Here is a 229,121-nt window from a genome sequence, read left to right on the forward strand (position 1 = left end):
GCGTGCTGCTGTTTCAGGATCTCGCGGTGGTGCCGCTGCTGATCATCATTGCGGCGCTCGGCGGCCGCTCGGAGAACCTGCTCAGCGCGCTCGGCGTCGCGGCGATCAAGATCGTCGTGGCCCTCGCGCTGCTGCTGATCGTCGGGCAGCGCTTCATGACGCGCTGGTTCAACGTGGTCGCGCGGCGCCGCTCGCAGGAGCTGTTCGTGCTGAACGTGCTGCTCGTCACGCTCGGCGCGGCCTTTATCACCGATAAATTCGGCCTTTCGCTTGCGCTCGGCGCGTTCATCGCGGGCATGTTGATCGCCGAGACGCCGTACAAGCACCAGGTGGAAGAGGACATCAAGCCGTTTCGCGACGTGCTGCTCGGCCTCTTCTTCGTGACCACGGGCATGCTGCTCAATCCGCACGTGATCTGGCAGCACCCGCTCATGGTGGGCGCGTTCCTGATCGGGCCGGTCGTGCTCAAGGCGGTGCTCATCACCGCGCTCACCCGCATCTTTGGCGCCTCGCCGGGCGTCGCGATGCGCACGGGCCTCGGTCTCGCTCAGGCCGGCGAATTCGGCTTCGTGCTGCTGAACCTCATTCTGGACAAGCATCTCGTCGATCCCACGCTGCTCCAGGCGATTCTCGCCGCGATGCTGCTCTCGATGCTCGCGGCGCCGTTCCTGATCCAGAACGCCGATCGCATCGTGCTGCGCCTGTCGTCGACCGAATGGATGCAGCAGTCGCTGATGATGACGCGCATCGCCACGCAGAGCATCAAGCAAAGCGGCCACGTGATCGTCTGCGGCTACGGGCGCGCCGGGCAGAACCTCGCGCGCATGCTCGAATACGAAGGGCTCTCGTATGTGGCGCTCGACCTCGACCCGGACCGTGTGACGGCGGCGGCGGCAGCGGGCGAATCGGTGGTGTTCGGCGACGCGGCGCGGCGCGAGTCGCTCGTCGCGGCCGGTATTCACCGCGCGGCGGCGGTGGCGATCACCTACGCGAACACGCAGTCGGCGATGCGCGTGCTGCACCACATCCACGAACTGGAGCCGACGCTGCCCACGATCGTGCGCACCGTCGACGACGCCGATCTCGAACGCCTGCTCGCGGCGGGTGCAACCGAGGTGATTCCGGAGATCGTCGAGGGCAGTCTGATGCTCGCCTCGCACATGCTCGTGCTGATGGGCGTGCCGATGCGCCGCGTCGTGCGGCGCGTGGAAGAACTGCGCGACGAACGCTACAGCCTGCTGCGCGGCTATTTCCATGGCACCGACGATGTCGGCGAGGACGGCCACGAGCAGGTGCGGCTACAATCCGTACCGGTCGATGCGCGCGCCGACGCCGTGGGCCGCACGCTTGCCGAACTGGGGCTGTACGACCTCGGCGTCGAGGTGACCGCGATCCGCCGGCATGGCATTCGCGGCGTCGAGCCGGATCCGTCGACGAAGCTGCGCGAAAACGACATCATCGTCATTCGCGGCCTGCCCGAGCACCTCGCCAAGGCCGAAGAACGGCTTTCGCGGCACCGCAAGGCCGGTGCCGGCGCGGCGGGGACGTCGGCGGCCTGAATGCGTCTGCCTGAATGTGCCTGCCTGCGCGCTTGTGCATCGGCGCCCAAACCCGAATCCAGCATTTTTGCTTTTATTAGCACTGACAATACCCGGAGAAATCATGTCTAACGCACCTGCGAACGCGCCGGCCGAACCTGCGCAGTTGGTGAAGAACCTGATCCGCACGGTGCCCGACTGGCCTCAGCCGGGTGTGCAGTTTCGCGACATCACGCCGCTCATCGGCGACGCGAAAGGCCTGCGGATCCTGATCGACCTGTTCGTGGAGCGTTATGTCGACGCGAAGCTCGACTACGTCGCGGGTCTCGACGCGCGCGGCTTCATCATCGGGCCGATCGTTGCGTATGAACTGAACGTGGGCTTCATTCCGATCCGCAAGATCGGCAAGCTGCCGTACAAGACCGTGGCCGAGACCTACAAGCTCGAATACGGCGAATCGACCGTCGAGATTCACGATGACGCCTGCCGCAAGGGCGACCGTGTCGTGATCGTCGACGATCTGATCGCGACGGGCGGCACGATGCTCGCGGGCAAGCTGCTGCTCGAGCGGCTCGGCGCGACGGTCGTCGAAGGTGCGGCGATCATCGACCTGCCCGACCTCGGCGGCTCGAAGCTGCTGACCGATGCCGGCCTGCCGCTTTTCACCATCACATCCTTCGGCGGACACTGATCCCATGCCCAATTTCGCGCTGTTTCTCGCGACGTCGATCGCCATCACCTTCGCGCCCGGCCCCGACAACCTCCAGGTGCTCGCGCGCGGCATTTCGCAGGGTCGCGCGGCGGGTCTCGTCGCGGCGCTCGGCTTCGCGGCCGGCGTGACGTTTCACACGACGCTCGCCGCGCTCGGCATCGCCGCGCTGCTGCGCTCGTCGCCGCTCGCGTTCCAGATCCTCAAGCTCGCGGGCGCCGCGTACCTCATCTGGATCGGCGTGAAGGCGCTCAGGAGCCAGGGGCTCGCCGCCGCGGGCGACCGCCCGCGTCAGCCGCTCTCGACGATCTTCCGCCAGAGCGTGCTCGGCAACATGATGAACCCGAAGGTCACGCTGTTTTTCGTCGTGTTCCTGCCGCAGTTCGTCGATGCGCACGGCGCGCAGAGCGTGACGCTGCAGATGCTCGAACTCGGCCTCGCGTTCATGCTGCAGACCGTCGTCGCGTTCTCGATCATCGGCTTGTGCGCGGGAACCATCGGCGGCTGGCTCAAGCGCCGGCCGCGCGCGAGCGTGTGGCTCGACCGGCTCGCGGGCCTCACGTTCATCGGACTCGGCCTTCGTGTCGCGCTGCGCGACTGATTGCGCGACTGATCCGCTCCGCTGGAGCCTGCTGGAGCCTCCCACGATGACCTTGCCTTGCATTAGCGCCGCGCGCCGCTTCGACGTGAGCGCCCATCTGCCGTTCTGGATCGGCGCCGAGCGCGTCGGCTGGATTCGCAAGACCGACGCCGCATTGCTCGCGCGCTGGCCCGACGTATTCGACGTGGACGGCGCGCGCGTGGCGATGTCGCCGGCGCTCGACAACCTGACTTCGCGCAGCGCGGCGCTCGGCGCGGTAATCGGCGCGCTTGCGGCAGACGGTCGCATCCCGGGCTGGCGCGACGAAACCTACGCGATCCGCAACGCCTTCGATGCGCCGCCGCTCGCGTATATCGAGCGCGCCGCGTCGCGCTTTTTCGGGACGATGACCTGGGCGGTGCATCTGAACGGCGTCGTAGAATATGCGGGCCCGGCTTCCCCCGGCGCGCCGCAGCTATGGATCGCGCGCCGCAGCGACACCAAGGCCACCGACCCCGGCATGCTCGACAACGTCGTCGCGGGCGGCATTGGCTGGGGCTTCGGCATCGAGGCCACGATCGTCAAGGAATGCTGGGAAGAGGCGGGCATCGCGGCCGAGCTCGCGCAGCGCGCCCGCGCCGGCCGCACGGTGCACGTGCTGCAATCGCTGCCCGAGGGCACGCAGGCCGAGCAGGTCTTCGTCTACGATCTCGCGCTGCCCGAGGATTTCGTTCCGCACAATCAGGACGGCGAAGTCGGCGAGCACCGGCTGGCGCGCATCGACGAAGCCGCGCGCTGGATCGAAGAGGGTGCGATGACCGTGGATGCGAGTCTCGCGACGCTCGACTGCCTGCTGCGCCGCCACTGGATCGACGAAGACGCGTGCGAAGGCATCGCCGCGATCTTCGAGCCGCCGACGCTGTCGTAGTCACTGTCGCAGTTACTGTCGCAGTTACCGTCGCAGTTACCGTGAAAGGGCGCGGCGATTTCCCTGAAATACGAAGGAGTTACGCGGGTCATGTCGACCGATCACAGCTTTATTCTCAAACTGTCGTGCGCCGACCGGCCGGGCATCGTGCATGCCGTGTCGGGTTTTCTGTTCGAGCGCGGCGGCAATATTCTCGATTCGGCGCAGTTCGGCGACAGTCACACGGGTGAGTTCTTCATGCGCGTCCACTTCCAGCAGGTGGGCGGCGATGCGGGCCTCGAAGGGCTGCGTGCGTCATTCGCGCCGCTCGCGCAGGAATTCGGCATGCGCTGGGAACTGCACGACGCGAACGTGAAGCCGCGCGTCGTCATCATGGTTTCGAAGATCGGCCACTGCCTGAACGACCTGCTGTTCCGTTACCGTACGGGCCAGCTGCCGATCGAGATCCCGGCGATCATCTCGAACCACAAGGAGTTCTACCAGCTCGCCGCCAGCTACAACATTCCGTTCCATCATTTCCCGCTGCTCGGCGGCACGCCGGAGGCGAAGGCCGCGCAGGAAGCGCGCGTGCTGGAGGTGGTGGAAAGCGAGCGCGCCGATCTCGTGGTGCTCGCGCGCTACATGCAGATCCTGTCGCCGCAACTGTGCGACTCGCTCGCGGGTCGCGCGATCAACATCCATCACTCGTTCCTGCCGAGCTTCAAGGGCGCGAAGCCGTACTACCAGGCATTCGACCGCGGCGTGAAGCTGATCGGCGCGACCGCGCACTACGTGACGACGCACCTCGACGAAGGTCCGATCATCGAGCAGGAAGTGGAGCGCGTCGACCACAGCATGACACCGGATCAGTTGACGGCGATTGGCCGCGACGTCGAGTGCGTGACGCTCGCGCGCGCCGTGAAGTGGCACGTCGAACATCGCATCGTGCTCAACGGCAGCAAGACGGTGGTGTTCCGCTAGGCTTCAGCGCGCTGCGCGCCCGCGAAAACAGGGTGTAAAGCAACAGACGTAAAAAAACCGGCAGTCCGCAAGGACGCCGGTTTTTTGTTGCGGCCGCATTCAAACGAGCCGCAGATAAATCAGTTCCCGCTTGATATACGCGTAGAAAATGGGTGCGGCCACGACGCCCTGGATGCCGAATGCGGCCTCCATCACGAGCATGGCGACGAGCAGTTCCCACGTGCGCGCCTCGATCTGGCCGCCGACGATGCGCGCGTTCAGGAAGTATTCGAGCTTGTGGATCACGATCAGGAACACGAGCGCGGAGATCGCGGCGGGCAGGCTCACCGTGAGCGCGATGGCCGCGATCAGCGTGTTCGAGATCAGGTTGCCGATCACGGGCAGCAGGCCGACCACGAACGTCACCACGACGAGCGTCTTCGCAAGCGGCAGCCGCGAGTGAAAGAGCGGCAGGACGAGCAGCAGCATGAGGGCCGTGAACACCGTGTTGATGGCCGAGATCTTCACCTGGGCGAAGACGATGCGGCGAAACGCGTCGGCGAAGCGCGCGACGCGCGTGACGAACGCGGTGGAAAGCGGCAGACGCTGCGTGTTCTTTTGCGCGCCGATGGCGATGATCGCGCCGATGATCATGCCGATCAGGATATGCCCGAAAATGCGCGCGGCATTCTTGCCGCCCTGGCCCAGCTGGTTGGCATGCTCGTGCATGAGCGCGACGGCCCTGAGCTTCAACTGGTCGACGTCCACCGGCAGGTAAGCGGCGACGGCCTCCGGAATGCGACCGCGCGCCTGGTCGACGAAGGACATCATCTGGGTCATGACCTGCTGGACGCTCGGCACGTCGTGCTCGAAGTGCTCGATGACGCCGACGATAAGCCCCGTCAGCGTGCCGACGATCACGATCGAGACGAGCACCACCGACGCCCAGCGCGCGCGCTGGCTCGACATGCGCCGCTCGATGAACGGTGCGATGGTGTGAACCAGCTGGTAGACGAGCATGCCCGCGAGGAGCGCCCCGAGCAGTTTCAGGTACAGCACGGTCCACAAGCCGCCGATCGCGACGATGTAGCTGCCGATTTCGACGGCCGAGAGATTCGGCAGGCTCATGTCGCTCGTCAGCCGGACCGCCCGCGGCCTGAGGTCGCGCACCTGTTTTTCGTCTGTCGCTTCGCTGCGCTTGACCATGATCCGTGTATCCCGTTTCCAGATCAGCAGGAACGCTAAATTCCCCTGATTCGCTGCCTTGTTGTTGGTGCCCGCACACGTTGCCGCGTGCTCCCCCGGGCAACTGCCCTATTTCCCCGCCGACGTTGCCAGCGCATCGGATTGCCGTTTGAGCAGCGGCGCAAGGTACCGTCCGGTAAAGCTCGCCTTCGACTTCACGACCTGCTCGGGTGTGCCCTGGGCGACGATCTGGCCGCCGCCCGCGCCGCCTTCGGGGCCCATGTCCACGATCCAGTCGGCAGTTTTGATGACATCGAGATTATGCTCGATGATGACCACCGTGTTGCCCTGGTCGCGGAGCCGGTGAATCACCTCCAGCAACAGCGCGATGTCGTGGAAGTGCAGGCCCGTGGTCGGCTCGTCGAGTATATACAGCGTGCGGCCGGTGTCACGCTTGGATAGCTCGAGCGAGAGCTTCACGCGCTGCGCCTCGCCGCCCGAGAGCGTCGTGGCCGACTGGCCGAGCCGGATATAGCCGAGACCGACGTCGAGCAGCGTTTTCAGCTTGCGCGCCACGACCGGCACGGCCTTGAAGAAGCCGTAGGCCTGCTCGACGGTCATGTCGAGCACTTCGCTGATGTTTTTGCCCTTGTACTGCACTTCGAGCGTTTCGCGGTTGTAGCGCTTGCCGTGGCAGACGTCGCACGGGACGTACACGTCCGGCAGGAAGTGCATTTCCACCTTGAGAACGCCGTCGCCTTGACAGGTTTCGCAGCGCCCGCCCTTCACATTGAACGAGAAGCGGCCCGGATCGTACCCGCGCTCCTTGGCCGCAGGCACGCCCGCGAACAGCTCGCGGATCGGCGTGAAGAGGCCCGTGTAGGTGGCCGGGTTCGAGCGCGGCGTGCGACCGATGGGCGACTGGTCGACGTTGATGACCTTGTCGAAGTGCTCCATGCCCTCGATCGCCTCGAACGGCGCCGGTTGTGCCGACGAGCCGTACAGATGCTGTGCGACCGCGTGATAGAGCGTGTCGTTGATGAGCGTCGATTTGCCGGAGCCCGAGACGCCCGTGACGCAGGTGAGCAGGCCGACGGGCAGGTCGAGCGTCACGCGCTTGAGGTTGTTGCCGTGCGCCTCGACGATGCGCAGGCGGCGCTCGTCGGGTTCCCTGCGCTCGTCCGGGTAGTCGATGCGGCGCGCGCCCGAGAGGTACTGGCCGGTCATCGACGCCGGGTCGCTCTCCACTTCCTCCGGCGTGCCCTGGGCGATCACCATGCCGCCATGCTCGCCCGCGCCCGGGCCCATGTCGACGACATAATCGGCCATGCGGATCATGTCCTCGTCGTGCTCGACGACGATCACGGAATTGCCGAGGTCGCGCAGGTGCTTGAGCGTGGCGATCAGGCGGTCGTTATCGCGCTGATGCAGGCCGATGGACGGCTCGTCGAGCACGTACATCACGCCGGTGAGGCCCGAGCCGATCTGCGAAGCGAGGCGGATGCGCTGCGCTTCGCCGCCCGAGAGCGTTTCCGCGCTGCGATCGAGCGAGAGATAGTCGAGACCCACGTTGTTCAGGAACATCAGGCGCGCGACGATTTCCTTCACGACCTTATCGGCGATTTCGCGCTTCGCGCCTTCGAGCCGCAGCGTCTGGAAGTAGCCGAGCGTATCGCGCAGGGGCCAGCTACTCACCTCGTAGATGCCGCGCGCGTCGCCGGCCGCGCCCGCATTGGTGCCCGCGTTTGAACCGATCCGCACGAAACGCGCTTCGCGGCGCAGCCGCGTGCCTTCGCAGTGCGGGCAGGCCTGGTTGTTCTGGTACTTCGAGAGTTCTTCGCGCACGGCGACCGAATCGGTCTCGCGGTAGCGGCGTTCGAGGTTCGGGATGATCCCTTCGAATACGTGCGCGCGCACCGAAGTGCGGCCGCGCTCGTTGATGTACGAGAACGGAATCTCTTCCTTGCCCGAGCCGTAGAGCAGGATCTTGCGCACGTTCTCGGGCAGATCCTCGACAGCGGTGTCGATGTCGAAATCGTAGAACGCCGCGAGGCTCTGCAGCATCTGGAAGTAGAACTGGTTGCGCCGGTCCCAGCCCTTCACCGCGCCCGCCGCGAGCGACAGCGACGGATGCGCGACCACGCGCTTCGGATCGAAGAACGTGATCTGGCCGAGGCCGTCGCATTCCGGGCACGCGCCCATCGGGTTGTTGAACGAGAAAAGACGCGGTTCCAGTTCGGGAATCGAGTACGAGCAGATCGGGCACGCGAACTTCGAACTGAACAGGTGCTGCTTGCCCGTGTCCATTTCGAGTGCGATGGCGCGGCCTTCGGCGAGGCGCAGCGCCGTCTCGAACGATTCGGCAAGGCGCTGCTTCATGTCGCCGCGCACCTTCAGCCGGTCCACGACCACGTCGATGCTGTGCCGCTCGCTCTTCTTGAGCTTCGGCAGCGACTCGACTTCGTAGATCTTCGCCTCGCCCTCATTGGCCGTGCCGCCGCCCGAGCGCACGCGAAAACGCACGAAGCCCTGGGCCTGCATGTCGTCGAAGAGCTCGGTGTGCTCGCCCTTGCGGTCGGCGACCACGGGCGCGAGGATCATCAGCTTGGTATCTTCGGGCAGCGCGAGCGCGGCATCCACCATCTGCGAGACGCTTTGGGCTTCGAGCGCGATTTCGTGGTCGGGGCAGTAGGGCGTTCCGACGCGCGCGAATAAAAGACGCAGGTAATCGTGGATTTCCGTGACGGTGCCGACGGTCGAGCGCGGATTGTGCGACGTCGCTTTCTGCTCGATGGAAATAGCCGGTGACAGACCCTCGATCAAATCGACGTCCGGCTTTTCCATGAGCTGCAGAAACTGGCGCGCGTAGGCCGAGAGGCTTTCCACATAACGCCGCTGGCCCTCCGCATAAAGCGTATCGAACGCAAGCGACGATTTACCCGAACCCGAAAGCCCGGTGATGACTACGAGCTGGTGGCGCGGCAGGTCCAGATTGACGTTCTTCAGGTTGTGGGTTCGGGCCCCACGGATACGGATTTGTTCCATGAACCTGCAGCAGAAGGGAAGGCTAAACCTGCTACTATAACGACTTTTCCAGACCGCCGTTACGGCTTGCTGACGGTCTTTAAAGGCTCTTGAAAGGTAATGCCGCGGGTGCGGTTACCGGTACTGCAATGAGCACTGGTATGAGAACTGCGGTCACTGCCCAGACAACTGCCGAGACCACTGCTTTGGTCAAACCTGGCGTGCCGTTGTTCCTGCATCGCAGATGGGGCGTTCGCGTGCTGTTGCAAGACGGCGCCGAAAGCACCGGAAGCACCGGAGGAACCCCGCGCGGCACGGGCGCACGTTGCACCGCGCCGCGCGAGGATGCCGGAGCCGCAGGGGTGTCAAGCCGGGAGCCATTACGGCAATAACGAAGTCCGCGCTCGCCTCGTTCCATTTCCGCGGGCAGCGGCAGCCTAATCAGACCATCTCTCCGATGTCCAATCCGTCCGCCACTTCATCACGCATGTCCGCGCCCGAGTTGCGCGCGACCGTGTCGCTCGCTGCGATCTTCGCGCTGCGCATGCTGGGCCTTTTCATGATCATGCCGGTGTTTTCGGTTTACGCGAAAACGATCCCCGGCGGCGACAACGTGCTGCTGGTCGGCATCGCGCTCGGCGCTTACGGCGTCACGCAATCGCTTCTCTACATATTCTACGGCTGGCTCTCCGACCGGATCGGGCGCAAACCCGTGATCGCCTCGGGGCTCGTGATCTTCGCACTCGGCAGCTTCGTCGCCGCGTTCGCGCACGACATCAACTGGATCATCGTCGGCCGGGTGATTCAGGGCATGGGCGCGGTGTCGTCCGCGGTGATCGCGTTCATTGCCGACCTCACCGCCGAAGAGCACCGCACCAAGGCCATGGCGATGGTGGGCGGCTCGATCGGCATTTCGTTCGCGGTCGCCATTGTGGGCGCACCGATCGTGTTTCACTGGGTCGGCATGAGCGGGCTTTTCACGCTGGTCGGCGTGTTCTCGATCCTCGCGGTGGGCGTCGTGCTCTGGGTGGTGCCCGATGCGCCCAAGCCCGTGCACGTGCGCGCGCCCTTTGCCGAGGTACTGCACAACGTCGAGCTGCTGCGCCTGAACTACGGCGTGCTCGTGCTGCACGCGACGCAGACGGCGCTCTTCCTCGTGGTGCCGCGCCTGCTCGTCGATGCGGGCCTGCCGGTCTCGTCGCACTGGATGATCTATCTGCCGGTGATGGGTCTCGCATTCGTGATGATGGTCCCGGCCATCATCGTCGCCGAAAAGCAGGGCAAGATGAAGGCGGTGCTCGTCAGCGCGATTGCGCTCATCCTGATCGGCCAGTTGCTGCTCGGCTCGCTCGCGCACACGCTGACGATCGTCGGCGCGGTGCTCTTCATCTACTTCCTCGGCTTCAATATCCTGGAAGCGTCGCAGCCGTCGCTCGTCTCGAAGCTCGCGCCGGGCGCGCGCAAGGGCGCGGCCACGGGCGTGTACAACACCACGCAGTCCATCGGGCTCGCGCTCGGCGGCGTGGTCGGCGGCTGGCTGCTCAAGCATGGTGGCGCAAGCACGGTGTTCTATACGTGCTCCGGGCTCGTCCTGTCCTGGCTGATTGTCGCGGCCAACATGAAGGCGCCGCCCAAGCGCGCCTGATACCGGCACAAGGGTATTATTGGCGCCAAGGCGCTCCGCGCGAGCGGAAGACACCCGCCTTGCGCGCGCCGCTCACGGCTCGCACCCTCAACGCGTTTTTCGGCGGTCTGCCAGGACCGAACCGGGGAACCGATCGCGGGGCCATCATGGCAGAGCCGTCTCCCTCATCCGCCACCGCACGACGCACAAGGCGCACAAGGCGCACACGGAACGGCCGGCTGGCCACCGCCATCACGCAGCGCGTCGGCAATCATCCGTGGATCGTCGCCCTCTGCGGGTCGATCATCGCCGTTGCTGTCGCGGCGGTGCCGCTCATCAGCATCTTCGCGTCACGCGCGGAAGTGTCCTACCGGGCACGCGAGGCGTCGGAGAACCTGATCGCCTCCATCGCCTGCGATATCGAACAAAACGCGCAGTTCCACGACCTCTATCTACAAAGAATGGTGTCGGGCGCGCAAGACGTGCGCGTATGGAATCTGCCCGATGATCTGCGCTCGCGGATCCTGTTCGGCCCCGCGACGGAGGGCGCATTCGTGGTCGGCGCCGATGGACGCGTCCTGGAAGGCGCGCGCCGCGCCGACAAGGGCGCCGATCTCGGCGACCGTCCGTACTTCGCCGTTCACCGGCGCGACCGGCAAGTCGGCCTCTATGTGTCGCAACCGTTCCGTCCCCCGGACAACGAGTTGTCGATCGCGCTGACGCGCCGCATCGACGGACCGGACGGCATCTTCGAGGGCGTCGGGGTCGTCATACTGCCCGTCGAGCGCCTGCGGCAACTGTTCTCGTACATCAACGTCGATGCAAGCGGCCGCTTGCTGATCGTGCGCAACGACGGCACGGTGCTGGCGGGCAAGCCGCTTTCCGAAGACGAAATCGGCACCAGCATCGCGCACTTGCCCGCCTTTGCGACGATTGCGGCGCAGCGCAGCGGCTCGGTCATCGGCGCGGACGAACACGGCGTGCAGCACATCTATTCGTTTTCGCGTATCCAGGGCACGCCGCTGATCGCGATTGTTGCGCCGACACTGGATAGCGTGCTCGCGAACTGGCGCTGGCAGAGCATCGTGACGGAAGTGATTGCGCTCGCATTCGCGGTCCTGCTCGTGCTCGGCACGTGGGCGCTCGCGTTCGCCATGCGCGACAAGATCCGGGCGCAGCGCGATCTGGCGATGCTCGCCGCGACCGATCCGCTGACCGGATTGTCGAACCGCCGGGTGCTCGAAATGCGGCTCGCCGCGACGTGGGAGCTTGCGCGGCGCCACGGCACGCCGCTGTCGATCCTGTTCGTCGATATCGACCACTTCAAGATGTTCAACGACAGCCACGGCTACGCGGCCGGAGACCGGGCGCTTGCCGCCGTCGCACACTGCATCGGCGCGGCGGCGCGACGCACGATCGACATCGTCGCGCGCTACGGCGGCGAGGAGTTCGCCGCGGTGCTGCCCGAGACGCCCGGTGCGGACGCGCTCACCATTGCGGAAACCATCCGCGAGCGCGTGGAGGCGCTGGGGCTGCCCAACGAGGGCAGCGCGCAAGGCATGGTGACCGTGAGCATCGGCTGTGCGACTGCGTGGTCGACGCGCGGCGGCGAACCGGCGCAACTGCTCCAGCTGGCGGATGCGCAGCTGTACGTCGCCAAGTCGGCGGGGCGCAATCAGGTGAAGGCGGTCGTAATCGACGACGTCGCCGCGGCGTTGCAGGACCTGACTTCGAAAGCGGGCGTCAAACAAACCGCCCACGTGCCGGGACCATAGCCTCGCGAGTGACGACTCCAGACGATGTGCCGCGTGCCGGTGCCTTGCCTGCCGGTCACGATCATCCTCCGTCGGGTCTGATATGGCGGAAAGCGGCAAGCACCGCGAGATCGTAGGCGATCTTGAGCGTGCCGCACACGATCAACGGCGCGCCGAGCCAGCCGGCTCCAAGCAGCCCGCCTGTGATCGTCGGCGCCACCGCCGCCGCGAGGCTGCGCGGCACCGCCGTAAAGCTCGCGGCGGCCGGTCGTTCGGGGGGCGTCACGACGGCCATCACGTAAGCACTCCGGGTCGGCACATCGAGTTGCGACAGCGCACTGCGCACAAGCAACAAGACCAGAGTCGGCAGTAGGGTTGGTGTGAAGGCGGCCGCGATCAGGCACACGCTCGAAGGAATGTGGGTGAACACCATGGTGTTGAGCAGGCCGATCCTGCGAGCAATGGGTGCGGCGGCCAGTTGCGAACCCGCGCCCAGCAGGCCGGAACAGAAAAAGAACTGTCCTGCGGCGGCAAGCGAAAGACCAAAGCGCTGGATCAGCCACAACGTGAGCAGCGAGTTGACGAGCAGGCCTCCCGCGAACGCGTCGACGGCGAAAAGGAGCGCAAGACGTGTGACGAACCCGCGCGACGGCCCAAGTGGCGTGTGGACCGTCGCCGCGTGCGCCTCACGTTTCGGCAAACGCAGATACAGCAGGAATACAGCGACGCCTGTGAGCGCGTAGACGATGAACATCGAGCGCATGGTGACGAGCGCGGAAACGACGGTATGCGCGGCGATCCAGTCCGGGAGTCCGGCGAGGAGTGCGCCGAGTGCAGCCGACAGCCCGCCGACGAGGCTGTAGCGGGCGAAAAGCGCGGTTCGGGCGTCGCCCTGCGCGAATTCGGCGAGGCGTGCGTGCTCGAGCGGCAAAAACAGGCTGACATCGCCCGAACTCGGGTTGAGCGTGCCTGCAAACGCCACCACGAGCAGCGGCCAGAGTGACGACAGGAATCCAAACGCCAGGCCGGTTGCGGCCATCAGGGCGGCGGCGAAGAGCAACAGCGCGCGCTGCGGGTAACGGCCGCCGATCAAGCCGACGACGACAGTCGCAACGGCTGAGCCCAACAACGTCGCGGTGCCGATCAGGCCTACCGTGAGCTTCCCGAAACCGAGCGACAGAAGATACGCGGGCAGCAGCACGGCGACGAACCCGTCGCAGATTCCGCGCAGACTCCGCGCAGCGAGCAGCAGCAGCGCACGCCGGTCCACGCCCGCTTGCGGGAGCAGGATTGAAACGGGAGTCCTGGCAGGTGACATCGCGGTACCGGAGGTTTCGCCTCGACATTACGCCATGCGCGCGCATCCGTCCGCCGTGCATCAGAGCGTAGCGCGCTAGGAACGGAATAGGACCCCGGATCAATCGTTTAAGTGTTACGCGAGTCGCGCAGTGTCGATCTTTGGCACGGCTTCGAGCCCCGGTTGCGATCTTCGCGCCGTTCGGTCGTGCGGTGACGTTGCCGCCGCACCTATGCAAGGATTGAAATCATGACCAGAACCCTGTTGTGCATCATTGTTTGCGCCCTGCCCATTGTGTCGGCCGCGGAGACTCCAAAGGTTTCGAACGGAATGGTCGTCGACGACGATGGAATGACGCTCTACACGTTCGACAAGGACACGGTGCCGGGCAAGAGCGCCTGCGTCGGCGCCTGTACCGCCATTTGGTCCGCAGCCGTCGCGGATTCATACGACAAGGCGAGCGGCGACTGGGGGCTCATCGCCGCCAGTGACGGAAAGCATCAATGGACCTACAAGGGCCACCCCCTGTATCGCTTTGCGCAGGACAAACAAGCCGGTCAAATGAAAGGCGACGGATTCAAGGGTATGTGGCATACCGTGAAGCCCTGAAGGCCTTCCGGTAATGCTCCCGTTGTGCCTGCTCCGACGCATGAGGCTGGCGTCGCGCGGTCAGATGAGGTGTTGCGCAATGACCGTGCGCGCCAGCGTATGAATGCGTGAAGTGGATATTCGTCCCTGATCCCATCTTCGGCTACATGGCGTAGCGTCCAGAATCAACGGCGTGGGACAGGGCGATGTGAATCGCGGCAGCGGCCAGGAAAGTCACAAGTGCGGATATCCACAGCACGGAGGAACCTTGCCTGTCTCGATCCCGCAGATGATGGGCGACCGATAGAAACGTAATCCAGGCCATGCCGAGACTGAGACCCGCGATGATGTCGGAAAACCAGTGAACGCCGAGGTAGAGACGCGAAAAGGAATTTAGCGCTATGACCAGACCGATTGTCATGGCAATCCTGAACTGCACCGCCCTCCGAAGCCCTCGACACACGAGGTAGGTGAGGAAGCCATAGACGACAATGCTCAACGTCGCGTGGCCGCTGGGGAAGGAAAAACGCTCAATGCCTTCGTAGATCGACACTGGCCGGGACCGCTGAACAGCGAGCTTGAGCAACTTGACCGAGGCTTCAGCCGCCGCGATCGCAACGATCCAGTAGCCGGCCGACCGCCATTCGCGCCGAAACAGGAGCGCGGCGAGCACGGCCAGGCACACGGGAATCGTGACGGCCGCATCGCCAAGCTCCGAAACTGCCACCATCACGTGGTCGAACAGCGGAACGCGAAGCACCTGCAGGCGGTCATGAAGCATCCGGTCGACGGTGACCAAAGGGTCGCTGCTGAGAACGTCTTCAAGAATACCGAGAAATAGCCACATGCCTCCCAGGATGAGAGTGACGGCCGCCAAAAACCTCGCGAAGCCGATACGGTGAAGTGCAAATCTCCAACCCTGTGACTTGCCGTCTTCGGTTTCGGACGCTATACGGGAGGACCGTCGCAACAACTTGCTCAGACGCATGCCTGGTCGCTCCCTGGCGAACCTTTAAATTGGCAAAGGCAGCGTTCCATAACTCATCTACCCCGAAATTGAAGGCGAAACGCTGTTTATCGCTGGGTACAAGGCTCACGCAGTCGTTCCGGCGGCCTTGAGTGTAGCCCACGACGACCGTATGCGAGACGAACGAAAAGCGCTGATGGCGCACCTGGCGAGCAGTTGCTTGTTGTTGCGCAGGGTGGCTGCCGTTTCGTCGGAGTGAAGAATGACTGGCGTACGGTGACGAAGCCGCTCAGCATCGATGTCGATTCGACCGATGCCCGGCGATTGGTGGGCAACGATCCCCGACCCAAGGCCAGGCTTGACCGCGTCGCCATATCCATATTGGCCATCGTTCGAATGCTCGATGGGGGCAACCCGCGGCCCTCGGTTACAATTTCGGGCAAATCGATCTCCTTCACTGGAGGAGTTCGGGATGCCAGGCCAGTTGCGACGGGTTCGAATATGTGGGGCCGTGTTGCGACCGGTGTGGATCTGATTTGGAATGTCCTGTTGGACGGACTCTGGCGGAGCGCGGGCTTTGACAGGAAACGTCCCCAGGCTCTATTTTTGACAAATAGCTTGTCCCTTTGACAAAAGAAACTGTCCTTGGGCACAACAGGAGAATTTCATGGCATCCGTGAACAAGGTCATACTCGTCGGCAACCTCGGGGCCGATCCGGAAGTGCGCTATCTGCCGAGCGGCGACGCGGTGGCGAACATTCGCCTCGCGACGACCGACCGCTATAAGGACAAAGCATCGGGCGAATTCAAGGAAATGACCGAATGGCACCGCGTGTCGTTCTTTGGCCGCCTGGCCGAAATCGTGTCGGAGTACCTGAAGAAAGGCTCGTCGGTGTATATCGAGGGTCGTATCCGCACGCGCAAGTGGCAGGCGCAGGACGGCACCGACCGTTACTCGACGGAAATCGTGGCGGACCAGATGCAGATGCTGGGTGGCCGCAGCGGCGGGGCGTCGATGGGCGGCGATGACGGCGGCTATAGCCGCGAGCCGGCCGAGCAGCCGCGTGGCGGCGGTCGTGCGGCTGGTGGCGGCGCGCCGCGTGCGAGCGGCGGTGGTGGCGGTGGTCGTTCGAACGCGCCGGCTGGCGGCGGTTTTGATGAAATGGATGACGATATTCCGTTTTGAAATCTCGTAGTCGAAAACGGTAAAGATCAACCCCGCCTTTGTGCGGGGTTTTTCTTTTTATCACTGTATCGAGATAACGACGTCCGCTGTCGCGTTGTATTTTCCGGCGGTGACTTTCTCTTTCCCGGGATCAAACGCCTCGAAGGTCGCATTGACCGTGCGCGTGTAGTAGTTCCAGTTGCTGTCCGAGCCGCTTTCCGTTGCATCGTTGAGCACCGGATCCCAGCCGTCCTTGGCGCCGCCCATCGTGACATAACGGTTGGTGAGGAAATACATCTGCTTGCCGTTCGGCCGGGACAGCTTGACGCCAACGCCGTTTGCCACATTCTTCTTGCCGTAGCCGTCAGACAGCAGATGACTCACGGCGCTTCCAGCCGTCAGGAGTCCAAGCCGGTTTGCGTTCCCCGCGTTCTCCTCGCGAGCCATGATGCCCATTGCGGTTTGATTGGCGTCCGTTCCGCTACTGGGTTTGCCGAATGCTTTTTCGCACTGAATGCGAATCGTGATCGGCAGCGTGACGTTCTTCCTGCTCTCGAGTTCCGCCACCGACATCGTCTGAAAACGAACCACCGGCGTCGTATTGCGTACGGCACAGGTCACCTTTCCGGTTCGCACGGTGAGGTCCCGCTTCGGGCTAATTGCGCCAGGCCAGAATTCAGGCTGGCCTGTGGTGTTCACCGCGTGATCGGTGCCAACCGCCAGCGCGTCGTTGATGACGTGGGTGCCTTTGGCTCCGCCCCTGAATGCGACGTACGCGATCGGCTGCAGCGCGTTATTCGATTCAGAACCGCAGGTCTTGCATTGAAATAGTTCGACCTGGTACCGGCTGAAATTCTTCACTTTCACGAGATACCAGCCCTGCTTATCCGTATCCAGATTGTTCATCTGCCGCGCCAGCCAGTTGCGCGTCACTGTTTGACCGGTGTCCACGTTGGTTACGCGCGATACGATGTCCTTTTCAGGGAACCGGTAGGTGCCGGGGACGCCGGACTCGTGGCTCATATCAGTACCGCCCGCATGCCTGTTGTCGCCGTTCGTCGAGAAGAATTCGTGCATCGAGACGACCGAATCGGGAGAGCACCGAAACAATACCTGCTCGCCGTTGTAGCCATTGAGGCCTTCACGACCCAGATGGTTGAGCGATGAGATGCTGCTTCCGATCAAGGCGCCGTCCCTGGTGAAGCTCGTCATCTGGACCGTCATCTTATGCGCGGCCGCACCCGCGCCGTCAGTCGCGCCACCCCAGTATCTGGCGATGGTGCCGGGTTGCGTATACTTTGGCGAGTACTCGCTGCTCGTTTCGCCTTCGATCTTCCAGCAACCCTTCTCAAGCGATGCAGCCAGGACCGAACCCGGTACGAGCGTCATTGTCAGGAACTCCAGCGTTGCCACGCAGGCACTTTGCCGCGCGCCCCGGATCACCGGCCCCAAAAAGCGCAAGGCGCTTTGAGCGTCGCTGACGCGCGAACGTCTGTCCGTCTGCGCGCGCAGGGTTTCCGATGCGGTTTTTATCCTTACGCTGGCTGGATCGATTTCATTCGAACAGTCAATAAGCATGTCGAATAATCCTTGTGCCGCAAGGCGTCACTCGGAGTGGGTTGTCCGCCTTGCGTCGTACCCGCGATATTCAACCATAGTTCAACATTCGCGGCTCGCAGCGCGCGCCGTTCACTGACCCATCGAGTAACGTGAGGCCGGCCTCGTACCTTGCGAACCGTTTTTGGATCGAGGCAAGCGTATGGCGTTCGGACACTGGCGTCACGTCACTGGATGGAGATGACGACCTCCGCGGTTGCATTGTATTTTCCGGCGGTGACCTTCTCTTGCTTGGGACGAAATGCCTCGAAGGTCGCATTGACCGTACGCGTGTAGTAGTCCCAGTTGTTGTCCGAGCCGGTTTGCGTTGTATCCTGGAGCACCGGATACCAGCCGTCCTTGTAGCCGCCCATCGTGACGTAACGGTTGGTGAGGAAAAATACGATCCCTTTGTCCGGCCGGGTCAGCGTGACGCTAACGCCCTGTGCCACATTTTTCTTGCCGTAGCCGTCTGACAGCAGATCACTCACAGCGCTTCCGCCTGTTACGAGGCCCAGTTTTTTTGCGTACCCCACGTTCTCCTCCCGCGCCAGGATGCCCATTGCGGTTTGATTGGCGTTCAGTCCGCTACTGAGTTTGCTGAATCCGTTTTCGCACTGAATGTTGATCGTGATCGGCAGCGTGATCTTCTCGCCGCGTTCAAGCTCCGCCACCGACATCGTTGGAAAACGAACCACCGGCGTCGTATTGCGTACGGCGCAGGTCACCTTGTCGGTTCGCACCTTAAGATTCTGCTTTGGGTGAATCGCACCAGGCCAGTAGTGATGCCAGCCATCATAGTTGTACCTGTGATCGTCGCCAATCTTGAGATACTGGCTGGGGATGTTGCCGCTTGCACCGCCCTTGAACGCGACGTACGCGATCGGCTGCGCGTTCTGCTCGAATGATTTGCAGGCCTTGCATTGAAAAAGATCGACCTTGTACCGGCTGAAATTCTTCACTTTCACGAGAAACCAGCCCTGCTTATCCGTATCCAGACCGGTCATCAAGCGCGCTTGCCAGGTGTGCTTCACCACCTGCCCCGTGTCCACGTTCGTCACGCGCGATGCAATGCCCTTCTCAGGAAACTGGTAGGTACCGGGGATACCGGTTAATTTGCTAACGTCGGTACCGCCGGCATTATCGTTATCGCCGTTTGTCGAGAAGAATTCGAACATCGAGGCGCTTGAATCGGGAGAGCACCGAAACAATATCTGGTTGCCGTTGTAGCCACCGGCGCCGCTGTAGCCCATATCGTCGACCGTTGCGGTGCCGCTTCCGATCAAGTCGCCGTCGCTTGAGAAACTCGTCATCTGGACCGTTATCCGATACGCGCCATCACCGGCCCAGTCCCATGCGCCGTCCCAGCTTTTGACGATGGCGTTGGGTTCCGTATGCCACGCCGAGTTCGGGTCGCTGTTTGCGACGGTGATCTTGTAGCAACCCGTCAGAGTCGATTGAGCCAGAACCGAACCCGGTACGAGCACCATTGCCAGGAGCGCTAGCGTTGCCACGCAGGCAGTTTGCCGCGTGCGCAGTGTCTTCAATCTGGTTTTCATCTTTAGTCATCCATTTGATTGACGAAAGCGCTTCATTTCTTCGCAATGTGCTCCGTCTTCGGCGGCGAGCGGCTTACATACGCGCACAGGCCGTCGAGACGGGCAATGGCCGATCCGGTTCGCGCCGTAACCGCGACAGTCAAGCATAGTTATCGATGTTCGCGTCTCGCCGATCACGTCGTTCATTGACGCAGCGCAACGCGAGGTTGTTCGGGTGATTTGTAAAGTTCGGACACCGACATATCGTTGACATTGCGCCAGCAGACGCCGCGTATATGGCCACACGGAGCGACGCACGAATCGCATGGTTGGCCGCGTACCGGGCGAACCGCCTTCTGACAGAGGCAGGCGGCAACGATGGTTGAGCAGTTGGTGCGCATCTATCACTACGAGCGGCTACATACCGCCCTCAAATACAAAACGCCCGATGCGGTGCATCGGGCGTTTCCTTGAAGACTACTTTCAACCTGTTCCAGGACGGGGCACAGGCGTGCGGCGTTCAGACATTGGCGTCACATCACTGGATCGAGATGACGACTTCTGCTGTCGCTTTGTATTTTCCGGCGGTGACCTTATCTTGCTTGGGACGAAACGCCTCGAAGGTCGCATTGACCGTGCGCGTGTAGTAGTCCCAGTTGCTGTCCGAGCCGGTCTGCGTTGTATCCTGGAGCACCGGATACCAGCCGTCCTTGTAGCCGCCCGTCGTGGCGTAACGGTTGGTGAGGAAAAATATCATCCCTTTGTTGCCTGGCCGGGTCAGCGTGACGCTAACGCCCTTTGCCACATTCTTCTTGCCGTAGCCGTCGGACAACAGATCACTCACGGCGCTTCCGCCCGTTACGAGTCCCAGTGGTTTTGCGTACCCCACGTTCTCCTCCCGGGCCATGATGCCCATCGCGGTTTGATTCTCGTTCAGTCCGCTACTGAGTTTGCCGAATCCGCTTTCGCACTGAATGTCGATCGTGATCGGCATCGTCGCCTTCTCGCCGCGTTCGAGCTCTTCCACCGACATCGGTGGAAAACGAACCATCGGCGTCGTATTGCGCACGGCACAGGTCACCTTTGCGGTTCGCACGTTGAGATTGTGCTTTGGGTGAATCGCGCCAGGCCAGTGGTGATGCCAGCCCGAAACGTTGCCATTGTGATCGGCGCCAATGGAGAGACCTGAGCTGGTGATGTTGCCGCTTGCACCGCCCTTGAACGCGACGTACGCAATCGGTTCCATCTTCCAATCCGTTTTTGAACCGCAGTCCGTGCATTGATACAGATCGACCTTGTAGCGGCTGAAATTCTTCACTTTCACGAGAAACCAGCCCTGCTCATCTTTATCCAGGCCGGTCATCAACCGCGCTTGCCAGTGGCGCTTCACCACCTGACCCGTGTCCACGTTCGTCACACGCGAGACAATGCCATTCTCCGGAAACTGGTAAGTACCGGGGATACCTGTCTTGTCGTTCACCTCAGTGCCGCCGGAATTAGGGTTGTCGCCATTTGTCGAGAAGTATTCGTGCATCGCGCCTTCTGAATCGGGAGAGCACCGAAACAATATTTGTTCACCTGTGTAGCCACCGGCGCCGTCGTAGCCCATATCGTCGAGCGATGCGGTGCTGCTTCCGATCAAGTCGCCGTTGTTGGAGAAACTCGTCAACTGGACTGTCATCGGATACGCGCCATTACCCGCCTTGTCAGCCGCGCCGCCCCAGGATTTGGCGATGGAGCCGGGTTGCGTATACGTCGATGAGTTCTTGTCGATGTTTTCGCCGTTGATCTTGTAGCAACCCTTCGAAGTCGATGCAGCCAGGACCGAACCTGGTACGAGTGCCATTGCCAGAAATGCCAGTGTTGCCGCGCAGGCATTTTGCCGTGCGCGTATTGTCTTTAATCTGATTTTAATTTTTACGTTACCTTCAAAAATGCAGAATCAGCGGCGCAATGAGCAGCCGCATCTGGCTCCATGAGCCAATACCGCGATCTATTTATATTCGGTGAAATGCGTCACGCCGTTACGTATAAACCTCTTAGTCGTTGACCGACGCACTCCGCTCACTCTCCACCTGGTTGCCATCGTCATCGATCAACGCGAACTTAACCATCGCCTGATCGCCTGCCTGGGCGCGGAGCCTATCCAGTCGAACCGACGCATCAGAAAACGGCGCGAGCATGTCGACTGCCGCCGGTTGCGATGTATCGCCCACCGAAACATTCAACATGCTGATCGTCGCGTAATACGGCGTTGGGTTGTGCACCGAAAGCACGAGACCGGCGTTCGCGCCGGTCACCGAAAACGTCAGCCGCTTCGGCAACTCGGTCGCAGGATACGGAAGCTTGTCAACGGGCCGCACGAATACTTTGAACTGGGTGCGCATCGTGATCGTCACGGTCTGCGCGTCGCCAAAGTTGTTTTTCGACGTCGATGGAATTTCGTGCAGACTCAGCCAGAACAGCGACTCCCGATCAGTCGGCAACGGCGCGCCCGAATTGATCAACCGCAGGTTTTTCCGCTCATGGGCATCCATCCGGAAGATCGGCGGCAGTGCGATGACAGGTGCAGTCGACTCCTGTGGCGTCGTATGGAGTTCGCCATCGTCGACCCACGCCTGAACCAGCACCGGATACGTGTTGATGTTGACGAGTTGCGCCGATACTTCGGTGACGTCCGCAGGTATCACAACCCGCGATACCGTCGGCGTCACGCCGGCGATAGCCTGCATCGCACCCGCCGTCGCCGCGTACAGGGCCACGCAGAGCGACGCACGAATTGCATGGCTGGCCGCGTGCCGGGCGAACCGTGTTTTCACCGGGACAGGCATATGACGTTCGGACATCGACATCACATCACTGGATCGAAATGACGACTTCCGCCGTTGCGTTGTATTTTCCAGGGGTGACCTTATATTGCTTGGGCTTAAACGCCTCGAAGGTTGCATTGACGGTGCGCGTGTAGTAGTGCCAGTTGGTGTCCGAGCCGGTTTGCGTCGCATCCTGGAGCACCGGATACCAGCCGTCCACGGCGCCGCGCTCCGTGAGGTAACGTTTGGTGAGGAAATACATATCCGACTTGTCCGGCCGGGTCAGCTTGACGCCAACGCCCTTTGCCACATTCAGCTTCTTGCCGTAGCCGTCAGACAGCAGATAGGTCACGGCGTCTCCCCCCGTCACGAGTGCCAGCGGTTTCGCGCTCGCCGCGTTCTCCTCGCGAGCCATGATGCCCATTGCGGTTTTAAATGCGGCCGTTCCGCTGTCGTTTTTGACGAAATTTTTTTCACACTGAATGTCGATCGTGATCGGCATCGTGACGCCATGGTAGCTATTGAGCTCCGCCACCGACATGGGTGGAAAACGAATCGTCGGCGTCGTATTGTGCACGGCGCAGGTCACCGTGTTGATTCGCGTTTTGAGGTCCAGCTTTGGGTTAATCGCGCCAGGCCATTCGTTAGGCCGGCCCGCATAGCTGCTGCTGTGGTCGGCGCCGTTTGATAGCCCTGCACTGATCTGGCTATCGTGGGCACTAGATCCGCCCTTGAACGCGACGTAGGCGATCGGCTGCTTCGCGTCATCGTCTGTTGAACCGCAGCGCTTGCATTGAAAAAGATCGACCTTGTACCGGCTGAAATTCTTCACTTTCACGAGAAACCAATCCTGCTCATCTCGATCCACGCCAGACAACGCCCGCATCTTCCAGTTGCGTGTCACCACCTCACCGGTGTCCAGGTTGGTGACACGCGATACGACGTCCTTCTGGGGGAACCGGTAGGTACCGGCGATGCCGGATTGCTGGCTAGCGTCCCAGGAGCCGGCCGTGCCGCTGCTGCCGTTTGTCGAGTAGTACTCGTACATCGCGTAGGCTGCCTCGGGCGAGCACCGAAACAATACCTGCTCGCTTCTGTAGGGATCGCGATTGCCTCCGGCGCCCAGATCGTGGAGCGATGACACGGTGCTTCCGAGCAAGGCGCCCTCGTTGGAGAAACTCGTGATCTGGATTGTCATGGGATACGCCTCTTTACCTGCCGATTCAACCGCGCCCGTCCAGGGACCATAGGTGAGGCCGGGTTGCGTATACTTCTCCGAGTCCTTGCTTTCCGTTTTGGTTTCGATCTTCCAGCAACCCGTCTTCTTCGATTGAGCCAGGACCGAACCCGGCACGAGCACCATTGCCAGGAGCACCAGCGTTGCCGCCCAAGTAGTTCGCCGCGCGTACATTGTTTCCGGTCCGGTTTTCATCTTCACTCGGGCTGGATCGGCTTTATTCGAATGGTCAATAAGCATGTCAAAGAATCCATTTGATTAACGCGGGCGTTTTATTTTTTCGCAACGAATTTCGTCTGCGGCGGCGATACGCACTGGCCGTCAAGACGGGCAATCGCCAGGCTGGTTTGCGCTGCATCCAGCCGATAGTCGATCGTGCAACGATCTGTCGACTGGCCGCCCCATTCGGCGATCAGCGTCCCTTGCGTATCGGGCACGCGCGCATAGACCTGGCTTCCCTGGCCGACAATCCCGATCGTCGTACCGGTGGCGTCTATCACGTTCGCGCCGAGCGGAATCGGTAACCCTTCGGACGTATTCGCGCGAATGAGCACGGCGTGGCCGGTTCGCGTCGCAAACTTCAGCAACACGGCCGCCCCGGCATACGGCGCGACACGAACCTCGCTCGTCGTCAGCTCGGCTTTGTGATGAATGCCCTTCGAGTCGAGTGCGACGTCGTTGTTCCGGTAAGGCGTGAGTGACGGCACGATCGCGTACCCGGAGCGATTGACCTTCACACCGTTTGCGTTGCGCAGCGTTGCGCCTTCCGCGCCTTTTGCTTCGACAAGCCCGAACGTATCGCTCAGGTACGGCCCGAACGTCACACCACCCGCATGCACGACGGCCGCGCCGCGTAGATTCGCGCCTGCCTGCCAGAAACCGCTGCCTTGCGATGCGCTCACGCCGGCCTGAACCGCGGAGAAGTTGTGCTGCAAGGCGCCGCTCACAGTCGGTTGCCCGCCTTCCGTTGTACCCGCAACATTTACGCCATAGCTCAACGGTTGCGTTTCGCCGATCGCGCCGTTCATGGACACTTGATAAGACGCGCCTCGATTGCTGCCGCTGGCGATGCTGCTGGAAACGGTCGGAGAGCGCGAACTCCGGCCGAGCGGAATGGAGACCGTCGCCATGACCGCCGTATCGCCGCGGTACGTCCGGCGCGCGACGAAGGGCGAGCCGCTGCCGATAACAGGGTCGCTGCTGCTGTCGAGCGAGAGATAGCGCTGGCGGACGACCGAAATCGCGTAGTCGATCGACTTGACGTGGTTGCTGTAGCTGATCTGATACTGCGTGTCGCGCGAGCTCGATTTGTAGTAGCCGCTTGCCGATGCGGACAACAACACGGTGCCGTAGCGGCCAAGGCCCTGGTTGATGTTCGCAGTGAGGCGATCGCGTTGCCGGTAGGTGCTCGATCGCCAGGTCCGGCCATCCTGGTAGGCGGCGCGCGCGCCGAGCGCATCGAGCAGGTCGCGATAGCCGCTGGACGAGTAACGGTATGCTGTCACGGCAAATGTCGTATGCGTCGGCTGCAGCGTATGGCTGTGGCTGAGGGTGGTCTGCCAGCCATGCACGCGCTTGCCGGTTTCGTCGAACGCATTCGACCATATGACATTAGCGGCGAACGTGCCGACTGACGTGCCCTGCACAGCGCCGACAAGCGCCGACTGATAGCCCGTGGCCACACGCAAGGCGCCATTGACCGTGAGCGTGTTGGTCAATCCGCGTTCATAGGCGAGATCGGCGAACACGGCTTTTGCGCCTTCGATCTGCCGCACCCGGCCCAGTGTGATGCCGTAGCGCCACATGCCAGGCCGCAGCGAAGTGACGGCGGCCAGGAGCGGTACTTTGAACGAGGATTCCTGACCGTCGGCTTCATACACGCGGACGACCAGATCGCCGTAATAGCCGGTCGGCTGGAGATCGTCGATCACGAACGGACCGGGTGCGACCGTCGTCTGATAGATCACGTTGCCGTTCTGGCTCACGACCACACGTGCGTTGGTCCGGGCGATACCCTTGGCGGTGGGCGCATAGCCGAGCATCGAATCGGGCAGCATCCGCTCGTCCGATTCGAGATGAACGCCGGTATAGGCGACCGGGCTGAGCAGGCTATTCGTATAGCTCTGACCCAGTTCGAGCTTGCTGCCGATCGAAACCAGCGGCCGTTCGGCGTACGCGCGGATATTGTTCCAGGTGGTGGTGTTCCGCCCGGAGCCGCCGGAGTAGGTGAGCGTACCCTGCTCGCGAAGGCGCCACAGCCCGACGTTTATGCCGGACTGGGTTCCGACATAAAGCGAGTGAAAGAGATTCCGGGTGGTCGACGCCGTGTAGTAGTTCGAGTCATAGTTGACGTATCCCATCGTCCGGCCAGCGTCGAGGTTGGCCGGATCGACTGCGCCGCGTGCCGTGCGCTTCATCTGATTGAGCGGTACGTCGAGGTCGAGACGCAGGTGCGGCAGATTGAACGTTGCGGACGCACCGGGCACGCGTGTCGCGAGCGGTGCGCATGGCTGCTGTCCAACGGCGGCGCCTGCGTTCTCGCTGCGCACGATTACACCACTCGATTCCAGAAGCGCGTCGCTCAGGCACGGGCGAACCTCATCGTCGTTGTCCTCCCGGCGAAACTCGACTGCCTGACTCGCCAGAAAAACTTTATTGACGTAAATGTCAACCCGATATTCACCCGGCTCGACCGTATTGGGCTTATTAAAGCGCTCAATATCGGCCACGCCAATCGGCGATCCGACCAGCAGCGAACTGTCGAAACCGAAAGCGTCGGGCGAGTCATTGGACGAGGGCACATCGTTTGGCGCTGCTACACTTACCGCGTGACTTGTCGTGGTGAAGAGTGCGAATGTGGCGCAAAACAGGGACGAACGGAGCAGGACTTTCTTCTTGACTGACCGACGTGAGGATGTGCGTTTGGGATGTCGTCTATAAGACATCTCATTTCAGGTCGGGGATTGCAGCTTTATATTCTGCATCCCTGACTGCGCCGTAATCGTCAATATATCGAACACTAACATGGACGATTTCCCCGTTGAGTGGACAATTTCCCTTTACGCTCCATTCGCGGCTTGAGTGCGGCGCGATCATGTCGGGTTCGAATGTCGCAGTGTGTGAGCCGCACTTAAGTTTTCCCTCGACGAGCGATACGTAATAGCCCGACCCGTTATCTGCAACTATTTTTTCGCTCCCTGCTTTACCTGCGGTGAAATGAAAACCAAGCGTTTCGTGTGCCAGCGCCGGATCGCCCACGATTTCAGCCGGACGATAAAAAAGCTTGATCCGGTTGCGCAGCAGCAGGGTCATCCTGTTTCTGTCCGCGACGCTCGCGCCCACGGACGGAATCTGCAACGTATTCAGATAGAACAGCGTCTCTCGATCCTTCGGCAAGGCTTCACCGACGAACACGAGCCGCACCGCGTGACCACTGTTCGGTTCGATACGGAAGACCGGCGGACTCACGACAAAAGGCGCGTTCGCCGTAGTCGGGGTGGAACTGGCGTCCCCTGTATCGACCCAGACTTGCATCACGCTGGGGGTCTCGTCGCGGTTCGTCAACCGGAGTGTTTGCTCGCTCGCACTCCCGTTGTAGATCACACGGGAATGGGGCAGCACGACGCTGCCCCAGGCCGTTCCCGCGAAAACGCTGGAAGCGAGCAGTGCGATCGCAAGCGACACATTTGAACTGACCCGCCCCACAGCGCCTCTCCGACGTATCTGTTTTTTGTGTGACACAGCTTTTACTGATAGCTAAGCATGTACTGCACGTTGCCGTTCACCGCACCGGCCGTGGCTTTGCCTTCAGAGAAGTACTGGACGGCGAAATCGTACGATGCATTTTCCTCGCCCTTCTTCAGCGTGAGGCCGGACGCGGTGTGGCCGCCCTTGCTCAGATCGAACGGCGCGCTCGATTTGGCGGGATCGAACAGTTGCAGCGCCACTAGTGTGGCAGCGCTGGTACCCGTCGCCGTGTTTTGGAGATTGCCGCCCGAGAGCTGGTTTCCGACGAACACGGTCTTGATTGCCTTATCCGCCGTCTCCGCTTTGCAGCCGCTCACGCTGATGGTGAAGTTCGTCTTGCCGGCGACCTTATTTGCCGTGTCCAGTTCGGATGCCGAAACGGTCGGAAGCAGCACAGTCGGATTGGCGTTCGAGCCGTTGATCGCGACGTTACAGGTTTGGTCCGTGACTTCGCCGACGAAGTTGATCGTGTTTCCGCTTGCTGCAAACGCAGCCGGGATCGGAGCGACGGCAACGACCAGCGCGATGAGTGTCTTCTTCATGAGGGTGCCTATTAATGAGGGTTGGAATGGACTGCGAGAAAACCCAATTCCATAAAGTTCGCATTACTTAATTTGAATATCTCAGAGGCGTCGTGCAGCGATCCCATTAGACCGGCCTCTGTCAACTCGGAGCGTATAGTAACAGAGATTTACAAAATGTAATGTGAAAGAAGGTTAATCGTAAGACGCGGGTTTGGGCGCTGCCGGAGGGCCGAAGGCAGCGGAGGCTGGCGGCCCAATGCCTGATCTGCCGCGTCAGCGGCTTAGGTACAAGCTGAGTTATCTTGATTTAATCGGCCGTGCTAAAACGGGGTGCGACGGTCTTTTTTGTGGTCGAATTGAGCGGTATTTATTAGGGGCTGATGCTTCTGTTTATTTAAACGCGCTAATCGAGATATTCAAAATAATTTGGTGAGTGTTAATTCCTGATTCCAACCCGTCTCTATTGCCACTCCGCGACACCGCGATGACGCGAGCAGGTGCCCGAGCGATGCTGGCTGAAGCTGTACGTCCCGTCGCGACACCTTGCGGTGGCACCGGCCGGCACGCCGCCGTTTCGGGAGTGAGCCGGCGAATGCACTTCGTGCCCGTCGCGGTTCACGTAGTGACCGTGCTCCTGGAGTTGAGACTCGTCGGGAGAGGAGGGCTGGTAGGCGTGGGCGGCGCTCGCGAGCGCCAGCAATGCCACGAGGCTGCAGCAACGGACTGCGGCAAGCATAGATGCGGCATTGCTGCTACCACTGAGGCTGATCCCCATTATTCTCTTCCCCGTTCTGGTTTTATTTCACTCGCACGTCCGGCTCGCCCGCGGCCCGACTCAACGAGCGTCATGCTACGCCCATTGAAGACGTGGAGGTATCGCTTTCCATAGTCGCTGTCTGATGGTCCGGTTTAATTCGCCGTGTAAGGTGCCCGAGAGTGACGAAGCTTGGCTGCCCGGAGTTTGCTAAGGGATGCAGAATAAACGGGGCATGGGCACGGGGAATACTACGAAATTCCGGCCAGACAAGGTGCTGGTTCTTCGATCTGCGCGCTACTGTTCGTAGGTCGGTTTCACGTGTACTGCGAGCAGTTTCTCCAACTTGTCCACCGCCTTGCGCGCCTTGCTGAACATCTCGCGCAAATCGTAGCGGCGCAGCGGTGGGTTCTTTCTCATCAATGTGGACTACCTGACATGTTGAATCACGAAGATGCGCTTTCCCTGCTGGACAAAATGACGAGAGACGGCGCGGAGCTCCGGCGATTTTTCTTGATGAATCGCCTGATGGACGTCACCAAAGGAATCGTTCAGCACGGTCCCCTGGCGGGCTTCAACATAGGCAACCGGGCGACATGGCGCGCTTCCGACAACAGCGCAAAGCTACTTGGCTTGTATGAACAGGAAGTCTGCAGTCTCCTCGATCAACTCAGCGAATCGCGAAACACGCTGGTCGATCTCGGCGGCGCGGACGGGTTCTACGCTGTCGGTATGGTTGCGGTGGGAAAGTACGCGGAGTCTCGTTGTTTTGAGATTTCGAATGAGAGCCGCGAAAATCTTCGGGAGATCGCGGCGGCTAACAGAGTCTCCGAAAAAGTGCATATCTACGGCGAGGCCACGCAATATTTTGCGCAGGGCCTTTTCGCTTCCGGAGTGGATTTTTCTAAATCCGTCGTTTTGGTGGACATCGAATCAGGGGAATTCGATGTTCTGACGGAGGAGTGCCTTTATACCTTGCGAGATGCACACGTTATCGTTGAAATTCACGACTTCATGCTCATCGGCGGCGTTGGCAAGCGCAAGTATGCCGATCTGCTCGAACGCGTAAATAAAGTATTCGATGTTCGCGAGATAAAGACGGGGGCTCGTGATCTGTCAGAGATGCCCATCCTGTCCGATCACTGGACCGATACCGACAGGTGGTTGTTGTGCTCGGAAAGCCGGGCCAAGCTGATGTCGTGGCTGCATTTATCGCCGAGGAATCGCACCCCAAAGGTCGGACCGTGATCCGACCTTTGGGGTGCTTTATTTGAGCCGCGCCCGGCGCCAGGCGCATCAACTCACGACGACAGATCGAGCGCGTTGGTCAAATCGCCCATGCCCGCTTGCCCGCGTTCCTGCATCGCGGCGTCGCGCAGGCGAAGGCCATCGAGCGTTTCGAGGTCGAACACACGCGTAATCAGGCGCAGGATCGACGCTGTGTCGTACACGGTGTGATCGACATAGCCTTTCTTCGCGAGCGGCGAAACCACGAGCGCCGGCACGCGCGTGCCCGGTCCCCAGCGGTCGCCCTTCGGCGGGGCGACGTGATCCCACCAGCCGCCGTTCTCGTCGACCGTGATCACCACGACCATGTTTTCCCATTGCGGGCTGGCCTGGAGCGCTTTCACCGCGTGCACGATGTGGCGGTCGCCCGATGCGACGTCCGCGTAGCCCGCGTGCATGTTCAGGTTGCCCTGCGGCTTGTAGAACGTGACAGCCGGAAGGCGGCCGGCACGGGCATCGGCGAGGAAACGGTTGGTCGACTCGTCGTCGCCGAGCCCGCCGTCGCGCAGATGCTTCGCGCGCGCCGCCGTGCCGGGGCCGAGATTCGCGTAGTAGTTGAACGGCTGATGGTGATACTGGAAGTTCGGGATCAGCGGCGTACCGTCGTTCGTGTTCTTGCCGTGCATGTCGATGGTCTGCTGGAACGCGCCTGCATACCACGCCCAGCCGATGCCGCGCTTGTTGAGCTTGTCGCCGATATTTTCGTGCGTTTGCGGCGGCACCGCCATCGCGTTGCTGTCCTGCGTGAAATCGACCATGCCGTTCGCGCCGACCTTGTAGGGCGTGGGCGCGAACGGCGGCATCATCGTGTTGACCGCGTAGCTGAGCGTGCGGCCGTCCGCGAGCGTTTCCGGCGGCGTCAGCGCACTCGGGCCGAACTTCGGAATGCCATCCATTGCGCTCTTCGGCGAGACGGCGAGCGGTTTCAGGTTCGGATCGTCCGGGCGTCCGCTGACGGTCTCCGCAATCTGGAACTTCGCGATGCTGTGGGCCGGATCGGGATAGACGGGCGGCGTGGCCGCAATCAGATAGTGATGGTTCAGGAACGAGCCGCCGAACGCACCCTGAAAGAAGTTGTCGCACAGCACGTACTGGCTGGCGAGATCCCACAGCCGCAGGTCGTAGCTGGCATTCGCATAGTGACCCATCGTGAAGCCCGCCGAATCGGCCCACGCGACGAACATGTCGTTCTTGCCGCCGTTGATCTGCATCTGGTTCTGATAGAACACGTGCCACAGATCGTGGGTCACGAGCGACAGCGGCAGATACTCGCCAGCCGGGCCTTTCAGGGCGAACGGCGCGTTCGGCAGACTGGTCTGGAATTGAACGCCGGCCTTGTAGCTGACGCCGTCCACAGTCTGGTCTTTCAGCAGCCAGCCGCCCGGCACGGCCGGCAGTTGCGGCAGGACGGTCGAGCCGTCGCGGTCGCGCTGCACGTAGTGTTCCGGTTTGACGCTCGAAAGCGGATGCTGGACGCCGGGGAAATCGCCGAACAGATTGTTGAAGCTGCGATTTTCCGCGTAGATCACGACGACGGTTTTGACCTTCGAGCGCAGCGCACGATCGTATTGCGGTCCTGCTGCGGCGCCTGTTACTGCGGCGTCGTGCGACGGCGGCATGGCACAGGCGCCCAGTCCGCCTCCCATGGCCACCGCGGCAACCCCGCCGAGAAAGTGGCGGCGGCTCGGGCGCTCAGGTGCCTGCGCAGCGTCGGCTTCTTCATTCACGGCAGGAGAGGCGGGTGGTTCGCGGTCTTTCATCGCAGGTCCAAAGGTGAGGAAAAGGATTGAACGGGTTCGCGCGGGGCGCGGCATCGCGTGATCGCGTCTGAAGGCGCTCGCCCGTCAGACGCCAGTCGGGGCCATATCTTTGCGTATCGGTCGTGACATTTCCATGACGTTGAGCCCTGCGGTCGCACTGCGGTTGCCCTGCAGTCGCCTTCCGCTACGCGGACAGTCGGGATGCTCGGCACGCCCAACGTGGAACTGGAACCCGCATCGCCATCACCCGCGATCCTACCCGATGGCCAGGCGCCGCCGACAGACGCGCCGCCGCCATGTGAAGGCCCGACCGGGCAAACACGCTACACTGATCGGCGCCCCAATCCTCTTCGGACGACGCCATGTCTGCCCTTGATGCGGTGCGCTCGGTTCGCCTCTCTGTTCGCCTCTTCTGCACGATCCTTTGCCTCTTCATCTGGTTCAGCGGCTGTGCGGGGCTGACGGGCCAGGAGCCGCTGCGGGTCAGCGTGGCGGGCATCGAACCGCTCGCGGGCGCCGGGCTGGAGATGCGCTTCAACGTGAAATTGCGCGTCCAGAATCCCAACGATGCTCCTGTCGCCTACAGCGGCGTGTCGCTGAACCTCGATCTGAACGATCGATCCTTTGCCAGCGGCGTCAGCGATCAGAGCGGCGTCGTGCCTCGATTCGGCGAAACGGTGATCGAGGTGCCCCTGACCATTCCGGCCTTTGCCGCAGTGCGCCAGGCCTTCGCCTTTGCGGGCGGCGTGCAGGCGGGCGGTGTTCCCTATGTGATCCATGGACGACTGGCGGGCGGCATCGGCGGCGGCGTGCGCTTCGTCGACAAGGGCACGCTGTCGCTGCCAACGAACAGCTTGATGGGTCCGTGAGCGCGTAAAAAACACGCTGCGTTTGACATTTTGTCGAAAATCGTCAAAATGTCACTCATGATCAAACCTGACTGCGAAACCCAGCTCCTGCTGCGCGAGGCGCGCAAGATTGTCGAAGCGCTCGGCGAGACGCTCGCGCCGCTTGTCGAAGTGGTGCTGCACGATCTGACGCAGCCCGGACAGTCCGTTGTCGCCATCGCCAACAATCTTTCGGGCCGCCAGGTCGGCGACGCCACCACCGAACTCGGCCTTGCGCGCATCACCGATCCCGGCTTTCCGGAGGTCGTGCAGAACTATCCGAACCGCTTTCCCGATGGCCGCCCGGCGAAGAGCACCTCGATTGGCCTGAGGAACGGCGCGGGCGAGTATGTCGCCGCCATCTGCCTGAATATGGACGTTTCGCTGCTCGGCGCCGTGACCGCGAGCCTCGGCCGGTTGATGCAGACCGATCCGGTCGGCGCGCCCGTCGCCGAAACGCTTGCGCCGCGCCAGCTCGACGATGTCCGCGCGAGCCTCGAACGCTACGCCGCCGCGCACAACACCACGCCCATCGGCCTCACGCTCGTGCAGCGCCGCGAAGCCGTGCGCGAACTGGCCGAAAGCGGCGCGCTGAACCTGCGCCACGCGCTTTCCGAAGTGGCGCGCACGCTCGGCGTCGCGCGCTCCACCGTCTATACCTACCTGCCACCGGAACACCGATCATGAGCACCCTGCCGATTACCTTCGAAGACGTCGTCGCCGCGCACACGCGCATTGGCGGCGTCGCGCACCGCACGCCCGTGCTCACGTCGCGCACTGCCAACGAACGCGCGGGCGCGGAACTCTTCTTCAAATGCGAGAGTTTTCAGCGCATCGGCGCGTTCAAGTTTCGCGGCGCGTACAACGCAATCGCCCAGTTCACGCCCGAGCAAAAGGCGGGCGGCGTCATCACGTTCTCGTCGGGAAACCACGCGCAGGCTATTGCGCTCTCGGCGCAACTGCTCGGCGTGAAAGCGGTGATCGTGATGCCGAACGACGCGCCCGCCATCAAGGTCGCGGCGACGCGCGGCTATGGCGGCGAAGTCATCTTCTACGACCGCTTTACCGAAGATCGCGAGGCGCTCGGCAAGCGCCTCGCCGCCGAGCGCGGCCTCACGCTGATTCCGCCCTACGATCATCCGCATGTGATGACCGGGCAGGGCACGGCTGCGAAAGAACTCTTCGAGGAAACCGGCGCGCTCGACATGTTGTTCGTGCCGCTCGGCGGCGGCGGCCTGCTCTCGGGTTGTGCGACGGCGGCGCACGCGCTCGCGCCCGCATGCACGGTGGTCGGCGTGGAACCGCAAGCGGGCGACGATGGCAAGCGCAGCCTGCAGTCAGGCTCGATTGTTCATATCGATACGCCGAAGACCATCGCCGATGGCGCGCAGACGCAGCATCTCGGTCAGTACACGTTCGCGGTGATTCGCGAGCGCGTGAGCGAGATCGTCACCGTGAGCGATGCGGAACTCGTCGAGACGATGAAGTTCTTCGCAAGCCGCATGAAAATCGTCGTCGAGCCGACCGGCTGTCTCGCGGCGGCTGCGGTGCTCGAACGCAAGCTGGATGTGCGCGGCAAGCGCGTGGGGATCGTCGTGTCGGGCGGCAACGTCGACTTGCAGCGATTCTCGGAACTGATCGGCGCGCAGCATTGAGCGACAGGCGCTGCGCGCTGCCTGATTGCATCGCGCAGCAGACGGCATTCGCACGGGAGTCGAGCGAAATCCGGCTGAAACGGAGCAAAAAAAACGCGGCCGAAGCCGCGCACAAGGTTGGAGACCCTTAGGGGAAGAGTCGCTTCTCGCAATACGTAGCTTAAAGACAGTTACGGACGAGATCGAGACAGAATCACTCAAATTACCGTTTCACGAAGTGTTGGGAATCGGTTGCGCAGATTCAGTCTGTTTTCCGAAATGGTTGGCCGCGCAGCCAATCATTCAGCGCGTATTGGGGCGTATTGGTGCGTATTGGGCGACACGCTAGTGGGTAGAAGAGTCCAGGGCGGGCAGCGGGCGCGCATATTGCGGTCGATGAGCGGCGTCGAGTTCACCTCGATGCCAGGAGCCGCGCGCCGTGGCGCCTCGCCGGGGCCGCGCGGGCGTTGTCTCATAATTTGCTCTAGCATGTGAATGCGCGGCGCCTGGTGTTCGGTGCGGCGCACCACAACAACGGAGAATTTTTATGTTTGCGCTTCGTCCCTTGCAGTTCGCTCTCGCCCTGTGTGTCCTCGCATCGAGCGCCGCATTTGCCGATACCGTCGCACTCAAAGCCAATCTCCAGCCGTCCAGCGAAGTCCCGCCGCGCGTGAGCCGCGGCCATGGCACGGTCGATGCCACCTTCGACACGTCGACGAAGTCGCTCCAATGGACCGTGACGTACGCAGACCTGTCGAGCCCGGTCACGTCCGCGCACTTCCACGGTCCGGCGCCTGTCGGCCAGAACGCGAACGTGCAGATAGGGATTGCAAAATCGGAACTGGCGAGCCCGATGAAGGGCGCTGCGACGCTCAACGACAAGCAGGCCGCCGATCTCCTGGCGGGCCAGTGGTACTTCAACGTTCATACGGCGGCGAATCCGCCCGGAGAAATTCGCGGCCAGGTGTTGCCGTCCAATTGAGCGTGCACGCGTTAATTCCGTGCGCGGCGCTGCTCACCGGAGCTTGAGCCGATGAGCTGGCAAAACGCGCTGGTCCGCTGGTATCTGCGGAACCGCTTCCTGCCCGCGACGCGCGAGCCAATCGACGTCGCGCGCGTGCGTGCGCACACGGCAAAACGCGTCTGGACGCCGGGTCCGCCAGGCGGCTTCCGGCTGCGCGAACAATACGACGCCGCCGATGCGCCGCTTCGCGGCGAGTGGCTGCTGCGCGTTGCAGGCGCGCCGCGCACCGTTCTCTACCTCCACGGCGGCGGCTACTACTTCTGCTCGCCGAAATCACATCGCACGATCACGTTCGGTCTTGCGCCGCGCGCACAGGCCGACGTGTTCTCGCTCGACTACCGCCTCGCGCCCGAGCATCCGTTCCCCGCCGCCCTCGACGATGCGCTCGCCGCGTATCGCCAGATACTCGCCGCGGGCCGGCGTGCCGAGTCGATCGTGATCGCGGGCGATTCGGCGGGCGGAGGCCTTGCGCTCGCAACGCTCGTCGCGCTGCGCGATGCCGGCGACCGGTTGCCGGCAGGCGCGGTTCTGTTTTCGGCGTGGACCGATCTCGCGTGCACCGGCGCGTCGCTTCGCGAGAACGACGGGCGCGATCCGATGTTTACGGGGGAGGTGTTCGCACGCGTGGCGCCGCTCTACCTCGGCGGGGCGAGCGCGACCGATCCGTATGCGTCGCCGCTACATGCGAGCCTGCACGGCCTGCCGCCGCTTTTCATGCTGGCGGGCAGCACGGAGGTGCTGCTCGACGACACGCGCCGCGTCGCCGAGCGTGCCCGCGCGGCAGGCGTGCACGTCGACTGCGAGATCGCGCGCGGCCTGCCGCACATCTGGCCGATCTACGCGCCGTTCATGCCGGAAGCGCGGCGCGCGCTCGACGACGCGGCGCGCTTCATGCAACGCGTCACCGCCGCGGCTGACGTGCCCGGACCTCAGTCGAGCGAGACGTCGATCGCGTCGTAAGCGGCCTTGACGGCGTCGCCGCCATAACGGCGTTCGAGCCGCCGCACGGTGAAGTGGCCGTGCGCGACGTGCTGGAAGTGATCGATGAACACCGTGTTCACCATCGCGCCGAGCACCGCGCCGATGGCCGGAATCGATTTAGCGGCGACCTGCTCGCTGACCTGCACGGAAAAACGCGTGGCGATGGTCTGCATGAGCCTGAGCAGCGCCGTCGATCCATGCGCCGCAAAGCCCTTCGTCGCCATTTCCGCCGACGCGCTCGACACCGCCTGCGCGAGCGCCCCGCGCACGATGAAGTAGCCGAAGTCGGCTTCGTCGTCGACGGCCGAACGTCCGCCCATACCGAACACGGTCAGGCATTGAAGCTGGGCATCGGGATGGGTGAGATTTTCGCCTTCGCTGCGCGCGATGTCGCAGATCGAGCGGAACATCAGCGTGGTCGTGACCGGCAGTTCGACCGGCAGCGCGAAGAGGCCAAACGCGCCGCCCGCCGCGCCGGTGGTCGCCACCGCGAACTTGTGCAGCAGATTGCTCGGCTTCGCGGCCGGCACGACTGAGCCCGCGGCGTCGCCCGGCGTGCCGTTGGCGGGGCCCGCCTTGCCGAGCGTCTTGAGCGCGATTTGCAGGCAGCGGCGCAGCGCGGCCTGGGTCGCTTCGTTCACCTTGTCGCTCGCGAGCGCGGGCAGTTTCGCGATCATCTTCTCGATCGGCGCGCCGACGAGCGCCGCGAGCTTCATGCCGAGCGGCGGACTTTCGAGTTCGTGCTTCGCGCGGCGCAGCGCCAGCAGATCGGCCTCGGACAGTTCCGTGCGAACCTTGGGCGACAGGAATTCGTTCATGCTGCCTGCTCCCGAACGGGTGGCCACTGGCGGACTGCATGTACGACGTTCAGCACGCGCACCAGACCGTCGGCCACGTCGTAGATCACCAGGTAGTTGCGGTGGGCGACCAGCTCGCGCGTGCCGGGCACACGACCGGGCCGGCCGACGTTCGGATGATCGACCAGCAGCGCGGCTTTTTCCTCGAACAGCTCATCGAGGTCGAGCGCGGCTGTCGGGTTGTCGGCCTCGATGTAGTCGTAAATGTCCTCACGGTCTTGTATCGCCTCTGGCGTCCAGAACAGTTTTGTCACTTCGACGCATCGAGCCGGCGACGTGTCGCAGCGCGGCGCGCTGCGAAACCGGCTTCGACTTCGGCAGCCGGCACCAGATTGCCGGCGTCGGCCGAGGCACGCGACTGCTCGACCCTGGCGCGCAGCCACGCGTCGTATTCGGCCCCTTCCAGCGCCTCCTGCTGTTGCTTCACGTAGTCCCGCATGAAGTCGCGCAGGAGTTGCGCGCCGGTGCGGTCGTGGGCCTTCGCTGCTGCGGAGAACTCGGTTTTCAGGGCCTCATCGACCCGGAACGTAAAGGTTGCGTCGCTCATGGCGCTGCCCTCATGTGTTACACGCGTAGTGCAGCGTAGCACATCGCCGACACGCTTTTATGGTTGTGCCGTCGCGCGTGAGCGCCCAGTGTAAAGGATCGCATCGTGATACGATGCACATTCTTTGCCGCATCAATCATTGCTGAATCAAAAATGGCAGTTCACCGTGGCGCCCACCACTCAAGCGGGCAGGTTTTGCCATTCCGGGAGTCGCTGCTGGCGATGCTCGGCGTGTCTTTCGTGACGATGCTGGTCGCACTCGACCAGACCGTCGTCGGGACCGCGCTGCCCACCATCGTCTCGGAACTGCACGGCTTCGAGTTGTACGCGTGGGTCGCGACCTCGTATCTGCTCACCTCGGTCATCACCGTCCCCGTTTTTGGACGGCTCGGCGATTACTACGGGCGCAAGCCGTTCGTGATTGCGTCGATCGTCGTCTTTACGGGCGCCTCGGTGCTGTGCGGCGCGGCCAACAGCATGTTGTTCCTCGTGATCGCGCGCGGCTTGCAGGGCATCGGCGGCGGCATGCTGGTCGGCACCGCATTCGCCTGCATTCCCGATCTCTTCCCCGATTCGGTCGTCCGCCTGCGCTGGCAGGTGCTCATGAGTTCGGCGTTCGGCATTGCCAATGCGGTCGGGCCGTCGCTGGGCGGCTTTCTCACCCAGTACTACGGCTGGCGCTCGGTGTTCTACGTGAACCTGCCGGTCGGGTTCATTTCGCTGGTTTTCGTCTGGCGTTATCTGCCACATCTGCGGCAAGTCGCGCATAAGGCGCGCATGCGGCTCGACTGGCCGGGCGCGCTGCTCATCGCGCTCGCGCTCGGCAGCACGCAACTTTTCGTCGAACTGTTGCCTCGGCATGGCGTGAGCCTGACGACCGCCGCGCTGCTCGTGGTGGCCGCCGCCGCCGCGTGGGCGCTGTGGCAGTGGGAGCGCCGCGCGCCGCAGGCGATTCTGCCCGTCGACATGTTCCGCAACCCGAGCCTCAACGCGCTCTTCACGCTTGCGGTGCTCGGCGGCTTCTCGATGTTCTCGCTGCTCTTCTATGCGCCGCTGCTGTTCCAGGGCGGCTTCGGCATGTCGCCGAAGGAGGCGGGCGTCGTCATCACGCCGCTCGTCGTGTTCATCACCATCGGCAGCATTGCCAACGGCCGCATCGTTTCGCGCATCCGCAATCCGAACATCATGCTGTATATCGGCTTCACGATGCTGGCGGCGGCGTGCCTGGCCGTGGTCGTCGCGACCCACACCACGCCGCGCCCGCTGCTGATGGCGCTGATGATCGTCGGCGGACTCGGGCTCGGTTTCGTCATGCCGAATCTCACCGTGTTCGCACAGCAGACGGCGGGCCGCGAGCACCTCGGCATCGCGACGGCGCTGTTGCAGTCGCTGCGGATGATCGGCGGCATGATCGGCACGGCGCTGACCGGCACGATGGTCACGCACCTCTACAAGAGCGGCGTGCGCAGCGCGCTCGATGCCGACCACGCCACGCACTGGCTGCCCCAGCTCGCCGATCCGCAGATTCTCATCAACCGCGACGCACAGTCCACCCTGCTAGGCGAGTTGACCCACGCGGGGCACAATGGCGCGCTGCTGCTCGAATCGGCGCGCGAAGCGCTCGTCGGGGCGATTCATATGGGTATTGCCGTGGCGGCCGTGATCGCGCTCGTCTCGATCTGGCAGACCCGGCGGGTGCCGCACATCAGCCTGAATCGCAAAATCGAGCCCGTCATTCACGCGGATTGAGGCGGCCGTTTCCGGCCCGCCGCAAAACCGCAGAGGCCAAAGACACGAGATGGATACACAGGACCGCATCGCCATCGTCCACCAGTTCGGACGGACCTATCGCGCGTTCATGGCGGCGTTCGAGTCGCAGGTGGGCCAGCCGCTGCCGCGCTGGCGGATCATGCTTGCGCTTTACCAGAGCAATGGCGAGTCGTCGCAAAAGCGACTGGTCGAGCATCTGCGCGTCGATCCGGGCGCGCTCACGCGGCAGTTGAAGCTGCTGGAGTCGCTCGGCTGGATCGCGCGCAGCGCCGACGCGCGCGACAACCGCATCACGAACGTGAAGCTCACCGAAGCGGGGCGTGCCGCGACCGAAGCGGCGCTGCCGCGCCGCAACGCATTCCTGAACCTGACGATGTCGATTCCCGACGATGCGCTCGCCGCGCTTTCGGGCGCGCTCGGCATGATGGAGGCGCGCATCGGCGAGGCGGCGGGCGGCGCGTGCGCCACGCACGCCGGGGCTGCCGCGACTGCTGCGAACGAGGCGCCAGGCTGCGCCTGACGCCTGACGGCAGCGATGCGGGCGGGCATCGCGGCGTGCTGCTTGAGCGGTGCCCGCGCGCTACCGGCAAAAATCAGAAAAACGTCTCGATCACTTCCGTCACGCGATACGACGGATCGACCATCAGCACCTGACGCCACTTGTCGAACGTGAGGCAAGGGTGCGAGATGTCGAACGCGATCATGTCGCCGACCGCGATATCGGCATCGGCGGGGATCTGCATGTAGGCGTGCTGATCCATCATCTGGAACACTTTCCACCCTTCGCTCGCGTCGATCTCGCGCGGCGCGGCGCCGTTTGCGCGGTCGCGCGACGGGCGATAGTGACGCGACGGTTCGGGAAAGCCTGCGTCGAACGCCGCATCGCGCTTGCCGAAGCCGATAATCGCGCGGCCCGGCTCGGGAATCGACTGCACGTAGGCCCAGAGTTGCAGCGCGGGCAGCAGCGCGACGCCCATTTCGCGCGCAATCGGATTGCGCGTGAGGATCTGCGATTGCGCCTCTTTGTACACGCCGACGTCATGCGTCACGTAACAGCCGGGACGCAGCACGACGTCGACCACGCCGGCCTTCGACAGCGGGGCGAATTCCTCGGCGACCACGTCGTACCAGGCCGACCCCGCGCCGGAGAGCAGCGCGGGCATGCGCGCAAAGCGGCCCGCGGCGGCCAGTTCCTGCGTGATGTTCGCCGCTTCGCGCAGGAACGCGCGCACGTCGCTTTCTTCCTTCAGGATGCCCTCGTAGATTTCGACGCCCACGAGCCTGAGCGTGCCGCGATAGCGCTTGATCGCCTCGACCACGGCCTCGCGCGTTTGCGCGTCGCGCACGCCGGTGCGCCCGCCCGGCACGCCGAGTTCGAGCAGCACCTGCAGCTTGCGGCCCGCCGCGCTGAAGAACTCGCCGAGTTGCTCGACGCCTTGCACGGAATCGACGAGACAGAAGAACTCGAAATCCTGATCGGTGAGCATTTCGGCAATCATCGCCATGTTGTGGCGCCCGACCAGCTGATTGGCCATCAGCACGCGCGAGATGCCGCCGCGATACGCCATGCGCGTCTGATGCGCCGTCGCGAGCGTGATGCCCCACGCGCCGGTTTCCATCTGGCGGCGAAAGATCTGCGGCGCCATCGTCGTCTTGCCGTGCGGCGCGAGATTCACGCCGTAGCGCGTGACGAAATCCTGCATCCACTTCAGGTTGTGTTCGACGCGGTCCGAATACAGGACGGCGGCGGGCAGGCTCACGTCTTCATTCAGCAGGTTCCAGTCGAGCCGGGCGGCGTCCGCGAGCGGCACGCTTGCGCCCGGCACGTTGCCGAGGCCCTTGCTGCTCGGGTCAATCGTCGAACTGAGATAGTTTGTAACTTTCATTTACCCTTGCTCCATTGCACTGCTGACTGAGGTTTGGCGTTATCTGTGCGATAGTACGCGACGTACTGTTTATTTTCGATTTGTTATTAACTAACAGCGTGCGGCCGTTCGGTTCGCCGATGTCCGTTTCCATGAATTCTGCCGCAGAATCAAGTCGTTTCGATATCGTCGCGCGTATCGCGGGCTGTGCGAGCACGTTGCGGCCGGCCGAGCGCGAGGTCGCCGCACTGATCCTCGACGATCTGGCGAGCGCCGCGCGCGCGAGCATCGGCGAGCTGGCGCGGCGCGCCGGCGTGAGCGTCGCCTCCGTGACGCGCTTTGCGAAGGCGGTGGGCTGCGAGGACGTGCGCGAACTGAAGCTGCGGCTCGCGCAGGCCGCCGCCGTGGGCGAGCGGTTCTTGCACAGCGGCGCGGCTGCGGGCGGTGAGAGCGGCGAGCGCGGCAAGCGCGAGCGGCGTGGCGAGGATGGCGAGCCGCAGGCGCTCGTCACGCGTGTCTTCGACGATATCTACACCGTACTCGCACGCCACCACGAACTGCTGCGCGAGGCTCCGTTTGCGCAGGCCGCCGCGGCGTTGCGCGACGCGCGCATGATCTACGTGTTCGGCATGGGCGGCGGCTCCACGGCGCTCGCCGACGAACTGCGCTTTCGCCTCGTGCGCCTTGGCTGTCCGGTGGCGTCCTATCAGGACAGCGTGCTCCAGCGCATGGTGGCGAGCACGATGTCGAACGAGACGGTGGTTGTGGCGCTTTCCGTGACGGGGCGCGTGCCGGAGCTGCTCGACAGTTGCCGCATCGCGCGCGATTACGGCGCGAAGGTGATTGCGCTTACGGCGCCCGCTTCGCCGCTGGCCATGCTGGCCGACTGGCTCGTGCCGATCGTCGCGAGCGAGACCGATTTCATCTACAAACCATCGTCATCGCGATACGCGATGATGATGGCGCTGGACGTGCTCGCGACCGAACTGGCGCTTGCGCAACCCGAGCGGACGCGCGAGTTGCTGCGCCGCATGAAGCACACGCTCGATGCGCATCGCGGTGGCGGGGAACGTCAGCCGGTGGGGGATTGAGTCAACAGGAGAACCACATGCATTCGCATCCTGAAGCCGCCGATACGCTGATCGTCGGCGCCCAGCTCTACGACGGCACCGGCGCGCCGCCGCTCGAACGCGACGTGGCATTGCGCCACGGCCGCATCGCCGCCATCGGCAACCTCACGAACTGGCTCGCCGAGGAAGTGATCGAGGCCAACGGGCGCGCCCTCGCGCCCGGCTTCATCGACGTGCACACCCACGACGACACGCACGTGATCCGCTCGCCGCAGATGCTGCCCAAAATCAGCCAGGGCGTGACGACCGTGATTGTCGGCAACTGCGGAATCAGCGCGTCGCCCGTCACGCTCAAGGGCGATCCGCCCGATCCGATGAATCTGCTCGGCGAGCGCGACGCGTTCCGCTATCCGACCTTTTCCGCGTACGTCGACGCCGTGAACGCCGCCAGGCCCGCCGTCAACGTCGGCGCTTTGATCGGCCACACCGCGCTGCGCAACAACCACATGGACGACCTCATGCGCGCGGCGCTGCCCGCCGAAATCGCCGCGATGCGCACGCAGCTCGAGGACGCGCTCGCGCACGGCGCGCTCGGGCTGTCGACCGGGCTCGCGTACGGCTCGGCCTATGAGGCGTCGACCGAGGAAGTCGCCACGCTCGCCGAGCCGCTCGCAGCCGCGGGCGCGCTCTACACGACGCACATGCGCACCGAGTTCGATGCGATTCTCGACGCGATGGACGAGGCGTATCACATCGGCCGCCACGCGCGCGTGCCGGTCGTCATCTCGCACCTGAAATGCGCCGGGCCGTCGAACTGGGGGCGCAGCGCGCAAGTGCTCGCATCGCTCGAAGGCGCGCGCAAGTACCAGCCGGTCGGCTGCGACTGCTACCCGTACAGCCGCAGTTCGTCGACACTCGATCTCAAGCAGGTGAGCGGCGACATCGACATCACGATCACCTGGTCCACGCCGCATCCCGAACAGACGGGCAAGCTCATCAAGGACATCGCGGCAGCGTGGGGCGTCACGCAACTGGAAGCGGCCCGACGCCTGCAACCGGCGGGCGCGGTGTACCACAACATGTCCGAGGACGATGTGCGCCGCATCCTCGCGCACCCGGCGACGATGGTGGGCTCGGACGGCCTGCCGAACGATCCCTTGCCGCATCCGCGGCTATGGGGCGCGTTCCCGCGCGTGCTCGGCCACTACGTGCGCGAGGCCGCGCTGATCCCGCTCGAAGAGGCGGTGCGCAAGATGACGAGCCTCTCCGCGCGGCGCTTCGGACTGACTCAGCGCGGCGAGGTGCACGTAGGCTGGCATGCCGACCTCGTGCTGTTCGATCCGGCAACGGTGCGCGACACGGCGACATTCGACGCGCCGCAGCAGGTGGCCGACGGCATCGACGCCGTGTGGGTGAACGGCGTGCTGTCATACCGCGATGGCCGGCCGACCGGCGAGCGCGCGGGCCAGTTTGTCGCGCGCGGCGCGCGTGAGGTTGAGGCGCAAGCCGCGTCGGCGACGATGTTTTAAACCACGAATCTTGAACCTCGGCGCGCGCGTTAGCCATGACGGCGTCGCGCGCGCCGGATGATCTGCAAGGAGCAAACGATGAAGCGAATTGGAGCGGAAGGCGGCAAAGGACAGGGCGGACAGCATCTGCCATTCGCGCGCGCCGTAGAAGCCGACGGCTGGCTGTACGTATCGGGACAGACGCCGATGGAAGGCGGCGAAATAATCAACGGCGGGATTGTCGAGCAGTCGCACAAGGCGATCCAGAATCTGTTCGCGATCCTGAAGGAAGCGGGCTACGGCGCCGAACATGTCATGCGCTGCGGTGTTTGGCTCGACGATGCGCGCGACTTCCAGTCTTTCAACAAGGTGTTTCGCGAGTACTTCGGCGAGCATCCGCCCGCACGCGCATGCGTGCAGTCGAGCATGGTGGTCGACTGCAAGGTCGAGATCGACTGCGTCGCTTATAAAGCGCCCGCCGGGAAGTAAGCGCACGGGCGCGGCATGCCGCGTCGTCACGCAGATAAGCAAAAGCGGCCCTTGATTGATTCAAGGGCCGCTTTTTATTTGGTGCATTGCCGATTGCCGGGAAACACGGCAAAGGCGGCTGAATCCGCCGCCATATTCGAACATTCGAAAGCCTGGCTTCACTCAGCCAGCGAACCTTCGCGCGCCGATCCTTCCCGACACATCAGGACGCGTGCGCCGACGTCAGACTGAGTGCCAACGCTTGCGCCACTTCAATGCCGTCGATGGCGGCCGAATAGATACCGCCCGCATATCCCGCGCCTTCGCCAGCCGGATACAGACCTTCGACGTTCACGCTTTGGTAATCGTCATTGCGCCGAACCCGGATTGGTGACGAAGTGCGCGTTTCCACGCCGGTGAGCACGGCATCGTGCATCGCGAAGCCTGCGATCTTCCTGTCGATCTGGGGCAGTGCTTCACGGATGGCTTCGATCACATAGTCGGGAAGCGCGGTGCTGAGATCGGTCGGGCGCACGCCCGGCTTGTACGACGGCACGACCTTGCCGAGCGACGTCGACGGCCTGCCCGCGATGAAATCCCCGACCAGCTGTCCCGGCGCGCTGTAGTCGCCGCCGCCGAGTTCGAAGGCACGCTCTTCCCATTTGCGCTGGAACGCGATGCCGGCGAGCGGACCGCCGGGGTAGTCTTCGGGCGTGATGCCGACGACGATGCCCGCATTCGCGTTGCGCTCGGCGCGGGAATACTGGCTCATGCCATTGGTGACGACGCGGCCCGGCTCGGAGGTTGCCGCGACCACCGTGCCGCCAGGGCACATGCAGAAGCTGTAGACCGCCCGGCCGTTACTGCAGTGGTGGACCACCTTGTAGTCGGCTGCGCCGAGTTGCTTGTGGCCCGCAAACTTGCCGAAGCGGGCGCGATCGATGAGGCCCTGCGGATGCTCGATGCGAAAGCCCAGCGAGAACGGCTTGGCTTCGATAAAAACACCGCGATCGTGCAGCATCTGGAAGGTGTCGCGCGCGCTGTGGCCGACGGCGAGCACGACGTGGTCGCACCGCAGTGTTTCCCCGTTCGAGAGCTTGAGCGCGCGGACCTTGCCCTGATCGATTTCGATGTCGTCGACCCGGGTTTCGAAGCGCACTTCGCCGCCGAGTTGCTCGATGGTCGTGCGCATTTTTTCCACCATGCTGACGAGGCGGAACGTGCCGATGTGCGGCCGGCTCAGATAAAGAATGTCCTCCGGTGCGCCTGCCTTGACGAATTCCTCCAGCACCTTGCGGCCGTAGTGGTGGGGATCCTTGATCTGGCTGTACAGCTTGCCGTCGGAAAACGTCCCGGCGCCGCCTTCGCCGAACTGAACGTTGGATTCAGGATTGAGCACGGATTTGCGCCACAGGCCAAAAGTGTCCTTGGTGCGCTCGCGCACGGCCTTGCCGCGTTCGAGGATGATGGGACGGAAGCCCATCTGCGCGAGGATCAGTCCTGCAAACACGCCGCACGGCCCCATGCCGATCACGACCGGGCGCAGGGCGGTAGAGTGCTCGTCGGCCTTCGCGACAAAGCGGTAGGTCATGTCGGGCGTCACGCCGCAATGCGGCTTGCCCGCGATTCGCTTGAGCGCAGCCGCTTCGTCCTTGACTTCGACATCGACGATATACGTCAGCTTGATGTCCGAGCGCTTGCGTGCGTCGTGCGCGCGGCGGAACACGGTGTAGTGCAGGAGATCGTCTTTCGCCATGCCGAGGTCCGCGAGCCGCGCGCGAATCGCGGCGTCGAGATCGCTTTCAGCATGATCGAGAGGGAGTTTGATTTCGCTTAAACGTAACATCGGTACTGGGATACGGTCGCCACGGGCGGTGGCGGTGTTAATACAGGCAGGGACCGGTATGCTGGCCGCGGCGTCGTTCGCCACGGAGGCATTTCGGATGCAAACCATTCATCGCTGGAAAAAGCTGTGTTCGGAGCTGTGAACTGACCGGGGCGGACGACTTGGCCAACAACGCGGTCAACTTCAGGATGCGAGCTTGAATCCAGCCTTATTTCGGGGAGATTTTTTCGTCTTCGGACTATGGCGAGGCGAAAAGCGCTCCACTATGCCGGTGCTAACGAGTGGTTTGTTCTAGAGCCTTGCCATGCGGGCGCAGCCACCCTCGCTGTTCAAGGTGGGCAGCATAGCACCTCGGTTCAAATGCCGCGCAAAAATGCGGCCGAGAGCGGGAAACGGATCGTGGCGACGTGCTGCGCATGTCGTTTCGCTTGACGTGGTGCGGGTCGTATTGCAGTGCCCGTAAGCTAACCGGGTGCGTCGAAAGGGGTAGCATGAGGAAGCCATCTAACGCCAGGCGCTTCCGTGCCTGAGCGTGAAACGTCTCCCTGACCAAGGGGCCTGCCATGATCCTGTACCACACCTCTCCCGATTCGTCGGTCGTCGAAATATCCGTCGAAGGCAAGATCACTGACCACGAACTGCGCGAAGCCATCGAGCGCATGCGTGGCGATATTGAAGTGAACGGAAAAACCCGTGTCCTCGAACGCATTGAGCATTTCAGCGGTATCGAGCCGAAGGCGCTGTGGACCGATTTGACGCTCGGCGTTTCCGTCGCCCGCAAGGTCTCGCGTGCCGCCGTGGTGGCCGACGCGAGATGGATTCACGCCTCGATGCATCTGGCGCGGTTCTTTACAAAGGCTGAAATCAAGGCGTTCCACGTCAACGAACTGGATCAGGCGCGAGCCTGGATCAACGCCTGAACGTCGTCTCCGGCTGGCCTCATTGGGTAGAGGTCGGCCAGAAGCGGTCGGTCACGAACGCCCTCTTTCAGGCCAGGTGGTTGAGGTGGCAACCAGCTCACGCGATGGCGTGCTCCGTGCTCCGTGCTAGGATTCGCCGCTGCCATCTCCTACTGCCATCATGTTTTCAATAGCCTCCTATCTAGTCGCGCTGCTGGTCGTGTCGCTCTGCTTCTCACTGCCCGCCTGGAAGTTCATCGACGAGGCTACTTCGCAGCGCGCGTCACGCGTCAATACGATCGACGGAATTCGAGGATACCTCGCCTTGAGCGTGATGCTTCACCACGCGGTAATAGCGAGGACATGGCTGGCGACCGGCAACTGGACGTTGCCCGCAGACCCATTCTTTGCACAATTAGGCAGCGTCGCCGTCAGCCTCTTCTTCATGATAACGGGGTACCTTTTTTGGGGAAAACTTGTGGCCCGACAAGGCCACATCGATTGGGCTGCGCTTTATATCGGGCGCGTCTTTCGCATTGGCCCGGTCTACTGGATAGCCGTAACGGGGATGGTGGCCACAGTCTTCTGGCGCACCGGCTTTGAACTGCGTGAGCCGATTGGCTCACTTGTGAATAGCGTCGTGCATTGGTATGGCTTTGGATTCTTGATCGGTCACGACTTCAACGGGTATCGCAACGTCTGGATTATTCTTGCCGGCGTCGTATGGACTTTGAAATACGAGTGGCGTTTCTACCTCGCTTTATTCCCGGCGTCTTTTCTGGCCAGGCGTCGCCTTCATCTGCCTGCCGCGTTTGTGTTGCTCGGAATTGCCTTCGCTCGAACTATTGCGGTCAAATCCGACAGTTCCGAGTACTGGATACTATTTGCGGTGGGGGCAGTTTGTGCGTCTCTGCGTGAAGCTGGAATTAAACCGATACCGCGCGACTCCGTGGCGTCGACTATTTCTGCTGCAGTATTGATCGGACTGTTTATAGTCCATCCTGCGCCGTACAGCGTTGGACAGGCGCTTGCGCTCGCGATCGTCTTTGTGCTCATTTGCAACGGCGCAACGTTCTTTGGCCTTTTGACGTCGAACGCAGCTACACGACTCGGACATGCAAGCTATGGGATCTACCTGCTCCAGGGATTTGTATTTTCCATCGGGTTCGATAACTCGGTTATTAAGCCGCTCGTGACAACGAACATTGCCGCGTTCTGGGCGGTGACTCTTGCGGGCATGCTCGCTTTATGTACCACTTCGGCACTGATCTATGCTGGATTTGAGTCCCCCATGATTGAACGCGGGCGCCGGCTCGGAAAGCGAGCCAGCCAGGCAATTGCAGAATCATTGGGTAAAAGAGGCGAAGTGAGAGGCGAAGCGCATGAGAAGGTATAAGGACACGCTCGAAATTGGCCGGCATACCTGACCCACCTGCGGTGCGTCCGCTTTGAAGCTGTCCAGTTCATTGCTCGTATAACGGCTTCGGGTCGCACGGAGACGCTCGTCATCCGTCGACATGCGACCAGAAGCTACATTCGGAGTTCAGACAATCCGGCTATCCGGGAGCCGTTTTCCACGAGCCTTTAACGTTTTATCCGGGACGTGCTGCGGCGACGGGATAGCCGTATTCATCGCAGCATGATCGGTTTAGTTACAGCAGGGTCCACAACTGAACGCGATCAGCCAGCTTGGCAGCGCGATCCTGCGCGAAGTAACACGACGAAATCCCCAGCACCGGCCCCTCAAAGCGCGCTATGACAAAGATGTCGCCGTCAGCACCGCTGACGAACACCGTGTTCGCGTCTGCCCGGTTGCAGTGCACCATCTTGTCGGTCATGGCGCGGCCGGCGGCCAGAGCACGGTCCCGGTAAGGTATTTCGTAACGGTTTGACATGCCGTCTTTAAAGGGCTGGTTCATGTGGCCACCCGCTTTCAGTGCGGCGATAAAGGGCAGCACCTGGTTCATTGGCAGCGTGTCGTTTGCGCTGGCCGCACCAGTGGCCGGGTTGAACAAGGCCGCGACAGCGGCCATGCCATTCGGGTTGAGCCAACCGGCAGCCTCGCTGCGGCGCAGCGTGACGCCGAGTTCGGCCCACCAGTGACGAAGCTCGTCCTTCCAGTCCAGGTCGTGGCCTAGCGGATCAGCGTCCAGTACATGCTTGAGAAAGTGGTTGCGCAGATTGGTCGCGGTCGATTTGGGAATCGAGTTGCCTACGCCCCACTGTGGAAACCCGGCGAACGCGCTGTTGGCGGGTGCGGAGCGGCGCGCCCGGTCTATCGCCATCACATTGGCCGCTCGCAAATTGGTGAAGGGCAGTATGTGCTGGTGCAGGAAGGCTATCGTGAGATGGATCGAAGTCGCTGCGCCGCCTTTTTCGAGCACCTCTTCGCGCAACTGCACCATCACTCGCCACGCGTCGGCGATGGCCGTGCGATATGCGATCCACCATGCCGCGGTATGAGCGTTCGTGTCCATCCACTCCACCACGAGGCTACGCACCATCTGGAGGTTGAAGGCGGGATGGACGGCGACGTTCATCGTACCGAGAGGCAGCGAGTTCTCGGTCTTCTGGAATACGGTGTTGAAGCGACACAGCAGATCGGCCCGCTCCGCCGGATCGGCACCGGCGTTCGCGGCGCCATTGCCGCTGAGGTAATTGGCTAAAACCTTCATCCGGCCGAGGCGCGCACCTTCGGCAATTCCCGCCAGAGCGACCGCGGGCAAGAGATCGACGACTCTGTTGTGCATCTCGGTGCCGACGGCTTCGGCCATATGCTGGGTATGGTCGCGGAACATCTGCTGGAACTTCGCGGTCACGAGGCCATAGTCATTGGATACCTGGTCGGCGGTAGCGGCTTGCATCGGTTCACCTCATCGTTTGCTCTGCGGCCGTGGCGGATTCCCTTTCCTGAAGGGAGTCCGCTGGGTGTGCGCAACCCATGGTCACATCTTCATACGAGTAAGACGATCAACGCGACAGATTTTAAAAACCGCCAGTGGCCGCTTTTCAGGTGCATACGGACGCGTGCATTTGCTTGCAATCGTTATTCGCGTCTTGAGTTAATGCGTTTCAGCACCCATGAACCGTTTCAGGCGTTGCATCGACTCCGCGGAATCTGCTCGTCGTGAGCGGCCAAAGCAGACGCCCTGGCAGAGACGAGAGGCAGATCCGAAGGGATGCCGGCGCTTCGTTCATCGACGTCGGATGTGCCACTCAGGCAAATGCAACCTCTGCAAGGAACGTTGCGAAGTAGTCGTCGTCCAGCCATCCGGACACATGCTTCGACGCCTCGATGCGCTGGATTTCCTTCTGTCCTTTATCGGTCAGGATGGCAATCCGGTGTGTCGGGAGACACTTCGTACTGGGGGGAGGTTTCTGGTCAATGGTCTGGATCAGACCGTGCGAGCGAAGCGATGTGAAAATTGCCGGTCGCTTGTGCCACGGTATTTGTCGATACAAAGCAAGTCGGAGAGCTTCAAGTACAGCGCCATTGCTGAATTCCATGAGCGTCCTTTCGTGATCGGCTGAAACGTCCTGCAGGCTCCGGGCATTTACGGTAGCACATGAAACGGTTCTTTCGATGACACTGCCAGGAAACCCCTCGTGTCCGGCGATAAAGACAAGCAAGGCGCGAACTATGGGATGGCTGCCAGCAGCTGGTAGCCGTATTGCCCTTTGCTTGCCGGGCGCGCCTTGAGTTCGTTGACGATGAGACTATCGACCAGATCGCTCACCTGCATGGTAGACATGCCGGCCAGGCTCATTTGATCCAGATAGCCAAATACATGCGCCAGCAACTGGCCCGACTCCGCCATCAATGCGATTTCTTCAGGTCGCCCGGTCACGTCAAAGCCACCTTGACGGCTTGCGCAACGACGCCTGCTGCTGCCAGTTCACGGGTAGCAATCTCGTTGAAACTCAGCGTCGGATTCATTTCGCACAACATGCCGACCTTGATCCAGAAGGCCGCTTGCGCGTTGATCGACCGGCACGACACGGTGCTGGCCTTGCGTATCTGATCGTGCAGGTCGTCGTCGATATTCACAATGCCCACGTCACTCTCCATATATGAAACGTATATGAGTCATATATTATCGCCATCCGACAGGACAAGCACTTTACGACCTTGGACAGGCCGGTTCGCGGATGAGCTACAAAAGGTCAGTTGGCGCGTGCGGGCCAGGCGCACGGCCTTATTTTCCCAATATATGAGCACCACATTCACATATTGGAGATCGCGAAAAAACCGTCCTACAATCCAGACCAACCCGCCGGGACTGTGCCGACATCGCGCGCAGTCCGACGCAAACGGGACGAAGACCGCCAAGCTGCCCGCCACACACAGACACACACGGCGCGGCTTGCCGCACAAGATTCGGAGACATGCCATGTTCAAGCTAGCCACACACGCTGTGTCGATTGGGCCGTCCCTAAGCGCTTTCGCGCGCCGCCGCGCGCACTGACCGCGCATCTCCCGATTCGCTCCCCTCACTTCGCTGATTCATTGCCCACGCCATGACCAAAGCGATGTCCTCGACACTCGACGCGAGCCTGCCCGCGAATGCGGCACCGAATGGGGCACCGACCATAGCCCCCGACGCTGCATCTGCCAAATCCGCCGCCACGAAACCACGTGCGGGCGCTGACGAAATCGCGCTGCCCGGCACGCTGCTCGACGACCCGACGCAGCAGGCCGGCACGCAAACGCTCCTGCGCGGCCTCGCGATTCTCGAAGCGGCGGCGGCAGGCGTGCGCGATCTGCGCTCGTTCGGCGCGGTGCTCGGTACGACGCGCAGCACGACGCACCGTCTGGTTTCCAGCCTCGTGCAGGCGCGCTATCTGCGCCAGGTGCACGGCGGCTACCTGTTGGGCCCGAAGCTCATCGAACTCGGCACCATCGCGCTCGAACAGATGCCGCTCACCACGGTTGCGCGCGTGCACCTCGCGGCCCTCGCCGACGAAACGCTCGACACGATCCACCTCGGCGTGCGCGACGGCGACGATGTGCTCTACATCGACAAGATCCCCGGCCAGCGCGGGCTGGAAATGCGCTCGCGCGTCGGCCACCGCATGCCGCTCGCGTCGACGGGCATCGGCAAGGCGATGATGCTCGATCTCGCGCCGCCGTCCTGGCGCGAACTCTTCGATGCGTCGCGCCGTGCACTTGCGGGCGTGAGCTTTCGTCCCGATCACAACCTCGATGCCGACACGTTCGTGAAGCGCATGGCGAACTATGCCGCGGGCGGGTACACGTTCGATCTGGAGGAAAACGAAATTTCGATCCGCTGCGTGGCGGCGCCCGTGCGCGACGCTTCGGGTGCGATCGTCGCCGCGCTTTCCGTGGCGAGCACGATTCCGTACATGCCGCACGAGCGCATGGAGGAACTGATTTCGGTCGTGCAACGCACGGCGCGCGCGATTTCACAGGAACTCGGCTGGCGCGCGCCGCAACCGGCTGCGCGCAGGATCCGCCGATGAAGGCTCACGAGAAGGCGCAGCCCGGCAAGCAAGGCGCGCAGGGCGCCGACGTCGCGGACGTCGCCGAGGTCGCCAGGCGCGCCGCACTGCTCGCACTCGACTGGGGCACGACCTCGCTGCGCGCGTATCTGCTCGACGCGTCGGGTGAAGTGCTTGCGACGCGCGTCTCGACCGCCGGAGTCATGAATCTGCCGGTGCCCGCGGAAGAAGGCGGCTTCGACGCCGCGTTCGACGAAGCGTGCGGCGTCTGGCTCGAACACGTCCCTACGCTGCCCGTAATCGCGGCAGGCATGGTGGGCAGCGCGCAGGGCTGGGTGCAGGCGCCTTACGTCGAGACGCCGGCGAGCATGGATGCGCTGGTGGCGGGCATTGTCCGCGTGCAAACGGCGCAGGGCGCTTCGCTTTGCGTCGTGCCCGGCGTGCTTGAGCCAGGCGCGCTGCCGAATGTCATGCGCGGCGAGGAAACGCAGGTGTTCGGCGCATTGCATGGGGCACAGCGCGGGGCACAGCACGGAGCACTGCACGGAGCACTGCACGGAGCACCGCGCGGCACCCGGCACGGTACGCACTCCGCGCTGATCGGCCTGCCCGGCACGCACGCGAAATGGGTGGTGGTGGAGGGCGGCCGTATCGCCCGCTTCTATACCTTCATGACGGGCGAGATCTACGCGGCGCTCACGGCGCATACGATCCTCGGCCGCACGATGAAGCGGCCCGCCGAGCCGGATACGCAGGCGTTCCTGCGCGGCGTGACCGTCGCGCGCGAGCACGGTTGCGAGGGGCTGCTCGCGACGGCGTTCAGCGCGCGCACGCTCGGACTCACGGGGCAACTGGCCGCCGACGAGCAGCCCGACTATCTCTCGGGCGTCGTGATCGGCCACGAACTTGCCGGACTCGAAGTGGCGCTCGCTCGCCGCGACGTGACGCTCGCGCAGTGCGCGCCGCAATTGATCGGCTCCGATTCGCTTTGCGAGCGCTATCGGCTCGCACTGGAACAGTTCGGCTGCATGCGCGCGCATATCGTGCATCACGCAACCGAGCGCGGGCTATGGCACATCGCGATGCAGGCGGGCCTGGTCGGACCGCGCTGAGTACGCCGGGTACGCCGCGTAAGTTGCGTACGCATCGAACGGAATCGGAAACGGAAAGCGAAATACAGGACCACGACATGGAAAACGAGTTGAACCTGCCCGCTCCCTACACGCCGCATGCGGGCTTCGTCGCCGCATTCGGCGCGTGCCGGATGATCGCGATCATGCGCGGCATCAGGGCCGCCGAAGCCGCCGATCATGGCCGCGCGCTCTACGAGGCGGGGTTCCGGCTTATCGAAGTGCCGCTCAATTCGCCCGATCCGCTCGACAGCATCGCGGCGCTGCGCGCGGCGTTGCCCGGCGACGCGCTGATTGGTGCGGGCACGGTGCTCACGCCCGAGCGCGTGCGCGATGTGAAGGCCGCGGGCGGCGAACTGATCGTGATGCCGCACGCCGATGTCGAAGTCGTGCTGGCGGCGAAGCTGCAGGGCCTTGCGTGCGTGCCCGGCGTCGCCACGCCGACCGAGGCGTTTGCGGCACTGAAGCACGGCGCGGACGCGCTCAAGATGTTCCCCGCAGAGCAGCTCGGCCCCGCCGTGACGAAGGCCTGGCGCGCGGTGATTCCGCATGCCGTGCCGCTGTTGCCGGTGGGCGGCGTGAAGCCCGACAACATGGGGCCGCAGCTTGCGGCGGGCGCGAGCGGCTTCGGTCTCGGCTCGGCGCTGTATCGGCCCGGGCAGGACGCGGCGGCGACGCGTGCGAATGCGCAGGCGTTTATCGCGGGCTGGCAGGCCGCGCAGGGTGCGGATAAAGGAGCGCAGGCGTGAACCGTCTCTCGGGCAAAGTCGCATTCGTGACCGGCGCCGGACGCGGCATCGGCGCGGCGATTGCGCACGCGTTCGCTGCCGAAGGCGCGGCGGTCGTGCTCGCCGAACTCGACGGCGAAACGGCGCGGGCGACCGCCCGCGAAATCGCGCGGCAACACGGCGACGCGGTGCAAGTGCTTGCGCACGAAACCGACGTGACGCAGCCCGACTCGGTGCGCGCGGCGGTGGACGCAGCAGAGCGCGCGTTCGGCCCGATCGACGTGCTCGTGAACAACGCCGGCATCAACGTCTTCGCCGATCCGCTCACGATGACCGACGCCGACTGGCGCCGCTGCTTCGCCGTCGATCTCGACGGCGTCTGGAACGGCTGCCGCGCGGTGCTGCCGGGCATGGTCGCGCGCGGCGCGGGCAGCATCGTGAACATCGCCTCGACGCACGCATTCCAGATCATCCCCGGCTGCTTTCCGTATCCGGTTGCAAAGCACGGCGTGCTGGGCCTGACGCGCGCGCTCGGCATCGAATACGCGCCGAAGAATGTGCGCGTGAATGCCATCGCGCCCGGCTACATCGAGACGCAATTGACGCGCGACTGGTGGGACGCTCAGCCCGACCCGCAGGCCGCGCGCCAGGAAACGCTGGCCCTTTCGCCGATGAAGCGCATTGGCCGCCCGGAGGAAGTGGCGATGACGGCGGTGTTCCTCGCGTCGGACGAGGCGCCTTTCATCAACGCGAGCTGCATCACGATCGACGGAGGGCGCACGGCGCTCTATCACGATTAGCACACGATTGACTCGCGATTGACTCGCGATTGACCGGATCCGCAGGAATCCGCCGAAGCGCTGGCCGCGCGCGACGGCGGGGAGAAGAAAAGAGGCGGCCGACCCTTCCCGTGAACGATAAAGACTGGAGACTGACATCATGCAACGACGCATTTTTCTGACGCTGATGGCCACCGCGGTTGCCGTGAGCGCGGCGCTGGGCGAGGCCCCGCTCGCACAGGCTGCCGACCAGGTGAAGATCGGCTTTCTCGTGAAGCAGCCTGAAGAACCGTGGTTCCAGGACGAGTGGAAATTCGCCGAAATGGCCGCGAAGGAAAAAGGCTTCACGCTGGTGAAGATCGGCGCGCCCTCGGGCGAGAAGGTCATGAGCGCAATCGACAACCTCGCTGCGCAAAAAGCACAGGGCTTCATCATCTGCACGCCTGACGTGAAGCTCGGGCCGGGCATCGTCGCCAAGGCGAAGGCCGACAACCTCAAGATGATGACGGTCGACGACCGCCTCGTCGACGGTTCGGGCAAGCCGATCGAGGCCGTGCCGCACATGGGCATCTCGGCCTACAACATCGGCAAGCAGGTGGGCGACGGCATCGTCGCCGAAATCAAGAAGCGCGGCTGGGACATGAAGGACGTCGGCGCAATCGATGTGACGTATGAGCAGCTGCCGACCGCGCACGACCGCACGAGCGGCGCGACCGATGTGCTCCTCGCGGCGGGCTTTCCGAAGGCGAACGTGATTGCGGCCCCCCAGGCGAAGACCGACACGGAAAACGCCTTCAACGCGGCGAACATCGCGCTCACGAAGAATCCGCAGTTCAAGCACTGGGTCGCGTATGGCCTCAACGACGAAGCCGTGCTGGGCGCCGTGCGCGCAGCGGAAGGCCGCGGCTTCAAGGCCGACAACATGATCGGCATCGGCATCGGCGGCGCGGATTCGGCGCTCAACGAGTTCAAGAAGCCCCAGCCGACCGGCTTCTTCGGCACCGTGATCATCAGCCCGAAGCGTCACGGCGAAGAGACCTCGAATCTGATGTACACGTGGATCACGCAAGGCAAGGAGCCGCCGAAGCTCACGCTCACGAGCGGCATGCTGGCCACGCGCGACAACGTGAACCAGGTGCGCGAGCAGATGGGTCTCGCGTCTAAGTAATCGCCTGAACCGAAGGCCTGAAAACAAGGCCTGAACGGCAAGTGGATTGAGCGTTTCCCGCTGCCCATGACCGGTGCGCGTTTTATCGGGCGCACCGGTTATAAAGCGGCAATGAAGCGGGCGTTTCGAACGAGAGGAAACCGAAGTGTCAGCGACACTGCGTTTTGAGAATATCGGCAAGGTATTTCCGGGCGTGCGCGCACTCGACGGCGTGTCGCTCGACGTCAATAAAGGTCAGGTGCACGGCCTCGTGGGCGAGAACGGCGCGGGCAAGTCGACGCTGCTCAAGATTCTCGGCGGCGAATATCAGCCGGACTCGGGCCATATCCTGATGGATGGCCAGGAAGTGCATTTCGCCAATTCCGCGGCGTCGATCGGCGCGGGCGTTGCCGTGATTCACCAGGAGCTGCAGTACGTGCCGGATCTCACCGTCGCGGAAAACCTGCTGCTCGGCGCGCTGCCCAACGCGCTCGGGTGGGTGAAGCGGCGCGAGGCGCGCAGGTTCGTGGGCGAGCGCCTCGCCGCAATGGGCGTCGATCTCGATCCGGCCGCGAAGCTGCGCAAGCTCTCCATCGCGCAGCGGCAGATGGTGGAAATCTGCAAGGCGCTCCTGCGCAACGCGCGCGTGATCGCACTCGACGAGCCCACGAGTTCGCTCTCGCACCGCGAAACCGAGGTGCTGTTCAAGCTCGTGCGCGAACTGCGCGCCGATCACCGCGCGCTCATCTACATCTCGCACCGCATGGACGAGATCTACGAGTTGTGCGACGCCTGCACGATCTTCCGCGATGGCCGCAAGGTGGCGTCGCACGAGACGCTCGACGGCCTGAAGCGCGAGACGATCGTCGCGGAAATGGTCGGGCGCGAGATCAGCGACATCTACAACTACTCGCCGCGCGAGCATGGCGGCGTGCGGCTCGCGGTGCGCGGCGTCACCGGGCATCCGCTTGCCGGGCCCGCGAGCTTCGAAGTGAAGGCCGGGGAGATCGTCGGCTTTTTCGGGCTCGTCGGCGCCGGGCGCAGCGAACTGATGCAGCTCGTCTACGGCACGCACAAGCGCCGCGCGGGCGAAATCGTGCTCGACGGCAAGACCGTGCGCGTGAAGAGCGCCGCCGATGCGATCCGCCAGGGCATCGTCCTGTGCCCCGAAGACCGCAAGGAACAGGGCATCGTTGCGCTCGCATCGGTTGCGGAGAACATCAACATCAGTTGCCGCCGCCACTTCCTGCGCGGTGGCATGTTCCTCGATCTCAAGAAGGAAGCCGCGACGGCGGACCGCTTCATCAAGCTCCTGAAGATCAAGACGCCGAACCGCCGCCAGAAAATCCGCTTTCTTTCCGGCGGCAACCAGCAAAAGGTGATCCTGTCGCGCTGGCTCGCGGAGCCGGATCTGAAGGTCGTGATTCTCGACGAGCCGACGCGCGGCATCGACGTCGGCGCGAAGCACGAGATCTACAACGTGATCTATCAGCTTGCCGCGCGCGGTTGCGCGATTCTGATGGTGTCGTCGGAGTTGCCCGAGGTGCTCGGCGTGTCGGACCGCATCGTCGTGATGCGCGAAGGCCGCATTTCGGGCGAGTTGCCGCGCAGCGCGGCGAGCGAACACGCAGTGCTCGATCTGGCGTTGCCGCAGCGCACGCAGGCGCGTGCCGCATGAATGGACGGGGAGGAGTGACTGAAATGCATGCAAGAGAAAACCTGACGGCCGATGCGGCCGATGCGGCGAAGAGCGTCGCGCAATCCGCTGCCGATGCGCTGATCCCGAGCGCCAGCGACAAGCAGAAGTGGTGGCAGCAGATCACCGAATACAGCCTGATCGTGATCTTCGCGATCATGTTCATCACGATGTCGCTCACGGTCGATCACTTCTTCTCGATCGAGAACATGCTCGGCCTCGCGCTGTCGATTTCGCAGATCGGCATGGTTGCCTGCACGATGATGTTCTGTCTCGCGTCGCGCGACTTCGACCTTTCCGTGGGCTCGATTGTCGCGTTCGCGGGCGTGCTGTGCGCGATGGTGCTCAACGCCACGAACAATACGTTCATCGCGATCATTGCGGCGGTGGCGGCGGGCGCGGCCATCGGCTTCGTGAACGGCGCGGTGATCGCCTATCTGCGCATCAACGCGCTGATCACGACGCTGGCCACGATGGAAATCGTGCGCGGCCTCGGCTTCATCGTCTCGCACGGGCAGGCGGTCGGCGTGTCGTCGGATACGTTCATCGCGCTCGGCACGATGGCGTTTTTCGGCGTGTCGCTGCCGATCTGGGTCACGCTCATCTGCTTCATCGTGTTCGGCGTGATGCTCAACCGCACGGTGTACGGGCGTAATACGCTCGCGATCGGCGGCAATCCGGAGGCGTCGCGTCTCGCCGGTATCCACGTCGAGCGCACGCGCGTGTGGATCTTCCTGATCCAGGGCGCGGTGACCGCGCTCGCGGGCGTGATTCTCGCGTCGCGCATCACCTCGGGTCAGCCGAACGCCGCCGAAGGCTTCGAGCTGAACGTGATTTCCGCGTGCGTGCTGGGCGGCGTCTCGCTGCTCGGTGGCCGCGCAACCATCTCGGGCGTGGTGATCGGCGTGCTGATCATGGGCACGGTCGAGAACGTGATGAATCTGCTCAACATCGACGCGTTCTATCAGTACCTCGTGCGCGGCGCGATTCTGCTCGCGGCGGTGCTGCTCGATCAGTTGAAGAATCGCGGCGCGCGTGATTAAACGCAGGCGATTAACCCATCAGGAGGCCGGACGATGATGCAAGACGCGAACTCCGTCACACGGGACACGCACGAACCCGGCGCGCGCTATCCGAGCCTGGTCGACCGTGTCGTGCTGATTACGGGCGGCGCGACCGGCATCGGCGCGTCGTTCGTCGAATATTTCGTCGCGCAGGGCGCGCGCGTGGGCTTTCTCGATATCGACGCGAGCGCGGGCGTCGCGCTCGCGGATTCGCTGGCGGGTCAGAGTCAAAGCGAGGACCCAAGCCAGGACCAAAGCCAGGGTCGAGCCGTGCGCCACAAGCCGCACTTCGTGACCTGCGATGTCACCGATATCGGCGCGTTGCGCCACGCTGTCGCCAGCGTGAAGGCCGCGCTCGGCCCGATCCAGGTGCTCGTGAACAATGCGGCGAACGACCGCCGCGAGGCGCTCGCGGACATCACGCCCAGATCGTTCGACGACGGCATTGCGGTGAACGTGCGCCATCAGCTGTTCGCGGCGCAGGCCGTGGTCGACGACATGAAAGCGGCCCGCGCAGGGTCGATCATCAATCTCGGCTCGATCAGCTGGATGCTCAAGAACAGCGAGTTTCCGGTCTACGCGATGAGCAAGTCGGCGGTGCAGGGGCTCACGCGCGGGCTTGCGAAGGAACTCGGGCCGTACGGCATTCGGGTGAATACACTCGTGCCGGGCTGGGTGATGACCGACAAGCAGCGCCGCCTGTGGCTCACCGACGAAGGCCGCGAACTCATCAAGCGCGGCCAGTGCATCGACGCCGAACTGCTGCCCGCCGATCTCGCGCGCGCGGCGCTGTTCCTCGCGGCCGACGACAGCCGCATGATCACGTCGCAGGACATCGTCGTGGACGGAGGTTGGGCATGACGCGCGCATCGGAAAACGCATCGGCCACGCTGCTGATCGATGCACTGGACACGCTCGGCGAATGCGCGACGTGGTGCGCGCGCACGGGCCGCTTCTACTGGACCGATATCGTGGGCAGGCGGCTTTCGCGCTACGACCCGCGCGACGGCTCGCATCAAACGTGGGACATGCCGGAGCGTCTTGGCTGCTTCGCGCTGTGCGAGGACGAGAACACGCTGCTGCTCGGACTTGCCAGGCGGCTCGCATTCTTCGATCTCGTGACGGGCGAACTCGATCCGGTCGTCGATGTCGAGCCGGGCAAGACGACGCGCGTGAACGATGGCCGCTGCGACCGGCAGGGCCGCTTCGTGTTCGGCACGATGGACGACGTGCGGCCGAGGAAGCCGGTCGGCGGCTTCTACCGGCTCAATCGGGATCTGACGCTCGAACGCCTGCCGCTGCCCGCGCCCGCGATTTCGAACAGCATCGCGTTCAGCCCGGACGGCGCGACGATGTATTACTGCGACACGCCGATGCGCGCGATCCGCGCGTGCGACTACGGCGCCGATGGCAGTATCGGGAACGACCGGTCGTTTGTTGATCTCTCGAAGGAGGCAGGCGTGCCGGACGGCTCGACTGTCGATGCCGATGGCGGCCTCTGGAACGCGCAGTGGGGCGGCGCGTGTGTGGTGCGCTACCGCGCGGACGGCACCGAAAGCACGCGTGTAAAGATTCCCACGGCTCAGCCAAGCTGCGTTACGCTCGGCGGTGCGCGTCTCGACACGCTCTATGTGACGAGCGCGCGCGATGAGCTCGATGCCGAAGCGCTCTCGCGCGACATCCACGCCGGCGGCGTGTTCGTCGCGCATACAGGCCACGCGGGCCTTGCCGAGCCGCTCTTTCTGGGCGCGCGGCGGGGCGGGTGAGCGGGCCGCGTGCGCTATTCCGGCGCGCTATTTAAGTGTGTGGTTCACACGAAGCCGGGGCGCAAACGAACCCGGGAACCTTGAAAGGAATCGGGTTAGTCGTTGCCCTACGGCAACAGTTGCAGTCGATCTCAGACGATCGCAGTCGATCGATAATCCGCAGTCGGCAGTGCCAGCACAGAAGCGCGAATACAAGAAACGCGAACACAAGAAGCGGCCAACCGGGCGAGGACCGGGCGCACCGGCAGGCCACGCGTGCACCGCCTTCGTCGGCGGCACCTTTCATGCCTCTCGAGGAGCATCTTATGAGCGTCGCGAATTCCGCCTTGCGTCAAACTGTTCGTCCGGCCGGCGCGCCGGCCGCCGCGCGCCGAGCGCGGCTCGAAGCCGCTACCCATCCGGTTCTGCCCGGGCCCAGCACGTCGGCCGTCGCCATCGGCGCGGCCGGCACGGACGATGTGTCCTGCGTGACGCTGGCGAACGCGTATTTAAGGCTCGACGTCGCGCCGCAACTGGGCGGCGGCATCACCCGGTTCGACTGTCGCAGCGAAGGCGTGCTGGAGCCGGTTTTCCGGCGCTGCGATCGCGTGAGCGCGCGCATGGATCCGAACGAACTCGCCTGCTATCCGCTCGTGCCGTTTTCGAATCGCATCGCGGCGGGGCGCTTTCACTTCGGCGGGCGCGATTTCGAAGTGCCGTGCAACCGTGCGGGCGAGCCGCTGCCGATCCACGGTGACGGCTGGCTCGTGCCGTGGCAGGTCGAGCAGTCGGAGCGCGAGTGCGTACGGCTCGTGCTCGACCGCAGCAACGGCAAGCCGTACGCGTATCGTGCGGCGATTACGTACACGCTGGACGGCACGACGCTTTCGATGACGCTCGAAGTCGAGAACACCGGACGCGACGCGATGCCGTTCGGACTCGGCGTGCACCCGTTTCTCGCGCGCGATGCGAGCACCGAGCTTTCCGCCCCTGCGAGCGGCCTGTGGCTTTCGGGCGAGGACTGGCTGCCGGTGCGGCATGTTCCGGCGCCGCCCGCGTGGCAATTCGGCGTGGCCTATCCGCTGCCGGACACGCTCGTCAATCACGCGTTCAGCGGCTGGAGCGGACGCGCCGCCGTGGTGTGGGAGCGGCGGCGGCTGTCGCTGTCGATTTCCGCGAACACCAATTACTACGTGCTCTATACGCCGCAGGGCAAGGACTTCTTCTGCTTCGAGCCCGTCGACCATCCGATCAACGCGGTCAATCTCTCCGGAGGCGGCGACGCGCACGGCATGACCGTGCTCGCACGCGGCGAGCGGCTCGTGCGGCAGTTCAGCTTCACGGTCGAGCGCATGGACGCGCGCGCGGCGGCCAAGCCGCATGGCGCGGCAGCGCATGGCCGCACGGGTGCGTCGCGCGGCGGCAAGGCGGCCCGCGCGCGGCAGGAGACGCACTGATCCGCGCTTGATGCACGCTCGATCCGCGCCTGCTGCGCGGCACGCTGGCCCGATTCGACGGGGCGTTTCACGTGCCGTGCCGCAGGCGGCCCATCTCATGTTGGCGTTCCGTTGCATGGCGTGACGTGGGGCATTCGTTCGGCTCGCATCGGCTGCCGATCCGCGGCGCGTGCCGCACGCTTGCGGCACGCTGGCGCTTCCGGCCGGGCGGCTTCTCGCGGCACCGCGACACCGCGGCGAAGCACCGAACCCAAGGCCGGGTAAAATACGCGCCGTTTCGAATCAATGGCTCGCCTCGAGTTACTCAACATGACCGCTTTCACCCAGACCCTCGACGCCGCCTGGAAGCGCACCGGCTCGCTGCTGTGCGTCGGCCTCGACCCCGAGCCGACGAAGTTTCCCGCCGCGCTCGCCGGACGCAGCGATGCGATCTTCACGTTCTGCCGCGACATCGTCGACGCGACGGCGGCCTACGTGTGCTCGTTCAAGCCGCAAATCGCCTACTTCGCCGCGCACCGCGCGGAAGACCAGCTCGAAGCACTGATCGCGCACATCCACGAGAAGCATCCCGGCCTGCCGGTGATCCTCGACGCGAAGCGCGGCGACATCGGCAGCACGGCCGAGCAGTACGCGCGCGAGGCGTTCGAGCGCTACGCGGCGGACGCCGTGACGGTGAACCCGTACATGGGTTTCGATTCGATCGAGCCGTATCTCGCGCACGCGGGCAAGGGCGTGATCGTGCTGTGCCGCACCTCGAACCCGGGCGGCTCGGACCTGCAGTTCCTGACGACCGACGGCAAGCCGCTCTACCAGGTCGTGGCGGCGCTGGCGGCGCAGAAGTGGAACGCGAGCGGCCAGCTCGGCCTCGTGGTCGGCGCAACGTTTCCGAAGGAAATTGAAGTGGTGCGCGGGATCGTCGGCGACATGCCTCTGCTGATTCCGGGCATCGGCGCGCAGGGCGGCGACGTCGAAGCGACCGTGCGCGCGGGCCGCACCGCAGCGGGCACGGGCATGCTGATCAACTCGTCGCGCGCGATTCTCTACGCGAGCAAGGGCGACGATTACGCGCAGGCGGCTGCAACGGCCGCGCAGGAAACGCGCGACCGCGTCAACGCGTTCCGCTGAACGTACCGGCTCGCTGCGCCTGCACGGCGCCGCGAGCCGCGCCCTTCGAAACCGGCCCGCTAAAACCGGCCCGTCAAAAGACCCGTCAAAACCGCGGCCCGCTCATCCCTTGCGCGCAGCAGCAGGCTTGCCCAGCAATTCGATGATGGCGCGATGCAGCGGAAACTTTTGCGCGAGCACGTCGGCATCGGCGATTTCGAATTCGCTGAACTCGAAGCCCGGCGCGACCGTGCAGCCCACCAGCGCAAAAGTCGACGGATCGCAGCAGCGCGCCGCGAACCAGTGGCCCGCGGGCACGACGGCCTGAAACACCGTACCCGGATGATCGAGCGCGTGACCGAGCTTGCGCGTGGAGAGTACGCCGCGCTCGTCGATCGAGTGGATTTCGAGCGGCGCGCCCGCGTAGAAGTGCCAGAGCTCGTCGGAGCGGATGCGGTGCCACGCCGAATAGGCGCCATCCGATAGCAGAAAGTAGATCGCGGTCGAGGCCGTGCGCGTGCCCTCGTTCGCGGGCGCGCCGTCGCGGCGCACGAGCTTGTCCGCACGGTAGGTCTCGCTGTAGTAGCCGCCTTCGGGATGCGGTTCGAGCCCGAAGCGGCGGATCAGGTCGTCGACTGCGGTGTTCACGGTAGCCATGGTGGCGGTCTCCTTCCGTATCCCGGCATGCCGCACGCCGGGTTAGCGTTCCTTTTCGTCGAGTAGCGCGAGCAGCCCGCGCAGCGCATGCGCGGCGGCCTGCGCGCGGATCTGTTCGCGATCGCCCTTGAAGACGAGCGTCTCCACGCTCGTATGCAGCCGGTTGCTCCAGCCGAACGACACCATGCCGACCGGTTTCTCGGGCGTGCCGCCGCCCGGACCCGCCACGCCCGTGATCGACAGCGAAACCTGTGCCCGGCTGTTGCGCAGCGCGCCTTCGGCCATCGCGCGGGCGACGGGCTCGCTGACTGCGCCGTGCTTGTCGATCAGCTCGGCGGGCACGCCGATCATTTCGCTCTTTGCGAGGTTCGAATACGTGACGAAGCCGCGTTCGAACCAACCGCTGCTGCCGGAGATGTCGGTGATCGCGGCGGCGACCATGCCGCCCGTGCACGATTCGGCGGTGGCGAGCATCAGACGCCCGTCGTGGAGCTTGTTGCCGACGCGGATGGCGAGTTGGTGAACGACGGAATCGGTGGCCATGGTGCGTTATCCGATGAGCGCCGGGGCGCGGGTTTCAGACCGACATACGCCAGAGCGCGATGACGAGCAGCGTGAAGAATGCAGCGACAAGGTCGTCGAACATGATGCCGAAGCCTCCCTTGAAGCGGCGGTCGAAATAGCGGATGGGCGGTGGCTTCACCATATCGAAGAAGCGGAAGGTGAGGAAAGCCGCGAGTTTCCCGTTGAAATCGACGGGCGTGACCATGAGCATCACGAGCCAGAAGGCGACGATCTCGTCCCAGACGATCGCGGACGGGTCGTCGACCTGCATTTTGCGGGCCGTGAATCCGGTGATCGCGATCCCGGCGATGTAGCCGAGGACGATCAGGAGCCCCCAGTCGATCACCGTCAGGTAGCGGCTCAGCACGTCGAACGTCACCCACGCGAACAGCGTGCCGGCCGTGCCCGGCGCGATGCGCGACAGGCCCGAGCCAAAGCCGAGCGAGATGATATGAAACGGATGCGTGAGCATGAACTGCGCGTCGGCGCGGCGCGGGAGCGCGGCGGCGGTTGCGCCTGCGGTTTTGCCCGCTGAGGTGCCCGTGGTCGCGCCCGCCGTGGTACCCGCGGCGGCACCCGCCGTGGCGCCAGCCATCGCGCCCGCAGCCCGCTCGTCCGGCGCGGCTGGCGGCAGCACGGACCCGGACAGGTTGTCGGCGGGCGTCGGCGTGGGGTCAGTCTGCATGGAAGTGATCGAAGCCTTGCAACGTGAGGTTGAGCGGCGCACCGGATCCGTCGTGCCACGCGATGCCCGGCTTCGCGCGCGCCGGATCGGCCGGGTCGAGGACAGTTATTGTACCGATGCGCGTCGCGCGCACGCCCGCATGTTGCGCGGCTGCCTCGACCGCGCTGCGCGCGCCGGGCGCCGCCGTGAAGCACAGTTCGTAGTCGTCGCCGCCCGCGAGCGCGCACTGGCGTTGCACCGCTTGCGGCAGGCGCGCGAGCGCCGCCGAGCGCGGCAGCGCATCGACATCGATGCGCGCGCAGGCGTTCGAGCGCTCGAGAATGTGCAGCAGGTCGCCCGCGAGGCCGTCCGAAACGTCGAGCGCCGCGTGCGCCACGCCGCGCAGCGCAAGGCCGAGCGCGATGCGCGGCTCTGGCCGCTCGAGCGCGTGACGGAACACGGCGGCGTCGGCGGCATCGGTCTGCCACTCGCCGCGCAGCACGCCGAGCCCCGCGCGCGCATCGCCGGGCGTGCCGGAAACCCAGATGTCGTCGCCGGGTTGCGCGGCATCGCGCCGGAGCGCGGCGCCCTGCGGCACCGAGCCAAACACCGTGATGCAAAGATTCAGCGGCCCTGCGGTCGTGTCGCCGCCGATCAGTTCGCAGCCGAAGCGGTCGGCCAGCTCGAAGAGGCCCGCGCTGAACGCCGTGAGCCAGTCTTCGCGCGGCTTCGGCAGTGAAAACGCAAGGGTGAAGCCGAGCGGCGCGGCGCCCATCGCGGCGAGATCGGAGAGATTCACCGCGAGCGCCTTGTGGCCGAGCGCGTGCGGATCGACATCGGGCAGGAAGTGGCGGCCTTCCACGAGCATGTCGGTCGAGATCGCGAGCATTTCGCCGGCGGGCGGCGCGATCAGCGCGCAGTCGTCGCCAATGCCGAGCGCGGCGCGGCGCGTGTTCGCACGCGCGCGCCGGGCGAAGAATTGGTCGATCAGGGAGAACTCTGAAAGCATGTTGAAAGGACTATAGCGAATGGTAGGCGGGCTGTCGCAGAGCGCTCGCGCCGCTGCGGCTTTTCAGCGATTCCGGTCGCGGCACCTGCGCCGGAACCGTACGTAATTGCGCCGGAGAATGGCGCTACAATGGGTCCGAATCGCCATTCTATAATCTGCACTTCATTCGGGCCCGTCATGTCGAATTCCGCCACGACCAAGCTTCGCGAAGCCGCACTCGATTATCACGAGTTTCCCACTCCAGGAAAGATCGAGATCGCGCCAACCAAACAGATGCTCAACCAGCGCGATCTCTCGCTTGCGTACTCGCCAGGCGTGGCGTTCGCGTGCGAGGCGATCGTCGACGATCCGCTAAACGCATCGCGCTTCACGGCGCGCAGCAACCTCGTCGGCGTCGTGTCGAACGGCACGGCGGTGCTCGGCCTCGGCAACATCGGGCCGCTCGCCGCGAAGCCGGTCATGGAAGGCAAGGCGGTGCTCTTCAAGAAGTTCGCGGGCATCGACGTGTTCGACATCGAGCTCAACGAATCGGACCCGCACAAGCTCGTCGAAGTGATCGCCGCGCTCGAACCCACGTTCGGCGGCATCAACCTCGAAGACATCAAGGCGCCCGACTGCTTCATCGTCGAGCGCGAGTGCCGCAAGCGCATGAAGATTCCGGTCTTCCACGACGACCAGCACGGCACCGCCATCGTCGTCGCCGCGGCCGTCACGAACGGCCTGAAGGTTGTCGGCAAGAACATCAAGGAAGTGAAGCTCGTCGCGTCGGGCGCGGGTGCTGCGGCGCTTGCCTGTCTCGACTTGCTCGTCGATCTGGGCCTGCCGCTGGAGAACATCGTCGTCACCGATCTGGCGGGCGTGGTCTACAAGGGCCGCGCCGAACTGATGGACCCGGTCAAGGAGCGCTTCGCGCGCGAGACGAACGCGCGCACGCTCGCCGAAGTCATGGCGGACGCGGACATTTTCCTCGGCCTTTCGGCGGGCGGCGTGCTCAAGCCGGAGATGGTCACCCGCATGGCCGCGAAGCCGCTGATCCTCGCGCTCGCGAACCCCACGCCGGAAATCCTCCCTGAACTCGCGCTCGAAGTGCGTCCGGACGCCGTGCTCGCGACCGGCCGCACCGACTATCCGAACCAGGTCAACAACGTGCTGTGCTTCCCGTTCATCTTCCGCGGCGCGCTCGACGCGGGCGCGACGACGGTCACGCGGGAAATGGAAATTGCGGCGGTGAACGCGATCGCCGACCTCGCGCGCCAGGAGCAGAGCGACGTCGTCGCCACGGCGTATGGCATTCAGGACCTGCAGTTCGGCCCCGAGTACCTGATTCCGAAGCCTTTCGATCCGCGCCTGATCGTCAGGATCGCGCCGGCCGTCGCGAAGGCGGCGATGGACTCGGGGGTTGCGACGCGTCCGATCGAGGACATGGACGCCTACGAGCAGCACCTGCAGCATTTCGTGTACCACAGCGGCACGACCATGAAGCCGATCTTCCAGCTCGCGCGCTCGGTCGAGCCGGAGAAAAAGCGCATCGTCTTCGCGGAGGGCGAAGAAGAGCGCATCTTGCGCGCGGTGCAGATCGTCGTCGACGAAAAGCTCGCGAAGCCCATTCTGATTGGCCGCCCGGCAGTGATCGAGCAGCGCGCCGCGCGCTATGGCCTGCGTCTGGTCGCGGGGCAGGATTACACGGTCGTCAATACCGATCACGACGAGCGCTATCGCGACTTCTGGCAGAGCTACGCGAAGCTGATGGCGCGCAAAGGCATTACGCCGCAGATGGCGAAACTCGAAATGCGCCGCCGCACCACGCTGATCGGCTCGATGCTCGTGAAGCGGGGCGAGGCCGACGGCATGATCTGCGGCACGATCAGCACGACGCACCGGCATCTGCACTTCATCGACCAGGTGATCGGCAAGAAGGAGGGCTGCAGCGTCTACGGGGCGATGATCGGGCTCGTGCTGCCGAACCGCCAGATCTTCATCGTGGACACGCACGTCAACATCGACCCGACACCGGCCCAGCTCGCCGAGATCACGATCATGGCCGCCGAGGAAGTGCGCCGCTTCGGCATCGAGCCGAATATTGCGCTGTGCTCGCACTCGAACTTCGGTTCGAGCCTCGCGCCATCGGCGCAGAAGATGCGCGACCTGCTCGACATCCTGAAGGAACGCGCGCCCGATCTGCGGGTGGACGGCGAAATGCACGGCGATGTCGCGCTCGACCCGTACATGCGCCGCGAGATCCTGCCCGATTCGACCCTCGAAGGCGAAGCGAACCTGCTGATCATGCCGAACATCGACGCGGCGAATATCTCGTACAACCTGCTCAAGACGGCGGCGGGCAACAACATCGCGATTGGCCCGATTCTGCTTGGCGCGGCCAAGCCGGTGCATGTGCTGACCGCTTCGGCCACCGTGCGCCGCATCGTCAACATGGCGGCGCTCGTTGTCGCGGATGTGAACGCCTCGCGTTAAGCGTCGGCGTCGGCTGGAGTAGCCGGAGCTGCCGGAGCTGCCGGGGCAATCGTGCCCCGTAAAAGCAGCGTGCCTGAAACCGGCACGCTGCTCCCACCGCTCCGCCCGGCCTCTGGTCAGGCCTTTGTAAAATCTACCGGTTTCTGCCTTGTGCACAGTCAACGAGCGACCGTCCCGGCCCGGCGAACGTTGCTTCCGGGGTGCTTTAGCGATACCCTTACAATTTTGATGGTCGTCGAACGCAGGAACCGACAAGCAACCGAACAGCGGGAATCTCGTAAATGGCGCGCATGGGGCTGCAAAGCCGGGAATCTGGGCTGCGAAGCCGGGAATCTGAACTGGAACCCCAGCTGAAACGCAACGCTGCAGGTAAATCCGCTGGGCTAACCCATTGTTTCGACAGCATTCGCCGGGTGGCGACGGCTGCGGCGCTGGTCGTTGCGGCGACCTTCGCGACGGGCGGATTCGTTCCCGCGCAGGCGCGAAGCGCGCCTTCCGCAGACGTTGCGGGAGAAGTCGCGGCAGACGTCGGCACGGTTGCCGTTAGCCAGTTGCCGTCCGAAGCGGTCAATACGCTCGGACTCATCGCGGCGGGCGGTCCTTATCCGTTCGCCAAAGACGGAGTCGTGTTCGGCAACTTCGAGCGGATGCTGCCGTACCACCGGCGCGGCTATTACCATGAGTACACCGTACCGACGCCTCGCGCGCGCAATCGCGGCGCGCGTCGCATCGTCTGCGGCGGCGCGTTGCGGCAGACCGGCAACTGTTACTACTCCGACGACCATTACGCCAGTTTTAAGCGAATTGTTGAATGACACCGGGAAGAGCGGAATGAGCGAGAACATCTACGCGCACGACCCGCGGGTCGCGAGCGATCCGTTCGCGGCCGGGGAAGGTAACCTGTTCCAGCGAGTCATGCAGATGAAGCACGACGAACAGGGGCAGATGCAGGGACAGACGCAGGATCAGCAGGCTCAAGCGCAAGGACAAGCGGCGCCCGCCGAGGGCGGCGCGTCTTCAGCAGACGAGGGAGGCATGAACCTGTTCTCGACGGTCCGGCCGAACATCGTCCAGTCGATCCGCGCGTTTCGCGTGCAGGATCTCCACGACGAGGCCCAGCGCCTCGATCAGCATTTTCTCTACGCCTACTGCGCGAACGCGAAGAGCAAGCAGGAAGTGCTCGAAACCATCGCGACGTCGTTTCTGTTTCCGAAGCATTTCGGCAAGAACTACGACGGGCTGTACGACTGCCTGACCGATCTCGTGCAGAAGGCGGGTGAGCAGCCGGGCTTCGTGGTCGTCCTGGACGGACTGCCGATCGCGCAGAAGTTCGACAAGGACGGGCGCGAGACGCTGCTCGACGTGTTTCGCGAAGCCTCCGAATACTGGGGCGAGCGCAAGGTGCCGTTCCGGGTCTTTTATTCGTTCGCCTGACGTCCGTCGTCAGCTTTCGGCACCCGGCACTCCGCCGGAAGAAGCGCACCGTTCACGCGCACGCTCCGCTCAGGCCCGCCTTCCGGTAAGGAAACGGCGGGCCTTGTCGTTTTTACCAGCCGCCCCAGCGCGCGGCCAGTGCCGCAAGGACCGCGATACCGGCCGTTTCGGTGCGCAGGACGCGCGGCCCGAGCCCGACCGGAACGAAGCCGTGGCTCTCCGCGGCCGCCTCCTCCGCCGAGGAAAATCCGCCTTCCGGCCCCACCAGCACGATTACTTCGCCCTTGGGCGGATCGTGCGGCAGCGACGCGAACGACGCGTTCGCGCGCGGCGAGAGGATCACGCGCAGCTCGCCTTCGGCCGCAGTTTTCGGCATGCCGCCGAGCCAGGTGCCGATTTCGCGCGACGGCGCGACGTCAGGCAGACGGTTACGTCCGCATTGTTCGCACGCCGACTGGACGATGCGCTTCCAGTGCAACTGGCGCCGCTGCGCGCGCTCGCCCGAGAGGCGCACGACGCTGCGCGACGTGGTGAGCGGCACGAAGTTCGTCGCGCCCAGCTCTACGGCCTTCTCGATCAGCCAGTCCATCTTGTCGCTGCCGGCGATGCCCTGGGCGAGCGTGAGCCGGTACGGCGGCTCGGCTTCGACGTCGCGAAACGAATCGACGCGCACCTTCGTGTCGCGGCGCTCCATCTCGACGATTTCGGCGCTGTATTCGCCGCCCTCGCCGTTGAAGAGGACGATCGTGTCGCCGGGCTGCAGACGCAGCACCTGGACGTGTCGCGTGACTTCGTCGGGCAGGACGACGAGATCGCCGGACGGCAGCGGGCTACCGACGAAAAAACGGGGCATAAGACAGGTTCTCATTGCTTCAGTGCAGGTGGCGAGCAAGCGCCCAGCGGTAGCCGTCGAGGTCTTCGACCTGTGCGAAACGGTCTCCCCAGAACTGGTTCTGCGGCTCACTCAGCGATTTCGCGCCGGCTTCGAGAGCTCGCGCGTAAACCGCGTCGACATCGTCGACATATAGATAAAAGGACTGTGGGGCGATCGCCCCCGCGCTCTTCGGCGTATGCGCTGTCGAGCCGAATGCGCCCTCCGGCGCAAACATCACAATCAACTGGTCGTGGTAGGTCATCTCCACATGCATGACCGCGCCATCGTCTTCCACGCAATCGCGCACGACGAATCCGAACGCCGACTCGAAAAATACCATCGCCGCGCGGGCGTCGCGCACCGTCAGATAGGGCGTCAGCCACGGCACGCCTGCGGGGCGGGATGAGGGCATCGAGTATCTCCAGATTCGCGATTCGGACGGGTGACTGCAGTGCCTGATGGACGCTGCGGGCCGGTGATGGACGGGCGCTCAACGCACGCAAACACATAATTTTGCAGAACGGCAGTCGCTATGGATCCAGGAATCGACCTAGTTTTTCGCGAACGGTCCATGGCGTAGCGAAGAGCGCGGCGTGCAGATTCGCATCGTAAAAGCGCAGGCTAACGATTGCGCGTTCTTCCAGACGCGTGCGCAGCGTGGCCGTATCGACGGCAACCGGGTCGAGCCGGTCGCTCGCGACGGCCATCAGCCAGAGCGAGCCGTAGAGCGGCACGTAGGCGGCGAGCGGGCGCACCACGGCGAACGAGGTGCGCAGGCCGTCGAGCAGCGCACCGATACGCGCCGCATGGTGATATGGCGAGCCGAGATGGAGCGAGATCAGCGCGTCGGCGGTCATCACGCGCTTGAGCGCCGCGTAGAACGCCTCCGTGTAGAGACCGGCGGCGGGCGAATCAGGCGGGGTCAGATCGAATACGACGAGATCGAACTGTTCCTGCGTCTGCTCGACGAACGCTGCGGCGTCGCCGATCACCAGTTCGACGCGCGGATCGTCGAATGCATCGCCGCGCACCTGCGGCAAGTAGTCGCCGGTCAGCCGCACGACGTCGGCGTCGAGTTCGGCCACGACGATGCGCGCGATATCAGGATGACGAAGCAGCTGGCGCGCAGCGCCGCCATCGCCGCCGCCCAGCACGAGCGCCGTGCGCGGCGCCGGATGCGCGAGCGCGGCCGGGTGCGTCATGCATTCGTGGTAGACGAATTCGTCGCCGGCGGACGTCATCGGGCGGCCGTCCAGCGCGAACAGGCAGCCGAGTTGCGGCGTATCCCAGACCTCGATGCGCTGCCAGGCCGAATCCACACTGGCGAGGCGGTGCGCGCCGGGGAAGCCGTACAGGGCGTCGGCGGCGGGGTGGAAGAGGAGCGGGACGTTCACGGATGCGGGCGCGACCGGCCGGACCGGCCGCGCTGTCTAAAAAATGGGCAACGCCGCATTATACGAGGCTAAACGCGCCTGTCGTTCGTTGCGGTGTCACACAGTTCGCGCGCGCGAATTTCTTCAAACGTGCGGCATACGTGGCCGCGTGCCAAAAGAGTAGGCACGACGGCGCTTTGCGGCCGAAATCCGCGCGTCGCCACCGCTGTTGCGCACGGGCCGACACCGCGCGGTGCGCGGCTCGACACGCGCATGTCGAGTCGCCGCCATCCGGTCCCGGCGCGCCCTTCAGTCATCCCCTCGTCCATCCCGTCAGGTATCCCGAAAATGCCCTTCTGTGACGCGCGCGTGTCAGGGATAGTCCGCATGTTCTGATAGAATATTTCGCTTTGCAGCCCCTTCCGTTTGCTCTGGCCTTCTTGCGTCTCCCGGCGCCGCACCGTGCGCCGGAGCAGCTATCTCGCCGAGCTCCCGGATCCCAGCGCTGCGGTGCGCGAGCGTCGCGCATGCCGCTTTTTGCACTCGTTCCCCGGACTCGACATGACGACCCCGTCCTCAGCCTCCCCAGCTACCACCCAATTGATGGCCAACGCGATCCGCGCGCTGTCCATGGACGCTGTCCAGCAAGCGAATTCCGGCCACCCCGGTATGCCGATGGGTATGGCGGAGATTGCCGTCGCGCTGTGGTCGCGCCATCTGCGCCACAACCCGTCGAACCCGCACTGGAGCGACCGCGACCGTTTCGTGCTGTCGAACGGCCACGGCTCGATGCTCCTGTACTCGCTGCTGCATCTGACCGGCTACGACCTGCCGATCGGGGAGCTGAAGAACTTCCGTCAACTGCACTCGAAGACGCCGGGCCACCCCGAATACGGCATCACGCCGGGCGTCGAAACGACCACCGGCCCGCTCGGCCAGGGTCTGGCGAATGCGGTCGGCATGGCGCTCGCCGAAGCGCTCCTCGCGGCCGAGTTCAACAAGGCCGACGCGAAGATCGTCGATCACCACACGTACGTGTTCCTGGGCGACGGCTGCCTGATGGAAGGCATCTCGCATGAAGCCTGCTCGCTCGCCGGCACGCTCAGGCTGAACAAGCTGATCGCGCTTTACGACGACAACGGCATCTCGATCGACGGCGACGTCGTGAACTGGTTCCACGACGACACGCCCAAGCGCTTCGAAGCGTACGGCTGGAACGTGATCCCGCACGTGGACGGCCACGACGTCGACGCGGTCGACGCCGCCATCGCGAAGGCGAAGGCGTCGGACAAGCCGACGCTCATCTGCTGCAAGACCATCATCGGCAAGGGTGCGCCCACGAAGCAGGGCGGCCACGACGTGCACGGCGCGGCGCTCGGCGCGGAAGAAATCGCGAAGTGGCGCGCGGCGTCGGGCTGGAAGTGGGAGCCGTTCGTGCTGCCGCAGGAAGTCTATGCCGACTGGGACGCCAAGGCTGCCGGCGCGAAGTTCGAAGGCGCGTGGAACGACGCCTTCGCGCAGTACGAGGCGAAGTACCCGGTCGAAGCCGCGGAATTCGTGCGCCGCATGGCCGGCAAGCTGCCCGCCGACTGGGCGCAGAAGGCCGCCGCGATCGTCGCGGGCGCCGACGCGCGCCAGGAAACCGTTGCGACCCGCAAGGCGTCGCAGCAGGCAATCGAGGCGCTCGCCGCCGTCATGCCGGAGCTGCTTGGCGGCTCGGCCGACCTGACCGGCTCGAACCTCACCAACTGGAAGGCCTCGAAGCCCGTGCGCGCAGGCGAGGGCGGGATCAAGTGGGGCAATCACGTCAACTATGGCGTGCGCGAGTTCGGCATGAGCGCCGCGCTCAACGGCATCACGCTGCACGGCGGCTACAAGGCGTTCGGCGGCACCTTCCTCACGTTCTCGGACTACAGCCGCAACGCGCTGCGCGTCGCCGCGCTGATGAAGTGCCCGTCGATCTTCGTGTTCACGCACGACTCGATCGGCCTCGGCGAAGACGGCCCGACGCACCAGTCGATCGAGCACGTCGCGAGCCTGCGCCTGATCCCGAACATGACGCTCTGGCGTCCCGCCGATACCGTCGAAACCGCGGTGGCCTGGACCCAGTCGATCGAGCATCATGGCCCGTCGTGCCTCGTGTTGAGCCGTCAGAACCTGCCGTACAGCGAACGCTCCGACGCGCAGATCGCGAACATCGCCAAGGGCGGCTACGTGCTGCGCGACTGGAACGACGACATCCCGGGCCGCAAGATCATCCTGATCGCGACGGGTTCGGAAGTCGAACTGGCGCTGAAGGCGGTCGATCCGCTGCAGCGCGAGGGCATCGGCGCCCGCGTGGTCTCGATGCCGTCGACCAACGTGTTCGACAGGCAGGACGCCGAATATCGCGAGCATGTGCTGCCGAAGGGCGTGCGTTGCGTCGCGATCGAAGCGGGCGTCACGGACTTCTGGCGCAAGTACGTCGGCCTGGAAGGCGGCGTCGTCGGTATCGACACGTTCGGCGAGTCGGCTCCGGCGGGTGTACTGTTCAAGCACTTTGGTTTCACGGCCGAGCACGTGGTTGCCACGGCGAAGGCCGCGCTCGACTACTGAGCATGCTTTAAGGGCCCGCGTTAGCGCGGGTCCGCTGCTGTGTGCGCCGCACGGAACGCCCGGGTACGGGCGCAGGCGGCACCGGGATCGGAAATTTTTCAGCCATCAGGAGATAAACCATGACTATTCGCGTCGCTATCAACGGCTATGGCCGTATCGGCCGTAATACGCTTCGCGCGTTCTACGAGAGTGGCAAGAAGCACGACATCCAGTTCGTCGCAATCAACGACCTCGGCGACGCGAAGACCAACGCGCATCTGACGCAGTACGACACGGCCCACGGCAAGTTCCCGGGCGAAGTCTCGGTGGACGGCGACTACCTCGTCGTCAACGGCGACCGTATCCGTGTGCTGGCCAACCGCAACCCGGCCGAGCTGCCGTGGGGCGAGCTGGGCGTCGATGTCGTGATGGAGTGCACGGGCTTCTTCACGAGCAAGGAAAAGGCGAGCGCCCACCTCAAGGGCGGCGCGAAGAAGGTCATCATCTCGGCGCCGGGCGGCAAGGACGTCGATGCGACGGTCGTCTACGGCGTGAACCACAACGTGCTGAAGGCCGAGCACACGGTCATCTCGAACGCTTCGTGCACGACCAACTGCCTCGCACCGCTCGTCAAGCCGCTGAACGACAAGATCGGCCTCGAAACAGGTCTGATGACGACGATCCACGCGTACACGAACGACCAGGTCCTGACCGACGTGTACCACGAAGACCTGCGCCGCGCGCGCTCGGCCACGCAAAGCCAGATCCCGACGAAGACGGGCGCTGCCGCTGCGGTCGGCCTCGTGCTGCCGGAACTGAACGGCAAGCTGGACGGCTACGCGATGCGTGTTCCGACCATCAACGTGTCGGTTGTCGACCTGTCGTTCATCGCCAAGCGCGACACGACGGTGGAAGAAGTCAACGCGATCATGAAGGAAGCCTCGGAAGGCGCGCTCAAGGGCATCCTCGGCTACAACACCGCACCGCTGGTTTCGATCGACTTCAACCACAACCCGGCATCGTCGACGTTCGACGCCACGCTGACCAAGGTTTCGGGCCGTCTCGTGAAGGTGTCGAGCTGGTACGACAACGAGTGGGGCTTCTCGAACCGCATGCTGGACACGACGGTTGCGCTCGCGAACGCGAAGTAAGCACGCGACGTTGCGTACTACCTGCACTGCCTCGTAGTACGAAAAACCGCCTCTCGGGGCGGTTTTTTTTCGGGGTGCAGGTTCTGCGCGCGCAAAGCAAAACGCCACGGCCCGAAGGCCGTGGCGTTTGCGTTTTACTCTACCGCGCAGCGTGCAAATCAGTGCTTGCGGTACTGGCAGTTCTCCTTCGTGCACACGCCGTAGAGCGCGAGTGCGTGCTCCTGCAGCTTGAAGCCCCGGTCGCCGGCGATCGTCTGCTGGCGCTTTTCGATTTCGGGATCGAAGAATTCCTCGACGCGTCCGCAGTCGAGACAGACCAGGTGGTCGTGGTGGCTACCCTCGTTCAGCTCGAACACCGCCTTGCCCGATTCGAAGTTGCTGCGCGTGAGCAACCCGGCCTGCTCGAACTGCGTGAGCACGCGGTAAACGGTGGCAAGGCCGATGTCGAGTTCCTCGGTCAGCAGGTGTCGATAGACATCTTCCGCGGTCAGGTGGCGCACCGCGCTGTGCTGAAAAATCTCCAGGATCTTGAGTCGAGGCAGCGTCGCCTTGAGCCCGATATTCTTGAGATCGGCTGGATTGGTCATGACTATTAATCCCTGGAGTACAATACCAGGCTCTTATGTTAATGCGGTTTGCTGTTCCGGTCATCTTCGACACAGATCTTCGTAGAACAAGCGCGGCTTCGCGACAAGCCCGCACGGTGAGGGAAATGATTCCAGAATCCAAAACGACCGGCCGGGGCGGCCGCCTTTCGAGTGCTCTCGCGTGCACCCTGGTGGCCGCAGCGGCGCTTTCGGCGCTGGCCGGCTGCTCCACGTACGACAGCCTGACCCAGCGCGTCGCCCAGCGCATCACGCCGTACCGCATCACCATCGTCCAGGGCAACTTCGTGTCCAGGGAAGCCGCGGCTGAGATGCGCGTCGGCATGTCGCGCGCCGACGTGATCAAGCTGCTCGGCACACCGCTTCTGACCGACATGTTCCACAACGACCGCTGGGACTACGTCTTCTATTTCAAGCGCGGCTCGACTGCGGTCGTGCAGCAGCGTGACTTCGTCGTGAAGTTCGAAGGCGATCGCGTCGCCAGCTGGTCGGGCGGCGACGATTTGCCGTCCAACCTCGAACTGCTCGCCGAAATCGACGGCGACCGCAGCGGCAAGAAGAGAGCCGCCGCACCGGCGCCGGTTTCGGCCGCCGTCGCTGCGGCAGCGGCTTCGGAAGCGGCCGCCGCAGCGGTCAATCCGACCGTCCCCGACACCGCGCGCACGCCGTCGTCCGACCTCGGCGCCGCCACGGGCGCGCTGCCGGCCGACGCCAGCGCCAACGCGCAGGCCGCCGCCGCCGCGAACCGCGCGACCGAAGCGGTGCAGACGCCGTCCGGCTTGACGCCGTCGGTGCGTGCGAATACGCCGACGTCGTCGGCGCTGCCGCCGAACGTCGGCACGATGCCGTCGCAGGTTCAGTTCCGCCGTCAGCCCGCGCCGCAGGTCCAGGGCGCCGAGCCGGTCAATCCGGTTGGCCCGGCCGCTGGCGCGCAGGGCACCGGCGAGCCGAACGCGCTGCCGCCGGCGCAGAGCGCGCCGCTTGCGACGCCGCCTGCCGTGCCTGCGTCGGGTGCGGCGGGAACGGGCGGCTGATCGGGCTGTCCGTAAGCACTACAGGGCGAAGCGCACCGGCTGGAACGAGTTGCGCTTCGCGTCTAGCCGGCGGCTTCGGGCCGCCGTGTTTTTTTCGCAGCGCCGCTTTGACGCCGGTTTCAAGCCGGTTTCAAGCAGGTTTAATTGAAGGCGCTGCGCCAACGTTGCCGGAGTACGCATGAAAATCGCAATCGCCGGGGCGTCGGGCCGCATGGGCCGGATGCTCATCGAAACCGTCCTCAATTCGCCCGAGGTCACGCTGTCGGGCGCGCTGGAGCGCCAGGGCTCGGCGGCCGTCGGCCAGGACGCGGGCGCTTTCCTCGGTAAGGACTCCGGCGTGCGCGTCACGGACGACATCGACGCCGTGTTCGCCGCAAGCGACTGCCTGATCGACTTCACGCGCCCCGAGGGCACGCTCGTGCATCTCGCGGCGGCCCAGCGTCATAACGTCAAGATGGTGATCGGCACGACCGGCTTCGACGCCGGGCAGAAAGCGCAGCTCGCCGCCGCCGCGGAAAAAATCGGCATCGTCTTTGCGGCGAACATGAGCGTGGGCGTCAACGTCACGCTCAAGCTGCTGGAGTACGCGGCGCGCTTCTTCGCGACTGGCTACGACATCGAGGTCATCGAGGCGCACCATCGCCACAAGGTCGACGCGCCTTCGGGCACGGCGCTGGCGATGGGTGAGGCGGTTGCGCACGCGCTCGGCCGCAGTCTGGACGACTGCGCCGTCTACGGGCGCCACGGCGTGACCGGCGAGCGCGATCCGTCGACGATCGGTTTTTCGGCCATTCGCGGCGGCGATATCGTCGGCGACCACACGGTGCTGTTTGCGGGCATCGGCGAGCGCATCGAAATCACGCACAAGTCGTCGAGCCGCCTGTCGTACGCGCAGGGCAGCGTGCGCGCCGCACGCTTTCTCGAAGACAAGGCGCACGGGCTGTACGATATGCAGGACGTGCTCGGCCTGCGCTGAGCCGCGCGTTCCGATCCGGCTCCGGCGCCGGTCGGTTCCCCGGCCAGTTCCCAGGCTGGCTCTTTGGCTGACAGGCCGGTTTTCCGGGTAGCGAGGTCCGATGGCAGCGGGTACCGGAGTCATTCACTATCTGCAGACGAGCGACGCCGTCACGCATGCCGTGGCGTGGGTGTTGCTCGCGATGTCGATCGCGAGCTGGTGCTTCCTGATCGTCAAGAGCTGGATGCTCGTGCGGGCGAAGCGGCAGGGGCCGCAGGCGGTCGCGCGGTTCTGGCAGGCGCGCACGCTCGCGGAGGGCGTCGCGCTCATGCGAAGCGCGGACCGCGAGCGCGTGTTCCTGCCGTTGGCCGAAGCGGCGCTGGCGGCGGCCGAAGCCGATACGTCCGGCGCGCTGCTTGCCCGCGTCGATCGCAGCGAACGCGTGCTGCGCGCGCTGCGCGGCGCGCTTCAGGCCTCGCAGCGGCGGCTCGAATTCGGCCAGGTGCTGCTCGCTTCGGTGGGCAGCACGGCGCCCTTCGTCGGCCTGCTCGGCACCGTGTGGGGCATCTATCACGCGCTCGGCAGCATTGCGGCGAGCGGGCAGGCGATGATCGAGAACGTCGCGGGCCCGGTGGGCGAGGCGCTCATCATGACGGCCTTCGGCCTCGTCGTCGCGATTCCTGCCGTGCTTGCCTATAACGTGCTCGGGCGGCTCGCGCGCCAGCTCGGCGACGATCTCGACGGCTTCGCGCACGATCTGCACGCCTACGTGTGCCAGCCTGCCGGCGCGGCGCAGCGGCGGCAAACAGCGCTCGAATCCGACCCCGACTGACGCAGCGCTCGCGCGAAGGAGCATTTGATGGCATTCGGCGGACTCGACAAGAAGCACGGCTCGGCACCGATGGCCGAAATCAACATGACGCCGCTCATCGACGTCATGCTCGTGCTGCTCGTCATCTTCATCATCACCGCGCCGCTCTTCACGCACGCGATCCGGCTCGACCTGCCGCAGGTCGCCGCCGACTCCACGCGGCAGACGCCGCAAACCGTCACGCTGTCCATCGACGCCGCCGGCAAGATCGACTGGAACGGCCAGCCGGTCTCGCTCGACGAGATGCGGGCGCGTTTCACCGCCGCAGGCAAGGCGGCCGAGGATGCCCAGCCCGATCTGCAGTTGCGCGCCGCGCGCGAGACGCGCTACGACGTGATCGCCCAGGTCATGGGCGCGGCGCAGCAGGCGGGGATTGCGCGCATCGGCTTCGTGACCGAGCCGCCGCCGCCCGGCAAGCACTGAGCGCGGCGCCGTTGCTCAGTTGCCAACTCACCGGCGGTGTCTGTCGGACTGCCCGGGCGCGCGCCGCCGCGCTCTCCCGATCGCTTGCCTTGCGGACCAAACCCCGCAGGGCGGAAAGCGCGGTCAACTCAACGGTATAATCACCGTTTCCCTGTAAAAAGGGCCCAGAAAAGCCACCGCTACCCGCCGGCCAAGCGAATTGCCAGAATTGCCGGCTCCGGTGCACGCGGCACGGAATCAGCGTTTCCCACCCACACCATGCTCGAAAAATACGTTCCCACCGACGTCGAATCCGCCGCGCAAGGCGAATGGCGCGCCAACGACGCTTACCTGACGGCCGAAACGACCGACAAGCCCAAGTTCTATTGCGTCTCGATGCTGCCGTATCCGTCGGGCAAGCTGCACATGGGCCACGTGCGGAACTACACGATCAACGACGTGATGTACCGCTATCTGCGGATGAACGGCTACAACACGCTGATGCCGATGGGTTGGGACGCGTTCGGCATGCCCGCCGAGAACGCCGCGATGGCCAACGGCGTGCCGCCCGCGCAGTGGACGTACGACAACATCGCGTACATGAAGGGCCAGATGCAGTCGATGGGTCTCGCCATCGACTGGTCGCGCGAGATCGCCACCTGCAAGCCTGACTACTACAAGTGGAACCAGTGGTTCTTCCTGAAGATGCTCGAGAGGGGCATCGCGTACAAGAAGACCGGCACGGTGAACTGGGACCCGGTCGACCAGACCGTGCTCGCCAACGAGCAGGTGATCGACGGCCGCGGCTGGCGCTCGGGCGCGCTCGTGGAAAAGCGCGAAATCCCGATGTACTACCTGCGCATCACGCAGTACGCCGATGAACTGCTGGGCGATCTCGGCGACCTCGGCTGGCCCGAGCGCGTGAAGATCATGCAGCAGAACTGGATCGGCAAGAGCTTCGGCGTGAACTTCGGCTTCCCGTACGAACTCGACGGCGAGAAGAAGTTGCTGCGCGTGTTCACCACGCGCGCCGACACGATCATGGGAGTGACCTTCTGCGCGATCGCCGCCGAGCATCCGCTGGCCACGCGCCTCGCGCAAGGCAAGCCGCAGCTCCAGGCGTTCATCGACGAATGCAAGCGCGGCGGCGTGGCGGAAGCCGACGTCGCGACGATGGAGAAGAAGGGTCTCCCGACCGGCTTCACCGTCACGCACCCGATCACGAATGAAGCGGTGCCGGTGTGGATCGGCAACTACGTGCTGATGAGCTACGGCGAAGGCGCGGTGATGGGCGTGCCGGGCCACGACGAGCGCGACTTCGCCTTCGCGAAGAAGTACGAACTGCCGATCCGGCAGGTCATCGCCGCGGAAGGCGAGACCTACTCGCTCGAAGGCTGGCAGGAGTGGTACGGCGACAAGGAGCGCGCGGTCTGCATCAACAGCGGCAAGTTCGACGGCCTGAATTATCAGCAAGCCGTGGACGCGGTTGCCGCCGACCTCAAGGCGCACAGTTTCGGCGACAAGCAGGTCACGTGGCGTCTGCGCGACTGGGGCATCTCGCGCCAGCGCTACTGGGGCACGCCGATCCCGATCATCCATTGCCCGGATTGCGGCGACGTGCCGGTGCCCGAAGCGGACCTGCCGGTCGTGCTGCCCGAAGACCTCGTGCCGGACGGCACGGGCAACCCGCTCGCGAAGTCCGAAGCCTTCCTGAACTGCAAGTGCCCGAAGTGCGGTGCCGCCGCGAAGCGCGAAACCGACACGATGGACACCTTCGTCGACTCGTCGTGGTACTTCTACCGCTACGCCGCGCCGGATGCGAAGGCGATGGTGGACGAGCGCACCGACTACTGGATGCCGATGGATCAATACATCGGCGGCATCGAGCACGCGATCCTGCACCTGTTGTATTCGCGCTTCTGGGCGAAGGTTTCGCGCGACCTCGGCCTCGTGAAGTTCGGCGAGCCCGCGAAGAACCTGCTCACGCAGGGCATGGTGCTCAACGAGACGTTCTATCGCGAGGATGCGTCGGGCAAGAAGACCTGGTACAACCCGGCCGACGTCACCGTCACGCATGACGACAAGGGCCGCCCGATCGGCGCGACGCTCAACGCCGATGGCCAGCCGGTCGTGCTCGGCGGCGTCGAGAAGATGTCGAAGTCGAAGAACAACGGCGTCGATCCGCAGGTGCTGATCGACCAGTACGGCGCGGACACCGCGCGTCTCTTCACGATGTTCGCCGCGCCCCCTGAGCAGCAGCTCGAATGGTCGGGCGCGGGCGTCGAAGGCGCGAGCCGCTTCCTGCGCCGCGTGTGGGCGTTCGGCCATGCGAACGCGCAGGCGCTCAACGCGCGTGCGGCGCTCGACGTGGCTACGCTCACGGACGTCGAAAAGGCGCTGCGCCGCGAAGTCTACGGCGTGCTCAAGCAGGCCGACTTCGACTATCAGCGTCTGCAGTACAACACGGTCGTGTCGGCCGCGATGAAGATGCTCAACGCGATCGACAGCGCGAAGGGCGCGGGCGCCGGCGTGCAGCGCGAGACGTTCGGCGTGCTGCTGCGCGTGCTGTATCCGGTCGTGCCGCACATCACGTATCGTCTGTGGCAGGAACTCGGTTATGCCGGTGAATTCGGCACGCTGCTCGACGCGCCCTGGCCGAAGGTCGACGAAAAGGCGCTGGAGCAGGCCGAAATCGAACTCGTGCTGCAGGTGAACGGCAAGGTGCGCGGCGCGGTGACCGTCGCGAAGGACGCAGGCAAGGACGCGATCGAAGCTGCGGCGCTCGCGCACGAGATGTACGTGAAGTTCGCGGAAGGCCGCGCGCCGAAGAAGGTCATCGTCGTGCCGGGCCGTCTCGTGAACGTCGTGGTTTGATGTAGCGACTGATGCGGCGATTGATGTGGAGAGACTCGCTGCGGCGAGGGCGGGACGCACGGCGTGCCGCCCTCGCACCGAGCCTGTCTCGAACCCGGGAGCTTATGTGATTCGCAGATCGTTTCTGTTACTGGCAGGCAGCGCGCTGATGCTCTCGGCGTGCGGATTCCAGTTGCGCGGGCAGCAGGACTTCGCGTTCAAGCGCCTCGCCATCGTCGGCGCGCCGCCGCCCGTCGCGGCGCGCATCGCGCGCCTCGTCGAAGGGGGCAGCGATTCGGTGGTGGTCCAGTCGATGTCCAACGCCGACGCCGTCCTGCGCGTCTCGGAAGGGCGCAGTTTCAGCACGCTTACGCTCAATGAGCTCGGCGTGGTCCAGGAATACCAGATCAACTATTCGCTCAACTACGTGCTGATGAAGCCCGACGGCACCCTGCTGATCCAGCCGAGCGTGATCGCGCTGAACCGCGCGATGACCTACAGCACCCAGTTCTCCACGGCCAAAGTGACGGAAGCCGACCTGCTGTTCACAGACATGCAAAACGATGCCGTCGATCAGCTTACGCGCCGGCTGGCGGTCCTGAAGACGCTGACGCCGACGCCCGACCAGGTCGTGCCGGGCGTGGCGCCGGCCGCGCCGCTGCCGCCGCCGCCGCTCTGATGCGCGGCATTCTCTCCGACCACACGTAAGCGCCATCCATGCAACTGCGACTCGACGCACTCGAACCGCACCTCGCAAAAGGGCTCGCCGGGCTTTACGTCGTTTATGGCGACGAGCATCTGCTCGCCCAGGAGGCGTGCGACCGCATTCGCGCGGCCGCGCGCGCGGCGGGCTTCACGGACCGGTCGGTGTTCACGGTCGAGCGCGGGTTCGACTGGAGTTCGCTGCTTGGCGCGAGTCAGTCGATGTCACTGTTCGGCGATCGCCAGCTCGTCGAGTTGCGCATTCCCTCGGGCAAGCCGGGCAAGGAAGGCGCCGACGCGTTGAAGACGCTCGCCGGATCGGCCAGGTCGGCGGCCGGATCGGTTGCGATTGCTGACGTGCTCACGCTCGTCACGCTGCCGCGTCTCGATGCGGCGACGCAGAAGTCGGCCTGGTTTTCGGCGCTCGCCGAAGCCGGCGTCGCGCTGAAGATCGATCCCGTCGAGCGCGCGCAACTGCCGAACTGGATCGGTCAGCGGCTCGCGCAGCAGGGCCAGCGCGTCGCGCCCGGCGAGGACGGGCGGCGTGCGCTGCAGTTCGTCGCCGAGCGCGTGGAGGGCAACCTGCTCGCGGCGCATCAGGAGATCCAGAAGCTCGGCCTGCTCTACGAGCAAGGTGTGCTGAGCTTCGAGCAGATTCACGACGCCGTGCTCAACGTGGCGCGTTACGACGTCTTCAAGCTCAACGAAGCGATGCTGACCGGCGACGTCGGCCGGCTCGCGCGCATGCTCGACGGCCTGCGCGGCGAAGGCGAGGCTGCGGTGCTCGTGCTGTGGGCCGTCGTCGAGGAAATCCGCACGCTGCTGCGCATCAAGCGCGGCGTCGCGGCGGGCAAGCCGCTCGCGATGCTGTTGCGCGAGAACCGCGTGTGGGGACCGCGCGAGCGGCTGATCGGCCCGGCGCTTTCGCGTCTGACCGATGCGGCGCTCGAACGCGCGCTCGCGACGGCGGCGCGGCTCGACCGCCAGGTCAAGGGACTGTCGGCGCAGGCGCGCGGCGAGTGGCGCAACGCGCTGCCGCCCGACGCCTGGGACGGGCTCTTCGAACTCGCGATGACCGTCGCGTCGCCGCGTGACGCAGGCACTGCGGGTGCTGCGGGTGCCGGGGCGCGGCCATCGGCCGCTCCTGCTGCGCGCGGCGCGGCAGGGCCTGCGGGCCGCACGCAGCCGGGCGGCCGACCGCCGTCCGCAGGGCTGGCGCGCAGGCCGGGCTGAGCCGCAAGGGCTCACGAGGCCTGCAGGCCGGCGCCTGCTTTCGCGCGCCGGGCGCAGCGGGTGCCACGTGCGCTCGCCGCCGCTCACCGGACGGGACGGGCGCACCGGGCGTACCTTGGGCACCGGCCTTACAATCATTCTTTCCAGCGTGCTTTCCAGGCTACGTTTGCACACGCTGCACGCGCCTCATCACGACACACATATGGATATCGACCAGTACATGACCGACCTCGGCCGCCGCGCCCGCGAAGCTTCGCGCGCGATGGCGAGAGCTACGACCGCCGCGAAGAACGCCGCGCTCGAAGCGGTGGCGCAGGCCATCGAGCGTGAGGCGCAGCAGCTCAAGGACGCGAATGCCCGCGACCTCGCGCGCGCGAAGGACAAGGGCCACGACGCGGCCTTCATCGACCGGCTCACGCTGTCGGACAAGGCGCTCAAGACGATGGTCGAGGGCCTGCGCCAGGTGGCGGCGCTGCCCGATCCGATCGGCGAGATCAGCAACCTCAAGTACCGCCCGAGCGGCATCCAGGTGGGCCAGATGCGCGTGCCGCTCGGCGTGATCGGCATCATCTACGAATCGCGGCCGAACGTGACGATCGACGCCGCGGCGCTGTGCCTGAAGTCGGGCAACGCGACGATCCTGCGCGGCGGCTCCGAGGCGCTCGAATGCAACACGGCGCTCGCCGGGCTGATCCGCGAAGGGCTGGCGGCGGCGGGGCTGCCGCAGGAAGCGGTGCAGGTGGTCGAGACGGCCGACCGCGCGGCGGTGGGCAAGCTCATCACGATGACCGAATATGTCGACGTGATCGTGCCGCGCGGCGGCAAGAGCCTGATCGAGCGCCTGATGGCCGAGGCGCGCGTGCCGATGATCAAGCATCTCGACGGCATCTGCCATGTCTACGTGGACGACCGCGCCGATATCGCGAAGGCGCTCAACGTCTGCGATAACGCGAAGACGCACCGCTACGGCACCTGCAACACGATGGAAACGCTGCTGGTCGCGCGCGGCATCGCGCACGAAGTGCTGCCGCCGCTTGGCCGCCTGTATCGCGACAAGGAGGTCGAGTTGCGCGTCGATGGCGCGGCGCGCGCGATTCTCGCCGCTGCGGGCGTCGGCCCGCTCGTGGACGCGACCGAAGAGGACTGGAGCACGGAATACCTCGCGCCGGTGCTGGCGATCAAGGTGGTGGACCACCTCGACGAGGCGGTTGCCCATATCAACACGTACGGCTCGGCGCACACCGATGCCATCGTCACCGAAGATCACGACCGCGCGATGCGCTTCCTGCGCGAAGTGGATTCGGCGAGCGTGATGCTGAACGCCTCGACGCGTTTTGCAGACGGTTTCGAATTCGGCCTCGGCGCGGAGATCGGCATTTCGAACGACAAGCTGCACGCGCGCGGCCCGGTCGGCCTCGAAGGCTTGACGTCGCTCAAGTACGTGGTCTTCGGCCACGGCGAAGGACGGCAATAATTCTGTGCGGCGCGCGCGACGGCGCGCGCCACTCTCTTTCGTGCATGTCCGGGCCGCTCGTGCTGCCGCTTGTGCCACATTTGTCTGGCCGGCGTGCTCTAGTCAATCAAGCAGACAGGAAGGATCGCCAGATGCTTTGGGTCAAGACGTTTCACATTGTTCTAATCGCGTCCTGGTTTGCAGGATTGTTCTACCTGCCGCGTATCTTCGTGAATCTGGCGATGGAAACCGAGCCCGCCGCCGTGAAGCGCCTCCTGCTCATGGCGCGCAAGCTGTACCGTTTCATGACGATCATCGCCGTGCCCGCGCTGCTGTGCGGTCTGTGGCTGTGGCTCGTGGTGGGCATCGGGTCCGGCCAGGGCTGGATTCACGCGAAGGTCGGCGTGGTCGTGCTGCTCATCGTCTATCACCACTATTGCGGGCATCTTCTGAAGACCTTCGAGCGCGGCCAGAACCGCCGCTCCGACAAGTGGTATCGCCTGTTCAACGAACTACCGGTGCTCGGCATGCTGGCGGCCGTGGCGCTCGTCGTGCTCAAGCCGTTCTGATTCTTCGTCTCTCGCGGGCGGCGCGGATGCCGCCCGTCGTCTTGCGCCGCGTCTGCGTCGGGTCTGCACCGACTGCAGGCGCAACCAGCCCGCGCAATTCCCTCCTCCACGCGCTGTAAAGCGCCTCGCCTAACCGACCGGATCGAGGCGGCGGCGCGCGATGATCTCCTTCGCGCCCGCGAGTTTTTCCGTGAGTTCCGGGCCGCGCTGCAGCGCGACGCCTACCGCGAGAATGTCGCCGATCGCGAGGTGCGACGTGCGCGAGGTCATCGGCGAGAAGATGTCCGTGTCTTCGTCGACGTTCGCGTGCAGGCCGACCGTCGCGAGACGCGCGAGCGGCGAGGTGCCGTGGGTGATCGCGATCACCTTCGCGCCGCGGTCGAGCGCCGTGCGCACGGCGTCGACGACATCGCGCGTGCGCCCCGTGTTCGAGATCGCGACGACCACGTCCCCCGCGCCAAGCAACGCAGACGACATCAGGAACGTGTGCGGATCGGCGTAGGCGACGCTCGGCATGCCGAGGCGGAAGAACTTGTGCTGCATGTCCTGCGCGGCGATACCCGAGCCGCCCGCGCCGTAGAACTCGATGCGCCTGGCGTTCGCGAGCAGCGCGATGGCCTCGGCGAGCGCGTCGGCGGACAGATTGTTGCGCACCTGCAGCAGCGCGCCGATGGTGCGGTCGAGCACCTTGGCCGCGACGCCCGGCACGGGCTCGTCGGGGCGCACGTCGCGATAGACCGCGGGCGGCAGGTCCGCGGCCACGGCCTGTGCGAGCCGGATCTTGAACTCGCGAAATCCCGAGAAACCGAGCGCGTGACAGAACCGCGCAATGGTCGGCTGGCTTACGCCCGCGCGCTGCGCGACTTCGGTCATCGAGAGGTCGAGCACTTCGCGCGCCGCATCGACGATGTAATCGGCGAGCTTGCGCTCGGACGGGCGCAACTGCTCGCGTATGGCCTTCACCTGGGACAGCAGCATCGGAAAACTCGCACTATGCTGAAAGATCCGTGGACTATAGCGGATCGGAGGACGTGTACAAAAACTACATCCATGCGGCCAAAATTGCAATGCCGAACAGGCGGCGTTGGGAATAGTCCGCTATTTGTGGGAATTAAGCGCCTGCCCCTTAGGGCAAACGCCAGGGTTGCGCAGGATTGCGGGCTTGTAGTTTTTCTACTAACATCGCGCCATTGCTGACTGGACGTCCGATCCGGCACGTGTGTCAGTCCATGCGTCAGCCCATGTGTCCCGCCAGGCCGAGAGGAAGGAGATTCGATGGTTTCCCCGCATTCCCAGTTGATGAAGGTCACGCGGCGCGTGATCGAGCGCAGCAAGCCGACGCGCGAGGCTTATCTCGCACGTATCGCCGCCGCGCAGGACCAGTTCCCGGCGCGCGGCGTGCTCTCGTGCGCGAATCTCGCCCACGGCTTCGCGGGGCTCGAAGGCCGCGACAAGATCGCGATCAAGTCGATCCGCGAGCCGAACATCGGCATCGTCTCGGCGTACAACGAGATGCTCTCGGCCCACGCGCCCTACAAGAACTACCCGGACATCATCAAGGAAGCGGCCCGCGAAAACGGCGGCGTTGCGCAGTTCGCGGGCGGCGTGCCCGCGATGTGCGACGGCATCACACAGGGCAATGCGGGCATGGAGCTGTCGCTCTTCTCGCGCGAAGTGATCGCGATGAGCACGGCGGTTGCGCTCACACACAACATGTTCGACGCGGCGCTGTGCCTCGGCATCTGCGACAAGATCGTGCCGGGTCTGCTGATCGGCGCGCTGCAGTTCGGCCACCTGCCCGCGATCTTCGTGCCTGCCGGCCCGATGGCGAGCGGCCTGTCCAACGACGAGAAGGCCAAGGTGCGCCAGCAGTTCGCGATGGGCCAGTGCGGGCGCGACGCGCTGCTCGAATCCGAGGCGGCGGCCTATCACAGCCAGGGCACCTGCACCTTCTACGGCACGGCCAACAGCAACCAGATGCTGATGGAAGTGATGGGCCTGCATCTGCCGGGCTCGGCGTTCATCCATCCGTACACGCCGCTGCGCGACGAACTCACTGCCGCGGCGGCGCGCCGCGTGCTCGATCTCACCGTCGAGCGCGGCAACTACACGCCGATCGGCCACGTGATCGACGAGCACGCGATCATCAACGGCATCGTCGCGCTGCTCGCGACGGGCGGCTCGACGAACCACACGATGCACCTCGTGGCGATTGCGCGCGCAGCGGGCATCATCATCGACTGGGACGACTTCGACGCGCTCTCCGACGCCGTTCCGCTGCTCGCACGCGTCTATCCGAACGGCAAGGCCGATGTGAACCACTTCCACGCGGCGGGCGGCATCGCGTTCCTCGTGCGCGAGCTGCTCGACGGCGGGCTGTTGCACGAAGACGTCACGACCGTCGCGGGCAAGGGCCTGCGCCACTACACGAAAGAACCGAAGCTGCTCGACGGCAAGCTCACCTGGGTCGATGCGGTCGAGCAAAGCGCCGACACCGCCGTGCTGCGCCAACTCGCCGAGCCGTTCCAGCCGGACGGCGGCCTGCGCCTTATGCAGGGGCGTCTTGGGCGCGGCGTCATCAAGGTTTCGGCGGTTGCGCCCGAGCGCCGCAAGGTGCGTGCGCCCGCAATCGTGTTCGATTCGCAGGAAGCCGTGCAGGAAGCGTTCGATCGCGGCGAACTCGAACGCGACTTCGTGGCCGTCGTGCGCTTGCAGGGCGCGCGCGCCAACGGCATGCCGGAGCTGCACCGCCTCACGCCGCTGCTCGGCGTCGTGCAGGACAAGGGCTTTCACGTCGCGCTCGTGACGGACGGGCGCATGTCGGGCGCGTCGGGTAAGGTCCCCGCCGTGATCCACGTCTCGCCCGAGACGCTGCTGCACGGCCCGATCGGCAAGGTGCGCGACGGTGACATCGTCGTGATCGACGCCGTCGAAGGCGTGCTCGACGTCGAAGTCGACGCAGCCGAATGGGACGCGCGCCCGGTCGCGCAGCCCGCGCATCAGGAAAGCAACGAAGCCGGCTTCGGCCGCGAACTGTTCGGCGTGTTTCGCGCCGCTGCGGCGCCGGCGGAGCAGGGCGCGTCGGTGTTCGGCGCCCTCGTCGGCGAAACCGGCAGCAAAGCAGGCAGCAAAGCTGCGGACGCGACGGCCGCCCACGCCCGCAAGGCGACCGCAACCCAACATCAAGGAGCATGACTATGGCAACGCATCTGCCAACCACGTCGGTAGCTGACATCGTCCGCCTCGGCCCGGTGATTCCGGTGCTCGCCTTCGAAACCGCCGAGCAGGGCGAGCACGTTTCGCGCGCGCTGTACGCAGGCGGCGTGAAGGTCCTCGAAATCACGCTGCGCACGGCAGCCGGCCTCGACGCGATCCAGCGTGCGTCGCAGATCGCACCGGATATCGCAGTTGGCGTCGGGACGATCACGAAGCCGGAGCAATGCGCGCTCGCGAAGCAGGCCGGTGCGCAGTTCGGCGTCTCGCCGGGTCTCACGCGCGAGATGCACGATGCGTCGATCGAGGCGGGTTTGCCGCTTCTGCCGGGCGTCATGACGCCGTCGGACATCATCCTCGCTATGGAACTGGGCTACGAGATCGTGAAGTTTTTCCCAGCCGTGCCCGCGGGCGGCATCGCGATGCTCAACGCATTCCACGGCCCGTTCCCGACGCTCAAGTTCTGCCCGACCGGCGGCATCACGCCCGAAACGGCGCCGAATTTCCTCGCACTCCCAAACGTCGTGTGCGTGGGCGGCTCGTGGCTCACGCCGAAGGCCGCGCTTGCGGCGCAGGATTGGGCCGAAGTCACGCGCCTCGCGCGCGCGGCAAGCGAGTTGTCGCGTCCCGTGCGCTGACGCGCGCGTGGCGCGCGGGTTCGGAGCAGTAGCCTCCGGACTCGCGGCGCATTGAAAACCGGCTGGTTTGCGACGGTGCGACAAACCGCGCAAGGGTTACGCCTTGCGCGGTTTGTGCTGTTATAAACAGCCGTAACTCAAGTCGTTGTAACCTCTACACCCTCGGCCTCCAGCCTTGGCGGCGACCATTGCGTCTTGCGCGCTGGATGCGTGAACGCGTCTCGAACATCACCTGTGGAGGAGTCTCATGGGAGTGGCCCACGGCAGCATGCTGCTGGTCTACGCGCTCATCGCGATTGCTGCGCTGATCCTGCTGATCACGCGCTACAAGATTTATCCGTTTCTAGTCCTGATCATCGTCTCGCTGCTGCTCGGCCTTGCCGTCGGCATGCCGATGGATCAGATCGTCAAGTCGTTCGAGACCGGAAACGGCAATACGCTCGGCCACATCGCAATCGTGGTCGGCCTCGGCACCATGCTCGGCAAGATGATGGCCGAGTCCGGCGGCGCGGAGCGCGTCGCCACGACGCTGATCCGCTGGTTCGGCGAAAAGAACATTCACTGGGCGATGATGTTCGTCGCCGTGATTGTCGGCTTGCCGGTGTTTTTCGAAGTCGGTTTCGTGCTGCTCATTCCGATCGCGTTTAACGTCGCCAAGCGTACCGGCAAGTCGCTGCTGCTCGTCGGCCTGCCGATGGTGGCGGGCCTGTCGGTCGTCCACGGCCTGATTCCGCCGCACCCGGCTGCGCTGCTCGCGGTGCAGGCGTATAACGCCGACGTCGGCAAGACCATCGCTTACGGTCTGATCGTCGGGGTGCCGACCGCGATCGTCGCCGGTCCGCTGTTCGCGCTGCTCATTCACCGCGCAATCAAGCTGCCCGAGGACAACCCGCTCGCCGCGCAGTTCGTCGCCGTCAAGCCCAAGGCTGACAGCGAGCTGCCTGGCTTCGGCATTACGGTCTTCACGATTTTGCTGCCGGTGATCCTCATGCTGATGGGGAGCTGGGCGGATCTTGTGTTCGCGCCCAGGACGCTGGCCAACGGCCTGCTGAAATTCATCGGCACGACCGACGTCGCATTGCTGATCGCCGTCCTCGTGAGCTTCTGGACCTTCGGCGCGCGACAGGGCTTCACGCGCGAGCAGATCCAGAAGTTCTGCGGCGACTGCCTCGCGCCTATCGCGGGCATCACGCTGATCGTCGGCGCGGGCGGCGGCTTTGGCCGCGTGCTGATGGACAGCGGCATTTCGAAGGAGATCGTCGCGGTGGCGGAGTCGGCTCACCTTTCGCCGCTCCTGTTCGGCTGGTTCGTCGCGGCGCTGATCCGGCTCGCGACCGGCTCGGCCACCGTCGCGATGACGACGGCCTGCGGCATCGTCGCGCCGATTGCAGCCGCGAGCGCTTCGACTGTCAAGCCGGAACTGCTCGTGCTCGCGACCGGTTCGGGCTCGCTGATCTTCTCGCATGTGAACGACGGCGGCTTCTGGCTGATCAAGGAGTACTTCGGCATGACCGTCGTGCAGACCTTCAAGACCTGGTCGCTGTGTGAGACGATTATTTCCCTGATGGGACTCGGGCTGACTTTCGCGCTTGCGGCCGTGCTGTAACGCGAAAATATTTTGCATGGGACCAGAGTAAGCGCTGAAGCGTCAACTTGGGTCGCTAGCTTTGCATGGGATCAGAGTAAGCACTAAAGCACTAACTCTGGTCGACAGGAGCCAAAAATGATTTTGATTGCGATGGGCGTGTCGGGAGCAGGCAAGACACGCATTGGCGAGTTGCTGGCCGAGCGCCTGCACTGCGGCTTCACCGATGGCGACGCGTTCCACAGCGCCGCCAACAAGAAGAAGATGCACGACGGCATTCCGCTCACCGACGACGACCGCTGGCCATGGCTGCGCACCATCCGCGCGGCCATCGACGAGAAGCAGCGCGCGCACGAAACGGCCGTGTTCACGTGCTCGTCGCTCAAACGTTCGTACCGTGACATCCTGCGCGGCGCCGACCGCGACGTGTGCTTCGTTTATCTGAAGGGCACCTTCGAGGTGCTGCACGCGCGGCTTGGAGCGCGTACCGGACATTTTTTCGATCCGTCGCTGTTGCAAAGCCAGCTCGATACGCTGGAGGAGCCGGGCGCCGAGGAGGCGATCGTGGTCAACGTGGAGCTCGCGCCCGAGCAGATCGTCGACGAAGTCATGAAGCAACTGGCAACGCGCGGCATGCAAGCCTGACGCGGTTCGCGCAGCGGTAAACGAAAAAAGCGCTCGACGAATCGAGCGCTTTTTTATTGCCGCAAGGCCGACTGAGCCGACCGCGGCAGGGATGTGCTTGCGAGACGCGCTTACGAAATACGCTTCGCGAGTTCGACCGCCTTGCCGACGTACGACGCGGGCGTCATCTCGAGCAGACGCTTTTTCGCGTCTTCGGGAATCGCGAGGCCGCTCACGAACGTTTGCAGCGCTTCGCGCGTAATGCCCTTGCCGCGCGTGAGTTCCTTCAACTGCTCGTACGGATTCTCGATGCCGTAGCGGCGCATCACCGTCTGCACCGGCTCGGCGAGCACTTCCCACGTCGCGTCGAGATCGTCGTTCAGACGCTGCGGGTTCACTTCGAGCTTGTCGAGACCGCGGATCAGCGCGTCGTACGCGAGCAGCGAGTAGCCGAACGCGACGCCGATGTTGCGCAGCACCGTCGAGTCGGTCAGGTCGCGCTGCCAGCGCGAGACCGGAAGCTTGTCGGCGAGGTGGCGCAGCGTGGCGTTCGCGAGGCCGAGGTTGCCCTCGGAGTTTTCGAAGTCGATCGGGTTGACCTTGTGCGGCATCGTCGACGAGCCGATTTCGCCGGCCTTCGTGCGCTGCTTGAAATAGCCGACCGAAATGTAGCCCCACACGTCGCGGTCGAGGTCGAGCAGGATCGTGTTCGCGCGCGAGATGGCGTCGAACAGTTCGGCCATGTAGTCGTGCGGCTCGATCTGGATCGTGTACGGATTGAACGTGAGCTTCAGGCGTTGCTCGACGACTTCCTTCGAGAACGCTTCCCAGTCGAATTCCGGGTACGCCGAAAGGTGCGCGTTGAAGTTGCCGACCGCGCCGTTCATCTTGCCGAGCAGCTCGACTTTCTCGATGCGCTCGATGGCGCGCGCGAGGCGCGCGGCGACGTTGGCGATTTCCTTGCCGAGCGTGGTCGGGCTGGCGGGCTGGCCGTGCGTGCGCGAGAGCATCGGCTGCGCGGCGTGCGCATGTGCGAGCGCAACGAGGCGCTGATGCACCGAGCGCAGCGCGGGCAGGATCACGTGTTCGCGCGCGCCCGCGAGCATCAGGCCGTGCGACGTGTTGTTGATGTCTTCGGAGGTGCAGGCGAAGTGGATGAACTCGCTCGCGCGCTCCAGTTCCGGCTGACCCTTCACCGATTCCTTGAGCCAGTATTCGACGGCCTTCACGTCGTGGTTCGTCACCCGCTCGATGTCCTTGATGCGCGCGGCGTCGTGTGCCGTGAAGTTCGCGGCGAGCTGGAGCAGGAACTGCTCGGACGCTTCGGAAAAGCGCGGCATTTCCGCGAAACCGGCGTGCGAGAGCGCGATCAGCCAGTGGATCTCCACCGTCACGCGGTGGCGCATGAACGCGGCTTCCGAAAGCCAGTCGCGCAGCGCTTCGGTTTTCGAGGCGTAGCGGCCGTCGAGCGGAGAGAGCGCGGTGAGCGCAAAGAGGGTATCGGGACGGGTGTCGGACATGATGGGGACGTAACGGCGGGGGGTTACGCTCGGTAATGGTCAGAAGACGGTCAGATGAAGGCCAGATGCAAGACGGCGGGAACCGCGTATTTTATCACCACGCTCCGGGCGGCCGGAGCGCGCCGGGCCGCCCGGCTGCGCCTTGCGTTCCGCTGCGTCCCGTTGTGTCCCGCTGCATCCCGCTTCGTCCCGTCGTGTCAGTTCGCGTCCCTGCGTGTCCGTTGGTGTCCGCCTGATGCAAGACGGCGCAGTCGAGCCCCTGACGTGCGCCGGTGGGCCTAGAATGCGGACTTCACGTCACCGTCACCGCAATTCGCATGGAACTCAAATGGCTCGAAGACTTCGTTTCGCTGGCGGAAACGCATAGCTTCAGTCGCTCCGCCGAACTGCGGCACGTCACGCAGCCGGCGTTTTCGCGACGCATCCAGGCGCTCGAAGCATGGCTCGGCACGGAATTGATCGATCGTTCCGTCTACCCGACGCGCCTCACGGCCGCGGGCCAGGTATTCAACGAGCAGGCGCTCGCGATGCTCTCGCAGTTCCACGAGGCGCGCACGCTGCTGCGCGGCCACACGACAGCGCCCGCGGCGACGATCGAATTCGCCGTGCCGCACACGCTTTCGCTCACGTATTTCCCGAGCTGGCTGCTGCGCCTCGAAGGGAAGCTCGGCCGCATCCACACGCGCTTGCGCGCACTCAACGTGCACGACGCGGTGCTCTCGCTCGTCGAGGGCGGCTGCGATCTCGTGATGGGCTATCACCATCCGAGCCATCCCGTGACGCTCGATCCCGCACGCTACGACACGCTCACGCTCGGCATCGAATCGATCAGTCCTTACTCCGCCGTGCAGCGCGCAGGCCGCGCGCGTTACACGCTGCCCGGCACGCCGGACGCGCCCACGCCCTATCTTTCGTACACGCCGAACGCCTACCTCGGCCGCATGACCGAGGTGATCATCGGCAACGCACCGACGCGTCTTTATCTGGACCGCGTCTACGAAACCGACATGGCCGAGGGGCTCAAGGCGATGACGCTCGCGGGCCACGGCATTGCGTTCCTGCCGAGCAGCGCGGTGGACGACGCTGTCGCGCAGGGCCATCTGATCCGGCTCGACCGCGCGACGCGCGGCACGCCCGGCGGGCAGTTCACGCTCGACATGGAAATCCGCCTCTACCGCGACAAGCTCGCCGCGCCGGACGAAGCGCGCCGTGCGCTTGTCGGCGGCGTGTGGGACGCGGTGCGCGAGGAACTCGCGAAGGGCGGGTGACAGGCGGATAACAAACCGGAGAACAAACCGGACAACAAACCGATGAAGCCAACGAAACCGTAAGCGCGCACGCGCAACACACTTTTTCGCTTTGCGAACGTTATGCACGAAAAGCATAACGGGATGAGCAAACGGCATTGGATTTCGTGTGGGCCTTTTCTGACAATGGCACCACTTGTTCGACGTCGGAGCGTTCATGTCATCGCAAATGCAGTCCGCAGCACCTTCATCGGTTCCTTCCTATCTCCAGGCCGACAACCTCGGCCCCTGGGGCAACTACCTGCGCCAGGTCGATCGCGTCGCGCCGTATCTCGGCTCGCTGTCGCGCTGGCTCGAAACGCTCAAGCGCCCGAAGCGCATTCTGATCGTCGACGTCCCTATCGAACTCGATAACGGCACCGTCGCGCACTTCGAAGGCTATCGCGTGCAGCACAACGTCTCGCGCGGTCCCGGCAAGGGCGGCGTGCGTTATCACCAGGACGTCACGCTGTCCGAAGTGATGGCGCTGTCCGCATGGATGTCGGTGAAGAACGCTGCTGTGAACGTGCCGTACGGCGGCGCGAAGGGCGGTATCCGCGTCGATCCGCGCACGCTCTCGCGTGGCGAACTCGAGCGCGTGACGCGCCGCTACACGAGCGAAATCGGCATCATCATCGGACCGAACACGGACATTCCCGCGCCGGACGTCAACACGAATGAGCAGATCATGGCGTGGATGATGGACACGTACTCGATGAACCAGGGCCAAACGGCCACGGGCGTCGTGACCGGCAAGCCCATCGCGCTCGGCGGCTCGCTCGGCCGCCGCGAAGCGACGGGCCGCGGCGTGTTCGTCGTCGGCAGCGAAGCGGCGCGCCGCAAGGGCATGTCGATCGAAGGCGCACGCATCGCCGTGCAGGGTTTCGGCAACGTGGGCGGTATCGCCGCGCGTCTGTTCCAGGAAGCCGGTGCTCGCGTCGTTGCAGTGCAGGATCACACCGGCTCGCTCCACAAGAGCAGCGGCATCGACTCGGCCGCGCTGCTTGAGCACGTCGCGAAGACGGGTGGCGTGGCGGGCTTCGCCGGCGCCGATGTCCTCTCGAACGACGAGTTCTGGACCATCGAGACCGACATCCTGATCCCGGCCGCGCTGGAAAACCAGATCACCGAGAAGAACGCGGCGAAGATCCGCACGAAGATCATCGTGGAAGGCGCGAACGGCCCGACCACGACGGCAGCCGACGACATCCTGCACGACAAGGGCATCCTCGTGATCCCGGACGTGGTGGCGAACGCGGGCGGCGTGACCGTTTCGTACTTCGAGTGGGTACAGGATTTCTCGAGCTTCTTCTGGACCGAAGCGGAGATCAACGAGCGTCTCGAGCGCGTGATGCGCGAAGCGTTCGCCGCGGTCTGGCAAGTGTCGAGCGAGCAGGGCGTATCGATGCGTACGGCGGCGTTCATCGTTGCGTGCAAGCGCATTCTGATGGCGCGCGAACTGCGCGGCCTGTATCCCTGATCGAAACGACGCGGGTGCGCTTGCACCCGCTGCTTGCGCAGTAGTCAGAAGCGGACGGGACCTTGGCGGGGCCGTCCGCTTTTGCATTTCCGGAAGGCGCGCCACGTTCCGCGCTGCCGGGCGCTGCCGTCAGGGTTCTGGTTAATGCTTTCAAAATGATTACTTTGCTACACTGGGTGCGTTTCTCGCACAGGAGAGCAAAATGAACATCAAGAAGGTTGCGCTCGTTTGCGCCACGCTCGGGTTCGTCGCCGCGGGCGCCCACGCCCAGGATTCCGGCACGCTCAAGAAGATCAAGGACACCGGCGTCATCACGCTCGGCCACCGCGAATCGTCGATTCCGTTCTCGTACTACGACGACAAGCAGAACGTGATCGGCTACTCGCAGGACTACGCGCTGAAGATCGTCGATGCGGTTAAGCAGAAGCTGAACATGCCGAACCTGAAGATCAAGCTCGTGCCGGTCACGTCGCAGAACCGGATTCCGCTTGTGCAGAACGGCACGGTGGACTTCGAGTGCGGTTCGACCACGAACAACGCCGAGCGTCAGCAGCAGGCGGCGTTCTCGAACACCATCTTCGTGATCGGCACGCGCCTCATGGCGAAGAAGGAATCGGGCATCAAGGATTTCCCCGACCTGAAGGGCAAGACCGTCGTCACGACGGCAGGCACGACGTCCGAGCGTCTTCTGCGCAAGATGAACCAGGACAAGAGCATGGGCATGAACATAATCAGCGCGAAGGACCACGGCGAGTCGTTCCTCACACTTTCGACGGGCCGCGCGGTCGCGTTCATGATGGACGATGCGCTGCTCGCGGGCGAGCGTGCGAAGTCGAACAATCCGGGCGATTTTGTGATTGTCGGCACGCCGCAGTCGCGTGAAGCTTACGGCTGCATGATGCGCAAGAACGACCCCGAGTTCAAGAAAGTCGCCGACGACGCCATCGCGAAGATCCAGACCTCGGGTCAAGGCGAAGTCATCTACAAGAAGTGGTTCGAGTCGCCGATTCCGCCGAAGGGCCTCAACCTCAACTTCCCCCTTAGCGACGACATGCGGGCGCTGTTCAAGAACCCGAACGACAAGGCGATCGACTAGGCGTCGCCAGTCCGTTACTCCTTTATTCCGTTAGCCGGTTTTTTAACCGGTTCTTGACCGGATTTTGGTGCGGAGCGGAAGAAGCACTGCTTCTTCCGCTCTTCTCACGGGAGACGCTTCATGTCCTACCACTGGAACTGGGGCATTCTGCTCAGCCCGGTCTCGACTGGCGAGCCCACCACCTATCTCGGGTGGCTGATCTCGGGCTTGTGGGTTACGGTCACCGTGTCGCTCGCCGCTTGGGTGATCGCGCTCGTCGTGGGGTCGCTCTTCGGCGTGCTGCGCACGGTGCCGAATAAATGGGCCTCGGGCGCGGGCACTGTCTATGTCGCTGTGTTTCGCAACATCCCGCTGATCGTTCAGTTCTTCATCTGGTACCTCGTAATACCGGAACTGGTGCCGCCGTCGCTCGGCAACTGGTTCAAGCAATTGCCGCCCAACGCGCAGTTCTTTTCGTCGTCGATCATCTGTCTTGGCCTCTTCACCGGAGCGCGCGTGTGCGAGCAGGTGCGCTCGGGCATCAACGCGCTGCCGCGCGGCCAGCGCGCCGCCGGCCTCGCGATGGGCTTCACGCAATGGCAGACCTATCGCTACGTGCTGTTGCCGGTCGCCTACCGCATCATCGTGCCGCCGCTCACGTCCGAGTTCCTCAACATCTTCAAGAACTCCGCCGTGGCGTCGACGATCGGCCTGCTCGATCTGTCCGCGCAGGCGCGCCAGCTCGTCGACTACACGTCGCAGGCCTATGAGTCGTTCATCGCGGTCACGCTTGCGTATGTCCTGATTAACCTTGTCGTCATGGCGCTGATGCGCTGGGTCGAAGGGCGGAGCCGGCTGCCGGGCTACATCGGAGGCAAGTGATGCATCATTTCGACTGGAGCGGCATTCCGGGCGCGCTGCCGACCTTGTGGACCGGCACGATCGTCACGTTCAAGATCACGCTGTGCGCGATCGTCGTGGGCATTCTGTGGGGCACGCTGCTCGCGCTCATGCGCCTTTCGGGCGTCAAGCCGCTCGAATGGTTCGCGAAGGGCTATGTGACGGTGTTCCGCTCGATTCCGCTCGTGATGGTCCTGCTGTGGTTCTTCCTGATCGTGCCGCAAGTGCTGCAAAGCGTGCTCCATCTTTCGCCCGACATCGACATCCGGCTCGCTTCGGCGATGGTGGCGTTCTCGCTCTTCGAGGCGGCTTATTATTCGGAGATTATTCGCGCCGGCATTCAGGCGGTGTCGCGCGGGCAGGTGAACGCGTCGTTCGCGCTCGGCATGCGCTACGGCCAGGCGATGCGGTACATCGTGCTGCCGCAGGCGTTTCGTGCGATGGTTCCGCTGCTGCTCACCCAGGCCATCGTGCTCTTTCAGGACACCTCGCTCGTCTACGTCATCAGCCTCGCGGACTTCTTCCGCACCGCGGCGAATATCGGCGACCGTGACGGCACGACCGTCGAGATGGTACTGTTCGCGGGCGCCTGCTATTTCGTCATTTGCGTGGTCGCGTCGGGCCTTGTGAGAGGCTTTCAGAAAAAGGTCGCAAGATGATTTCAATCAAGAACGTTTCGAAGTGGTACGGTCATTTTCAGGTGCTGTCCGACTGCACGACCGAAGTGAAGAAAGGTGAGGTCGTGGTGGTGTGCGGGCCGTCGGGCTCGGGCAAGTCGACGCTCATCAAGACCGTCAATGGCCTGGAGCCGTTCCAGCAGGGCGAGATCCTCGTGAACGGCCAGAGCGTGGGCGACAAGAAGACCAACCTGTCGGCGCTGCGGTCGAAAGTGGGCATGGTGTTTCAGCACTTCGAGCTGTTCCCGCACCTCTCGATCACCGAAAACCTCACGCTCGCGCAAATCAAGGTGCTCGGCCGCAGCAGGGACGAGGCGACCGAGAAGGGCATGAAACTGCTCGACCGCGTGGGCCTGCGCGCGCATGCGGAGAAGTTTCCGGGCCAGCTGTCGGGCGGCCAGCAGCAGCGCGTGGCGATTGCGCGCGCGCTCTCGATGGATCCGATCGCGATGCTGTTCGACGAGCCGACCTCGGCGCTCGACCCCGAGATGATCAACGAGGTGCTCGACGTGATGGTTGAGCTCGCACAGGAAGGCATGACGATGATGTGCGTGACCCACGAAATGGGCTTTGCGAAGAAGGTCGCGCATCGCGTGATCTTCATGGACCAGGGGGCGATCGTCGAGGACGACCGCAAGCAGGATTTCTTCGCGAATCCGAAGTCGGATCGCGCGAAGGATTTTCTCGCGAAGATCCTGCACTGAGCGTTGCGCCAGACGTTGCATTAAGCGTTGCGCTGAAACGAAGAACGCCGCGCGGGCCGATGACCCGCGCGGCGCTTTGCGTTGCGTTGCAGCGGACGCTAGTCGCCCCAGGTCTGCATCGCGGCAGCGGTTGCGACGTCCACAGTCTCGCTGGCCGGCGGCGGGCAGGGCGCGCTCGCCGAGGCGTCCGTCGACGGATTCTTCAGCTTGTCGAGCACACTTTGCGGCACCGGCACGCGCGCCTGCGCGACCACGTCGCCGTGCTGGAACATCAGCAGATCGCCGGGTGCGAAGCGCGTCCAGACTTCGTTGTCGGTGAGCGGCGAGGTCGCGATCACCGCGACGCAGTCTTCCGGCGTCGTGTAATTCGCGAAGTCGATGGAGACGTCGGCGTCGACGAGATGCGCGGTCGAGAACGGCCATCGGCGCACGAGGTAGTAAAGATGCGTCGAGCAGTGCGCGAAAAGCGCCTGGCCGTTCGACATCAGAAAATTGAACACGCCGAACTGCGTGATGTCGCGCGTGAGCGATTCGAGCGCCGCAAAGAGTTCGTCGAGCGGCGGCTGCGAACCCGGGAACGCCTTGCGCAACCCTTCCAGCAGCGCGCAGAACGCGAGTTCGCTATCGGTTGTGCCGACCGGATGATAGACGCCCGACATGGCCGGATTGAAGTCCTGCAGATCGCCGTTGTGCGCGAAGATCCAGTGGCGGCCCCACAGTTCGCGCATGAACGGGTGGCAGTTCTCGAGCAGGATATGCCCTTGCGTGGCCTTGCGAATATGGGCGATGGTGTTGCGCGACTTGATGGGGTAGCGCTTGACCATCTCGGCGATGGGCGAGCGCGCGGACGCTTCGTGGTCGATGAAGAGGCGGCAGGCCTTGTCTTCGAAGAACGCGATGCCCCAGCCGTCGGCGTGGTGATCGGTGACGCCGCCGCGCGCTGCGAATCCGGTGAAGGAGAACGTGACGTCCGTCGGCGCGGCGCAGTTCATTCCGAGAAGTTGGCACATATCTGATGCGTGGTACGGCGGGGCGTGGCTACCGGCGTGATTGCCCGCGTGGTTGTCTGGCCGCCCGGTACAATGATGATTTTCCAAGCATATCACCCGGCTGCGGCTCGCGGGCCTTCCTTTTCGGGGCGCGGCTGCGCGGCGCATGACGTGCGCAGCTGATACCGGACGGCGTGAGCAGACCGGCAACCGGCGGTTCCGTGCGCGGACTGGCGTTTCTGGAGCGTGCCGCCCGCCAGCGTGAGCGCATTGTCCGTTGCGCCGCACGCGCGCACCGGTTTGCCCGATTAGCCTCGCTGCGCCGCATTTGCGTGTTTTTGCCTTGTTTTAGTCCGTAATCGTTGTATTCGCGCTGTATTCGAACGCCATGAACGCTTCTTCTCCGACGACCCTCACGCTCACCCGCCCCGACGACTGGCATTTGCACGTTCGCGACGGCGCCATGCTCGCGGCGGTGCTGCCGCATACCGCGCGCCAGTTCGGCCGCGCGATCATCATGCCGAACCTGAAGCCGCCGGTCACGACGACCGAACAGGCCGCGGCGTACCGCGCGCGCATTCTGGCTGCGCTGCCCACGGGCATGCGTTTCGAGCCGCTGATGACGCTCTATCTCACCGACAACACGCCGCCCGAGGAAATCCGCCGCGCGCGCGAAAGCGGCTTCGTGCACGGCGTGAAGCTGTATCCGGCGGGTGCGACGACGAACTCCGACGCGGGCGTGACCGACATCCGCAAGTGCGCGCGGACGCTGGAAGCGATGCAGGAAGCGGGCATGCCGCTGCTCGTGCACGGCGAAGTGACGAACGCCGACATCGATCTGTTCGACCGCGAGAAGGTCTTCATCGACCGCGTGATGACGCCGCTGCGCCGCGACTTCCCGGCGCTCAAGGTTGTGTTCGAGCACATCACGACGAAGGACGCCGTCGACTACATCCGTGCCGACCACGCCGCGCCGGGACTGCTGGGCGCGACGATCACGGCGCATCACCTGCTGTACAACCGCAACGCGATTTTCCAGGGCGGCATTCGTCCGCACTACTACTGTCTGCCGGTCCTCAAGCGCGAGACGCATCGCGTGGCGCTGGTCGAGGCGGCGACCTTGGGCGATGCGCGTTTCTTCCTCGGCACGGACAGCGCGCCGCATCCGAAGGGGCTGAAGGAGCACGCGTGCGGCTGCGCGGGCTGCTACACGGCGCTGCACGCGCTCGAACTCTACGCGGAGGCGTTCGACAACGCGGGCGCGCTCGACAAGCTCGAAGGCTTCGCGAGCTTCTACGGCGCGGACTTCTACGGTCTGCCGCGCAGCGCCGAAACGGTGACGCTGCGCCGCGAGGCATGGACGCTGCCCGCCGAAGTGACGGCGGGCGACACGCCGGTCGTGCCGCTGCGCGGCGGCGAGTCGATCGGCTGGAAGCTCGTCTGAGCGTGAGCGCCGACGCTCCGGCGGGCGGTGCGGTCCGCCGCAGTCTTCCCGCCGCCGGCTTTGCCGATATCGACTGGGCGCGCCCGTGGTTCGCCCAGCACGAGGCGCGCGGGCGGCGCTGGCAGCAGGCGGCGCTCGCCGGTTACGGCCGCTATCTCGACGAGCTGAATGCCGATGCGCGCGCGTGCGCGCAGTCGACCGGGCGCGGGCGGCCGCTCGCGTTCATCGCCCAGGACGATCTGCCCGAAGGCAACGCCTACGAGGCGCACATCGCGGCGACGGGCTGCGTGCCCACGCGCCACAATCTCCACGACTTCTTCAATGCGCTCGCCTGGTTTGCGTTTCCGCGCATCAAGGCGACGCTGAACGCGCGCCAGTCGGCGGCAATCGACGTGCTCGGCGTCGGTCCGACGCGCGGCGGCGTGCGCGATGCGCTCACGCTCTTCGACGAGAACGCGGTGCTGTTCGTGTGTGCCGACGCGCCGATGGCGGCGGCGCTGCGCGGTTTCGACTGGCGCACGCTGTTCGTCGCGAACCGCGCGCGTTGGGGCACGCACTGCGAAGTGCGCGTGTTCGGCCATGCGCTGCTCGACAAATTGATCGCACCGTACGCGGCATGCACGGCGCACGCCTGGGTGGTCGAGGCGCCGCCGGCGTATTTCGGCTGGGCGCGTGAAGCGCGCGATGCCTGGCTCGACGAAGCGGTGAGCGCGACGCTTGCCGCCGCAGCGAACCTGACCAGCCGCAGTTTTTCGCCGCTGCCGGTGCTCGGCATTCCCGGCTGGTGGCCGCAGAACGAGGATACGGCGTTCTACGACGACACTTCCGTGTTTCGGCCGGGCCGTCGCGCGGGCCAGGGTGGGGACTAGCGTCGGCGGCAAGCGTCGACGCGCCGCTTCGGCACCCTGCGCGCGGCGCGTCTCACCGTGCTAATATCGCCCCTCGCAAAGCAGGCCAGGCAGTCGCGGCTTTGACGGTTCCGGCAGTATTGGAACCGCCGGAGGCGAGGAAAGTCCGGACTCCACAGGGCAGGGTGATGGCTAACGGCCATCCGTGGCAACACGCGGAACAGGGCAACAGAGAACAGACCGCCGATGGCCCGGCTTCGGCCGGGATCAGGTAAGGGTGAAACGGTGCGGTAAGAGCGCACCGCGGCTACGGCGACGTAGACGGCACGGCAACCTCCACCCGGAGCAATTCCAAGTAGGCAGGCGCGCATCTTCGCGATGCAGGACGGGGCCCCCGTCTCGTCTGCGGGTAGGAAGCTTGAGCGCGTCAGCAATGGCGCGCCTAGAGGAATGGCTGCCACGCGCCAGGCGCCGAAAGGCGGCGGGTGTGCACAGAATCCGGCTTATCGGCCTGCTTTGCCGTCCTCATTACGCAAAAAAGCCGGCGCGGTTCGAACACCGCGCCGGCTTTTTTTCTGCAAATGCGCTCAGGCCACTCAGGCCTCGACGATCTCGAACGTGTGCGTGATTTCCGCCGTCTTGCCGAGCATGATCGACGCCGAGCAGTACTTGTCGTGCGACAGCTTGACCGCGCGTTCGACCGTCGCCGGATTCAGATTCTTCCCCGTGACGGTGAAGTGGAAGTGGATCTTCGTGAAGACCTTCGGGTCTTCGTTCGCGCGCTCGCCCTTGAGCGTCACGTTGCAGCCGCTGACTTCCTGGCGGCTTCGCTTCAGGATCAGGACCACGTCATAGGCCGTGCAGCCGCCTGCGCCGACCAGCAGCATTTCCATCGGGCGCGGCGCCAGGTTGTGGCCGCCGCCGTCCGGCGCGCCGTCCATATTGACGAGGTGGCCGCTGCCCGTCGCGGCTGCGAACGCCATGCCATCCCCTCCCATCCAGCTCACTTTGCATTCCATGCGCGTGCCTCCGACCGGTATCTTCGATTCAGACGGCAATTGTAGCCCGCACGACGTGCGCCCGCCCGGGGCTGCATGCAGGCGGCGGCGCGCGCGGCCTGACAGATTAGGGCAGCGCGAAAGCCTGAGAGTCCGCTGGATTCCCCTGGTAGCGTTAGGGACTTATCGTCGAAATCGCCATGTCATGCACGGCACGAACTGTTGTAAGTGCATGGTTATTAATTAAATCATGAATGAGCAGTAGCCTGCAATTCATCTCACATTATGGTGTTGTATTTTGTAATGCGGTTTTTCTTGCGCCGCTTAGGGTCGACCCGTATAATTCAGTTCATTGGTTGTCGTCCTCGACGACACCTCAGCATGTCTCCTCCACCCTCCTCAAAAGGTGGATTAAGCCCGAACACCGCGTTCGGGCTTTTTTTTTGTCCGGGCGCTTTTACCCAGGCGCTCCAGGCGCTTTCCCCAGGCTCTACGCCCATGCGTTCTGCCTGAGCCGGCGCCATATCCCGCGCTGCATCCCGTTCAGGCGCACATATTTTGACGCCCAGATAATTTTCCCTTTATAATCCAAGGTTTCCCGCATTCATGCCCACGGGGAGAAACAGGGAGAGCCTGCGCCGACGCCAACGAGCGTCACCACACAAGCAGGACCAAATCAGGGCACAGCATATTTTTTGGATCGATCATGAAGACGTTTTCCGCAAAAGCCCATGAGGTGACGCGCGAATGGTACGTGATTGACGCGACGGATAAGGTTCTCGGCCGTGTCGCCAGCGAAGTGGCACGCCGTCTTCGCGGCAAGCATAAGCCTGAGTTCACCCCGCACGTCGACACCGGTGATTTCATCATCGTCATCAACGCCGGCAAGCTGAAGGTCACGGGCAACAAGACCACCGACAAGAAGTACTACCGTCACTCGGGCTACCCGGGCGGCATCTACGAAACGACGTTTGGCAAAATGCAGGAACGCTTCCCGGGCCGCGCGCTTGAGAAGGCGGTCAAGGGCATGCTGCCGAAGGGTCCGCTCGGCTACGCGATGATCAAGAAGCTGAAGGTCTACGCAGACGCAACGCATCCGCACTCGGCCCAACAGCCGAAGGCGCTCGAGATCTAAGGGGAGCCCACATGATCGGTAACTGGAACTACGGTACGGGCCGCCGCAAGAGCGCCGTCGCTCGTGTCTTCATCAAGTCGGGCAAGGGCGAGATCGTCGTCAACGGCAAGCCCATCGCCGACTACTTCTCGCGCGAAACGTCGCTGATGATCGTGCGCCAACCGCTGGAACTCACGAACCACGGCCAGACGTTCGACATCAAGGTCAACGTGACCGGCGGCGGCGAAACCGGCCAGGCCGGCGCAGTCCGCCACGGTATCACCCGCGCGCTGATCGACTACGATGCGACCCTCAAGCCGGCTCTGTCGACCGCAGGGTTCGTCACGCGTGACGCACGTGAAGTCGAGCGTAAGAAGGTCGGCTTCCACAAGGCACGCCGCCGCAAGCAGTTCTCGAAGCGTTAATCGCTTGGACGTTGCGCGCCTCACGGAGCGCAACTGCTACAAAAAGCCGCCAGTGCGTCATGCGCCGGCGGCTTTTTCGCTTTCAGGGCCACCGCGCAGGGCCGCAGCGCGCGTTTTGTGCGTGTCTGGCGCGTGTTTTACGGAGAGGGCCTCTTGATTCTGTGGGCTTAAGCACGATATTGGGAACAGCCCTACAATAGCGGTTAAAGCCTTTATGGAGAGTTCGAATGAGCGCTGTCACCGAAACCCCCGTGACCGAAATGCCCGGTCCCTTCGTTTTCACCGACGCGGCGGCTGACAAGGTCAAGCAACTGATCGACGAAGAAGGAAACCCGGAGCTGAAGTTGCGCGTATTCGTGCAGGGCGGCGGCTGCTCGGGCTTCCAGTATGGCTTCACGTTCGACGAAGCAATCAACGAAGACGACACCGTGATGAACAAGAACGGCGTCCAGCTGCTGATCGATTCGATGAGCTATCAATATCTCGTCGGCGCCGAGATCGACTACAAGGACGATCTGAACGGCGCGCAATTCGTCATCAAGAACCCGAACGCGAACACCAGCTGTGGTTGCGGCTCGTCGTTCTCTGTCTGACCGAAACGCAGCGAATACTGAGCGAAAGCGTCACTGCATAAAAAACGGGGCATCAAGCCCCGTTTTTATTTGTGTGGCGCATCGATGAATCCACGCGCTGGCGATCAGCGCGGATAAATCGCACCCAGCACGCGTTCGCCCGCTGCGCCCGTCACGGAAGCAAGATTGCCGGGTTCGCGCGCGAGACAGCGCATCGCGAGCCACGCAAACGCGAGCGGCTCCACCTGATGCGGCGGCACGCCGAGCGCAGCGGTCGTCGATACCTGCACGCCGTTTGCACCGACCGTCTCCAGCGCACTTTGCAGCGCCGCCATCAGCACCGGATTGCGTGCACCGCCACCGCATACGCACACCGCACGGCAGTCCGCCGCGTGACGTTCGATTTCGCGCGCCACGCTCACGGCGGTCAGCGCGACGAGCGTTGCTTGCACGTCGGCGGGAGCGAGCGTCTCGAAGCCCTTGAGCTTCGCATCGAGCCACTGCGCGTTGAACAGATCGCGCCCCGTGCTTTTTGGCGGCTGCTGCGCGAAGTACGGTTCGTCGAGCAACGCGTCCAGCAGCGGTTGGTGCACGGCGCCGCTTGCGGCGAAGTGCCCGTTATCGTCATAGGGCTTGCCGAGGTGGCGCTCCGCCCACAGATCGAGCAGCGCGTTCGCCGGGCCGCAGTCGAAGCCGCGCACTTCACCCGTGGCCGGCAAAATCGTGATGTTGCTGATTCCCCCCAGATTGCAGACGACGCGCGTGTCTTCGTTCGATCCGAACACTGTCGCGTGAAACGCGGGCACGAGCGGCGCGCCCTGGCCGCCGGAGGCGACATCGCGACGGCGGAAATCGGCGATCACGTCGATATGCGTCAGTTCGGCGAGCAGCGCCGGATTCTGGATCTGCACCGTGTAGCCTTTTTCGGGGCGGTGCCGCACCGTTTGTCCGTGTGCGCCGATCGCGCGGACGTCGTCGGCGGCGAGATTGCCCGCACGCAGTAATTCGTGGCAGCACACGGCGTAGCGCGCCGCGAGCGCGTTGCCGGCCAGCGCCTCACGCTCGATTTCGTTTTCGCCCGGCTGTTGCAGCGAAAAGAGCGCCTCGCGCAAATTGTGGGCGAAGGCAACGAACGCCTCGGCCAGCACGACCGGCCGTTTGCCCTGCTCGAAGCGCACTGCGACGCCGTCCACGCCATCCATGCTCGTGCCCGACATCAGGCCGAAATACACGCCATCTGCGGGGTTTGCGCTCTCTTTTCGCGCATCGCGTAGTGCCACGTCGTGCTCCTCGTTGATTGCGATGTTCGTTTCGTGGCGTCGATTATCGGCGCAATGGCGCTTGCACGTAAGCCAAGGCGACAACCCGTGCGACAACCCGTACGAGGCTTTTAACGGGGCGCAGGCGCTGAAACATCGGGGACATCGCTCGAATCACGTAAAATCGCGGTCTAAACCTGACTTTACGATCGAAGCATGAGCACCGAGTCCCCGAATACCCCCGCCTTTCCGGTCACCGACGAGGTTCGTCACGCGCTCGCCGTCACGAAGCGCGGCGTGGATGAACTGCTGATCGAAGAAGAATTCCTGCAGAAACTCGCGAAGAGCGCCGCCACCGGCAAGCCTCTGCGCATCAAGCTCGGTCTCGATCCCACGGCGCCCGATATCCACATCGGCCACACCGTGGTGCTCAACAAGATGCGTCAGTTGCAGGATCTCGGCCATACCGTGATCTTCCTGATCGGCGACTTCACCTCGCTGATCGGCGACCCGTCGGGCCGCAACGCGACGCGTCCGCCGCTCACGCGCGAGCAGATCGAATCGAACGCGAAGACCTACTTCGAACAGGCCGCGCTCGTGCTCGACCGCGACAAGACCGAGATCCGCTACAACAGCGAATGGTCGATGCCGCTCGGCGCCGACGGCATGATCAAGCTCGCGTCGCGCTACACCGTCGCGCGTATCCTCGAGCGCGAAGATTTCACCAAGCGTTTCCAGAACGGCGTGCCGATCTCGATCCACGAGTTCCTGTACCCGCTGATGCAGGGCTACGACTCGGTTGCGCTCAATGCCGACCTCGAACTCGGCGGCACCGACCAGAAGTTCAATCTGCTCGTCGGCCGCGAGCTGCAGAAGCAGTACGGCCAGGAGCAGCAGTGCATTCTCACGATGCCGCTGCTCGAAGGCCTCGACGGCGTCGAGAAGATGTCGAAGTCGAAGAACAACTACATCGGCATCAGCGAGAAGCCCAACGACATGTTCGGCAAGCTCATGAGCATCTCCGACGTGCTCATGTGGCGCTACTTCGAGCTGTTGTCGTTCCGTCCGATGAGCGAAATCGAAGGGTTCCGCCGCGAAGCCGGGGAAGGGCGCAATCCGCGCGACTTCAAGGTGATGCTTGCGCAGGAAATCGTTGCGCGTTTTCACTCGCAGACGGATGCCGGGCGCGCGCTCGAAGACTTCAATCACCGCGCGAAGGGCGGCGTGCCCGACGACATTCCTTCGGTGACGCTCGCCGGTGCGCCGCTCGCGATTGGCCAGTTGCTCAAGCAGGCGGGGCTCGTGCCGTCGACGAGCGAGGCGCTGCGCAACATCGAGCAGGGCGGCGTGAAGATCGACGGTGCGACCGTGTCCGACAAGGGCCTGAAGGTCGAGGCGGGCGAGTTCGTCGTGCAGGTGGGCAAGCGCCGTTTCGCGCGCGTGACGCTGACCGCGTGATGATGTTGCATCCGCAACGGATGGGCTGCACGAACCCCACGGACCGCACGGACCGCTCCGACCGCGCGCACCAGCGGGAGCGCGAGCGATGATCGCCTTGATCCAGCGCGTACGCCGCGCCGATGTGCGCGTCGACGAGCGCGTGACCGGCGCGATCGGCCAGGGGCTGCTCGCGCTTGTCTGCGCCGAGCGCGGCGACACCGAGGCCCAGGCCGACAAGCTGCTCGCGAAGCTGCTCGGCTACCGCGTGTTCAGCGATGCGGCCGGCAAGATGAATCTTCCGGTGCAGAACATCGACGGCAACGGCACGGCGGGCGGCCTGCTGCTCGTTTCGCAGTTCACGCTTGCCGCCGACACCAACAGCGGCCTGCGACCGAGCTTCACGCCCGCTGCGCCGCCCGAGGAAGGTCGCCGGCTGTTCGAATACTTCGTCGCCGCCGCGCGTGCGAAGCATCCGTTCGTCGAGACGGGCGAATTCGGCGCCGACATGCAGGTGTCGCTCGTCAACGATGGTCCGGTGACCTTCTGGCTGCAAGTCCGCAACTGAGTCTTCCCGGTTTTCCCGGGCCCTGGCCCTTCACCGCGCGCGCCGCTCCATGACCACGCAAATCCTCTTCATCCGACACGGCGAAACCGACTGGAACCGCATCAAGCGCATCCAGGGGCACATCGACATCCCGCTCGCGAACAGCGGCATCGAGCAGGCGCAGCAGCTCGCCGTGCGCATCGCCGCCGAGGCGCAAGCCGGAGCGCGGCTCGACGCGGTCTGGTGCAGCGACCTGATGCGCGCGCAGCAAACCGCGCAGCCGTTCGCACAGGCGCTGCATCTGCCGCTGCAACTTGCGCCGGGATTGCGCGAACGGCACTACGGCGCGTTCCAGGGCCACGACAGCGACGAGATCGCCGCGCGCTTTCCCGACGAGTACGCACACTGGCAAACGCGCGACCCGGGCTTCACGCCGCCCGAGGGCGAATCGCAGCGCGCGTTCTACCATCGCGTGCTGCACGCGCTCGAACCGCTGCTCGCCGCGCATCCGGACGGACGCATCGCGGTCGTCACGCACGGCGGCGTGCTCGACTGCGTCTATCGCTTTGCGCAGGGCCTGCCGCTCGATGCGCCGCGCAACTGGCCGCTCCTCAACACGAGCGTGAACGTCGTCGATTTCGAAACCGATGGCTACGTCACGCAGGCACGCGTCGTGGCCTGGGCCGACGTCGCGCATCTGGGCGGCGCGAGCGCCGACGACGGCTTCAGGCGCGCAATCTAACCGGGTTATTGGCCCGTACCGCGCAAAACCTCACGCATCGGGCATAAGCGCCGTCGTCGCGTGCGATGCCGATTTTGTCGTCGGCATCAAGCCCTCTCATCTCTTTCTTGCGTCCCCTTTCTAATCGTCAACCCGAAACCGGAATTGGCTGATACCATTCTTCCGACCTTTGCGCCGCTGCGGCCTTTTGGCGCTGCGACACTGCTTTACCAGCGGTTTCGCGGGCCGGCCGTGCGTTGAAGAGGACGCGCGCGTGTCGCGCCGCGGCGCGCAAAGGGCTACATGAAAGTTGGTTCCAGAAAAAACGCAGGAGATTTCAATGACGTTCAAGTTTCACAAGCTGCTGCCAGTCAGCGCCGCAGTCGTTGCACTCGCGACGATGTCCGCCTACGCATCCGCCGACCAGATCGTGAAGATCGGCCACGTCGGCCCGCTCACCGGCGGCTCGGCCCACCTCGGCAAGGACAATGAGAACGGCGCGCGTCTCGCCATCGAAGAGATCAACGCGAAGGGTCTCACCATCGGCGGCCAGAAGATCACGCTGCAGCTTGACGGCCAGGACGACGGGGCCGACCCGCGCCAGGCGACCCAGGTTGCGCAGAAGCTCGTCGACGACAAGGTCGTCGCCGTGATCGGCCACCTGAACTCGGGCGCTTCGATCCCGGCTTCGAAGATCTACAGCGATGCAGGCATCGTGCAGATCTCGCCGTCGGCGACCAACCCGGCCTACACGCAGCAAGGCTTCAAGACGACCTTCCGCGTCGTTGCGACCGACGCGCAGCAAGGCCCGGCACTGGCCAACTACGCAGGCAAGACGCTGAACGTGAAGACCGTCGCGGTTATCGACGACTCGACCGCGTACGGCCAGGGCCTCGCGAACGAGTTCGAGAAGACCGCCAAGGCGCTCGGCATGAAGGTTCTGTCGCATGACGCGACGAACGACAAGGCCGTCGACTTCCGCGCGATTCTCACGAAGGTCAAGGGCGAGAACCCCGACGCGATCATGTACGGCGGCATGGACGCAACCGGCGGTCCGTTCGCCAAGCAGGCGAAGCAACTGGGCCTGCGCGCGAAGATCCTCGCGGGCGACGGCGTCTGCACGGAAAGCCTCGCGAATCTCGCGGGCGCAGCGGCCGACAACGTCGTGTGCTCGCAGGCCGGCATGGCGCTCGAACGCATGGACGGCGGCGCGGCGTTTGCGGCGAAGTACGCGAAGCGCTTCGGCCACGGGATCGAATTCGATGCACCGTTCACGTACGACACGGTGTACATCATCGTCGACGCGATGAAGCGCGCGAATTCGACCGATGCGGCGAAGATCCTCGCAGCGATCCCGACGACCGACTACAAGGGCGTGATCGGCGAAACGACCTTCGACTCGAAGGGCGACCTCAAGCACGGCGTGATCTCGCTGTACAACTACAAGGCAGGCAAGAAGACGCTGCTCGACGTGGTGAAGATGTAATTTGCCGCGCGCCGTAAGGCGCGTCGGGCATGAAGCAACGGCCAACCCGCGCTCCGCGGGTTGGCCGTTCTGTTTTGGGCGATACCTGCTGTCGTGAGTTGCTGGCGGCAGCCGTTGACGGCCGCTGTTGACGGCAGTTGCCGGCGTTAGCGCGGCGGCTGGGCCGCCCGCCGCCTTGCACGCTTCGACACGCCGTTGACGAGCGCCCAGCGCATCACGGGCGCGAGCGTGCGCATGCCGGGCTGCACGAGTACATGGCGCACGCGCGCAAAGCGGTCGAAGCCGAGCAGTTGCTGTGCGAACGGCGGCAAGAGGTCGATGCCGGCCTGTCGAATCAGCGCGCCCGCCGGACGCATGGACGGTCGCGGCGCGGGCGCGTTCATGAGCACGCGCACGACTTCGCGCGTGCGGTCGCTGGCCACGAGTTCGGGCTGCATCGCGCGCAGGTACGCTTCTATCCCCGCGCACGATTCGGGTACGTCGGTCGCGCCGAGGAGTCGCGCAATGCGCGCCGTCTCCGCGTAATACCGGTCCTGCTCCGCGCCTGGCAGCGCCGGATTCACGTAGCGCAGATGCGCCGCCAGAAAGCTCGATACTTCGGCGACATGCACCCACGTCAGCAGCGCAGGCTCGCTCGCGCTGTAGGGACGGCCGTCCGGCGCCGTGCCCTTCACGTTTTCGTGGATCCGCTTCACGCGCTCGATCAGCGCGAGCGCGTCGGAGCGGTTGCCGTAGGTCGTGCCGGCGATGAAGGTCGCCGTGCGGCGCAGCCGGCCGAGAATGTCGTCGCGGAACGTCGAGTGATCCAAGACGCCCGCGAGCGCGAGCGGATGGAGCGCCTGCAGCAGCAGCGCGCTGACGCCGCCCGTCATCATCGACGCGAAATCGGCGTGCACCTTCCAGCACACGGCGTCGGGGCCGAACAGGCCAGGATCGCCCGGCGGCGACGAGTAATCGAGTTTGGGACCGCCGCCCGTGGTGAGGTGCGTCACGCTGCCGGCGAGCGCCATGCGCACGCGTTGCGCGAGCAGGCCGGTCAGACTGGTCGGCTTGGGGGCGTCGTGGCGGCGGCCGGCGTGTTGTTCGGACATCGCGATTTCACTCGAGCCCGTCGCGCATCAGGATGCGCCGGGATCCCAGAGGCCGCCCGAGGCCGCTGCATCCGGCGCGATGAGCCCGAAGTGGCGGTAGGTGAGCTGCGTTGCGACGCGCCCGCGCGGCGTGCGTTGCAGATAGCCCTGCTGGATCAGGTACGGCTCCAGCACGTCTTCGATCGTGTCGCGTTCTTCGCCGATTGCCGCAGCCAGGTTGTCGACGCCGACCGGCCCGCCGTCGAACTTGTGCAGGATCGCTTCGAGCAGCTTGCGGTCCATGAGGTCGAAGCCGACCGGATCGACGTCGAGCATCTTGAGCGCGGCGTCGGCCACGCTCGCGGTGATGGCGCCGTCGGCCTTCACTTCGGCGAAGTCGCGCACGCGCCGCAGCAGACGGTTCGCGATACGCGGCGTGCCGCGCGAGCGCCGCGCGATTTCGAGTGCGCCGTCGGGATGAATCTGTGCGCCGAGCAGCGATGCGGAACGCTGCACGATGCGGGAGAGTTCGCTGGCGTTGTAGAACTCCAGCCTCGACACGATGCCGAAGCGGTCGCGCAGCGGGTTCGTGAGCATGCCCGCGCGCGTGGTCGCGCCGACCAGCGTGAACGGCTGAAGGTCGAGCTTCACGCTGCGCGCGGCGGGCCCTTCGCCGATCATGATGTCGATCTGATAGTCCTCGAGCGCCGGATAGAGGATTTCCTCGACGACCGGCGAGAGCCGGTGAATTTCGTCGATGAAGAGCACATCGTTCGGTTCGAGGTTCGTGAGCAAGGCGGCGAGATCGCCCGCGCGTTCGAGCACCGGGCCCGAGGTCTGCCGCAGATTGACCCCCATTTCACGCGCGATGATGTGCGCGAGCGTGGTCTTGCCAAGCCCAGGCGGCCCGAACAGCAGGACGTGGTCGAGCGGTTCGGAGCGGCGCTTCGCGGCCTCGATGAAGATCTCGAGCTGGCCGCGCACCTTTTCCTGGCCGACGTATTCGTCGAGGTGACGCGGCCGCAGCGCGCGCTCGAACGCCTCTTCGTTGGGCGAGGCCGGCGTGGCGGCGATTACGCGTTCGGCGCTGGCGCCGGCATTGGCACCGGCATTGGCACCGGCGTTTGCACGATTGGCGGCGAGTTTGTCGGTTTCGATCATGCAGCGATTGTACAGCGCAAGGCGTGCGCGGGCGGGCCGTGCCCGGCGCCCCGCTGCACGCTACGCGCGCCGCCGTTATGCCTTCGACAGCACCTTCAGTGCGAGCTTGATCCCCTCGGATACGCCGGTGCCCGCAGGAACGTTCTTGATCGCGGCGAGCGCTTCCTTCTCCGAATAGCCGAGCGCGAGCAGCGCGTTGAGGATGTCGCTGGCGTGATCGGACGGCGAAGCGGCCGAGGCCATCGCACCGAGATCCGCGCCGAGCTTGCCCTTGAGTTCGAGCAGCAGACGCTCGGCGGTCTTCTTGCCGATGCCGGGCACGCGCGTGAGGCGCGCCGCGTCCTGCAGCGTCACCGCCTGCGAAAGCTCGTGCACGCTCATGCCCGACAGCACCGCGAGCGCCATGCGTGCGCCGATGCCCGTGATCTTGAGCAGCTCGCGAAACGTCGAGCGCTCCTGCGGCGTGCCGAAGCCATAGAGCAGATGGGCGTCCTCGCGCACGATCATCTGCGTGAGCAGCACGATCTTTTCGCCGGTGCCGGGCAGGTTGTAGAACGTGCTCATGGGCACGTCGATTTCGTAGCCGACACCGTTGCAGTCGACGAGCAGGTGCGGCGGATTCTTTTCCAGCAGGACGCCGGCAATGCGACCGATCATGGCGGATTCAGTGATGGGAGAAAGCGTGAGTGTAGCGGAGCGGGGAGCGCAGTCAGCCGTGCAGTCAGCCAATCAACCGCCCGCGCCGCACGCGCATGCCCTTCTTCGCGAGCGTAGGCGCGAGTGTGCCGAGCGCCGCGAGCGCATCGCCGCCATGAGCATGGCAGATGGCCATGCCGAGTGCGTCGGCGGCGTCGGTGCCCGGCGTGCCCGAGAGGTCAAGCAGGCGCACGACCATCTGCTGCATCTGTTCCTTGGTGGCGCGGCCGTAGCCTACGACCGCCTTCTTGAGTTGCAGCGCGGTGTATTCGGCGACCGGCACGCCGCCCGTCACGAGCCCGCAGATTGCAGCGCCACGCGCCTGGCCGAGCAACAGCGTCGATTGCGGATTGATGTTGACGAACACCTTTTCGATCGCGGCATGATCGGGCGCGTGCTGGCGGATCAGCGTGGAAACGCCTTCGTAGATCGTGCCGAGGCGCGTGGGCAGATCGGCGTCGCCCGTGCGGATCACGCCGCTCGCGATATACGTGAGCTGATGGCCGTGACGCTCGATCACGCCGAAGCCGGTAACGCGCAAGCCGGGGTCGATGCCGATGATTCTCATGAAGAGCGGGGAAAAACGAATGTGCCTGCGATGGTACAACGAACGGCAGCGCCGCTGCGAGCGGATCGAGCGCACAAAAAAGCCTGCGGGACGTGCAGTTACGTGCAGTCCGGCAGGCCTTTTGACGGTGCGGCGCGCGCTTCAGCGGGCCAAATGCGGAACGCGCCGCACCTGAACGCCCTGGTGAAACTTAGTGACGGAAGTGGCGGACGCCCGTCACCACCATGGCGATGTTGTGCTCGTCGGCGGCGGCGATCACTTCATCGTCGCGCATCGAGCCGCCCGGCTGGATCACGCAGGTCGCGCCCGCGGCCACGACGACGTCGAGGCCGTCGCGGAACGGGAAGAACGCGTCGGACGCCACGGCCGTTCCCGTGAGCGCGAGGCCCGCGTTCTGCGCCTTGATGCTCGCGATGCGCGCCGAGTCCACGCGGCTCATCTGGCCCGCGCCCACGCCCATCGTCATGCCGTTCGCGCAGAACACGATCGCGTTCGACTTCACGAACTTCGCGACGCGCCAGGCGAACAGCAGATCGTCCATTTCCTTCGGCGTCGGGTGGCGCTTCGTCACGACACGCAGTTCGTGCGGCTGCACGTTCTTCGCGTCGAGCGACTGCACGAGCAGGCCGCCGCCCACGCGCTTCAGGTCGAATGCGTTGTGGCCATCGCCGAGCGCGATTTCCAGCAGACGCACATTCTGCTTCGCGGCAAACACGGCCTTCGCGGCGCTCGTGAACGACGGCGCGATCAGCACTTCGACGAACTGCTTGCTGACGGCCTGCGCCGCTGCTTCATCGACTTCGCGGTTGAACGCGATGATGCCGCCGAACGCCGAGGTCGGATCGGTCTGGAACGCCTTCGCGTACGCTTCGTGCGCATCGGCGCCCACAGCCACGCCGCACGGATTCGCGTGCTTGACGATCACGCAGGCGGGCGTGCTGAACGTCTTCACGCATTCCCATGCCGCGTCCGAATCGGTGATGTTGTTGTACGACAGCTCCTTGCCCTGCAGCTGCGTGTAGTTCGAGAGCGCACCGGCGGGCGCGGCGAGGTCGCGGTAGAACGCGGCGCTCTGGTGCGGGTTTTCGCCGTAGCGCAGGTCCTGCACCTTGTCGAACGCGAGATTCAGCACGGCCGGATACGTATTGCGCGAGCGGTGCTCGAGCGCTTCGGTCAGGCTCGTGAGGTAGTTGGTGATCGCGCCGTCGTATTGCGCCGTGTGCGCGAACACCTTGGTCGCGAGGCGGAAGTTCGTTGCGTAGCTCACGGTGTTGCCGCTTGCGCGCATTTCATCGAGCACGCCCGCGTAGTCGGCGGGATCGACCACGACGGTCACGTCGCGGTGATTCTTCGCCGCCGAGCGCAGCATCGTCGGGCCGCCGATGTCGATATTCTCGATCGCGTCTTCCAGCGTGCACTCTTCCTTCGCAACGGTCTGGACGAACGGATACAGGTTCACCACGAGCAGATCGATGGTGGGGATGTCGTGCTTCGCAAGCGCGGCCATGTGCTCGGGCAGGTCGCGGCGCGCGAGGATCCCGCCGTGAACCTTCGGGTGCAGCGTTTTCACGCGGCCATCGAGCATTTCCGGGAAGCCGGTGTAATCGGCGACCTCGGTGACGGGGAGGCCTGCTTCGGCGAGCAGTTTCGCGGTGCCGCCAGTCGACAGGATCTTGACGCCGAGCGAGGAAAGCGACTTCGCGAAGTCGACGATGCCCGACTTGTCGGAAACGGAGATGAGCGCTTGCTTGATCATGATGGGGGAGGGAGCCGGAAGGATCGAGGGTGCCGCGCGAGGCGCTACAGCAGGCCGTGCTGCTGAAGCTTCTTGCGCAGCGTGTTTCGGTTAATGCCGAGATACTCGGCGGCCAGCGACTGATTGCCGCCGGTTTGCTCGAGCACCACCTCGAGCATCGGTTTTTCGACGATCGAAATCACCATTTCATACACGTCGTGCGGGTTGGAGCCGTCGAGATCCTGGAAATACATGTCGAGGCTCTCGCGGACGCATTGTTCGATGTTGTGCTTGCTCATGCTGCCAGTCGATCGGTTGATTCGCCCTCGCCATCCGGGGCTTCGCTGCTGTCTTCTTCTTCGTAGACGAGACGATCCGAGCGCGCCTTTTGTTCTTCGAAGAACCGGTTGACGGCGAGGAGTTGTTCGCGCGTGGTGTCCAGCGTATTCATACGGTGCCGGAACGCGTTGGCGCCGCAAAGGCCGCGAGTGTACCAGCCGATATGCTTGCGTGCAGTGCGAACGCCCGCATACTCGCCGTAAAACGCGTAGTGATCCTCCAGATGCTCGTTCATGATCGACTGGATTTCTTCGACGAACGGCGGCGGCAGCAGCTCGCCGGTCGCGAAGAAATGGCCGATCTCGCGAAAGAGCCACGGGCGGCCCTGCGCGGCGCGCCCGATCATGATGGCGTCGGCGCCGGTTGCCGCGAGCACGTCGCGCGCGCGCTGCGGCGTCGCGATGTCGCCGTTGGCGACGACCGGGATGCGCGCCGCGGCTTTCACCGCGGCAATCGTTTCGTACTCCGCTTCACCGTGATAGAGGTCGGCGCGCGTGCGCCCGTGCACGGTCAGCATCGCGATGCCGCAATCCTCGGCGATGCGCGCGATGGCCAGCGCGTTGCGGTTTTGCCGGTCCCAGCCCGTGCGGATCTTGAGCGTGACGGGCACGGCGTCGGGGCCCGTGCCCACCGCATCCACGACGGCTTTCACGATGCGCGCGACGAGCGGCTCGTTTTGCAGGAGCGCCGAGCCCGCCGCCACGTTGCACACTTTCTTGGCCGGGCAGCCCATGTTGATGTCGATGATCTGCGCACCGTTCGCCACGTTGTAGCGTGCGGCTTCGGCCATCATGGCCGGATCGGCCCCGGCGATCTGAACGGCGATCGGCTCGACCTCGCCCGTGTGGTTCGCGCGCCGCATGGTCTTTTCGCTCTTCCAGAGCTGCGCGTTCGACGCGACCATCTCCGACACCGCGTAGCCCGCGCCGAGGCGCTTGCACAGCTGACGAAACGGCCGGTCCGTGACGCCCGCCATCGGGGCGACGAACAGGTTGTTGCGCAGAGTGTGACGGCCAATCGTGAGCATGAAGCGCGGGCGAAGCCGCCGCCGCGCGATGGTTCCGATGAATCCGGTGTTTCCGGTGGTTCGGACCCTGGCGCGGCTACGGCCGGGAAAAAATGGGGGAAACGCCTATTTTAGCTTAAGCGACCAGCGCGGTCGCGCCAGGCTGTTCGGGGCGTTGACTCTGTGCCGTCCGTGTGCCAAGCGGGCGCTGTCGTGGGCGCGGCTTGCGTATCGCTATCGCCGTGCCGCGCATCGTGCGTTTGTGAAACGCAATTCGACCCCATGACGACCTTGTCCGCATACGCCGCGCAGATTGCGCAAGCCGCACGCAAGCTGCGCAGCTCAGATCCGCTGGCCGAACATCATCTGCCGGGCGAGCGCCGCCTTGACGGGCGGCACGAATTCGAGCGCGGTGAGCGCGAGGCCGCGCAGCGCCGCCAATGGCCCGAAATCGACGGTGAAGATTCGCGCAAGCGTATCCGTCGCGCCGATCGTCATGCGGCGGTCGAATGCGCGCTGGCGCGAGAAGGTGGCGAGCGCGAGCGGCGACGCGCCGTATTCCGCGAGGGAAACGGCCAGCGCGTGCGCGTCGCGCAGACCCAGATTCAGCCCCTGGCCCGCGACCGGATGCAGCGTCTGCGCCGCGTTGCCCACTGCGGCGATGCGGCCCTGGCCCGTGACGAGCGTATCGAGCGCGTTCAGGCCGAGCGGAAAACTCGCGCGCCCGTGGATTCGCGTGAAGCGGCCCATGCGCGCGCCGAACGTAGCTCCGAGTTCCGCGAGGAAATCCGCGTCCGACAATTGCGTGCGCCGCGCCGATTCGTCGGGCGAGCAGCACCACACGAGCGCGTAGTCCGCGTTGCGCACGCCGCCCATCGGCAGCAGGGCGATCGGGCCTTCGTGCGTGAAGCGCTCCCACGCCACGTGCGGCTGCGGTGCCGAGACGGTCACGACGCCCACCAGTGCTGTCTGGCCGTAGTCGCGCTGTTGCTTCGTTTCGCCCTTGGCTTGCGCTGCGGCTTCCTTCACGGCGGTCGCGCCCGCATCCGGATCGCCAAGCACGGCGCGCTCCGAGGGCGGCCGGAACAGACCGCCTTCGGCATTCACGAGGACGCGCGTGCGCACGCGGCGCTCGACGCCCGCGCACAGGATCGGCAGCGTCACGCCATCGTGATCGACAGCCGGTTCGAGCGCCTTCGTCTGATGCAGCCAGTGGACCGGCGTCGCGCGCACCGCCTGCGCGAGCGACTGCACGATCGCGCCGTAGCGTGCGACGTAGCCGAGCGCGGGCAGACGGTAGTCGTGGCGGTCGATGAGCGTGCGTCCAAAGTGGCCGCGCTGCGAGACGTGGATGCGTTCGATGGTGCTGGCGTCGTGCGGCCACGCGAGCGATTCGAGCAGCGTGCGGCTGCCCTGCGAAATGGCGATGGCGCGCGGGTCGCCGATGCTGTCCTCGGGCTCGCGCGCGTCGATCAGCGCGACCTTCAGCGCGGACGTCGCGCTGCGCCGCGTGAGCCAGCCCGCGAGCGCCATGCCGACCGGCCCCGCGCCGACGATCGTGACGTCGTAGTCGAACGGGGCGGCGGCGTTGGCGGGGGACGTGGCGTCGGGTGTGGCTGAGACTCGGTTCATGGCGGTTCGACTGGTTCGATCGGTTCTTGTCGCTGGGCGATGCGGCGTTATCCGTGCTTGCGCGCGTCCTGCATCAGCGCTTCGATTTCGCCGGCCTCGACCGGCACGTCGCGCGTGATGAGTTCGCAGCCTGCTTCGGTGACGATCGCGTCGTCCTCGATGCGGATGCCGATGTCCCAGTAGCGCTCGGGCACGTCCTCGGCCGCGCGCACATAAAGGCCGGGCTCGATCGTGAGCGTCATGCCGGGCCGCAGCGTGCGCCACGGCGGCGCGATATCGGTTTGCGCCGCGCTTGCGTGGGCGACTTGTTCAGCGCTGTTTTTGCTGCTGCTTTCCCCGTTTCTTTCCCCGCTTCTTTCCCGATAGTCGCCCGCATCGTGCACGTCCATGCCGAGCCAGTGCCCCGTGCGATGCATGTAGAAGCGCGCGTAGGCGCGCTCGGCGATCACGTCGTCGACGCTCACAAAGCGCTGCCGATCGAGGATGCCCGTGTCGAGCAGCCCTTGCGCCAGCACGCGCACAGCCGCGTCGTGCGGCGCCTCGAAGTTCGCGCCGGCGCGCGTCGCATCGATGGCGGCCTGCTGCGCCGCGAGCACGATGTCGTAAAGCTCGCGCTGCGCAGCCGTGTAGTGCCCGCTCGCCGGGAACGTGCGCGTGATGTCCGAGGCGTAGCCGTTCAGTTCGCATGCGGCGTCGATCAGGATCAGGTCGCCCGCGCGCATGACGGCGTTGCCGGCCGGGTAGTGCAGCACGCACGCGTTCGCGCCCGCCGCGACGATCGAACCGTAGGCCGGGCCCGTCGCGCCGTGCTTGCGGAACGTGTAGAGCAGCTCGGCTTCGAGTTCGTATTCGCGCATGCCCGGACGGCACGCGGCCATCGCGCGGCGGTGCGCGAGTGCCGAAATCTTCGCTGCGTGCCGCATCGTGTCGAGTTCGTGGGCATCCTTGAAAACGCGCATGTCGTCGAGCAGCGGCACCAGGTCGTGGGCTGCGCCCGGCGCGGTTACGCCGCTGCGCCCTTGCGCGCGCACGGCATCGATCCAGCGCTTGACCTGCGCATCGATGCGCTCCGAAGCGGCGAGCGCATAGTGCAGCGCCGACCGGTTCGCGATGAGCCGCGGCATGCGCGTGTCGAGTTCGTCGAAGGCGAATGCGGCGTCCAGGCCGAATGCCTCGCGCGCGCCATCCGGGCCGAAGCGATAGCCTTCCCACGTCTCGCGCTCGACGTTCTTGGCGCGGCAGAACAGGATCGACGCGGGCTGGTTCTCGCCCGCGTCGGCGTCGAGCACGAGCAGCGCGTCGGGCTCCGTGAAGCCGGTCAGGTAGTAGAAGTAGCTGTCGTGCCGGTACGGGTAGTCGGCGTCGCGGTTGCGCATGGCTTCCGGCGCCGTCGGCACGAACGCGAGGCCGCCGCCGCGTGCGCGCATCGCGGCGAGCACACGCTCGCGGCGCGCGCGGTAGAGCGCGGCGCCGCCATCGGGGCTGCGGGGCGAGTGCACATCGGCGGGCGCGTCGGCGTGCACGTCGGCATGTACATCAGCGTGCACATCGGCGTGCACATCGGCGTGCACATCGGCGGGCGCGTCGGTGTGCGCATTGGCGTCCGTGTCGGCGGGCGGGACGGAGAGCGGAGCGGCGGGCGTGGGAGTCGGGTCCATCGTGCGATTGTAGCGTTCCATCCGGTGAAGGCGCAGCGCACGCGAGCGCGCCGCAAGCCGCGTACGCCGTGGCACGCGGCGCGGCCCGCAGGCGCTGCGCCGATGTTGCATCCTGCCCACATCGGGTGTCGGATAATGGCGGCCGGGCGCGGCACGCCGCGTCCGCAAGTCGTCATTCCAACGTATCCAACGTATACTTCCGCCGGATTCCCGAAAAGGCAGGTGCGATGAAACTTATCGGTTCGCTCGGCAGCCCGTTCGTGCGCAAGGCGCGGATCATGCTCGCCGAAAAGAAAATCGACTACAAGCTGGTGCTCGAAGACGTGTGGTCCGCCGACTCGGCGATCCACCAGTTCAACCCGCTCGGCAAGGTACCGTGTCTCGTGATGGAGGACGGTGAGGCGGTATTCGATTCGCGCGTGATCTGCGAATACGCCGACACGCTCTCGCCGGTCGGCAAGCTGATTCCGCCATCGGGGCGCGAGCGCCTCGAAGTGCGCTGCTGGGAGGCGCTTGCCGACGGCATTCTCGACGCCGCCGTGGCGATCCGCCTCGAAGCGCTTGCGCGCAAGCCGGAAGAGCGCAGCGAGACGTGGGTCGCGCGCCAGCAGCGCAAGATCCACGAAGGCCTGAATGCGATGAGCAAGGGGCTCGCGGGCAACGCATGGTGCGCGGGCAATCGCTACACGCTCGCCGATATCGCCGTGGGCTGCACGCTCGGCTACCTCGACTTTCGCACGCCCGAACTCGACTGGCGCGACCCGCATCCGAACCTTGCACGCCACTTCGAGAAGCTCTCGCAGCGTCCGTCGTTCGTCGACACTTTCCCGCGCGATTAATACTTGACCGCGTTCTGACTGCGACCTGACTGCGCAAACGTCGGCTTGACGCCACCCGTTTGCGCGGTTTTCAAATCTCATACCGCCTTGCCGCGCCGGGGATCTCAACCCCGCGCGACGATCGTTTACGCCTCGGGCGCAAACGAGTCGCTGCGCGCGGCCGGCCACCACTTTTCGTACAAGTGATAGCGATAGCGGCCTTCGAGCAGATCGCCGGGCGACAGGTATTTGAGCAGATCCGACATCAGCCTGACCTCGTACGACGACACGCGCCGCACGATGTGATGCGCGCGCAGATCGTCGGGGCTCGCTAGACCCGCGGCCTGGATGAGTTCCTTGAGCGCGAGCAGCGTGTTGTGGTGGAAATTGAACACGCGCTCGCCTTTATCGGGCACGTTCAGCGCGCGCTGGCGCACCGGGTCCTGAGTCGCGACGCCGGTCGGGCAGCGGTCCGAGTGACACTTCTGCGCCTGGATGCAGCCCACCGCGAACATGAAGCCGCGCGCGGAGTTCACCCAGTCGGCGCCAGTTGCGAGTGTCTTCGCGATATCGAACGCCGTGATGATCTTGCCGCTCGCGCCGATCCTGATCTTCTCGCGCAGCCCGATGCCGACCAGCGTGTTGTGCACGAGCAGAAGCCCTTCCTGGAGCGGCGTGCCGACGTGATCGGTGAATTCGAGGGGCGCCGCGCCCGTGCCGCCCTCTGCGCCGTCGACGACGATGAAGTCGGGCAGGATGCCGGTTTCGAGCATGGCTTTCGCGATGCCGAAGAATTCCCACGGATGCCCGATGCACAGCTTGAAGCCGGTGGGTTTGCCGCCCGAGAGCTTGCGCAGGCGCTCGACGAATTCGAGCAGGCCGCGCGGCGTCGAGAATTCCGAATGGCGCGCGGGCGAGACGCAGTCTTTGCCCACGGGAATACCGCGCGTCTCGGCGATTTCGGGCGTGACCTTGGCCGCGAGCAGCACGCCACCGTGACCGGGTTTCGCGCCCTGCGAGAGCTTCACCTCGATCATCTTCACCTGCGGCTCGCTCGCCTGGCGCTGGAATTTTTCGGCGTTGAACGTGCCGTCGTCGTTGCGGCAGCCGAAGTAGCCCGACGCGATCTCCCAGATGATGTCGCCGCCATTTTCGCGGTGATACTTCGACATCGAGCCTTCGCCCGTATCGTGCGCGAAGCCGCCTTTTTTCGCACCCATGTTGAGCGCGCGGATCGCGTTCGCCGAGAGCGCGCCGAAGCTCATCGCCGAAACATTGAAGATCGACATCGAATACGGCTGCGCACGATCCGCGCCGACGAGCACGCGGAAGTCGCAGCCGTCGAGTTTCGTCGGCGCGAGCGAATGGCCGATCCACTCGTGGCCCACGGCTTTGACGTCGCGTTCGGTGCCGTACGGGCGGCTGTCGACAGCGTTTTTCGCACGCTGATAGACGAGGCTGCGCTGCGCGAGCGAGAACGGTTTTTCGTCGGTATCGTCTTCGACGAAATACTGGCGGATCTCGGGCCGCACGAACTCGAAGAAGAAACGCAGATGGCCCCAGACCGGATAGTTGCGCAGGATGGCGTGGCGTTCCTGATTGATGTCGTAGAGACCGAGCACGACAACGAGCGCGGGCACGATCGCGTAGAGCCACGACAGGTGATGCAGCGCTGCTGCGGCGATACACGCTGCTGTGACTAGCACGGCGGCCCATATCGCGAGATAACGTCGGGAAAACATGGAAGGCTCCTCGAACTTGTGCGGATGCGCGCGCCCGTACGAGGCGTGCGCGAAGGCGACGATGATGCCGGAAGTTCGTGAAACCGGCCGGGAAGCCGGCAAGGCAGAAGAGGGGTGAAGAGGGGAGAACGCGCGGCGCGTTGCACGCCGCGCGCCAGTGCTTACGCCTCGCTTGCCGCGCCGCTGGTCAGCGCGGGTTTTTTCTGCTCGGCGTTCTTCGTGCTTTTCGTACGCTTGGCACGTTTCGCGCGAACAGGCGCGGGCGGCGGCACATCGGGTACGTGCGGCGCGAGCGTTTCGACCGATTCGATGATCCCGCCGCCGAGGCACACGTCGCCGTCGTAGAGCACCGCCGACTGGCCGGGCGTGACGGCCCATTGCGCGTCGGGGAAATGCAGTGAGAAGTGTGCATCGGCAGATGCATCGCCAGACGCGGCCTCGACGCCGAACGTGCAGCGCGCGTCGGCCTGGCGATAGCGCGTTTTCGCCCCGCACGCGTGGCCGTCGGCTGGCGGTTCGCCGGCCACCCAGCTCACGTTGCCCGCGCGCAGATCGTGCCCGAGGAGCCACGGATGATCGTGGCCCTGCACGACATAGAGCGTGTTCGACGCCATGTCCTTGCCCGCGACGAACCACGGCTCGCCGCTGCCGTCCTTGCTGCCGCCGAGGCCAATGCCCTTCCTCTGCCCGAACGTGTAGAACGCAAGGCCGATATGCTCGCCGACGACCTTGCCTTCAGGCGTCATCATCGGGCCGGGCTGCGTCGGCAGATAGCGGTTCAGGAAGTCGCGGAACGGCCGCTCGCCGATGAAGCAGATGCCCGTCGAGTCCTTCTTCTTCGCGTTCGGCAGGCCGATTTGCGCCGCGATCTCGCGCACTTTCGTCTTCGGGATTTCGCCGAGCGGGAACATCGTCTTCGAAAGCTGCGCCTGGTTCAGGCGATGCAGGAAGTACGACTGATCCTTCGTGTGATCGAAGGCCTTCAGCAATTCGAAGCGGCCATTGTTCTCGCGCACGCGAGCGTAGTGGCCCGTGGCGATCGTTTCCGCGCCGAGCGACATCGCGTGATCGAGGAATGCCTTGAACTTGATTTCGGCGTTGCAGAGCACGTCGGGGTTCGGCGTGCGGCCCGCGGAATATTCGCGCAGGAACTCCGCGAACACGCGGTCCTTGTATTCGGCGGCGAAATTCACGGCTTCGACGTCGATGCCGATCAGGTCCGCCACCGACACCACGTCGATCCAGTCCTGGCGCGTCGAGCAGTACTCGCCGTCGTCGTCGTCTTCCCAGTTCTTCATGAAGAGACCGACGACGTCGAATCCCTGCTCCTTGAGCAGCCACGCCGTCACCGACGAATCGACGCCGCCCGACATGCCTACCACGACCTTACGTTTGCTCATCTCTTACGCTGCCTTCAACCTTGAGGACCCGCACTGGAATCCGCTTCTGGAACTGCTTTTTGCCCCGCTTTTTGCCCCGCTTTCGGACCAATCGCATGCACATGCACGAAATCGAGCGGCACGCGCCCGCCCGCGAGGTAATCGTCGATGCACTTCATGACGAGCGGCGTGCGGTGACGCTCGCTCGCCGCGCGCAGTTCGTCGGCGCTCATCCACAGCGTGCGGACGATATCGGGATCGAGTGCGCGATCCTGTGGTGCGTCCGCAACCGTGCCGCAGTACGTAAAACGCAGATACGTCGCGCCGCTTTCGCCGGGCTGGCCGAAGTGGGTCATGTAGACGCCGACGAGTGCCGATGGCGTGAACGTGTACGCGGTTTCCTCGAGCGTTTCGCGCACCACGGCCTCGATGAGCGTTTCGCCCGCCTCCAGATGCCCGGCGGGCTGGTTCAGCCGCAGCCCGGCCGGCGTGTGCTCTTCGACGACGAGATAGCGCCCGTCGCGCTCGATGATTGCCGCGACGGTAACGTGCGGAGCCCAGGTGTCCTCATTCATGGTCCGCCATTTTACCGGGACACGCCGCGCGCTGCTGGCGTGCGGCGTGCATCGACGTGGTGCATGGTCAGGGGCTGTAATCGCCTGCCGGACGGACGGTTTATCGGTGCGCCTGCTTGAAGAAGGCATACAGACATGCAAACGTGCAAGCGTGCAACACAGGCTTATTACGGGGGTGTTCCGTCCCCGGCTTTCGGTTAAAGTGGTGCGTCCTTATGCCGTTGCATTAGAAAAAAATACTTGCCGGCGAACCTCGTCGGCCCCCCGAATCTTTATAGCGCTGGAAGGTCGAGGAGGATTCAACGATGCATATCGGAGTACCCGCTGAAACGCGGGCAAATGAAAGCCGCGTGGCCGCGACACCGGAGACAGTCAAGAAGTACGTCGCCCAGGGCCACAGCGTGACGATCCAGAGCGGCGCGGGCCTGCCCGCCAGCTTTCCCGACGAAGCCTATGTCGCGGCCGGCGCGCGGATTGCCGACGCGGCCGCTGCCTTTGGCGCAGAGCTCGTGCTGAAGGTCCAGTCGCCGACGGTCAGCGAGTTGCCGTTCATGACGCGCGGCGCCGTGCTGGTCGGCATGCTCGATCCCTTTAACGCAGAGAACGCCGCGAAGCTCGCCGAGGCGGGCGTGACCGCGTTCGCACTCGAAGCCGCGCCGCGCGTCACGCGCGCGCAGAGTCTCGATGTGCTGTCGTCGCAGGCCAACATCGCGGGCTACAAGGCCGTGCTCGTCGCGTCGAACCTCTATCCGCGCTTCGTGCCGATGCTCATGACCGCCGCCGGAACCGTCAAGGCCGCGCGCGTGCTGATTCTCGGCGCGGGCGTGGCGGGCCTGCAGGCGATCGCCACGGCGCGGCGTCTGGGCGCCGTGATCGAGGCCTCCGACGTGCGTCCCGCCGTGAAGGAGCAGATCGAATCGCTCGGCGCGAAGTTTCTCGACGTGCCGTTCGAAACGGACGAAGAACGGGAGGCGGCGCAGGGCGTGGGCGGCTACGCGCGCCCGATGCCGCCGTCGTGGCTCGCGCGCCAGTCCGCGCTGGTTCACGAGCGCGCGAAGCAGGCCGACATCGTGATCTCGACCGCGCTGATCCCGGGCCGCGACGCGCCCACGCTGTTGCCCGCCGAAACCGTGCAGGCGATGAAGCCGGGCTCGGTCGTGATCGACCTCGCGGCAGGGCGCGGCCCGGTTGCCGACGCAGAGACCGGAAGGCGCGGCGGCAACTGCCCGCTGACCGTCGCGGACGAAGTGGTCACGCGCCACGGCGTGCAGATCTGCGGCTATACGAATCTGGCGTCGATGGTCGCCGCCGATGCTTCGTCGCTCTACGCGCGCAACCTGCTCGACTTCCTGAAGCTGATCGTCACGAAGGAAGGCACGCTCAACATCGATCTCGCGGACGACATCGTCGCGGCCACGCTGCTGGCTCGCGACGGCGCCGTCACGAAGAAGTCGTAAACGGAGACCGGCGATGGAAATCATCAACCACACCGTCATCAACCTGATCATCTTCGTGCTGGCCGTGTACGTCGGCTATCACGTGGTCTGGAACGTCACGCCCGCGCTGCATACGCCGCTCATGGCCGTGACCAATGCGATCTCGGCGATCGTGATCGTCGGCGCGATGCTCGCCACCGGGCTCACCGTGGGCGGCGCGGGCAAGTTCTTCGGCACCTTTGCCGTGCTGCTCGCAGCTGTCAACGTGTTCGGCGGATTCCTCGTCACGCGGCGCATGTTGGAGATGTTCCGCAAGAAGGAACCGAAGAAGATCACCGGTGCCAGTGGCAAGGAGGGCGCGTAAATGAGCATGAACGTCGTTACGCTCCTCTACCTGGTGGCGTCGGTCTGCTTCATCCAGGCGCTCAAGGGACTCTCGAATCCGAAAAGCGCGCGCGCCGGCAACGTGTTCGGCATGACCGGCATGGCCATCGCGATCCTCACGACCCTCGCGTTGATCGTGAAAGAGTCCGCGCAATTCGGCTCCGACCTCGGTCTCGGCCTCGTGCTCCTGTTCGCCGCGCTCGTGATCGGCGGCGGGGTTGGCGCGTATGTCGCCGCGCGCGTCGAGATGACGAAGATGCCGGAACTCGTCGCCGCCATGCACTCGCTGATCGGTCTTGCCGCGGTGTGCATCGCGTACGCGGTTGTTTCCGAGCCCGCCGCGTTCGGACTCGTGGCCGCCGATGCGCCGTACCCGGACTTCCTGCCTTACGGCAACCGCGTCGAGCTGTTTATCGGCACATTTGTCGGCGCGATCACGTTCAGCGGCTCGGTGATCGCGTTCGGCAAGCTCTCGGGCAAGTACAAGTTCCGGCTCTTCCAGGGCGCACCGGTGGTGTATGCGGGCCAGCATCTGATCAACCTGATGCTCGCGCTCGGCATGATCGGCTTCGGGATACTGTTCTTCCTCACGCAGTCGTGGCTGCCGTTCATCATCATGACGTTGATCGCGTTCGCGCTCGGCGTGCTCATCATCATTCCGATCGGCGGTGCGGACATGCCCGTCGTCGTGTCGATGCTGAACTCGTACTCGGGCTGGGCGGCGGCGGGCATCGGCTTCTCGCTGAACAACGCGATGCTGATCATCGCCGGGTCGCTCGTCGGCTCTTCCGGTGCGATCCTCTCGTACATCATGTGCCACGCGATGAACCGCTCGTTCTTCAACGTGTTGCTGGGCGGCTTTGGCGCGGAAGCGGGTGGGGCGGCGGCGGCGGGCGGTTCGAAGGAACAGCGTCCGGTGAAGTCGGGTTCCGCCGACGACGCCGCGTTCATGCTCGGCAACGCCGAATCCGTGGTGATCGTGCCGGGCTACGGCCTGGCTGTCGCGCGCGCGCAGCATGCCTTGAAAGAACTGACCGACAAGCTCGTGGATAAGGGCGTGGATGTGCGCTACGCGATTCATCCGGTTGCGGGGCGCATGCCGGGTCACATGAACGTGCTGCTCGCGGAAGCGGAAGTGCCCTACGATCTCGTGTTCGAAATGGATGACATCAACAACGAGTTTGGCAGGACCGATGTCGTGCTCGTGCTCGGCGCGAACGACGTGGTCAATCCGGCGGCGAAGAACGATCCGAAGTCGCCGATTGCGGGCATGCCGATCATCGAAGCGTACAAGGCGCGCACGGTCATCGTGAACAAGCGGTCGATGGCGTCGGGTTATGCGGGCCTCGACAACGAGTTGTTCTATATGGACAAGACGATGATGGTGTTTGGTGATGCGAAGAAAGTGATCGAGGAGATGGTGAAGTCGGTCGAATGATGGCGCTGTGGCGCTATTTTCACGGCAGGGAAAGCGCGCAGCGATGCGCGCTTTTTTTGTTTTTTTGTGGATTGCAGTGGAGGCGGGGGGATATCGGTTGGGGGTGGCCAGGACGCGGTCAATCGACACCCGCGCGTAGATTGTTGACAAATCGTCGAGCTTTGTGAGTGCGGATGCAACAGTTTCGCGCTGTCGATGTCGACGCCGGGCGAAGTGGCTGGAATTTCGGCGGTCGGACGCGGTTACGGCCTGGTATTTGAAGCGGACTTCCGGAATAGGAGCGGGCCTGAAGACGCAGGATCATTAGAAATTCTTTTGTTTTCCGATGATTCAGGTCACTTGAGCTATGTCGAAATCGACTACTGTGGAAACGGGTTACTCATGCCCGAACACTTGAGCCTCGAACTCACGCCCTATAACGTCTTTCGCTCTGACGCCCTCATCCAGGTTTAGATCGCCTTGGCCTTATCGATATGCATTGCGGGGGCGGCGCTTTCGGCGACCATGAACGTCGTTTCAGGCGCGCACTGAGTCTTCCAGTTTTAAGCAAGCATGTGGCTCGGCGCACACAAGACTCCCGCCTGTTGCGCATAGTATCTGCTGGTTGACTGTCACATCCGGGAAACTGTCGGATTAACCAGCAGCCGTTTGGCCAAAACGGGGGAAAAGAAGTATGAGAAGAGGGATTACGGCCCCGGCAATTGTCATAGCTTTTATCGGTTTCTGGCTCGCACACGAAGCTGCCGCCAAACCGACTGCGGACTATGCTGTCCCTTCGGCTGGTATTGATAAGAATGGCTTCGCAGATACGCCGTCAACAACAAGGGGAGATACACAATTAACCAGCCCGAGAGTGACTGCTGCTCAGATCGATCGGCTAGTTGCGATCGAGAAAATGCAGGCATCCGATCCCTCGAATAGCGGTTCTGCAGCAAGCGCGAATGCGTGCGTCGAGCGCTATATCCGTGCAGTCGATCCGAACAACCGGGACTGGAACTCCAGCGATCCGCGTTGGGGAAAAATGCGGGACGTCATCTCTGAAGACTGCCAATCGATAGTCGAAGGTTACAAGAGAAAGGTGGCGCCCGCTATTCAAAACGCTTATTCCGAGGCGATCGGCAAGAGCTATAAGAAGCACCTTGGCAGTAAAGATGCCAATACGCTCATTCGCTTCTACGAATCAGATGCGGGACAGCGATACCTGGCGCTTCAGGGGGCGTTGACGGCGGCCAGCAACAGCGGCATGAACCAATTCTTCACAGGGAAAGCGGTCCATGATTCTCAGGCCAGCACACCGGCAGCGATGCGCGCGAGAATCCAGTTACTCCGCCTTTCGAAGACCTTCTCCATATTTATTGTGGCAAGTGAGGATGCGCGAAAAGCCGGAGGTGATACATCCGGCGGCCCCGCGATTGCAATCATGATGCATGTCGTCGCTGAAAGTCAGGGGCAAATCCTGGACCGGTTAGAGGATGAATATTCAGCGGATCTTCCCATCTATACTTCGTTCGCAACATCGCCGCCCGAACTTGACGAACTGCGTGCGCTTTACGAGGCTACCAATGTTGCGAACGCTGCCGCTGGGAAGGTCGCTGCGGAGTTCAGCCCGGAGTTGAATGGAAATCTGAATAAATGGCGGCAGCTCTACCGGTCTCTTTCGAGCGATAAATAGCAGTGCGAGAATCGGAACAGCAGTAGTTTGGGAAGAGTGCGACCGAGGACGTCGGTCCTGTTTACAGACGCTGCCCATGTCGTTCAATGGCCGCTGTTCGCGAAATCGAGTGTCGGTTTCGGGTCGGGAGTACTCATGCCGAGCACATCACTTTTCGTTAGGCGTCCACTTGGGACGTCCACGACCAGCCGCTCCGTGGGGTAAGGTCACTTAGACGCGCCGCAAATACAGGTCCTTATTTAGTACGCAAGCGAACGGGGAAATAATCGCTGGTGCGCAGCCTTCTGGCAGCCAGGTCGCAACTGACAAGAAAAATGCTGCGCAGCCAGCGCGCGGCGCAGACTGGGAGTCACGCCATGAATAGCATCGAGCCAGGTGGGGATCTCATTCCATCGCAGGTCGCGCACGCGGAGGACATCGGCCGGGTAGGGATTGAACTGGAGCTTCCTGTCGCGCTGGGATCGCGATTACGTAAGAGGTGGGGCGAGGTCAGGGCCAGTTCGTTCGAAAACAAAGGCACGGTGCACGTCAATGATCGGGCCGTGACCATCCTGACGTCTGTTTCGCGCCTCTTTCGTTCGCCGCTGCGCCGTGATCTGACCTTGCGGCGGGAAGATATCTTCAACGCGCGCATCAACGGGCGATCCGTTCTGTTCGAGTTGGCCAACGGGGGCGAACTGGAAACTATCGTTGTACGCACACGCAATCGCGACGATGCGAGGCTTTTACGCGAAGCGCTACCGACGCAGATGACGCGTACCTACGCGACCGAAAACCACGAGCAGCTTCAGTTTCTCGAAGGTATCAATGCGCGCACGCCGCACGTTTGGGCGACGTGGTCGATCGTAACGATCGCCGCCCTGGTGTACTTCTGGATGGCTGCACGCGGCCACGGGCGCATCTCGCCGGATATATCGGTTGCCGCAGGCAGCAACTTTGGGCCGTACACGCAGGAAGGGCAGTGGTGGCGTCTGTTAACCTCTCTATTCATCCACGCAAATTTCGTTCACCTGCTCTTCAATATGATTGTGCTCGCGCAAACCGGACGTATCGCCGAGCGGTTGTTCGGCACCGGACGTTTTATTGCGCTCTATCTGCTCGCTGGTCTTACAGGCAGTCTTGTCAGCCTGCTGTGGCATCCGGCCGTGAACAGCATGGGTGCATCGGGTGCCATCTATGGCGTGCTCGGCGCAATTGTCGCGTATCTCCTGAGGCACGGCAGCGTTGTGCCGCGCGCGTTTTACCTGCGGCAGTTGCATGTCGCGGTGGCTTTTATCATCTATACGTTGCCGGGCGGATTCAGACATTCCGGCGTCGACAACGGCGCCCATCTCGGCGGTCTGTTCGGCGGTTTCATCCTCGGGCTGGTGCTTGCACCGACCCCGGATGAATCGACGAGGGCGTCCGATGACTGGATGATGACGTTCGGTGTACCCGCCGCTGTCACCTGTGCTCTGATCGGTGGCATGGTCTGGGCACTCGTCGACTTGGGCAAACGCCCGGATCGTCAGGATGCGATGCAGTTCGCGAAATTCGTCATGCAGATGGTCCGTCCGGAAAGGCAAGCCATCGCAGACGTGATTGCGCTGAAGCGTTACCCTGCAACAGATGAAGGCCGGACGACAGTGGCTGGTCGAATTCGCGGCACTTTGGTGCCGGAATGGCAGCGGCTCTATGACTTGACCGAGGCCTCTCAGGTGCCGCCGAATCCTTCCGCCCAGAAGGTACGCAGGAATCTGCTGACTTACTATGGTGAGACGCTGGATTTACTTAAGCTCGCGGCAAACAGCATTGAGGCGAAGCAGGCCGACGACAAGGTCGTGCCGATGCTGGTACAGAAGGTGGATTACGAACGGACGGAGGTCATCAAACGGGGCACGCCTTCAAAAGCGCGATAGCTACTCAATAGAAGAGCCCCAAAAGGAATGGTGAACGGATCGCCGTGATCTTCCTCCAGGCGTGCGCTTCCGGATTCGAGAGTGATTGGAATGTCGACACGAGGCTATTGGCGACCGTCGCTTCCTGGCCGATTGCGTGAGGTCGCCAACGGCCGCTTAGTGGCACTCCAGTTTGCAAAATCTGGATTTGGCTGACTGACCGGTTTGGAGAAAGTTGTCTGACCGGAGTGGGTCGGCTACGCACGACAGCGTCGGGTGGTAGTCGGCCAACAAGCGACATCGGCATAGCGTTTTGCATTGACCTTCGAGTGGCCCATGTCCGCGAGTGAGGAGACGTCCGCTTTGCAGGTCGGCTTCCTGCGTGCACAACCAATTATGGCCGCAGCCACCCATGGCTAATCGGCCAGGCGAACGTTTTACGGTACGCCGCAATGCATTTCCGTGTAAAAGCCGATCCCCATTTGCTCCAGAGCGCCGAGGTCAGAACGTATGTCATCCAGGCGACGCTGGCCGCGCCGACCATGTCGAACGGAAAGTGCACGCCGACAAACACGCGCGACCACGCCACCGCGATATCGACGGCAAGAATAAACATGCCAAGGAGTCGCTTCCCGCTGTAGAGGAAAGTGAACGACACGGCTGAAAGCAGCGTAACGTGATCGCTTGGAAACGATGAGTCTGACGCATGTGCCAAAAGCGTGTGTCCCAACCCGATTACGAACGGTCGAGGGTGATGCCAGACCATACCGATCAACTGGTTGATGCCAAGCGCGACAAAGCCAACGAGGCTCGCGTGAACGGCTATTTGACGCCTCTCTCCCCCTGCCGCCAGCCACATGCAGGCAAGTGTGACCGGGACTATCCAGATTGCGTAGTTGGCGATTAGCAAACCAGATTCGGCAAGCCAATGCGGCGTAGCTGGCGTGGCGTTGATCCGAAGGAAAATCGCTCGATTGAATGCTTCGATTGTTTGGATCATGGATTTTTACTGTAAAGCCAGGGAGATGTAGCGGCACCGCTTCGCGAAGCAGCACATCATCAATGGGGTGATCTCTGAGCGCTAACCGAAAGATGCTGCACGGTGTGGACGAGGAAGTTGGCCACGAGATCATGGGGATCCTCGGCAAACTCGTCCCTGGTGACCCAAAGCGCCAACGTCAACAAAATTCGAGGGGACGCGAAGTAGGTGGCAACGCCGGATACAGCTTCCGGGAGCGCAAAGATTCCCTTGAGCCACAGGCTCACCTCAAAGGCCACAGAAAGCTTCCGTCCGTCAAAAAGCCTTCGCATGTCGAGCATATGATTTTCGCCGGCTTGCGGTACGGATTGGATGAACCTCATCCACACTTGCCGCGTCGGCGCTGGATGCAAGACAAGAGTACAGCGAGGAAGCTTAAGAGCGGATTAAGGCAACGATAGCGGCATTATCCGGCGAATGACCGAACTCTCCGCGAGGCGCAGCGTGAACGCTCCGCATGGAAAAGCGGTTGATCAAGCAAACCGCGTATTGCGTCACTCGCGCACTGACACCATGACCGATGACCTGCCGACCCACTCGAAGAAATGAGTGACCGTTGTACCTTCGGAAGGGGCCAATCAGGTGGCGCCTGGTCAACTGTCGCTTGTGGGGTGATTCCAGCCAGCGCCATCGGACCACAGTCGACCAGACGCCATATTCCCTCAAGCGCCCGCCTCCAGTCGTTCAGCCGACGCTGGCGACCAGATAGCTTCCTGAACGAAAGAAGCACGTGAAGTTCAGTGTGACGAAACATACGTCGCATCGGCAAACGCCGGCACGGCGAAGTTTTCACGCATGCGCTTCGTCTCCGCCGCTGGCGTCAAACCGAACATGCGCTTGAACTCCCGGCTGAACTGCGAAGGGCTCGTGTAGCCCACGGCGTGACTGGCGGCGTCCGCGCTCACGCTCTCGCGCACCATCAACAGCCGGGCCTGATGCAGACGCGTCGACTTGACGTACTGCATGGGCGATACCTGCGTGATTGCCTTGAAGTGGCTGTGGAAGCTCGGGACGCTCATGCCCGCTTCCTCGGCAAGCAGCGTCACGTCGAGCGGCTGCGCATAGCCTGCGTGGATGAGACGCAGGGATCGGGCGATTCGACCGAACTGCCCGCGCATCGCAAGAGCCTCTCTCAGCGAGCGTCCCTGTGCTCCGGTCAGCACGCGGAAGTACAGTTCGCGCAGCAGGCCCGGGCCCAATACGGCGGCTTCAAGCGGCCGGTGCATCGCTTCGAGGAAGCGCAACACAGACGACTGCATCGCGTCGTCCATCGGCGTCGATATCATGCTCTGAGGCGCCTGGACTGGTTCCGTGATGCCTTCGCGATCGATCTGCGCCGCGAGTTCGGCGGCCATCGTGAAATCGAGGTGCAGGTAGAGGGCAAGCAGCGGGCGCGCTGGCGTTGCGTCGGTTTCCATGGTGAATGGCACGGGCACGGACACAGCGAGGTAGTGACGCTCGTCGTAGAGATAGAGCCGATCACCGAAATAACCTCGCTTGCGGCCCTGACACACGATCACAATGCCGGGGTCATAGAGAACCGGCGTGCGCGACAGCGCACGGTTCGAACGCAGGATGCGCACGCCCGGCAATGCCGTCAAGTTGTAGCCCTCGTCGGGCGCCAACTCGCGCAGAAGGGCAACCATGCGATTGTGGCTTTGACGGGAACGTTCAGGCCGCTCCGTGGAGGCAGGTTTTGCGCTCATAGTTTTGTGCAAGAAATTTAGCGAAATCAGCCTTATCCGGCCTTGGTCGCAAGATTAGCATGCAACTTTCAGTCAACGTGACGGAGGCTGCTTCAATGCAAATCAGCAAAACTCTGCTTATCACCGGCGTCAGTAGCGGGTTCGGCCGGGCGCTCGCTCAAGAGGCGCTCACGGTCGGCCACAAGGTTGTCGGCACGGTGAGAAGTGTGCAGGCCAGGCGCGATTTCGAGTCCCTCGCCCCGCACGGCGCGTTCGGACGAATTCTTGACGTGACGGATTTTGACGCCATCGACAGCGTAGTGTCGGAAATCGAGGCGAACGTGAGCCCCATCGATGTGCTGGTCAACAATGCCGGCTATGGGCACGAAGGCATCATGGAAGAGTCGCCTTTGTCGGAAATGCGTCGACAGTTCGATGTGAATGTCTTTGGCTCAGTCGCGATGATGAAGGCGGTATTGCCGTTTATGCGTACGCGCCGACGCGGGCACATTCTGAACATCACGTCGATGGGCGGCTTCATCACGATGCCCGGAATTGCCTATTACTGCGGAAGCAAGTTCGCGCTTGAAGGTATTTCCGAAGCCCTTTCCAAAGAGGTCAAGCAGTTCGGCATCGCCGTGACAGCCGTGGCGCCCGGTTCTTTCCGGACCGACTGGGCGGGCCGTTCAATGACGCGAACGGCCCGGTCCATCGTGGATTATGACGACGTCTTTGACCCCGTTCGCAAAGCTCGCGAGGAGAAAAGCGGCAAGCAATTGGGGGATCCTCGCAAAGCAGCGCGCGCAATGCTTGCGGCGATCGCTGCAGACAGCCCGCCCGTGCATCTTTTGCTCGGCAGCGATGCACTCGGCCTGGTGCGAGGCAAGTTGTCGGCGCTCGATGACGAGATCCGGGCGTGGGAGTCTGTCACGGTCTCGACGGACGGCTGAGTCACGCGGAACGCAAAGGTATGCCGCCACGCGTCGACGGCACAAAAAACCTGCGGGCTACCGTTATGCGGTAGTCCGCATTTCAATGCACAGAGGGCGCTAAAGGATTGCTTGCTCGCGTCTGAAACCGGTTGCGGATTCAACCGCTCATTCGATACCAGTGGCTGGATCGGGGCCAATCGCGCATGCCTCGCCCCTCATGTATATGCGGGCCCGGAAGCTTCCGAGGTTGAGCCCCGACGTGTTATTCAGGTGATCGTTCGAGCCAGAACGGCAGGATGTGATCTCGCGTCAACGGTGCGAGATTTAAAGGGCCTGGCGTATGCGGATCGGTCCAGACAATTTCCTCGATCTCGGCGGCGGGCTTGACTGTCGCCGTAATAGGGACGTGAAAAACTTCCGCGATCACGGTATGGTCCGGTTCATTTGCGGCGGGCGCAGAGAATTGTCGGAGATAGCTCACCGACGAACGCGCGATGTGTAACCGAAGCTCTTCGTGCAGTTCCCGGCAAAGTGCATCAATGGCTTTCTCGCCCGGCTCCAGTTTGCCCCCCGGCTGCATAAACGCCAGCGTATCGCGCTTTCTGACGAGCAGTATGCTGCCGTCTTCTCGCGTTATCACTGCAGCAGCGATGTAGATTTCTTTGGACAAAGCCATACATTCCCTATGGTATTCGGCGCAGCCGTGCATCACTCGGCCTCACCCGCTTTTCCCGGTTCGTAGAACAGGGCGAACAGTTCGGACTGTGAGCCGATCCCGAGCTTTGCGTAAATGTGTTTTCTGTGTGCGCGCACCGTCTCGAATGAAATAGACAATTTCTCCGCCATCGCGCGCGACGAGAATCCGCTCAACGACAGCATGGCCACTTCGATTTCGCGCGTCGTCAACGCGCCGCGTCCGCTCTTGTCCGTCAACATGCCAAAGCGCGCATGCGGGTCTGGCCCCACACTTTCGGTGGCGCGCGGCTCTTGCGGCGCTTCTTTCCACGCGAATTTTTCGAAGCGCAAGCGCTGCTGCATCAAGGCCCGCACCCAGGGCGAGTACAGCGTGAGCGATGCGATTTCGCGCTCGTCGTACCTGCTCGTTTTGCCGAGCGAAAACCCCATTGTGTGATCTCGATCAATCACGACGTTGAAATGCACCTCGTCGCCGACGATATTTTTCTTGAAGTACCGTTCGTAGTATTCGGTCATCCGGAAGTTGTCCGGTGCGACATCGGCGAGCGTGTAGAAACCCGACTCCTGCGTTTCGAATGCGGTGAGATAGAACGGATCGAGCAGATAAAGCGCAGCCAGATAGTCCTGGAACATCAGATCAATCTTGCCGTCGGGCATCGCCTGCTCGGCGAGTACGAGCGGCGTGGCACCGCGCACGAAACACAGCGCAACCCAGCTGTCGAATTCGATATGTCTTTCGAGCACGCGCGTGAGGCGCGCCCAGAAGTGCGGGCCATCGAGGGCATCGATGACCGAACCGATCTCCCGATGAAACGCGAGATCTCGCCACTCCAGGTCCATCATGTCCTCCGGTGAGGGTAACCCTCGTGGGTAATTCCAGGAAAAAAATAATACCTCGATAATCCATCACATTACGAGGCAGCGGCGCAATCTGTTTCGTGCGACGAAGAGTCGTGCGAACGTGCGTACGCAAGTGACATGCTGCCGAAAGGTGTTTGGAAGGAGACATTTTCATGCAGGTAGAACTGGCACAACTCGCGCTCATCGATGGCGACGTCGCGCACAACACGCGCAAGGTGATCGAGGCGATCGAACGGGTTGATGCGACGGGCGGCACGAAACTGATCGTGTTCCCCGAAACGACGTTGTCGGGCTTCCCGACGCGCGAAAACGTCGCCGATATTGCACAGACGCTCGACGGTCCCGCATTGTCCTCGGTGCGCGACGCGGCACGAAAAAAAGGTGTCGCCGTTGCAGTGGGCCTCGCGGAACGCGACGGCAACGCGTTCTACAACACCTCCGTGCTCATCGATGAAAGTGGCGCCATCGCGTTGCGCTATCGCAAGACGCACCTGTGGGCATCGGATGTCGGCGTATTCACGCCGGGTGATCGCTTCGTGACCGGCAAGTGGCACGGTCTCACGGTAGGTCTCCTGATTTGCTACGACATCGAATTTCCTGAAACGGCGCGCGCGGTCGGCGCGCTCGACGCCGATCTGCTGATCGTCACGAACGGCAACATGGATCCGTTCGGTCCGGTGCATCGCCGCGCGATCGCGGCACGCGCGATGGAAAACCAGATGTTCGCGCTGATGGTGAACCGTTGCGGTTCCGGCGACGACAACCTCACGTTCGCGGGCCTTTCCGCAGTCGTCGATCCGTTTGGCGAGACCCTCGTCGAACTCGGCCGCGACGAGATGGTTACGAAGGCGAAGATCGATTTCACGCGTATCGAAGCCAGCCTCGAACATTACAACTATCTGCGCGACGCACGCGTGCCGCTCGGTCTCGTGCCTGTCGAACAAGCGGATGGGAATCGCACGCTGTTGATCGAAGCGACTCGCCGTCGCGACACGTAAGCCCCTTTTAGCCGTTCTTCCGCGACATCGCGCAAGGCCATGTGCCCTGCGCGTGCCTGCTTACCTTCATTAAATGCCAGCTGTACGACAAAAAGGCATTCGTATCGGCCTCCCAAAGGTCAAGGAGACATAATGCAAACGTCGTCATCTTCTGAACCATCTCGTCTTAAGCGCACGCTCGGCCTGCCGTCCGTGCTGCTTTTCGGTCTTGCCTATATGGCGCCGCTGATCGTCTACGGCACCTACGGCGTGCTCGCCAAGGCCAGCGACGACACGGCCGCGCTCGCCTATCTGCTCGCACTGATTGCGATCGGATTCACCGCACTCAGCTACGGCAAACTCGCGCGGCTATTTCCGGTCGCAGGTTCCGCTTACACGTACACGCGCAAGACGTTCAACCCGCACCTCGGTTTCATGATCGGCTGGGCCACGCTGCTCGATTATTTCTTCCTGCCGATGGTGATCTGGCTGATCGGCGCTGCGTATCTCAACGCGGCGTTTCCGCATGTGCCGACCTGGATCTGGATCGTTGCGTTTATCGTGCTGACGAGCGTTTTGAATATCGTCGGCATCGAACTGGCCGCGCGCTTCAATATCGTGCTGATGATCGTGCAGCTGGCGATCACCGCCATGTTCGTCGTGCTGTGCTGGCATTACGCGTCGGCGGCGGCTGGCCCTGGCGGCATCGCGATGGCCGAGCCGTTCTTCAAGCCGCACGTGCCGTTCGGCGCGACGATGGCGGGCGCAGCGATTGCCGCCTATTCCTATCTCGGCTTCGACGCGGTTTCCACGCTCACGGAGGAAACCATTGATCCGACCAAAAACATGCCGCGCGCGATCCTGCTGATTGCGCTGATCGGCGGCGCGATCTTCGTGATTGCAGCGTACACGATGCAGCTCGCGCACCCGGGCGTCGAATTCAAGGACACGGATTCGGCCGCATTCGAAGTGGCGAAGATGATCGGCGGCGATGTGTTCGTGACCGTGTTCCTCGCAGGCCTGATCCTCGCGCAGTTCGCGTCGGGCATCTCGGCGCAGGCGAGCGTCGGCCGGCTGCTCTACGCGATGGGCCGCGACGAGATCCTGCCCAAGCGCGTGTTCGGTTTCATTCATCCGCGCTTTAAAACGCCCGCGTTCAACATCGCACTCGCAGGCATCGTCGGATTGATCGCACTGAAACTCGATGTCGCCACATCGACCTCGTTCATCAACTTCGGTGCGTTCCTCGCCTTCACGGCTGTCAATCTGTGCGTGGTTCGCGTGTACCTGTCGGGCAATCACGGCGGGCTCAAGATCGGCCTGATCGGCGGCGTGATTTTCCCGCTGATCGGCGCGGTGGCCGATATCTGGCTGCTCGCGAGTCTCGAGAAGACTGCGCTCGTGCTCGGCGCCGTGTGGTTCGTGCTCGGGCTTGCGTATCTGTGCTGGATCACGCGCCTGTTCCGCCAGGCGCCGCCCGAAGTGGCAATCTGATCTGAAATCGCGAATCGCTTCAGCGGATCTCGTGATGTGAGCGCGCCGGGAGCACGTGATACGTGCACCCGGCGCGCGTGCTTCATGTCCAGGCCCTGATGCCAGGACCCTGATGCCCGGACGCTGATGCCTGGACCCTAACGCGTAGGCGCATTCACGCGCCGCAAGTAGTCGGCGAGCCTGCGCCCGCTCATGTCGGGAAACGGTTCGAGCACTTCGACGCCGGTCATGCGCGCGATGTCGAAATTGCGGAAATCCTCGCGCAGTTCGCACCACGCGCCGACCGTCCAGCGCGCCCCCCAGTAGACGAGCCCGAGCGGCCACACGCGCCGTTCTGTGTGCGCGCCGAGCCGGTCGCAATAGGCGAAGCGCACGACGAGCCCCGTGTCGACGGCGCGGTGCAGCGCATCCACTTTCTCCGAAAATGCCCGGTCGACGTGATACGACGGCGCGAACACGGCGAGGCGTTCGAGCACCACGCGCTTGTCCGCAGGCATCGCCGCGGCGATTTTCGCCAGCGCGCCGCGTGCGCCGCCCGCGAGCGCCGCGCCGCCCCACGATTCGGCCATGCGCGCGCCGACGGCGAGCGCGGTGAGTTCGTCGGCGGTAAAGGTGAGCGGCGGCAGGCTCGCGGCGCGCGCAAGACGGTAGCCGATGCCCGCTTCGCCTTCGATCGGCACGCCGGACAACTGCAGGTCGCGCACGTCGCGATAGACGGTGCGCGGCGAGACTTCGAGCCACTCGGCGAGTTGCTGCGCGGTGGTGAGACGCCGTCCGCGCAATAGCTCGGCGATGCGGAACAGCCGGTCGGCACGACGGGACATAAGGGCGCGAGGAGTCGACGGAGAAAGGGATCGATGGCCGTCCGGCCGCCGGGCCGCGGCCATCCGCCCATGGCGCGATCATAGCGCCGCTCGTGCGTTAGCCGAGTTTCGGTGCGTGCAGCCCGACGCGGTTGCCTTCGGTGTCGATGAAGAAGCCGATATAGCCGAAATTGTTCGGCAACTCCTGCGCCGGGCCTTGCTTCTTGCCGCCGGCCTTTTCGATGCGGTCGAGCACCGCTGTCACCGAAGGCTGCGCGTTCAGATACACGAGCACGCCCTTGGGATCCGGCTTCGAGTCGCGCGGATTGAACACGATGCAGCCGCCCGTGTGGGATTCGGCGTGGGCGAACAGCGCCATCGGCACGCCGCCGACCACGTCGCGCTGCAACGGCGTATCGAGCGCCGTTTCGTAGAAGCGGGCGGCGCGCTCCAGATCGTACGCAGGGATTTCGAACCACGAGATGACATGGGACATTTCGGTCGACATGATGCGTTCCTCGATTGCGGACTGCTGACGGTGAGTGATGCGGCTTCGCCAGATGGCGTAAGCGAAGTGTGCGGGGGCGCTGCTGACAACGTAGTGTCAGCAGAGGGGCACAGCATGCTTCGAAACATTTGACCGACAAGCTCGTGGATAAGGGCGTGGATGTGCGCTACGCGATTCATCCGGTTGCGGGGCGCATGCCGGGTCACATGAACGTGCTGCTCGCGGAAGCGGAAGTGCCCTACGATCCCGTGTTTGAAATGGATGACATCAACAACAAGTTCGGCCGCACCGGAGTCGTGCTCATGCTCGTGCTCGGCGCGAACGACGTGGTCAATCCGGCGGCGAAGAACGATCCGAAGCCGCCGATTGCGGGCATGCCGATCATCGAAACGTGCAAGGCGCGCACGGTCATCGTGAACAAGCGCACGATGGTGTCGGATTACGCGGGCCTCGACAACGAATTGTTCTACATGGACCAGTCGATGATGGTGTTCCGCGACGCGAACAAGGTGATCGAGGAATCGACGACGATCTGGCAAACTTCCCGAAACACCGACACATGGAGGGCGCTGGTGTCCATCAATGTCAGCGGCACGGAGGGCTACGCCGAGAATGCGCAATCCCTCATCGAGCAATGGCGACACATATCGTTTGCGGAACACCATGCGCCGATCATCCATCTCGTGCCGGTGTCACCGTCCTGCGTCCTCGACGTCGGAGCCGGTATCGGAACCGACGCCGCTGCGTTCGCGGCGATGGGGCATACGGTCGTGGCCGTCGAACCGGTGGACGCGTTGCGAGTGGCAGGAATCAGGCAGCATCAGTCTCCCCGGATTGAATGGCTGGACGATAGCCTGCCGGATCTCGCGACGCTGCGTTCGAGACGAAAGAAATTCGACTTTGTAATGCTATCCGGTGTCTGGATGCACCTTGACGAGCACGAACGTCGCCGGGCGATGCCGAACATCAGCGCTCTTCTGTGCGAAGGCGCCATGCTGGTCATGTCCTTGCGTCACGGCCCCGTTCCGGAAGGCCGGCGGATGTTCGACGTTTCGGCAATAGAGACGATTCAACTCGCGAAGGCTCACGGCCTGCTAACGGTACTGAACGTCCAGACCGAATCTTTCCAGAGCGGAAATCGGCGCATGGGCGTGACGTGGAGTCGCCTTGCTTTCGTCAAGGACGGTGCGCGGGGCTGCCGGGAAGCTTGAACTTCCCGCACGGGGGACCGCTACCAGGAATGGCGAATGTCGGCTCAGGGGGGCGGATTCAACCGGTCGATGCAACACAGTCGAAGCAGCGCTCAGGCGGGCCAGCGTGCGGCGCACATCCTTTGGGGGTGCGCGCCGCCGTTGAATCAGGCGCTAATCAGGCGCTAATCAGGCGTTCTGGCCCGGGTTCGCATTGTCCTGCGCAGGACGTTGACGCACGCTTCCCGCGATCAGATCGAAGCGGAACAGGCGGCATTCGAGCGCGCCGTTATAGAGCGGCGTCTTCGCCGATTCGCGCAGGCGCAGCTGGCCCGGCAGCTTGCGGTCCGAGGTGAGCACGAACGCGCGCCAGCCGGTGAAGCGCTGCTTGAGCGCATCGCCGAGCGCCTGGAAGAATTCGGCGTCGGGTGCGTCGGCATCGGTCTGGGCGCGGCGAAAACCCTCTTCGGCGTCGTCGCGGTCGCGCGATGGCCGCGCTTCGCCGCGCGCGTTGCGCCCGCGCACTTCGATACGCTCGCCATACGGCGGATTCGCGACGAGGATGCCCGGCGCGTCTTCGGGCGGCGTCATGTTGCGCGCGTCGATCTGCTTGAGCGGCACGTTGCCGAAGCCCGCGCGCGCGAAGTTGGCGCGCGCCCTTTCGAGCATCACGTCCGAAATGTCGCTGCCGTAGATGTGCAGACCGGATGTGCGGTTTTGCGCGGTGTTGCGCGCCGTGTTCGCCTCGCTCTTCAGGTAACGCCAGGCGGCCGTGTCGACTTGCTTGAGGCGCTCGAAGCCGAAGCTGCGGGACAGCCCCGGCGCGATGTCGAGCGCGACCTGCGCCGCTTCGGCGAGGAACGTGCCGCTGCCGCACATCGGATCGTAGAGCGGCGTGCCGGGCGTCCAGCCCGTGAGACGCAGGATGCCGGCTGCGAGGTTCTCGCGCAGCGGCGCCGCGCCCTTGTCGAGACGCCAGCCGCGCTTGAAGAGCGGCTCGCCCGACGTGTCGAGATAGAGCGTGCAGTCGCTGGCGGTCAGGAACGCGAACACGCGCACGTCGGGATACGCGGTGTCGACGCTCGGACGCGCACCCGCTTTCGAGCGCATGCGGTCGCAGATGGCGTCCTTCACGCGCAGCGTGGCGAATTCGAGGCTGCGCAGCGGCGATTTGATCGCGGTGATGTCGACGCGCAGCGTTTCGTTCGGCGTGAACCACTGCTCCCAGCGCTGCTCGGCGGCGAGCGCGTAGATGTCCTGTTCGCTGCGATACGGACGCTGGGCGATCTTCAGGAGCACGCGGCTCGCGATGCGCGAATGCAGATTCGCGGCCATGCCGCCGGCCCAGTTGCCGCGGAAGTGCACGCCGCCAGGCACATCGGCGCCGACCTCGAGCGCACCGGGCGGCAAGCGCCGTTGCGCGGTTTCGGCCAGTTCGGCGGCGAGCGCGGTTTCGAGCCCGCGCGGGCAGGGAGCAAAGAATTCGAAGGACATGAAGAAAGACGGGACGCTGCGGGGAAGGCGCTATTGTACGCGGGTTGCGGCGGCGGGCCGCCCGGATGTCGGGCGGCGCGGCCGGACCGCTTGCCGTGCTCCAAAGCGGTGCGGCACTGCCGTGCTTCCGTGCGTCAGTGTGGCCCCTCAGCGCGGCCCCTCAGTGCCGCCCCGCCTTCGCGCCGTCCCGGCTCTTGCGCATCGGCCAGAAGAGGTCGATCGGGCGGCGCACCACGCGCCGTTGCAGCGCGCGCATGAGCGGCCGCACGTCCTTGTGCCGCAGGCCGCGCGAGCGCAGCGCCATCTGCATCGCGAGCCCGAAGCTCACCGTCACGTTGAGCACCGCCATGCTGGCGACGCCCGCCGCGGCCCACCAGAGTTCGGCGGTTTCGAGCGTCGCGGCGCCCAGCACGCCCATCGCGACGCCGATCGCGCCCGCCGAGAGCGTCACGTGGCGCACCTCGAACTGGAACGCGAACGCGGACACGACGGCCGGAACCAGCCCGAGCAGCATCCCGAGCACGACGTTGCCCCAGACACCTCCGGCGTTCGCGCGGCAGAAGCGGGCGAAGCGCGCCGCGCCCGAGGTGCCGAGCGTGAGACGCAGACGCCGGTTCCACGCGAGCGCGTCCTCGACGCGATGCAGCACGAACCAGTTGTCGGCCCATCCGGCGAACACGCTGGAAGCCCACAGCAGCACGCCGGTCAGCGCGGCGTAGAGCGGTGTCGGGCCCGCGAGCGAGAACGACTGCAGCGTACTGTGCGCTTTCTCGGGCGAGATCAGGCTCGCATCGAACAGCCAGCCGAAGACGAGCTGGATCGCGAGGCACGCCGGAAACACGAGCAGGACGTTGCCGAGCACCGCCGCCGCCTGGGTGCGGATCAGCGCCACCACCGACGAAACGAAGCGTGCGCGCCCCGGCGCCTTGCCGGTGCCGTCGAGTTCGCGTGCGAGCGTCGGCGCCGTCATCGCGGGCTGCTTGGTCGCGAGCGAGAAGTGGCAGAAGTGGATCGCGAGAAAGCTGAGCGCGTAGTTGAGGCCCGCGAATACGCCTTCGACAATCGACGGCAGGTGCGCGCCCGTGATACCGAACTTCACGTACACCGTCACCGCCGTAACGAGCCCGCCGCCCGCGGCCATGCGCAGCATGGTCAGATACTCGGCGCGGTTACGGGCGATGTAGTGTTCGCCGGTGTCGGCGCTCAGCTCGACGACCTTGCGCGAGAGCAGCGCGAAGTTGCTGCGCAACAGGTGCGCGACGCTCTGGCTGGCCTGGTTCGCGCTCACCAGATCGGCGACGAGGCGCGCCTGAAGGCGCACGTCATGCGACGCCATCCATGCGTCGAGCAGTTGCTCGGCGCGCTGCACCCGCATGCGCATGCGGTCGACCTGGAACACCGTGTCGACGCGCACGCCGTGACGGTAGAGGTGGGCGAACACATCGTCGGTGGCCGCCCGGCAGCTATCGAGCAGCAGGCGCAACCAGCGCACTTCCTGGAGCAGCCGCTCCGGCTCGCCCGCGTCGCGGGCGTTCTCCACTGCGAGCATCGCGCGGTTCAGGCGGTAGAACGGCAGGCGTTCGACGTCCGCAGGAGCGTCGTCGTCCAGCAGGCGGCTGCGGACCGTCGACGAAAGGCCCGTCGAGCTGATCTGGCTCGTGAGGTTGTGAAGCGCCGTCAACAAATCGACCGGGAAGTCGCCGCGCTGCCGCCCGCGCGGCGTGGCTGCGGCCGCATCGGGTTCGTCTCCCGCAACGGCGGTGGCGGGAAGCGGCGCGCGCGCTTCCTCCGGTTCGACGATCAACGCGTGCAGCCGGGTCAGCAGATCGAGCGGCAGCGTCGCAATCCAGTCGGGATCGCTTTCGTTCGGAAACATCAGCGTGAAGAGCGCCGCGAGGTCGCGCCGGCTCGGTGCGGGCGGGATCAACTGCGCCTGGATGCGCTCGACGAGCGCGCCGGTCAGGCCCGAATGCACGGGCATGCCTGCGTCGCAGAGCAGCGAAATGCTGTCGCTCTCGCGCAGCAGCTTGCGGATGATCGCGCCGACGTTCGCCCGCCACGCGGGATTGCGTTCGAGCACGTGCAGCAGGTAGCGCACGCGCGCGTGTTCGGGCGGCGCGGAGCGCGGTTCGTCGTCGGACGCCGCGCGCCCGAGGTCCGTGGCGTCGAGCGTGCCGCGCCGGTGAATCCAGTGCATCAGCTCGATCAGCCAGTCGCTGCGTTCGGCGTAAGGGGCGTCGGCATCGGCGGCGGCGAGCAGCGCGTCGAGTTGCTGCACTGTGCCGCGCGATGCGCGCCACTTCTTCCAGAGAGATTTGAACGATTGAATCATGGGGCGTAACGTGCCTGCGTTGCGCCTCGGGTGGAGGCAGGTGGCACCCGCGGCACGGTCTGCGCCGTGCAGCAGGCGTGGTGGGATTAGCCGGGCGTCGTGCCCGGCGCGGCGGAGGAGGTGGACGATCCGGCTGCGGCAGCGGGTGCCGTGGCCGGGCAGGGGATGAGGGCGGCAGGCGGTGCGTGGCGGGTGCGCTTCGCGCCGCCAGACGCCGGTTGCTGTTGTGTCTGCGGTTGCGTCTGCGCTTGCGTTTGGGCTTGAGTCTGGGCCGCGAGCGCGCGCACGCCGCTTGCGATTGCCGTCGACAGTGCCGCAACCGCGCGCCGGTGCCCGGTGACGAGCGCGTCGTAGCCGTCGCCGACCGGTTCGTTGAGCACGCTGCGGCAGGTCATGACCGTCTGCGTCGCGAGTGAGCGCACGCTCCATACGGCGTCGACGAGCGCGTGCGAGCCGGGCCACGATTCGAAGCGCTGCACGTTGACGCTCACGCGGTAGACCGGCACACCTTCGGGATGCGGCGAGCCGTAGACGTCGATGGTGCGGAGCTGCTGCGTGAGGTCGCCCGACAGCGCGCGGCGGATCTCGTCGCCCGGCATCGACGCCCAGCGCTGCTGTTCGAGCACGAGAACCCGGGTCGCGTCGGTCTGCACGACGAACTGCGGTTTCGCGACTTGCGGCGGCACGTTGACCGGCGCGAGTTCGATCAGCCACGCGGGGTTGCCCGTGGTGGCCGATGTTGCCGCAGGCGCGGCGTCGTCGCTCGGGCTCAGCGTGTAGAAGTGGCTCGGCGGCGAGGCGCAACCGGCCAGTAGTGTGGCTACCGCGGTGGCCGCCGCTGCGGTGGCGAGCGCCGCCGCGCGGGCGGCGTGCCTGGTGATTGCGGCGATTGCGGCGATTGTGCCGATTCCGGCGCGGTGGCCGGTCCTGCCGGCGTGCCGGGGAGGGAGCCGGTCGAACGTCATGGCTTGTCTCCTGATTTGCCGCGCAGCAGCGATTCGGGATGGCGCTCCAGATAATCCGAGAGCGAGTTGAGCGACTGCAGCGTGCGCGTCAGTTCCTGCATCGCCTGATGCACATCGGACTGCAGCGGCGAATCCTGCTGCAGCGTCGCCTGCGCCGCGCTGAAGGTCTTCTGGGCTTCACCCAGCGTGCCGCGCAACTGCGGCAGCAGTTCGGTGTTCACCTGGGCGAAGAGCTGGTTGGCGCTCTTGAGCGAATCGTTCAGGTTCGAACCGATCTGGTCGAACGGTATCTTGTCGAGCTTCTTCGCGATGTCGGCCACCTGGAGCTGCAGTTCTTCCAGCGAGTTCGGAATGGTCGGCAGTTCGAGCGGGTCGTGATCGAGATCGGTGTGCGACGGCGCAGCCTTCGGGAAGATGTCGAGCGCGACGTAAAGCTGGCCCGTGAGCAGGTTGCCGGTGCGCAACTGCCCGCGCAGTCCGCGCGCGACGAGGCGCTTCATCAGTTCGTGGGCCTGCGGCGTATGCGGCGGGGGCGGCTGGCCGCGGCCGCGGCGCGACAGGCGCAGCGGATACAGATCCATCGCGACCGGCATCGTGAAGTTGTGCTCCTTCGCGTCGTACTCGATGCCGATGTCGGTGACCTGGCCGAGCACGATGCCGCGGAAGTCCACCGGCGCGCCGACCGCGAGCCCGCGCAGCGACTGGTTGAAGTACATGACCACGTGCAGCGGCGCGCCGTCGGGCTCGCGCATCGCCTCGACTTCGTCGGAGGCGAGCGTGAACACGGAACTGTCGGGCGCCTGCGGCCCCGCCGACTGACCCGGCGGCGCCTGGAACGCGAGGCCGCCCACCACGACGGTCGCGAGCGACTGCGTGTTCACCTTGATACCGTTCGAATCGAGTTGCACGTTCACGCCGCTCGCGTGCCACCAGCGCGTGTTGGTGCCGACGTACTGGTCGTACGGCGCGCTCACGAACACGTGCACCGTGACGCCGGTGCCGTCCTTGTCGAGCGAGTAGCCGGTGACCTGGCCCACCTGGATGCGCCGGTAGAAAATCGGCGTGCCGATGTCGAGCGAGCCGAGCGTCTCGCTGTGCAGCGTGTAGCGGTGGCCTTTCTGGTCGATTGTGACGGCGGGCGGCGCTTCGAGCCCGACGAAGTCCGTGGCGGATTCGGTCGAGCGGCCCGCGTCGGCGCCGATGTACGAGCCCGAAAGCAGCGTCGAGAGCCCCGAAACGCCGCTTGCGCCGATGCGCGCGCGCACGACCCAGAAGCGGCTGTCCTTCACGGCGAACGCTTCGGCGTCCTTGGTCAGCTCGACGGTGACGAGCACGTGCGAGAGGTTCGGCGAGAGCTTGATCGCGCGCACCGAGCCGATGTCGACGTCCTTGTACTTCACCTTGGTCTTGCCGGGTTCGAGGCCTTCGGCGTTCGCGAAGCTGATCGTGATGGTCGGACCGCGCATCGCCACCGACTTCACGACGAGCGCCACGCCGATCAGCGCCGCGACGAGCGGCACGATCCAGACGAGCGAGGGCAGCCAGCGCTTCGGTCTGACGATTTCCGGCTCGGGCAGATCGGGCGGGAGCGGGCCGCCCCCGCTGGGTGGGGTCGGTCCTTTCGGGTCACTCATGAGGATGATCCTGAGTAGAGGGCTCGGGTGCTTGCGTGCCGGTTTGCCTGTCTTCGTCGACGGGGTCCCAGATCAGGCGCGGATCGAACTGCATCGACGCCATCATGGTCAGGACCACCACCGAGCCGAACGCAATCGCGCCCGGACGCGCCGTGATCACGGCCAGCGACTGAAAACGCACGAGCGCGACGGTCAGCGTGACGACGAAGACGTCGAGCATCGACCAGCGGCCGATGAACTCCACGAGCCGGAAGAGCTTCGCCCGCTCGACGGGGCGCCACTTCGAGCGGCGTCCGGCGGTGAGCGAGAGGAGCACGAGCACCGAGAGCTTGAGCATCGGCACGAGAATGCTCGCGATGAACACGACGATCGCGAGCGGCCATGAGCCCGAGGTCCAGAAGTAGACGACGCCGCTCATGATCGTGTCGTCTTCTTCGCCGACGAGCGAGGCCGTGTGCATGACCGGCAGCAGGTTGGCGGGAATGTACAGCAACGCGGCGGCGATGAGGAGCGCCCACGTGCGCGTGAGGCTGTCCGGGTGGCGCTCGTGGAGTGTTGCGCCGCAGCGCGCGCAGGGCGACGGGGCGACGCTGCGCGGGCGTGGCTGGACGCGCCCGCAGGAGCGGCACGAGACGAGACCAGCAACGGAAGCGGTCAGGTATTTCATCGGTTGCCTCAGTGCGGGGACGCGCCCGTCGGGTTCGGACCGGGGCGCGGCGGCCTGGGCGCGGCGGGGCCGTGGATCTCGGGCCCTGCTAGCGGCCCGGACGACGGGCCTGAAAGCGGGCCTGAAAGCGGACCTGATAGCGGACCTGATAGCGGACCTGATAGCGGGCCTGATAGCGGGCCTGATAGCGGGCCTGATAGCGGACCGCCCGGACCATCGGGGCCATGCGGTGCGCTTCCGGGTGCGCTACCGCCCGCACCACCGCGCCCGCCTGCGCGCTTTGCCTGCTCACGCGCACGCAGGACGTCGGCGATATCCCAGAGCGTGCGCGCGTCGAATGTGACGACCACGGTGAACATCAGCGTGAGCGCGCCGAATGCGAAGAGCGCCGTTTCCGGAATCACGCGCGCGAGGCTCACCATCTTTACGATCGTGATCAGCACGCCGAGCATGAACACTTCGAGCATGCCCCAGGGCCGCACGAATTCGATCGCGCGCAGCACGCGGTTGAAGCCCGGCGGCACGACGCCGCGCCGCACGGGCAACAGCACGTAGAGCAGGGCGACGAGTTCGGTGAGCGGAAAGAGGATCGTGGCGCAGAACACCATCAGCGCGACGATCTGCATGTCCTCGCTCCACAGCACGAGGAGCGCGCCGAAGAGACTCGATTCGGACGTGATGCCGTTGGCGTCGAGTTCGATGATAGGAAACGATTGGGCGATGATGAACGTGACGAGCGCGGCGAGCGTCATCGCGCAGATGCGGTCGAGCTGCGCGGAGCCGCTGCTATAGAGGGTCGCACCGCAGCGGGAGCAGCGCGCGGTCTGCCGGCCGAGCAGACGCGGCTTGCGATAGAGCGCGTCGCAGTCGTGACACGCGATCAGGTGTTCGTAGGCCATGCTCGCAGATGACGCAAATCGACGTGAACGGGACGAACGGCGCGGGTGCGCGCGAAACAGGTTCGGGGTTCGCCGCAGCTTCGTGCAATGTTACCAAACGCGGGCTGCGGCGTGCCGTGGTGCTCTCCGTCCGCGCCCCGCCTGCAAGGCGTGCCACGAGGCGCTGCTGGAGTAGCATGACGGGCCAGGAGTGTGCCACGTTTAGGCGTTCGACGCTGGCGAGCCGCGCACGAGGTCCGCAACTTGCGAATGCGTGGAATGGTGCAGCCTGCTGTCGCGTTAAATGACAATAACCGATCAACAAGCTGGCTGGAACGGCTAACGATCCCTATGTCGCACGATTTGGCCCCGCCCGAAGACTACACCCGCACCGCGATTGCGCTGCACTGGGTCATGGCGCTCCTGATCGTGTGTGCGTTCGCGCTCGGCTGGGTGATGACGGGTATTCCCGGGATCACGCCCAACAAACTCCGTTACTACGCCTGGCACAAGTGGATCGGCGTCACGATATTCGGCCTCGCCGTGCTGCGCGTGGCCTGGAGCGCGACGCACCGCGCACCCGCGCTGCCGCCGGGCATGTCGCGCTGGCAGCGCGCGGCGGCGCAAGGAGCGCACGTGCTACTGTATTTCCTGATGTTTGCCGTTCCGATCACCGGCTACCTTTTTAGTTGCGCGGCCAACGTACCCGTCGTCTATCTCGAGCTCGTGCGCCTGCCGATGCTGATCGGCCCCGACCCGGTGCTGAAGCCGATCCTGCGCCTCGTGCACGTCGCGCTGAACTACACGCTCGCCGCGCTCGTGGCGGTGCATGTGGCGGCGGCGCTCAAGCATCATTGGCTGGACCGCGACGGATTGCTTGCGCGGATGATTCCTGTGCTCAGACGAGGGCGATCATGAATGCGAGCTTCGGATGGACGAGACACCGTCCTGCGGCCGTGCTGGCGCTCACGGCGGGTTGGGCTGCGGCGCTTGCGTCGGTGGGCGGCGCGCAGGCGCAGATCGATGCGGCGAAGAGTACGTTAGTCGCGGTTTCGCGGCAGATGAGCGTGCCGGTGGAAGGCCGCTTCACGAAGTTCGACGCGCAGATCGCCTTCGATCCCGCGAAGCCGCAAGCAGGCACGGCGCGCATTACGGTCGAAACCGGCAGCTACGATCTCGGCGACGCGAGCTACAACGATTCCATTCGCGGTCCTGAATGGTTCGATGCGAAGGCCTGGCCGCAGGCCACGTTCGTTTCGACTTCGGTTGCGCCGACCGGGCCAAACCAGTTTCGCGTGAACGGCAATCTCACGATCAAGGGGCACACCGAGGCCGTGGCCGTGCCGATTGTGCTCACGCAGCAGGGTGCGACGAAGATCTTCGACGGCACGCTGCCTATCCATCGGCTCGCGTTCAACGTCGGCACCGGCGAGTGGAAAGACACGTCAACCGTCGCCGACGAAGTGTTGATCAAGTTTCACATCGTCGCCGCGCCCAAATAGCGCGGCGGCGCGCCGGGCCTTCGTCGCGGCCTTCACCTCGCCTTGTCCTTGCCTTGACCTTGCCTTTATCGTGTCTTAGCCGTGCAAACAAGGAGGCGTCTTTGAATATATCGTTGCGCGTTACCGCCCGGTCCGTCGCTGCCGCGTGCCTCGCGTGCGTCCTGTCGTGCACCTTGTTGTGGGCCGCTTCGGCACGTGCCGCCGACACCTACCAGCTCGATCCGAAAGTAGTGCAAATAAAGTAGCGCAAATGAAAAAGCCGGTTCGCGAGAACCGGCCTTTTCGTTGATCGAACCGAACGGGCTTAAAACCGAACAGGCTTAAACCTGCGCGCCCGCGTTGGGATCGTTCGGATCGTACTTGTCCTTCTTTTCCTTGATGAGGTCCTCGCGCTTCACGCCGAGCCACATCGCGATTGCCGCCGCGACGAATACCGACGAGTAGATGCCGAAGAGAATACCCACCGTCAGCGCAAGTGCGAAGAAGTGCAGCGTCGGGCCGCCGAAGAAGAACATCGAGAGCACCATCATCTGCGTACAGCCGTGGGTGATGATGGTTCGCGACATCGTGCTCGTGATCGCGTGGTTGATGACCTCCGCAACGGTCATCTTGCGTTCGCGCCGGAAGGTTTCGCGAATCCGGTCGAAGATAACGACCGACTCGTTCACCGAGTAGCCGAGCACCGCGAGCACGGCGGCCAGCACCGAGAGCGAGAACTCCCACTGGAAGAACGCGAAGAAGCCGAGAATGATCACGACGTCGTGCAGGTTTGCGATCACGCCGGCCACGGCGTACTTCCATTCGAAGCGGAACGACAGGTAGATGATGATGCCCGCCACCACGCACGCGAGCGCGAGCAGGCCGTCGGTGGCGAGTTCCTTGCCGACCTGCGGGCCGACGAACTCCACGCGCTGAAGCTGCACCTGCGAATCCGCGGCCTTGAGCGCGCCCATGACCTGGTCGCTCTGTTGCGCGGACGTGAGCCCTTGCTTGAGCGGCAGGCGGATCAGCACGTCGCGCGAGGTGCCGAAGTTCTGCACCTGGGCGTCGCCGTAGCCGAGCTTCGTGAGCGTGCCGCGCACGGGCTCGAGTTCGGCCGCCTGCGGATACTGCACTTCGATGACCGTGCCGCCCGTGAACTCGATCGACAGATGCAGGCCGCGGTGGAACAGGAAGAACACCGCCGCGATGAACGTGATGAGCGAGATCGCGTTGAAGATCAACGCGTGCTTCATGAACGGGATGTCTTTGCGGATGCGGAAAAATTCCATGATCTTGACTCCGTATCAGCGGGACGAGCCCGGGTTGCCTGGGCCGCTCGGCCCGTTTCTGCGGCGCACGACCGGTTTGGCGCGCGCCGTGCCGCTCGCGCTGCCCGCGGCCTTCGCGGCCTTGGCCGCCTTGGCGGTTTCACGGGTTTGGGCGGCGCCGACGATGGCGCGGCCCGTGTCGGTGTCCGCGTCGTCGTCGCTGGTCAGCGCGGCAGCGCCCGCCATCTCCGGCTGCGGACGCCACACCTGGCCCACGGCCAGCGACTTCAGCTTCTTCTTGCCGCCGTACCAGAGGTTCACGAGCCCGCGCGAGAAGAACACGGCCGAGAACATCGACGTGAGAATGCCGATCACGTGCACGATCGCGAAGCCGCGCACCGGGCCCGAGCCGAACGCGAGCAGCGCAAGACCGGCGATGAGCGTGGTCACGTTCGAGTCGAGAATCGTCGCCCAGGCGTGCGCGTAGCCGTTGTGGATCGCAAGCTGCGGCGGCGCGCCGTTACGCAGTTCTTCACGGACACGCTCGTTGATCAGCACGTTCGAGTCGATCGCCATACCGAGCGCGAGCGCGATAGCGGCGATGCCCGGCAGCGTGAGCGTGGCCTGCAGCATCGAGAGCACCGCGACGAGCAGCAGCAGGTTCACCGAGAGACCGATCACCGAGATCATGCCGAACAGCATGTAGTAGCCGATCATGAACACGGAGATCGCGGCGAAGCCGTAGATCACCGAGTCGAAGCCCTTGCGGATGTTATCGGCGCCGAGGCTCGGGCCGACCGTGCGTTCTTCGATGATTTCCATCGGCGCTGCGAGCGAGCCGGCGCGCAGGAGCAGCGCGAGGTCGGCGGCGGCCTGCGGCGTGGGCTGGCCCGTGATCTGGAAGCGGTCGCCCAGTTCCGACTGGATCGTCGCGACCGTCAGCACTTCGCCCTTGCCGCGCTCGAACAGCACCATCGCCATCGGCTTGCCGATGTTGTCGCGCGAGACGCTGCGCACGGCGCGCCCGCCCGCCGAGTCGAGACGGATGTTGACCGACGGACGCTGATGTTCATCGAAGCCCGCTGACGCGTCGATGATGCGGTCGCCGGTGAAGATCACCTGCTTTCTGAGCAGCACGGGCGCCTGGTTGCCCTGCGTGAAGAGTTCGTCGCCCGGCGGAACCGGCGCGTTCGGGTCCGGATGCAGGCCGAGCGGATCGGCGAGGCGCGCTTCGAGCGTCGCCGTGCGGCCGATGATGTCCTTCGCCTTCGCGGTGTCCTGCACGCCCGGCAGCTCGACCACGATGCGGTCGTTGCCCTGCTGCTGGATCACGGGCTCGGACACGCCGAGTTCGTTCACGCGGTTATGCAGCGTCTGGATGTTCTGCTTGAGCGCAGCCTCCTGAACCGCTTGCCTGACCGTGGGCGTGAACGTGCCGACGAGCTGCACGCCGCCTTCCGGCGCGGTTTGCGTGGCCCACTGGAGTTCGCTGACGCCGCCTGCGAGCACCTTGCGCGCGCCTTCGGCGACTGCCGGATCGGCGAAATTGATCACCACCGACTGGCCGACGCGATTCACGCCGCCGTCGCGGATGTTCTTCTCGCGCAGCAGCGTGCGCGCATCCGATGCGTCCGAATCGAGCTTCTTGCTGAGCGCGCCGTTCATGTCGACCTGCAGCAGGAAGTGCACGCCGCCGCGCAGATCGAGGCCGAGGTACATCGGCAGCGCGCGCATGCCGGTCAGCCAGCGCGGCGAGGCGCTTTGCAGGTTCAGCGCGACGATGTACTGCGGATCGGTCGGGTCGGCGTTCAGCGCCTTCGTGAGCACGTCCTTCAGGCGCAGCTGCGTGTCGGTGTCGGCAACGCGCACGCGGATGTTCGCGTTCATCGCCGAGTTGTCGAACGTGACGTCGGCGGCGGCGATGTTGTTCGCGGTGAGCGCGGCTTGCACCTGGGCGAGCGTGCCGCTGTCGAGCTTGACAGTGGCCTTGCCGCTCGACACCTGGACTGCGGGCGCTTCGCCGAAGAAATTGGGCAATGTGTACACGAGGCCGATGGCGAGCGCCACGACCATCACGACATATTTCCAGAGGGGATAACGGTTCATTGGTTGACCCAACGGGGGAGGGGAATTGCGTGCTCGATGCGCGCGCGTCCGGCAGGGTCTTGGCTGGAGGATTTCAGCTGGGACAGTGCCGGACGCTTGAGGCTGCTTTAGGCTATTTTCGCTGGAACGTTGCTGCTTGCGGAGTTCGCGAGCGAGCGCTTACAGCGACTTGATCGTGCCCTTCGGCAGGATCGTCGAAACCGCCGACTTCTGCACAGTGACTTCGGTGCCGTCCGCCACTTCGACGCCCACGTAGGCTTCGCCGACCTTGGTCACCTTGCCGACGATGCCGCCGCTCGTGACGACTTCATCGCCCTTGGCCATGTTCGCGAGCATGTTGCGGTGTTCCTTCTGACGCTTCATCTGCGGACGGATCATGATGAAGTACAGCACCGCGAACATCAGGATCAGCGGCAGGAAGCTCATCAGATTGGATTCCGCGCCACCCGCTGCGGAGCCTTGTGCGAAGGCATTGGAAATGAACGACACGTTGGTCTCTCCGTTTGTACGATCGAAAATCAAGCCGGTTATTCTACCACCGGCGCCCGGCGCGACGGCTAGCCAAAATTGGCTTTCCTATCAAGCTCTTAATGCGACAAATGCGCATTGCGGGCGGTGATGGGAGTGGCCGATCCTGGTTCAGCGTGGTTCGTCGGCGCTTCGCGCTTGTTGCGTTACGTTGCGTCGCGTCGCGCGACGGACCGTGCCGTCCGCCTTGTGTTGGTGAAAGCGAATTGTAATGTACTCCGGGTGCATGCGGTGCGCGGCTAACGGCAACGGGCGCGCGAAACGCCGTGCAGCCGCGCCTCGCGCCCTTATTGCGCCCTTATCGTGCCCTTATGGCTCCACGCCGCGCGCGCGGTTCTCGTGGAAACGCTGACGGAACGCCGCGAACGTCTTCGTCTCGATCGCCTGGCGGATCTCGCTCATCAGCTCGAGGTAGTAGTGCAGATTGTGGATCGTGTTGAGCTGCGCACCGAGAATCTCGCCCACGCGATGCAGGTGATGCAAATAGCCGCGCGTGAAATTGCGGCAGGTGTAGCAGCCGCACTGCTCGTCGAGCGGGCGCAGCGAGTTGCGGTGCGTCGCGTTGCGGATCTTGATGTCGCCGAAACGCGTGAAGATCCAGCCGTTGCGCGCATTGCGCGTCGGCATGACGCAGTCGAACATGTCGATGCCCGACGCCACGCCCGCCACGAGATCCTCCGGCGTGCCGACGCCCATCAGGTAGTGCGGCTTGTCGGCGGGAAGCTTCGGCGCGATGTGTTCGAGCACGCGCATCATGTCTTCCTTCGGCTCGCCGACTGAAAGACCGCCGATCGCAAAGCCGTGAAACGGCATCTCCGAGAGGCCGGCGAGCGATTCGTCGCGCAGGTCCTCGAACATGCCGCCCTGCACGATGCCGAAGAGCGCGTTCGGGTTACCGAGCCGGTTGAACTCGTCGATCGAGCGCTTCGCCCAGCGCATCGACATGCGCATGGAGTCGGCGGCGTCCTTGTGCGTCGTCGGCACGCCGTTGGTCGCGTAGGGCGTGCACTCGTCGAACTGCATGACGATGTCCGAGTTCAGCACCTTCTGGATCTGCATCGACACTTCGGGCGAGAGGAACAGCTTGTCGCCGTTGACGGGCGACGCGAAGCGCACGCCGTCTTCTGAGATCTTGCGCAGGTCGCCGAGCGAGAACACCTGGAAGCCGCCCGAATCGGTGAGGATCGGACGATTCCAGCCCATGAAGCGATGCAGGCCGCCGTGCGCCTCGATCGTTTCGAGCCCCGGGCGCAGCCAGAGGTGGAAGGTGTTGCCGAGGATGATCTGCGCGTTCATCTCGACCAGCTCGCGCGGCTGCGTCGCCTTGACCGTGCCGTAGGTGCCCACGGGCATGAAGATCGGCGTTTCGACGACGCCGTGGTTGAGCGTGACGCGCCCGCGCCGCGCGAGGCCGTCGGTGCCGAGCAGTTCGAATTTCAGGCCACGAGTTTGATCACTGCGCGGGCGTTCGCCCAGATAAGCGCCGTGTTCGGCGCGTGCATCGTTTTGTTGATGACCGTCGGTCATGCGTGAGCTCCTGTGCCACCGGAAAACAGTCCGGCGCAGATGGTGGTGACCGTCGCGTTCGGTTTCGCGTTTGTGTTCGCGTCCGTGCACGGCGGTCGAAGGAAATTTGCTTGGGCGCTTGTTACCCGCTTGTCACCCGTTGGTTACGCGTCGAGCGCGTTCTCGCTCCGGGTGAGCAGCATGGCGTCGCCGTAGCTGAAAAACCGGTAGCGCGCCTCGATTGCGTGACGATACGCCGCGCGGATCGTCTCGATCCCCGCGAACGCCGACACGAGCATGAGCAGCGTCGACTTCGGCAGGTGAAAGTTCGTGACGAGCCGGTCCACCACGCGGAATTTATAGCCCGGCGTGATAAAGATGTCGGTTTCCGCCGAAGTCGCCGCGAGCGCGCGGCCTGCGCGCTCGGCGTCGCGCGCCGCCGCTTCGAGCGCGCGCATCGACGTCGTGCCCACCGCGATCACACGCCCGCCGCGCGCACGCGTGGCCGCAATCTTGTCGACCAGCGACTGCGGCAACTCGTACCACTCGCTGTGCATCTTGTGCTCGGCGATGTTCTCCACGCGCACCGGCTGGAACGTGCCCGCGCCGACGTGCAGCGTGAGTGTCGCGTGGTCGACGCCCATCGCGTCGAATTTTGCGAGCAGCGCGTCGTCGAAGTGCAGCCCCGCCGTGGGTGCGGCCACCGCGCCCGGATTTTGCGCGAACACGGTCTGGTAGCGCGTCTCGTCGGTCGAGTCGGCGGCGTGCGTGATGTAGGGCGGCAACGGCAGGCGGCCGTGCTGCTCGATCAGCGTCAGACAGTCGTCGGGGAAATGCAGCGTGTAGAACGGCTCGACGCGCTCGCCCACCGTCACGTCGAACGCGTCGGCGAGGCGCAGCGTCGTGCCCGGCGCCGGGCTCTTGCTCGCGCGGATCTGTGCGAGCGCCGTGCGCGCGCCCGTGAGGCGCTCGACGAGCACCTCGATCTTGCCGCCGCTCGCCTTCTGGCCGAAGAAGCGCGCCTTGAGCACCTTCGTATCGTTGAAGACGAGCAGGTCGCCGGGCGCGAGGCACTCGGGCAGTTCCGCGAAGTGGCGGTCGGTGAGGCGCGCGGGCTGCACGCGGTTGTCGACTTCCAGCAGACGGCTCGCGCTGCGCTCGGGTAGAGCGGTCTGCGCAATCAGTTCTTCGGGGAGGTCGAAATCGAAATCGGAAAGCTTGAACATGCGGCCTGATGAAACGGAAATGCGGCTGATGGCTTCGGGCGGCGCTTGCGCGAGAGGCGGCTCGCGTGCCGCGATCGGAACCACGATGCCCGCCGCGGTGCGGCGAGCGGCTATGATGGCGGGACCGCTCGCGCTCGCGCTCGCGTTCGTGCTTGTGCAGCACGCGTTGCGTGCCACGCGCTTTCGCGCGAGCGGCAGCGGGTCTTGTCGCACAACGCGCGCCTCACGCCTGCTGCGCCACGCCGGAAAGCCGATATTGTACTTGCGAAGCCGCCTATGCCCTCATCTGTGAGCCGTCCGATGCCCGAAACCGATTCGTCCGGCGATGCGCGTGAGCGCGTCGGCGCGAGCGTTGCGGCGGCGGACGGCAAGCAAGCGGCTGTGGAACGCTCCGCTGAGCGCGGTGGCCGCACCGGCCGCGGCAGTCGCGCGGCAAGCGAGCCGGCAGACAGCGAAGGCAACGACGGCAGCGAAAGCAACGACGGCAGCGAAAGCACCGAAGGCAGCGCGAGCCGCGAGAGCCGCGAGAGCCGCGAAGGCAGCAAAAAACGCGGCACAACGGCCGAGGCGCCGAAGGGCAAAAAGAGCGCGCGCGCGAAAGACGCGAAAGAGAAAGACAAGCCCGCCGTCACGAAAACGGCCGACCGTCTCGCCAAACTCGGCCTCTCGCGCGACATCGACCTCGTCCTGCATCTGCCGATGCGCTACGAGGACGAAACCACGCTCACACCGATTGGCGAGCTGCTGCCCGGCGGCATCGCGCAGACGGAAGGCGTCGTGTTCGATAACGAAATCGCGTACCGTCCGCGCCGCCAGTTGCTGGTGAAACTGCGCGACGAGCGCGGCGACGAACTCGTCCTGCGCTTTCTGAACTTCTACGGGTCGCAGGTCACGCAGATGGCGGCGGGCCGCCGCCTGCGCGTGCGCGGCGACGTGCGCGGCGGGTTCTTCGGCATGGAAATGGTGCATCCGGCGGTGCGCGTCGTCGACGACGACACGCCGCTGCCCCAGGCGCTCACGCCGGTCTATCCGTCGACGGCGGGCGTGAGCCAGGCGTATCTGCGCAAGGCGATCGACAACGCGCTTCATCGCGTGTCGCTGCCCGAGCTGCTGCCCGAGGCCGTGGAGCGCGAATTCATGGCGCCGCTTGGCCTGCCCCCGCTGATGGAAGCCGTGAAGACGCTGCACCATCCGCCCATCGACGCCGACGAGGCCGAACTGATCGACGGCACGCATCCGGCGTGGACGCGCATCAAATTCGAGGAACTGCTCGCGCAGCAACTGTCGCTCAAGCGCGCCCACGAAGAGCGCCGCACGCGCGCCGCACCGGCCATGCCGTTGCGCGAAACCGCGGCGCCGGATGCCGAGGGTGCAGCCAGCGCGCCGCTTGTCGCTCGTCTGCGCACCTCGCTGCCGTTCCAGCTGACGAACGCGCAGCAGCGCGTCGTCGCCGAGATCGCGCGCGAACTCGAACTGCCGCATCCGATGCAGCGTCTCTTGCAGGGCGACGTAGGCAGCGGCAAGACCGTGGTGGCGGCGCTGGCGGCGGCGCAAGCCATCGACGCGGGCTATCAGGCGGCGCTGATGGCGCCCACCGAAATCCTCGCCGAGCAGCACGCGCGCAAGCTGCGCGGCTGGCTCGAACCGCTCGGCGTGCAGGTGGCCTGGCTCGCGGGCAGCCTTAAGGCAAAGGAAAAGCGCGCCGCGATCGAAGCTGCGGCGCTCGGCACCGCGCAGCTCGTGATCGGCACGCACGCGATCATTCAGGACAGCGTCGAATTCGCGCGGCTCGGCCTCGTGATCGTCGACGAACAGCACCGCTTCGGCGTCGAGCAGCGGCTCGCGCTGCGCGCGAAGGCGAAGAACACGAGTGCCGCCGCGCCCGCTGCGCAGGCGTTCCAGCCGCATCAGCTGATGATGTCGGCGACGCCCATTCCGCGCACGCTCGCGATGACTTATTACGCGGACCTCGACGTATCCACCATCGACGAACTGCCGCCTGGCCGCACGCCGATCCTCACGAAGCTCATCTCCGACGCGCGCCGCGAAGAAGTGATCGAGCGCGTACGCGCGGCGGCGCTCACGGGGCGCCAGGTCTACTGGGTTTGCCCGCTGATCGAGGAGAGCGAGACGCTTCAACTGCAAACGGCGGTCGAAACGTACGAGACGCTCGTCGCCGCGCTGCCGGAATTGACGGTCGGGCTCGTGCACGGGCGGCTCTCGTCGACGGAGAAGGCCGCCGTGATGGAAGCCTTCTCGCGCGACGAAGTGCAGTTGCTCGTGGCGACGACCGTGATCGAAGTGGGCGTGGACGTGCCCAACGCGTCGCTGATGGTGATCGAGCACGCCGAGCGCTTCGGCCTCGCGCAGCTGCATCAATTGCGCGGACGCGTGGGGCGGGGCAGCACGGCGTCGGTGTGCGTGCTGCTCTACAGCGGACCGCTTTCGCTCACGGGCCGCGCGCGGCTGCAGACGATGCGCGAAACCACCGACGGCTTCGAGATCGCACGCCGCGATCTGGAGATCCGCGGCCCCGGCGAATTCCTCGGTGCGCGGCAATCGGGCGCGGCGATGCTGCGCTTCGCGAACCTCGAAACCGACGGCTGGCTCATCGAACCCGCGCGCGGCGCCGCCGACTTGCTGCTGCGCGACTGGCCGCACGTCGTTGCGCAGCATTTGAACCGCTGGCTCGGCGCGCGCGAGCAGTATCTGAAGGCCTGACCGCAGGTCTTCAGTCGGGCGCCGATGCGCGATGGAACCCGTGCGCTCCGGCATCGTCTGAGGAATGCCGTTCGTGCCCGACGATGTACGTTGAATATTGGCGAATCGCTGCCATAGGTGTATAAGTACAAACTATCGAATTATCTATTCTGATTGGTCCCAAAAGAAATGACGCTCACTGAATTGAAATACATAGTCGCGGTTGCTCGCGAGCGCCACTTCGGACGGGCCGCAGAAGCGTGTTTCGTGAGCCAGCCGACCTTGTCGGTGGCGATCAAGAAGCTCGAAGACGAGCTCAACGTGCAGATTTTCGAGCGCGGCACGAGCGAGGTGAGCGTTACGCCGATCGGCGAGCAGATCGTCACGCAGGCCCAGCGCGTGCTCGAACAGACGCTGGCCATCAAGGAAATCGCCAAGCAGGGCAAGGATCCGCTGATCGGGCCGCTGCGGCTCGGCGTGATCTACACGATCGGGCCGTACCTGCTGCCGACGCTCGTCAAGCAGATGATCACGCGCTTCCCGCAGATGCCGCTCATGCTGCAGGAAAACTACACGCTCAAGCTCATCGAACTGCTCAAGCAGGGCGAGATCGACGTGGCGATCCTGGCGCTGCCGTTCCCCGAGACCGGCCTCACGCTGCGCCCGCTCTACGACGAGCCGTTCGTCGTCGCGCTGCCGTCCGGCCACGCGTGGGAGAAGCGCGAGAAGATCGACGCGGGCGACCTCAAGCAGGAAACGATGCTGCTGCTCGGCAGCGGGCACTGCTTCCGCGATCACGTTCTTGGCGTGTGTCCCGAACTGATGCGCTTTTCGCAGAACGCGGACGGCATCCAGAAAACCTTCGAAGGCTCGTCGCTCGAAACCATCCGCCATATGGTGGCGAGCGGCGTCGGCATCACGGTGCTGCCGCGCATGTCGGTGCAGGAGGTGAAACCGCACGCGGGCGGCGTCGATTCGGGGCTGCTCTCGTACGTGCCGTTCGACGAGCCTGTGCCGGATCGCCGCGTCGTGCTCGCATGGCGCAAGAGCTTTACGCGCATGCCCGCAATCGAGGCGATCGTCGACGCGGTGCACGCCTGCGATCTGCCGGGCGTCAAAAAGATCGAGGCGTCGGCCGAAGCGGCCTGACGTCTTTTCGGGCTCATTCGCGGCTCTTGCCATTCATTTGCCACTCCGCTGCCGCCCGCTAATGCTGGCGGCGGTGTCCCTCTTTCCTCCGGATTGCCTGCGCTGTGTTCCCGTCTGACGATGGGAACCCGATAGCGAAAGGCTATTTGATAGATTTCATTAATCAAATATCTTGCATCAATAGTCGTTGATATAGTCTCTCCCATGCGCCGCGCCCCGGAACAACGGCGTGCGGTGAAGTCACCGCCACTGCGGCGGCAACGGCGGTGCGTAAGGACGCTCCGCCGTCTTCAGGACCAGTCAAGGAGAACGATCATGACGAGGATTGCAACGATGACGCTCGACGCCATCGGCATCGCACACACAGGCGATGCGGGGCAGCGGTTCGCTCGCGCGACGTTGGCGCTGCGCCGTGCGAGCGGCTTCGCGATCTTCACAGGCGGGCTCATCGTGCTCGTCGGCCAGGCGCTGACGCGTCTGGCCGGCGGTTGAATGCAGGCCGTCGCACGGCGCAGTTTCGGTGCGGTTTCACCTGTCCGACAGACAGGGTCAGATGAGCGTGGCCGTCGTTCCATCTACGCTAAACTGACACCCGTTTGATCATTTGCGGTTCGCCGCCGATGCGGCGCGACCGAACCCGACCCGACTGGCATCGACGGTTCGTCTCACTTCAAACAAGGAGTCGCCATGGCTAAGAAAGCAAACGTGCAGCAACTGAATATCGGCATCAGCGACAAGGATCGCAAGAAGATCGCGGAAGGTCTCTCGCACCTGCTCGCGGACACCTACACGCTGTACCTGAAGACGCACAATTTCCACTGGAACGTCACGGGGCCGATGTTCAACACCCTGCATCTGATGTTCGAGACGCAGTACACGGAACTGGCGCTGGCTGTCGATGCGATCGCCGAGCGTATTCGTGCGCTGGGCGTGAACGCGCCGGGCAGCTACAAGGAATTCGCGAAGCTTTCGTCGATTGCGGAAGCGGACGGCGTGCCGGCGGCGGAAGAGATGATCCGCCAGCTGGTGGAAGGCCAGGAGGCGGTGGTGCGCACGGCCCGCGCGATTTTCCCGGCGACGGAAGCCGCCTCGGACGAGCCGACCGCCGACCTGCTCACGCAGCGCATGCAGACGCATGAAAAGACGGCGTGGATGTTGCGCTCGCTGCTGGCGTAACGGTTGATTTGCGGTTGATGCGCGGTTGATTTGCGGTTGATTTGTGGTTGATTCGCAGCGCGGTGCGCCGCGAAACGATGCTTAAAGGGCCTGCCGGAACCTCCGGCGGGCCTTTGTTTTTGCGGTGTGCGCCGATGTTCTGCCCAGCGCGCCCTTGTTCACGTCGCGGCGGCATGAAGGCCGGGCGGTGGGCGGCGTGCGCGCTGGCCTACAATAGCGGCATTGTTTTTCCCACACCGATCATGTTCGCCCGACTCCCGCTGTATCTGCGGCTCGTCCGCATGGACAAGCCGATCGGCAGCCTGCTGCTGCTCTGGCCGACGCTCAACGCGCTGTGGATTGCCTCGAATGGCCGTCCGTCGCTGTCGCTGCTCGTGATTTTCACGGTTGGCACCGTGCTCATGCGCTCGGCGGGCTGCGCGATCAACGACTACGCGGACCGCGACTTCGACCGTTACGTGAAGCGCACCGCCGAGCGGCCCATCACGTCGGGCCGTATCCGCGCATGGGAGGCGGTGGCGATTGCGGCAGGGCTCGCGCTCGTCTCGTTTCTCCTGATCCTGCCGCTCAACACGCTCACGAAGCAGCTTTCGGTGGTCGCACTTTTCGTTGCGGGCTCGTATCCGTTCACGAAGCGATTCTTCGCGATTCCGCAGGCGTATCTGGGCATCGCGTTCGGGTTCGGCGTTCCGATGGCTTTCGCCGCCGTGCAGGATCATGTGCCGCTGCTTGGCTGGATCATGCTGGCCGCGAACGTATGCTGGTCCGTCGCCTACGACACCGAATACGCCATGGTCGATCGCGACGACGACATCAAGATCGGCATCCGTACCTCCGCGTTGACGTTCGGCCGCTTCGACGTGCTCGCCATCATGCTGTGCTATGCGGCGACGCTCGGAATTTACGTCTGGGTGGGCATCGCGCTCGGCCTCGGGCTGCTTTACTGGATCGGCTGGGCGGCTGCGGCAGGCTGCGCGGTCTATCACTACACACTCATCAAAGACCGCGAGCGGATGCCGTGCTTCGCCGCCTTTCGCCATAACAACTGGCTGGGCGGAGTGCTGTTCGCGGGCATCGCCGCGCATTACGCGTTCGCGGCGGCAATGTAACGGTGCTGGCGGGCGCCGGAGCGCGGCCCGCTACGCCCGTGCGATTCCCTCGGTGAAAGCGGACGCGGTCGCGAAATGTGCGTGACCCGCGTGACGTGGTGCGCACGCGGGAACGCGCGGCGCTTCACGCTGTGTCGGCGGTAACACGTCGCACGACATCGGCCACGCAGCCGGTGCAAAACCGGCGCAAAACCGGCGCGCGCCTTCCGGCTCACTACTGCTTGCCGAACTCTTCGCCCATTTCCTTCGCACGCGCATCGGCGGCCAGGGCGCCGCGCACGATCGCATCCTTCACGCCCGAACCTGCAAACGATGTAAGTGCCGCCGCCGTTGTTCCGCCCTTCGACGTCACGCGCTCGCGCAGCACCGCGGGCGAGTCGTTCGATTGCAGCGCGAGTTGCGCCGCACCCGTGAAGGTAGCGACAGCGAGCGCGCGGCTTTGCTGCTCGTCCATGCCGAGCTGGCGTGCCGCCTCTTCCAGCGCTTCGATGAAATAGAACACGTAGGCCGGGCCGCTGCCCGAAATCGCGGTGACGGCGTCGATCTTCGCTTCGTCGTCGAACCAGACTGTCTGGCCGACTGCGCCGAGCGCGTCGGAGGCGAGCTGCCGGCCCGCCGCATCGACACCGGCGCTCGCGACGAGCCCCGTTGCGCCCATGCCGATCAGCGCGGGCGTGTTGGGCATCGTGCGGACGACGCGCGCGTGGCCGTTGAGCCAGCGCGACAGATCCGCGATCCGGATGCCGGCCATGATGCTGATGACGATCTGATGCGGCGCGAGATGCGGCGCGAGCCCTTCGGCGACGGCCTTGGCAACCTGCGGTTTGACCGCGAGCAGCACGGCGTCGTACTGCGCGAGTGCCGCGTCCGCGCTCGCGCCGGTGCGCACGCCGAATTTCTCGGTGGTGCGCTTGCGGGCGTCCTCGTTCGGATCGACAGCGTACAGATTGGCGGCGGGCACGCCTTTGCGGATCAGTCCGCCGATGAGTGCGGCGGCCATGTTGCCGCCGCCGATGAATGCGATTTTCATGGTGGGGGAGAGCGTGAGTGGATCAGCGGGAATATCAGTGGGAATAATCGCGCGCGCCGAAGACCGCCGTACCGATTCGCACGATGGTCGCGCCTTCCAGCACGGCTGCTTCGAGGTCGGCGGACATGCCCATCGACAGCGTATCGAGCGCAAGACCGCTCGCGCGCAGCGCGTCGAACAACTCGCGCAGCACGCGGTGCGGCGCGCGCTGCGCCTCGAGGGTGGTTTCGGGTTCGGGAATCGACATCAGCCCGCGCAGCCGCAGATTGGGCAGCGCCGCGATTTCATGCGCGATCTGCGCCGCTTCCTGTGGCGCGACGCCGCTCTTGCTGGCTTCGCCGCTCACGTTGATCTGCAGGCACACGTTGAGCGGCGCCATGCTCGCGGGGCGCTGTTCCGAGAGACGCTGGGCGATCTTCAGGCGATCGACCGAATGCACCCAGTCGAAGCGTTCCGCAACGGGCCGCGTCTTGTTCGACTGCAGCGGCCCGATGAAATGCCACTCGAGGCTCGCCCGCAGATCGGCCAGCGCCTCGATTTTCTCGACGGACTCCTGCACGTAGTTCTCGCCGAACGCACGCTGCCCGGCAGCGTGTGCCGCGCGCACGTCCTGCGCGGGGAAGGTTTTGGAGACCGCGAGCAGCGCGACCGATTGCGGATCGCGGCCGGCGTTGCGGGCGGCCGCGGCAATGCGTTGCTGGACGGCTTCGAGGTTGTGGGCGAGATCGGTCATGGGACTTGGAGCGAGCCGCACTGCATTGCAGGCGGCTGTTGAATCGAACCGGAATGAACGAGGGCAATTATACGGACTGCGCCGGACCCGAAACATAGGCCGAACGGCCAGCTATTCTTGCGCCCGGCGTTTCGTTACGCTGGCTCGACGTTCAATCTTTCGCGCTCAGTTCGCCGCCAGCATATGTTCGATCAGCTCGATCCAGTGTGTCACCGGAATCGTCGTGCCGCTTTGCAGGTGCGCGATGCAGCCGATATTCGCCGAAACGATCAGTTGCGGCTCAAGCGCCTTGAGGCGCTCGATTTTCTGGTTGCGCAGCGTATAGGACAGGCGCGGCTGCGTGATCGAATACGTGCCGGCCGAGCCGCAGCACAGGTGGCTGTCGACGGGCAGACGCACGTCGAGGCCGAGTGCGCCCAGCACCTTTTCCACGCCGCCGCGCAATTGCTGTCCATGCTGGAGCGTACAGGGCGGGTGCCATGCGACGGTCTGGATGCCGCGCCGGCGCGTCGCCGCGACGAGCTGTTCTTCGAACGCAGGCAGGATTTCCGAAAGATCGCGCGTGAGCTCGACGATGCGGCGCGCGCGCCCGGCATAGGCCGGATCGTTGCGCAACAGGTGTGCGTATTCCTTCACCGTCGCGCCGCAGCCCGAGGCGTTCATCACGATCGCCTCCACGCCTTGCTCCACATACGGCCACCAGGCGTCGATATTGGCGCGCGCGTCGTCGAGCGCGTCGTCGACGTAGCCCAGGTGCAGGCGGAAGGCGCCGCAACACCCGGCGTCGGGCGCCACGATCGTTTCGATGCCGAGCGCATCCAGCACACGCGCCGTGGCGATGTTGATGTTCGGCATCATCGAAGGCTGCACGCAGCCCGAGAGCATCAGCATCTTGCGTGCGTGCTTAGCGGTCGGCCAGGCGAGCGGGCGCTGGCGCACGGGCACCTTGTCGCGCAGGCGCCGAGGCAGAAGCGGGCGGACCTGCTGGCCGAGCCGCATTACGGGCGAAAACAGCGCGCGGCGCGGCAGGACGGTGGCGAGCACCCGGCGCAGCATGCGCTGGCGCAGCGGCCGCGCGACCTTCTCTTCGGCGTGCTTGCGACCGATCTCGACGAGCCGGCCGTACTGCACGCCGGACGGGCAGGTGGTCTCGCAACTGCGGCAGGTCAGGCAGCGGTCGAGGTGTGTCAGCGTGCTCCTCGTCACGGGCGCGCCTTCCACCATCTGCTTGATCAGATAGATGCGCCCGCGCGGGCCGTCGAGTTCGTCGCCGAGCAGATGATAGGTCGGGCAGGTCGCCGTGCAGAAGCCGCAATGCACGCACTTGCGCAGGATGGCGTCGGCTTCGTCGCCGTCGGCCGTGTTCCGGATGAAGTCCGCGAGGTTCGTCTGCATTGCGGCGTGTCGATGGGTTCAGAAATCGGAATACAGGCGGCCGCGATTGAAGATGCGGGCTGGATCGAATGCGGCCTTCAGGCCGCGATGGATCTTCATGACCGGCGCGGGCAGCGGGGTGAATACGCCCGCGCTGCGGTCGTAGTCGCGGCCGGTGCGGAACATCGTCGCGTGGCCGCCTGCCTGCTTGGCCGTGATGCGCACGGTTTGCGCGTCGGTTTCCGTGATCCACCAGCGTTGCGCGCCGCCCCATTCCATCAACTGGGTGCCGGGCAACTGCAGCGGTTCGGCGATCGAGGGCAGCGCAACGCGCCAGAGCGCCGCATTCGGCGCGATGGCCGAGAAGAACGGATCGGTCTGCTCGCGCAGGCCTGCCCAGAAGCGCTCGGCTTCCACCGCGTCCACGACCTCGCCGCCGAGTGTCGTGCGCGCGGCCTTCACCGCGGCTTCCGCGCCCGCGAGCCTCACCGCGAGTGTGCGGTTGCGCCAGGCACTCGCCGTCATGGGCAGTGGGCGGCCGCCCCATTCGTTGAGCTTGCGAACGGCGTCGCTGCCGCTCATTTCGAACTTGAGCGTCGTTTCGGCTTGCGGCGCGGGCAGCACTTTCACCGAGAGTTCGAGTATCAGCCCGAGCGTGCCGAGCGAACCCGCGAGCAGGCGCGACACGTCGTAGCCCGCCACGTTCTTCACGACCTGGCCGCCGAAGTGCAGCACGTCGCCGTGGCCGTTCATGATTACGGCGCCGAGCACGAAGTCGCGCACGGCGCCTGCGGCTACGCGGCGCGGTCCCGCGATGCCCGCCGCGATGCAGCCGCCGAAAGTGGCCTGCGCGCCGAAGTGCGGCGGCTCGAACGCGAGCATTTGATCGTGTGCGGCGAGCGCCGATTCGATTTCGGACAGCGGTGTGCCCGCGCGTGCGGTGATGACGAGTTCGGCCGGATCGTAGGAAATGACGCCGCGATGCGCGCGCGTGTCGAGCACGTCGCCCTCGAGCGCCTGGCCATACCAGTCCTTCGTGCCGCCGCCGCGTATGCGCAGCGGGCGGCCATCGGCGGTCGCCGCGCGCACGCGCTCCGACCAGACGGCGACGATATCGTCCTCTTTCATGACCTGAGTGTCGTTCTCGCTGACGTTTTCGTTGTGGTTCGTTCGATTGTACTGACCGGACCCGTGCTGGCAACCCGGAGCGGACCCGTAGCTCCGGTTGTACCTGTTGAGCCGGGTGAGCCGGATGCCCCGTCGCGCAGCGGTGGCCGTGCGCAACGGGGCGCCAGATCGTCAGAAACGGGGCAGCTCGGGATGCGGCAGCAGGTTGCCGCGTACGCGCAGCTTGCCGTACTCGGCGCAGCGTGCGCGCGTCGGAATGCCCTTGTCGGGATTGAGCAGCCCGGCGGGATCGAATGCGTGTTTCACGGCGTGGAATGCCTCGCGCTCCTGCGGCGAGAATTGCACGCACATCGAATTGATTTTTTCGATGCCTACGCCATGCTCGCCCGTCACCGTACCGCCCAGCTCGACGCAGGTTTCGAGGATGTCCGCGCCGAACGCTTCGGCGCGGTGCCATTCGTCGAGGTCGTTACCGTTGAAGAGAATCAGCGGGTGCATGTTGCCGTCGCCCGCATGGAATACGTTGATGCAACGCAATCCGTATTGCGCCTCCATCTCGTGGATGCGCGCGAGCAGCGGCCCGATGCTGCGGCGTGGCACGGTGCCGTCCATGCAGTAGTAATCCGGCGAGATGCGGCCTGCCGCCGGGAACGCGTTCTTGCGGCCCGACCAGAAGCGCAGCCGCTCCTCCTCGGTGCGCGAGATCTGGATGCGCGTCGCGCCGTGCTGGCGCAGCACGGCTGTCGTGCGCGACACTTCGTCGGCGACCTCCTCGGGCGTGCCGTCCGACTCGCACAACAGGATCGCCGCCGCGTCGAGGTCGTACCCCGCGTTCACGAATTCTTCCACGGCGCGCGTGGCCGGTTTGTCCATCATCTCAAGACCGGCCGGAATGATGCCCGCCGCAATGATGGCCGCGACGGCCTCGCCGCCCGTCACCACATCGTCGAAGCTCGCCATGACGACCTGTGCGGTCTGCGCGCGAGGGATCAGCTTGACAGTCACTTCGGTGACGATCGCGAACATGCCTTCGCTGCCGATCATCACCGCAAGCAGGTCGAGCCCTGGCGCATCGGGCGCGAGCGAGCCGAACTCGATGATTTCGCCTTCCATCGTCACGGCGCGCACGCGCATCACGTTATGCACGGTGAGGCCGTACTTCAGGCAATGGACGCCGCCCGAATTCTCGGCGACGTTGCCGCCGATCGTGCAGGCGATCTGCGACGACGGATCGGGTGCGTAGTAGAGCCCGTAAGGAGCGGCCGCTTCCGACACCGCAAGGTTGCGCACGCCGGGCTGAACCGTCGCGGTCCGCGCGTAAGGATCGACTTCGAGAATGCGCCGAAAGCGCGCGAGCGAGAGGACGATGCCATGGCGGATCGGCATTGCGCCGCCCGAAAGACCCGTGCCCGCGCCGCGCGGCACAACCGGCACGTCGAGACGGCGGCAGATCTGCACGATGCGCTGCACCTGCGATTCCGTTTCCGGCAAGACGACCGCGAGCGGCAGGCGCCGGTAGGCGGCGAGGCCGTCGCACTCGTACGCGACCGTGTCCTCCTGCCGGTACAACAGGCAGTGCGCGGGCAGTACCGCCATCAAGGCCTGTACCACTTCACGCTGGCGCTGCGCGAGCAATTCCGGCGACATTTCTGCCGGTTCGTCCATGTCTCCTCCCACTGGTCTGTCGTGCCGCTGGGCGGCGGGCCGTGGCTTTCGCTATTCGGACGGTCGGGCCTGTCAGGCCGTCCACGCAAATATTTTGCCCGGGTTCATCAAATTATGCGGATCGAGTGCGTGCTTGATCGCGCGCATCGTGTCGACGGCATCGGCGCCGTGTTCTTCCACGAGGAAGTCCATCTTGTGCAGCCCAACGCCGTGCTCGCCCGTGCAGGTGCCGTCCATGGCGAGCGCGCGCTCCACGATGCGGCGGTTCAGCCGCTCGGCTTCCTCGATCTCCTCGGGCTTGCCCGGGTCGAGCAGCATGGCCACGTGGAAGTTGCCGTCGCCCACATGGCCTACGATCGGGCAGAGCAGCGGCGACGTCTTCAGGTCGGCTTCCGTTTCGATCACGCATTCGGCGAGGCGCGAGATCGGCACACACACGTCGGTCGTCACGGCGCGGCAGCCGGGCCGCAATTGCAGCATCGCGAAGTAAGCATTGTGGCGGGCGTTCCACAGGCGGCTGCGCTCTTCGGGGCGGGTTGCCCATTCGAAGCCCTCGCCGCCGTTGTGCGCGGCGATCTCCTGCACCTGTTGCGCCTGTTCGTCGACGCTCGCGGCCGTGCCATGAAACTCGAAGAAAAGCGTAGGCGCTTCACGCAGCGTCAGATTCGAATAGCGATTGATCGAGCGCACGGCGAGCGAATCGATGAACTCCACGCGCGCAATCGGCACGCCTGTCTGGATCGTCTCGATCACCGCGCGCACGGCATCGGCCATCGAATGAAACGTGCAGACGGCAGCCGATACCGCGTCCGGTTGCGGGTAGAGCCGCAAGGTGATTTCGGTGATGACGCCGAGCGTGCCTTCGGAGCCGACGAAAAGGCGCGTGAGGTCGTATCCCGCCGACGACTTGCGTGCGCGCGTGCCGGTCTTGATGACGCGGCCATCGGCGAGCACGGCAGTGAGGCCGAGCACGTTCTCGCGCATCGTGCCGTAGCGCACGGCGTTGGTGCCGGAGGCGCGCGTCGCGGACATGCCGCCGATGCTCGCATCCGCGCCGGGATCGATCGGGAAGAAGAGGCCGGTGTCGCGCAGCGCTTCGTTGAGCTGCTTGCGCGAGATGCCGGGTTCGACGGTCGCCGTGAGGTCTTCCGCGTTGATCGACAGTACGCGGTTCATTTCCGAGAGGTCGATCGACACGCCGCCCTCAACGGCCAGCAGGTGGCCTTCGAGCGACGATCCGCTGCCGTAGGGGATGATCGGCGCGCCATACTGCGCGCACAGCTTGACTGCGGCCTGGACGTCTTCGGTGCTGCTCGCGAACACGACGGCATCGGGCAGTTGCGGGTCATAGCGCGACTCGTCGCGGCCATGGTGGGCGCGCACGGCTTCGGAAGTGGAGAAGCGGTTGCCGAACGCTTCACGCAGCTTGTCGACGAGTTCGGCGGCGAACGGCCGGCGTGCGGCTACCGGCGGCGCAGGGTGATTCACGCGGAGGTCTCCTTCGTGTGTAGACGTCGTTCTCTGCCCGGGCCATTCTACGCTGAACGATCGCGCCCGACCGTCGCCGCCGTGTGCGAAACGCGGCGAAACGCGGCGAAACGCGGCGAAACCTATAATGTCGGCCACGCGCAGCGGCGCGCTAAAACACGTTTCAGGAGGACCCATCATGGGCAATCGGCTGAGCAAGATCGCGACGCGAACCGGCGACGACGGCACAACCGGGCTTGGCGACGGCAGTCGCGTGCGCAAGGACGACTTGCGCATCGCTGCGATCGGCGACATCGACGAACTCAATTCGCAGATCGGCGTGCTGCTCTGCGAGTCGCTGCCCGACGACGTGCGCGCGGCACTCACGGCGATCCAGCACGATCTCTTCGACCTTGGCGGCGAACTTTGTATTCCCGGTCATACGCTCGTGACCGATGCGCATCTGGCGCGGCTCGATGGCTGGCTGGCCGACTACAACGCGGCGCTGCCGCCGCTCAAGGAATTCATCTTGCCGGGCGGCTCGCGCGCAGCGGCGCTCGCGCATGTGTGCCGAAGCGTGTGCCGGCGCGCCGAACGCGCCGTGGTCGCGCTCGGGGCGCAGGGTGCATCGGCGGGACAGAGTGCGCCCCTTGCCGATACGCCGCGCCGCTACGTGAACCGGCTTTCGGATCTGTTGTTCGTGCTCGCGCGTGTGCTCAATCGCGTGAACGGTGGAGACGACGTGTACTGGCACCACGACCGTGGCGCATCGGCGGGCTGATGAGTTGAAATGCGCAGTTGAAACGCGGCGCCGAAGGCCAGCTCAGGCACCCCGATAAAAAGGGGTGAATCTCTTAGCATAGTCGGGGTCGGAGTGGATACGGGCATGTGCGGCAAAATGCCCTGATATTGAGCCATGTCAAAGAAGTATCCTATTCGCATCTTTCACGCGGAGAAACTGAATGACTGCGCTTACCGCCGACCAGATGGCCCTCGTCAAGGCCACGGCACCTGTATTTGCCGAGCACGGCGCCACGATCACGAAGCATTTCTACAAGCGGATGTTCAATGCGCATCCCGAGCTGAAGAACCTCTTTAACCAGACGCACCAGCAAAGCGGCACTCAGCCCGAGACGCTTGCGCGCGCCGTCTACGCGTACGCGGCGAACATCGACAATCTGGGCGCGCTCGGCGGCGCGGTCACGCATATCGCTCACAAGCACGCGAGCCTGAATATCCGTCCCGAGCACTATCCGATCGTCGGGCGCCATCTGCTGGGCGCCGTCGCCGACGTGCTGGGCGACGCCGTCGATCAACCGACGCTCGACGCCTGGACGCTCGCTTACGAACAACTCGCGCAGATCATGATCGGCACCGAGGCGAAGCTGTACGACGGCGCGTCGTGGAGCGGCTTCCGTCCGTTCAAGGTGATCCGCAAGCACGTGGAAAGCAGCGAGATCACGTCGTTCTATCTCGCCCCCGCCGACGGTTCGTCCGCAGGCGGCTTCCAGCCCGGCCAGTACGTGAGCGTGAAGCGCTTCGTCGACCAGCTCGGCGTCGACCAGCCGCGTCAGTACAGCCTCTCGGATGCGCCGCACGGCCGCTGGCTGCGCATCTCGGTCAAGCGCGAAGCGGGCCGCGCCGACACGCAGCCGGGCCACGTTTCGAACCTCATGCATGACGGTGTCGAGGCCGGTACCGTCGTTCACGTCAGCGCGCCGATGGGCGAATTCACGCTCGACCGCTCGAACGACACGCCGGTCGTGCTGATGAGCGGCGGCGTCGGCATCACGCCGATGGCGTCGATGCTCGCCACGCTCATGATCGAAAGCGACACGCGCCCCGTCACGTTCGTGCACGCCTGCCGCAATGCGAGCGTTCACGCGTTTCGCGACTGGCTGCACGAAGTCGCCGATGGCCATCCGAACTTCCGTCGCGCGGTGTTCTACGAGAACGCGAGCGCGCAGGATCGTGCGGGCGTCGATTACGACTTCGAGGGCCGGCTCGATATCGGCCGCATCGAAGAGGCCGTGCTCGTGCCCAACGCCGACTACTATCTGTGCGGCCCGGTTGCGTTCATGCGCGAGCAGCGTGAAGCGCTCGTCGCGCGCGGCGTCGACGAGCAGCGCATCCATACGGAGATCTTCGGCTCGGGCATGCTCGATTAAACGCCGTTCGTAGCAGCACAAAAAGCGAAAGCCCCGGCGCGAGCCGGGGCTTTTGCACATCTCATTGCCGTGCCGGGCGAGGCACGGGTGAAAAGGATCCGCGGCTCAGTTGCCGCTGCCGCGCGCGACGCGGCGCAGCCTGACGCTTTGCGCGAGCCCTTCGAGCAGCGTCACGCTTTCGTCCCAGGCGATGCACGCATCGGTGATGCTCTGGCCATAGGTGAGCGCGCAACCTTCTTTCAGGTCCTGGCGGCCCGCCACGAGATGCGACTCGACCATCACGCCGATGATGCGCTCGTCGCCTTCCGCGACCTGGCGGCCGATCTCGGCGCACACGGGAATCTGGTTCTCGTGCTTCTTCGAGCTGTTCGCGTGGCTCGCGTCGATCATCAGGCGCGCGGCGAGTCCGGACTTGCCGATGTCGGCGCAGGCGGCGTTCACGCTGTCGGCATCGTAGTTCGGGATCTTGCCGCCGCGCAGAATCACATGGCAATCCTCATTACCGGCCGTCGAGACGATGGCCGAATGGCCGCCCTTCGTGACCGAGAGGAAATGGTGCGGCTGCGAAGCGGCCTTGATGGCATCGACGGCGATCTTCACGTTGCCGTCCGTGCCGTTCTTGAAGCCGACCGGGCACGACAGGCCCGAAGCCAGTTCGCGGTGCACCTGCGACTCGGTCGTGCGCGCGCCGATGGCGCCCCACGAAACCAGATCGGCGAGGTACTGCGGGCTGATCATGTCGAGATATTCGGTGGCGGCGGGCAGGCCCAGGTCGTTCAGACGCACGAGCAGTTCGCGCGCGGTGCGCAGGCCGTCGTTGATCTTGAAGCTGTTGTCGAGGTACGGATCGTTGATGAGGCCCTTCCAGCCCACCGTCGTGCGCGGCTTTTCGAAGTACACGCGCATCACGATTTCCAGCTCGCCCGCGAAGCGCGAGCGCATCGGCAGCAGCTTTTCGGCGTATTCGACCGCGGCCTTCGTGTCGTGGATCGAGCACGGGCCGATTACGACGATCAGGCGGTCGTCCATGCCGTGCAGGATGCGGTGCAGCGCCTCGCGCGTGTCGTGAATCAGGTTCGATGCGGCCTCGGAGCATGGGAACTCGCGGATCAGGTGCGCGGGCGGCGTGAGTTCTTTGAGTTCCCGAATGCGGACGTCATCGGTATTGTGCGGGGGCATGGCGGTTTCTCCTGATCCTGTGCGTAGCGTGCCGGCGGTCGAGCTTTGGCCTGCGGCGAAATCGGTTTAGATGAAAATTGCTGCTCGGTTGCGTGATAGCTAAAAATGCGGGCTAAAAAAAAACCGCCAGGTTCGCTGGCGGTTTTTCGTGTATTCGGGTCTTGCACGTGCAATCAACCCTCTCGATCCGCCAGCGGTCTGAGATGCCAGTAAAAGCTAAAGTAAAACTGGTTGGCGAACATGGCGGACTGCGTTCCGGAACGTAAGGTTCGTCGAAAAGGTTAATCGACTTTATAACCCGATCGAGTTGGCACTGACAAGTGCTGCGGCGCAAAAACGCGGTATTCGTGCGGCAATTGTGAACCAGATGCGGAATTCTCGCATCCGGATGCACAATTTCCGCGTTACCGCGCATGGGATCAAACGGTCAAACGGTGCCGCCGACAGTCATGCGATCGATGCGCAGCGTCGGCTGGCCGACGCCCACCGGCACGCTCTGGCCTTCCTTGCCGCACACGCCCACACCCGAGTCGAGTTTCATGTCGTTGCCGATCATGCTCACGTACTTGAGCGACTCGGGGCCGCTGCCGATCAGCGTCGCGCCCTTCACCGGATACGTGATCTTGCCGTTCTCGATCATGTACGCCTCGGAGGCCGAAAACACGAACTTGCCGTTCGTGATGTCGACCTGACCGCCGCCGAAGTTCACCGCATAGAGGCCGTTCTTCACCGAAGCGATGATCTCCTGCGGGTCCTTGTCGCCGTTGAGCATGTAGGTGTTGGTCATGCGCGGCATCGGCAGCGCGGCGTACGACTCGCGGCGCGCGTTGCCGGTCACCGGCATCTTCATCAGGCGCGCATTGAGCGAATCCTGGATATAGCCCTTCAGGATGCCGTCTTCGATGAGCGTCGTGCACTGCGTCGGGTTGCCCTCGTCGTCGATGTTGAGCGAGCCGCGGCGGTTCGGCAGCGTGCCGTCGTCCACGACTGTCACGCCCTTCGCGGCGACCCGTTCGCCGATGCGTCCCGCGAACGCCGACGAGCCCTTGCGATTGAAATCGCCCTCGAGCCCGTGGCCGATCGCCTCGTGCAGCAGCACGCCGGGCCAGCCCGGCCCGAGCACGACGGTCATCGCGCCCGCGGGCGCCGGGCGCGCCTCAAGATTGACGAGCGCCGCGTGAACGGCGTCGTCCACGTACTTCGAGAGCACGTCGTCGGAGAAGTAGCCGTAGTCGAAGCGTCCGCCGCCGCCGCCGTTGCCGATTTCGCGCCGGCCGTTCTGCTCGGCGATCACGGTCACCGACACGCGCACGAGCGGGCGGATGTCCGCTGCGAGCACACCGTCGCTGCGCGCGACGAGCACCACGTCGTATTCGCCCGCGAGCGCCGCCATCACCTGCGTGATGCGCGGATCGCGGCTGCGAGCCATCTGCTCGACGCGTTCGAGCAGCTTGACCTTTTCGGTGGCTTCGAGCGAGCTGAGCGGATCGGCCGGCAGATACAGATCGCGGCCAGCGATGCCCTTGAGCGACGTCGCGACCTTGATCTTCTGCTTGCCGCCACCCGCCTTCGCGATCGAGCGTGTGGCGATGGCGGCCTGGCGGATCGCTTCGGGCGTGAGGTCGTCCGAATACGCGAATGCGGTGCGCTCGCCGGACACGGCGCGCACGCCGACGCCCTGGTCGATGCTGAAGCTGCCCGATTTGACGATGCCTTCTTCGAGGCTCCACGCTTCGCTGCGCGTGGTCTGGAAGTAGAGGTCGGCGTAGTCGACGCGATGCGTGAAGATCTCGCCGAGCGTGCGCGTGAGCACCGCCTCGTCGAGGCCGTAAGGCGCGAGGAGCAGGTCCTTCGCGGTCGCCAGATTGCGAGCGCCCTGGAGGAAATCCCCTCGGGGGAGGCCGGGTTCGATGATGTTCATGCGTGCGATGCGTGCGGTATGGAAAGTCCGATAAGGTAGATTCGGGCGGGGCGCCGCTTTATCAAGCCGGGCTGCCGGTGCGCCGTTGGTCCGGTCGTTTTTGTCGTTTCAGTGCGCTCAGTTGCAGTCGAGCACGCGATGCCGCCACGCGGGCAGGCTGGCGCGCACGGCGGCGATGCGCTCGAGGTCGATGTCGCCCGCCACGACGCCGCAGCCCTCGTCGAGCACGTCCATCACTTCGCCCCACGGGTCGATCAGCATGCTGTGACCCCAGGTGCGGCGACCGTTCTCGTGCTGCCCGCCTTGCGCGGCGGCCAGCACGTAGCACTGGTTTTCGATGGCGCGGGCGCGCAACAGCGTCTGCCAGTGGGCGCGGCCCGTCGTGTACGTGAACGCCGACGGCACCACCATCAGCGCGCAATCGCCCATGCGGCGGTACAGCTCGGGAAAGCGCAGATCGTAGCAGACGGACAGGCCGACACGGCCAAATGGCGCATCGAATGTGCGCACCTCGTTGCCTGGGCGGATCGTGCGCGCTTCGTCGAACGATTCCGCGCCTCTTTCGAAGCTGAACAGGTGGATCTTGTCGTAGCGCGCGACTTCCTCGCCGCGCGGGTCGAAAACGAGCGTCGTGTTGAGCACGCGGTTTTCGTCCTGGGCCGGGTCGGCCACGCGGAGCGGCAATGTGCCGCCGATCACCCAGACCTGATGTTGCGCCGCCATATCGGCGAGAAAACGCTGGATCGGGCCGTCGCGCCAGGGCTCGCGGACCTTCAGCTTGTCGCTGTCCTTGTAGCCCATGAAGCAGAAATATTCGGGCAGCAACACGAGCTGCGCGCCGTTTGCGGCCGCCTCGGCGATCAGGCGCCCGGCTTCGGCGAGATTGCGCTCGGGCTCGGGCGTGCTGACCATCTGCAGCGCGGCGACGCGAAACGGCGAAATGCGGGAAAGACTCATCGACGGATCTTGAACTGGCTCTGAAACGAGGCCGCGCAAGGCGGCTGGATGGCTGGCGGCGCTGCCGGGCGCCACGTCGGCCGGCACGGCAGGCGAGGCGGCCGCACGGCTTCGGTCACTGACTCGCGCCCGCTTGTGAGCAACACGCGCAAACTCCGCGCCCGCGAGCGCCCTGACCCGAAGCCGCCTGCGACCAGTGCGCCGCGCATGGTGCCGCTTTTCGCGTGGCTCATTGCGTGGATTATTGCGCGGATCACTTCGCGGTGGCGGGCGTCAGCGGGTTCATCTTACCCTGATCGCCGCGCAGCCGCTCGACGTGCGGTTTGGACCACGGCCCCGTAATCGTGTAGTCGAGCGTGAACGCCGTTTCGATCGTCCGGGACAGCGCGAAATCGGCAACCAGGGCGCCGAGGCCGATCAGCGGATTGACCACCGCCGCCGCGATGACCCCCGCGCCCGCGCTGAGCGTCGGCACGACATGCACATGCAGATCCTGGGTCTGGTGCACGAGGTCCACGGTGCCGGTCATCTGGGCGCGGGCCGGCGCGGCGACGAGCTTGAAATCGTCGGTGCGGCCGATGCCGTCCCCGATCCGGCTCGTTCCCGTGACGCTCGTGAAGGGCAGGCCTTCGCCGATCACGTCGCGGAAATCCATGGTTGCGAAGCGCGCGACACTTTGCAGGCTCAGCACACCGAGGAGTTTTGCCAGGCCCGGATCGACGCGCAGGATCTGGCCGTGGCGCAGATCGACCGCGAGGCTGCCGTTGAGTGACGGGTAATCGATCTTCGTCGGCCCGCCGTGCCAGGCCACCTTGCCCGAGAGCGTGCCTTCGCCGCCCTTGAGCGTGCCCGGCATGCCCGCGCGTTCGAGCAGCGCGCCCGCGTCGGTCACGTCGAGGCGGAAGTCGAGCGCGGTGCGGCGCGGCGTCGGCATCTCCATGTCCGGGCCGATGTCGCCGACCGTGCGCCAGTTCCCCGTGGCGCTCAGGTGCGCGGCCGGGTTGGTGATGTCGAGTGCGTCGAGCTGCCAGACCGGCACGCCGTTTTCGTCGAAATTGTGCGCGTTGACCTGCAGGCGGCCGAAGTCGTGGCCGCGCACGATCAGCTGGTTCACGATGAGGTCGACTGCCGGCATGTTCTGCACCGGCGCCGAGATCGCCTGGCCGAGCAGGTCGTTTTCGGTGGCGGCGGGCACGACAAGGCGCGCGAGGCGCGCTTCGAGCGTCCCGGGCGACCCGGGGACGGCGCCGGGTTTCCACGAGAGGTGGCCGGAGACCTGGTTCGACGCGAGGTTCGCCTGCCAGTCCCGGCCGCTGCGCGTGGCGCCGACGACGACGTTTTCCCAGTGGCGCTTGAGCAGCGTGAGCGTGCCGACGTGGACCGCGAAGCGCGACGGCACGTATTGCGCGAACGCGCCGCCCGGCATGAGCTGGGCGACGGCTGACGAAGCGGCGTCTGCCGGTGCGGCGGCAGCGGCGGTGGCCGGAGACGTCGTGCTTCGTTCTGGTGCTGACGGGCGGCGGGACGCGGCCGGGTTTGTCTGTGGGTTTGCCTGCACTGCGGCGGCGCTTGAGGAAGCGCGGCGCTCAGGCGCTGCGCCGCTCGCCGACTGGCGCGCAGCCGTGGCGCTTGCCGCGGGGAGCCCGTAGGTGCCCGGCGCGCTGGACGTGGCGGCGCTTACGCCCGAAGCACCAGTCGCGACACCAGCAGTACCAGCAGCAGTACCAGCAGCAGTACCAGCATTACCAGCATTACCAGCATTACCAGCAGCATCAGGCCCAGCACCAGTTGCAGCACCCGCACCCGCACCCGCACCCGCACCCGCACCCGCACCCGCACCCGCACCCGCACCCGCACCCGCACCCGACGCCCCGCGAATCTCCAGCACGACGCGCCGCCAGGCATCGGCATCGAAGGCGGGCATGTCGACGGCGGCGATCACGCCTTCCTGAGGCAACTCCAGCGGCCGGTTCATCGCGATCGCCCCGCGCACCACGTCCGGCACATGCCCCGGGACGCGCCGCAGCACGTAGCGCGCGACGAGCGGACCGAGCGTCACGTCCGCGTGCTCGAACGGCGCAGGATTCCCCGCGTCGCTGCCGTCGCCCGCGCCGGGCTGCAGTTCGGCGCGCAGCGGCATCGGCGTTCCGGCGGTCTTGCCGAACGGCGCGGGCAGGTCGAGCGCGAGGTCGGTCAGATCCGAACTCGCCTTCACGTCCGGCAGATGGCCCCGCGCGCCGCGCACGGCGAGCGTATACGGCGCCTGTCCGCTCATGCGGCCGAGCACGGCGGCCGCCGTGCCGTGCAGATCCAGCCTGCGCGCGGCATCGACGGCGACGTTGCCCGCCACATTGAGCGCGTAGCGGCCGTTTTCGCGCAGCCCGCCATTCGCGCTCAGCGTGCCGCCGAGAAAACGTGCTGTCAGCCGGTCGGACTGCGCGCTGCGGTTGGTGAAACGCAGACGCCCGGCGAGGTTCGAAACCGGCGGGATGTTCTCGAACGCAAGCTGGTTGCCCTCGAAACCGATGGCGCCCTGCGCGCGCACCTGCGGCTTCGGTATGCGCGGGATGGTCAGCGTGAGCGCGAGCGTCGCCGGTCCTTGCGCGCGCACCTTCTCGCCCATGTGTTTCGACATGTAGCCCAGCGAGCTCTTGTTCGCGTAGTCGAGCAGGTCCGCGAGCGGCCCGCGGCCATTGCCCGCGATGACGAGATCGGAGCCTTTCGTGCCGAGGTCGTCGATGCGGCCGTTCACGTCGCGCAACACGAAGTTGCGATAGCGGCCGCGCGCGACGTCGAAGCGCAGCTTGTTTTCGTGCAGCTGGAACAGGCCGTCGATGTCGGTGAAGGTGGGCCACACGTTCGGCATGCCGTTGCGCAGCCTGCGCGGCGGGAATGGCGACGGGTCGAAGCTGCCGCCGGTAAACGGCGCGACGATGCGGAACTGGCCCGCGTCCGGTACGCGCGAATAGGGGAACTGGGTCAGGTCGCCGTGGACCTCGATCGTGGCGCCGCGCGAGATGCCCGCCTGCAGGCCATGGCCGAGATAGTTGCGCGTGTGCTCGCTCATGCTCGTCGGCAAGTAGCGCGGAATCGCCTTGACCTGCGCCCGTGCGAAATCGGCCTTCAGGTCGAGCGCGCCGCGTCCGTGGCCGGGATTCGCGTAGCGCGCCGTCATCGTCGCGCTCGCGTCTTCGTTCTCGACGCCGAGCTTCGAGACATCGACTTCGAACGCCTTGTGCGTGTCGCCCGCCTTGCGCTGGTCCGCGACCGTCCAGTTCGCCGCGCCGTAGAGCCGGTCGAAGGTGAGGCGCGGATTGTCGAACACGCCCGGCAGCGTCACGGCGGCGCTGGCCGCGTCGAGCCGGATCGTGCCGTGCTTTTCGTCGGCGTCGATATGGCCCCAGAGATTCTCGAAACCGGGCAGGCCCGCGCGCGGGTGGCCGCGCGGCGTGAGGCCCGGCCCCGGCTCCTGGGCCGCCACGCTGATGCCCTGCAGGTCGCCCTTGAAGCGGTAACGGATCACCGGCTCGACGCCCTTTGCGCGCTGCTCGGCGGCGGCTTCGCCCGATTCCGGCGCGGCGCGCTCGAGCGCCAGGTCGTAGTCGGCGACGAGCCCCTGCGGATTGAAGCGCAGCAGCGCATCGAGCACGCGGCCCGGCAGCGGCAGCGCGCGCATGAATTCGGCGAGGATGCCGAGGTCGATGCGGTCGCCCGACACGCTCAGCAACTGGCCGTGCTGGAGCGATTGCTGGCGAAAGCGTCCGTCGAGGGTCGTGAGCGCGAGCGTGCGCACGAGCGGCGTGCCGTCGTCGAGCGGCGGCTGGCCGAGTTCCGCGTGAAAATCGCGCAGTTGCAGCGTGTAGTCGCCGGGCTCCACGCCCACGCGCCACTGGAAGTGCGCGATGGGCAAATCGAGGCGCGGCTGGGTCGGGCGCACCTGCAGCGCGACGTCGGTGCCGTCGAGCACGCCGTCCGCGAAGAGCAGCCGCCCCGAGCTGAAGTGCGCCCAGATCGCGTTGTCGATGCGGCCCGCGAAGGTGGCGATCGGCAGGTGGACGTAGCGGGCGAGCGTCGGCAGATCGACGGGCCCGGTCGAGAAGTACGCGTTGCCGCTCCAGTCGGCGGGCTTGCCGGCCTGCGAGTAGCGCGCATGGGTGAAGTGCGCGCGGAAGTCGAGCGGACCGTGGAACACCGTGCCCTCGCTCGGCGCCTGGAGCGCGATGCGGTGGTCGTAGCCGTCGTTGAGAATCGCGAGGCGGATGTCGTGCAGTGCGAGTTCGGGCACGTCGCGCGTCGCGTCGTGCCAGCGCAGCGTGCCGCCGCGCAGCACGATCGCCTGCTGGCGCATGAGCCAGGTCGTGAAGGTGGCGTTGCCCGTGTGCGCGGTCGGCACGGGCACGCCCGCCACCGTGAACGCGCCGTCGTCCTCGCGGGCGAGCAGCACGTCGGGACGCTCGACGATGATGCTCGACAGCAGCGGCTCGAAGCTCACGAGCGAGCGCCACGAGACCGTCGCGGTGGCGTGGGGGACGTTGAGTGCGATGGCGCCGTGGCGGTCCCGGATCGTGAGGCCGGTGATGTCGATGCCGGGCTGGAAGCCGAGCCAGTGCGGCCCGAGCTTGCCGATGCGGAAATCGGCGTGGATCTTCTCGGAGACGAGGGCTTCGATGCGCGGCCGGAAATTGTCGACCTGCGGCAGCACGATGTAGCGCAGCCCGAGCAGCAGCGCGGCGACGATGAAATAGAGGACGAGCGCAACCGCCGCGAGCACGCGCAGCGTGTGGCGAAGCACCGGGTGATGGTGCGCGGGCGCATCCGGGGGTGTCCGGCTGGCATGTCCGGTTTGACGCGGACCGGCGGGATCGTTTCGCTCGGACATGCTGCTGCGGGTGCGGTATGGTAGCGTTGCGTTCTAACGACGAAATGTATCACAAGGGGCAGTCGCGCCGACCATCCGGAGATGCCTGGATACCGGTATCGCGACTTGTTTGCAGTCTTGCAGTCGGTCTTTCCAGCACGCTTGCGGGCGCGCACTTGCGCCAGGTTTTGCGGCTCGCGTCGATGAGCCGCGCCATCGGGCCGTGCGCCTGCATCACGCGCGCGCCGCTGCCGCGCGCTTATCGAGCGTTTGCGATATCGAGCGTCAGCGCGCCCCGGCGAGACCTGACCGAGCCCCGAGCGAGCCCCGAGCGAGTCCCCACAAAGCCACGCATCCATGACCGACACGACCCTTCTCAGTGCCAGCTATTCCCGTTACGCGGCGCGCGCGTACGCGGCCCGTCCCGGACTCGCGGAGCAGGTCGCGTCGCTCGCCGCCGAACCGCTTGCGCGCGAACGCATCGTCGCGCGGCTCGACGCGCTTTGTGCGCAGGCGGGCGGCGGGTCCGGCATGCCGCTCACCGACGAGCAATTGAAGAAAGCGCTGCGCCAGTTGCGCGTCGAGGTGATCTGCGCGGTGATGGAGCGCGACCTCGGGCGCGTGGCCGACGTCGGCGAAGTCACCGGCACGATGACCGATCTGGCCGAAGTCGCGATCCAGTGTGCGCTCGCGGTCGTCAGCGCCGATCTCGAAACGCTCTTCGGCGAGCCGCGCGGGCCGAACGGCGAGCGTCTCACGCTCGGCGTGGTCGGCATGGGCAAGCTCGGCGGGCGCGAGCTGAACGTTTCGTCGGACATCGATCTCATCTTCGTCTACGAGGACGACGGCGAGACCACGGGCGGCCAGCGCTCGCCGATCGCGACCCAGGACTTCTTCACGCGCGTGGGCAAGCGCCTGATCGGCGCGCTCAGCGACGTGACGGCTGACGGCTTCGTCTTTCGCGTCGACATGCGGCTGCGGCCGAACGGCGATTCGGGGCCGCTCGTGTGCAGCCTCGGCATGCTTGAAGAGTATTTCTACGTGCAGGGCCGCGAGTGGGAGCGCTACGCGTGGATCAAGGGGCGAATCGTCTCGGAGGAAGAGAGCGAGAGCGCGCTGCGCCTCGTCTCGCAACTCGAAGCGCTCGTGAAGCCGTTCGTCTACCGGCGCTATCTCGACTTCGGCGTGATCGGCGCGATCCGCTCGCTGCATGCGCAGATTCGCCATGAAGCGCAGCGACGCGCGCGTATGCGTCCCGACAAGGCGGACGACATCAAGCTCGGGCGCGGCGGCATCCGCGAGATCGAGTTCAGCGCCCAGGTGTTCCAGTTGATTCGCGGCGGCCAGGACGCGGGCTTTCGCGTGCGGCCGACGCTGGCCGTGCTCGGCTACGCGGCGGCGCGCGGGCTGATCGCCCCGGAAGTCTGCACGGACCTCACGCGTGCGTACAACTTCCTGCGCGAACTGGAGCACCGGCTCCAATACCGCGACGACGCGCAGACTCACGCCATGCCGGTCGACCCGGCCGAGCGCGCGGCACTCGCGGGCGCGACGGGCTCGAGCGACTACGCGGCGCTGATGGAGACGCTCAACGCGTATCGCGACACGGTGGAGCGCCAGTTCGACCAGATCTTTGCCGACAAGCTCAACGGCGAGAACGGGTGTGCCGCGGCCGAAGACGGCGCGGCCGCCTGGGTGTGGAGCAGTGTGCTTGCCGAGGACGGCGCCGACGACGAACTGCTCGAACGCCTGAACGAGCTTGGCATCGACGACGCCGCGCTGCTGCTGGTGCGGCTGCGCGGGCTGTGGCGGTCGTCGCGCTATGCCGGGCTGCCGGAGAAGAGCCGCGAGCGCTTCGACACCGTGGCGCAGCGCACGCTCGAAGCCGCGCGCACGCTGGAGCCGCGCGCGCGGCGCGCCGACACGCTCGCGCGCATGTTCGACCTGCTCGATTCGGTGGGCCGGCGCGGCGCTTATCTGGCGCTCCTCACCGAATACCCGGATGCGCTGAGCCGCGTGCTCAAGGTGCTCGGCGCATCGCGCTGGGCGGCGGGTTATCTGATCCGCCATCCGCAACTGCTCGACGAACTGCTCGACGACGAAGCGATCGCGACGCCGTTCGACTGGCCCGAGTTCTCGCGCCAGTTGCGCGCGCGGCTCGCCGCGGCTGCCGACGTCGAGCAGCAGATGGACCTCTTGCGCCACGCGCACCAGGCCGAAGTGTTCCGCATCCTGTTGAACGATCTGGCGGGCCGGCTTTCGGTGGAGCACGTGAGCGACCGGCTCTCCGAACTCGCCGATGCCGTGCTCGACGTGACCATCGAAACGGTGTGGCAGCAGTTCTCGAAGCGTCACCGCGACGTGCCGCGTTTCGCGGCGATCGCGTATGGGAAGCTGGGCGGCAAGGAGCTCGGCTATGCGTCGGACCTCGACCTGATCTTCCTCTACGACGACGCGGATGAGCGCGCTTCGGAAATCTACGCCATGTTCGCGCGCCGCCTGATTTCGTGGCTGACCACGGCGACGGGCGCGGGCACGCTGTTCGACGTCGATCTGCGCCTGCGCCCGAACGGCGAATCGGGGCTGCTCGTCACCGATCTCGACGCGTTCCGCCGCTACCAGTTGCGCGAGGGCGACGCGGCAAACACGGCGTGGGTGTGGGAACACCAGGCGCTCACGCGGGCGCGCTTTTCGGCGGGCGATGCGGCAATCGGCCAAACGTTCGAGGCGATTCGCGTGCAGGTGCTCACCACGCCGCGCGATGCGGCGCCGCTCGCGAAAGAGATCGTCGAGATGCGTCAGCGCGTGGAGGACGGTCATCCGAACCGCACCGAACTCTTCGACCTGAAGCACGACCGCGGCGGCATGGTCGACATCGAGTTTCTCGTGCAGTACTGGGTGCTGCTGCACGCTGCGCAGGACGCCGAACTGATCCGCAATACGGGCAATATCGCGCTGTTGCGCGAGGTGTCGCGCTTCGGGTTGATGAGTGAGGAAGAGGCCGATACGATCGGCTCGGCGTACCGGCTCTATCGCAAGCTGCAGCACCAGTTGCGGCTCGACGGCATGGAGGTGGCGCGCGTCGAGCCGGAGCGTGTGGAGGCCGAGCGCCATGCGGTGCTCGCGTTGTGGAAGCGGGTGTTTGGCTGATACAGCCGACGACCGTCGACTGAACTCAACTCAACTCCGGCCAGCCACGGCTGACTCCGCACGCGTTGGAGTCGCAAAGGAGCACACGGCTCGCGCGCGCTTACGCCGCGAGCATCTCCTTGGCGTGACGCCGTGTCGTGGCGGTGATTTCGAGTCCGCCGAGCATGCGCGCAACTTCCTCGACGCGCCCGGGCTTGTCGAGCGGCGTGACGAGCGAGAGCGTGCCGCCGTTGCCGTCGCCGGACTTCGAAACCTGGAAGTGGTGATCGCCGCGCGCGGCGACTTGCGGCAGGTGCGTGACGCACAGCACCTGGCGCTCGCGCCCGAGCTGATGAAGGAGCCGTCCGACCACTTCCGCGACGCCGCCGCCGATGCCGGTGTCGACTTCGTCGAAGATCAGCGTCGGCGTGAGGCTCGCGGCGCTCGCGATCACGGCGAGCGCGAGACTGATCCGCGCGAGTTCGCCGCCCGAGGCGATCTTCGCGAGCGGCCGCAGCGGCACACCCGCGTGGCCCGCGACGCGAAATTCGATCTGCTCCAGACCGTGTGCGCCGCCGCCCGCGCTGCGCGTGCCGTCGGCGGCATTCGTCGCATTGGTGATTGGCACGAGCGCGACTTCGAAACTGCCGCCCGCCATCGAGAGTTCCTGCATGCCTTGCGTGACCGCTGCGCCGAGCGCGTGCGCAGCGTGCGCGCGCGCCTTCGATAGCTGCTTCGCTTCGATGAGATACGCCTCGTGGGCGCGCTCCGCTGCCGCGCGCAGGCCGTCGAGGTCGGCGGCGGCGTCGAGCGTCGCGAGTTGCGCGCGCCGCGCGGCGTGTTCCTCGGGCAGCGTCTCGGCCTTGAGACGGAACTTGCGCGCCGCCGAGTGGAGCGCTTCAAGACGCTTTTCCACCTGCGCGAGCCGGTCCGGATCGAGTTCGAGCCGCTGCGCGTAGTGCGAGAGCGAGTAGGCGGCTTCCTGCAACTGGATCGCCGCCGGTTCGAGCGCGGCGAGCGCGTCGCCGAGCGCCGGGTCGATCTCCGCGAGATCGCGCAGCTTCGAGACGACCGAGTTCAGGTGCGAGATCATCGCCTCGTCCGACTCGGAGAGCGCGGCGAGCGCGCCCTGGACGCCATCGATCAGATTGGCCGAATGCGAGAGCCGCCGATGCTCGGCGTTGACTTCCTCCCACTCGCCCGGCTGGGGCGCGAGCTTGTCGAGTTCCGCGAGCTGCCAGGCGAGCCGTTCGCGTTCGAGCTGCAGTTCGCGGTCGCGCGACTGCGCGCTTTCGACGGCCTGGCGCGCGTCGCGCGCGGTGCGCCACGCGCGCATGACGGCGGCGGCGAGGTCGGTGAGGCCCGCGTGCGTATCGAAGAGTTCGCGTTGCGCGTCGGGGCGCATCAGCAACTGGTGCGCGTGCTGGCCGTGAATGTCCACGAGCATCTCGCCCACTTCACGCAACTGCGTGAGCGTGGCCGGCGTGCCGTTGATGAACGCCCGCGAGCGTCCGCCGCTGTCCACCACGCGCCGCAGCATCACGATGTCGTCGCCGTCGGGACTCGCGAGCGCGTGCTCGTCGAGCCAGGCGGCGACCTGCGGCGGCGCGTCGAATTCGGCGGTGATGTCGGCGCGCGTCTCGCCCGTGCGCACGACACCCGCGTCGGCGCGCTCGCCGAGCGTGAGCGCGAGCGCATCGATCAGGATGGATTTGCCCGCGCCGGTCTCGCCGGAAAAGACGGAAAAGCCGTTGTCGAATTCGAGGTCGAGCGCCGCGACGATCACGAAGTCGCGAATCGAGAGATGGCGGAGCATGGGTGCGCTGGATTCCGGCTGCTGGCGGTTTGAGTGGGTTGGGCGGCTTGTCGCGCGCTCAGTCTTCGGCGTCGTCCTGCAGTGACGGATGTTCGTTCCAGTGGAGCTTCTTGCGCAGCGTCGCGTAATAGCTGTAGCCGACCGGATGCAGGAACGGCACGATGTGGCGCGAGCGGCGCACCTCGATCACGTCGCCGAGTTCGAGCGCCGTGAACGATTGCATGTCGAAATTCACGTTGACGTCGCGGCCCGCGACGATCTGGATGCTGACCTTGCAGTCGTCGGGCAGCACGATCGGGCGGTTCGAGAGCGCGTGCGGCGCGATCGGCACGAGCACGATGCCGCGCAGCGTCGGATGCAGGATCGGCCCTTGCGACGAGAGCGCGTAGGCGGTCGAGCCCGTGGGCGTGGCGACGATCAGGCCGTCCGAGCGCTGGTTGTACATGAAGCGGCCGTCGACGTTCACGCGCAGTTCCGCCATGCCCGAGAAGCCGCTGCGGTTCACGACAACGTCGTTGAACGCGAGCGCGTGGTAGATCGGTTCGCCGTCGCGCGTGATGCGCGACTCCAGCAGCGCGCGCTCCTCGCGTTCGTAGTGGCCGGCGAGCAGCTGCGGCACGATCTCCTGCATGTCCGAGAACGGAATGTCGGTGATGAAGCCGAGCCGCCCGTGGTTGATGCCGATGAGCGGCGTGTGAAACGGCGCGAGCTGGCGGCCGATGCCGAGCATCGTGCCGTCGCCGCCCAGCACGACGGCGACGTCCGCGCGCGCGCCGATCTCGGCGGGCTGGAGCGCCGGGTAACCGGTTGCGCCGATCTCGGCGGCTGTCTGGGCTTCGAATACCACCTCGGATCCAAGCTTCGCGATGGTCTGTGCGAGCGCGATCAGCGGCCCGCCGATGCCCTGCGTGTTGCTGCGGCCGACAAGCGCAACGGTCTTGAACTGGCTGTGAATCTTCTGGGTCTGCATGGCGGCATTACACCATAGTCAGGTCACGAAAAGAACATGGCGGCGCGGGTGTCAGACCCGTGTCAGCCCCGGGGCTGACGCGCCAGGGGCGTGCAGGCAGCGGCGCTTCGCGCATTTCCCGATGAAATCGGTGACGCCCTGATGACAGCGCTGCACGCCGCCGCACAGCCGTCGCGTGGGCGACATGCCGGGGAGGGCGCCGCCGGGCGCGCACTCGCCGTCGGAGCGCCATTAGGCTAAAATTTTCCGTCATGCTAGATCCTCGCGCACAAACCCTCCTCAAGACGCTGATCGAGCGCTACATCGCCGAAGGTCAGCCGGTCGGTTCGCGCACGCTTTCGCGCTACTCGGGCCTGGAGTTGAGCCCGGCGACGATCCGCAACGTCATGTCGGATCTGGAGGAGCTGGGGCTGGTGTCGAGCCCGCACACGTCGGCGGGGCGCGTGCCCACGCCGCGCGGCTACCGTTTGTTCGTGGACACGATGCTCACCGTCGAGCATGCCGCAGACGACGAGGCCGTCACGCGCGCGGTCAAGACGACGCTGCGTCCGGGCGAGCCGCAGAAGGTGGTGGCCGCCGCCGCGAGCGTGCTTTCGAATCTTTCGCAGTTTGCGGGCGTCGTGCTGACCCCGCGGCGCAGCCACATATTCAAGCAGATCGAGTTCATGCGCCTGTCCGACAAGCGCATCCTGCTCATCATCGTGACGCCCGAAGGCGACGTGCAGAACCGCATCATGGCGACGCAGCGCGACTTCACGCCGTCCGAGCTCATCGAAGCCTCGAATTACATTAACGCACATTTCGCGGGCCTCTCGTTCGACGAAGTGCGCCAGCGCCTGCGCGAGGAAATCAACGCGCTGCGCGGCGACATGACCACGCTCATGCACGCGGCGGTGACGGCGAGCACCGACATCACCGACACCGGCGAGACCGTGCTGATCTCGGGCGAGCGCAACCTGCTCGAAGTGGCCGACCTGTCCTCGGACATGGCGCGGCTGCGCAAGCTCTTCGACGTGTTCGACCAGAAAACGAGCCTGCTGCAGCTGCTCGACGTGTCGAGCCACGCGCAGGGCGTGCAGATCTTCATTGGCGGCGAGTCGAACCTCGTGCCGATCGAGGAAATGAGCGTCGTCACCGCGCCGTACGAGGTGAACGGCCAGATCGTGGGCACGCTCGGCGTGATCGGCCCGACGCGCATGGCGTATAACCGCGTGATTCCCATTGTCGACATTACCGCGCGCCTCCTTTCGCTCACGCTCAGCCAGAACTGAGCACGCTTTCATCATGCGGCAAGCGCGCGCCGCGCGCCATTGGCCGAATGGCCGGGTGGGCGGGCACGACCCGGCCGCTATAATGTTTGCTTTGTGCAACTGTTGCTGCGCTCGCGCGCGGCGCAACTGATCGCCTATGCGTTTCGATCTGGAACGGCCCCTGCAGTCCGCGCTCGCGCATCGTGTCGCGGTGCTGCTCATCAATCTGGGCACGCCCGATGCGCCCACGCCGCGCGCCGTGCGCCGCTACCTGGCGCAGTTCCTGTCCGATCCGCGCGTGGTCGAGATTCCCGCGCCCGTCTGGCAGGTCATCCTGCGCACGATGATCCTGCCGTTTCGCAGCAGTTCGTCGGCGAAGAAATACGCGACCATCTGGTCGCCCGAGGGCTCGCCGTTGCGCGTGCACACGCAGAAGCAGACCGACGGCCTGCGCCATCTGCTCCACGCGAACGACTACCCGGTGATCGTCGATCACGCGATGCGCTACGGCGCGCCGGATATCCCCGCGATCCTGAACCAGCTCAAGCTCGCAGGCGCGGAGCGCATCCTGCTCGTGCCGATGTATCCGCAGTATTCGTCGTCCACCACGGCCACCGCGTTCGACGCCGTATTCGCCGCGCTGCGCCGCATGCGCAACCAGCCGGAAATCCGCACGGTGCGCGCGTATCACGACCATCCCGCCTATATCGCGGCGCTCGCCGCCCAGGTCCACCAGTACTGGCATGCGCATGGCCGGCCCGATTTCGCGGCCGGCGACCGGCTCGTGCTGAGCTTTCACGGCGTGCCGAGCCGCACGCTCGACCTTGGCGACCCGTATCACGACCAGTGCCAGCAAACCGCCTCGCTGCTCATGCACGCCCTCGAACTGACGCCGGTGGAGTGCCGCGTCACGTTCCAGTCGCGTTTTGGCCGTGCGAAGTGGCTCCAGCCCTATACGGCGCCCACGCTGCGCGAACTCGGCCAGGGCGGCGTGCGCCGCGCGGACGTCTTCTGCCCCGGCTTTACCGCCGACTGCCTCGAAACGATCGAGGAAATCGGCATGGAAGTGCGCGACGAGTTTCTCGGCGGCGGCGGCAAGGAGTTTCACCGTATTCCGTGCCTGAATGCGTCGACGGCCTGGATTGCAGCGCTCGGCGAAATCGTTGCGCAGAACCTCCAGGGCTGGCCGGTTCAGACCGCTTTGCCCGCGGGCGCGGCTGCCTGAGTCATTGCATGAGCGCGCACGATTCTGCTGCGGATTCCTCGTATGAACTACAAGATCTCGACTGACCCGTCCGCCCGGCTGCGCATCGACAAGTGGCTGTGGGCGGCCCGTTTCTTCAAGACGCGCTCGCTCGCGTCGGATGCGCTAGGCAAGGGCCGCGTGCGGATCGGCGGCGAGGTCGTGAAGGCGTCGAAGGACGTGCGCGTGGGCGACCTCGTCGAAATCGAGATCGAGCACGTGGTCTGGGAAGTCGAGGTGCTGGGCCTGTGCGATCTGCGCGGCCCGGCGAGCATCGCGCAGACGCTCTACGCGGAGACGGAAACCGGACGCGCGCGGCGCGCAGCCGAACAGGACCGGCGGCGGCTCTTTCGCGAGCCCGCGTCGGCGCTGCACGGCAGGCCGACGAAGCGCGATCGCCGCACTATCGACAAACTTGGGCGTGGGAGTTGAACAACGCGTCCATCGTGGCGTGAATGGCACCGTATTCCGTCGTGTTGTCGGTCACGGCGCCGGACATGCAGATGGTGGTGGTTCCGGCAATGAGTACCAGTGCGACCACCGCAGTTGCAAAGGTCAGTTTCACGGTACTCCCCCGGGAGATTGCACAGCGAAACGGCTGGATTGCAGCCAACTCGATCGGGTGCCCGGCTCGGCCAAAACGTGCTTTGCGCAGGACCTGTTCCTGAGTTTAGGTCAGTGCTGTCGCCCACTCAATTTCATTCTTGCGGCACTGCGGTAATGGTTGTAACGGTGGGTTTCTGTTGCCTTTCGGCGGCGGAAAAAAACCGCCGAAAGCCCTTGAAATCGGCGATCCGGCATCCACGTGCATCTGCGATGCGCAAAGCGGGTGTCGCGCCGTAGCAACATGGCGCGAGGCGCCGGGCCGGTGGCCCGAGGCTTTGCTCCCTTTTTTAAATTTCAACGACGTTCAGCGACATGGAAAACACGCAAGAGAACCCGACGAGCCAGAACCCCACGCCCGCGGACGATCCGTCGCAAGCCGCCGGGGCGGCTGCTGCGGAAGCAGCGACGCAGGGCGGCGTGGACGCCGAACTCGCACAGGCGCAGGCGAAGGTCGCCGAACTGCAGGATGCGTTCATCCGTGCGAAGGCGGAGACCGAAAACGTGCGCCGCCGTGCGCAGGAAGACGTCCAGAAGGCGCACAAGTTCGCCATCGAGAGCTTCGCCGAGCACCTGCTGCCGGTCGTGGACAGCCTCGAAGCGGCTGTTGCTCACGACTCGGACGACCTGGCGAAGGTGCGCGAGGGCGTCGAGCTGACGCTCAAGCAGCTCACGGGCGCGCTGGAAAAAGGCCGCGTCGTCGCCATCGACCCGGCCGGCGAGAAGTTCGATCCGCACCGCCATCAGGCGATTTCGATGGTGCCGTCCGAGCAGGAGGCGAACACCGTCGTCAACGTGCTGCAAAAGGGCTATGTGATCGCCGACCGCGTGCTGCGTCCGGCGCTCGTCACCGTTTCCCAGCCGAAGTAAGCGTAATGAAAGCGCCCGTGCCCGCCGCGATGGCCGTTGCACGGGCGATTGAAAAAAATTAATGACCGGATAGCGCCCGGGGTCTTGAAAACGCCGCAGTGGCACTTATTTGGGCAGCAGTTCCGGATTGAAGCGGATGGCCGGCGCAGCAGGCGAAAGCCGTAGCGCGAGCGGCGCTCCGCACAGCGACCAAACATTGGAGATTAGATAAACATGGGCAAAATCATCGGTATCGACCTCGGCACCACCAACTCGTGCGTGGCGCTGATGGAAGGCAATCAAGTGAAGGTGATCGAGAACTCGGAAGGCGCCCGCACGACGCCGTCCATCATCGCCTACATGGACGACAACGAAGTGCTGGTCGGCGCGCCGGCCAAGCGCCAGTCGGTCACGAACCCGAAGAACACGCTTTACGCAGTCAAGCGCCTGATCGGCCGCCGCTTCGAAGAAAAAGAAGTGCAGAAGGACATCGGTCTGATGCCCTACAAGATCGTCAAGCACGACAACGGCGACGCGTGGGTCGAAGCGCACGGCGCGAAGCTCGCACCGTCGCAGATTTCGGCTGAAGTGCTGCGCAAGATGAAGAAGACCGCTGAAGACTACCTCGGCGAGCCGGTCACCGAAGCCGTGATCACGGTTCCCGCGTACTTCAACGACAGCCAGCGCCAGGCGACCAAGGACGCGGGCCGCATCGCCGGTCTGGAAGTCAAGCGCATCATCAACGAGCCGACGGCAGCCGCGCTCGCGTTCGGTCTGGACAAGGCCGAAAAGGGCGACCGCAAGATCGCCGTGTTCGACCTCGGCGGCGGCACGTTCGACATCTCGATCATCGAAATCGCGGACGTGGACGGCGAAATGCAGTTCGAAGTGCTCTCGACGAACGGCGACACGTTCCTCGGCGGCGAAGACTTCGACCAGCGCATCATCGATTACATCATCGGCGAGTTCAAGAAGGAGCAGGGCGTCGACCTCTCGAAGGACGTGCTCGCGCTGCAACGCCTGAAGGAAGCCGCTGAAAAGGCCAAGATCGAACTGTCGTCGGGCCAGCAGACCGAAATCAACCTGCCGTACATCACGGCGGACGCCTCGGGTCCGAAGCACCTGAACCTCAAGATCACGCGCGCCAAGCTCGAAGCGCTGGTCGAAGAGCTGATCGCGCGCACCATCGAGCCGTGCCGCGTGGCGATCAAGGACGCGGGCGTGAAGGTCGGGGACATCGACGACGTGATTCTCGTCGGCGGCCAGACGCGCATGCCGAAGGTCCAGGAAACGGTGAAGGAGTTCTTCGGCAAGGAACCGCGCCGCGACGTGAACCCGGACGAAGCCGTGGCCGTGGGCGCCGCGATCCAGGGCCAGGTGCTCTCGGGCGACCGCAAGGACGTGCTGCTTCTCGACGTCACCCCGCTCTCGCTCGGCATCGAGACGCTCGGCGGCGTGATGACGAAGATGATCAACAAGAACACCACGATCCCGACGAAGCACGCGCAGGTGTATTCGACGGCGGACGACAACCAGTCGGCCGTGACGATCAAGGTGTTCCAGGGCGAGCGCGAAATGGCAGCGGGCAACAAGCTGCTCGGCGAGTTCAACCTCGAAGGCATTCCGCCGTCGCCGCGCGGCGTACCGCAGATCGAAGTGACCTTCGACATCGACGCGAACGGCATTCTGCACGTCGGTGCGAAGGACAAGGCGACCGGCAAGGAAAACAAGATCACCATCAAGGCGAACTCGGGCCTGTCGGAAGCCGAGATCGAGAAGATGGTGAAGGACGCCGAAGCGAACGCGGAAGAAGATCACCGTCTGCATGAGCTGGCCGACGCGCGCAACCAGGGCGACGCGCTCGTTCACAGCACGAAGAAAGCCGTGGCCGAGTACGGTGACAAGATCGATGCGAGCGAGAAGGAAAAGATCGAAGCCGCGCTGAAGGACCTCGAAGACACGCTGAAGAGCTCGTCGGCGGACAAGGCGGGGATCGACGCGAAGGTCGAGGCACTGTCGGCAGCGTCGCAGAAGCTCGGCGAGAAGATGTACGCCGACATGCAGGCGCAGCAGGCGGGCGCTGCCGGTGCGGCGGGCGCGGCGGCGGGCGGTGCGCAGGAAAGCGCGCAGCAGGCCGACGACGTGGTCGACGCCGACTTCAAGGAAGTCAAGAAAGACTGACGCCAGAGGTTCCCGACCGCAGCGGCCGCTTGATGCAGAAGAGCGCAGAAGCGATGAAGTGGCTGTGAAGCGCGGCGGGAACCGGCCGCATCGGTTACGATGCGCGCAGTATTTGCACACGCCTGGCGAGCCTCGACGGCTCTCCGGGCACATTTGTTTTTTGGAGCCTGCTCTCGACGGGGGCCGCCGGAGTGCCGCAACACGGTGCCACGGCGATCGACGGGAGTGGCATACGGGTCACGAGACTCCAGCATTCACGAGGAGCCGGTGCGCGCGACCTGACGCGTGACTGGCGTTGAACCGATATGGCGAAACGGGATTACTACGAGGTTCTGGGCGTTGCGAAGAACGCGAGCGACGACGAAATCAAGAAGGCGTATCGCAAGCTGGCGATGAAGTATCACCCGGACCGCAATCCGGACAGCAAGGATGCGGAAGAGCATTTCAAGGAGGTGAAGGAAGCCTATGAAATGCTTTCGGACTCGCAAAAGCGGGGCGCGTACGACCAGTACGGGCACGCGGGCGTCGATCCGAGCATGGGCGGTGCGGGTGCGCAGGGCTTCGGCGGTTTCGCGGATGCATTCGGCGACATCTTCGGCGACATCTTCGGTCAGGCAGCGGGCGGCGCACGCGGCGCGCGCAGCGGCCCGCAGGTGTATCGCGGCGCGGACCTGCGCTACAGCATGGAGATCACGCTCGACCAGGCGGCGCACGGCTACGAAACGCAGATCCGCGTTCCGGGCTGGAGCGGCTGCGAGGTCTGTCACGGCTCGGGCGCGAAGCCCGGCACCAAGCCGGAAAGCTGCCCGACCTGCCACGGCTCGGGTTCGGTGCGCATGTCGCAGGGCTTCTTCAGCATCCAGCAGACCTGCCCGAAGTGCCACGGCACCGGCTCGTACATTCCCGAGCCCTGCACCAACTGCCACGGCGCGGGCAAGGTGAAGGAAACCAAGACACTCGAAGTGAAGATTCCCGCGGGCATCGACGACGGCATGCGGATCCGCTCCGCCGGCAACGGCGAGCCGGGAATCAACGGCGGGCCGTCGGGCGACCTCTACGTCGAGATTCACATCAAGTCGCACCCGGTGTTCGAGCGCGACGGCGACGACCTGCACTGCCAGATGCCGATTCCGTTCACGACGGCGGCGCTCGGCGGCGAGATCGAAGTGCCCACGCTGGCGGGCCGCGCGAGCTTCACGGTGCCCGAGGGCACGCAGTCGGGCAAGACCTTCCGTCTGCGCGGCAAGGGCATCAAGGGGCTGCGTTCGAGTATCGCGGGCGATCTGTACGTGCACGTGCAGGTCGAAACGCCGGTCAAGCTCACCGACCAGCAGCGCGACCTGCTCCAGCAGTTCGAGAAGTCGCTGGTGGAAGGCGGCGCGCGTCACAGCCCGCAGAGCAAGAGCTGGTTCGACCGCGTGAAGAGCTTCTTCGACTGAGTTTCAATCGGGTAAGGCCCTGAACCGGCGGCGCGCAGCAGCGCCGCTGGCCAGGCCTCGCCAGGCTGCGGTTAGCCCGTAGGTAGGCAGCAGGTGCGTCTATGGCAGTGAACGACGGCGGCGCGGTATTCGCGCTGCTCGACGATGGCAATTCCGCTGGCGATTCAGGCGCGGTGCGCCGCACGAGTCGCCTGTACACGGGGTTCGTGCGTGAGCGCGTGTGTGCCCGGGCGCAGGATCTCGACGCGGTGTGCCGCGATGTCGACGACGATCTGCGCGCGGGGCTCCACGCGGTCGTGCTGGGCGATTACGCGTTCGGCCGCGCCCTGCAGTTTGCTGCACCCTCCGATTGCGACTCCGACAAAACGCAGCACGGCGATGCCGTGCTGCGTTTTTTATTGTTCGAACGCTGCGAGCACTTCGCGCGTGAAGATGTCGATGCCTGGCTCGCGGCGCGCGAAGGCGCCGACGCGCCCGCGCCCGCCGGTATCGCGGGCGTTGTGTCCGGCGTCGATCGCGCACGGTTCGAAGCGGACATCGAAGCCGTGCAGGCCGCACTGCGCGCGGGCGAGTCGTATCAGATCAACTACACGTACCGGCTTCAGTTCGAGGCGTTCGGTGCGCCGCTCGCGCTCTATCGGCGCTTGCGCGAGCGCCAGCGCGTGCCGTATGGCGCGCTGATCGCGCTGCCGGGCGACCGCTGGGTGCTTTCGTGTTCGCCGGAATTGTTTGTCGAGAAGCACGGCGACACGCTGCGCGCGAAACCGATGAAGGGCACCGCCGCGCGCCCCGCCGATCCAGCCGCTGATCCCGCCGCCGACCGCGCCGCAGCGCAGTTCCTCGCGAACGACCCGAAGAACCGCGCCGAAAACGTCATGATCGTCGATCTGCTGCGCAACGACCTCTCGCGCATTGCGCAGACGGGCTCGGTGCGCGTGCCGGCGCTCTTTTGCGTGGAGCCGTATGGGGCCGTGTGGCAGATGACTTCCACGGTCGAGGCGAACATGCGCGCGCACACGACGTTCGCCGACATGATGCGCGCGCTCTTTCCGTGCGGATCGATCACGGGTGCGCCGAAGCACCGTACGATGGAACTCATCGACGCGCTGGAGCATGGTCCGCGCGGACTCTACACCGGTACGATCGGCTGGCTGGAGGCTGCGGATGCAGCGGATGCCGCCGCGCACGATGAAGGACGCGCCTCCGCCGTGGATGCATGCGGCGACTTCTGCCTCTCGGTCGCGATCCGCACGCTGACACTCGACGCGCCCGCTGCGCGAGGCGGCATGCGGCGCGGCGCGATGGGCGTCGGCGCGGGCATCGTGCTCGATAGCGTTGCCGCCGACGAATACGAGGAGACCCGTTTGAAAGCACGTTTTCTGACCGGAGCCGATCCCGGCATCGCGTTGTTCGAAACGATGTATGCGACGCGTGCCGACGGCGTGCGCCACGTCGAGCGGCATCTCGCGCGGCTCGCGGGCAGCGCTGCGTGGCTCGGTTTCCCCTGCGATGCCGATGCGTTGCGTGCGCGTCTTGCGGCGACCTGCACCGGTTTGCCCGAGGGTGTGCCGCATCGCATGCGCGTCGCGCTCGGCAAGGACGGCGTGGCGCAACTGACCTTCGCGCCGCTCGCGCCGCTTGCGCCATCGGCCGGGCAGACGGTCGGCGTGATGCTTGCCCCCGATCATGGCTTCGCGCCGGTCGAATCGGCCGATGCGCTGTTGCTGCGCAAGACCACGCGCCGAGCCGAATTCGACCGCGCCTGGCACGAAGCCGAGGCGCACGGTGCATTCGACATGCTGTTCTTCAACGAGCGCGGCGAACTGACCGAAGGCGGGCGCAGCAACGTGTTCTTGAAGCTCGACGGGAAGTGGTGGACGCCGCCGCTGTCATCGGGCGTGCTGCCGGGCGTGATGCGCGGCGTGCTGCTCGACGATGTGTCGGTGGCCGCGAAAGAGCGCGTGCTCACGCGCGAGGATGTGGCGAATGCCGAGGCGCTGATGCTCACCAACGCACTACGCGGTGTGGTGCCGGCGCGGCTTGTCTGATGGTTTGCTGATCGCTTTCTGACGATTCCAGTCGTTAGCCGCAACGGAAGAAGGTGCGCGGTCAACGAAAACGAAAGAGAAAACAAAAAGGACGCGGCGCTTCAGGCGCCGCGCCCTTCTTCAAGGGTGCTTACTGAAAGCCGTGCTCGGCGCCGGGGAATGAGCCGTCCTTCACGGCCTTCACGTACGCGACCACGGCCGATTCGATATTCGGCTGCCCTTGCATGAAATCCTTCACGAAGCGCGGACGCTTGCCGGGGAAAATGCCGAGCATGTCGTGCAGCACGAGCACCTGGCCCGAGCAGCCCGCACCGGCGCCGATCCCGATCGTCGGCACGCGCAACTGGTTCGTGACCATCGCGCCGAGCGATGACGGCACCGCTTCCATCAACACGATCTGCGCGCCCGCGTCCTGCAGCGCCTGCGCGTCGCGCAGCAGCTGCGCCGCGCCGCTCTCGGTCTTGCCCTGCACCTTGAAGCCGCCGAACGCGTGCACCGACTGCGGCGTGAGGCCGATGTGCGCGCACACGGGCACCGCGCGTTCGATCAGCATCGCCACCGTGGGCGCGAGCCATTCGCCGCCCTCGATCTTCACCATCTGCGCGCCCGCGCGCATGAGCTTCACCGAGCTCGCGAACGCTTCTTCGGGGGTGCCGAAGGTGCCGAACGGCAGATCGGCCATGATGAGCGCGGACGGCTGTGCGCGCGCGACGCACGCCGTGTGATACGCGATGTCGTCGAGCGAGACGGGCAGCGTCGTCGTGTGACCCTGGAGCACATTGCCGAGCGAGTCGCCGATCAGCAGCACGTCGACGCCCGCGCGGTCGCACAGCGACGAGAAGCTCGCGTCATAGCAGGTCAGCATGGCGATCTTTTCGCCAGCATCGCGCATGGCCTGGAGTTTGGGCACGGTGACGGCGCTGCGGCTCGTTTCCTGCAGGTAAGTCATGGAGCGGTCCGTTGGAGAGCAAGACAGAAAGGGAAAGGGGACGCCGTCTACAGCAGCGTGCCCTGGACGAAGGACTCCTTGCGGCCGCGCATGGTCTCGATGCGTTCGGCAATGAGCGCAAGGTCCGCGTCGGAGTCGAGCGGATTCAGGTTTTCTACGCCGACGGTCAGCACCGGCGCGTGGTCGTAATGATAGAAAAATTCGTTGTAGCTGTCGCAGAGGGCACGCAAAAACGTGTCGGAAATCGGCAGTTCGGCGGGATTCGCGCGTTTCTGGATGCGCGCGTAGAGCGCCTCGGGGCTCGCCTGCAGATAGACGACGAGATCCGGCGGCGGCGCCTGGGCGACGAGCCGTTCGGCGAGCGCCTCGTAGAGCGGCAGTTCGTCCGGCGCGAGCGTGAGGCGCGCGAACAGATCGTTGCGCCCGGCAAGGAAGTTGGTCACGATCGGCGTGCCCGCCGCCCGGCACGCGGCGATGTCTCTCGACATATGCTCGCGGCGCAGCGCGAAATGCAGCTGCACGGCGAGACCGTGACGCGACGTGTCGCGATAGTAGCGTTCGAGAAACGGATTGGCCGCGCTCGATTCGAGCAGCGTGTGCATGGACCAGCGGTCGGCAAGACGCGCGGCGAGCGCCGACTTGCCCGCGCCGATCGGCCCTTCGATGGCGATGTGGGACAGCGGCGGACGCGCCGTGCGTGCCGTACGTGTCGTCGCGAAGAGCGAAGGCGCGTTCATCGGCCGATGCCGTCCGGCGCCGGGTGGTCCCGCGCGCCGTCGATGGCGTTTGCCGCGCCGAAGCACTGGCACGACGGTTTCACCTTCTCGATGCGCTGGTCGGCCACCGCGGGCAGCAGCGCGCTGGCCGGACCGTGGCCGGGAATCACGAGATCGGGCTCGATTTCGACAGCCGGCACAAGCACGAACGCGCGCGCCGTCATGCGCGGATGCGGCACGGTCAGGTCGGGTGTGTCGATTACGGTGTCGCCGAACAGCAGGATGTCGATGTCGAGCGTGCGCGGGGCGTTGCGAAAGGGGCGCTCCCGGCCGAAGTGATGTTCGATGCGCTGGCACAGCGCCAGCAGTTCCGGCGCGCCGAGGCTCGTGTCGAGCTTGACCACGCAGTTCAGGTAATCGTCGCCGTCCGCGTCGATGGGGGCGGTGCGATAGATGCTCGACTTGGCGAGCACCGCGAGGGTGTGCTGCTGTGCAAGGCACACCACCGCGTCTTTGAGGGTCTGGCGCGCATCCCCCAGATTCGCGCCGATTCCCAGCCAGGCAACCGTCATGGCTTCACTTCCTGCGACTGTCGTTTCCGGTTCGTCAAAATCGCGTCATGCGCGAGGCGCCGCTCAGTGCTCGCCCGGTCCTCGCTCAATCCTTGCTCAGTCCTCGTACTGACCGTCGTGGCCGGCACGCTCCGGCGCACCGGCGCTTTCGCCGCCTGCATCGCCTGCGTCACCTGCATCGCCTGCACCACCTGTGTCGTGTCCGGCCTCCCCGGCGGACTTGCGGTTCTTCGCCCCGCCGCGGCGGCGGCGCTTGCGCGGCGCGCGTTCCTTGCCGCCCGCGGCGAGCAGCGTTTCGCGCGCGGCCGGGTCGCCGCTGATGAAATCCGTCCACCAGCCGCCGACCTCTGCGTCGAGCTCGCCCGACTCGCAGCGCAATAGCAGGAAATCATACCCCGCTCTGAAACGCGGGTGTTCCAGCAGCTTGATCGCGCTGCGGCCGCGCTTTTCGAGGCGCTGCTGCAGGCTCCATATCTCTCGCATGTCCGACGAATAGCGGCGGTGGATCGCGAGCTTCTCGGTTTGCGCCTCGATCACGTCGTCCATCGCGTGATGGATCGCGGGTACGGGGAATTCGCCCTCGGCCGTGTATTGCTGCCAGCGCTGCTGGACGTCGTGCCAGAGCAGGGTCGCGAACAGGAAGCCGGGCGAGACCGGCTTGCCCGCGCGCACGCGCGCGTCGGTGCTCGACAGCGCAAGCGTGATGAAGCGCTCGCCTTGCGGCTGCTCGAGGATCACGTCGAGCAGCGGCAACAGGCCATGATGCAGACCTTCCTTGCGCAGCCACTTGACGCAGTCGAGCGCGTAGCCGGACAGCAGCAGCTTGAGCATCTCGTCGAAGAGACGCGCGGCCGGAACGTTGTTGATGAGGTCGGCGAGTTCCTTGATCGGCTCGCGCGTGCGGTCCTCGATCTCGAAGCCGAGCTTCGCCGCGAAGCGCACCACGCGCATCATGCGCACCGGGTCCTCGCGATAGCGCGTGGCCGGGTCGCCGATCATCCGCAACAGGTGGGCGCGCATGTCGGCCATCCCGTTGTGATAGTCGAGCACGGTCTGCGTCGCCGGATCGTAGTACATCGCGTTGATCGTGAAGTCGCGGCGCGTGGCGTCTTCATGCTGCTCGCCCCAGACGTTGTCGCGCAGCACGCGGCCGCTCGCGTCCACCGCATGGGTGCGGCGGTCGAGTTCGTCGCGGTGCAGGCGCTTCGCGGGCGCGGCGCTCGCCGACGGTGCAGAGGGCGCGGGCGGATCGACCAGCGCGCGGAACGTCGAGACTTCGATGATTTCCTGGCCGAACTGCACGTGCACGATCTGGAAGCGCCGGCCGATGATGCGCGCGCGGCGAAAGAGCTTCTGCACCTGGTCGGGCGTGGCGTCCGTGGCGACGTCAAAGTCCTTCGGCGCGACGCCGAGCAGCAGGTCGCGCACCGCGCCGCCCACGATGAACGCGCGAAAACCGGCTTGCTGGAGCCCTTCGGTCACGCGGACCGCGTTCTTCGAGATCAGTGCGGGGTCGATGCCGTGGATGTCGGCGGGAAGGACGACGGGCACAACCGGACCGGCGTTTCTGCCCGAGCCCTTCGCGGCAGTGCGGGGCCGGGAATGCTTCGGCGCGGCTTCGTCGACGGCGGTGGTGGCGGCAGCGGCCGGTTTGCGGCGGCTGCGGGGAGCGGTGTCGTCGTGCACCGGCGCGGACGCCGCGCCGGTCGATGCATCGTCTGCGGCCGTGGCGGACGTGCTGTCCTGGCCGAATAGCTTGCGGATAAGTTTTTTGATCACGATGCCTGGAACAAATCGAGGATGCGCCAGCCAGCCGACTGTGCGTGCGCGCGCAGGGTTGCGTCGGGATTGGTCGCGATCGGGTCGGTCACTTTTTCGAGCAGCGGGATGTCATTATGCGAGTCGCTGTAGAAATAGCTGTGCTCGAAGTCCGACCACGTCTTGCCGAGCGATGCGAGCCACGCCTCGGTGCGCACGATCTTGCCTTCGCGGTAGCTCGGCGTGCCGGTCGGACGGCCCGTATAAGGCGAGTCCGGATGGCCGTCCACCGTTTCGGCCTCGCAGGCGATCAGCTTGTCGACGCCGAATACCCCGGCAATCGGGCCCGTGATGAATTCGTTGGTCGCCGTCACCATGCAGCAGAGGTCGCCCGCGTCCTTGTGCTGGCGCACGAGTTCGATGGCAGCCGGAACGATCGCCGGCTTGATGACTTCGTGCATGTACTGATCGTGCCACTCCTTGAGCTGGGCGCGCGAATACTTCGAGAGCGGCGTGAGCATGGCGACGAGATACGCGTGGATGTCGAGCACGCCGGCCTTGTAGTCGGCGAAGAAGCGGTCGTTCTGCTCGTTGAAGCGCTCGGCGTCGACAATGCCGAGCTTCACCATGAAGCGGCCCCATTCGTGGTCGCTGTCGGTTGGGATCAGCGTGTGATCGAGATCGAAAAGTGCAAGGTTAGCCATGGGCGCTCATTTTACTTGAAGCGGATAAAGCCGTTGGCCGCCGCCGGTTTGTCCGCCTGCTGTGGGTCAGTGGCAGGTCCGGCTGACGGGCTGTCGCTGACGCGCGCGCGGGGCTCGGAGGGCGCGTGCGGCGTGCTTTGCGCTGCGGCTTCGGTTGCGTCGGTTGCTGCTGCGTTGGGGTTGCCATCGGGTTCCGCGCTCAGGTCACCGCCCGGTTCTCCGCTCAGTTCTCCGCTCGGTTCTCCGCTCGGTTCGCCGCCCGGTTCACCGCTCAGTTCACTGCTTAGGTCACCGCCCGGTTCTCCGCTCGGTTCGCTGCTTGGTTCACCGCTGAGTTCACTGCTCAGTTCACCGCCGAGTTCGCCGTTCAGTTCGCCGCTGACGTCGGCTTCGACTTCGCCCGTGAGCTCGCCGCCCAGTTCGCGCTCGACGACGTCGCGAAAGCTCGCGCCGAGTTCGCCGTCGACGCTGTCGGTGGGCGTGGCAAACGGCGCCGGTTGCGGCGCGCGCGGCTGCGAGGCCGGTGCACGCGCCGGTTCGTAGGGCGCAGCGGGACAGGCGGGAGCGTCGGCTCGCGCGGATAGCGTGCGCTCGCCGCCGATGTCATCGCTCTCAGTACCGCTTCCCGTGCCGCTTCCCGCGCCGCTTCCGGCGTGGATTCCCGCGCCCGGAACCAACGCCGGATCGACAGAGAACAGGTCGAGTTCGTCGTCGATGCCGTCATCGAAATTGCCTGCCGCCGCCGCAGCCGCAGCCGCAGCCGCAGCAACAGCCGCCCCGCCGTCCGTGGGCAGCCCCGCCGCGAGCATCGTGCGCAACAGCGGCAGCGTCACCGCGCGCTTCTGTTCGAGCGAAAAGCGGTCGAGCGCGTCGAGCAGCGCCATCAGGCTCGGCATGTCGCGCCGGAAGTGCGTGAGCAGGTAGGCGGGCACGTCGTCGGCGAGCGCGATGCCGCGCTCGCGCGCCGCGCGCTTCAGCACACTGGATTTGTCGGCGTCGGCGAGCGGCGCGAGGTGGAACACGAGCCCCCAGCCCAGCCGCGTGCGCAGATCCTCGCGCACCGCGAGACCCATCGGCGCCGCGCTGCCGGTCGCGACGAGCGCGCAGGTCGGGTGGGCGCGCACTTCGTTGAACAGGTTGAAGAGCGCGATCTGCTGCGCGCCCGAGAGCGCGTCGCAATCGTCCACGGCGTAGATCGCCACGCGCGGATCGAAGCCGAACGCCGCGAGCGCGCTTTGCGGCCCGAGATACCGTGCCCCGCCCGACGGCGTTTCGTGGACGAGCGCGTGCAGCAGATGGCTGCGCCCGCTGCCGGGCTCGCCCCAGACGTAGAAGGTGCGGTCGGCGACCGGACCGGCTGCGAGCGCGGTGTCGAGCCCGCGCAGGCGCGCGACCAGCTCCGTGTTGGCGCCGGTGTGGAAGTTGTCGAAGGTCGATGGCGGCGGGGTGCCGAGATCGAGCGTTAGCTGTCGCTGCACGGTGGGACGAGGCGTAAATCAGTATCAGTTCTTGTAAAGCGCGCTATCGAGGTAACTGCGGCGCAGCTCGCGCAGCGCGACCGAGAGGATCGCGCTTGCGGGCAGCGCAAGCAGCACACCGAAGAAACCGAAGAGTTGACCGAAGGCGAGCAACGCGAAGATCACCGCGAGCGGATGCAGCCCGATGCGCTCGCCGACGAGGCGCGGCGTGAGGAAAAACCCTTCGAGGATCTGTCCGATGCCGTAGACGAGCGCGACCGCGCCGAAGCCGTACCAGTCGCCGAACTGCAGGAGCGCGGCGATCAGCGCGAGCACGAGGCCGGTCGCGTAGCCGAGATAGGGGATCAGCACGGCGAGGCCCGTGAAGATGCCGACCGGCAGCGCGACTTCGAAGCCCGCGATGGAGAGCGCGATCGCGTAGAACGCCGCGAGAATCGCCATCACGAGCAACTGGCCGCGCAGGTATTGGGCGAGCATGCGGTCCATTTCGCCCGCCAGTTCCAGCGTGCGCGCGAGCCAGCGGCGCGGAATGATGGCCTGGATGCGCGTGAGCATCGCGTTCCAGTCGTAGAGCAGATAGAACAGGACGAGCGGCACCAGCACGAGGTTGCTGACGAGCGAGATCATCACGTCGCTGCTCGTGCGCACCGATGCCCAGGCGTAGAGCGCGATCGACTGCGCGCTGGCTTCGAGCTTGCTCGTCGCGAGATCGCGCAGGCTCTGGAAGTCGAGCGTGTCCTGCATGCCGAGCAGCGCGAGCTTGGGCGTGAGCCAGTCGTGCAGGTGGTTGAGCATCACCGGCACCTGTTGCTTCAACTGTGGCCCTTCTTTCTGGATCACGGCGAGCAGCAGCACGACCAGCATCGTCACGGCGAGCGCGAACAGCAGGATCATGACGAGCGCGGCCAGGCTGCGCGGCACGCGGCGGCGCACGAACCAGGCCACGCCCGGCTGCAGGATGTAGGCGATGATCGCGCCGAGCAGGAACGGCGTGAGGACCGGCCGCAGCAGCCACAGCACGATGCCGAAGGCGAGTGCCAGCCCGGCCCAGATGAGGGCCTGGCGCTGGTACGGCGTCAAAATCGGTGTATTCGGTGACAAAGGATGGCTTTCCGGTCGTTGGGCGGGCCGCGATGGGGCTATTCAGGTCATTCGGACCATTCGGGCCGCGAGTGAGGCTGCCGCGCATGCAATTTGCGGCCAGGCAGCGGCGGCGAGGTGCCGTCAATCGGTTAAAATCGCATTTTACCGACCTTCTGGCACTTCCCCATGAATCAACCGAAATCCGACCAGGCCGCCGGCGCCCAGGGCCTCTCGTACCGCGATGCCGGCGTGGACATCGACGCGGGCGACGCGCTCGTCGATCGCATCAAGCCCTTCGCAAAGAAGACGCTGCGCGAAGGCGTGATGGGCGGCATCGGCGGGTTCGGCGCGCTGTTCGAAGTGCCGAAGAAGTACAAGGAGCCCGTGCTCGTGTCGGGCACCGACGGCGTGGGCACGAAGCTGCGCCTCGCCTTTCATCTGAACAAACACGACACGGTCGGCCAGGATCTCGTCGCGATGAGCGTCAACGACATCCTCGTGCAAGGCGCCGAACCGCTCTTCTTCCTCGACTATTTCGCGTGCGGCAAGCTCGATGTCGACACGGCCGCGACGGTCGTGAAAGGCATCGCGCACGGCTGCGAGCTGTCGGGTTGCGCGCTGATCGGCGGCGAAACCGCCGAAATGCCGGGCATGTACCCGGACGGCGAATACGACCTCGCGGGCTTCGCGGTCGGCGCGGTCGAGAAAAGCAAGATCATCGACGGCAGCACGATCACCCCGGGCGACGTGGTGCTGGGCCTCGCTTCGAGCGGCATCCATTCGAACGGCTTCTCGCTCGTGCGCAAGATCATCGAGCGCGCGAACCCGGATCTCAACGCCGACTTCCACGGCCGCTCGCTCGCCGACGCGCTGATGGCGCCCACGCGCATCTACGTGAAACCGCTGCTCGCGCTGATGCAGCAGGTGACGGTGAAGGGCATGGCGCACATCACGGGCGGCGGGCTTGTCGAGAACATTCCGCGCGTGCTGCGCGAGGGCCTCACCGCCGAACTCGATCACCGCGCCTGGCCGCTGCCGCCGCTCTTCTCGTGGCTGCAGCAGCACGGCGGCGTCGCCGATGCGGAGATGCATCGCGTGTTCAACTGCGGCATCGGCATGGCCGTGGTCGTGTCCGCCGATCAGGCCGATCAGGCCGTCGCACAGCTCGCCGCCGCAGGCGAGCAGGTGTGGAAGATCGGTGTCGTGCGCGAGAGCAAGGCAGGCGAAGCGCAGACCGTGGTGGTCTAAAACAGCCAGGCCGTGGCGCGACCAGGCGCCATCGGCCCGCTGAAATCGCCGAATTCGCTCGATCGGCTTGAAATAATTCGCGCCGGTGAGGTCGGCCCATCAGGGCTTGTCTCACCGGCGCGAAGTCGTTTCAGGGCGTTTTAGAGCGTTTTCAGGGCGCGCTGACTGCGTTACAGCACCGTGCGCACGTGCCAAAGCTCGGGGAACAGCACGATATCGAGCATCTTGCGCAGATAAGGCGCGCCGCTCGTGCCGCCGGTGCCCTGCTTGAAGCCGATGATCCGCTCGACGGTCGTGACATGGCGGAAGCGCCACTGCCGGAACGCGTCTTCGAGATCGACGAGTTCCTCGGCCATCTCATACAAATCCCAGTACTGGGAAGGATTGCGATAGATTTCGAGCCAGGCGGCTTCGACGGACGGATCGTGCGCCGTGGGCAGCGTCCAGTCGCACGTGAGCCGCTCCGGCGAGATGGCGAATCCGCGTCGCGCGAGCAGGCGGATCACTTCGTCGTAGAACGACGGCGCTTCCAGCGTGTCTTTCACCTGCTTCAGAATCTCGGGCCGATGTTCGTGCGGCTTGAGCATCTGCACATTCTTGTTGCCGAGCAGAAATTCGATCTGCCGGTACTGGTACGACTGAAACCCGGAAGAACTGCCGAGGTAAGGCCGCATCGCGGTGTACTCGGACGGCGTGAGCGTCGACAACACGCTCCACGCCTGCACGAGCTGCTCCATGATCCGCGACACGCGCGCCAGCTGCTTGAAGGCCGGCGGCAGTTCATCGCGATGCACGTTCGCGAGCGCCGCGCGCAGTTCGTACAGCGCGAGCTTCATCCATAGCTCGCTCGTCTGATGCTGCACGATGAACAGCATCTCGTTGTGGTCGGGCGAGAGCGGATGCTGTGCGTTCAGCACGGCATCGAGCGCGAGATAGTCGCCGTAGCTCATCGACTTCGAAAAGTCGAGCTTTGCGTCGTGCCAGCCGGCTGCGCCCGCCGTGCCCTCTGCGCCCGCCGTACTCGCTGCGGCGGCCGCTGCCGGTGCGCCCGCGACGGGGCAGGTGCCGTGCGGCGCAGCCGCGGCTTCGATGGCGTCCGGCATACCGGGAATCTGCATGTGATCGGTCAAGTTCGTCTCCTCTCGACGGGATCTGGCGCGTCAGCGCCGCGTCCCATTCCATGTCAATCAGGTCACCGCGCCGCGCGCGGCGAATTCCGGCTTGCGCCAGGATTCGGTCGTGAGCACGTCGCGCAGCGTCTCGACGGCGTCCCACACATCCACGAAGCGCACGTAGAGCGGCGTGAAGCCGAAGCGCAGCACGCGCGGCTCGCGGTAATCGCCGATCACGCCGCGCGCGATCAGCGCCTGCATCACCTCATAGCCATGCGGGTGCTCGAAGCTCACGTGCGAGCCCCGCTGCGCGTGCTCGCGCGGCGTGACGAGCGTGAGATCGAGGCCCGCGCAGCGCGTCTCGACCAGTTCGATGAAGCGATCGGTCAGCGCCAGCGACTTGCGGCGCACCGCTGCCATGTCGGTCTGCAGGAACACGTCGAGGCCGCATTCGACGAGCGCCATCGAAACGATCGGCTGCGTGCCGCACAGGAAGCGGCCAATGCCGTCGTCCGGGCGGTACTCGGGGCTCATTTCGAAGGGTTTCTTGTGGCCCCACCAGCCCGATAGCGGCTGCGAAAACGCGTTCTGGTGCCGCTTGGGCACCCAGACGAATGCGGGCGAGCCCGGGCCGCCGTTGAGGTACTTGTAGGTGCAGCCCACGGCGTAATCGGCGTTCGCGTCGTTCAGCGCGACGCCGACCGCGCCCGCCGAATGCGCGAGGTCCCACAGCGCGAGCGCGCCGCGCGCGTGGATCAGTTCGGTGAGCGCGACCATGTCGTGCATGTAGCCCGTGCGGTAGTTCACGTGCGTAATCATCGCCACGGCGACATCGTCGGTGAGCGCGGCGGGCAGTTCGGCCGGATCGTCGACGAGGCGCAGTTCATAGCCGCGGTCGAGCTGTTCGATGAGGCCCTGCGCGATGTAGAGATCGGTCGGGAAGTTCGCGCGCTCGGAGACGATCACGCGGCGCTTCGGATCGCGCTGGGCCTGCACGCGCAGCGCCGCCGAGAGGACCTTGAAGAGATTCACCGAGATCGTGTCGGTGACGACCACCTCGTCCTCGCCCGCGCCGATCAGCGCGCCCAGCTTGTTGCCGAGCCGGCGCGGCAGCGCGAACCAGCCTGCGGTGTTCCAGCTGCGGATCAGACCGTCGCCCCATTCGGCGCCGATCACGGCCTGCGCACGCGCGGCGGCGGCTTTGGGCGGCACGCCGAGCGAGTTGCCGTCGAGGTAGATCGTGTCGGGCGCGAGCGCGAACTGGTCGCGCAGGGCCGCGAGCGGGTCGGCGCGATCGAGTGCTTCGGCTTCGGTGCGCGTTTCGTTCCTGTTATTCATGGGTGGTTGCGTTTGCGGTTGGACGGTTGGCAATCGTGATGAGAATCGGGATCCGTTCATGCCGTACGAGGCAGCGCGCGCAGCACGGCGCGCACGGGGCTCGCATCGAGCGTGGCGAACTTGAGCGGCAGCGCGATCAGCTCGTAGTCGCCCGGCGCGACGGCGTCGAGCACGATGCCTTCGAGAATCGCCATGCGATGCGCTCGGATCCGGTGGTGCGCATCCATCGTCTTCGAATCCTGCGGATCGAGCGATGGCGTGTCGATGCCGATCAGCCGCACGCCGCGCGCGGCCAGCAGGTCGATCGTCTCGGGTGCGACCGCGCAGAACGCGCTGTCCCAGCGCTCGACGCTCGCCCGCGCATAGGTGCGCAGCAGCACGCGCGGCGGCAGATCGTCGAGTGCATGCGCGATGTGCGCGGGCTGCACGAGCGGTGCGGCGCCGATGCAATGGATCACGCGGCACGCGCCGAGATAGGCGTCGAGCGCGACCGCGCCGATCGGGGCGCCGTCCTGGTCGTAGTGCAGCGGCGCGTCGGTGTGCGCGCCGGTGTGCGGCGAGAGCGTCACGCGTGCGACATTTACCGGCGAACCGGCCTCCATGCGCCAGACGCGTTCCACGCCGACCGGCGTATCGCCGGGCCAGACGGGCGTGCCGGGATGGATCGGCGGGGAAATATCCCAGATATTGTTCATGACATTGATCTATGTGCGCGGACTGTGCTTCGAATGATAGGCAAGCTGGAGTGAAATGTGCTTGCTTAAAAAACGCCGCCGACTATAACTGTTGGCAGATAATTCAAAACAAGTCGGGAATGGGGACCAAATATGAATGCAATCTCGCTCGATGCTACCGATTGCCGTATTCTCGCTGTGCTGCAAAACGAGGGCAGAATCAGCAACCTCGATCTTGCCGAGCGTATTTCGCTCTCGCCGTCGGCGTGCCTGCGCAGGCTGCGGCTACTTGAAGAACAGGGGGTGGTGGAGCGCTATCGCGCGTGCCTGAACCGGGAGATTCTCGGCTTCGAGATGGAGGCGTTCGTGCAGGTATCGATGCGCAACGACCAGGAAAGCTGGCACGAGCGCTTCGTGAGCGCGCTGCGCGACTGGCCCGAGGTGGTGGGCGCGTATGTCGTGACGGGCGAGACGCATTATCTGCTGCGCGTGCTCGCCCACAATCTCAAGCACTATTCCGATTTCGTGCTCAACAAGCTGTACAAGGCGCTGGGCGTGATGGACATCCGCTCGAACATCGTCCTCACGACGCTGAAAGTGGAATCGGGCGTCCCCGTCGATCTGATCCAGCAGCGGGAGCCGAAGAGCGCCGTTGCGTGAGGCGGGCCGAGCCCGCGCGTGCTCAGAGCGGCTCGATCTGGTGGAAGCCGCCGCCGTGGTAGACGAGCGGCGGCGCATGGGCGAGGTCCTCGCGCACGCCGCAGCGCTCGACCTCGCCGACGAAGATCACGTGATCGCCTTCATCGTAGCGGCTGCGGTTGTGGCACTCGAACCAGGCGAGTGCGCCATCGAGCACGGGCATGCCGCTGTCGCCGGCCGCGTGCGCGACGCCTTCGAACCGGTCGCCCTTCACCGTCGCAAAACGCTTGCACAGGTCGAGCTGCGACGCGGCGAGCACATTCACCACATAATGGCTGTTCGCGCGGAACACCGACATCGACGCCGAGCGCGTGGCGAGGCTCCACAGCACGAGCGGCGGATTCATCGACACCGAGTTGAACGAGCTCGCGGTGATGCCGATCAGCGGGCCGTTGGGCACGCGTGTCGTGATCACCGTGACGCCGGTCGCAAACTGGCCGAGCGCGCGGCGAAATGCAGCGTCGTCGAAGTTGGGCGGGCTGGCGCGGCGGGTCATCGGAGCGCGGCTCCGTTTGCGGGGCGCGCACGAGGCGCGAAGAAAGCGAAAGTCGGAATCAACATCATGTGAAAGAGCGGCGAATTGTCGCAATTCTAGCGGAAGCAGCCGATGGCCGCCCGGCTGGCACGACTGTTTCCAGCCCCGGTCGCGGATAGCGGACCGCATTCAAGGAGTGAGCAGCATGAATCAGACAGTCGAAACGGCCACGCTTGGCGGCGGATGTTTCTGGTGCCTCGAAGCCGTGTATCTGCGCGTGGAAGGCGTGCTTGCGGTGGAGTCGGGCTACGCGGGCGGCCACGTCGCCAACCCGAGCTACGAGCAGGTCTGCGACGGCCAGACGGGGCATGCGGAGGTCGTCAACGTGACGTTCGATCCGGTGAAGATCGGCTACCGCGAGATCCTCGACATCTTCTTCGGCATCCACGATCCCACCCAGCTCAACCGGCAGGGCAACGACGTCGGCCAGCAGTACCGGTCGGTGATCTTCACGCACTCCGAGGCGCAGCGCGAGACGGCGCTGCAGGCGATCCGCGAGATCGCGGCGGAAGGCGTGTTCGACGGGCAGATCGTCACCCAGGTGCTGCCGCTCGACGGCAACTATTTCCCTGCCGAGGCGTATCACCAGAATTACTTCGCGCAGCACGCGGATCAGGGCTATTGCGCGGCGGTGGTCGCGCCGAAGGTCGCCAAGTTCCGCCAGAAGTTCGTGCACCGGCTCAAGCCGGAGTGATGTGGTGTGATGTGATTTGGCGCTGTGCTTTGCGCGGCGCTCGCGGGTTCCGAAGGAGCGGGGCGCATGGGCGTTTCCCGCTCTTTTTTTGCGTCGACGGCGGGTGCGGGCGCGGTCGCACTCGTTAGTCGTCGGTCTTCAGTCGTCTGCCGTGTCTGGCTCGTCGTGGCCGGGTTGCGCGGTCGCGTGGTGCTCCTCTTGAGTTGCTTCGGCGTCGCTGTGCTCCTCGTGCGCCATTTCCCCCTGTAACCGCAAAAACTCGTCGGCGATCGATTGCGCCAGCTTCGCACACGACAGCGGCGACGAGCCCTCCGCCTTGTTATTCGTCGTGATCAGCACGCTCTGCCCCGCAAGCGCGTAGCGCGCAGCCAGCTCCGCGAGCGCGTCGCGCGTGTGCGGGTCTTCGTCGACGAGCTTGTCGAACGGTTCGTAACGCGCCTTCGCCTGTTCGTAGCGAAAGCCGCTGTGCAGGCTCCAGCGCACGATCAGCGGACCGGCGGGCGTTTCGCCGTCCATCAGCGCCAGCGCCGCGGCCTGACGCAGCGGGTCCGGCATGCGCGCGTGCAGCCCCACGCAGTAACGCACGCCTGCCGCGCGCAGCGTGCGCACGAAGCGCGGCGTGAGCAGACTCGCATCGCGGATCTCGACGGCGTAGCACGGGCCGTCGGGCGTGGGCGGCAGCGGCGGCAATGCCATCAGGAACGCGTGGAGGCGCTCGACGAATACGGCCGGATCGGCGAGCAGCTGGTCGGGCAGCGGCGGGAACTGGAACACGAGCGCGCCGGCCTTTGCGCCGAGCCCGGCAAGACAGGGCTCGACGAACTCGCTCGCCGCCAGTTGAGCGTTCAGGAAGCACGGGTTTGCCGCGACCGGTTCGCCGCGCTCGCCGCGCACGCTGGCGTCGGTGATCGAGGCGGGCGCCTTCACGATAAAGCGGAAGTGATCGGGCACCTGCTGCGCGTAGCGCAGGTACTCGGCGATGGAGAGCGGCGCGTAGAACGACCGGTCGATGCTGACGGATCGCAGCAGCGGATGCACGGCGTAGGCTGCCAAACCGTCGCGGGCCAGTTTGGCGTTGCTGTAGTCGTCGCCGTAGACGATGCCGCGCCATCCCGGAAACGACCACGACGACGTGCCGAGGCGCACCTGCGGCGGCAATCCGGCGGCGAGGTCGAGCGTGGCCGTGTCGGCCACGACCGGGAGGACGCCGCGGGCGCGGCGCTTCGGGGCGGGCGGCGCGGCCGGGCGGGCTGCGCTCGCTGCGGGGAATTCCGCGAATTCGGCGAATTCAGCGCATTCAGCGGTGGTGGGCGCGGGCTCAGGCTCGCGCTTCACGCGTGGCGGCCGTGGCGCGGGTGTTTTCGGCGCCGGTTCGGGCGCGACGAAGCCGAACAGATCGGCTTGCGGCTCATCGGACCTGGCGGCCGTGGTGGCCTCGGCGGTGATATGTGCCTCGTCCGTCGTGTCGATGGTGGCTGCCGGGGCCGGGGCGTCTCGGTCGTTCATGCGTGTGCGCCTCGAAGTTCTGCGCCCAGACGTCGAGCGTGTGCGCATGGTGAGGTCGCGCGCGCACGGCGTCAACCGCCCGTGGCTCGCAGGACTGCGAAGCCAGCGAAGTCGTGCCCGTGCGGCGGGCGCACGAACCTTTGCACGCCGTATGGCGTGAGCGCATCGAGAGGGCCAACCACGCAGGTCAACCGCACAGGCCAACCGCACAGGCCAACCGCACAGGCCAACCACGCAGACCAACCACGCAGACCAACCACGCAGGCCAACCGCACAGACCAACCACGCCGCAGCGCAGCCGGCCCGCCGATGCCAGGCCCTTACGGCGCGAGGCGCTCGATGCGCCACGCAGCGCTCTCGTTCTCGCGCGAGTAACGAATACGGTCATGCAGGCGCGACGGGCGGCCCTGCCAGAATTCGACGGTATCCGGCACGAGCCGGAAGCCGCCCCAGTGCGGCGGGCGCGGCGGATTCTCGCCGAACTTCGCGCCGAACTCGCGCTCGCGCGCTTCAAGCTCCGCGCGGCTGCCGATCACGGCGCTCTGCTGCGACGCCCACGCGCCGATGCGCGAGCCAAGCGGCCGGGAGTGGAAATACTCGTCGCTTTCGGCGTCGGTGGTCTTCTCGACCTTGCCGTCGATGCGCACCTGGCGCTCCAGCTCGATCCAGTAAAAGAGCAGGCACGCGTGCGGATTGGCGATGAGATCGTGGCCCTTGCGGCTCTCGTAGTTCGTGTAGAACACGAAGCCGCGCTCATCGACGCCCTTGATGAGCAGGATGCGCGCGCTCGGACGGCCTTCGGCGTCGACGGTCGCGACGGTCATCGTGTTGGGCTCGGGCAGCTTCGCGTCGAGCGCCTGGGCAAGCCAGGTCTGGAACTGGCGGATGGGATCGGGATCGACATCGGCGGCGTCGAGCGAGCCGAGCGAATAGGTCTTGCGGAGGTCGGCGAGAGTCGTCATGTTTTAGGCAGGCACTTCCATGCGGACAAATAGGGCGAAGGACGCAACATGCTGCACGCACCGCTGCGGCGTGACACGTATGACACAAGGCGCGGGGCCCGGCGTGCGCCGGTGCTCAGCGAATCGCGTCCGATCAGGCAAAATACGGGTCTCGCATGGACCGCGGCAGTATGCGTGCGGTCCGCTTTTGAACTGCTACCGTCATGTCCAGTACCCCGATTTCGCCGCAAACGGATCTTACCGCGCTCCCGGCGCCCGAAGAAGCCGACCGTGCCCGCCGCTTCGGAGGCGTCGCGCGGCTTTACGGCGCACCGGCGCTTGCAGCGTTCGAGCGCGCGCACGTCGCCGTGATCGGCATCGGCGGGGTCGGGTCGTGGGTTGCCGAGGCGCTCGCGCGCAGCGCGATCGGCACGCTCACGCTGATCGACCTCGACAACGTCGCCGAAAGCAACACCAACCGCCAGATCCACGCGCTCGACGGCAATTACGGCAAGCCGAAGGTCGAGGCCATGGCCGAGCGCATCAAGCTGATCGACCCGGACTGCGACGTGCGGCTCGTCGAGGATTTTGTCGAGCCGTCGAATTTCGATGCGGTGCTCGGCGGCGGTTTCGACTACGTGATCGACGCAATCGACAGCGTGCGCACGAAAACGGCGCTGATCGCATGGTGCGTGGAGCACCGACAGCCGCTCATCACCGTGGGCGGCGCGGGCGGGCAGCTCGATCCGACGCGCATCCGCATCGACGATCTCGCGCTGACGATCCAGGACCCGCTGCTCTCGAAGGTGCGCGGCCAGTTGCGCAAGCACCACGGCTTTCCGCGCGGGCCGAAGGCCAGGTTCAAGGTGAGCGCCGTGTATTCGGACGAGCCGCTCATCTATCCCGAAGCCGCGGTGTGCGACGTCGATCCCGAGGCCGAGCACGTCGTGACGTCGCCTGGGCATCACGCGCCGGTCGGCCTGAACTGCGCGGGCTTTGGATCGAGCGTGTGCGTGACGGCGAGTTTCGGTTTCGCGGCGGCGGCGCACGTGTTGCGCACGATTGCGCACGCTGCGACGGCGCGCTGATCGCGCTGACAATCCACGCCATTTCCTCGCGCGCAAATAAAAACGCACGGCCCGTGCAAGGCCGTGCGCTTTTCGTTTCGACCGCGCGTTGTGCCGTGAGGGCGGCGCTTCAGTTCTTCCGTGCTTCCGGCCTTCCGTTCAGTTGAGCACCGCGCTCAGCTTGCGGCGCCATTCGCTCACGAGCTGCGGCTGATGCGCCGCGAGATCGAACACCGAAAGCATGGTCTTGCGGCCGATGTCGTCGCGGAACGTGCGGTCGCGCTTCACGATCTCCAGTAGCTGCTCGAGCGCGCCCGCAAACTTGTGTCGCGCGATCAGCGCGCTCGCGAGGTCGAAGCGCGCCTCCAGATCCGCCGGATGCGCGGCCACCTGGGCTTCGAGCGCGTCCGTGGGCGGCAGATCCAGCGCGGCGTCGAGCGCGTCGAGGCGCGTCTTGATCGCGTTGAAGCGCGGGTCGATGCCCTGCGTGGTCTTCGGCGAGAGCAGATCGACTTCCACGCGTGCTTCGTCGCCGCGATTGTCGGCGAGCAGCAGCTCGATCAGGTCCATGCGCGCTTCGTCGTGGCCCGGATCGTAGGCGAGCGCGGCTTGCAGCGCTTCGTAGGCTTCGTCGCGGCGGCCCTGCGCGAGCGCCTCTTGCGCCGCGCGGCGCTCGGCTTCGGCGGCGTCCGGAATCAGCCCGTCGATGAACTGGCGCAACTGGCCTTCGGGCAGCACGCCGATGAACTGGTCGACAGGCTGTCCGTCGACGAATGCGACAACGTGCGGAATGCTGCGCACCTGGAAGTGCGTCGCGAGTTCCTGGTTTTCGTCGACGTTGACCTTCGCAAGCTTCCATTTGCCCGCGTATTCGGCTTCGAGCTTTTCGAGCATCGGCCCGAGCGTCTTGCACGGGCCGCACCAGGGCGCCCAGAAGTCGATCAGCACCGGCGCGAGCGTCGATGCCTCGATCACGTCTTTTTCAAAAGTGGCCAGCGTGGTATCCATTGCGTCCTCGTCGGGTTCAATCTGTCTCGCCCTCACTTGGGGACGAAACGTTCGAGTTCAATCGGCACCCTGCACCCTGTACTCTGCTCCCGCCATCCGGCGCGCGCACGCGCCGTTCGTCCGGTGATTGTTCGGCGCTTGTTCGGCCATGGTCCGGCCATTCACCGCGGCTTCTTTTCCGGCAGCGGAATCCATTCGGTTTCGCCGGGGACCTGTCCCATTTCCTGGTGCGTCCACGCGGCCTTCGCGGCCTCGATCTTCTCGCGCGAGCTGGCCACGAAGTTCCATTCGATAAAGCGCTCGCCCTCCAGCCTTTCGCCGCCGAGCAGCATCACGCGTGCCCCGTTCGTGCTCGCGAGCGTGACGGTCTCGTCCGGTTCGAGCACGGCCATCGTCGTGGTTTCGAGCGGTGTGCCGTCGATCGACAGATCGCCCTCGACGAGATAGACGCCGCGCTCTTCGTGCTCCGGTTCGAGCGCGATGGCGCCGCCCGGCGCGAAATCGGCGGCGACGTAGAGCGTGCCCGAAAAAGTCTCGACGGGCGAGGTTTCGCCGAACGCCGTGCCCGCGATCACGCGCAGCGTGACGCCGTTGCGCCGGATTTCGGGCAGCGTGGCCGCGGCGTGATGGAAGAACGACGGATCGGTGTCCTCGTGATCGAGCGGCAGCGCCACCCAGGTCTGGATGCCGTGGATGGTCGAACCCTTCGCGCGATCTTCCTGCGGCGTGCGCTCCGAGTGAACGATGCCGCGCCCGGCGGTCATCCAGTTAACATCGCCGGGGACGATTTTCTGCTGTGAGCCGATGCTGTCGCGATGCATGAACGTGCCGTCGAACAGGTAGGTGACGGTGGCGAGGCCGATGTGCGGGTGCGGCCGCACGTCGACGCCCGCGCCCGCTTCGAGCGTGGCCGGGCCCATGTGATCGAAGAAGATGAACGGCCCGACGAGGCGCGCCGCAAGTGCGGGGAGCACGCGTCGAACGAGCAGGTTGCCGATGTCGCGCGTATGAGGCTTGAGAACCACTTTGATCGATGAGGACATGAAAGCTTCCTTGACGGTCGGACAGCACGGAAAGGGGAGTCGGCGGCTGGCGCGGCTTGCGCGCGGGCGCGGCCATGCGGGCGAGTCCACATTCTAGCGCCCGCCCTTATGGGTTGCTGCGGGGCTGCTGCGGCGATGCTGCGGGGACGCGCCGCTCCCGGTACACTCGCCAATCCGGCTGGAATGACTTGGAGCGCGCGATGTCGCCGAAGGATCTGTTGCTTGCGCTGGTGGTGGTGCTGGCGTGGGGCGTGAATTTCGTGGTGATCAAGGTGGGGCTGCACGGCGTGCCGCCGATGCTGCTCGGCGCGCTGCGCTTCTTGCTGGCGGCATTTCCGGCCGTGCTGTTCGTCAAGCGCCCGAACGTGCCGCTGAAGTGGCTGCTTGCCTATGGCGCGACGATCTCGTTCGGCCAGTTTGCATTTCTGTTCTCGGCGATGTTTGTCGGCATGCCGGCCGGTCTTGCCTCGGTCGTACTCCAGGCGCAGGCGTTCTTTACGCTCGGCTTCGCGGCGCTCTTTTTGCACGAGCGTTTTCACGCGCGCAACGTGGTCGGCCTGCTGATCGCGGCGCTAGGCCTTGCGCTGATCGGCATGCAATCGACGGCGGGCGGCGGCGCGCAGGCCATGACGATCGCGGGCTTCGCCCTCACGCTTTGCGCATCGGTCATGTGGGCGCTCGGCAATATCGTCACGAAGAAAGTAGGGAAGGTCGATCTGGTGGGGCTCGTCGTCTGGGCGAGCCTGATTCCGCCGCTGCCGTTTCTCGTGCTGTCGTACTTCTTCGAGGGGCCGCTGCGCATCGAGCGCGCGCTGGAGGGCATCGGCATGTCTTCCGTGCTCGCGGTCGTCTATCTCGCCTTCGTCGCGACCGTGCTCGGCTACAGCCTCTGGGGCCGCCTGATTTCGAAGTATCCCGCAAGCCAGGTCGCACCGTTCTCGCTGCTCGTGCCGATCATCGGGCTCGCTTCCGCGTCGCTCATGCTCGGTGAGCGCCTCACCGGCGCCGAAATCGGCGGCGCCGCGCTCGTCATGATCGGGCTCTTCGTGAATGTTTTCGGCGGCTGGGTGCGGCAGCGCTTTGCAGCCGCGCGGGAGATGTGAAGTGGGGGTGTGAACTGCGGGTGTGAACTGCAACGCGGGCGCTTCTGTGGACGCTTGCGCGGCAAGGCGGGGCGCGTTGGTTTCGCGCCCCGCGCACCTCAGGTCATGCGGTTTTTCGCAAGCGGCGGATTCGCCGCGAAATAGCGCTTGATGCCCTTGAGAATCGCGTTCGCCATCTTGTCGCGATAGGCGTCGTCGTTGAGCTTCGTCTCTTCTTCCGGGTTGCTGATGAACGCGGTCTCGACAAGGATCGACGGAATGTCGGGCGCCTTGAGCACCGCGAAGCCCGCCTGCTCGACCGAGCCCTTGTGCAGCTTGTTGATGTCGCCGATCTCGTTGAGCACGAAGTTGCCGTAGCGCATCGAATCGCGGATCTGCGCCGTGGTCGACATGTCGAAGAGCGCGCGGTTCACGGCGGCGTCGGCGGTCTGGACGTTGATGCCGCCAATCTGGTCCGACGAGTTTTCCTTGTTCGCCATCCAGCGCGCCGCGGCGCTCGACGCCCCGTGCTCGGACAGCGCGAACACCGACGAGCCGCGCGCGGTCGGCGTCGTGAACGCGTCCGCGTGGATCGACACGAAAAGGTCCGCACCCACGCGCCGCGCCTTTTGCACGCGCACGTTCAAGGGCACGAAGAAGTCGGCGTCGCGCGTCATCATCGAGCGCATGTTGGGCTGCGCGTCGATCTTCGCGCGCAGCCGCTTCGCGACGTCGAGCGCCACATGTTTTTCGTAGGTGCCCGCGCTGCCGATCGCGCCCGGATCTTCGCCGCCGTGGCCCGGATCGATCGCCACCGTCAACAGACGCACCGTGCCGCCCTTGCCGGACTTCGGCGCAACGAAGCCGTAGTTGTCGTCCCCGCTCTCGGCACCGTCCTGGGCGAGCGCGGGCGCCGAGGGTGACGTGGGTGCAGCGGGTGACTTCAGCGCGGACTTCGGCGTGCGTTGCGCGATGACCGGCGGCGCGGACGGTGCAGGGCGCGCCGCGTGTACGCGAGGCGCGGCGGCTGAAGGGTTTGCCCCGTCGTTTTGCGCGTAGCGCTCGAAGAAGGCGTCGCTGTTGTCGGCCGACGGCTCGGTTGGCGCGGCTGAGGGGCCCGCGAGCGTCGAAGGCGGCACGTCGTGCCGCATCGTCTCTCTCGCGTCGAGCTGCTCCTGCTTCTTCTCGGTCTGTGCGAGCAGTTCCATCAGCGGATCGGGCGCGACGGCGGGATACAGGTCGAACACGAGCCGGTAACGGTAGGTGCCGACCGGCTGCAGCGTGAACACCTGCGGCTTCACCGAGCCCTTGAGATCGAACACCATGCGCACGACGTGCGGCTGATATTGGCCGACGCGCACGGACTGGATCTGCGGATCGTTCGGCGCGATCTTCGAGACGAGATTCTTCAGGGCGTCGTCGAGGTCGAGACCGTTGAGGTCCACGACTAGACGGTCCGGGCCGCGCAGCGTCTGCTGCGTGGTCTGGAGCGGCTGATCCGATTCGATCGTGACGCGCGTGTAATCGCGCGCAGGCCACACGCGCACGCCGACCACCGAAGTCGCGAAAGCGAGGCGCGGCGCCGCGAGGCCCAGCACCAGCGTGGACGCGCCCGCCTTCAGGATCTGCCGGCGCCGCCAGTTGTGCGTCGCGGTGGCGGCCGATTCGATCGTGCGGAACGGTTTGATTAACAACTTTCTAGACATGCCTTTCCCGATGCGCTGTATGCATAGGCGGTGAGCACGCGGCCCTCGCCGTAGTTCCCGGGTTCGAGCGAGAACACGAGGTCCGGTACGCCGAGCAGGCCACCCGCGCGTTGCGGCCACTCGACGAGACACACCGCGCCGGCCGCGAAATACTCGCGAAAACCGGCGTCGGCCCATTCGGCCGGATCGCTGAACCGGTACAGATCGAAGTGATAAAGCTGAAGTTCGCCGTTCGCCGTCTCTACCGTGTAGGGCTCGACGAGTGTATAGGTGGGGCTGCGCACGCGTCCGGCGTGGCCGAGTGCGCGCAGCGTTGCGCGCACGAGCGACGTCTTGCCCGCGCCCAGCTCGCCCACCAGTTGCACATGCAGGCCGCCAAAGCGCGGTGTCTGCGCGTCTTGTGCGTCCTGCGCGGCTTGGGCGGTTTGTGAGCGGTGCACTTCGAGCGCATGGGCAAAGCGTGCGCCGAACGCGTCGGTGGCGGCTTCGTCCGCGAGGTCGAAGCGGCGTTCGAGCAGGATGGCGGCGAACGGTTGCTGTGCGTGTTCGAAACCGGACGTGACGGACTTAAGGGACATTCTCGTAAAATGACGTGATGAACCGCAGTCCCCAGCCTTCCTCTTCAGACTCCGCGCCCGGCTTCACGGACGCGGCAGATCCTTCATCCGGCGCGGCAGATGCCGCAGCGTCGTCGTGCGAAGCGCACGCGAGTGCTTTGCCGCATTCGTCGTCTTCGGCGCCGCTCGATTCAGCGGCGCTTGCCGCGCTTGCGACGCGCATCCGGACATGGGGACGAGAACTGGGGTTCGGTGCGATCGGCATCAGCGACACCGATCTGTCGCATGCCGAAGCGGGCCTCGCCGCGTGGCTCGAAGCGGGCTGCCACGGCGAAATGGATTATATGGCCAAACATGACATGAAACGCGCGCGGCCAGCGGAGCTTGTGGCCGGTACGCGACGCGTGATTACCGTGCGCATGTCTTATTTGCCGGCGGCGGCGTTCTCTCCCGACGCAGACAACGCAGGCGCGACGGCGGCTGCAAGCGGGACGCAAGATTCAGTCCAATCCGCGCAAACCGCACAAACCGCGCAAGGCGACTGGCGCGCACGCGAGCGCGCACGGCTCGCCGATCCGCAGGCCGCCGTCGTGTCGGTCTATGCGCGTGGCCGCGATTATCACAAGGTGCTGCGCGCGCGTTTGCAGCAGCTTGCGGAGCGTATCGAGGGCGAGATCGGCTCGTACGGGCATCGCGTGTTCACCGATTCGGCGCCGGTGCTCGAAGTCGAACTCGCGCAAAAGGCGGGCGTGGGCTGGCGCGGCAAGCACACGCTGCTCCTGCAGCGCGACGCGGGCTCGCTCTTTTTCCTCGGCGAACTCTACGTCGACGTGCCGCTGCCTGTGGACGACAAAGCGGACGACGAAGCGGACGACAATGCCGCAACGACACCCGACCCCGCGAAAGAAACGGCGGGCGCGCACTGCGGCAGCTGCACGCGCTGCATCACCGCGTGCCCGACCGGAGCGATTACAGCGCCGTATCGCATGGATGCGCGGCGCTGCATTTCGTATCTGACGATCGAATTGAGGGGCAGTATTCCCCTGGAAATGCGCGAGCTGATCGGCAATCGTGTGTATGGCTGCGACGACTGCCAGCTCGTGTGCCCGTGGAACAAGTTTGCGCAGGCCGCACCCGTCGCCGATTTCGACGTGCGGCACGGACTCGATCGCGCGACACTCGTCGAGCTGTTCGCCTGGAGCGCTAAAGAATTCGACGAGCGCATGCAGGGCAGCCCGATCCGCCGCATCGGCTATGAGTGCTGGTTGCGCAATATCGCGGTCGGGATGGGCAACGCGTTGCGTGCGCCGCGCGTCCCCGCCGGGCAGCACGCGGGCGTGCTGCGCGCGAACAAGCCACTCGACGCCGAAGCACGCGCGGCCATCGTTGCGGCGCTGCGCGCGCGCGAGCACGACGAATCGGAACTCGTGCGCGAGCATGTGCAGTGGGCGCTCGAGGCGGCGTAGATTACAAAACGCAGCGAAAACGAAGTGGCGAACGAGCCGCGCGCTGAAACCGCGCCGCGGCGCAGACGGAGGCAAGCATGTTTAATGCAGTAATCGACGCACCGTTCGGCAAGGTCGGTATCCGCACCGGCGGCGAGACGGTGCGCGAGATCGTCTATCTGCCCGAAACGACCGCGAACTACGCGCCCGACTGCGCGCTCGCGGCGCGCACGGCGGCGCAGATCGTGCGCTATTTCGAGGACGCGTCCGCGGGCTTCGACTTGCCGCTTGCCGCACTCGGCACGCCGTTCCAGCGGCGCGTGTGGCACGGCATCTGCGCGATCGGGCCGGGCGCGGTGCTCACCTATGGCGAACTGGGCAGGCGCATCGGCAGCGAGTCGGCGCGCGCGGTCGGCCAGGCGTGCGGCTCGAATCCGTTTCCGCTCGTGATCCCGTGTCACCGCGTGGTGTCGGCGAGCGGCATCGGCGGCTTCGCGCATCACGGCGGCGACGGGTTTTTCCGCGATGTGAAGCGCTGGCTGCTCGCGCACGAAGGCACGTCGATCCGATGACCGGTGCGAACCCGCAGGCCGACGCGCTGGCAACCGAGGCCGCCGCCGATTCAGCCGACACCCCGACGCCCGAAGCCGCCGCCGCGCTCAACGCGAGCCTCCTGTGCATCGACACGTTTTGCGACGCGCTGTGGCTCGAACACGGCCTCTCGCGCAACACGCTCGATGCGTACCGTCGCGATTTGCGTCTGTTCGCCGAGTGGCTCGCGAGCGCGCGCGCGAGCACGCTCGATACCGCGCGCGAAGACGATCTCTTCGCCTACAGCGCGCGCCGCAAGGAAGACAAATCGACGTCGGCGAACCGGCGGCTTTCGGTATTTCGCCGTTACTACGGCTGGGCGCTGCGCGAGCAGCGCGTGCATGCCGATCCGACCGTGCGCATCCGCTCGGCGAAACAGCCGCCGCGCTTTCCCACGACGCTCAGCGAGGCGCAGGTCGAGGCGCTGCTCGGCGCCCCCGACGTTACGACGCCGCTTGGTCTGCGCGATCGCACGATGCTCGAACTGATGTACGCGAGCGGCCTGCGCGTGACCGAACTCGTGACGCTGAAGACCGTCGAGGTCGGGCTGAACGAAGGCGTCGTGCGCGTGCTCGGCAAGGGTGCGAAAGAGCGGCTGATTCCTTTCGGCGAGGAGGCGCATGCGTGGATCGAGCGCTATCTGCGCGAGGCGCGGCCCGTGCTGCTCGGCGCGCGTATGGCCGACGCGCTGTTCGTGACCGCGCGCGCGCAGGGCATGACGCGCCAGCAGTTCTGGCACATCATCAAGCGCCACGCGGCGGCGGCGGACGTGCATGCGCCGCTCTCGCCGCACACGCTGCGCCACGCGTTCGCGACGCACCTGCTCAATCACGGCGCGGACCTGCGCGTCGTGCAGTTGCTGCTCGGACATAGCGACATCTCGACGACGCAGATCTACACGCACGTCGCGCGCGAGCGCCTCAAGCTGCTGCACGCGAGACACCATCCGCGCGGGTAGGGTGACGCGGCGACGCCTTGTCCCCGCTTTGTCTGCGCTTCGTCCCCGCTTCGTCCCCGCTTGGTCCCCGCTTGGTCCCCGCATCGATGCAGCCCGGCACGCGTGCGCATTACAATGCGCCGATGAGCAAATCGAAACACGTCTCCGAAACGCCCGCCACGCAGATGCTGCGCCGCGCGGGCGTCGCCTTTGGCGAACATCCCTACGAATACGTCGAGCACGGCGGCACATCCGAATCGGCGCGTCAGCTTGGCGTGGACGAGCATCGCGTCGTCAAGACGCTCGTGATGGAAGATGAGCACGCGAAGCCGCTGATCGTGCTGATGCACGGCGACCGCACGGTATCGACGAAGAACCTCGCGCGCCAGATCGGCGCGAAGCGCATCGAGCCCTGCAAGCCCGAAGTCGCGAACCGGCATTCCGGGTATCTCGTCGGCGGCACATCGCCGTTCGGCACGAAGAAGACGATGCCGGTCTACGTCGAGTCGACGATCCTCGAACTCGACGCCATCTGGCTCAACGGCGGACGCCGCGGCTATCTCGTGAGCCTCGCGCCCGCGGTGCTCGTCTCGCTGCTCGGCGCGAAGCCCGTGCAGTGCGCAAGCGTCGAATAACGTTGACTAACGTCGAATAGCGGCGAGTAGCGACGAGTAGCGGCGCGCGGGCGGCGACTGTAGCGCACGCCTCGGCAGGTTCCCGGGTTCGCGCGCACCGCGCGCTTCGGTAGAATGGGCGGCCTCGCGCATCCGGCGAGGCCACGATGGCCGCGCCGCGCGCCATGTTCAACCTCCACCGGGTCTCGTGCATGTACAACTTGTTTGTCGCCGTTCTGGCCTATCTGATCGGCTCGGTTTCGTTTGCCGTGGTCGTGAGCGCCTCGATGGGCCTCGCCGATCCGCGCTCCTACGGCTCCGGCAATCCCGGCGCGACCAATGTCCTGCGCAGCGGCAACAAGAAGGCCGCGATCCTCACGCTGCTCGGCGACGCCTTCAAGGGCTGGCTGGCCGTGTGGCTCGTCGCGCACTACGGTCCGCGCTTCGGTCTCGGCGACCTGGCGATCGCGCTTGCCGCCATCGCCGTGTTCCTCGGCCATCTCTATCCGGTGTTCTTCCGCTTCCAGGGCGGCAAGGGCGTGGCCACCGCCGCGGGCGTGCTGCTCGCGATCCATCCGGTGCTCGGCGGGGCGACGGTGCTCACCTGGCTCATCATCGCGTTCTTCTTCCGCTACTCGTCGCTCGCGGCGCTCGCCGCAGCCGTGTTCGCGCCGCTCTACGACGTCTTCATGTTCGGCCCGAATGTCATCGCGCTCGCGGTTCTCGGGATGAGCGTGCTGCTGTTCTGGCGCCACCGCTCGAATATTTCGAAGCTGATCGCGGGCACCGAAAGCCGCATCGGCGACAAGAAGAAAACCGCCGAAACCGGTCAGTAAGCCGGTCAACAAGCCGGTCAACAAGCCGGTCAACAAGCCGGTCGATAAACCGGTCGATAAACCGGTCGATAAACCGGTCGACAAGCCGGTTTTGCAGCAAGAGCGGGCCTGCGTGCCCGCTTCGTCATTCACAGCGGCACGTGCGCCGCTGCCCGCCGCTTTACACCCCGCCTGTTTCGTCCGCTTCGTCCGTTCGGTCCATGTCGTCCGATTGGTAGATTCGCGCCCCGTTATTGATGCGGCTCAAGTTTGCCGTGGGGGTTGCCGTAAACCCGAGGCATGGCCCCGGACCGTTGCTGGCGGCCAACTCGCTTTTTGCAGGAGCCGACTTCCCCATGCTTTCCACCCTCCGCGCGCGCATCGTCGCGCTCGCCGCCGCCATTGTCGTCGTCGCGCTCGGCGCGAATACGGCCCTCGAATATTTCGTCGCCAGCTCGCACAGCACAGAGGCGGTGAACAGCACGCTCTCGGCTGTCGAGGGCAGCGAGGCGTCCGGCATCGGCGGCTGGGTCGCTTTACACGCGCAGATGATCAACTCGCTGCAGGACGCCGTGCTGGCCGGGGATCCCCTTCCCGCGCTCAAGCAGATCGCGCTGGCGGGCGGCTTCATGAACGTCTACGCCGGCTTCGCGGACAAGACCTCGAAGTTCTCCGATCCGACCGGCATTCCGCCCGATTACGACCCGACCGGGCGCCCCTGGTACAAGCAGGCCGTCGCGGCCGGCAAGGGCATCGTGACGGCACCGTACGTCGATGCCGCCACCGGCAAGCTCGTGGTGACGTTCGCCGTGCCCGTGATTCGCGACGGGGCGGTGAAGGCCGTCGTCGCGGGCGACGTGACGATGGACAGCGTGATTGCAAACGTGCGCTCGATCCGCCCGACGCCGAACAGCTTCGGCATGCTCGTCGACAGCACGGGCCAGATCGTCGCGCACCCGGACGAGAAGCTCACGCTCAAGCCCATCTCGGACGTCGCGTCCGAACTGACCGGCGATCGCCTCGCCGCGCTCTTCGCCTCGCCGGACCCGCTGCCCGTGGACGCGGGCGGCAGCGTCAAGCTGATGCGCGCACAGCCCGTCGCGGGCACCGACTGGCACGTGATCGTCGCGCTCGACCGCTCGGATGCGACAGCGGACATGCGCTCGCTGCTGACCGCTTCGCTGATCGCGCTCGTCGTGATCGCGGCGGTGGCGGCCGGGGTGGTGGTGGCGGCGACGGCGGTGACCTTCAAGCGGCTCTCGAACGTGCGCGATGCGATGGACGGTATCGGCGCGGGCGAGGGCGATCTCACGCATCGCCTGCCCGACGAGGGCAACGATGAAGTCGCGCAGATTGCGCGCTCGTTCAACGCGTTCATGGACAAGATGCGCCAGGTGATGCGCCAGATCCGCGACGCGAGCGAGTCGGTGCGCACGGCGAGCGACGAGATCGCGGCTGGCAACATCGATTTGTCGAGCCGCACCGAATCGGCGGCGTCGAACCTGCAGCAGACCGCTGCGTCGATGGAGGAGATCACCTCGACGCTCGCGCAGTCGGCCAACGCGGCGCGGCAGGCGGACGTGACGGTGGCGTCGGCGTCGCAGGCGGCGTCGCGCGGCGGCGTGGTGATCGGCGACGTCGTGCGCACGATGGACGCCATCGAAGAGGCATCGGTGAAGATCGCCGACATCATCGGCGTGATCGACGGCATCGCGTTCCAGACCAACATCCTCGCGCTCAACGCGGCGGTGGAAGCGGCGCGCGCGGGCGAGCAGGGCCGCGGCTTCGCGGTCGTGGCGGGCGAGGTGCGCAGCCTCGCGCAGCGCAGCGCGCAGGCCGCGCGAGAAATCAAGGAACTGATCGAATCGACGGTGGCGAGCGTGAAGTCGGGCTCGCAACTCGTGCACGACGCGGGCGACACGATGGACGAAATCCTGCGCAATGTCGCGAACGTCACGAGCATCATCTCCGAAGTGACGGGCGCGGCCGCCGAGCAGACGCGCGGCATCGAGGAGGTGAATCGCGCGGTGAACCAGCTCGACGAGATGGTGACGCACAACGCGTCGCTCGTCGAAGAATCGACGGCCGCCGCCGCGGCGCTGCGCGGCCAGGCGGCGAATCTCGCCGATTCGGTGGGGCAGTTCAAGCTCGACTGAGCCGGGCGGCGCAGGCGGAACGGTTCGCGGGACGGTGCACGCAACGGCGCACGAAACGGCGCACGAAACGGCGCACGAAACGGTGGCGCGGCAGGAATGCCGCGCCGTTTTTTTTTCCGGTCCGGCACGTGAAACGCCACGCGCTACGACGATGACTATTATTCCGACATTCGGCCACCCGGAAGTCGGCTTGGTCTGCCGCGCACGTCACCGAATTGTCACCGGCCCCGACTAGTTTCATACGGCAACACTTACAAGACTTTCGAGGAGAGTTTCATGAAAAA

Annotated in this window: 198 protein-coding genes, 1 other RNA gene and 4 pseudogenes (1 of these 203 running past the window's edge); 107 read left to right on the plus strand and 96 right to left on the minus strand. The window is 65.1% G+C overall.

Annotated features, from left to right (window positions below):
- From Q0L30_RS04730 to purU, 5 genes are all read left to right on the plus strand, one after another.
- Positions 1–1,559: monovalent cation:proton antiporter family protein (locus Q0L30_RS04730; protein WP_296651868.1), on the plus strand; the 1,559-nt coding region annotated here is incomplete at its 5' end.
- A gap of 103 nt (positions 1,560–1,662) precedes the next feature.
- Complete coding sequence (locus tag Q0L30_RS04735; RefSeq protein WP_296651870.1) at positions 1,663–2,229, plus strand: adenine phosphoribosyltransferase; 567 nt, start codon at positions 1,663–1,665, stop codon at positions 2,227–2,229.
- A 4-nt stretch (positions 2,230–2,233) separates the two neighbouring features.
- Positions 2,234–2,848 carry a LysE family translocator gene (locus tag Q0L30_RS04740; protein WP_296651873.1) on the plus strand — a complete coding sequence of 205 codons (615 nt, stop codon included), beginning with the start codon at positions 2,234–2,236 and terminating at the stop codon, positions 2,846–2,848.
- Between the two features lie 46 nt (positions 2,849–2,894).
- Positions 2,895–3,755: a DUF4743 domain-containing protein gene (locus Q0L30_RS04745; RefSeq protein WP_296651875.1), complete on the plus strand. Its 861-nt coding sequence runs from the start codon at positions 2,895–2,897 to the stop codon at positions 3,753–3,755.
- A 90-nt stretch (positions 3,756–3,845) separates the two neighbouring features.
- On the plus strand, positions 3,846–4,715 hold the full coding sequence (purU, locus tag Q0L30_RS04750; protein ID WP_296651878.1) for a formyltetrahydrofolate deformylase: 870 nt from the start codon (positions 3,846–3,848) through the stop codon (positions 4,713–4,715).
- A gap of 99 nt (positions 4,716–4,814) precedes the next feature.
- Here purU and Q0L30_RS04755 read toward each other — a convergent pair whose 3' ends face one another.
- A complete protein-coding gene (locus Q0L30_RS04755) occupies positions 4,815–5,900 on the minus strand; it encodes an AI-2E family transporter (RefSeq protein ID WP_296651881.1) in 1,086 nt (361 codons plus the stop codon).
- A 108-nt stretch (positions 5,901–6,008) separates the two neighbouring features.
- Entirely contained in the window at positions 6,009–8,924 is a 2,916-nt protein-coding gene (gene uvrA / locus Q0L30_RS04760) for an excinuclease ABC subunit UvrA (RefSeq protein WP_296651883.1), read from the minus strand.
- A gap of 436 nt (positions 8,925–9,360) precedes the next feature.
- Between uvrA and Q0L30_RS04765 the strand changes: the two genes are divergently transcribed.
- A complete protein-coding gene (locus Q0L30_RS04765) occupies positions 9,361–10,548 on the plus strand; it encodes an MFS transporter (RefSeq protein ID WP_296651886.1) in 1,188 nt (395 codons plus the stop codon).
- Between the two features lie 146 nt (positions 10,549–10,694).
- Positions 10,695–12,302, plus strand: coding sequence for a diguanylate cyclase (locus tag Q0L30_RS04770; protein WP_296651889.1), 1,608 nt, complete (start codon positions 10,695–10,697; stop codon positions 12,300–12,302).
- 61 nt (positions 12,303–12,363) lie between these two features.
- Here Q0L30_RS04770 and Q0L30_RS04775 read toward each other — a convergent pair whose 3' ends face one another.
- Positions 12,364–13,599: an MFS transporter gene (locus Q0L30_RS04775; protein ID WP_296651892.1), complete on the minus strand. Its 1,236-nt coding sequence runs from the start codon at positions 13,597–13,599 to the stop codon at positions 12,364–12,366.
- Positions 13,600–13,827: 228 nt separating this feature from the next.
- On the opposite strand from Q0L30_RS04775, the gene Q0L30_RS04780 reads away from it, so the two are divergent.
- The gene (locus Q0L30_RS04780) at positions 13,828–14,187 is read left to right on the plus strand and encodes a hypothetical protein (protein WP_296651894.1); all 360 of its coding nucleotides are present in this window, start codon (positions 13,828–13,830) and stop codon (positions 14,185–14,187) included.
- Between the two features lie 142 nt (positions 14,188–14,329).
- Here the strand turns inward: Q0L30_RS04780 and Q0L30_RS04785 are convergent, their stop codons facing one another.
- Positions 14,330–15,154 (minus strand): phosphatase PAP2 family protein, encoded by an 825-nt coding sequence (locus Q0L30_RS04785; protein WP_296651898.1) that lies wholly within the window; start codon positions 15,152–15,154, stop codon positions 14,330–14,332.
- Positions 15,155–15,800: 646 nt separating this feature from the next.
- Between Q0L30_RS04785 and Q0L30_RS04790 the strand changes: the two genes are divergently transcribed.
- Positions 15,801–16,319, plus strand: coding sequence for a single-stranded DNA-binding protein (locus Q0L30_RS04790; protein ID WP_296651901.1), 519 nt, complete (start codon positions 15,801–15,803; stop codon positions 16,317–16,319).
- A gap of 60 nt (positions 16,320–16,379) precedes the next feature.
- Here the strand turns inward: Q0L30_RS04790 and Q0L30_RS04795 are convergent, their stop codons facing one another.
- The 10 genes from Q0L30_RS04795 to Q0L30_RS04840 form a co-directional block, all read right to left on the minus strand.
- Positions 16,380–17,876 (minus strand): fimbrial protein, encoded by a 1,497-nt coding sequence (locus Q0L30_RS04795; protein ID WP_296651904.1) that lies wholly within the window; start codon positions 17,874–17,876, stop codon positions 16,380–16,382.
- A 206-nt stretch (positions 17,877–18,082) separates the two neighbouring features.
- Positions 18,083–19,453, minus strand: a complete 1,371-nt coding sequence (locus tag Q0L30_RS04800; protein WP_296651907.1) for a fimbrial protein — start codon at positions 19,451–19,453, stop codon at positions 18,083–18,085.
- 517 nt (positions 19,454–19,970) lie between these two features.
- Positions 19,971–21,278 (minus strand): fimbrial protein, encoded by a 1,308-nt coding sequence (locus tag Q0L30_RS04805; protein ID WP_296651910.1) that lies wholly within the window; start codon positions 21,276–21,278, stop codon positions 19,971–19,973.
- Between the two features lie 193 nt (positions 21,279–21,471).
- Positions 21,472–22,380, minus strand: coding sequence for a molecular chaperone (locus Q0L30_RS04810; protein WP_296651913.1), 909 nt, complete (start codon positions 22,378–22,380; stop codon positions 21,472–21,474).
- A complete protein-coding gene (locus tag Q0L30_RS04815) occupies positions 22,289–23,719 on the minus strand; it encodes a fimbrial protein (RefSeq protein WP_296651916.1) in 1,431 nt (476 codons plus the stop codon). Before Q0L30_RS04815 ends, Q0L30_RS04810 begins: the two co-directional genes overlap by 92 nt.
- 32 nt (positions 23,720–23,751) lie before the next feature.
- Complete coding sequence (locus Q0L30_RS04820; RefSeq protein WP_296651918.1) at positions 23,752–26,280, minus strand: fimbria/pilus outer membrane usher protein; 2,529 nt, start codon at positions 26,278–26,280, stop codon at positions 23,752–23,754.
- A 145-nt stretch (positions 26,281–26,425) separates the two neighbouring features.
- The gene (locus Q0L30_RS04825) at positions 26,426–27,184 is read right to left on the minus strand and encodes a molecular chaperone (RefSeq protein ID WP_296651921.1); all 759 of its coding nucleotides are present in this window, start codon (positions 27,182–27,184) and stop codon (positions 26,426–26,428) included.
- Positions 27,185–27,225: 41 nt separating this feature from the next.
- The gene (locus tag Q0L30_RS04830) at positions 27,226–27,768 is read right to left on the minus strand and encodes a fimbrial protein (RefSeq protein ID WP_296651923.1); all 543 of its coding nucleotides are present in this window, start codon (positions 27,766–27,768) and stop codon (positions 27,226–27,228) included.
- 442 nt (positions 27,769–28,210) lie between these two features.
- Entirely contained in the window at positions 28,211–28,486 is a 276-nt protein-coding gene (locus Q0L30_RS04835) for a DUF3761 domain-containing protein (RefSeq protein WP_296652413.1), read from the minus strand.
- A gap of 315 nt (positions 28,487–28,801) precedes the next feature.
- Entirely contained in the window at positions 28,802–28,924 is a 123-nt protein-coding gene (locus Q0L30_RS04840; protein WP_296651926.1) for a hypothetical protein, read from the minus strand.
- 18 nt (positions 28,925–28,942) lie between these two features.
- Between Q0L30_RS04840 and Q0L30_RS04845 the strand changes: the two genes are divergently transcribed.
- On the plus strand, positions 28,943–29,752 hold the full coding sequence (locus tag Q0L30_RS04845) for a hypothetical protein (RefSeq protein WP_296651929.1): 810 nt from the start codon (positions 28,943–28,945) through the stop codon (positions 29,750–29,752).
- 53 nt (positions 29,753–29,805) lie between these two features.
- On the opposite strand, the gene acpA is transcribed toward Q0L30_RS04845, so the two are convergent.
- Entirely contained in the window at positions 29,806–31,551 is a 1,746-nt protein-coding gene (gene acpA / locus Q0L30_RS04850) for an acid phosphatase (protein WP_296651931.1), read from the minus strand.
- A 362-nt stretch (positions 31,552–31,913) separates the two neighbouring features.
- On the opposite strand from acpA, the gene Q0L30_RS04855 reads away from it, so the two are divergent.
- From Q0L30_RS04855 to Q0L30_RS04875, 5 genes are all read left to right on the plus strand, one after another.
- A complete protein-coding gene (locus tag Q0L30_RS04855) occupies positions 31,914–32,420 on the plus strand; it encodes an LEA type 2 family protein (RefSeq protein WP_296651935.1) in 507 nt (168 codons plus the stop codon).
- 57 nt (positions 32,421–32,477) lie between these two features.
- Positions 32,478–33,125, plus strand: coding sequence for a PAS domain-containing protein (locus Q0L30_RS04860; protein ID WP_296651938.1), 648 nt, complete (start codon positions 32,478–32,480; stop codon positions 33,123–33,125).
- The gene (locus tag Q0L30_RS04865) at positions 33,122–34,093 is read left to right on the plus strand and encodes a threo-3-hydroxy-L-aspartate ammonia-lyase (RefSeq protein WP_296651941.1); all 972 of its coding nucleotides are present in this window, start codon (positions 33,122–33,124) and stop codon (positions 34,091–34,093) included. The genes Q0L30_RS04860 and Q0L30_RS04865 overlap by 4 nt, the downstream gene beginning before the upstream one ends.
- Positions 34,094–34,619: 526 nt before the next feature.
- Positions 34,620–35,054: a CHRD domain-containing protein gene (locus tag Q0L30_RS04870; RefSeq protein WP_296651944.1), complete on the plus strand. Its 435-nt coding sequence runs from the start codon at positions 34,620–34,622 to the stop codon at positions 35,052–35,054.
- Positions 35,055–35,105: 51 nt separating this feature from the next.
- Positions 35,106–36,056 carry an alpha/beta hydrolase gene (locus Q0L30_RS04875; RefSeq protein WP_296651947.1) on the plus strand — a complete coding sequence of 317 codons (951 nt, stop codon included), beginning with the start codon at positions 35,106–35,108 and terminating at the stop codon, positions 36,054–36,056.
- Here Q0L30_RS04875 and Q0L30_RS04880 read toward each other — a convergent pair.
- The 3 genes from Q0L30_RS04880 to Q0L30_RS04890 are packed head-to-tail and all read right to left on the minus strand — an operon-like array spanning position 36,026 to position 37,481.
- Positions 36,026–36,895: an EcsC family protein gene (locus Q0L30_RS04880; protein ID WP_296651955.1), complete on the minus strand. Its 870-nt coding sequence runs from the start codon at positions 36,893–36,895 to the stop codon at positions 36,026–36,028. The genes Q0L30_RS04875 and Q0L30_RS04880 overlap by 31 nt on opposite strands.
- Positions 36,892–37,188, minus strand: a complete 297-nt coding sequence (locus Q0L30_RS04885) for a type II toxin-antitoxin system RelE/ParE family toxin (RefSeq protein ID WP_296651957.1) — start codon at positions 37,186–37,188, stop codon at positions 36,892–36,894. Before Q0L30_RS04885 ends, Q0L30_RS04880 begins: the two co-directional genes overlap by 4 nt.
- Positions 37,185–37,481 (minus strand): hypothetical protein, encoded by a 297-nt coding sequence (locus Q0L30_RS04890; RefSeq protein ID WP_296651964.1) that lies wholly within the window; start codon positions 37,479–37,481, stop codon positions 37,185–37,187. The genes Q0L30_RS04885 and Q0L30_RS04890 overlap by 4 nt, the downstream gene beginning before the upstream one ends.
- Positions 37,482–37,634: 153 nt before the next feature.
- On the opposite strand from Q0L30_RS04890, the gene Q0L30_RS04895 reads away from it, so the two are divergent.
- Positions 37,635–39,230, plus strand: coding sequence for an MDR family MFS transporter (locus Q0L30_RS04895; protein ID WP_296651967.1), 1,596 nt, complete (start codon positions 37,635–37,637; stop codon positions 39,228–39,230).
- 49 nt (positions 39,231–39,279) lie between these two features.
- On the plus strand, positions 39,280–39,771 hold the full coding sequence (locus Q0L30_RS04900) for a MarR family transcriptional regulator (RefSeq protein ID WP_296651970.1): 492 nt from the start codon (positions 39,280–39,282) through the stop codon (positions 39,769–39,771).
- Positions 39,772–39,844: 73 nt separating this feature from the next.
- On the opposite strand, the gene Q0L30_RS04905 is transcribed toward Q0L30_RS04900, so the two are convergent.
- Positions 39,845–41,137, minus strand: coding sequence for an amino acid deaminase (locus tag Q0L30_RS04905; RefSeq protein WP_296651973.1), 1,293 nt, complete (start codon positions 41,135–41,137; stop codon positions 39,845–39,847).
- 131 nt (positions 41,138–41,268) lie between these two features.
- On the opposite strand from Q0L30_RS04905, the gene Q0L30_RS04910 reads away from it, so the two are divergent.
- The 3 genes from Q0L30_RS04910 to Q0L30_RS04920 all read left to right on the plus strand — a co-directional run bounded on the left by Q0L30_RS04910 (position 41,269) and on the right by Q0L30_RS04920 (position 44,183).
- Positions 41,269–42,207 (plus strand): MurR/RpiR family transcriptional regulator, encoded by a 939-nt coding sequence (locus tag Q0L30_RS04910; protein WP_296651978.1) that lies wholly within the window; start codon positions 41,269–41,271, stop codon positions 42,205–42,207.
- A 17-nt stretch (positions 42,208–42,224) separates the two neighbouring features.
- Entirely contained in the window at positions 42,225–43,715 is a 1,491-nt protein-coding gene (locus Q0L30_RS04915) for an amidohydrolase family protein (RefSeq protein WP_296651980.1), read from the plus strand.
- Between the two features lie 78 nt (positions 43,716–43,793).
- Positions 43,794–44,183, plus strand: a complete 390-nt coding sequence (locus tag Q0L30_RS04920) for a Rid family hydrolase (protein WP_296651983.1) — start codon at positions 43,794–43,796, stop codon at positions 44,181–44,183.
- A 202-nt stretch (positions 44,184–44,385) separates the two neighbouring features.
- On the opposite strand, the gene Q0L30_RS04925 is transcribed toward Q0L30_RS04920, so the two are convergent.
- On the minus strand, positions 44,386–46,008 hold the full coding sequence (locus Q0L30_RS04925; RefSeq protein ID WP_296651988.1) for an NAD(P)/FAD-dependent oxidoreductase: 1,623 nt from the start codon (positions 46,006–46,008) through the stop codon (positions 44,386–44,388).
- Positions 46,009–46,571: 563 nt separating this feature from the next.
- Between Q0L30_RS04925 and Q0L30_RS04930 the strand changes: the two genes are divergently transcribed.
- On the plus strand, positions 46,572–46,928 hold the full coding sequence (locus tag Q0L30_RS04930) for an STAS/SEC14 domain-containing protein (RefSeq protein ID WP_293035538.1): 357 nt from the start codon (positions 46,572–46,574) through the stop codon (positions 46,926–46,928).
- A gap of 160 nt (positions 46,929–47,088) precedes the next feature.
- On the plus strand, positions 47,089–48,303 hold the full coding sequence (locus Q0L30_RS04935) for an acyltransferase (RefSeq protein WP_296651999.1): 1,215 nt from the start codon (positions 47,089–47,091) through the stop codon (positions 48,301–48,303).
- A 256-nt stretch (positions 48,304–48,559) separates the two neighbouring features.
- Here the strand turns inward: Q0L30_RS04935 and Q0L30_RS04940 are convergent, their stop codons facing one another.
- The 4 genes and pseudogenes from Q0L30_RS04940 to Q0L30_RS04955 all read right to left on the minus strand — a co-directional run bounded on the left by Q0L30_RS04940 (position 48,560) and on the right by Q0L30_RS04955 (position 50,964).
- The gene (locus Q0L30_RS04940; protein WP_296652004.1) at positions 48,560–49,771 is read right to left on the minus strand and encodes a hypothetical protein; all 1,212 of its coding nucleotides are present in this window, start codon (positions 49,769–49,771) and stop codon (positions 48,560–48,562) included.
- Between the two features lie 352 nt (positions 49,772–50,123).
- A complete protein-coding gene (locus Q0L30_RS04945; RefSeq protein WP_296652009.1) occupies positions 50,124–50,414 on the minus strand; it encodes a hypothetical protein in 291 nt (96 codons plus the stop codon).
- A gap of 155 nt (positions 50,415–50,569) precedes the next feature.
- A pseudogene (locus tag Q0L30_RS04950) lies at positions 50,570–50,755 on the minus strand (type I methionyl aminopeptidase); the annotation flags it as partial.
- Positions 50,752–50,964, minus strand: coding sequence for a ParD-like family protein (locus tag Q0L30_RS04955; RefSeq protein ID WP_296652011.1), 213 nt, complete (start codon positions 50,962–50,964; stop codon positions 50,752–50,754). The pseudogene Q0L30_RS04950 and the gene Q0L30_RS04955, both read right to left, overlap by 4 nt.
- Before the next feature lie 461 nt (positions 50,965–51,425).
- On the opposite strand from Q0L30_RS04955, the gene Q0L30_RS04960 reads away from it, so the two are divergent.
- The 11 genes from Q0L30_RS04960 (at position 51,426) to pyrF (ending at position 63,238) form a co-directional block, all read left to right on the plus strand.
- The gene (locus tag Q0L30_RS04960; RefSeq protein WP_296652016.1) at positions 51,426–52,388 is read left to right on the plus strand and encodes an IclR family transcriptional regulator; all 963 of its coding nucleotides are present in this window, start codon (positions 51,426–51,428) and stop codon (positions 52,386–52,388) included.
- Complete coding sequence (locus Q0L30_RS04965) at positions 52,385–53,479, plus strand: 2-dehydro-3-deoxygalactonokinase (protein ID WP_296652019.1); 1,095 nt, start codon at positions 52,385–52,387, stop codon at positions 53,477–53,479. The genes Q0L30_RS04960 and Q0L30_RS04965 overlap by 4 nt, the downstream gene beginning before the upstream one ends.
- Before the next feature lie 77 nt (positions 53,480–53,556).
- A complete protein-coding gene (locus Q0L30_RS04970) occupies positions 53,557–54,246 on the plus strand; it encodes a 2-dehydro-3-deoxy-6-phosphogalactonate aldolase (RefSeq protein WP_296652022.1) in 690 nt (229 codons plus the stop codon).
- Positions 54,243–55,025, plus strand: coding sequence for an SDR family oxidoreductase (locus tag Q0L30_RS04975; RefSeq protein WP_296652024.1), 783 nt, complete (start codon positions 54,243–54,245; stop codon positions 55,023–55,025). Before Q0L30_RS04970 ends, Q0L30_RS04975 begins: the two co-directional genes overlap by 4 nt.
- A 139-nt stretch (positions 55,026–55,164) precedes the next feature.
- Positions 55,165–56,172 (plus strand): arabinose ABC transporter substrate-binding protein, encoded by a 1,008-nt coding sequence (locus Q0L30_RS04980; protein WP_296652029.1) that lies wholly within the window; start codon positions 55,165–55,167, stop codon positions 56,170–56,172.
- A 145-nt stretch (positions 56,173–56,317) separates the two neighbouring features.
- Positions 56,318–57,829: an L-arabinose ABC transporter ATP-binding protein AraG gene (gene araG / locus Q0L30_RS04985; RefSeq protein WP_296652032.1), complete on the plus strand. Its 1,512-nt coding sequence runs from the start codon at positions 56,318–56,320 to the stop codon at positions 57,827–57,829.
- Positions 57,830–57,852: 23 nt separating this feature from the next.
- Entirely contained in the window at positions 57,853–58,890 is a 1,038-nt protein-coding gene (araH, locus tag Q0L30_RS04990; protein ID WP_296652035.1) for an L-arabinose ABC transporter permease AraH, read from the plus strand.
- Between the two features lie 33 nt (positions 58,891–58,923).
- Positions 58,924–59,772, plus strand: coding sequence for an SDR family NAD(P)-dependent oxidoreductase (locus Q0L30_RS04995; RefSeq protein ID WP_296652037.1), 849 nt, complete (start codon positions 58,924–58,926; stop codon positions 59,770–59,772).
- The gene (locus Q0L30_RS05000) at positions 59,769–60,677 is read left to right on the plus strand and encodes an SMP-30/gluconolactonase/LRE family protein (protein ID WP_296652040.1); all 909 of its coding nucleotides are present in this window, start codon (positions 59,769–59,771) and stop codon (positions 60,675–60,677) included. Before Q0L30_RS04995 ends, Q0L30_RS05000 begins: the two co-directional genes overlap by 4 nt.
- A gap of 305 nt (positions 60,678–60,982) precedes the next feature.
- A complete protein-coding gene (locus Q0L30_RS05005; protein WP_296652043.1) occupies positions 60,983–62,113 on the plus strand; it encodes an aldose 1-epimerase in 1,131 nt (376 codons plus the stop codon).
- 309 nt (positions 62,114–62,422) lie between these two features.
- Positions 62,423–63,238: an orotidine-5'-phosphate decarboxylase gene (gene pyrF / locus Q0L30_RS05010; RefSeq protein ID WP_296652045.1), complete on the plus strand. Its 816-nt coding sequence runs from the start codon at positions 62,423–62,425 to the stop codon at positions 63,236–63,238.
- Between the two features lie 102 nt (positions 63,239–63,340).
- Here the strand turns inward: pyrF and Q0L30_RS05015 are convergent, their stop codons facing one another.
- The 4 genes from Q0L30_RS05015 to thiL are packed head-to-tail and all read right to left on the minus strand — an operon-like array spanning position 63,341 to position 66,111.
- Positions 63,341–63,874, minus strand: coding sequence for a cupin domain-containing protein (locus tag Q0L30_RS05015; RefSeq protein ID WP_296652048.1), 534 nt, complete (start codon positions 63,872–63,874; stop codon positions 63,341–63,343).
- 42 nt (positions 63,875–63,916) lie between these two features.
- Positions 63,917–64,417: a CinA family protein gene (locus Q0L30_RS05020; RefSeq protein ID WP_296652051.1), complete on the minus strand. Its 501-nt coding sequence runs from the start codon at positions 64,415–64,417 to the stop codon at positions 63,917–63,919.
- 34 nt (positions 64,418–64,451) lie between these two features.
- Positions 64,452–65,123 (minus strand): phosphatidylglycerophosphatase A, encoded by a 672-nt coding sequence (locus tag Q0L30_RS05025; RefSeq protein WP_296652054.1) that lies wholly within the window; start codon positions 65,121–65,123, stop codon positions 64,452–64,454.
- Positions 65,113–66,111, minus strand: coding sequence for a thiamine-phosphate kinase (gene thiL, locus Q0L30_RS05030; RefSeq protein ID WP_296652057.1), 999 nt, complete (start codon positions 66,109–66,111; stop codon positions 65,113–65,115). Before thiL ends, Q0L30_RS05025 begins: the two co-directional genes overlap by 11 nt.
- Positions 66,112–66,288: 177 nt before the next feature.
- On the opposite strand from thiL, the gene Q0L30_RS05035 reads away from it, so the two are divergent.
- The 3 genes from Q0L30_RS05035 to Q0L30_RS05045 all read left to right on the plus strand — a co-directional run bounded on the left by Q0L30_RS05035 (position 66,289) and on the right by Q0L30_RS05045 (position 70,017).
- Entirely contained in the window at positions 66,289–68,583 is a 2,295-nt protein-coding gene (locus tag Q0L30_RS05035) for an NADP-dependent malic enzyme (RefSeq protein ID WP_296652060.1), read from the plus strand.
- Between the two features lie 431 nt (positions 68,584–69,014).
- Positions 69,015–69,398, plus strand: coding sequence for a ribonuclease (locus Q0L30_RS05040; RefSeq protein WP_296652416.1), 384 nt, complete (start codon positions 69,015–69,017; stop codon positions 69,396–69,398).
- Between the two features lie 16 nt (positions 69,399–69,414).
- Positions 69,415–70,017, plus strand: coding sequence for a barstar family protein (locus tag Q0L30_RS05045; protein ID WP_296652062.1), 603 nt, complete (start codon positions 69,415–69,417; stop codon positions 70,015–70,017).
- A gap of 112 nt (positions 70,018–70,129) precedes the next feature.
- On the opposite strand, the gene Q0L30_RS05050 is transcribed toward Q0L30_RS05045, so the two are convergent.
- The 3 genes from Q0L30_RS05050 to speE all read right to left on the minus strand — a co-directional run bounded on the left by Q0L30_RS05050 (position 70,130) and on the right by speE (position 72,285).
- Positions 70,130–70,870 (minus strand): 16S rRNA (uracil(1498)-N(3))-methyltransferase, encoded by a 741-nt coding sequence (locus Q0L30_RS05050; protein WP_296652065.1) that lies wholly within the window; start codon positions 70,868–70,870, stop codon positions 70,130–70,132.
- Positions 70,871–70,889: 19 nt separating this feature from the next.
- Positions 70,890–71,303, minus strand: coding sequence for a VOC family protein (locus Q0L30_RS05055; protein ID WP_293038372.1), 414 nt, complete (start codon positions 71,301–71,303; stop codon positions 70,890–70,892).
- 118 nt (positions 71,304–71,421) lie between these two features.
- Positions 71,422–72,285 carry a polyamine aminopropyltransferase gene (gene speE, locus Q0L30_RS05060; RefSeq protein WP_296652069.1) on the minus strand — a complete coding sequence of 288 codons (864 nt, stop codon included), beginning with the start codon at positions 72,283–72,285 and terminating at the stop codon, positions 71,422–71,424.
- 540 nt (positions 72,286–72,825) lie between these two features.
- On the opposite strand from speE, the gene tkt reads away from it, so the two are divergent.
- Both tkt and gap read left to right on the plus strand, forming a co-directional pair.
- Entirely contained in the window at positions 72,826–74,859 is a 2,034-nt protein-coding gene (gene tkt / locus Q0L30_RS05065; protein WP_296652071.1) for a transketolase, read from the plus strand.
- 119 nt (positions 74,860–74,978) lie between these two features.
- The gene (gene gap, locus Q0L30_RS05070) at positions 74,979–75,989 is read left to right on the plus strand and encodes a type I glyceraldehyde-3-phosphate dehydrogenase (RefSeq protein WP_293038381.1); all 1,011 of its coding nucleotides are present in this window, start codon (positions 74,979–74,981) and stop codon (positions 75,987–75,989) included.
- 158 nt (positions 75,990–76,147) lie between these two features.
- On the opposite strand, the gene fur is transcribed toward gap, so the two are convergent.
- On the minus strand, positions 76,148–76,576 hold the full coding sequence (gene fur / locus Q0L30_RS05075; RefSeq protein ID WP_296652077.1) for a ferric iron uptake transcriptional regulator: 429 nt from the start codon (positions 76,574–76,576) through the stop codon (positions 76,148–76,150).
- 125 nt (positions 76,577–76,701) lie between these two features.
- Here fur and bamE point away from each other — a divergent pair, with 125 nt between their 5' ends.
- From bamE to Q0L30_RS05120, 9 genes are all read left to right on the plus strand, one after another.
- Positions 76,702–77,628 (plus strand): outer membrane protein assembly factor BamE, encoded by a 927-nt coding sequence (gene bamE, locus Q0L30_RS05080; RefSeq protein WP_296652079.1) that lies wholly within the window; start codon positions 76,702–76,704, stop codon positions 77,626–77,628.
- 178 nt (positions 77,629–77,806) lie between these two features.
- Positions 77,807–78,604: a 4-hydroxy-tetrahydrodipicolinate reductase gene (dapB, locus tag Q0L30_RS05085; RefSeq protein WP_293038390.1), complete on the plus strand. Its 798-nt coding sequence runs from the start codon at positions 77,807–77,809 to the stop codon at positions 78,602–78,604.
- Positions 78,605–78,704: 100 nt separating this feature from the next.
- Positions 78,705–79,415 carry a MotA/TolQ/ExbB proton channel family protein gene (locus tag Q0L30_RS05090; protein ID WP_296652083.1) on the plus strand — a complete coding sequence of 237 codons (711 nt, stop codon included), beginning with the start codon at positions 78,705–78,707 and terminating at the stop codon, positions 79,413–79,415.
- 27 nt (positions 79,416–79,442) lie between these two features.
- Positions 79,443–79,877: a biopolymer transporter ExbD gene (locus Q0L30_RS05095; RefSeq protein WP_296652086.1), complete on the plus strand. Its 435-nt coding sequence runs from the start codon at positions 79,443–79,445 to the stop codon at positions 79,875–79,877.
- A gap of 258 nt (positions 79,878–80,135) precedes the next feature.
- Complete coding sequence (leuS, locus tag Q0L30_RS05100; protein ID WP_296652089.1) at positions 80,136–82,730, plus strand: leucine--tRNA ligase; 2,595 nt, start codon at positions 80,136–80,138, stop codon at positions 82,728–82,730.
- A gap of 106 nt (positions 82,731–82,836) precedes the next feature.
- Entirely contained in the window at positions 82,837–83,388 is a 552-nt protein-coding gene (gene lptE / locus Q0L30_RS05105) for an LPS assembly lipoprotein LptE (RefSeq protein WP_296652091.1), read from the plus strand.
- A gap of 38 nt (positions 83,389–83,426) precedes the next feature.
- On the plus strand, positions 83,427–84,644 hold the full coding sequence (holA, locus tag Q0L30_RS05110; RefSeq protein ID WP_296652093.1) for a DNA polymerase III subunit delta: 1,218 nt from the start codon (positions 83,427–83,429) through the stop codon (positions 84,642–84,644).
- Between the two features lie 202 nt (positions 84,645–84,846).
- Positions 84,847–86,118, plus strand: a complete 1,272-nt coding sequence (locus Q0L30_RS05115) for a glutamate-5-semialdehyde dehydrogenase (protein ID WP_296652096.1) — start codon at positions 84,847–84,849, stop codon at positions 86,116–86,118.
- Positions 86,119–86,249: 131 nt separating this feature from the next.
- Complete coding sequence (locus Q0L30_RS05120; RefSeq protein ID WP_296652099.1) at positions 86,250–86,666, plus strand: CopD family protein; 417 nt, start codon at positions 86,250–86,252, stop codon at positions 86,664–86,666.
- A gap of 129 nt (positions 86,667–86,795) precedes the next feature.
- Here Q0L30_RS05120 and Q0L30_RS05125 read toward each other — a convergent pair whose 3' ends face one another.
- On the minus strand, positions 86,796–87,644 hold the full coding sequence (locus Q0L30_RS05125; RefSeq protein WP_296652102.1) for a MurR/RpiR family transcriptional regulator: 849 nt from the start codon (positions 87,642–87,644) through the stop codon (positions 86,796–86,798).
- 297 nt (positions 87,645–87,941) lie between these two features.
- Here Q0L30_RS05125 and edd point away from each other — a divergent pair, with 297 nt between their 5' ends.
- From edd to Q0L30_RS05145, 4 genes are all read left to right on the plus strand, one after another.
- Complete coding sequence (edd, locus tag Q0L30_RS05130; RefSeq protein ID WP_296652105.1) at positions 87,942–89,861, plus strand: phosphogluconate dehydratase; 1,920 nt, start codon at positions 87,942–87,944, stop codon at positions 89,859–89,861.
- Positions 89,862–89,863: 2 nt separating this feature from the next.
- Entirely contained in the window at positions 89,864–90,517 is a 654-nt protein-coding gene (eda, locus tag Q0L30_RS05135; protein WP_296652108.1) for a bifunctional 4-hydroxy-2-oxoglutarate aldolase/2-dehydro-3-deoxy-phosphogluconate aldolase, read from the plus strand.
- A gap of 247 nt (positions 90,518–90,764) precedes the next feature.
- Positions 90,765–92,123 carry a gluconate:H+ symporter gene (locus Q0L30_RS05140; protein WP_296652111.1) on the plus strand — a complete coding sequence of 453 codons (1,359 nt, stop codon included), beginning with the start codon at positions 90,765–90,767 and terminating at the stop codon, positions 92,121–92,123.
- 117 nt (positions 92,124–92,240) lie between these two features.
- On the plus strand, positions 92,241–92,747 hold the full coding sequence (locus tag Q0L30_RS05145; RefSeq protein ID WP_296652113.1) for a gluconokinase: 507 nt from the start codon (positions 92,241–92,243) through the stop codon (positions 92,745–92,747).
- A gap of 110 nt (positions 92,748–92,857) precedes the next feature.
- Here the strand turns inward: Q0L30_RS05145 and purB are convergent, their stop codons facing one another.
- On the minus strand, positions 92,858–94,246 hold the full coding sequence (gene purB, locus Q0L30_RS05150) for an adenylosuccinate lyase (protein WP_296652116.1): 1,389 nt from the start codon (positions 94,244–94,246) through the stop codon (positions 92,858–92,860).
- A 317-nt stretch (positions 94,247–94,563) separates the two neighbouring features.
- On the opposite strand from purB, the gene Q0L30_RS05155 reads away from it, so the two are divergent.
- The 6 genes from Q0L30_RS05155 to Q0L30_RS05180 all read left to right on the plus strand — a co-directional run bounded on the left by Q0L30_RS05155 (position 94,564) and on the right by Q0L30_RS05180 (position 100,368).
- A complete protein-coding gene (locus Q0L30_RS05155; RefSeq protein ID WP_296652118.1) occupies positions 94,564–95,514 on the plus strand; it encodes a LysR family transcriptional regulator in 951 nt (316 codons plus the stop codon).
- A gap of 196 nt (positions 95,515–95,710) precedes the next feature.
- Complete coding sequence (locus Q0L30_RS05160; RefSeq protein WP_296652121.1) at positions 95,711–97,012, plus strand: Glu/Leu/Phe/Val dehydrogenase; 1,302 nt, start codon at positions 95,711–95,713, stop codon at positions 97,010–97,012.
- Positions 97,013–97,214: 202 nt separating this feature from the next.
- Entirely contained in the window at positions 97,215–98,108 is an 894-nt protein-coding gene (locus Q0L30_RS05165) for a glutamate/aspartate ABC transporter substrate-binding protein (protein ID WP_296652124.1), read from the plus strand.
- A gap of 120 nt (positions 98,109–98,228) precedes the next feature.
- Positions 98,229–98,969 carry an amino acid ABC transporter permease gene (locus tag Q0L30_RS05170; RefSeq protein ID WP_296652127.1) on the plus strand — a complete coding sequence of 247 codons (741 nt, stop codon included), beginning with the start codon at positions 98,229–98,231 and terminating at the stop codon, positions 98,967–98,969.
- Positions 98,969–99,646, plus strand: a complete 678-nt coding sequence (gltK, locus tag Q0L30_RS05175) for a glutamate/aspartate ABC transporter permease GltK (protein WP_296652133.1) — start codon at positions 98,969–98,971, stop codon at positions 99,644–99,646. The genes Q0L30_RS05170 and gltK overlap by 1 nt, the downstream gene beginning before the upstream one ends.
- The gene (locus Q0L30_RS05180; RefSeq protein WP_296652137.1) at positions 99,643–100,368 is read left to right on the plus strand and encodes an amino acid ABC transporter ATP-binding protein; all 726 of its coding nucleotides are present in this window, start codon (positions 99,643–99,645) and stop codon (positions 100,366–100,368) included. The genes gltK and Q0L30_RS05180 overlap by 4 nt, the downstream gene beginning before the upstream one ends.
- A 98-nt stretch (positions 100,369–100,466) precedes the next feature.
- On the opposite strand, the gene Q0L30_RS05185 is transcribed toward Q0L30_RS05180, so the two are convergent.
- A complete protein-coding gene (locus Q0L30_RS05185; RefSeq protein WP_296652140.1) occupies positions 100,467–101,378 on the minus strand; it encodes a class II glutamine amidotransferase in 912 nt (303 codons plus the stop codon).
- A gap of 367 nt (positions 101,379–101,745) precedes the next feature.
- Between Q0L30_RS05185 and pyrC the strand changes: the two genes are divergently transcribed.
- The 3 genes from pyrC to rnpB all read left to right on the plus strand — a co-directional run bounded on the left by pyrC (position 101,746) and on the right by rnpB (position 104,171).
- Complete coding sequence (gene pyrC / locus Q0L30_RS05190) at positions 101,746–102,801, plus strand: dihydroorotase (RefSeq protein ID WP_296652143.1); 1,056 nt, start codon at positions 101,746–101,748, stop codon at positions 102,799–102,801.
- Entirely contained in the window at positions 102,798–103,670 is an 873-nt protein-coding gene (locus Q0L30_RS05195; RefSeq protein ID WP_296652419.1) for a DUF3025 domain-containing protein, read from the plus strand. The genes pyrC and Q0L30_RS05195 overlap by 4 nt, the downstream gene beginning before the upstream one ends.
- A gap of 77 nt (positions 103,671–103,747) precedes the next feature.
- An RNA gene (rnpB, locus tag Q0L30_RS05200) (RNase P RNA component class A) lies at positions 103,748–104,171 on the plus strand.
- Positions 104,172–104,245: 74 nt separating this feature from the next.
- Here rnpB and Q0L30_RS05205 read toward each other — a convergent pair.
- A complete protein-coding gene (locus Q0L30_RS05205; RefSeq protein ID WP_296652145.1) occupies positions 104,246–104,668 on the minus strand; it encodes an OsmC family protein in 423 nt (140 codons plus the stop codon).
- 685 nt (positions 104,669–105,353) lie between these two features.
- On the opposite strand from Q0L30_RS05205, the gene rplM reads away from it, so the two are divergent.
- The 3 genes from rplM (at position 105,354) to erpA (ending at position 106,779) form a co-directional block, all read left to right on the plus strand.
- Positions 105,354–105,782, plus strand: a complete 429-nt coding sequence (gene rplM, locus Q0L30_RS05210; protein WP_296652147.1) for a 50S ribosomal protein L13 — start codon at positions 105,354–105,356, stop codon at positions 105,780–105,782.
- Between the two features lie 11 nt (positions 105,783–105,793).
- Positions 105,794–106,186, plus strand: coding sequence for a 30S ribosomal protein S9 (gene rpsI / locus Q0L30_RS05215; RefSeq protein WP_293035550.1), 393 nt, complete (start codon positions 105,794–105,796; stop codon positions 106,184–106,186).
- Positions 106,187–106,413: 227 nt separating this feature from the next.
- Positions 106,414–106,779, plus strand: coding sequence for an iron-sulfur cluster insertion protein ErpA (erpA, locus tag Q0L30_RS05220; RefSeq protein WP_296652154.1), 366 nt, complete (start codon positions 106,414–106,416; stop codon positions 106,777–106,779).
- Positions 106,780–106,883: 104 nt separating this feature from the next.
- On the opposite strand, the gene Q0L30_RS05225 is transcribed toward erpA, so the two are convergent.
- Positions 106,884–108,038 (minus strand): anhydro-N-acetylmuramic acid kinase, encoded by a 1,155-nt coding sequence (locus Q0L30_RS05225; RefSeq protein WP_296652156.1) that lies wholly within the window; start codon positions 108,036–108,038, stop codon positions 106,884–106,886.
- 195 nt (positions 108,039–108,233) lie between these two features.
- Between Q0L30_RS05225 and tyrS the strand changes: the two genes are divergently transcribed.
- The 4 genes from tyrS to Q0L30_RS05245 all read left to right on the plus strand — a co-directional run bounded on the left by tyrS (position 108,234) and on the right by Q0L30_RS05245 (position 112,208).
- Complete coding sequence (gene tyrS, locus Q0L30_RS05230) at positions 108,234–109,475, plus strand: tyrosine--tRNA ligase (protein ID WP_296652158.1); 1,242 nt, start codon at positions 108,234–108,236, stop codon at positions 109,473–109,475.
- An 88-nt stretch (positions 109,476–109,563) separates the two neighbouring features.
- Positions 109,564–110,022: a D-aminoacyl-tRNA deacylase gene (dtd, locus tag Q0L30_RS05235; RefSeq protein WP_296652161.1), complete on the plus strand. Its 459-nt coding sequence runs from the start codon at positions 109,564–109,566 to the stop codon at positions 110,020–110,022.
- 49 nt (positions 110,023–110,071) lie between these two features.
- Positions 110,072–110,743, plus strand: coding sequence for a histidine phosphatase family protein (locus tag Q0L30_RS05240; protein ID WP_296652163.1), 672 nt, complete (start codon positions 110,072–110,074; stop codon positions 110,741–110,743).
- 319 nt (positions 110,744–111,062) lie between these two features.
- Entirely contained in the window at positions 111,063–112,208 is a 1,146-nt protein-coding gene (locus Q0L30_RS05245; protein ID WP_296652168.1) for a branched-chain amino acid ABC transporter substrate-binding protein, read from the plus strand.
- Between the two features lie 146 nt (positions 112,209–112,354).
- Here the strand turns inward: Q0L30_RS05245 and Q0L30_RS05250 are convergent, their stop codons facing one another.
- The 9 genes from Q0L30_RS05250 to Q0L30_RS05290 form a co-directional block, all read right to left on the minus strand.
- Entirely contained in the window at positions 112,355–113,218 is an 864-nt protein-coding gene (locus Q0L30_RS05250) for an oxygenase MpaB family protein (RefSeq protein WP_296652420.1), read from the minus strand.
- Between the two features lie 108 nt (positions 113,219–113,326).
- The gene (gene ruvB / locus Q0L30_RS05255; protein ID WP_296652171.1) at positions 113,327–114,439 is read right to left on the minus strand and encodes a Holliday junction branch migration DNA helicase RuvB; all 1,113 of its coding nucleotides are present in this window, start codon (positions 114,437–114,439) and stop codon (positions 113,327–113,329) included.
- A gap of 75 nt (positions 114,440–114,514) precedes the next feature.
- A complete protein-coding gene (gene ruvA, locus Q0L30_RS05260) occupies positions 114,515–115,096 on the minus strand; it encodes a Holliday junction branch migration protein RuvA (protein WP_296652173.1) in 582 nt (193 codons plus the stop codon).
- 64 nt (positions 115,097–115,160) lie between these two features.
- On the minus strand, positions 115,161–115,703 hold the full coding sequence (gene ruvC / locus Q0L30_RS05265; protein WP_296652176.1) for a crossover junction endodeoxyribonuclease RuvC: 543 nt from the start codon (positions 115,701–115,703) through the stop codon (positions 115,161–115,163).
- Between the two features lie 190 nt (positions 115,704–115,893).
- Positions 115,894–117,459, minus strand: a complete 1,566-nt coding sequence (gene purH / locus Q0L30_RS05270; protein ID WP_296652178.1) for a bifunctional phosphoribosylaminoimidazolecarboxamide formyltransferase/IMP cyclohydrolase — start codon at positions 117,457–117,459, stop codon at positions 115,894–115,896.
- A 44-nt stretch (positions 117,460–117,503) separates the two neighbouring features.
- Positions 117,504–117,737, minus strand: a complete 234-nt coding sequence (locus Q0L30_RS05275) for a Fis family transcriptional regulator (protein WP_293039737.1) — start codon at positions 117,735–117,737, stop codon at positions 117,504–117,506.
- A complete protein-coding gene (gene dusB / locus Q0L30_RS05280) occupies positions 117,734–118,804 on the minus strand; it encodes a tRNA dihydrouridine synthase DusB (RefSeq protein WP_296652185.1) in 1,071 nt (356 codons plus the stop codon). The genes Q0L30_RS05275 and dusB overlap by 4 nt, the downstream gene beginning before the upstream one ends.
- Before the next feature lie 321 nt (positions 118,805–119,125).
- Complete coding sequence (locus tag Q0L30_RS05285) at positions 119,126–120,415, minus strand: UbiH/UbiF/VisC/COQ6 family ubiquinone biosynthesis hydroxylase (protein ID WP_296652188.1); 1,290 nt, start codon at positions 120,413–120,415, stop codon at positions 119,126–119,128.
- A gap of 47 nt (positions 120,416–120,462) precedes the next feature.
- The gene (locus Q0L30_RS05290; RefSeq protein ID WP_296652191.1) at positions 120,463–122,094 is read right to left on the minus strand and encodes an aminopeptidase P N-terminal domain-containing protein; all 1,632 of its coding nucleotides are present in this window, start codon (positions 122,092–122,094) and stop codon (positions 120,463–120,465) included.
- Between the two features lie 206 nt (positions 122,095–122,300).
- Here Q0L30_RS05290 and Q0L30_RS05295 point away from each other — a divergent pair, with 206 nt between their 5' ends.
- Positions 122,301–122,912 carry a glutathione S-transferase C-terminal domain-containing protein gene (locus Q0L30_RS05295; RefSeq protein WP_296652197.1) on the plus strand — a complete coding sequence of 204 codons (612 nt, stop codon included), beginning with the start codon at positions 122,301–122,303 and terminating at the stop codon, positions 122,910–122,912.
- A gap of 125 nt (positions 122,913–123,037) precedes the next feature.
- Here the strand turns inward: Q0L30_RS05295 and Q0L30_RS05300 are convergent, their stop codons facing one another.
- The 3 genes from Q0L30_RS05300 to Q0L30_RS05310 form a co-directional block, all read right to left on the minus strand.
- A complete protein-coding gene (locus tag Q0L30_RS05300) occupies positions 123,038–124,633 on the minus strand; it encodes an FMN-binding glutamate synthase family protein (protein WP_296652200.1) in 1,596 nt (531 codons plus the stop codon).
- A gap of 161 nt (positions 124,634–124,794) precedes the next feature.
- A complete protein-coding gene (mnmA, locus tag Q0L30_RS05305; RefSeq protein WP_296652205.1) occupies positions 124,795–126,033 on the minus strand; it encodes a tRNA 2-thiouridine(34) synthase MnmA in 1,239 nt (412 codons plus the stop codon).
- 14 nt (positions 126,034–126,047) lie between these two features.
- Positions 126,048–126,587, minus strand: coding sequence for an NUDIX hydrolase (locus Q0L30_RS05310; protein ID WP_296652207.1), 540 nt, complete (start codon positions 126,585–126,587; stop codon positions 126,048–126,050).
- 305 nt (positions 126,588–126,892) lie between these two features.
- On the opposite strand from Q0L30_RS05310, the gene Q0L30_RS05315 reads away from it, so the two are divergent.
- The 5 genes from Q0L30_RS05315 to Q0L30_RS05335 all read left to right on the plus strand — a co-directional run bounded on the left by Q0L30_RS05315 (position 126,893) and on the right by Q0L30_RS05335 (position 133,415).
- A complete protein-coding gene (locus tag Q0L30_RS05315) occupies positions 126,893–128,044 on the plus strand; it encodes a Re/Si-specific NAD(P)(+) transhydrogenase subunit alpha (RefSeq protein ID WP_296652209.1) in 1,152 nt (383 codons plus the stop codon).
- A 13-nt stretch (positions 128,045–128,057) separates the two neighbouring features.
- Positions 128,058–128,387: an NAD(P) transhydrogenase subunit alpha gene (locus Q0L30_RS05320; RefSeq protein ID WP_296652210.1), complete on the plus strand. Its 330-nt coding sequence runs from the start codon at positions 128,058–128,060 to the stop codon at positions 128,385–128,387.
- Positions 128,388–129,845, plus strand: a complete 1,458-nt coding sequence (locus tag Q0L30_RS05325) for an NAD(P)(+) transhydrogenase (Re/Si-specific) subunit beta (RefSeq protein WP_296652213.1) — start codon at positions 128,388–128,390, stop codon at positions 129,843–129,845.
- Between the two features lie 673 nt (positions 129,846–130,518).
- Entirely contained in the window at positions 130,519–131,517 is a 999-nt protein-coding gene (locus Q0L30_RS05330) for a DUF2059 domain-containing protein (protein WP_296652215.1), read from the plus strand.
- A 356-nt stretch (positions 131,518–131,873) separates the two neighbouring features.
- Positions 131,874–133,415 (plus strand): rhomboid family intramembrane serine protease, encoded by a 1,542-nt coding sequence (locus tag Q0L30_RS05335; protein WP_296652219.1) that lies wholly within the window; start codon positions 131,874–131,876, stop codon positions 133,413–133,415.
- Between the two features lie 373 nt (positions 133,416–133,788).
- Here the strand turns inward: Q0L30_RS05335 and Q0L30_RS05340 are convergent, their stop codons facing one another.
- The 3 genes from Q0L30_RS05340 to Q0L30_RS05350 all read right to left on the minus strand — a co-directional run bounded on the left by Q0L30_RS05340 (position 133,789) and on the right by Q0L30_RS05350 (position 136,139).
- On the minus strand, positions 133,789–134,391 hold the full coding sequence (locus Q0L30_RS05340; protein WP_296652423.1) for a phosphatase PAP2 family protein: 603 nt from the start codon (positions 134,389–134,391) through the stop codon (positions 133,789–133,791).
- 62 nt (positions 134,392–134,453) lie between these two features.
- Positions 134,454–134,756 carry a DUF2127 domain-containing protein gene (locus Q0L30_RS05345; RefSeq protein ID WP_296652222.1) on the minus strand — a complete coding sequence of 101 codons (303 nt, stop codon included), beginning with the start codon at positions 134,754–134,756 and terminating at the stop codon, positions 134,454–134,456.
- A 414-nt stretch (positions 134,757–135,170) separates the two neighbouring features.
- Entirely contained in the window at positions 135,171–136,139 is a 969-nt protein-coding gene (locus tag Q0L30_RS05350) for an AraC family transcriptional regulator (protein WP_296652224.1), read from the minus strand.
- A 95-nt stretch (positions 136,140–136,234) separates the two neighbouring features.
- Here Q0L30_RS05350 and Q0L30_RS05355 point away from each other — a divergent pair, with 95 nt between their 5' ends.
- A complete protein-coding gene (locus Q0L30_RS05355; RefSeq protein ID WP_296652227.1) occupies positions 136,235–137,068 on the plus strand; it encodes an oxidoreductase in 834 nt (277 codons plus the stop codon).
- Between the two features lie 244 nt (positions 137,069–137,312).
- Here Q0L30_RS05355 and Q0L30_RS05360 read toward each other — a convergent pair whose 3' ends face one another.
- Together Q0L30_RS05360 and Q0L30_RS05365 are read right to left on the minus strand one after the other, a co-directional pair.
- Positions 137,313–137,720, minus strand: a complete 408-nt coding sequence (locus Q0L30_RS05360; RefSeq protein WP_296652230.1) for an NUDIX domain-containing protein — start codon at positions 137,718–137,720, stop codon at positions 137,313–137,315.
- A gap of 38 nt (positions 137,721–137,758) precedes the next feature.
- Positions 137,759–138,586: a response regulator transcription factor gene (locus Q0L30_RS05365; protein WP_296652424.1), complete on the minus strand. Its 828-nt coding sequence runs from the start codon at positions 138,584–138,586 to the stop codon at positions 137,759–137,761.
- 173 nt (positions 138,587–138,759) lie between these two features.
- Between Q0L30_RS05365 and Q0L30_RS05370 the strand changes: the two genes are divergently transcribed.
- The gene (locus tag Q0L30_RS05370; protein WP_296652233.1) at positions 138,760–139,605 is read left to right on the plus strand and encodes a carbon-nitrogen hydrolase family protein; all 846 of its coding nucleotides are present in this window, start codon (positions 138,760–138,762) and stop codon (positions 139,603–139,605) included.
- Positions 139,606–139,737: 132 nt separating this feature from the next.
- Positions 139,738–141,078, plus strand: coding sequence for an APC family permease (locus Q0L30_RS05375; protein WP_296652236.1), 1,341 nt, complete (start codon positions 139,738–139,740; stop codon positions 141,076–141,078).
- Positions 141,079–141,215: 137 nt separating this feature from the next.
- On the opposite strand, the gene Q0L30_RS05380 is transcribed toward Q0L30_RS05375, so the two are convergent.
- Both Q0L30_RS05380 and Q0L30_RS05385 read right to left on the minus strand, forming a co-directional pair.
- The gene (locus Q0L30_RS05380; RefSeq protein ID WP_296652239.1) at positions 141,216–141,902 is read right to left on the minus strand and encodes a YafY family protein; all 687 of its coding nucleotides are present in this window, start codon (positions 141,900–141,902) and stop codon (positions 141,216–141,218) included.
- A gap of 97 nt (positions 141,903–141,999) precedes the next feature.
- A complete protein-coding gene (locus Q0L30_RS05385; protein ID WP_296652242.1) occupies positions 142,000–142,389 on the minus strand; it encodes a VOC family protein in 390 nt (129 codons plus the stop codon).
- Between the two features lie 107 nt (positions 142,390–142,496).
- Between Q0L30_RS05385 and Q0L30_RS05390 the strand changes: the two are divergent.
- Together Q0L30_RS05390 and Q0L30_RS05395 are read left to right on the plus strand one after the other, a co-directional pair.
- Positions 142,497–142,910: pseudogene (locus tag Q0L30_RS05390) on the plus strand (NAD(P)(+) transhydrogenase (Re/Si-specific) subunit beta); the annotation flags it as partial.
- A gap of 168 nt (positions 142,911–143,078) precedes the next feature.
- Positions 143,079–143,600: a class I SAM-dependent methyltransferase gene (locus Q0L30_RS05395; RefSeq protein ID WP_367277776.1), complete on the plus strand. Its 522-nt coding sequence runs from the start codon at positions 143,079–143,081 to the stop codon at positions 143,598–143,600.
- 168 nt (positions 143,601–143,768) lie between these two features.
- On the opposite strand, the gene Q0L30_RS05400 is transcribed toward Q0L30_RS05395, so the two are convergent.
- From Q0L30_RS05400 to Q0L30_RS05425, 6 genes are all read right to left on the minus strand, one after another.
- Positions 143,769–145,073, minus strand: coding sequence for a class I SAM-dependent RNA methyltransferase (locus tag Q0L30_RS05400; RefSeq protein WP_296652245.1), 1,305 nt, complete (start codon positions 145,071–145,073; stop codon positions 143,769–143,771).
- 160 nt (positions 145,074–145,233) lie between these two features.
- Positions 145,234–147,405, minus strand: coding sequence for a site-specific recombinase (locus Q0L30_RS05405; RefSeq protein WP_296652249.1), 2,172 nt, complete (start codon positions 147,403–147,405; stop codon positions 145,234–145,236).
- An 86-nt stretch (positions 147,406–147,491) separates the two neighbouring features.
- Positions 147,492–148,370, minus strand: coding sequence for a membrane integrity-associated transporter subunit PqiC (locus tag Q0L30_RS05410; RefSeq protein ID WP_296652253.1), 879 nt, complete (start codon positions 148,368–148,370; stop codon positions 147,492–147,494).
- The gene (locus Q0L30_RS05415) at positions 148,367–150,004 is read right to left on the minus strand and encodes an MlaD family protein (RefSeq protein WP_296652256.1); all 1,638 of its coding nucleotides are present in this window, start codon (positions 150,002–150,004) and stop codon (positions 148,367–148,369) included. The genes Q0L30_RS05410 and Q0L30_RS05415 overlap by 4 nt, the downstream gene beginning before the upstream one ends.
- Positions 149,997–150,671 carry a paraquat-inducible protein A gene (locus Q0L30_RS05420; protein WP_296652258.1) on the minus strand — a complete coding sequence of 225 codons (675 nt, stop codon included), beginning with the start codon at positions 150,669–150,671 and terminating at the stop codon, positions 149,997–149,999. Before Q0L30_RS05420 ends, Q0L30_RS05415 begins: the two co-directional genes overlap by 8 nt.
- Positions 150,672–150,679: 8 nt before the next feature.
- Positions 150,680–151,570 (minus strand): paraquat-inducible protein A, encoded by an 891-nt coding sequence (locus Q0L30_RS05425; RefSeq protein ID WP_296652261.1) that lies wholly within the window; start codon positions 151,568–151,570, stop codon positions 150,680–150,682.
- Between the two features lie 330 nt (positions 151,571–151,900).
- Here Q0L30_RS05425 and Q0L30_RS05430 point away from each other — a divergent pair, with 330 nt between their 5' ends.
- Complete coding sequence (locus tag Q0L30_RS05430; protein ID WP_296652264.1) at positions 151,901–152,467, plus strand: cytochrome b; 567 nt, start codon at positions 151,901–151,903, stop codon at positions 152,465–152,467.
- Positions 152,464–153,051, plus strand: a complete 588-nt coding sequence (locus Q0L30_RS05435; protein WP_296652267.1) for a YceI family protein — start codon at positions 152,464–152,466, stop codon at positions 153,049–153,051. Before Q0L30_RS05430 ends, Q0L30_RS05435 begins: the two co-directional genes overlap by 4 nt.
- Before the next feature lie 320 nt (positions 153,052–153,371).
- On the opposite strand, the gene secF is transcribed toward Q0L30_RS05435, so the two are convergent.
- The 5 genes from secF to queA all read right to left on the minus strand — a co-directional run bounded on the left by secF (position 153,372) and on the right by queA (position 159,667).
- Complete coding sequence (secF, locus tag Q0L30_RS05440; RefSeq protein ID WP_296652270.1) at positions 153,372–154,322, minus strand: protein translocase subunit SecF; 951 nt, start codon at positions 154,320–154,322, stop codon at positions 153,372–153,374.
- Between the two features lie 15 nt (positions 154,323–154,337).
- Positions 154,338–156,407, minus strand: a complete 2,070-nt coding sequence (secD, locus tag Q0L30_RS05445; protein WP_296652273.1) for a protein translocase subunit SecD — start codon at positions 156,405–156,407, stop codon at positions 154,338–154,340.
- A gap of 159 nt (positions 156,408–156,566) precedes the next feature.
- Positions 156,567–156,896, minus strand: a complete 330-nt coding sequence (gene yajC / locus Q0L30_RS05450; RefSeq protein WP_296652278.1) for a preprotein translocase subunit YajC — start codon at positions 156,894–156,896, stop codon at positions 156,567–156,569.
- A gap of 348 nt (positions 156,897–157,244) precedes the next feature.
- Complete coding sequence (gene tgt, locus Q0L30_RS05455) at positions 157,245–158,462, minus strand: tRNA guanosine(34) transglycosylase Tgt (RefSeq protein WP_296652281.1); 1,218 nt, start codon at positions 158,460–158,462, stop codon at positions 157,245–157,247.
- Between the two features lie 143 nt (positions 158,463–158,605).
- On the minus strand, positions 158,606–159,667 hold the full coding sequence (gene queA / locus Q0L30_RS05460) for a tRNA preQ1(34) S-adenosylmethionine ribosyltransferase-isomerase QueA (protein ID WP_296652429.1): 1,062 nt from the start codon (positions 159,665–159,667) through the stop codon (positions 158,606–158,608).
- 300 nt (positions 159,668–159,967) lie between these two features.
- On the opposite strand from queA, the gene recG reads away from it, so the two are divergent.
- From recG to ubiA, 5 genes are all read left to right on the plus strand, one after another.
- Positions 159,968–162,388 (plus strand): ATP-dependent DNA helicase RecG, encoded by a 2,421-nt coding sequence (gene recG / locus Q0L30_RS05465; protein WP_296652286.1) that lies wholly within the window; start codon positions 159,968–159,970, stop codon positions 162,386–162,388.
- Positions 162,389–162,556: 168 nt separating this feature from the next.
- Entirely contained in the window at positions 162,557–163,516 is a 960-nt protein-coding gene (locus Q0L30_RS05470; RefSeq protein ID WP_293033220.1) for a LysR substrate-binding domain-containing protein, read from the plus strand.
- 315 nt (positions 163,517–163,831) lie between these two features.
- Positions 163,832–164,008, plus strand: coding sequence for a hypothetical protein (locus Q0L30_RS05475; protein WP_296652292.1), 177 nt, complete (start codon positions 163,832–163,834; stop codon positions 164,006–164,008).
- 195 nt (positions 164,009–164,203) lie between these two features.
- Entirely contained in the window at positions 164,204–164,692 is a 489-nt protein-coding gene (locus Q0L30_RS05480) for a Dps family protein (protein WP_296652295.1), read from the plus strand.
- A gap of 242 nt (positions 164,693–164,934) precedes the next feature.
- Positions 164,935–165,801, plus strand: coding sequence for a 4-hydroxybenzoate octaprenyltransferase (gene ubiA / locus Q0L30_RS05485; protein WP_296652298.1), 867 nt, complete (start codon positions 164,935–164,937; stop codon positions 165,799–165,801).
- A 214-nt stretch (positions 165,802–166,015) separates the two neighbouring features.
- Here the strand turns inward: ubiA and proC are convergent, their stop codons facing one another.
- The 6 genes from proC to Q0L30_RS05515 form a co-directional block, all read right to left on the minus strand.
- Positions 166,016–166,831: a pyrroline-5-carboxylate reductase gene (proC, locus tag Q0L30_RS05490; RefSeq protein ID WP_296652301.1), complete on the minus strand. Its 816-nt coding sequence runs from the start codon at positions 166,829–166,831 to the stop codon at positions 166,016–166,018.
- 34 nt (positions 166,832–166,865) lie between these two features.
- Positions 166,866–167,564 (minus strand): YggS family pyridoxal phosphate-dependent enzyme, encoded by a 699-nt coding sequence (locus Q0L30_RS05495; protein ID WP_296652303.1) that lies wholly within the window; start codon positions 167,562–167,564, stop codon positions 166,866–166,868.
- Positions 167,565–167,729: 165 nt separating this feature from the next.
- The gene (gene glcF, locus Q0L30_RS05500) at positions 167,730–168,959 is read right to left on the minus strand and encodes a glycolate oxidase subunit GlcF (protein WP_296652306.1); all 1,230 of its coding nucleotides are present in this window, start codon (positions 168,957–168,959) and stop codon (positions 167,730–167,732) included.
- Between the two features lie 18 nt (positions 168,960–168,977).
- On the minus strand, positions 168,978–170,066 hold the full coding sequence (glcE, locus tag Q0L30_RS05505) for a glycolate oxidase subunit GlcE (protein ID WP_296652309.1): 1,089 nt from the start codon (positions 170,064–170,066) through the stop codon (positions 168,978–168,980).
- A 171-nt stretch (positions 170,067–170,237) separates the two neighbouring features.
- Positions 170,238–171,731 carry an FAD-linked oxidase C-terminal domain-containing protein gene (locus Q0L30_RS05510; protein WP_296652312.1) on the minus strand — a complete coding sequence of 498 codons (1,494 nt, stop codon included), beginning with the start codon at positions 171,729–171,731 and terminating at the stop codon, positions 170,238–170,240.
- Between the two features lie 72 nt (positions 171,732–171,803).
- Positions 171,804–173,219, minus strand: a complete 1,416-nt coding sequence (locus Q0L30_RS05515; RefSeq protein ID WP_296652315.1) for an FAD-linked oxidase C-terminal domain-containing protein — start codon at positions 173,217–173,219, stop codon at positions 171,804–171,806.
- A gap of 178 nt (positions 173,220–173,397) precedes the next feature.
- Between Q0L30_RS05515 and Q0L30_RS05520 the strand changes: the two genes are divergently transcribed.
- Both Q0L30_RS05520 and hmpA read left to right on the plus strand, forming a co-directional pair.
- Positions 173,398–173,979, plus strand: a complete 582-nt coding sequence (locus Q0L30_RS05520; RefSeq protein ID WP_296652316.1) for a cob(I)yrinic acid a,c-diamide adenosyltransferase — start codon at positions 173,398–173,400, stop codon at positions 173,977–173,979.
- A gap of 181 nt (positions 173,980–174,160) precedes the next feature.
- Positions 174,161–175,366 carry an NO-inducible flavohemoprotein gene (gene hmpA / locus Q0L30_RS05525; protein WP_296652320.1) on the plus strand — a complete coding sequence of 402 codons (1,206 nt, stop codon included), beginning with the start codon at positions 174,161–174,163 and terminating at the stop codon, positions 175,364–175,366.
- 105 nt (positions 175,367–175,471) lie between these two features.
- On the opposite strand, the gene aroG is transcribed toward hmpA, so the two are convergent.
- The 4 genes from aroG to Q0L30_RS05545 all read right to left on the minus strand — a co-directional run bounded on the left by aroG (position 175,472) and on the right by Q0L30_RS05545 (position 184,302).
- Positions 175,472–176,545 carry a 3-deoxy-7-phosphoheptulonate synthase AroG gene (aroG, locus tag Q0L30_RS05530; protein WP_296652323.1) on the minus strand — a complete coding sequence of 358 codons (1,074 nt, stop codon included), beginning with the start codon at positions 176,543–176,545 and terminating at the stop codon, positions 175,472–175,474.
- A 427-nt stretch (positions 176,546–176,972) separates the two neighbouring features.
- Entirely contained in the window at positions 176,973–178,466 is a 1,494-nt protein-coding gene (gene tldD / locus Q0L30_RS05535; protein WP_296652327.1) for a metalloprotease TldD, read from the minus strand.
- Between the two features lie 117 nt (positions 178,467–178,583).
- A complete protein-coding gene (locus tag Q0L30_RS05540) occupies positions 178,584–179,423 on the minus strand; it encodes a carbon-nitrogen hydrolase family protein (protein ID WP_296652329.1) in 840 nt (279 codons plus the stop codon).
- Between the two features lie 253 nt (positions 179,424–179,676).
- Complete coding sequence (locus Q0L30_RS05545; RefSeq protein WP_296652332.1) at positions 179,677–184,302, minus strand: AsmA-like C-terminal region-containing protein; 4,626 nt, start codon at positions 184,300–184,302, stop codon at positions 179,677–179,679.
- 333 nt (positions 184,303–184,635) lie between these two features.
- Between Q0L30_RS05545 and glnE the strand changes: the two are divergent.
- A pseudogene (gene glnE / locus Q0L30_RS05550) lies at positions 184,636–187,431 on the plus strand (bifunctional [glutamate--ammonia ligase]-adenylyl-L-tyrosine phosphorylase/[glutamate--ammonia-ligase] adenylyltransferase); the annotation flags it as partial.
- Between the two features lie 100 nt (positions 187,432–187,531).
- On the opposite strand, the gene recN reads toward glnE, so the two are convergent.
- Both recN and Q0L30_RS05560 read right to left on the minus strand, forming a co-directional pair.
- Positions 187,532–189,226 carry a DNA repair protein RecN gene (gene recN, locus Q0L30_RS05555; protein ID WP_296652335.1) on the minus strand — a complete coding sequence of 565 codons (1,695 nt, stop codon included), beginning with the start codon at positions 189,224–189,226 and terminating at the stop codon, positions 187,532–187,534.
- A 58-nt stretch (positions 189,227–189,284) separates the two neighbouring features.
- A complete protein-coding gene (locus Q0L30_RS05560) occupies positions 189,285–190,196 on the minus strand; it encodes an NAD kinase (RefSeq protein ID WP_296652338.1) in 912 nt (303 codons plus the stop codon).
- A 251-nt stretch (positions 190,197–190,447) separates the two neighbouring features.
- Here Q0L30_RS05560 and hrcA point away from each other — a divergent pair, with 251 nt between their 5' ends.
- The 7 genes from hrcA to pabB all read left to right on the plus strand — a co-directional run bounded on the left by hrcA (position 190,448) and on the right by pabB (position 199,809).
- On the plus strand, positions 190,448–191,467 hold the full coding sequence (hrcA, locus tag Q0L30_RS05565) for a heat-inducible transcriptional repressor HrcA (RefSeq protein WP_296652341.1): 1,020 nt from the start codon (positions 190,448–190,450) through the stop codon (positions 191,465–191,467).
- Positions 191,468–191,603: 136 nt separating this feature from the next.
- On the plus strand, positions 191,604–192,671 hold the full coding sequence (hemH, locus tag Q0L30_RS05570) for a ferrochelatase (protein ID WP_296652343.1): 1,068 nt from the start codon (positions 191,604–191,606) through the stop codon (positions 192,669–192,671).
- Positions 192,672–192,713: 42 nt separating this feature from the next.
- Positions 192,714–193,121, plus strand: a complete 408-nt coding sequence (locus Q0L30_RS05575; protein ID WP_296652346.1) for an RNA-binding S4 domain-containing protein — start codon at positions 192,714–192,716, stop codon at positions 193,119–193,121.
- Positions 193,122–193,607: 486 nt separating this feature from the next.
- Entirely contained in the window at positions 193,608–194,162 is a 555-nt protein-coding gene (gene grpE, locus Q0L30_RS05580) for a nucleotide exchange factor GrpE (RefSeq protein ID WP_296652348.1), read from the plus strand.
- A 213-nt stretch (positions 194,163–194,375) separates the two neighbouring features.
- Complete coding sequence (dnaK, locus tag Q0L30_RS05585; protein WP_296652350.1) at positions 194,376–196,322, plus strand: molecular chaperone DnaK; 1,947 nt, start codon at positions 194,376–194,378, stop codon at positions 196,320–196,322.
- A 305-nt stretch (positions 196,323–196,627) separates the two neighbouring features.
- Positions 196,628–197,761, plus strand: a complete 1,134-nt coding sequence (gene dnaJ, locus Q0L30_RS05590; protein WP_293036988.1) for a molecular chaperone DnaJ — start codon at positions 196,628–196,630, stop codon at positions 197,759–197,761.
- A 101-nt stretch (positions 197,762–197,862) separates the two neighbouring features.
- Positions 197,863–199,809, plus strand: coding sequence for an aminodeoxychorismate synthase component I (gene pabB / locus Q0L30_RS05595; RefSeq protein ID WP_296652354.1), 1,947 nt, complete (start codon positions 197,863–197,865; stop codon positions 199,807–199,809).
- Between the two features lie 130 nt (positions 199,810–199,939).
- Here the strand turns inward: pabB and panB are convergent, their stop codons facing one another.
- From panB to Q0L30_RS05630, 7 genes and pseudogenes are all read right to left on the minus strand, one after another.
- Positions 199,940–200,758 (minus strand): 3-methyl-2-oxobutanoate hydroxymethyltransferase, encoded by an 819-nt coding sequence (panB, locus tag Q0L30_RS05600; protein ID WP_296652355.1) that lies wholly within the window; start codon positions 200,756–200,758, stop codon positions 199,940–199,942.
- A gap of 47 nt (positions 200,759–200,805) precedes the next feature.
- Entirely contained in the window at positions 200,806–201,495 is a 690-nt protein-coding gene (locus Q0L30_RS05605; RefSeq protein ID WP_296652357.1) for a deoxynucleoside kinase, read from the minus strand.
- Positions 201,492–202,046 (minus strand): 2-amino-4-hydroxy-6-hydroxymethyldihydropteridine diphosphokinase, encoded by a 555-nt coding sequence (gene folK, locus Q0L30_RS05610; protein ID WP_296652359.1) that lies wholly within the window; start codon positions 202,044–202,046, stop codon positions 201,492–201,494. Before folK ends, Q0L30_RS05605 begins: the two co-directional genes overlap by 4 nt.
- Before the next feature lie 96 nt (positions 202,047–202,142).
- On the minus strand, positions 202,143–203,825 hold the full coding sequence (pcnB, locus tag Q0L30_RS05615) for a polynucleotide adenylyltransferase PcnB (protein WP_296652360.1): 1,683 nt from the start codon (positions 203,823–203,825) through the stop codon (positions 202,143–202,145).
- On the minus strand, positions 203,822–204,508 hold the full coding sequence (locus Q0L30_RS05620) for an HAD family phosphatase (protein ID WP_296652361.1): 687 nt from the start codon (positions 204,506–204,508) through the stop codon (positions 203,822–203,824). Before Q0L30_RS05620 ends, pcnB begins: the two co-directional genes overlap by 4 nt.
- A gap of 797 nt (positions 204,509–205,305) precedes the next feature.
- A pseudogene (gene hda, locus Q0L30_RS05625) lies at positions 205,306–205,986 on the minus strand (DnaA regulatory inactivator Hda); the annotation flags it as partial.
- Positions 205,987–206,010: 24 nt separating this feature from the next.
- The gene (locus tag Q0L30_RS05630; protein ID WP_296652363.1) at positions 206,011–207,087 is read right to left on the minus strand and encodes an AI-2E family transporter; all 1,077 of its coding nucleotides are present in this window, start codon (positions 207,085–207,087) and stop codon (positions 206,011–206,013) included.
- Positions 207,088–207,255: 168 nt separating this feature from the next.
- On the opposite strand from Q0L30_RS05630, the gene purM reads away from it, so the two are divergent.
- Positions 207,256–208,317 (plus strand): phosphoribosylformylglycinamidine cyclo-ligase, encoded by a 1,062-nt coding sequence (purM, locus tag Q0L30_RS05635; RefSeq protein ID WP_296652365.1) that lies wholly within the window; start codon positions 207,256–207,258, stop codon positions 208,315–208,317.
- 170 nt (positions 208,318–208,487) lie between these two features.
- Here purM and kynA read toward each other — a convergent pair whose 3' ends face one another.
- The 3 genes from kynA to kynB form a co-directional block, all read right to left on the minus strand.
- Positions 208,488–209,420 (minus strand): tryptophan 2,3-dioxygenase, encoded by a 933-nt coding sequence (gene kynA / locus Q0L30_RS05640; protein ID WP_296652432.1) that lies wholly within the window; start codon positions 209,418–209,420, stop codon positions 208,488–208,490.
- An 84-nt stretch (positions 209,421–209,504) separates the two neighbouring features.
- Positions 209,505–210,767, minus strand: coding sequence for a kynureninase (kynU, locus tag Q0L30_RS05645; RefSeq protein ID WP_296652366.1), 1,263 nt, complete (start codon positions 210,765–210,767; stop codon positions 209,505–209,507).
- Between the two features lie 56 nt (positions 210,768–210,823).
- Positions 210,824–211,462: an arylformamidase gene (kynB, locus tag Q0L30_RS05650; protein WP_296652367.1), complete on the minus strand. Its 639-nt coding sequence runs from the start codon at positions 211,460–211,462 to the stop codon at positions 210,824–210,826.
- Between the two features lie 132 nt (positions 211,463–211,594).
- Between kynB and Q0L30_RS05655 the strand changes: the two genes are divergently transcribed.
- Complete coding sequence (locus Q0L30_RS05655) at positions 211,595–212,101, plus strand: Lrp/AsnC family transcriptional regulator (RefSeq protein WP_296652369.1); 507 nt, start codon at positions 211,595–211,597, stop codon at positions 212,099–212,101.
- Positions 212,102–212,123: 22 nt separating this feature from the next.
- Here Q0L30_RS05655 and Q0L30_RS05660 read toward each other — a convergent pair whose 3' ends face one another.
- Positions 212,124–212,636 carry a flavin reductase family protein gene (locus tag Q0L30_RS05660; RefSeq protein ID WP_296652371.1) on the minus strand — a complete coding sequence of 171 codons (513 nt, stop codon included), beginning with the start codon at positions 212,634–212,636 and terminating at the stop codon, positions 212,124–212,126.
- Positions 212,637–212,820: 184 nt separating this feature from the next.
- On the opposite strand from Q0L30_RS05660, the gene msrA reads away from it, so the two are divergent.
- Complete coding sequence (gene msrA / locus Q0L30_RS05665) at positions 212,821–213,369, plus strand: peptide-methionine (S)-S-oxide reductase MsrA (protein ID WP_296652373.1); 549 nt, start codon at positions 212,821–212,823, stop codon at positions 213,367–213,369.
- A gap of 138 nt (positions 213,370–213,507) precedes the next feature.
- Here the strand turns inward: msrA and Q0L30_RS05670 are convergent, their stop codons facing one another.
- Entirely contained in the window at positions 213,508–214,875 is a 1,368-nt protein-coding gene (locus Q0L30_RS05670; RefSeq protein WP_296652375.1) for a DUF72 domain-containing protein, read from the minus strand.
- Between the two features lie 320 nt (positions 214,876–215,195).
- The gene (pdxH, locus tag Q0L30_RS05675; protein WP_296652376.1) at positions 215,196–215,837 is read right to left on the minus strand and encodes a pyridoxamine 5'-phosphate oxidase; all 642 of its coding nucleotides are present in this window, start codon (positions 215,835–215,837) and stop codon (positions 215,196–215,198) included.
- 203 nt (positions 215,838–216,040) lie between these two features.
- Between pdxH and Q0L30_RS05680 the strand changes: the two genes are divergently transcribed.
- Entirely contained in the window at positions 216,041–216,904 is an 864-nt protein-coding gene (locus Q0L30_RS05680; RefSeq protein ID WP_296652378.1) for a tRNA threonylcarbamoyladenosine dehydratase, read from the plus strand.
- 138 nt (positions 216,905–217,042) lie between these two features.
- Here Q0L30_RS05680 and trxA read toward each other — a convergent pair whose 3' ends face one another.
- Both trxA and Q0L30_RS05690 read right to left on the minus strand, forming a co-directional pair.
- Complete coding sequence (trxA, locus tag Q0L30_RS05685) at positions 217,043–217,891, minus strand: thioredoxin (RefSeq protein ID WP_296652380.1); 849 nt, start codon at positions 217,889–217,891, stop codon at positions 217,043–217,045.
- A gap of 161 nt (positions 217,892–218,052) precedes the next feature.
- Positions 218,053–218,934, minus strand: a complete 882-nt coding sequence (locus tag Q0L30_RS05690) for a pirin family protein (protein WP_296652381.1) — start codon at positions 218,932–218,934, stop codon at positions 218,053–218,055.
- Between the two features lie 200 nt (positions 218,935–219,134).
- Here Q0L30_RS05690 and Q0L30_RS05695 point away from each other — a divergent pair, with 200 nt between their 5' ends.
- Positions 219,135–220,037 carry an EamA family transporter gene (locus Q0L30_RS05695; protein ID WP_296652383.1) on the plus strand — a complete coding sequence of 301 codons (903 nt, stop codon included), beginning with the start codon at positions 219,135–219,137 and terminating at the stop codon, positions 220,035–220,037.
- Between the two features lie 98 nt (positions 220,038–220,135).
- Here Q0L30_RS05695 and Q0L30_RS05700 read toward each other — a convergent pair whose 3' ends face one another.
- The gene (locus Q0L30_RS05700) at positions 220,136–221,722 is read right to left on the minus strand and encodes an N-acetylmuramoyl-L-alanine amidase (protein WP_296652384.1); all 1,587 of its coding nucleotides are present in this window, start codon (positions 221,720–221,722) and stop codon (positions 220,136–220,138) included.
- A complete protein-coding gene (gene tsaE / locus Q0L30_RS05705) occupies positions 221,704–222,300 on the minus strand; it encodes a tRNA (adenosine(37)-N6)-threonylcarbamoyltransferase complex ATPase subunit type 1 TsaE (protein ID WP_296652386.1) in 597 nt (198 codons plus the stop codon). The genes Q0L30_RS05700 and tsaE overlap by 19 nt, the downstream gene beginning before the upstream one ends.
- A 137-nt stretch (positions 222,301–222,437) precedes the next feature.
- On the opposite strand from tsaE, the gene queG reads away from it, so the two are divergent.
- From queG to pstS, 7 genes are all read left to right on the plus strand, one after another.
- Positions 222,438–223,745, plus strand: coding sequence for a tRNA epoxyqueuosine(34) reductase QueG (gene queG / locus Q0L30_RS05710; protein ID WP_367277777.1), 1,308 nt, complete (start codon positions 222,438–222,440; stop codon positions 223,743–223,745).
- Positions 223,746–223,822: 77 nt separating this feature from the next.
- On the plus strand, positions 223,823–224,296 hold the full coding sequence (locus Q0L30_RS05715; RefSeq protein ID WP_296652389.1) for a methylated-DNA--[protein]-cysteine S-methyltransferase: 474 nt from the start codon (positions 223,823–223,825) through the stop codon (positions 224,294–224,296).
- Positions 224,293–225,273 (plus strand): site-specific tyrosine recombinase XerD, encoded by a 981-nt coding sequence (gene xerD / locus Q0L30_RS05720; RefSeq protein ID WP_296652390.1) that lies wholly within the window; start codon positions 224,293–224,295, stop codon positions 225,271–225,273. Before Q0L30_RS05715 ends, xerD begins: the two co-directional genes overlap by 4 nt.
- A gap of 122 nt (positions 225,274–225,395) precedes the next feature.
- Positions 225,396–225,887: a Cys-tRNA(Pro) deacylase gene (gene ybaK, locus Q0L30_RS05725; protein WP_296652392.1), complete on the plus strand. Its 492-nt coding sequence runs from the start codon at positions 225,396–225,398 to the stop codon at positions 225,885–225,887.
- A gap of 191 nt (positions 225,888–226,078) precedes the next feature.
- A complete protein-coding gene (gene plsY / locus Q0L30_RS05730; protein WP_296652394.1) occupies positions 226,079–226,702 on the plus strand; it encodes a glycerol-3-phosphate 1-O-acyltransferase PlsY in 624 nt (207 codons plus the stop codon).
- A 335-nt stretch (positions 226,703–227,037) separates the two neighbouring features.
- The gene (locus Q0L30_RS05735) at positions 227,038–228,837 is read left to right on the plus strand and encodes a methyl-accepting chemotaxis protein (RefSeq protein WP_296652396.1); all 1,800 of its coding nucleotides are present in this window, start codon (positions 227,038–227,040) and stop codon (positions 228,835–228,837) included.
- 276 nt (positions 228,838–229,113) lie between these two features.
- Positions 229,114–229,121 carry the start of a phosphate ABC transporter substrate-binding protein PstS gene (pstS, locus tag Q0L30_RS05740; RefSeq protein ID WP_296652399.1) on the plus strand. Its footprint extends 1,024 nt past the window's final position, so the window shows 8 of its 1,032 coding nt (coding positions 1–8); the start codon lies at positions 229,114–229,116; the stop codon falls past the right edge of the window.

The sequence above is a fragment of the Paraburkholderia sp. genome, assembly GCF_024281035.1.
GTDB lineage: Bacteria > Pseudomonadota > Gammaproteobacteria > Burkholderiales > Burkholderiaceae > Paraburkholderia.

Bases quoted from the DNA above. Each gene is read 5' to 3' on its own strand.
- Q0L30_RS04735 (WP_296651870.1), top strand. From the start codon at position 1,663: ATGTCTAACGCACCTGCGAACGCGCCGGCCGAACCTGCGCAGTTGGTG.
- Q0L30_RS04740 (WP_296651873.1), top strand. From the start codon at position 2,234: ATGCCCAATTTCGCGCTGTTTCTCGCGACGTCGATCGCCATCACCTTC.
- Q0L30_RS04745 (WP_296651875.1), top strand. From the start codon at position 2,895: ATGACCTTGCCTTGCATTAGCGCCGCGCGCCGCTTCGACGTGAGCGCC.
- purU (WP_296651878.1), top strand. From the start codon at position 3,846: ATGTCGACCGATCACAGCTTTATTCTCAAACTGTCGTGCGCCGACCGG.
- Q0L30_RS04755 (WP_296651881.1), bottom strand. From the start codon at position 5,900: ATGGTCAAGCGCAGCGAAGCGACAGACGAAAAACAGGTGCGCGACCTC.
- uvrA (WP_296651883.1), bottom strand. From the start codon at position 8,924: ATGGAACAAATCCGTATCCGTGGGGCCCGAACCCACAACCTGAAGAAC.
- Q0L30_RS04765 (WP_296651886.1), top strand. From the start codon at position 9,361: ATGTCCAATCCGTCCGCCACTTCATCACGCATGTCCGCGCCCGAGTTG.
- Q0L30_RS04770 (WP_296651889.1), top strand. From the start codon at position 10,695: ATGGCAGAGCCGTCTCCCTCATCCGCCACCGCACGACGCACAAGGCGC.
- Q0L30_RS04775 (WP_296651892.1), bottom strand. From the start codon at position 13,599: ATGTCACCTGCCAGGACTCCCGTTTCAATCCTGCTCCCGCAAGCGGGC.
- Q0L30_RS04780 (WP_296651894.1), top strand. From the start codon at position 13,828: ATGACCAGAACCCTGTTGTGCATCATTGTTTGCGCCCTGCCCATTGTG.
- Q0L30_RS04785 (WP_296651898.1), bottom strand. From the start codon at position 15,154: ATGCGTCTGAGCAAGTTGTTGCGACGGTCCTCCCGTATAGCGTCCGAA.
- Q0L30_RS04790 (WP_296651901.1), top strand. From the start codon at position 15,801: ATGGCATCCGTGAACAAGGTCATACTCGTCGGCAACCTCGGGGCCGAT.
- Q0L30_RS04795 (WP_296651904.1), bottom strand. From the start codon at position 17,876: ATGCTTATTGACTGTTCGAATGAAATCGATCCAGCCAGCGTAAGGATA.
- Q0L30_RS04800 (WP_296651907.1), bottom strand. From the start codon at position 19,453: ATGAAAACCAGATTGAAGACACTGCGCACGCGGCAAACTGCCTGCGTG.
- Q0L30_RS04805 (WP_296651910.1), bottom strand. From the start codon at position 21,278: ATGGCACTCGTACCAGGTTCGGTCCTGGCTGCATCGACTTCGAAGGGT.
- Q0L30_RS04810 (WP_296651913.1), bottom strand. From the start codon at position 22,380: ATGCAACCTTCGAGGCGTTTAAGCCCAAGCAATATAAGGTCACCCCTG.
- Q0L30_RS04815 (WP_296651916.1), bottom strand. From the start codon at position 23,719: ATGCTTATTGACCATTCGAATAAAGCCGATCCAGCCCGAGTGAAGATG.
- Q0L30_RS04830 (WP_296651923.1), bottom strand. From the start codon at position 27,768: ATGAAGAAGACACTCATCGCGCTGGTCGTTGCCGTCGCTCCGATCCCG.
- Q0L30_RS04835 (WP_296652413.1), bottom strand. From the start codon at position 28,486: ATGCTTGCCGCAGTCCGTTGCTGCAGCCTCGTGGCATTGCTGGCGCTC.
- Q0L30_RS04840 (WP_296651926.1), bottom strand. From the start codon at position 28,924: ATGAGAAAGAACCCACCGCTGCGCCGCTACGATTTGCGCGAGATGTTC.
- Q0L30_RS04845 (WP_296651929.1), top strand. From the start codon at position 28,943: ATGTTGAATCACGAAGATGCGCTTTCCCTGCTGGACAAAATGACGAGA.
- acpA (WP_296651931.1), bottom strand. From the start codon at position 31,551: ATGAAAGACCGCGAACCACCCGCCTCTCCTGCCGTGAATGAAGAAGCC.
- Q0L30_RS04855 (WP_296651935.1), top strand. From the start codon at position 31,914: ATGTCTGCCCTTGATGCGGTGCGCTCGGTTCGCCTCTCTGTTCGCCTC.
- Q0L30_RS04860 (WP_296651938.1), top strand. From the start codon at position 32,478: ATGATCAAACCTGACTGCGAAACCCAGCTCCTGCTGCGCGAGGCGCGC.
- Q0L30_RS04865 (WP_296651941.1), top strand. From the start codon at position 33,122: ATGAGCACCCTGCCGATTACCTTCGAAGACGTCGTCGCCGCGCACACG.
- Q0L30_RS04870 (WP_296651944.1), top strand. From the start codon at position 34,620: ATGTTTGCGCTTCGTCCCTTGCAGTTCGCTCTCGCCCTGTGTGTCCTC.
- Q0L30_RS04875 (WP_296651947.1), top strand. From the start codon at position 35,106: ATGAGCTGGCAAAACGCGCTGGTCCGCTGGTATCTGCGGAACCGCTTC.
- Q0L30_RS04880 (WP_296651955.1), bottom strand. From the start codon at position 36,895: ATGAACGAATTCCTGTCGCCCAAGGTTCGCACGGAACTGTCCGAGGCC.
- Q0L30_RS04890 (WP_296651964.1), bottom strand. From the start codon at position 37,481: ATGAGCGACGCAACCTTTACGTTCCGGGTCGATGAGGCCCTGAAAACC.
- Q0L30_RS04895 (WP_296651967.1), top strand. From the start codon at position 37,635: ATGGCAGTTCACCGTGGCGCCCACCACTCAAGCGGGCAGGTTTTGCCA.
- Q0L30_RS04900 (WP_296651970.1), top strand. From the start codon at position 39,280: ATGGATACACAGGACCGCATCGCCATCGTCCACCAGTTCGGACGGACC.
- Q0L30_RS04905 (WP_296651973.1), bottom strand. From the start codon at position 41,137: ATGAAAGTTACAAACTATCTCAGTTCGACGATTGACCCGAGCAGCAAG.
- Q0L30_RS04910 (WP_296651978.1), top strand. From the start codon at position 41,269: ATGAATTCTGCCGCAGAATCAAGTCGTTTCGATATCGTCGCGCGTATC.
- Q0L30_RS04915 (WP_296651980.1), top strand. From the start codon at position 42,225: ATGCATTCGCATCCTGAAGCCGCCGATACGCTGATCGTCGGCGCCCAG.
- Q0L30_RS04920 (WP_296651983.1), top strand. From the start codon at position 43,794: ATGAAGCGAATTGGAGCGGAAGGCGGCAAAGGACAGGGCGGACAGCAT.
- Q0L30_RS04925 (WP_296651988.1), bottom strand. From the start codon at position 46,008: ATGTTACGTTTAAGCGAAATCAAACTCCCTCTCGATCATGCTGAAAGC.
- Q0L30_RS04930 (WP_293035538.1), top strand. From the start codon at position 46,572: ATGATCCTGTACCACACCTCTCCCGATTCGTCGGTCGTCGAAATATCC.
- Q0L30_RS04935 (WP_296651999.1), top strand. From the start codon at position 47,089: ATGTTTTCAATAGCCTCCTATCTAGTCGCGCTGCTGGTCGTGTCGCTC.
- Q0L30_RS04940 (WP_296652004.1), bottom strand. From the start codon at position 49,771: ATGCAAGCCGCTACCGCCGACCAGGTATCCAATGACTATGGCCTCGTG.
- Q0L30_RS04945 (WP_296652009.1), bottom strand. From the start codon at position 50,414: ATGGAATTCAGCAATGGCGCTGTACTTGAAGCTCTCCGACTTGCTTTG.
- Q0L30_RS04960 (WP_296652016.1), top strand. From the start codon at position 51,426: ATGACCAAAGCGATGTCCTCGACACTCGACGCGAGCCTGCCCGCGAAT.
- Q0L30_RS04965 (WP_296652019.1), top strand. From the start codon at position 52,385: ATGAAGGCTCACGAGAAGGCGCAGCCCGGCAAGCAAGGCGCGCAGGGC.
- Q0L30_RS04970 (WP_296652022.1), top strand. From the start codon at position 53,557: ATGGAAAACGAGTTGAACCTGCCCGCTCCCTACACGCCGCATGCGGGC.
- Q0L30_RS04980 (WP_296652029.1), top strand. From the start codon at position 55,165: ATGCAACGACGCATTTTTCTGACGCTGATGGCCACCGCGGTTGCCGTG.
- araH (WP_296652035.1), top strand. From the start codon at position 57,853: ATGCATGCAAGAGAAAACCTGACGGCCGATGCGGCCGATGCGGCGAAG.
- Q0L30_RS04995 (WP_296652037.1), top strand. From the start codon at position 58,924: ATGATGCAAGACGCGAACTCCGTCACACGGGACACGCACGAACCCGGC.
- Q0L30_RS05000 (WP_296652040.1), top strand. From the start codon at position 59,769: ATGACGCGCGCATCGGAAAACGCATCGGCCACGCTGCTGATCGATGCA.
- Q0L30_RS05005 (WP_296652043.1), top strand. From the start codon at position 60,983: ATGAGCGTCGCGAATTCCGCCTTGCGTCAAACTGTTCGTCCGGCCGGC.
- pyrF (WP_296652045.1), top strand. From the start codon at position 62,423: ATGACCGCTTTCACCCAGACCCTCGACGCCGCCTGGAAGCGCACCGGC.
- Q0L30_RS05015 (WP_296652048.1), bottom strand. From the start codon at position 63,874: ATGGCTACCGTGAACACCGCAGTCGACGACCTGATCCGCCGCTTCGGG.
- Q0L30_RS05020 (WP_296652051.1), bottom strand. From the start codon at position 64,417: ATGGCCACCGATTCCGTCGTTCACCAACTCGCCATCCGCGTCGGCAAC.
- Q0L30_RS05025 (WP_296652054.1), bottom strand. From the start codon at position 65,123: ATGCAGACTGACCCCACGCCGACGCCCGCCGACAACCTGTCCGGGTCC.
- thiL (WP_296652057.1), bottom strand. From the start codon at position 66,111: ATGCTTTCAGAGTTCTCCCTGATCGACCAATTCTTCGCCCGGCGCGCG.
- Q0L30_RS05035 (WP_296652060.1), top strand. From the start codon at position 66,289: ATGTCGAATTCCGCCACGACCAAGCTTCGCGAAGCCGCACTCGATTAT.
- Q0L30_RS05045 (WP_296652062.1), top strand. From the start codon at position 69,415: ATGAGCGAGAACATCTACGCGCACGACCCGCGGGTCGCGAGCGATCCG.
- Q0L30_RS05050 (WP_296652065.1), bottom strand. From the start codon at position 70,870: ATGCCCCGTTTTTTCGTCGGTAGCCCGCTGCCGTCCGGCGATCTCGTC.
- Q0L30_RS05055 (WP_293038372.1), bottom strand. From the start codon at position 71,303: ATGCCCTCATCCCGCCCCGCAGGCGTGCCGTGGCTGACGCCCTATCTG.
- tkt (WP_296652071.1), top strand. From the start codon at position 72,826: ATGACGACCCCGTCCTCAGCCTCCCCAGCTACCACCCAATTGATGGCC.
- gap (WP_293038381.1), top strand. From the start codon at position 74,979: ATGACTATTCGCGTCGCTATCAACGGCTATGGCCGTATCGGCCGTAAT.
- fur (WP_296652077.1), bottom strand. From the start codon at position 76,576: ATGACCAATCCAGCCGATCTCAAGAATATCGGGCTCAAGGCGACGCTG.
- bamE (WP_296652079.1), top strand. From the start codon at position 76,702: ATGATTCCAGAATCCAAAACGACCGGCCGGGGCGGCCGCCTTTCGAGT.
- dapB (WP_293038390.1), top strand. From the start codon at position 77,807: ATGAAAATCGCAATCGCCGGGGCGTCGGGCCGCATGGGCCGGATGCTC.
- Q0L30_RS05090 (WP_296652083.1), top strand. From the start codon at position 78,705: ATGGCAGCGGGTACCGGAGTCATTCACTATCTGCAGACGAGCGACGCC.
- Q0L30_RS05095 (WP_296652086.1), top strand. From the start codon at position 79,443: ATGGCATTCGGCGGACTCGACAAGAAGCACGGCTCGGCACCGATGGCC.
- leuS (WP_296652089.1), top strand. From the start codon at position 80,136: ATGCTCGAAAAATACGTTCCCACCGACGTCGAATCCGCCGCGCAAGGC.
- holA (WP_296652093.1), top strand. From the start codon at position 83,427: ATGCAACTGCGACTCGACGCACTCGAACCGCACCTCGCAAAAGGGCTC.
- Q0L30_RS05115 (WP_296652096.1), top strand. From the start codon at position 84,847: ATGGATATCGACCAGTACATGACCGACCTCGGCCGCCGCGCCCGCGAA.
- Q0L30_RS05120 (WP_296652099.1), top strand. From the start codon at position 86,250: ATGCTTTGGGTCAAGACGTTTCACATTGTTCTAATCGCGTCCTGGTTT.
- Q0L30_RS05125 (WP_296652102.1), bottom strand. From the start codon at position 87,644: ATGCTGCTGTCCCAGGTGAAGGCCATACGCGAGCAGTTGCGCCCGTCC.
- edd (WP_296652105.1), top strand. From the start codon at position 87,942: ATGGTTTCCCCGCATTCCCAGTTGATGAAGGTCACGCGGCGCGTGATC.
- eda (WP_296652108.1), top strand. From the start codon at position 89,864: ATGGCAACGCATCTGCCAACCACGTCGGTAGCTGACATCGTCCGCCTC.
- Q0L30_RS05140 (WP_296652111.1), top strand. From the start codon at position 90,765: ATGGGAGTGGCCCACGGCAGCATGCTGCTGGTCTACGCGCTCATCGCG.
- Q0L30_RS05145 (WP_296652113.1), top strand. From the start codon at position 92,241: ATGATTTTGATTGCGATGGGCGTGTCGGGAGCAGGCAAGACACGCATT.
- purB (WP_296652116.1), bottom strand. From the start codon at position 94,246: ATGTCCGACACCCGTCCCGATACCCTCTTTGCGCTCACCGCGCTCTCT.
- Q0L30_RS05155 (WP_296652118.1), top strand. From the start codon at position 94,564: ATGGAACTCAAATGGCTCGAAGACTTCGTTTCGCTGGCGGAAACGCAT.
- Q0L30_RS05160 (WP_296652121.1), top strand. From the start codon at position 95,711: ATGTCATCGCAAATGCAGTCCGCAGCACCTTCATCGGTTCCTTCCTAT.
- Q0L30_RS05165 (WP_296652124.1), top strand. From the start codon at position 97,215: ATGAACATCAAGAAGGTTGCGCTCGTTTGCGCCACGCTCGGGTTCGTC.
- Q0L30_RS05170 (WP_296652127.1), top strand. From the start codon at position 98,229: ATGTCCTACCACTGGAACTGGGGCATTCTGCTCAGCCCGGTCTCGACT.
- gltK (WP_296652133.1), top strand. From the start codon at position 98,969: ATGCATCATTTCGACTGGAGCGGCATTCCGGGCGCGCTGCCGACCTTG.
- Q0L30_RS05180 (WP_296652137.1), top strand. From the start codon at position 99,643: ATGATTTCAATCAAGAACGTTTCGAAGTGGTACGGTCATTTTCAGGTG.
- Q0L30_RS05185 (WP_296652140.1), bottom strand. From the start codon at position 101,378: ATGTGCCAACTTCTCGGAATGAACTGCGCCGCGCCGACGGACGTCACG.
- pyrC (WP_296652143.1), top strand. From the start codon at position 101,746: ATGAACGCTTCTTCTCCGACGACCCTCACGCTCACCCGCCCCGACGAC.
- Q0L30_RS05205 (WP_296652145.1), bottom strand. From the start codon at position 104,668: ATGGAATGCAAAGTGAGCTGGATGGGAGGGGATGGCATGGCGTTCGCA.
- rplM (WP_296652147.1), top strand. From the start codon at position 105,354: ATGAAGACGTTTTCCGCAAAAGCCCATGAGGTGACGCGCGAATGGTAC.
- rpsI (WP_293035550.1), top strand. From the start codon at position 105,794: ATGATCGGTAACTGGAACTACGGTACGGGCCGCCGCAAGAGCGCCGTC.
- erpA (WP_296652154.1), top strand. From the start codon at position 106,414: ATGAGCGCTGTCACCGAAACCCCCGTGACCGAAATGCCCGGTCCCTTC.
- tyrS (WP_296652158.1), top strand. From the start codon at position 108,234: ATGAGCACCGAGTCCCCGAATACCCCCGCCTTTCCGGTCACCGACGAG.
- dtd (WP_296652161.1), top strand. From the start codon at position 109,564: ATGATCGCCTTGATCCAGCGCGTACGCCGCGCCGATGTGCGCGTCGAC.
- Q0L30_RS05240 (WP_296652163.1), top strand. From the start codon at position 110,072: ATGACCACGCAAATCCTCTTCATCCGACACGGCGAAACCGACTGGAAC.
- Q0L30_RS05245 (WP_296652168.1), top strand. From the start codon at position 111,063: ATGACGTTCAAGTTTCACAAGCTGCTGCCAGTCAGCGCCGCAGTCGTT.
- Q0L30_RS05250 (WP_296652420.1), bottom strand. From the start codon at position 113,218: ATGGCGCTCGCCGGCAGCGTGACGCACCTCACCACGGGCGGCGGTCCC.
- ruvB (WP_296652171.1), bottom strand. From the start codon at position 114,439: ATGATCGAAACCGACAAACTCGCCGCCAATCGTGCAAACGCCGGTGCC.
- ruvA (WP_296652173.1), bottom strand. From the start codon at position 115,096: ATGATCGGTCGCATTGCCGGCGTCCTGCTGGAAAAGAATCCGCCGCAC.
- ruvC (WP_296652176.1), bottom strand. From the start codon at position 115,703: ATGAGAATCATCGGCATCGACCCCGGCTTGCGCGTTACCGGCTTCGGC.
- purH (WP_296652178.1), bottom strand. From the start codon at position 117,459: ATGATCAAGCAAGCGCTCATCTCCGTTTCCGACAAGTCGGGCATCGTC.
- Q0L30_RS05275 (WP_293039737.1), bottom strand. From the start codon at position 117,737: ATGAGCAAGCACAACATCGAACAATGCGTCCGCGAGAGCCTCGACATG.
- dusB (WP_296652185.1), bottom strand. From the start codon at position 118,804: ATGCTCACGATTGGCCGTCACACTCTGCGCAACAACCTGTTCGTCGCC.
- Q0L30_RS05285 (WP_296652188.1), bottom strand. From the start codon at position 120,415: ATGAACCGAGTCTCAGCCACACCCGACGCCACGTCCCCCGCCAACGCC.
- Q0L30_RS05290 (WP_296652191.1), bottom strand. From the start codon at position 122,094: ATGGAACGCTACAATCGCACGATGGACCCGACTCCCACGCCCGCCGCT.
- Q0L30_RS05295 (WP_296652197.1), top strand. From the start codon at position 122,301: ATGAAACTTATCGGTTCGCTCGGCAGCCCGTTCGTGCGCAAGGCGCGG.
- Q0L30_RS05300 (WP_296652200.1), bottom strand. From the start codon at position 124,633: ATGTTTTCCCGACGTTATCTCGCGATATGGGCCGCCGTGCTAGTCACA.
- mnmA (WP_296652205.1), bottom strand. From the start codon at position 126,033: ATGAGCAAACGTAAGGTCGTGGTAGGCATGTCGGGCGGCGTCGATTCG.
- Q0L30_RS05310 (WP_296652207.1), bottom strand. From the start codon at position 126,587: ATGAATGAGGACACCTGGGCTCCGCACGTTACCGTCGCGGCAATCATC.
- Q0L30_RS05315 (WP_296652209.1), top strand. From the start codon at position 126,893: ATGCATATCGGAGTACCCGCTGAAACGCGGGCAAATGAAAGCCGCGTG.
- Q0L30_RS05320 (WP_296652210.1), top strand. From the start codon at position 128,058: ATGGAAATCATCAACCACACCGTCATCAACCTGATCATCTTCGTGCTG.
- Q0L30_RS05325 (WP_296652213.1), top strand. From the start codon at position 128,388: ATGAGCATGAACGTCGTTACGCTCCTCTACCTGGTGGCGTCGGTCTGC.
- Q0L30_RS05330 (WP_296652215.1), top strand. From the start codon at position 130,519: ATGAGAAGAGGGATTACGGCCCCGGCAATTGTCATAGCTTTTATCGGT.
- Q0L30_RS05335 (WP_296652219.1), top strand. From the start codon at position 131,874: ATGAATAGCATCGAGCCAGGTGGGGATCTCATTCCATCGCAGGTCGCG.
- Q0L30_RS05345 (WP_296652222.1), bottom strand. From the start codon at position 134,756: ATGAGGTTCATCCAATCCGTACCGCAAGCCGGCGAAAATCATATGCTC.
- Q0L30_RS05350 (WP_296652224.1), bottom strand. From the start codon at position 136,139: ATGAGCGCAAAACCTGCCTCCACGGAGCGGCCTGAACGTTCCCGTCAA.
- Q0L30_RS05355 (WP_296652227.1), top strand. From the start codon at position 136,235: ATGCAAATCAGCAAAACTCTGCTTATCACCGGCGTCAGTAGCGGGTTC.
- Q0L30_RS05365 (WP_296652424.1), bottom strand. From the start codon at position 138,586: ATGGACCTGGAGTGGCGAGATCTCGCGTTTCATCGGGAGATCGGTTCG.
- Q0L30_RS05370 (WP_296652233.1), top strand. From the start codon at position 138,760: ATGCAGGTAGAACTGGCACAACTCGCGCTCATCGATGGCGACGTCGCG.
- Q0L30_RS05375 (WP_296652236.1), top strand. From the start codon at position 139,738: ATGCAAACGTCGTCATCTTCTGAACCATCTCGTCTTAAGCGCACGCTC.
- Q0L30_RS05380 (WP_296652239.1), bottom strand. From the start codon at position 141,902: ATGTCCCGTCGTGCCGACCGGCTGTTCCGCATCGCCGAGCTATTGCGC.
- Q0L30_RS05385 (WP_296652242.1), bottom strand. From the start codon at position 142,389: ATGTCGACCGAAATGTCCCATGTCATCTCGTGGTTCGAAATCCCTGCG.
- Q0L30_RS05400 (WP_296652245.1), bottom strand. From the start codon at position 145,073: ATGTCCTTCGAATTCTTTGCTCCCTGCCCGCGCGGGCTCGAAACCGCG.
- Q0L30_RS05405 (WP_296652249.1), bottom strand. From the start codon at position 147,405: ATGATTCAATCGTTCAAATCTCTCTGGAAGAAGTGGCGCGCATCGCGC.
- Q0L30_RS05410 (WP_296652253.1), bottom strand. From the start codon at position 148,370: ATGACGTTCGACCGGCTCCCTCCCCGGCACGCCGGCAGGACCGGCCAC.
- Q0L30_RS05415 (WP_296652256.1), bottom strand. From the start codon at position 150,004: ATGAGTGACCCGAAAGGACCGACCCCACCCAGCGGGGGCGGCCCGCTC.
- Q0L30_RS05420 (WP_296652258.1), bottom strand. From the start codon at position 150,671: ATGAAATACCTGACCGCTTCCGTTGCTGGTCTCGTCTCGTGCCGCTCC.
- Q0L30_RS05425 (WP_296652261.1), bottom strand. From the start codon at position 151,570: ATGGCCTACGAACACCTGATCGCGTGTCACGACTGCGACGCGCTCTAT.
- Q0L30_RS05430 (WP_296652264.1), top strand. From the start codon at position 151,901: ATGTCGCACGATTTGGCCCCGCCCGAAGACTACACCCGCACCGCGATT.
- Q0L30_RS05435 (WP_296652267.1), top strand. From the start codon at position 152,464: ATGAATGCGAGCTTCGGATGGACGAGACACCGTCCTGCGGCCGTGCTG.
- secF (WP_296652270.1), bottom strand. From the start codon at position 154,322: ATGGAATTTTTCCGCATCCGCAAAGACATCCCGTTCATGAAGCACGCG.
- secD (WP_296652273.1), bottom strand. From the start codon at position 156,407: ATGAACCGTTATCCCCTCTGGAAATATGTCGTGATGGTCGTGGCGCTC.
- tgt (WP_296652281.1), bottom strand. From the start codon at position 158,462: ATGACCGACGGTCATCAACAAAACGATGCACGCGCCGAACACGGCGCT.
- queA (WP_296652429.1), bottom strand. From the start codon at position 159,667: ATGTTCAAGCTTTCCGATTTCGATTTCGACCTCCCCGAAGAACTGATT.
- recG (WP_296652286.1), top strand. From the start codon at position 159,968: ATGCCCGAAACCGATTCGTCCGGCGATGCGCGTGAGCGCGTCGGCGCG.
- Q0L30_RS05470 (WP_293033220.1), top strand. From the start codon at position 162,557: ATGACGCTCACTGAATTGAAATACATAGTCGCGGTTGCTCGCGAGCGC.
- Q0L30_RS05475 (WP_296652292.1), top strand. From the start codon at position 163,832: ATGACGAGGATTGCAACGATGACGCTCGACGCCATCGGCATCGCACAC.
- Q0L30_RS05480 (WP_296652295.1), top strand. From the start codon at position 164,204: ATGGCTAAGAAAGCAAACGTGCAGCAACTGAATATCGGCATCAGCGAC.
- ubiA (WP_296652298.1), top strand. From the start codon at position 164,935: ATGTTCGCCCGACTCCCGCTGTATCTGCGGCTCGTCCGCATGGACAAG.
- proC (WP_296652301.1), bottom strand. From the start codon at position 166,831: ATGAAAATCGCATTCATCGGCGGCGGCAACATGGCCGCCGCACTCATC.
- Q0L30_RS05495 (WP_296652303.1), bottom strand. From the start codon at position 167,564: ATGACCGATCTCGCCCACAACCTCGAAGCCGTCCAGCAACGCATTGCC.
- glcF (WP_296652306.1), bottom strand. From the start codon at position 168,959: ATGCAGACGAACCTCGCGGACTTCATCCGGAACACGGCCGACGGCGAC.
- glcE (WP_296652309.1), bottom strand. From the start codon at position 170,066: ATGAAAGAGGACGATATCGTCGCCGTCTGGTCGGAGCGCGTGCGCGCG.
- Q0L30_RS05510 (WP_296652312.1), bottom strand. From the start codon at position 171,731: ATGGACGAACCGGCAGAAATGTCGCCGGAATTGCTCGCGCAGCGCCAG.
- Q0L30_RS05520 (WP_296652316.1), top strand. From the start codon at position 173,398: ATGGGCAATCGGCTGAGCAAGATCGCGACGCGAACCGGCGACGACGGC.
- hmpA (WP_296652320.1), top strand. From the start codon at position 174,161: ATGACTGCGCTTACCGCCGACCAGATGGCCCTCGTCAAGGCCACGGCA.
- aroG (WP_296652323.1), bottom strand. From the start codon at position 176,545: ATGCCCCCGCACAATACCGATGACGTCCGCATTCGGGAACTCAAAGAA.
- tldD (WP_296652327.1), bottom strand. From the start codon at position 178,466: ATGAACATCATCGAACCCGGCCTCCCCCGAGGGGATTTCCTCCAGGGC.
- Q0L30_RS05540 (WP_296652329.1), bottom strand. From the start codon at position 179,423: ATGAGTCTTTCCCGCATTTCGCCGTTTCGCGTCGCCGCGCTGCAGATG.
- Q0L30_RS05545 (WP_296652332.1), bottom strand. From the start codon at position 184,302: ATGTCCGAGCGAAACGATCCCGCCGGTCCGCGTCAAACCGGACATGCC.
- recN (WP_296652335.1), bottom strand. From the start codon at position 189,226: ATGCTCCGCCATCTCTCGATTCGCGACTTCGTGATCGTCGCGGCGCTC.
- Q0L30_RS05560 (WP_296652338.1), bottom strand. From the start codon at position 190,196: ATGCAGACCCAGAAGATTCACAGCCAGTTCAAGACCGTTGCGCTTGTC.
- hrcA (WP_296652341.1), top strand. From the start codon at position 190,448: ATGCTAGATCCTCGCGCACAAACCCTCCTCAAGACGCTGATCGAGCGC.
- hemH (WP_296652343.1), top strand. From the start codon at position 191,604: ATGCGTTTCGATCTGGAACGGCCCCTGCAGTCCGCGCTCGCGCATCGT.
- Q0L30_RS05575 (WP_296652346.1), top strand. From the start codon at position 192,714: ATGAACTACAAGATCTCGACTGACCCGTCCGCCCGGCTGCGCATCGAC.
- grpE (WP_296652348.1), top strand. From the start codon at position 193,608: ATGGAAAACACGCAAGAGAACCCGACGAGCCAGAACCCCACGCCCGCG.
- dnaK (WP_296652350.1), top strand. From the start codon at position 194,376: ATGGGCAAAATCATCGGTATCGACCTCGGCACCACCAACTCGTGCGTG.
- dnaJ (WP_293036988.1), top strand. From the start codon at position 196,628: ATGGCGAAACGGGATTACTACGAGGTTCTGGGCGTTGCGAAGAACGCG.
- pabB (WP_296652354.1), top strand. From the start codon at position 197,863: ATGGCAGTGAACGACGGCGGCGCGGTATTCGCGCTGCTCGACGATGGC.
- panB (WP_296652355.1), bottom strand. From the start codon at position 200,758: ATGACTTACCTGCAGGAAACGAGCCGCAGCGCCGTCACCGTGCCCAAA.
- Q0L30_RS05605 (WP_296652357.1), bottom strand. From the start codon at position 201,495: ATGAACGCGCCTTCGCTCTTCGCGACGACACGTACGGCACGCACGGCG.
- folK (WP_296652359.1), bottom strand. From the start codon at position 202,046: ATGACGGTTGCCTGGCTGGGAATCGGCGCGAATCTGGGGGATGCGCGC.
- Q0L30_RS05620 (WP_296652361.1), bottom strand. From the start codon at position 204,508: ATGGCTAACCTTGCACTTTTCGATCTCGATCACACGCTGATCCCAACC.
- purM (WP_296652365.1), top strand. From the start codon at position 207,256: ATGAATCAACCGAAATCCGACCAGGCCGCCGGCGCCCAGGGCCTCTCG.
- kynA (WP_296652432.1), bottom strand. From the start codon at position 209,420: ATGCCGGACGCCATCGAAGCCGCGGCTGCGCCGCACGGCACCTGCCCC.
- kynU (WP_296652366.1), bottom strand. From the start codon at position 210,767: ATGAATAACAGGAACGAAACGCGCACCGAAGCCGAAGCACTCGATCGC.
- kynB (WP_296652367.1), bottom strand. From the start codon at position 211,462: ATGAACAATATCTGGGATATTTCCCCGCCGATCCATCCCGGCACGCCC.
- Q0L30_RS05655 (WP_296652369.1), top strand. From the start codon at position 211,595: ATGAATGCAATCTCGCTCGATGCTACCGATTGCCGTATTCTCGCTGTG.
- Q0L30_RS05660 (WP_296652371.1), bottom strand. From the start codon at position 212,636: ATGACCCGCCGCGCCAGCCCGCCCAACTTCGACGACGCTGCATTTCGC.
- msrA (WP_296652373.1), top strand. From the start codon at position 212,821: ATGAATCAGACAGTCGAAACGGCCACGCTTGGCGGCGGATGTTTCTGG.
- Q0L30_RS05670 (WP_296652375.1), bottom strand. From the start codon at position 214,875: ATGAACGACCGAGACGCCCCGGCCCCGGCAGCCACCATCGACACGACG.
- pdxH (WP_296652376.1), bottom strand. From the start codon at position 215,837: ATGACGACTCTCGCCGACCTCCGCAAGACCTATTCGCTCGGCTCGCTC.
- Q0L30_RS05680 (WP_296652378.1), top strand. From the start codon at position 216,041: ATGTCCAGTACCCCGATTTCGCCGCAAACGGATCTTACCGCGCTCCCG.
- trxA (WP_296652380.1), bottom strand. From the start codon at position 217,891: ATGGATACCACGCTGGCCACTTTTGAAAAAGACGTGATCGAGGCATCG.
- Q0L30_RS05690 (WP_296652381.1), bottom strand. From the start codon at position 218,934: ATGTCCTCATCGATCAAAGTGGTTCTCAAGCCTCATACGCGCGACATC.
- Q0L30_RS05695 (WP_296652383.1), top strand. From the start codon at position 219,135: ATGTCGCCGAAGGATCTGTTGCTTGCGCTGGTGGTGGTGCTGGCGTGG.
- Q0L30_RS05700 (WP_296652384.1), bottom strand. From the start codon at position 221,722: ATGTCTAGAAAGTTGTTAATCAAACCGTTCCGCACGATCGAATCGGCC.
- tsaE (WP_296652386.1), bottom strand. From the start codon at position 222,300: ATGTCCCTTAAGTCCGTCACGTCCGGTTTCGAACACGCACAGCAACCG.
- Q0L30_RS05715 (WP_296652389.1), top strand. From the start codon at position 223,823: ATGTTTAATGCAGTAATCGACGCACCGTTCGGCAAGGTCGGTATCCGC.
- xerD (WP_296652390.1), top strand. From the start codon at position 224,293: ATGACCGGTGCGAACCCGCAGGCCGACGCGCTGGCAACCGAGGCCGCC.
- ybaK (WP_296652392.1), top strand. From the start codon at position 225,396: ATGAGCAAATCGAAACACGTCTCCGAAACGCCCGCCACGCAGATGCTG.
- plsY (WP_296652394.1), top strand. From the start codon at position 226,079: ATGTACAACTTGTTTGTCGCCGTTCTGGCCTATCTGATCGGCTCGGTT.
- Q0L30_RS05735 (WP_296652396.1), top strand. From the start codon at position 227,038: ATGCTTTCCACCCTCCGCGCGCGCATCGTCGCGCTCGCCGCCGCCATT.